The sequence below is a fragment of the Kitasatospora sp. CB02891 genome (assembly GCF_002803145.1).
Taxonomy (GTDB): Bacteria; Actinomycetota; Actinomycetes; order Streptomycetales; family Streptomycetaceae; genus Kitasatospora; species Kitasatospora griseola.
This window is the reverse complement of sequence record NZ_NNBO01000001.1, coordinates 1-226225: the sequence shown is the minus strand read 5'-3', so window position 1 is coordinate 226225 and position 226225 is coordinate 1. Positions and strand designations below refer to the sequence as shown.

Here is a 226225-nt window from a genome sequence, read left to right as displayed (position 1 = left end):
CGACCGGGCGACGGCTGCAGTGACAGCCGAGTACTTCGCCTGGACCGGGCCGACCCTGGCATTGTTCGGCGGAACACTGGCGCTGCTGACCTATCTGGAACAGATCGGCCGGGCCGGCCTGGCGTTCACACTGAACGCGGTGTACTTCGCGCTGATGGTGGCCGCGGCGTTTCTGATACCGGGGCAGGTGACCAGCGGTGATCTGGCAAGGTTGACCGCGGCCGGGAACCTGCTGGGGTTCGTCAGCCTCTGGTTCAGTGCGCGGTTCCTGATACGTCGCGGCTGAGGACGGCTGACGGGCGCACCGAGCATCGGGTTCCGGGGCGGTACGGAGACGGAGAGCGGCATGGGTGGTCACATGGGTGAGACAGCGGGACGCATCATCTTCCTCAACGGCACGTCCAGTTCGGGGAAGTCGAGCATCGCGGATGAGTTGCTGGACATTCTCGACGATGAGGTCTGGTTCCATCTCGGCGTCGACATGTTCAACGCCATGCGGACCAAGCGTGCGATGGAGCAGGCCCAGTTCGACGAAGCGCTGAAGCGAACCAGGATGGGATTCCACCGATCGATCGCTGCGATGGCGGAAGCCGGCAACAGCGTGATCGTCGACCACGTCCTGAGTGAACCATGGCGGCTTGCGGACTGCTTGGACGTCCTCAGTCCCTATCAAGTCCTGTTCGTCGGGGTCCGCTGCGACGTGCAGGAACTGACGCGACGTGAGACCGCGCGGGGTGACCGGCCATCCGGTCTGGCAGCCCAGCAGCACGACCTGGTGCACCGGCACGGCGACTACGACCTCGAATGCGACAGCGGGGCGTGCTCGCCGCGTGAATGCGCGGAGCAGATCAAAGCGTTTCTTCCGAACCAGTCGGGCTCGACCGCCTTTGAGCGTCTCCGGGCAGGCGCAGGACGGTAGCACCCGCGATCCGGGACAGGCGGTGAAGGGGCAGTGAGACCTTAGGCTGAGCCAGGGTCGGCAGTGGCGGTTGGTCAAGAAAGGGAGTGCCGGGGTGGCGGACAAGGACAGCGGGCCTGGGCAGGTTCGGGTGGCGGCGGCGCAGTTCGAGTGTGCGCCGGGAGACGTGGAAGCGAACGTCGGACGGATCACGGCGCTGGCGCGGCAGGCACGGGAGGCCGGTGCGGCCGTGGTGTTCGGGCCGGAGCTGTGCCTCACCGGATACGAGCTGGCGATGATCGCCGCGGATCGGCGGCTGTGGACGGAGTCGGACGATGCGCGACTCGATCCGGTGCGCGGCCTCGGCATAGCTGTGGTGGTCAATGGCGTTGCCGCGGGGCCCGAGGATCAGCCGCAGATCGTCAGCACCGTGTATGGGCCGGACGGAGCTCTGGTGACGACGTACGCGAAGGAGCATCTGTACGAGAACGAGCAGGAGGTGTTCACAGCAGGCAGCGGCGGTGGCAGGTTCTGGCTGGACGGGGTCGGATACTCACTCGCCACGTGTTTCGACAACCACTTTCCCGAAGTGGTTGAGCGGAATGCGGCGCTGGGGTGCCAGGTGCATCTCGCCAGTTCGCTGTACGGCACCGGGGGCGGGCGGGAAGAGCGGCGGACAGTGCATCCATCGATCGCGAAGGCGACCGGTATGCACGTGATGTTGGCCAATCACGTCGGCGTCGCCGGACCGTGGACGGGCTGCGGCGGCAGTGCTGCCTGGGCGCCGGACGGGACGTTGGTGGCAGAGGCGGACGAGACCGGGCCGAAGCTGCTGGTGGCCGACCTGGAGGTGGAGATGAGCAAGTGAGGACGGGCGGAGGGCCGGGTACAGGGCGCTGAGCGTCAGCGATAGTCGTCGTCGGGCACCCGGTCGGCCAGGTCGTCGAGGACTGTGAAGCGGACTGCTTCGCGCAGCGGCTCGTCGGGGGCTGCGTCGTCGAACTCGGCCTCGGCGTCCTCATCCGGGTAGACCAGGTGCACGGCAGCCTCCTCGGCGCTGGCCGCCCCGCCGTCGGGGCCCACATCGGAGCCTGCAGTGTCGATTCCGTCCTCGACCAGGCGCCCGGCGCGCGGGGACGGACCGGCGGTCCAGCGGTCGTCGACCTCCTCGGGGTCTTCGTCGGGCTCCTCCTCGGACAGCAACTGCTCCAGGGACTCCCCGCGTGCGGCCTCTCCGGGCGTCGTGCCGTACGCGATCGCGCCGTGGTACGAGTCGGCAGGCACGACTCCCGTGTCCAACGGGTCGTCGTCGAGCCGGTCCGTGAGCAGGGAGTCGGCCGGTTCGAGAACGCCGTCGTCCTCGGCGGGTTCCGGGTCCTGGGCGTCCCAGTCGGTCATAGCAGCACCTGTCCTCGTCACTCGGGGTGAGCTTCCACCCAGCCTCTTCATGCTCGCCAGGGAGCTACCGGGCTCGCAACACGGCGCGGTGGCGGTGCCCCGAGAGGGCAGCCGCAGACTGCCTGGCAGCCGGGTGTTGCCGACATGTGCGGTCGGTGACGCATGGTGTCGTGCGGTGACCGGCCCTGCTGTGAAGATCTGGAGGCCGGAAGTGTCGGAGGACGGAGCGGTTCGTCTGCGAGGGATGTGCCGAGGTGGCCGGCGGACCGGGTTGATGGCGGCGGAAGGTGGCGGGCGGAGCCGGTCGGGCCGATGGTGCAGCAAGGGATGATGAGCGGCGCGGACGGAACACGCTCTGGCCGGTCGGTGAGGTCGGCGAAGTGGACGGGGCCGGACCGGATGGACGGAGGAGGTGTGCAGTGGTGAGGGTCGGCGGAGTGCCAGGGTTTGTCGGGCGGCGGCATGAGCTCGCGCGGCTGGTCGGGGCATTGCGGGCGGCGCCTTCAGTGGTGCTGGTGGAGGGCGAGGCCGGTGCCGGGAAGTCTGCGTTGGTGCGGCAGGCGCTGACGGAGGCCGGCGTGGCGCCGGAGCGAGTGCTGACCGGGTACTGCCACCCGCTCGCCGAACCGGTGCCGTACGGGCCCGTGCTCGATGCGTTGCGTCGCAGCGGCCCACTGCTGGCAGAGGTGTCGCCACTGCCGCCGAGCACAGGCGCGCTTCGGCCATGGCTGCCGGATCTCGGGGCGTGGCTCCCGCAGGAGGTGGCGGGCGGGGACGAACGGTACCGACTGGTGCAGGGCGTGCGGGCGCTGCTCGGCGCGTTGGGCGGAGTGGTGCTGCTGATCGAGGACGCACAGTGGGCGGACCGCGCAAGTCGGGACCTGTTGTTGCTGCTGGCACGGGATCCGCTGCCGGGTCTGTCCTTGGTGGTGACCTACCGGGCGGAGGAGACGGAGGCGGGTGTGCCGGTGCTGGGAGCGGTCTACCGCTGCCCACCGGGGGTGGCCGGTGGGGCGGTCCGGCTCGAGCCCTTGGGAGAGACAGTGGTGCGGGAGCTGGTCGCCAGGGAGTGGGGCGCCGACGTGGCCCCCGAGCTGGCGGCAGTGCTGAGCGAACGGTCCGGTGGCCTACCGGCCGCCGTAGTGGAGGATCTGGCGGCTCTGCGCGCCAGTGGCCCGCACCCGGAGCCGGTTTCGGCACTGGCCACCGCCGAACTGCCGCGGAGCCTGTGGGACACGGTCGTCGAACGGCTGGCCGGGCTCGGACCGGACGCGCTCGTAGTGGCGGAGACGGTCGCGGTGCTGGACGAGCCGGCCGGTGAGGACACGATCGGTGTGGTGGCGCAGCTGTCGGCCGAACGGGTGGCGGCGGGCCTGGTCGAGGCGTTGCGAGCGGGAGTACTGACCGAGCCGACTGCGGCCCGGTACGGATACCGCGGCGAACCTGCCCGGCGGGTGGTGTACCGGCGCATTCCGGGGCCGTTGCGGTCGGCGCTGCACCGGCGCGCCATCGCGGTGCTGGACGGTCGCGAGCCGCGGCCGCTCGCCCGGATCGCCGAACACACTCGGGCCCTCGGCGATCGTGAGGCCTGGCAGCGGATGGCCGAAGCGGCGGCGGAGCAGGCGGCCGAACAGGGTGACCCGGCGGCTGCGGGTCTGCTGCTGCGTGAACTGCTCGCGGAGGCCGAGCTGGCCCCTGAGCGGCGGGTGCGGGCCGCCCGGGCGCTGTCCGCGATCGCCGCGAACGCCGCCGACGACACCGCCAGTACTGCGGCGCTGGCCGGAATCATCGCCGACCCGCGCCTGCCGATCGCCGACCGGGGCGAGATCCGGCTGACGCTCGGCCTGCGGATGGCGGTGCAGGGCGGCGACCGAGCGGGGTTCGCGCAGATCGAGCGGGCCGCCGACGAACTCGCCGAGCGTCCCGCCAGGGCGGCGCGGGCGCTGGTGGCGCTGGCGATGAACGAACGCGACGGCGCCGGAGCCGCCGCCCGGGACCGCATGGCGCATGCCGCCGCCGCGCTGGAGGTCGAGCCGGACGAGGAGGTCACCGCCGCCTACCGGGCCACCCTGCTGACCTTCCAGGCCCGCGAGGGCGACCCCGAACTGTGGCCCGAACTGGACCGGCTGCCCCGCGACTCCACCAACCCCGAGGTGGTCCGGCAGACCACCCGCGCGCTGTACAACGTCGGCGACATCGCCCTCGACACCGGGCACGACCAGCGGGCGGGTCGGTTGCTCGCCGAGAGCCGAGCATTGGCCCGGCAGGCGGCGATCGCCTACGTGGAGTGCTACAGCCGGATCGCCCTGCTGCGCCTGGACGGGTTGGCCGGGCGCTGGCAGGGGCTCGAAGAACGGTTCGCCGCCCTGGGGACGGAGTTCCCTGACGTCGCGATGGCAGGCGCCGAACGAGCCATGCTGCTGGGCCGGTTGGCTGCCGCACGGGGGCGGCTGTCGGTGGCCAGGGCCGAGTTCACCAGCGCGGCCAGGTACGGCGAGCGGGAGTCGCAGGTTACCGCCGCCATCCGCGCAGCCGCCGGTCTCGGTGCGCTCGAACTGGCCGAGCGCGGTGGGGCGGAGGCTGCCGTGGTGGTGGCGCCCGCCGTGGCGATCATGCGTCAGGCGGGGGCCTGGGCGCGCAGCGCGGAGCTGCTGCCGCTGGCGGTCGAGACCGCGCGAGCGGTTGGCGACATCGATGCCGCCCGACACCTCACCGAGGAGGCGGCGGAAGCACTGGTGGGCATCGATGCACCGGCCGCGCACGCGGGGCTCGAACTGGCCCGGGGTTACCTGCTGGACGGCCTCGGCGGCGCGGGGGACGACGGCGCGGCCGAGGCCTTCCGGCGGGCGCGGGACGCGTGGCGGGCGATCGGCCGCCCGTACGAGGCCGCCCGCGCGGAGGAGCGGCTGGCTCGAGTGCTGGCCGAACACGATGCGCAGGCCGCGGCCGAGCGGCTGGCCGCTGCGGAAGCGACGTTCACGACGCTCGGGGCCGCGTCCGATGCGGCGCGCTGCCAGCACGTTCGGCGCGACCTCGGCCTCGGGCGGATGGCGTCGCCGGGCCGACGGGGCTACGGCGAGGCGCTGTCGCCACGCGAGCGGCAGGTCGCGGAGCTGGTCGGACAAGGGGCCAGCAACCAGGACATCGCGCAGGCGCTGTTCCTGTCCCCGCGTACGGTCGAGCACCACGTGGCGAGTGTGCTGCGGAAGCTCGGGGTGGGACGGAAGGACGTCGCCGAGGCCTTGGCCGCGAGGTGACGGCCGGTGAGCCGACGGTCGTGGGTGGCGAGTCGGCGGCTCCGGGCGGCGGACCGGGGACGCGGCAGGGCTGAGGGACGCTCAGGTCCGCGGCTGATGGGGCAGACGGGCGAGGTAGGAGAGGGTGGCACGGCGGGTCTGGCGTTCGACGGTGCCGCGCCGGGGGCAGCGCGGGGCGGGGGGCTCGGTGAGGGCGGTGAAGTGCTCGCTGGCGTAGAGGCGGAAGCGTTCGCGGCGGGTCATCCGGATCTCCTGACTGGGGGTGGGGAGAGCGGTTACCAGCTTTGCGGTGCGGCCCTGGGCTGATCAATGCGTAGGGGATACCCATCCCGGACGACGAAGGGTACGTAGTCGCGGGACAGGCTTGGCCGGGAGGAGGGTTCAGCGGATGACGTGCGGGAGGAAGCGCGCGCCCTGGTGGGTGATGGGGCTGTCGTCGGTCTCGCGAATGCCGAGGCCGGCGGATTCGCCGTCGACCACCCAGGCACCGAGGACGGGGCGGTTGCCGTCGAAGTCGGGGAGGGGGTGGTACTGCTGGTAGCAGTGGCCTTCCGCGCCGTAGCGGTCGGGATCGCCGGCCCAGTCGGCGAGCCGGGTCTGGGTGCCGTCCGGTTCGACGATGCGGATGCCGGCGCCCTCGCGGCCCAGCAGCGGCTTGGCGGCGTAGCCGGGGCCGTCGGGGTCCGCGAGTTCGCGCGGGCCGTCGAGGTAGGCGGGCAGCAGGTTGGGGTGGCCGGGGTTGAGTTCCCACAGAACGGCCAGCAGCGCCTTGTTGGACAGCAGCATCTTCCACGCGGGCTCGATCCACAGGGTGGAGCCGGTGCCGCCGCCGAGGTCGACGACGTCGAGGAGTTGGTCGGCGAACTCGTCCTCGACGAGCCACTCCCACGGGTAGAGCTTGAACGCGGAGCGGATGAAGCGGTGTTCGAGGTCGACGAAGCGGCCGGTCAGGCCGTCCCAGCCGATGTCCTCCATGGCGATGCCGACGGTCTGCAGGCCGGCCTGTTCGGCGCACTCCTGGAGGTAGAGGGTGGTCAGCCAGTCCTCGCCCTCGGTGTCGCCGCGGGAGTGCGCGAAGTGCACGGGCCCGGGCGGGAGCAGGTGCTTCTGGCGCTGCCACGAAGCGATCAGGCGTTCGTGCAGGGAGTTCCACTGGTCGGCATCGGGGAAGCGGTCCTCCAGCCAGAACCACTGCGGCCCGGCGGCCTCGATCAGCGAGGTGGGGGTGTCGGCGTTGTACTCGAACAGCTTGGCGGGGCCGGTGCCGTCGTAGGCGAGGTCGAACCGGCCGTACACGCTGGGCTGTTCGTCGCGGCGGCGCCAGGATTCGGCGACGACTGCCGCGAGCCGGGGGTCGGCGATGCCGAAATCGGCGAAACGGCCGGTGCGCACCACGTGGTCGGCGGCGGCGAGGGAGAGTTCGTGGAGCTCCTCGACGACCTCCTCCAGGGCCTCGACCTCGGGCAGGGAGAACTCGTAGTAGGCGCTCTCGTCCCAGTAAGGGTGCGGGCCGCCCTGGTTGCAGGGGTCGGAGCACATCGCGTACACGAGGCCCTGGGATTCGACGGTGGCCAGCCAGTCGGGGCGCGGGGTGATGGTGTGACGGCGCATCAGAGGTCAGCCGCCGCCCGAGCCGCTGCTGCTGCCCTTGGGACAGCCGAATCCGCCGCGCTTGGTGGCGGCCTTGTCGAAGGTGCCGCCGTTGACGGTGTCGGTGCCGTACCCGCAGTAGTACCAGCGGCCCGCACCGGAGCCGCCGGCCGAGCAGGAGTGACTGCCCAGCACCTTCAGCGTGGTCGGGTCGACGCACCGGCTGGGTGGGGCACTGGAGGAGGAGCAGCCGGAGAGGGTGAGGGCGAGCGTGCCGACCATCCCCAGCGTGACGACGCCCGACCGGCGGCGAGCGCCGGGTATCGGTCGGTCCGAGGCGGCAGCGGCGGGCGGAGGCGGTGTCATGGCGGATCATCGTACGCGGAAGATGTGATGGTCGGTCCATTGCGGTCGGAAACTGATGGCCGCCCAGACCCATGGGTTATCTTTTGCCGATCCTTGACCATGGTGCGGCCCGGTGCGGCTGCCCGATCCCGGGGGAGCCCCGCTGATGAACGAGATAGTCCACGGCCTGGGCGCGGCCACTGTGTACGGCCTGGTCGGCCTGGTCCTCCTGCTGCTCGGCTACCTGCTGATCGACGTGCTGACCCCGGGCAAGCTCGGCCGGCTGATCTGGGCCGAGGGCAACCGCAACGCCGCCCTGCTGCTCAGTTCGGCGCTGCTCGGCGTCGGCGGCATCGTGTACACCGCGATCCGCACCACCTACGACGACTTCGGCAAGGGCCTGGTCTCCACGGCGGCGTTCGGCGTCCTCGGACTGCTGCTGATGGCGCTCGCGTTCTGGCTGCTGGACCTGCTCACCCCGGGGCGACTGGGCGCGATCCTGGTCTCGAACGAGCCGCACCCCGCGGTGTGGGTGTCGGCCAGCTGCAACCTGGCCGCCGCGGCGATCGTCGCGGCCTCGATCGCCTGACGGCCGGTCGTCCGAGCCGCACCCCTCGGCCATCTGCGCAGGACGGTCGGCCGCTGAGCCGGACGGGCCGCAGCCACCCCCGAGTCGTTGACGCGCAGTCATCGGCGGCCGCCCGGCAGGAGTTCGGCGAGCAGCGGGGCCACCTGCTCGGTCTCCAGCAGGAAGCCGTCGTGGCCGTACGGCGAGGAGATCACCCGCAGGGCGTCGGCGTGCGGCAGGTGCGCGGCGAGTTCGGCCTGCTGGGCGGGCGGGTAGAGCCGGTCCGAGTCGACGGCCGCGACCAGCGCGGGCGCGGACACCCGGCGCAGGGCGGCAGCCGTCCCGCCCCGGCCGCGGCCGAGGTCGTGAGCGTTCATCGCCTCGTTGAGGACCACGTAGCTGCCCGCGTCGAAGCGGTGCGCGAGCTTCGACGCGTGGTGGTCGAGGTAGGACTCGACGGCGAACCGTCCGCCGCGCCACGGGTGTTCGCCGGCCTGCGGGGTGCGGCCGAAGCGGGTGGCGAGCTCGGATTCGCTGCGGTAGGTGATCTGGGCGAGCCGGCGGGCCAGGCCGAGGCCGTGGTGCGGCCCGCCGCCGGGCGGCAGGTGGTGGTAGTCGCCGCCGTGCCAACCGGGATCGGTCCGGATCGCGTGCAACTGCGCGGAGGCGTGCGCGATCTGTTCGGCGGAGGCCGCCGCCGTGGTTGCCAGCACCAGCAGCGCACCCACCCGCTGAGGGTGCGTCACCGCCCATTCCAGCGCCCGCATCCCGCCCATCGACCCGCCGACCACCAGCGCCCAGCGCGCCACGCCGAGCGCGTCGGCGAGGAGCGCCTCGGCGGCGACCTGGTCGCGCTGGGTCAGGAACGGGAAGCGCCCGCCCCAGATCCGCCCGTCGGGCGCGGCGGAGGCGGGGCCCGTGGAGCCCTGGCAGCCGCCCAGCACGTTCGGCGCCACCACGAACCATCGGTTGGTGTCCAAAGCGCGCCCGGGGCCGACCAGTTCGTCCCACCAGCCCGCCGTGGGGTGCCCGGTCGCGGCGGGCCCGGCGAGGTGGCTGTCGCCGGTCAGCGCGTGCAGCACCAGGACGGCGTTGGAGCCGTCCGGCGCGAGCGACCCCCAGGTCTCGTACGCCAGTCGGCCGCCGGGCAGGGTGCCGCCCGCCTCCAGGTCGAGCGGCCCGGGCAGCGTGAACCAGCGTCGTCGGCCGGCCGGGTCGCCGTCCCGCCAGGCCCCGGTGGCGGGCGGGACGGCGATGCCCAAGGTGCTGTTCAGGACGCGCCCTTCGCCGAGCGGAAGCCCGCCTCCAGGTCCGCCTTCAGGTCGGCGACGCTCTCCAGTCCGACCGACAGGCGCACCAGGCCGGGCGCGGTGCCGGTGGCCGCCAACTGCTCGGCGTCCAGCTGGCTGTGCGTGGTGGACGCAGGGTGGATCACCAGGCTGCGCACGTCCCCGATGTTGGCGAGGTGGCTGAACAGCTCCAGCCCGTCCACGAACCGCCGCCCGGCCTCGACGCCGTCGCGCAGTTCGAAGGAGAGCACCGCGCCCGCGCCGCGCGGCAGGTAGTGCTGCGCGGCGGTGTGCCAGCGGCTGGACGGCAGTCCCGGGTAGTGGACGGCCGCGACCTCGTCGCGCGCCTGGAGCCAGCGGGCCAGCTCCAGCGCGTTGGCGGTGTGCCGCTCCAGCCGGAGTGACAGAGTCTCGATGCCCTGCAGGAGCAGGAACGCCGAGTGCGGGGCGAGCGCCGGGCCGAGGTCGCGCAGCAGCTGCACCCGGAGCTTGGCCGCGAACGCGCCCGGCCCGAGGGCGTCCCAGAAGCGCAGGCCGTGGTAGCTCGGGTCGGGCTCGTTGAACCCGGGGAAGCGATCGGGGTGGGCGCCGAAGTCGAAGGTGCCGCCGTCCACCACCACGCCCCCGATGGTGGTGCCGTGTCCGCCGAGGAACTTCGTCGCCGAGTGCACGACCACGTCGGCGCCGTGCTCGATCGGCCGCAGCAGGAACGGCGTCGGCACGGTGTTGTCGACGATCAGCGGCACCCCGGCGGCGTGCGCGACATCGGCGACGGCGCGCACGTCCAGCACGTTGCCGCGCGGGTTGCCCAGCGACTCCGCGAACAGTGCCTTGGTGTTGGGACGGATCGCCGCCCGCCAGGCCTCCACGTCGTCGGGGTCCTCGACGAAGCTCACCTCGATGCCGAACCGGGGCAGGGTGTGCCGCAGCAGGTTGTAGGTGCCGCCGTACAGCGAGGCCGAGGAGACCAGGTGGTCGCCCGCCCCGGCCACGGTCAACAGCGCCAGCGTCTCGGCGGCCTGCCCGGAGGCCAGGGCGACCGCGGCCACACCGCCTTCCAGGGAGGCCAGCCGCTGTTCCAGTACGTCGGTGGTCGGGTTGTGGATCCGGGTGTAGATGTTGCCCGGCTCGGCGAGGGCGAACAGGTCGGCGGCGTGTGCGGTGTCCCGGAACGCGAACGAGGTGGTCTGGTAGATCGGCACCGCCCGGGCCCCGGTCGCGGGGTCGGGCTGCGCGCCCGCATGGATCTGCCGGGTCTCGAACGACCAGCCGGAAGTGGCGACGGGGCTCTGCTCGGACATGCTGCTCCTGTACGCGTGCGGGGAGGGCGGGACGGCTGCGCGGGCAGGGCGAAGCCGTCGCGGGAGGCGAATTGACGGACCGTCGGAAATGAGCGGAGGCGGCGGAGGAAGGCCGCCGGGACGGTCACGGCGTCAGGTAAGCACAGCGCGGAAACGGCGCGCCAGCGGATCGGCGGAGCGGACACGCGGGGACATCTGGCGACACATCGCGGAGACCTGCCGGGTCATCATCCGACAGTCTGGTCATATGACTTCTGGCCTTTGACTTCAGGCGGCCGGTGCCGTGATGGGGATGCCCAGCAGGTCGAGGAAGGCGGCAGTGGCCGGTGTCAGGCCCGAGCGGCTCCACACCACCGTCTCGATCCGGGTCGGCGCGTCCGTGACCTCCACGGCGGCGACGCCCGTCAACCGGTCGACGTACGCGGCGGGCAGCATCGCCACGGCCAGACCGGGACCCACCAGCCGAGGCATGTACGCAGCGTCGGTGACCTCGAACGCCACGTCACGGACCAGGCCGGCCGCACTGAACGCCAGATCGGTCTGAGCGCGGCCGGCCGTGCCCGCCGGCAGGTCGACGAACGGCTCGGCGGCCAGCTCGTGCAAGGTCACCCGACTGCGGGCGGCCAGCGGATGGTCCGGCGCCACGACCGCGACCAGGCGGCCGCGGGCCAGTTCACGGGCCGTCACCCCCTGCGGGCGCATGGTCGGGGGCAGGCCGAGGAAGGCCACGTCCAGCGTGCCCTGGCGGACCTGGTCGACCAGGTCGTCGCTGGCGCCGACCCGCAGACCGATCCGCACCTGCGGGTGGCGGTCGCGGAACGCGTGGAGCCCGGTCGGGATGTCCACGGCCGTGACGGTGGGGATCAGACCCACGGCGAGCCGCCCGCGCACCTCGCCGACCGCAGCCGCGACCTCGGCGGCCGCCCGCTCCGCCGCCTCCAGGCACTGTCGGGCGGCCGGCAGGAAGGCCTCGCCGGCGGCGGTCAGTCGCACTCGGCGGCTGGTGCGTTCGAACAGCCGGGCGCCCAGCTCCTGTTCGAGGCGGGAGATCTGATGGCTGAGCGCCGACTGCACCACCAGGCAGCGCTCCGCGGCGCGGGTGAAGTTGAGCGTCTCGGCGACCGCGACGGCGTAGCGCATCTGCTGGAGCTCCATGCGCCCATCCTGTATCGATCGTCGAACGAGATCAATGCGTTGACAAACATGTGTTGGACTCATCGATCGGGTGAACGTGAGACTCTCCGGCATGACAGCGACCGGCACCACCCCGTCCGTCGACCCGCTCACCACCCGTGCGCCGTCCGGCAGTTCGGGCCGTGGCCGCGGGACCCTGCCACGCACCGCGCTGACCGCGATCGCCCCCGCGGTGTGGGGCACCACCTACGTGGTCACCACCGAGCTGCTGCCCCCGGGGCACCCGATGTTCGCCGCCCTGCTGCGTGCCCTGCCCGCCGGCCTGATCGCCCTGGCCGTCACCCGGACGCTGCCGCGCGGAAGTTGGTGGGGGAAGGCCGCCGTCCTCGGCGTGCTGAACATCGGACTGTTCCTGCCGCTGCTGTTCACCGCCGCCGAACGCCTGCCCGGCGGAGTCGCCGGAACCCTCGCGGCCGCCCAGCCGATGATTGTCGCCGTGCTGGCCGTGGCCGTGCTGCGCCAACGCCTCTCCGGCCGAAGGCTGCTGTGGGGCCTGGTCGGCGTACTCGGCATCGGACTGGTGGTGATCGGCCCGAGCGCGGCCCTGGACGTCGTCGGCGTGGCGGCCGGACTCGGCAGCGCCGCCACCATGGCGCTCGGCATCACCCTCACCAAGCGCTGGGGCCGCCCCGAAGGCGTCTCCCCGCTCGCGCTCACCGGATGGCAACTCACCTCCGGCGGCCTGTTCCTGCTGCCGCTGACCTTCCTGTTCGAAGGCGCCCCGCCAGCCGTCGACGGGCGAGCCGCACTCGGCTACCTGTGGCTCGGCCTGATCGGCGGACTGCTCACCTACGCGCTGTGGTTCCAGGGCATCACCAGCCTTCCGGTCACCAACGTCGCGGTGCTCGGACTGCTCTCCCCGCTGGTGGCCGCCCTCCTCGGTGCGATGGTGCTCGACCAGACCCTCGGCCTGGTCCAGCTGGTGGGCTTCGCTCTCGCGCTGGCCTCGATCGTCGCCGGACAGTTGCCCGATCGCCGCCCCGCCCCCGCTCGGAGCTGATCGGCGATCAGGCGCCGGGGCCTCGGCCCCGGCGGTCAGACCCGGCGGATGACGCTGATCGAAATGGCGTCGACCTTCATGACCTTCACCACGTCACCTGCCTTCGGCGCGTGCACCACCTGGCCGTTGCCGATGTACATGCCGACGTGGCTCCGGTCGGACTTGTAGATCACCAGGTCGCCGGGCTGGGCGTTGCGCCAGTCCGTGCCGACGTTGGTGCCGACCGTGGCCTGCTCCTGCGAGGTGCGCGGCAGCGAGACGCCGGCCTGCGCGTACGCCCACACCATCAGACCCGAGCAGTCGAAGGTGTTCGGGCCGCTCGCGCCCCAGATGTAGTCCGAACCCTGCTTGTCGAGCGCGGCCTTCACCGCGACCTTGGCCGCGCCGGTGGCCTGCGGCAGGGTGGTCGGGTCGACCCGGGAGGCGCTGCGCGACGCCGACCCGTCGGTGCCCCGCACGATCGCGGCCCGATCGGCGGCGGACAGCGTGCTCAGCAGGCGCTGCGTCTCCTGGAGCTTGGACTGCACCGTGCCCTTGGCGTCATTGAGCGCCTGGGTCTGGCCGTCCAGCTCGGCCAGGACGGCCGCGGCCTCCTGCTTCTGCTGGTTCAGCCGGCGCTGCTGGTCCTCCAACGCCTTCAGGGTGGCGGTCTGGGTGCTGGCCGCCTGGTCGAAGGACGAGGCCTGGTCGAGGTACCTGTCCGGGTCGGACGAGAGCATCAGGCGCACGGACGGGTCGATGCCGCCCTGGCGGTACTGGTCGGCTGCCACCGCCGCCAGCCCGGAGGACAGCTCGGTCAGCTGCTCCTGGCCACGCGCCAGCTGGTCCTGCAACTGGTCGGCCTGCTTGCGCAGCTGGTCGGCCTTCTCCTTGGCGCCGTTGTACTTCTCGGCGGCCTGCTCCTGCTCCTCCAGCAGCTTGTCGACCTGCGCCTTGACCTCGTCCTTGCTCGGCTGGGCCGGCGCGGCGTGCGCGCTGACCTGCGCCGTCAGCGCCACCGCGGTGGCAGCGGCACCGGTCAGGACGTAGGCGCGGGCGCGGCTCGCTTGTTTCGGGCGTCGATGGGAAGCCATGGGGGCTCCTGCTTTCTGCTCCGGTCGGATGCTTCTGCTTGCGTGATCATCCGACAATGAGTTTGAGGCCAGACCGTAATCAGGTCAGGGCCCCCACGTCCACTTGCGCAGGTCCGTGAACCGGTTCGGTCGGAGCCGACATTGACTACCCTTCAGTAGGAAAGGCCGTGTCGGCGTGGCTCGCTAGCGTGTTCGCATGACCGACGCCCTCCGCGATCTGCGCCAGCTCCGGCCCCACGCCGACCTGTCCGCGGTCGCCGCACTGCTGCCTGCCGGACACCTGGTGAAGCCGGACGACAACGACGAGGACTCCGCCCCGGTGCTCTGGATGAGCGACGGACCGGCGCCCCTCGGGCTGTGGGAGAAACTGCACCGCGAGCATCCCGGCAGCGGACTGTGGCCGCTGCTGCTCGCCCCGCTCTCCACCGCCGACGCCGGCTTCCGCCCCTGGGGCACCGGCGAACTCCAGCCGCGCAGCGCCGGCGAACCCGACCTGTACGATCCCGCCGCACTGCTGCGCACCGGATGGGAGTACTCCACCACGCTCTACGGCGATCCCGACAGCGACGACGAGATCGACCCGGAGGAGAGCGCCGAACTCGCCGAGAGCATCGCCCCGTTCACCGACGGCTGGCCCGGAACGGCGCCCGCCGCCGAACAGCCCGGCGACCCCGATCGGGCCGCCCGCGCGCTGGCCCGCGAACTGCTCGCCAACAACGCCCAGTTGCGGATAGGCCTGGTCCCCGCGGCCACGGGCGCCGAGGCGCTGACCGCCTGCGGCTGGACCGGGCCCGTCAACCACGAGGACGACATCGCCAAGGTCTCCGCCGTCCTGCTCGACTGGGAACGCCGCTACGGCACCCGGCTGGTCCAGGTCGGCTTCGCGGACCTGGAGTTGAGCGTCGGCGCGCCGCCCGAGGAGGACGACCTGGCGCTCCGGATCGCCGCCGAGCACCTCGCGTTCTGCCCCGACAACATCTTCCAGGGCGCCGGCACGATCGCCGACTACGCGCCCGGCCTGGTCAACGCCGAGCAGTGGTCCTTCTGGTGGGACTGACCGGGGGTCGCGGCCGTCCGGTGGGCCGATCGCTCCCCAGATGATGTGACGGAACGTCAACTCCGGTCGAACCAGATCCACCTGTGCGGGCGGAGAATCGCCCACCGACTCACCCCGCCGGGTGGTTTGGGGCCCTGACCAGCAGGTTTGGTCAGGAGCTGCCCCTAGGCTTCGGGACATCAGGAACAGCCGAAGCCGAACGGCCATCAGCGGCCGTTGGGCCACCGGAGCGAAAGGGGGCGGCCACGGAGAACGCGTGGGTGTGGCGGTCAGAGTGCAGTGGTGGGACGGGTGCGCAGCAGGGCGCGTCCGGGGAGGGCAGTTGCGGCCAGGCAGAGCAGGGTGGCCGCGCCGCTCAGCAGGAGGGCGGAGGTGAGCGGGACGTGTGGGGCGGCGGAAGTGAGCGCGCGGGTGATCGGAGTGAGCGTCGTCCAGGCGATCGCGGCACCCGTCACCAGGCCGATCGCGGCGATCAGCAGCGCCTCCCAGCGCAGCATCGAACGGACCTGACGGCGAGTGGAGCCGGCCAGTCGCAGCAGGGCGATCTCGCGGCGGCGGTCCAGCACCGTCATCACCAGGGTGTTGGCGGCGGTCAGCGCCGCGAACCCGGCCAGCACGCCCGCCATCACCTTGTTCGCCCAGCCGTTCAGCTCGCGATCCTGATCGGCCTGTGCCGCGTAGTCCTGACGGCCTGTCACCGACAGGCCCGCCGGGGCGAGCTCGGACAGGGCCTTCGCGACAGCGGTGCCGCCCGTGCCCGGGGTCTGGGCGACCAGCAGGCGGGTCGAGTACGGCGAATCGGTGTGCGCGACGACCGCCGCCTTCGGCAGCAGGGCCTGTCCGAAACCGAGTCCGCGGCGGTAGGTCGCGACCACCGTCGGCTCGACGCGGGTGCCGTCGCCGAGCCAGAGCGCGGCCCGCTGACCGACCTTCACGTGCAGGCTCTCGGCCAGCAGGTCGTCCAGCGCGATCGTGTCGACGGCACGGGCCAGGTCGGCCGGCGAACCGGACGTCACGCCCAGATCCAGCACCTTCGCCAGTGCGGCCGGATCGCCGTCCACCGCCTGGGCGTTGGCGGTGCCGAGCGCGCCGGACGACGAGTACACCAGGCCGGTGGGCAGCAGACCGATCGCGGCCTCCACTCCCGGCAGCCCGGTGGCGCGCCCCACGATGTCGGCGGGCAGTCCGGTGGCGGCTTCGGCGGTGACCACCCGGTCCGCCTTCAGTCCCTCGCGGACCTGCACGGAGGCGGCGTGATCGAGGCTGGACTGCAGGAACAGCAGCGTCCCGCAGAAGGCCGTCACCATCACGATCGGGACGGCCGCCGAGGCCAGCCGACGCGAGGAGGAGCGGGCGTTGTCGGCGGCCAGCGAGGCCGCGGCCCCGGCGGCGCGCAGCAGCACACCCACCAGACCGACCGCACCGCGCACCAGCCACGGGCCGAGCAGTCCGACCGCGACCAGGAAGCACAGCACCACGCCCAGGGCCAGGTTCGCGGCCGTGGCGCCCGCCACGTTGGCCGCGGCCACCGCCAGTGCGACCGCGCCGGCGGTGAACAGCGCACCGATCACCGCCCGCACCGCGCCCGGCGTACCGGGCCCGGTCTCGGCCTCGCCGAGTGCCTGGGTCGGCCGCAACCGGGAGCTGTGCCGGGCCGCGATCAGACCGGCCGCCAATGCCGTTGCCGTGCAGGCGGCGACCGAGACGAGCAGCGGCAGCGGGCCGATGTCGAGCGACACCCCGGCGGGCACCGCACCGCGGGTGACCAGTTCGCCGAACCACCAGCGGGCCAGTGCCAGCCCGGGCAGCACGCCGATCGCGGCGGCGACCGGGGCGATCAGCACCGCCTCCGCGGCGATCGAGCGGCGGATCTGACGGGGCGTCGCCCCGATGGTCCGCAGCAGCGCGAACTCGCGGGCCCGCTGGCCGGTGGCCAGTGCGATGGTGCCGGCCAGCACGAACACGGCGACCATGGCGGCCGTGCCGCCGAAGGACCCGCCGATCCCGGTCAGGACGTCCTTTGCTTCGAGCAGCGCCGGCTGCTCCACCGTGCCGCGCTGCTGACCGGTCGTCACCTGCACCTGTTCGGCCTGCACCTGTTGGGGCTGGGCCTGTTCGGGCTGGGCCTTTTCGTCCAGCGCGCGGCGGAGGGCGTCGGCCAACGCAGCCGGAGAGGTGCCCGGCGCGGGGCGGACGGCCAGCGCGTCGATCCGGCCCGGGTGGCCGGAGATGCGGTCGGCGGTGCCGTCCGAGAACCAGGCGGTGGCGCGGCCGGGCTGCGCCTCGGCGAGGCCGGAGATCCGATAGGAGGCGGTGCCGACGGGAGTGTCGACGGTGAGGTTCGAGCCGGGGGCGAGGTGGGCGGCGCGGGCGCTGGCGGTGTCCAGTACCAGCTCGCCGTCGGCCGGGGCGCGCCCCTCGGTGAGCCGCTCGCCCGGGGCGATGCCCAGTGCGGCCCAGCCACGTCCGGTCAGCCCGGTGAGCCCGGGCAGGCCGGATCGCCCGACGGACACCGGGAACGCCGAGTCCGGCCGGTCCTGTTCGACGCCAGGTACCGAGGCGACGACGGCCGTCAACGAGGCGTCCAGCCGGGCCCGTTCGGGGAGGGTCTGAGTGATGGTGTCGGGCCGCTTGCCGTGAACGACCGTCATCTTCACCTGCTGGTCGGCGGCGACCACGATCGGCGCATCCGCGTACCGGTCGGGCCCGACGGTCGCGGTGAGCCCGGTCTGCAACAGCACGCCGCACGCCGTCACGACGGCCGAGGCGAACAGCAGCGCCAGGAAGGTGCCCGCGAACGATGCGGGCCGGAAGCGTACGGCGGCGCGGGCCAGTCCGTTGGTCATGCGGTCGACTCCGGGAAACAGGAACGGGCGGGAAGGACGGCAGCGGCCGGCCGGAAAGGTGCGGCGGCGCGGGTCGGATCGACGGTCATGCGGTCAACTCCGCGGGTGCGAGGACGAGGCGGCGTCCTGGGCAGGAGCGCCGCCGGGCCGGGCGGCGAGGGTGAGCATGCGATCGGAGACGGTGCGCGGTTCGGGGTGGTGGAGTTCGCCCGCCAGGAGGCCGCCGGCGAGGAAGACCGCGCGGTCGGCGAAGGACGCGGCCACCGGATCGTGGGTGACCATCACCACCGTCGCGCCCAGGCCGTCCACCGCATTGCGCAACAGGCCGAGGACTTCGTGCGCGCTGCGGGTGTCGAGCGCACCGGTGGGCTCGTCGGCGAAGACCACGTCGGGCCGGGTGATCAGCGCCCGGGCCAGCGCGACCCGCTGCTGCTGACCGCCGGAGAGCTGGCCGGGGCGACGCGAGGCGTGTTCGCCCAGGCCGACCCGGGCGAGCAGCTCGTGCGCGCGGGCCTTGTCCGGCCGACCGCCGGCCAGGCGCTGCGGAAGCAGCACGTTCTGCAGGACCGTCAGCGAAGGCAGCAGGTTGAACGCCTGGAAGACGAAGCCGATCCGGCTGCGCCGCAGCTTGGTCAGCGAATCCTCCCCGAGCGAGCTGATCGGCTGCCCGGCCAGCAGCACCTGGCCCGCGTCGGGCCGGTCGAGTCCGGCGGCGCACTGCAGGAACGTGCTCTTGCCGGAGCCGGACGGTCCCATCACGGCCGTGAAGCTGCCCGCGGCGAGCGCCAGGTCGATCCCACCGAGGGCGTGCACCGCACCCGCGCCGCGACCGTAGGTCCGCCGCACCCCGCGCAGCTCGACCGCGGGCACTCCGGTGCTGGGTACTCCGGCGGTGGGCACCCCAGTGGTGGGCCGCCGCCCGTCCATGGGCAGCTGTGCTCCGGACAGGCGGTGCGCGGGCGCAGGCGCGGGCACCCTGGACGACGAGGGTGGCCCGGAGGTGGGTGGCCCGGAGGTGGGTGCGGTGGAGTTCGGCCAGGGCGACCCGGGTGCGGCGACAGCGTCGGAGGCGGCGGACTGGGCGGGCCGGCCGGGCTGGGAGCGGCGCAGGCGGGGCGACATGGTGGAGCCTTCCTCGGAGGTGACGCCCCGGTGGTCCTCTCTCCCGGGGCATCGCCAACGCTAGGAAAACCGCAGGTCACTCGCCATGAAGGGGGCTGGAGGGTTCAAGGTGGGGATATCCCCACCTTCATCCGGCAGCCAACCCCCGGACGGCTCACGGAGCCTGAGGCAGGATCAGGATCCGGGAAGCGTGTCGCAGGATCAGACCGGTTTGCTCGCGTGCGCCGGGATCTGGTTGGTGACCGCCAGCACCTCGCCCTGGGGCTGCACGCCGGTGGCGCGCCGGAGTTCAGCCACCTTTGGGTCGGACACCGACACCGTGAGGGTGTACGGCGCCGGGCCGGTGACGGTGTTGCGGCCGTCGGTGCGCAGCATCAGTCCGGACGCGAGGGCCTGCGGGTCCACGCCGGGGCAGAGTGCCGCCACCGGCAGTACGGCGTGCGCGCTCGCACCGTGGGCGGAGATCAGCCAGCCCTGGCCGTCGGGGGTGTGCGGTGCGCCCTCGACGGTCGCGGGCAGTCCGTACGCGGCGGCCACCAGGCCGTCCGGTCCCTCGATCTCCACCGCCACACCGTCCGTGCCGAGCGGTGCGGACAGCGCCAGCGGCGTCGCGGAGCCGGAGCTGAGTCGAAGGTCGAGGACGAACTCGCCGGGCCGGTCGGCGCCGAGACGCTGATAGCCGTAGGCGGACAGCAGCAGGGCCGGTCCTGACGATCCGTCGACGGTGAGCTCGGCGGGCGCGGTCGGGAAGCGGTGGTAGCCGCGCGCTCCGCACCGGCTGCCGGTGAACACGCCGCCGCCGGGCAGCGCTCGGTCCGTGGACGGAGCGGGGCTGCCGGGGCCGCGGCCCGCGCGGGCCAGTTGCGGGGTGTGGGCGCGTTGCGGTTCGAACAGCACCCCGCCGACCACCAGCAGGACGATCAGCAGCCCGAGCGCCACCGTCCACTGCTCGCCCCGGCTGAGCGAGCCGAACCGGCGCAGCCGTCCGAAGCGGCCGGTGGGGTAGGGGCGTTGGTCCCGGTCGGGGCGCGGGGATCGGCTGCGGAACGGGAGGTGGAACCGGCGACGGGCCCGTCCGCCGCGGGCCGAGGCGGCCGTGCCCGGCGACCAGCGGCGGCCGCCCGGGTCGACCGGTGGCTCGTGGCGCCAGCGCTCGGCCAGCATTCGGGCCCGCGCGGACGGCTCGCTCACGGTGGCGGAGCGGACGAACTCCTCGTCCAGGACCAGACCTTCAAACGGGTCCGGCGGCTCGATGGCATCGGGCGGGCGATGGTCGGACATTGCGCCAGTATGCCTGCCGCCGAGGACATTGCGGGGCTATGTTTTCGATCACGGACGCCGCCGTCCCCGGGAGGGCCCCGGGCTGCCGCACGTCCAGGAGGACGCCCGCCATGCCGCAGATCCTGATCGACCACTCGCCCGGCATCGACTTCGACGCGACGGCGTTCGCCAAGGAGGTCCACCAGCTGATCCCCGAGGTGATCGACACCGCCACGGCCGACTGCAAGACGCTGGTGCGACCGGCCGCCACTCACCTGGTCGGTGACGGTTCGTCGGGCGAGGCTGTCGTTCTCGTCGAGATCAAGATCCTGGCCGGGCGGAGCGTCGAGGCCCGCAGTGAGCTGTCCGTGCGAGTCACCGATCTGCTGCGCTCGCACATTCGGGTGCCGGCCGCGTTCTGCGTCCAGGTGAGCGAGCTGGAGCGGGAGACCTACGTGTTCGTCCACCACGCCGGGCACTGAGCCGGTCAGGGGGAAGAGTGCCTGCCCGGGGCAGGGACGGAGTGATTCGTCTCGGCCCCGGGGGAGGCCGGTCGAGCGGGAGGGGGGTGAGCCGCTGTCAGAGGCCAGGGGTGGATTCGTCGAGGTGCAGGGGGTCGGTCCCGGCCGGTCGGGGTGGCTGTTCGGCGGCGCGGGCGAGCCGGAGGAACAGGGGCGGCAAGGCCAGTTCGCTGACGGTGAGGGCCACTTGGAACCAGTGCGGCCAGCCGTGAACGGCGAGTGAGAGGATCCGCCCGACGGCGCCCAGGAGCAGGATGCCGGCCAGCAGGCGTACGGAACTCGCGCGGATCGGAGTCTGTCGGGCCGCGTGGAGCCAGGCGAGGCCGTAGCCGGCGAAGACCGCGCCGAAGAACCGGCCGAGGCTGTCCACGGTCGCGTCGGCCGAACTCTCGCCGGGGATCGCGGCGTTGCCGAGCAGGACGTGGAACAGTCCGATCGCCGTGCAGACGTACCCCATGGCCAGCATGAGCCCCCGCAGTGCCTTGACCTTGGTCATGACAGTGCCACCCCCGGTCAGTAGCGCCGATCGGCGCTAGTAGACATGTGTCAACCAGTGGTGCCAGGCTACGCGCCGTTATTAGACGCGTGTCAAGTAGCATGACCGGATGCCTCCGCGTCAACGACTCAGTCCGGCCGACCGCCGTGCCCAACTTCTCGCCGTCGCCGCGCAGTTCTTCGCCGCGCACGCGTACGACGAGGTGCTCATGGAGCATGTCGCCGAGCGCGCCGGTGTCTCCCGTGCGCTGCTCTACCGGCACTTCCCGAGCAAGCGCGACCTGTTCGCGGCGCTGTACCGGCAGGTCGCCGAGCAGCTCCTCGCCAAGACCCGGTTCGACCCTGCCGACTCGCTGGTCGAGCAGCTCACCGAGGGGCTGGACGCGCACATCGAGTACTTCGCGGAGAACCGCAACACCGTGCTGGCGGCGAACCGGGTGCTGGCCGGCGACCGGCTGGTTCAGACGATCATGGCCGACGAGCTCGACGCCCTGCGCGAGCGGCTGCTCGGCGTGCTCCCGCCCACCGACGGTCGGACCCGGGAGGCAGTGTCGGGAGTCCTGAAGAGTTGGCTGGTGTTCGTCCAAGTCCTGTGCGTCGACTGGCTGATCGAACCGAACTGCACCCGGGTCGAACTGCGTGACGTGTGCATCGGCGCGGTGCTGGGCGCGATCAGGCCGCTGCTCGACCAGGACCCCGCTCCGGACTGGCCGCGCTGAGCAGGCGCGGAGAGGTCACGGCGGGCCGGCCGTACCCAGCTCGGCCGAGCGGCGGACGAGGCCACGCAGTCGGGACGGCGATGCGGGGACGTTGCGGGCGCCGGCGGCCGGTGCGGGGAGGCCGTGCAGCGGGGTGTCCCACTCGACCAGTCGGGCCGGCACCCAGGTGACGGGCTTGGTGTCGTTGCGGGCGTTGGCCCAGGCGGCGAGGCGTTCGGCGGGGTGGCGGTCGGGGAGCAGGCCGCGGTCGTCGGTGCGCACCCCGAGCTCGCGAACGGCGTCGGAGTAGAGGTCGTTGCAGAGCCAGGTGTGCACCCATCCCATGTCGTAGCCGATCACCTCCCAGCCGAGTTCGGTCCCGCCTTCGGTCGGCTGCAGGGCGGGTTCTGAGCGGTTCTCGTCGAGGCAGGAGAGCAGGGCCGGTTCGTGCATGCCGGAGGTGCGGATGTCGGCGACGAAGCCGGCGGTGTGGTCGGCGGGGATCAGCAGGGCGTACAGGCGGGCCGCGGCCGGTATCGGGAGCAGCGCGCAGGCCGCGCGGGCCTCCTCGGCGGTGGCGAACCAGCTGTCGTCCTCGGGGAGTTGGTCGATCAGGCAGGCGGAGGCGGTGGTCAGTCGCTCGGTCGGGGGCAGGTTCCCGCCCGTCACCCGCTCGGGGACGGCCACGAACCAGCCGGCGAGGAGGGTGTCGGACGGGATCGGTCGGGACTGGTGATTCGGCGTCATGGAGGTTCCCGGGTAGGGGATTCGGTGGCGGTGGTGTGTCGCTCGGCGAGCCGGAGGAGGTGGCCGGGCAGGTGCTTGTCCAGCCCATGGTCGAGGTGGACGAGGTGGGCGTGAAGTTCGCGGGGGCGTCCCGGTGGCGCGACGCGTACCCGCTCCGGGCGTCCGACCGGCGGTGGCGACCGGGCCGGCCCGTGCGCGGATCCGGCCGCGGTCCTGCCGCCGCTCGCGTACCGCCGGGACGGTCCCGTGCTCGTCGCCGTCCACGGCGAGACCGCCGCGACCGGAGATGCGGCCGCTCGGCAGGTCGTGGGTGTGCGCCAGGTGGGGCCGGCCGGCGCTGGAGGAACTTCCGCTTGTCCAGCGGCTCGTGGTCGTCGTCGTGGGCGAGGTGGAGGGGCGGGTCCTGGCGGACCGGTCGTCTGCCCTCGGTATCGGCGCCGCAGAACGGGCCGGTTGCGCCGGTTGCAGTCCTCCCGGCACCCGCCGAAGCCGTCCGAGAGAGGGTGCTCGGCGATCAGCCGGCGGAGCGGTGGCTGGCGAGTCCCAGTAGTACACCGGTGAGGCTCCGTTCATCGATCGGTCACGTCGGTCGGTCGCAGTGGAAAACCTTCAACCGTATCGAAGAGCCGCACCGCACAGCAAGCGAGTTGGTGCTACGCGTACTTCAGGAGGAGTTCGAGCATCCGCGGGTCCTGGTGGGTGAAGCCCAGGCCCGGTCGGCCGCGGTCGAGTTGGGCGATGGCGGTCATCTCGTCGGCGGTGAGTCGGAAGTCGAAGACGGCGAGGTTCTGGCGCAGCCGTGCGGGGTCGGTGCTCTTGGCGACCAGGGGGATGCCGCGCTGGAGCAGCCAGCGCAGCACGATCTGCGGGATCGACCGGCCGTGGGTGGCGGCGATGTGCTGGAGGACGGGGTGGGAGTACAGGTCGGGGTTGCCCTGGGCGAGTGGGCCCCAGGCCTGGAGGACGGTGCCGTGCCGGTCCTGCACGGCCTTGGCCTCGTCCTGCTGGTGGAACGGGTGGACCTCGCGCTGGTTGACGGCGGGCACGACGCGGTGATGGGTGATCAGGTCGAGGTAGCGGTCGGAGTGGAGGTTGGAGACGCCGATGGCCCGGACGCGGCCCTCGTCGAGGAGTTCCTCCATGGCCCGCCAGGCCCCGTAGTAGTCGTTGAACGGCTGGTGCATCAGATACAGGTCGAGGTGGTCGAGGCCCAGGTTGTCGAGGGAGACCTCGAACGCCCGCCTGGTCTTCTCGTAGCCGTGGTCCTTGAACCACAGCTTGGTGGTCACGAACACCTCTTCGCGCGGAATGCCGTGGGACCGCAGGGCCGCGCCGACGGCCTTCTCGTTGTAGTAGCGGGACGCCGTGTCGATCAGCCGGTAGCCGGCGTCGAGCGCGGCGGGGACGGTCCGGGCGACCTCCTCGTCGGTCATCCGGAAGACGCCCAGGCCGATGCCGGGCAGCTGCACGCCGTTGTTCAGGGTGATGAATTCCATCGTCTCTCCTCGGTTCGGTGGTGCGGTTCAGCCAACTCCGGGCAGCCGTGCGGTGGGAGGCCGCGTCGTGAGGGGTACTGGCAGGGACCCCCACCGCGGCCGGTCGCTGCCTAGGCTGGCGGGCATGGACAACCGGGAAGAAGCCGCCGCGTTCCTGCGCTCCCGCCGCGACCGGATCACCCCCGAGCAGGCGGGGCTGCCGGTGTACGGCCTGCGGCGGGTGGCGGGGCTGCGCCGCGGCGAGGTCGCGATGCTCGCCGGGGTCAGCGTCGAGTACTACACCCGGCTGGAGCGCGGCAACCTGAAGGGCGTCTCCGGCAGTGTCCTGGACGCCGTCGCGCTGGCGCTGCGCCTGGACGACACCGAACGCATGCACCTGTACGACCTGGCCCGCGCCGCCGGCGGCTCGGCAACTCAACGACGGGCGGCGCGAGGTGATGCTGCGTCGGTGGTGCGGCCGAGCGTGCGGCGGATCATCGAGGGCATGCCGGACCTGCCGGCCTTCGTGACCAACGACCGCCTCGACACGCTGGCCGCCAACCCGCTCGGCCGGGCGCTGTTCGCCCCGATGTTCGCCGATCCCACCCGTTCGCCGAACACCGCCCGCTTCGCCTTCCTCGACCCCGCCTCCCGCCGGTTCTACGTCGACCGGGAACGCGTCACGCGCGACGCGGTCGGAGTGCTGCGGGTCGCCGCGGGCAAGAACCCGCACGACCCGGAGCTGATCCGGCTGATCGGTGAACTGTCCACCCGCAGCGAGGAGTTCCGCAGCCTGTGGGGCGCCCGTGACGTGCACGTCTTCCGGCAGGGCGTCAAACGCTTCCGGCACCCGGTGGTCGGTGAGCTGGAGCTCGACCACGAGAGCATGCTGCTCCCGGGCGAGGACGGGCTGAGCGTGGTCGTCTACAGCGCCGCGCCGGGCAGCGCCGCCACCGACGCGCTCACCCTGCTGGCCAGTTGGTCCGCGACGGCCGGCCGGGAGCAGCGGCTCGGCGCGCCGTCGGGGTGAGCGGCGTCACATCGGGGTGCTGTCAGCAATCGGTGCGCCGCCCCGTTCAGAGGGCACGCGAACCAGAAGGAGCACCCTCATGAGGCACCGCATCGTCGTCCTCGGCGCCGGCTACGCCGGAGCCTTCGCCGCCGGAAACCTGGCCCGCCGGCTGTCCGCCGACGACATCGAGATCACCGTGGTCAACGCCGCTCCCGAGTTCGTCGAGCGGATGCGGATGCACCAGCTCGCCAGCGGCCACCGGGTCGAACTCCGCCCGCTCACCGAGATGTTCGCGGACACCGGCGTGCGGGTGCGGGTGGCCCGCGTCACCGGCCTGGACCCCGAGCGCCGGACCGTCGCCGTCACCGGCGAGGACGGCGACGACGAACTCGCGTACGACACCCTGCTGTACGCGCTCGGCAGCACCGTGGACCGGCACGGCGTCCCCGGCGTGGCCGAGCACGGGTACGACGTCGCCGGCCTGCCCTCGGCGGCGCGGCTGCGCGAACGGCTGGCCGAGCTGGGCGCGGGCGGCACCGTGCTGGTGGTGGGGGAGGGCCTGACCGGCGTCGAGACCGCCGCCGAGATCGCCGAGGCCCGTCCCGACCTGAAGGTGGCACTCGCCGCCCGCGGCGAACTCGGCGCCTGGCTCTCCCCGAAGGCCCGCCGGTACCTGCGCCGGTCCTACGCGCGGCTCGGCATCACCGTCCACGAGCACACCGCCGTCGAGGCCGTCGAGCCCGGCCGGGCGATCGCCGCCGGCGGCAGCGCGCTGCCCGCCGACGTCACCGTCTGGACGGCCGGCTTCGCGGTGAACCCGCTGGCTGCGGCGAGCGGCCTGGAGGTCGCGGCGGACGGCCGGATCACGGTCGACCGCACCATGCGCTCCGTCTCGCACCCCGACATCTACGTCGCCGGGGACAGCGCCCACGCGATCGGCGTGAACGGCCGCCCGCTGCCGATGTCCTGCGCGTCGGCCGGCCTCACCGCCCTCCAGGCCACCGCCGCGATCGTCGCGCGGCTGACGGGCCGTGAGGTCCCGGTCTCCGGGCTGAAGTACTACGGCAACCACATCAGCCTCGGGCAGCGGGACGCGCTCGTGCAGATGGTGGACGGCGAGGTCCGCTCCAAGTCCTGGTACCTGGGCGGCCGGACCGCGGTGCAGTTCAAGGCGGGCGTCCTGAAGGGCTCCGTGTGGACCATCGCCCACCCGACCTACGGCCTGCCCAAGCGCAGGCGCCACCCGACGGCCGTCCCCGCGCAGAGCCCCATGCCGGCCCCCGCGCCGAACTCCGTGCGGAGCGCCGCCTAAGTTGTTGTGCATGGACAGCGTCGCCGTCGACCGCTTCGAGGCCAGCCGGGGCCGGCTGGCCTCGCTGGCGTACCGTCTGCTGGGCTCGGCCGCCGATGCCGAGGACGCCGTGCAGGACGCGTTCCTGCGCTGGCAGGCCGCCGACCGCGACCGCATCGAGGTGCCCGAGGCGTGGTTGACCCGGGTGGTCACCAACCTCTGCCTGGACCAGCTCCGTTCGGCCCGCGCCCGGCACGAGCGGGCCGTCGGCGACCTGCTGCCCGAACCGCTGCTGCAGGGCGATCCGATGCTCGGCCCCGCCGACACCTTCGAGCAGCGCGAGTCGGTGTCGCTGGCGGTGCTGACGGTGATGCAGCGCCTCGGGCCGGTCGAACGGGCCGCGTACGTGCTGCGCGAGGCGTTCTCCTACCGGCACGCCGAGATCGCCGGGATGCTCGACATCAGCGAGGCCGCGAGCCAGCAGCACGTCCACCGGGCCCGCCGCCGGGTCGCCGCCGAACACCGCGGCGGCGGCGCGGAGACCGACCCGGCGGCCGCGCGCCGGGTCGTCGAGGAGTTCCTGAGCGCCGCCACCTCCGGGCGGGTCGACCAGCTGGTGGCGATGCTCACCGACGACGCCGCCATGGTCTCGGACGGCGCCGGGCTGGCGAAGCGGCTGCTGCGGTTCACCGGTCGGGAGCAGATCGCCACGGCCGCGCGGGCCGGCTTCCGGCCCACCCCCGCCAAGATCCGGCTGGCCGGCGGTGCGCCCGCGCTGCACATCGCGCAGGTCAACGGCGCGCCGGCGGTGGTCGCGGTGGTCAACGGCCGGGTGCGGGGCGTCGTGGTGCTGGAACTGCGCGACGGCAAGGTCGCCCGCCTGTGCGGAATCGCCTCGGCGGACCGGCTGGCCCGGATCGACGCGGCCTGGCAGCGGCTCGACGTCGTGCCGCCGGTGGCCGCCGCCTGGTGACCGGAGGCCGGGCTTGACCTTGACCCGAGGTCAGGCCCGACGCTGAAGGCATGACGGAGAACGCGAACACGACGTCCCACAAGGCTGCCTGGTCCGGACCGGTTCCGGTGGAGGACACGGCGCTGGCCGTCACCGACACCGGCGGCCCCGGGCAGCCCGTGGTCTACCTCAACGGCTCCTACGCCACGCAGCGGAACTGGCGGCACGTCATCGCCGAACTCGGCGACGGCTACCGGCACATCACCTTCGACGAACGCGCCCGCGGCCGCTCGGAGCAGTCCGCCGACTACTCGTTCGCGGCCTGCCTGCGCGACGTCGACGCCGTACTGGAGGCCACCGGGGTGCGGCGGCCGCTGCTGGTCGGCTGGTCCTACGGCGCGGCACTGGCCTTGCACTGGAGCACCCGCAACCCGGACCGGACGGTCGGTGCGGTGATGGTCGACGGCGGCTACCCCTGGGACTACCTGGCCACCGTCGAAGGCGGCCGGGAGGCCGGTCGCGAGCAGATCCGCGCCATGTTCCGGAAGCTCGGGTGGATCATGCCGTTGGTCCGGCCGTTGGGCCTGGCCGCGCGGATGTCCGCCGAACAGCACGCCGAGATCAACATCGAACTGAACGAGATCGTCGCCGACAGCGACCCGGTGTTCGACCTGGTGACCTTCCCCATGCGGTTCCTGGTGGCCACTGGCGCCAGCCTCGGCGGCACCGAGGAAGGGCTGACGGCGATGCGCGCCACCCTCGACCCGATCCTCGCCCGAAATCCGCACGTGCAGGTCAGCGCCACCGTGCCGAGCAAGCACACCACCGTCGTTCGCAAGGACTTCCGGGCGATCGCCACCGCCGTCCGCGAGGTCTGCGAGGTCTGCGAGGTCCGCGGGGGCGGCGGGGTTTGTCAGGACGCCGCGCAGTGAGGTTCGCTGACGGAATGACAGACGGGATCACCATCGGCCGGGCCGCCGCGTTCGCCGGCATCACGGTGAAGACCATCCGGGTCTACCACCGCAGCGGCCTGGTCGAGGAACCCCGCCGCGACAGCTCCGGCTACCGGCGCTACGGCACCGCCGAACTGCTGCGCCTGGTCCAGGTCCGCACCCTGGCCGGGGCGGGCGTCCCACTGGCCGAGATCGGCCCGATCCTGGACGCCGAGGGAGCGGACTTCACGACCGCGCTCGACCGGGTCGAGGAGAACCTCACCCGGCGGATCGAGGAACTGACCGCCCGCCGCGCCACGTTGCGCCGCCTGGCCACCGGCGACCGGGTGCTGCTGTCCGACCGGGCGTGCGCCGTCCTCGACCGGTTGCCCGGACTGGGCTTCTCCGCCGAGGACGTGACCACCGCCCGGGAGGGCCTGATCCTGGTCCGCGCCCTGATGCCGGAAGGCTTCGACGACTACCTCGCGCAGATCGAGCACGGCCTCGACGACCCCCGGCACGTCGCCCTGATCAAACTCACCTGGAGCGCCGGCAACTGGCCCGCCGACGACCCCCGGATCGAGGAACTCGCCGAGGAGATGGCCCGGCACTTCCTCGCCGACCCCTCCCTGCTGCCCACCTTGACGGGCCTTCGGGAGACGGACGACGCCGCCACCCGGCGCGACCTGCTCACCCACCACGGGGAGGACGACCGCCCCGGCTGGGCCGGGCTGACCGCGCTGATCCAGCAGAAACTGCGCGCGGCCGGCGCCGAACTGCCCTGACGGCCGCCCGCCGACCGAGCCGACCCGCCATGGGGGCCGTGACCTGCGGGTCGGGGCGGTGGGGCGCTCCGCTGTTCGCGGGTCGTCCCGGATCGGGAACAATCGGCGCCGTGCCCGACTCACCGAACCCCGCCGAACTCTCCGCCGCCCAACTGGCGGAGCACGCCTGGCAACGCCTGCGCGCGGAGGCAGCCGCACTGGAACTGCCCTGGGCCGCGGCCTACCGACAGCTGATCGAAGCCGCGCACGCCGAGCCGGCGCTGCGCGCCCTGTATCCCTTCACCAGCCATTGGGCGCTGCGCTTCTCCACCACCACCGGGCCCGCGATGTCCGTCGTCGGACCGGTCCTGTCGGTGGACGGCGACGGCGTGTTCGAAGTGGGCACCGGCATCGTCGTCCCCAACCTCGGCCGGTTCGCCACCGCGCGCGAGGCCGTGGCGTGCGCCGTCCGTGAACTCCCGCCCGACCTCGGTCCGGTGACACCGGGCACTCCGTTGCGGCCGTGGGCCGACGGATAGCCTCCCCTGGTCTCCCCGGCATGTTCGAGTACCACGGCTGGATCAGCGTCCGCGAGCGCGCCGACGCGGAGGACGAGGAGGCCTTCGCGGCGGAACAGGCCCGGCTGCGGCGGCTGGTGGAGGCCATCGAGGAACGGGCCCGGGAGGTCGGCGGGCACGGTTTGCTCGACGTCAGGTGGATCAACGGGGAACCGTTCCTGCACCTCGGCGGATTCCGCAACCACGCGGACCCGGAGGTCCTGGCGTTCTACCGCGAGGTCGGCGTTCGCGCGCCCGGCTCCTACGGCCTGCTGTACGTCCACGACGAGGAGGACCGGGCGCACGCCGACGAGTTCGTGGTGCACCGGATGGTACGGGGGCAGGTGAGCGTCCATGCGGATGCCCACCTGTCGCCGTGCATCCCGGTGCTGGAGGACTCCTGGCCCGGCTGACGGGCCCTCAGGGGCGGCGGGCCAGGAGGACGAACTCGCGGCCCGGGCGGTCGGGTGCGTCGCGGACCTCGCGGAGGTCGAAGCCGGCGGCTCGAAGGTCGGCGGCCAGCTCGTCGTGCTCGCGGAAGCGCAGCGTGGAGTCGGAGGTGAGGTGCGCTCCGTCCGAGGCGAAGACGTAGTGCGAACGGAAGGTCACCAGCGGGCCGGTGACGTCCAGCAGGCTCAGCCAGGCCTCCACCCGGCCGACCTCCGGCAGGTCGGCGATCTGGTGGGTGGCGTCGCGGGTCCAGCTCTCCCAGGCGCGGCGGGACGGGTCGCGGGTCTCGAACACCAGGTGGCCGCCCGGGCGCAGCGCCGCGTGGACGCCCCGCAGGGTGGCGAGCCAGTGCGCGGGGTCGGTGATCGCCTGGGCGACGTTGGCCGTCATGGTGACCAGGTCGACCTGCAGCGGGGGCAGCTCGGTCGCGTCGCCGCAGATCCAGCGGACGCCGTCGCCGCCCGGCTTGGCCCGGGCCACCGCGACGGACGCCGCCGCCGGGTCCACCCCCGTCACCTCGATGCCGCGCTCCGCGAGCAGCAGGGCGAACACGCCGGTGCCGCAGCCCAGATCGAGGACGCTGCGCGCGTCGAGCTCGGCGGCCAGGCGGAGGTAGGGGAGCAGGTCGGAGCGGTCCGGGTCCAACGCGTCGTAGAGCGCGGCCAGTCGGGGATCGGTGAAGCACTCGTCGGCCATGGGGCGAGGGTACGTTCGTCGGCCGGTCGGGCACCTCGGGTTTTCGCCGGGAGTCCGGAAAACCCGTTGCTGCCGGGACGGGCGTTGCATACGGTGTGCGGGTGAACACCGGAACGGCCATGAGCCACGCACGGATCGGTGACCCGGTGGGCGGCTGACGCCGCCCCGGGCGCCCTCGGGGTGCCCGCCGGTTCGGGGACCGCCCGGTCCTGGGAGCAGATCTTCTCCCAGGCCGACCAGGCCGTCTTCAACATCCCCGACCCGGAAGAGGTTCACCCGAAGCCATGCCCGCTGCTTTCAACCACACCATCATCCCCGCCACCGATCGTGTCGTCTCCGCGCGCTTCTACCGCGAGCTGCTGGAGGCCGAACAGGCCCCGTCCTGGGGGCCGTTCACCAACCTGACGCTGGCCGACGGCGTGCTGCTCCAGTTCGCCGAGCCGCCGGTGGAGATCCAGAGCCACCACTACGCCTTCCTGGTCGACGACGAGCACTTCGACCGTGCCTACGCGCTGCTGTGCGAGCGCGGGATCCCGCACTGGGCCGACCCGCAGATGAAGCGCCCCGGCGAGACCAACACCGAGCACGGCGGGCGCGGCGTCTACCTGCTCGACCCGGCCGGCCACGGCCTGGAACTGATCACCCGGCCCTACCTGTAGAAACGGTGCAGGCGGTCGGCGGCGCGGATGCGAGGATGAGCCGATGGACCATCAGGATCTGCGCGCAGCCCTCGCGGAGCTGCAACTCACCGTCGCCCCGGAGCTGGACGCCGACTGGAGCGTTCCGGCCGGCGGGCTGGAGTGGTCGTGCCAGGAGACCCTGGCGCACATCGGCCACGACCTGCTCGCCTACGCCGGCCAGTTGGCGGCCCGCCCCGCCGACCGCTACCTGCCCTTCGACCTGACGGTCCGTCCGGGCGCCGACCCCGCCACCACGCTGCAGATCGCGCTCGCCTGCGGCGAACTCCTCGCTCTTGCGCTGGCCGCCGCCGACCCCGCCGTGCGGGCCTGGCACTGGGGCCCGGCGGACCCCAGTGGCTTCGCCGCGATGGGCGTCGCCGAGATCCTGCTGCACACCCACGACATCGCCACCGGCCTCGGCCTCGACCGGACCCCGCCGCCCGCCCTGTACACCGCCGTGCTGGCCCGGCTGTTCCCCGACGCGCCGGCCGGCGACCCGGTCCGGGTGCTGCTGTGGTGCACCGGGCGCGGCGAACTGCCGGGCCTGGCCCGGCGCGAGTCCTGGGGTTGGAAGGCGGCGCTGTCCGACTGATCCGGCAGGGCGGGACGGCGGGTGAGGGCGGGATCGTCAGGAGGGCGTCGGGACCATGCGGTGGAGACCCTTGCGGTCGTAGTAGGAGGTCATCGCGAAGCCGAACACCAGCGCCACCACGAACCCCACCGCGATCATCACCCAGGCGCGGGTCAGCCCCGCGTCCGCCTGCGCGTCGAAGTACAGGATCGCCCGCACCCCGCCCGCGACCTGCCGCATCGGCTCGAACGCGCCGAGGAAGCGGTAGAAGGACGGGGTGGCCTGGAGCGGGATCGTCGCGCCGGAGGACGGCAGGGCGAGTGCGATGAAGACGAACATCGCCACCAGCTGGCCGAGCGAGCCGAACGCCGCGTTGATCGCCTGCACGCCCAGGCCCACCGTGAGGCAGGCGGCGAACGAGAACACCCAGAGCAGCGGCAGGTGCGGGGCGTCCATGCCGAGGATGCCGATCGTCGCCAGCATGATCATCGTGGTGGTGACGACGGACAGCCCCGCCGTCATCCCCATCTTCACCAGCAGGGTCTGCGTCCGGTTGATCGGCACCGTCGGCCGGCGCGAGTGCCACGGCCCGATCTCGCTGTCCGCGTAGCCGAGCGCCGTGTCCACCCCGTTGTGCACCAGGTTGGCGCTCAGGAACCCGGCCAGCACCAGCAGCAGCGTGTAGTAGAAGGCGCTCAGGCCGAGCCCCGTGTGCCGGGCGATCGGATGCCCCTGCTGCACCTGCACGTCCACCGGGTCGGCCAGCAGCAGCCGCGCCGTCGCCGGGGCGTTCGGCGCCGCGGCCGTCAGCTGCCTGCCGATCTCCGTCGAGGACCGGTGCGCCGCCTGCTGGGTGATCTGGCTCGCCAGCGAGGACGCCAGCGAGCCGGTGCCCGGATTGGTCAGCGCGAACAGCACCGGGCGGGCCGAGGCCTGGTCGCTCGTCAGCGCGGCCACCGTGCGGGAGAAGTCCTCCGGGACCACCAGCGCCCCGTACACCCGGCCCGCGGCCAGCTGCTCCTGGGCCTGCGCGCGGTTCACCCGCTGCCACTGGACCTGGCCCGGCGGCGTCCCCGCCGCCACCGCGTCCGTCACCTGCGCGCCCAGCGGCGCGGACTGCCCCGGCAGCGGCGGGCCGGCGTCCGCGTCCACCAGCGCGATCGGCATCCGGTGCAGGTGCTCCGACGGGGTCAGGATGCCGCCCATGTACAGCAGCGAGAGCACCAGCGCCACCAGCGCGCTCAGCACCCCCGGGATCAGCCACAGCTTCCACCGGCGCAGCACCTGCCCCGCGCGGGCCTGCGGGGGAACTCCGGTTGCCATGCCACTCCGCCCAGTCGCCCGACGGCCTCCCGGCGCTCGGACCGGGGCCTCCGACGAGGCTAGGGCGCGGTCGGGTCGCGGCGGCCGCGACACCGGCGGCGCTCACCCCAACGGGCCAGCCCGAAGGGTTCGCTAGGGTGGGCGCCATGGACGATCAGGTTTCGACGGACGAGCAGGTCACGGCACCGTTCGGGAACTTCCCCGAGGTACGGCGGGCGGTGGACGCCGTCGTCGAACTGGCCGGGCCGGTGGCCGAGGCGCTGAAGCAGTGGGACGCCGAACTCGCCCGCTCCGTGCGGTACGTGGACACGGACCCGGAACTCGCCGACACCGCCGTGTTCTGCGCCGCCTACGACGTCCCCGTCGAGGCGTCCGCGAACTGCGTGGTGGTCGCCGCCAAGCGCGGCGGCGAGACCACCCTGGCCGCCGGAGTGGTGCTGGCCACCACCCGGCTCGACGTCAACAAGGCGGTGCGCGGCCACCTCGGTGCGCGCAAGGCCTCGTTCGCGCCGATGGACACCGCGGTCGGCGGGAGCGGCATGGAGTACGGCGGCATCACCCCCGTCGGCCTGCCCGCGCACTGGCCGCTGCTGATCGACGCCGCCGTCGCCGCCACCCCGTGGGTGCTGATCGGCAGCGGACGGCGGCGCGGCAAGCTGATCCTGCCCGGCGCGGCACTGGCCGCACTGCCCGGCGCGCAGGTGCTGGACGGGCTGGCCGGCTGATCCCGGGCGGCGGGAACACCGGGCGGCGGGAACACCGGGCGGCGGGAACACCGGGTCGCGGGAACACCGGGCGGGCGACGGCGGTTGGACCGGATGGTCCCCGCCGGGCGGCGCCCGGGCGGGCGGGCCACGCACCGCACCAGGGGTGCGGACACCCCACGCGAGGAGTGAGAACGAGATGACCACGGACCGGGCCGTCCTGGCCGGCGGATGCTTCTGGGGCATGCAGGACCTGATCCGCAAGCTCCCCGGCGTCCAGTCGACCCGCACCGGCTACACCGGCGGCGAGAACGCGCACGCCACCTACCGCAACCACCCCGGCCACGCCGAGGCGCTGGAGATCGTCTACGACCCGGAGCGGATCAGCTACCGCACGCTGCTGGAGTACTTCTTCCAGATCCACGACCCGAGCACCGTGGACCGGCAGGGCAACGACATCGGCAGCAGCTACCGCTCCGCGATCTTCTACGGCGACGAGCAGCAGCGCGCCACCGCGCTCGACACCATCGCCGACGTCGACGCGAGCGGCCTGTGGCCCGGGAAGGTCGTCACCGAGGTGACGCCGGTGGCCGAGTTCTGGGAGGCCGAGCCCGAGCACCAGGACTACCTGGAGCACTACCCCAACGGCTACACCTGCCACTTCCCGCGGCCCGGCTGGAAGCTGCCGGTGCGCGACGGGGTCTGACGGCTCGTCGGGATTTCGGCGGGGGAGCGTCTGCGGCCGTCGACCGGGTACGCCCGGTCGGCGGCCGCTGCTGGTGTCCGGGTGCCGACCGGGCGGGTGCCTGCGGGCCGGGGTGGGTCAGTGGTCGGCGCGGGCGCGCAGCAGGGCGTCCAGGGAGTCGACGATCCAGTCCCAGGACGCCTGCGGGTCGACCGGGGTGTGGGCGAAGCCCCCGGCGGCCTCCAGCTCGATGTAGCCGTGGAACGCGCCGCCGAGCAGGCGCACCGCGTGCGTCTGGTCCGGCTCCGGCAGGTGGTAGCCGCGCAGGATCGCCCTGGTCAGCTGGGCGTGCCGGGGGGCCGCACTGGCCGCGGCGGTCTCCGGGTCCAGCCGGAGCCGGGTGGCCTGGTAGCGCCCCGGGTGCTCGCGGGCGTAGCCGCGGTACGCCTCGGCGAACGCGGCCAGCGCGTCGCGGCCCGCCCGTCCGGCGATCGCGTCGGCGGCCCGGTCGGCGAGTTCGGTCAGCGCCAGCAGGGCGATCCGCACCTTGAGGTCCTGCGAGCTCTTCACGTGCGAGTACAGGCTGGCCACCTTCACGTCGAAGCGCCGCGCCACCTCTGTCACCGTGACCTGGTCGAAGCCCACCTCGTCGGCCAGCTCCGCACCCGCCTTGGTGAGGATCTCCGCCGACAGACCTGCACGCGCCACCGGACCGCCTCCTGCTGTTCTCTCGTGCCGTACGTCCACGATTATCCATTTGCCTAAACGATTTAGGCAAATTAACGTGGCGTTTCGTGAGAGAGCTGACCGAGTCCGAGATCCGCGCCGCGTTCCTGAACTGCTCCAAGGGCGAGGCGAAACGACTGAACCTGCCCCGCGAGCTCGCCGACCAGCCCTGGGCCGAGCTGGACTTCCTCGGCTGGCGCGACCCGCAGGCCCCCGACCGCGCCTACCTGGTCACCGTCCTCGACGACCGCCCGCAGGCCGTCGTCCTGCGCAGCTCGTCCGCCGCCACCTGGCAGCCCCGCCGCAGCATCTGCTCCCTCTGCGTCACCACCCACACCGGCGGGGTCTCCCTGCTGGTCGCCCCGCTCGCCGGCCCCGCCGGGCGCCAGGGCAACTCCGTCGGCGCCTACATGTGCAGCGACCTCGCCTGCCCGCAGTACGTCCGCGGCCTGCGCGAGACCGGCACCCGGATCCACGAGTCGCTGACGCGGGAACAGCGGATCGAGCGGTTGAGGGAGAATCTGGCAGGCTTCCTCGCCAAGGTGCAGGGCGGGGAGACGGGCTGACGGGTCGTCGAAGGGGGCGGGCATGAGCCAGGTCGGGGTGGACGTCGAGGCGTTCGACGCGTTGGAGCGCCGGATCTGGGCCCGGAGCGCCACCGCCTACGCCGCGAGCGTCGCCCGACTCTGCGCCCACCCCGTACCCGCGCTGCTCGACGCCGCCGAGGTCCGGTCCGGCAGCACGGTGCTCGACGTCGGCACCGGAACGGGCGCCGTCGCTACGGCGGCCTGCGCCCGCGGAGCCCGCGTCACGGCCGTGGACGCCGAACCGGGCATGCTCGCCGAAGCCCGGCGCGCCGCGCCCGAGGCGGCGGTGAGCGTCGCGACCCTCCCCGAACTCCCCTTCCCCGACAGCGCGTTCGACGCCGTGGTCGGCAACTTCGTCCTCAACCACGTCGGACGGCCGGACGAGGCACTCGCCGAACTGCGCCGCGTCCTGCGCCCCGGCGGACGGCTCGTCCTCACCACCTGGGCCGCTCCCGCCCCACCCGGACAGTCCCTGCTCGCCCGCGCCTTCGAGGCCGCCGGAGCCACCCGCCCCGCGGACCTGCCCGCCCCACCCGCCGCACTCGCAGCCGTCACCGACCTCGCCGCCTTCCGCGCCCTGCTCGCCACCGCCGGACTGGCGGAGCCGGACGGCCGACTGCTGCGCTGGAACCACCGGACCAGCAGCGAGGCCTGGTGGGCCGGCCCAGCCGGCGGCGTCGCGTTCCTGGGCGAACTCCTGCGCCACCAGCCGCCGGAGGTCCGGGCCGGGGCGCGGCGGGAGTTCGACCGGCTTGCCACCGAATTCCGTTCCGAGGACGGCGAGTTGGAGCTGCCGCACGCCGCGCTGCTGGTGTCGGCGCGGCGTTGAGCCCGGTTGCCTCGGGGAATGGTCCCGAACGGGAGGCCCGGCGCCGGAGACCTCGGATCAGCGCAGAGCGGCCCCCGGCCTGTCGGTCGCGCCGGGCAGAATCCGGCACCGTGAGCCTGCACTTCGAAGTCGTCATCACCTGTCTCCTGCGGGACGACACGCCGGACACGGTCCTGAACGCCGCGCGATGGCACCTCGGCCTGATCGCCGATCGCCCCGCAGGGCTGGACGCGGACGAGCACATGTGTCCGATGCTTCGCCCGGACCCGGACTGCCGACTGCCCGGAGGGGATGTCGCCTCGCTGCGCCGCCAGTCGCGGGACCGCGCTGCCGGCGCCGAGTTCAGCTGGGGGCTGCTCAGCCGCAACTACTGGCTCGACGACGAGATGGGTGAACTCGCCACGATCCTGGGCCTGCTCGCGCCTCATGTCGAGGAACCCGGTTACGGCGGCTTCTTCCGTGAGGAGTTCGACGGCAAGCCGACCATCCTCACCTTCCTTCCGGAACGGGACCTACGGAGCGGCAGGCTGAGGTCAGACCGTGCCGCCGGCCGCGTCGCGGGCGGTCAGTAGGTCCTCGATGCGGGTCTCGGCCCAGGTGCGGGTGATGGCCAGGACGTCGAGGAGGCTGCGGATGGCGTGCAGGGGCGCGGAGTTCGGAGAAACGGTGGGGGGAAGCCCTCCAAGCGCTGGATGATCAGGCCGGCTCGGTTGTCGCCTACTCGGATCGGACGGTATGCCAACCCGCTTGGTGCAGTGTGGAGTTCGTCGTCCGTTGCATTCTGTTCGGCCCGCTCCGTGCTCCGAATCCGTGAGCGGGTGAGGGTCGTCCGGAGCGTAGCGTGGCCGTCATGCGGGGGTCGGAGCCGGTGGTGCATCTGCTGTCCGGGTTGCCGGGGGTGGGGAAGAGCACGTTCGCGCGGGAGTTGGAGCGGGAGAGGGTGGTCCGGCTGTCCGTTGATGAGCGGGTGGTGGCGCGGTACGGCGGCTCGGGGTGAACTGTCCGGAGGCGGAGCACCTGGCGCTGCTGGAGAGCGTGGCGGAGTTGGTGGAAGTCGTGGGGGCCGGGCGGTCGGTGGTGTTGGACCACGGGCCGGGGATGCGCGCCGAGCGCGATGAGTACAAGCGGTTGGTCGTCGGGCTCGGCGCGCGGTGGCGGCTGTGGTGCTTCCCGGTGGAGCGGCCGGAGTTGCTGCGTCGGCCGGCTGTGCGGGAGGCGCAGGGCGAGGGCGTGCGGATCTCGCCCGGCGCGTTGACGTGGATCGCCGAGCACTCCGAGGAGCCGCGCGGCGAAGGGGAGGAGCAGGCTCCGGATCAGTGGCCGCCGCGCGGGCGTTCGCAGCCGCCTTCGAGGTAGGCGCCGTGGATCTCGATCCGGCCCGCGCCGGAGAGCACGCCGGTGAGGCAGCCGCCCGAGCCGGGGACGGAGAGGGTGAAGTGGACGCCGTCGCCGTAGGCGGAGAGGACGGCCCCGGGGTAGGCGAGGCCGGTCATCAGGGTGCGGGCCTGGGTCTCGTCGGCGGGGGTGTTCTTCGCGGCGGCCGCCGTGATCCGGGCCGCGTGGGCCTCGCCGCGGCAGCGCTGACTTTCCGTCAGGGTCGCCATCTGCAAGTAGGCGTGGTTCTCCGCGTACTTGGAGTTCTCCGGGTCCGTCCCGCCCTCGCCGCCCGCGGTGGCCACCGGGGTGGGCGGGACGGTGGACTTCCCCGCGCAGAGCTTCGCCACCTCGGGGAACTTGAGGTCCGCCTCGGCGATCTCGCGCTGCCACCGCTCCTGCGCCTCCTGCTGCATCCTGCTGATGCTCGCCGACACCTGCGGGTCCGGCGCCGGGGCCGACCCGGAGCCGATCACGTGCGTGCTGCCGCAGCCGGTCAGTGCCCCCACAGTGGCGAGAGCGGCGGCGGCGAGGACCAGGACGGGACGCTTCACGGCGAGAACTCCAAAAGACAGTGGCGGGCCTCGGACGGCCCGTCCCCCCGGATGGGCATCCTTTCGTGTGCGATGCACCGCCCGCCAGAGTATCCGTACTCGGATCCGCGACCAGGGGCGGGCCCGGTGGTCCGATATTGCGTGGACGGGTGTCGAGCGGGGCTGACACGATCGACGGATGGGAGCTTTGGACGGCGTGGCGGCCAGGGTCGCCGGCGGGGCCACCGTGGAGTTCCGGCCGAGCGGCTCGTCGATGGTGCCGCTGATCCTCAGTCGGCAGCCGGTGATCGTCACGCCGGTGGACCCCGCGCTGCTGACGGTCGGCGACATCGTGCTCGCCCGGGTCGCCGGCACCGTGTACCTGCACCTGGTCTCCGCCCTCGACCCGGCCCGGCGGCGCGTGCAGATCAGCAACAACCGCGGCCGCGTCAACGGCTGGACGAGCCACGACCGGGTCTTCGGCATCTGCGTCTGCGTAGACGGCACCGCCCGGCCCGGCGCAGCGAGCCGGGCGTCGAAGGCCGCGACCGGCCAGGTCCGGCCCAGTGAGGGGGAAGGTGGGCGATGACGGAGAGCGACCAACACCTGCGGCACCGGCAGTCGTTCGGCGCGGCCGCCGACGCCTACGCCGCACACCGCCCGGACTACGCCCCGACGGCCGTCCGCTGGGCGCTCGATCCGGCCCCCGGCCGCCGGGTGCTCGACCTCGGGGCCGGCACCGGCAGACTCACCGGCTGCCTGCTCGCGGCGGGCGTCGAGGTCGTCGCCGTCGAACCCGACCCGGCCATGCTGGCCGAGCTGCGCCGGGAGCTGCCGGACGTCCGGGCGCTGACGGGCAGCGCGGAGTCGATTCCGCTGCCGGACGGGTCGTTCGACGCGGTGCTGTCCGGCAACGCGATGCACTGGTTCGACATGGACGCGGCCGGCCCCGAGATCGCCCGGGTGCTCGCCCCGGGCGGGGTGCTGGCCGGCCTGTGGAACCTGTTCGACGACGGCGTCGGCTGGGTGGCCGGCCTCGCCGAGGTCGGCGGGAGCGCGGCGATCGGCCCGCGCGACGTCCCCGCGAGCTGGCGCACCGGGACGGCCGCCCTCCACCTGCCCCCGTCCGGCGGGCCCGCCCGGTTCGGTGCGGCCGAACAGGCCGAATTCCCGCACGGCCAGCGCCGGACCGCCGAGTCGCTGGTGGCCACGCTCGGCACCAAGGCGGGCATGCTGGTCATGCCGGAAGCCGAGCGCCGGTCGCGGCTGGACCGGGCCCGCGCCTATCTGGCGAGCCGACCGGAGACGGCCGACGGCGAGTTCGTGCTGCCGATGCGGACGGGCGTGCTGCGGGCCCGGCGGCTGTGATGGGCCGTCAGGACGGTTGCGGGCGGCCGGGGCCAGTACGGGTGTGCCAGGCCGGTTCCCGGGGCGGAGTCCGTGAAACCGGCCTTGTGTCCATGTTTACCCGGGAGTTGGAGGACTACTGGGGCTGGTCGCCGTTCAGCGGGACGGCGTAGACCGGCTCCGGGCCGAAGCCGGTGAAGCCCGCCTTCCGCAGGATCGGGCCGGACGTGGTCGGGTTCGCCTTGACCAGCGCCATCGTCGCGCCGTTCGCCACTCCGTAGGACAGCCGGGCGTCGAGTATCGACCGGTACACCCCGCGTCCGCGCCAGTGCGGCACCACCACGCCGCCCGAGAGCCGGGCCACGCCGTCCACGACCGCCACGCCGCCGGTGCCGGCGGGCTCGCCGTCCACGTAGGCCACGATCAGGCCGCCGCGGCCGGCCGGGACGGTCTCCGCGTTCCGGGCCGTGACCGCCTCGATCCGTTCGGCGGGCGGGAGTTCGCCCCGGAAGCCGGCGGCCTCGATGGCGAGCCCGTCCCGGGCCGTCGCCACGTCCGTGGCCCAGCGCAGCGAGACGTCCACCGTCGGAGGCCGGAGCGCCGGCGCGCCCTCGCTCAGGTCGGCGGCCACGATCTCCAGTTCGATCTTCACCTGCCCACCACGGGCGGCCAGTTCGGCGGGCAGCCCCGCCGGGTCGCCGAGCAGCACCTGCCAGTCGAGCGTGGGCAGCCCGAAGGCACGGGCCCGCTCCACCACTGCGTCAACGGCCTGCCCCAGCGGGCGGGTCGGCGTGAAGGAGACCACCGAGAGGTCGAAGGCGACATAGTCGGGCAGCCGGAGGATCGTGTACTCCTCGTCGGCGACGACCTCGGCGTCGTCCGGCATCCACACCCAGGCCGCACCTGCGGCGGCGACATCAGCAACTGACAGGCTCATGCGGAGGAGCGTACGGGGACGGTGCGTGTCCGCACGGCGCTGTTGCAAGATCAAGACCTGACGGTGACACAGCCCGGCGCCCCTGTGACGGTGCGCCGGTGCCGCTCGGCGGATGCCCGGGAGTTCGTCGACGGTCGAGGCTCCTCGACGGTGCGGGGCGGCCGCAGGACCGGCCGTGCGTGCGTGTGCTGACAGCACGCTGCTCCTGTGACGGACGGACGGATCGTTAGTCGGGGAGTCGTGCGGGGGAGTTGTCGTGGACGCCGAGCTGATCGTGCTGGCCTCCGTTGCCGGTACGGCGGTGGTGCAGACGGTCGGTACGGAGGCCTGGGCCGTTCTCCGGAGCCGGGTGGCGTCGCTGTTCCGCCGCCAGGGGCCTGAGGAGGTTTCCGCGGAGACGGTGCTGGAATGGCTGGACCGGACGGCCGCGGAGGTGGCGACCGCAGAGCCCGGCGAGGCCCGGCAGGTGCGGAGCCGGGCGGCACTGACATGGCAGACCCACTTCGTCGAGCTGCTGGGGGAGGGCCGCGGCCCCGGCCGGTATGCAGTGGCCGCCGGTTTGCAGGAGACGGTGGCCTGCGCCCGGCAGACGAGCGGAGTCGTCGGCCGCGGCCCGCACATCCCGGCCGGCATCGGGGTCGCCCCCCGGAACCGCAAGATCGCCGCTCGGAGCATCGACCACCTGGAAGTCCACCAGCACCACCACTCCGCGCGGGCGCCGGTGTGGCGGCCGGTGCGGGCGGGGGCGGTCCCGCCGCCGACCCGCGTTCCAGCCCCGCGAGGGACTGCGGGCAGAGCTCGACCAGGTACGCGGGCGGCACGCGGCGCTCACCCAAGTGCTGTCCGGGGGCGGCGGCGTGGGCAAGTCGCAGCTCGCCGCCGCGTGCGCCCGCCGGGCCCACGCCGAGGGCGTGGACATGCTGGTGTGGGCGGACGCCGCCGACCCGTCCCTGATCGTCGCCGCCTACGCGCAGGCCGCGCACCGGGCGGGCGTGCCGGGTGCGGACGGGCGGGACGCCGAGCGGGACGGGGGCGCGTTCCTGGACCGGCTCGCCGTCACCGACCGTACCCGGCTGGTGGTCCTGGACGACCTCACCGCCATCGAGGACGCCGGGCCGTGGTGGCCCCGCCCGCCCGCCGGCCGGGAGCGGAGGCGAGGGGCGGGTGCTGGTCACCACCCGTCGCCATGACGCGCCCGTCCCGGGCGCAGGACGGGCCGTCGTCGACGTCGGCACCTGCACCCGCGCGGAATCCCTCGCCCACCTGCGCGAGCGGCTCGCGGCTGTGGGAAAGGCCCACCTCCTCGACGACCGCACCGAGGAGCTGATCGAGGCGCTCGGCCGCCTTCCGCCGGCCCTCGTGCACGCGGCCGCCCACCTGATCAACGAAGACACCGACAGCACCGGCTACCTCCGCCTGTTCATCGACCGGGCCTCGCGCATGGACGCGCCACTGCTGCCAGGCACCGACACCGACGACTACGGCCGACCCGTCACCGCCTCCCTGCTCCTGCTCCTCGACGCCGCTCGGCAACGCGAACCCGCGGGCCTCGCCACCCCCGCCGTCCGCCTCGCCGCCCACCTCGATCCGGCCGGCCACCCGCAGCAGCTCTGGGCCACCGCCGCTGTCACCCGCTACCTCGACGCCCACCGCACCCCGCAGTCGGCGCCCGTCACCGCCGGTTGGACGTCATCGGTGGCGAGCAGGTGGAAGTGGGTCCAGGCGGGGTGGTGGAGGAGGTAGTCGGTGCCGATGTCTCCCACGAGGTTGCGGTAGACGATGTACAGGTGGCCCAGGGTGGACGGGATGGTGAAGGTCGGCCAGTCCGGGCGTTCGATCAGGCGGCGGTGGAAGTCCTCGGCGGCGTCGTAGTCCGCGTCGAGCAGGAGTTCCTGGACCTCCTCGTCAGGTGCGCAGGAGGCGAGGTGCGCCAGCCAGAACAGGGGTTCGTCGAGGAGTTCGGGGAGGCGGGCGAGGGGACCGCCCTCGTGGCCCGGGATTCCGTTCGGGGGGAGGCCTGCGCTGTTCGTCACGGGGGTTGATCCTGTCAGTGGCCGCTGTCAGTGCCCCGGGCTTCAATTCCGGGAACGGAGAGGAGGCGTCGGGATGGCGTGTCGGGGAGTGTTGTTCGCGTTGGCGGAGGCGGAGCGGGCGCGGCTGTTGGGGTGTGGTGGTGACGGGGAGGTGATGGCGTTGGTCGAGGAGATGGAGGAGGCGTGGGACGAGGCGTGGGTGTGTGAGGTGGACAAGGCGTGGGATGCGTTGCACCGGTGTCTGACGGACGGTCGGCTGGAGTACGGGAACGGGGAGTTCCCGTTGTCGCACGTGATTCTGGGCGGGCGGGCGATGTACGAGGGGGAGGACTACGTGGTCTGTTACGTGGAGCCGGGGGAGGTGCGGGCGGTGGCGGGTGCGTTGGGGCGGGTCGACGAGGGGTGGGTGCGGAGGCGGTACGCGGAGTTGGAGTTCGAGGAGTATCAGGGGGTGCGCGGCGAGGAGGACCTGGCGTACACGGTCTGCTTCCTGCCGGAGCTGCGGGAGTTCTACCGGCGGGCGGCCGAGGAGGGCCGGGCGGTGGTGTTCACGGTCGATCAATGATCGTTCCCGGGGCGGCTCTTCACGACTTTGCCATCAAATGATCATTCGTTTGCCGGGACGATGACCACGGGCAGACCACCAGGACGGTTCGAATCTCCTTCGCACACCGACCCGTTCAGTGAAAGGCGCCCGTTCGATGAGCAGCAGTGCCGACCGTCCCACGCCCGACCAGCAGTTGCGTGCCGCCGCCGCCCGGCTCGACCGCCGGCGGTTCCTGACCGTCACCTCGGCTGCCGCCGCGCTCGCGTTCGGCGTCAATCTGCCCGGCGCGCACGCCGAGGAGAACGAGCTCGCACCGCGCACCCTCACCGAGAACCCGTTCACGCTGGGGGTGGCGTCCGGTGATCCGCTGCCGGACGCGGTGGTGCTGTGGACCAGGCTCGCGCCGCGTCCGTTGGAGCCGGGGGCGGGGATGCCGCCGGCGGGGAACGTGAAGGTGGGCTGGGAGGTCGCCCGGGACGAGCGGTTCCGGCGGGTCGAGCGGCGCGGCAGCGCGCGGGCGCACGCCGAGTTCAACTGGGCGGTGCACGTGGACGTGGACGGGCTGGAGGCGGGGCGCGAGTACTGGTACCGGTTCACCGTCGGCCAGTGGAGCACCCCGGCCGCCCGCACCCGGACCGCGCCCTCGCACGGCCGCAAGCTGGACCGCACCAGGATCGGGCTGGTGTCCTGCCAGGCGTACGAGGACGGCTACTTCACCGCCTACCGGCACCTCGCGCAGGAGGACCTGGACGCGGTGTTCCACGTCGGCGACTACATCTACGAGTACGGCATCGACTCGGTGGGCGGCGACCGCCAGTACACCGACCGGGTGCTGCCCGCGGACCTCAACCACGAGACCACCACGCTGGCGGACTACCGGCTGCGGTACTCGCTCTACAAGACCGACCCCGACCTGCAGGCCGCGCACGCCGCGCACCCGTGGTACGTCACCTGGGACGACCACGAGGTGGAGAACAACTACGCCAACGGCATCCCCGAGAAGAACCAGGACCCGGCGCCGTTCGTCGCCCGCCGCGCCGCCGCCTACCGCGCCTACTGGGAGAACCAGCCGCTGCGGACGCCCAAGCCCAACGGCACCGAGCTGACCCTCTACCGCCGGTTCCAGTACGGGCAGTTGGCGCAGTTCGACATCCTCGACACCCGCCAGTACCGGGACGACCAGGCCAACGGCGACGGCTGGCAGTACCCGACGCCCGAGTCCGAGGATCCGAAGCGCACCTTGATGGGCGCCGCCCAGGAGCGCTGGTTCGCCGACGGGCTGCGCCGCTCCAAGGCGGTGTGGAACGTGGTGCCGCAGCAGGTGGTGTTCTCCCGCCGCAAGAACACCACCGCCGCCAGCTCCAAGCTGTCCATGGACGCCTGGGACGGCTACCCGGCCGCCCGCGAGCGCTTCCTGACGGCTGTCGAGCAGGCCGGCGTGAAGAACCTGGTGCTGCTCACCGGCGACGTGCACGTGGCCTACGCGCTGGACGTCAAGCGGAACTTCGACGACCCGAACTCCCGCACCGTGGGCGTCGAGTTCGTCGGCACCTCGATCAGCAGCGACGGCGACGGCGCGGCCCACCCGTCCAACTGGGCGACCCTGACCGCCGCCAACCCGCACATGAAGTTCTACGACGGGCGGCGCGGCTACACCGTGGTCACCCTCGACCGCCACCAGGCCCGCGCCGACTACCGGGCCGTCAGCCACATCACCCGCCCCGACGGCACGCTGCTCACCGCCGCCTCCTTCGTCACCGAGGCGGGCAACCCGGGCGTCAAGCCCGCCTGATCCGCGCCCCTGGCGGTCCGTCAGGCGCCGTAGCGGCGCCGGCGGGCCGCGTAGGCGCGCACCGCGCGCAGGAAGTCCAGTTCGCGGAAGGCCGGCCAGTAAGCCTCGCAGAAGTACAGCTCCGCGTAGGCGCTCTGCCACAGCAGGAAGTTGGACATCCGCTGCTCGCCGCTGGTGCGGATCACCAGGTCCGGGTCCGGGCGGCCCGCGGTGTACAGGTGGCGGGCGATGTCCTCGGCGGTCAGGGCGTCGGCGATCTCCCGCGTCGGGCGTCCGGCGTCGGCCTGTTCGTGCAGCAGGTCGCGGACGGCGTCGACCAGTTCCTGGCGGCCGCCGTAGCCGACCGCCAGGGTCAGTTGGGCGCCGGTCGGGCAGTCGGCCGTCGCCTCCACCGCGTGCTTCAGGGCACGGGCCGTCGAATCCGGCAGGGTGTCCAGATCGCCCGCCAGGTGCACCTGCCAGCGCGGGCGGGGGACCGCCAGGTGCGCGGCCAGCACCTCCTCGATCACCCGCATCAGGAAGGCGATCTCGTCGTCGCCGCGCCGCTGAAGGTTCTCCGCCGAGCACACGAACACCGTCACGTGCCGCACCCCCAGCGCCTCGCACCAGCCCAGCACCGAGCCCACGTGCCGGGCGCCGAAGCGGTGCCCGAGGCGGGTGTCCGCCAGTCCGCGCTCGCGGGCCCAGCGGCGGTTGCCGTCCATGATCAGGCCGATGTGCCGGGGCAGTTCGGCGCCCGCCAGCCGGCGGCGCAGGCGGCGGGTGTACAGCGCGTACAGCGGGGCGGTGAGGCGCATGTGACGGCCCTTCAGGGAGGGGACGGGTGACGGGCGGCGGCCCGCCCGGTGCATACTGGGACATGAATAGCACGCGACGCGTGTCATCGAGAAACGGGAGAGGCCGACCGGGAGGCCGGCCACCGGAACAGGAACCAGGTGCGCACCAACGACGCCCAGATGCTCGTGCTGTCCGCGCTCGCCGACGGCCCGCTGCACGGCTACGCCGTCAACACCGCCATCGAGCGGATGACCGGCGCCCGGCTCGGCCGCGGCAGCCTCTCCGGCGCCCTCGCCCGACTGCACGGCAAGGGCCTGATCGCCTACCTGGACGGCGACGGCCGACGCCGCCCGGTCCGGCTCACCGACGACGGACGGGCCGCGCTGGGACGGGAGTTGGGCGCGCTCGCCGACGTCACCGGCCGGCTCTTCGAGACCGTCGTCCCCGACCGGATCGCCTACCAGGAGCGGCTCGCCGCCACCGACCAGGTCCGCGCCTACAAGCAGGTCCTGCTGGACGCCCTGGCCGCCCGCCCCGGACACCTCGTGCTCGACTGGGGCTGCGGCCCCGGCACCGACCTGGACGCCCTGGCCCGCGCCGTCACCGCCCGCGGCCGGGTGCTCGGCATCGACCACGACCCGGAAATGGTCCGGCGGGCCGGCGCCCTCCCGCACGCCCACGTCCTGCACGCCGACGTGCACCGGCTCCCGCTCGCCGCCGACAGCGCGGACCGGGTCCGCACCGACCGGCTGCTGCAGCACCTCGCCGACGTCCCCCGAGCGCTCGCCGAGGCGCACCGGGTGCTGCGCCCCGGCGGGCGGCTGGTCGCCGCCGAACCCGACTGGGACACCCTGGCCGTCGACCACCCCGACCTCGACATCGCCCGCGCCTGGAGCAGGCACCTCGCCGACCGGATCGTCCGCAACCCCGTGATCGGCCGTCAACTGCCGCGGCTCGCCGCGCAGTCCGGCCTCGACGTGCGCGCCGTCGTCCCCGTCACCTCGGTGTACCGCGAGGTGCGCGCCGCGGACCAGGTGCTCGGGCTGCACCGCAACACCGAACGCGCCGTCACCAGCGGCTACTTGACCTGCCGCCAGGCCGACGACTTCCTCGACCACCTCGCCCACGGACCGTTCCTGGCCTCCGTCACCCTGCACGTGGTGACCGCCGAGAAGCCCCGGCGCTGACGGACGGCGAGGCCGCCCCGCTCGGACGGGGAGCGGGGCGGCCTCGGCGGTGTCTGCGCGGGAAGGGTCAGGAGGTGGACTTCGGGCCGCAGAAGGTGAGATCGATCAGGTCGAGGACCGCCGGGGTCAACTCGGCGCCCTTCTGCGGGTCGTACGGGTTCGCCGAAACGGCGATCTGACGGGTGCCGGAGCGGTCGCCGAACAGGTAGGTGACGTAGCCGTGGATCCCGCCCGGGTGGCCCCAGACCTCGCCGCAGGAGGTCCGCAGCTGCATCAGGCCCAGACCGTAACGGGTCGGCGGCTGCTCGTCCGCCGCCACCGTGGTGGTCATCTCGGCGAGCTGCGCCGGGGCCAGCAGCCGGCCGCCGAGCAGCGCCGCGTTGAAGCGCGCCAGGTCGTCCGTGGTGGAGATCAACTCGCCGGCCGCGCCCGCCATCGACGGGTTCAGCTCGGTGATGTCGGCCGGGCCGTCGGACAGCGCCAGGTACCCGTGGCTGTGCGGCCCGGGAACGGCGGTCGCGGTACCGGGCAGGAAGGTGTGGCCCAGCCCCAGCGGCTGCAGGACGCGGCGGTTCACCTCGGTGCGCCAGTCATGGCCCGTCACCCGCTGCACCAGCTCGCCCAGCACCAGGTAGTCCGTGTTCGAGTAGTGCCAGCCCTGGCCCGGCGGGAAGTACGGCTGGCGCGAGACGCCGATCGCGATCAAGTCCCGGGCCCGGAGGGTCTTCCACCGGTCCACCGCGAGGAGTCGGCGCAGCGCGTCGTCCGACTCGTACGCGAACCGCGGGTCCTCCAGGAAGTCGGCCAGGCCGGCGGTGTGGTTCATCACCTGACGGACCGTGATGTTCCCGCCGTTCGGGACCACGCCGGGCAGGTGGCGCTCGATCGGCTCGTCCAGGTCGATCCGGTGCTCCGCCGACAGCTGGAGCACCACGGTGGCCACGAAGGTCTTGGTGATGCTGCCGGCCCGGAACTCGCCGTCCACCGGCGCAGGTTGCCCGGTGGCGAGGTCCGCGACGCCGGACGTGCCGCGCCACACCGCCCGCCCGTGGTCGCGCACCTCGGCGATCGCGCCACTGGCGCCCGCCCGCCCGGTCAGGGCGTCCAGGCCCTGCTGGAGCGCGGTCCGCTGCGGCACCGGCACGGACGGCGGCGTGGTCGCCCCCGCGCCGGGCGCGAGGGCGAACACGGACGCACCCGCCACCAGGGCGGCGGCCAGCCGCAGTGCGGATCGGTAGTTCTTCACACGAGTCTCCTTCGACAAACGCTCTCTGATCAGGGGGTTCGTCGACCGCAAGCCTCACGGCTCGGTCGTCCCTGCGGCATCGCTCGTCGGGAGGAGCCCCCGACCCGGAAGATCCTTCTCCGGAGGTAACGGGATTCGAGGTTCCCCCGTCGATCGGCGGGGAGCGCCGGCGGGGCGTCAGGCGTCAGGCGTCGGGTGTGAGGTGGCAGGCCGGCGGGCCTCGATCAGGGTGCGGGACATGGTGGAGACGAACACGCCCTCGCGCTCGATCAGTTCGTGCAGCTCGCGCAGGCGCTCGCGGTAGCGCTGCACGGAGAAGTCCGGCACCGTCCAGATCACCTTGCGCAGGAACCACACCACCGCGCCGACGTCGAAGAACTCCAGCCGCAGCCGCTCGTTGCGCAGCTGCACCACCTCCAGCCCCGCCGCCCGCGCCCGCGCCGCCTCCACCTCGTGCTCGCGGGTGTCGCCCACCTCGAAGGGGCCGAGGAAGAACGCGCTCAGCTCGACATTGGTGCGCCCGCCGACGTGCTGCGCGACGTAGCTGCCGCCCGGGGCGAGCACCCGGGCGATCTCCGCCCAATGCACGACGGCCGGCTGACGGCTGGTCACCAGGTCGAACGCGCCGTCGGCGAACGGCAGCGGGGCGTCCTCCGGGACGGTCACCAGCACCGCGCCGAGCGGGTGCAGCAGGGCGGTCGCCTTCGCCGCGTTCGGCGGCCACCCCTCGGTGGCGACCATGGTGCGCGGGAAGTTCGCCGCCCCGGCGCCGGCCAGCACCTCGCCGCCGCCGGTCTGCACGTCGAGCGCGGCCGAGGCCGCGGACAGCCGCTCGCCCAGCAGCCGCTGGTACCCCCAGGACGGGCGCTGTTCGGTGGCTCGGCCGGCCAGCCAGGAGAAGTCCCAGCCGTCGACCGGGGCGGCCTCGGCCTCGGCGAGAAGATCGTTGAATGAGCTGTTCATGCCGGGAATCCAAGCACGTGGGGCGCGGTGCGGACGAGCGAATTGACGCGTCCGAGATTTTTCCCGACAGAGTGTCGGCAAGGGTTTGACTTAGGCAAGCCTCACCTAAATAATCAGGGGAAGTCGATCTCTGGAGGCCCGCCCATGTCCGCGTCCGTCGCCGTCGTCAACCCGTTCTCGGCCCAGCTCCGCACCGCCAGCGCGGAGGAACACCAGGCCGCCGAGCAGTCCTCCTTCATGAGCGACCTGCTCGGCGGACGGCTCGGCATCGAGGCCTACACCGACCTCACCGGCCAGCTCTGGTACGTCTACCGCGCCCTGGAGGCCCACCTCGACACCCTCGCCGAGCACCCCGTCGCCGGACCGCTCGCCGACCGCGCCCTGCTGCGCACCGCCGCCATCGAACGCGACCTCGACCACCTGGCCGGCCCCGACTGGCGCGAGACCCTCGCCCCGTTGCCGGCCACCGCGGCCTGCGCCGAGCGGATCCGCACCCTCGCCACCGACTGGCCGGCCGGCTACCTCGCCCACCACTACACCCGCTACCTGGGCGACCTGTCGGGCGGTCAGATCATCCGCGGCGTCGCCGAACGCACCTGGGGCTTCGCGCGCAAGGGCGACGGCGTCCGGTTCTACGTCTTCGAGGAGATCGACAACCCCGCCGCGTTCAAGCGCGACTACCGCGCCAAGCTGGACGCCGCGGGCGAGTTGATGGACGGGGCGGAGCGCGACCGGGTCGCCGAGGAGTGCAAGGCGGCCTTCGGCCTCAACGGGGCGATATTCGCCGAGCTCGCCGAACGCCACCCGGCGTCCCGGCAAGCCTGAGCGTTCGCCCGCCGTTCTTCCACCGGCCGTTCTTCCGCAGGCCGGGACGGGGTGACGCGCCCGACGTTCGCTCGGGCATCATCGACGCCATGAGCGACACGCACCCCGACCGGCTGGCCCGGCTGTGGCAGGACTTCCTCGCCCTGCCCTTCCCGCGCAGCTGCTACCGGCAGGCCCCCGCCGGCGAAGACCTGGTCCTGCTCGACAGCCACCTGGCCGGCTGCGTGTCCGCCGCCCTGACCGGCCCCCTCGACCGGCGCCGCCGCGAGGCCCTCCACCACGGCATCGCCGCCGTCCACCGCATCCTCCCCGCCCTCGCCGACGACGCCGAGGCCTGCGACTACTTCACCCGCCTCCGCGAACTCGCCGTCCTCGCCGTCGAGCGCCAGTCCCCGGAAGGAGCGTCGCGGCAAGGGAGTTGAGCGGCAGTCCGCATGGTCCTCCGTCGTCGGCGGGTGCCGGAGTGCGACGCGGGTCGAGCCGGAGATTTGGTTCCACGGTGGAGGGTGTGGTCGATCTCGCCGGGGCCGGTGTGTTCGGCGAGGTCGACCAGGCCGGGCGTACCACTATGCAGTTCAGGTCCGTCCGGTCGGCGCCGTCCCAGGCCCGGAGGGTGGTCTCCGCCGGCGAATCGGACAGATGTCGCCGGGTGGGATCCGCGCCTATGACGGAGAGCGCGACGAGACGGCGGACCCTGGGCGGTCGGGCCGCGTCCGCGAGCGAGGATCGCGGACGCGGCCGACCGGGTTCGCCCGCGCCGGCGGCGAAGGGCACGGCGTGTGCGCCCGCGAGCACCGGTGCGAGCTGCGCGGGCGAGGTCGGCGACGATCGGCACCGCGTCGGCGGCCCGCACCTCGGCGGCGTGGTCGGAGCGCCGGACGATCCCCGTGACCCGGTGCCCCCGGTCTGTCGGTAGACGGGACGTCAGAAGCGCGACCCTGCCGTGGCCGCCCGCGATGACCACCGACACGCCCGCACCACACGAGCGGGAACCCCCGCACCGGCCACCGCCGCGCCCGCAGAGTGGGGCGGCGGTCGCCCCCTTGTTCGCGTCCACTCGTCGATGTCAGGGCAATGCCGCAAACCGAGCCACGAGGGACAGCGACGGCCACGACGGTGCCGGGGCGGCAGGAGGGTACGCCCGCCCTTGTCCTGTCGGCCCTCGAAGGTGCGGTGCAGGTCGGATGCCGGGCAACCGGAGTTCACGCCGGTCGACCTCGCCCGGCAATCGCTCAAGACCACCTGTCAGGGGCTACCCGCACCTGCCGTCGGCTACGACCGCGGCCTGGCGAGCCGGGACGGCCGGTCGGCACAGGACCCCTCATGCCCGGTGGTCCAGGGCGCCGGAGCGGCCGGCGGTTGCACTGTCCGCAGGGAGTTCTGCCCGGGCCCACCTGTCCGGAGGTTTGGCGGCTCCTGACCGCGGCGGCGGCGATCACGTGGTCGCGAAGCCCGGGTTGCCGGACGAGCCGAGGACGATCCGGCCGATCGGGGTGCCGGTGGCTTCGCGGACCGAAATCGACGCTGCCGGGGGAGTGGGCCCGGCGACCAGCAGCTCGGGCCCGCTGGGGGCTCCGGCCGCCCTGCGGCTCGGGCTGATCGACCGTGTCCTGGCGCGCTGCACGGAGGAGTTCAGGTCGCGGAACGCCCCGCTGACACCGCTGTTCGCTGCCTTGCCGACGGTCCACGGCCGGATCGTGGCGCAGAAGGCCGCCCGGAAGGTCGACGAACGCAGTCGGTCGCCGGCCGCGTGCCGTGCCGACGAGCCGGCGGTGATGCGCCGCCAGTTCTTCGCCCCCCGAGCGGCGGTGTGTTGAGCCGAACGGCGGACCTGGTCTGCGGCCCATCGGATGTCCCGCACGGCCATGTGGACCGGCGGGCCGGGCCAACCGCTGTTAAGACGGTTCTGAGCCATTGTGTCCGGCTCTCCCGGCTCCGAGGAGGCATCCTCATGGGTGCTGCAACAACGAGTGCCACCGACCCCGACGTGGTGCACATTCTCTGGATCAACGCGGGGCTCAGCTGCGACGGCGACTCGGTCTCCCTGACGGCCGCCATGCAGCCGAGCATCGAGGAGATCGTCACGGGGGCCCTGCCGGGCCTGCCGAAGGTCGCCGTCCACTGGCCGCTCATCGACTTCGAGTGCGGACCGGTGCAGGGCGCCGACAACTTCGTCGAGTGGTTCTTCAAGGCGGACCGCGGCGAACTCGACCCGTTCGTCCTGGTGGTCGAGGGATCCATCCCCAACGAGGGGATCAAGAAGGAGGGCTACTGGTGCGGCTTCGGCGACGACCCGGCGACCGGTCAGCCGATCACCACCAGTGAGTGGCTGGACCGGCTCGCCCCGAAGGCCACCGGCGTCGTCGCGATCGGCACCTGTGCCACGTACGGCGGCATCCACGCCATGGAGGGCAATCCGACCGGTGCGATGGGCGTGCCGGACTACCTCGGGTGGGACTGGAAGTCCAAGGCGGGGCTGCCGATCGTCTGCGTGCCCGGCTGCCCGATCCAGCCCGACAACTTCGCCGAGACCCTGACGTACCTGCTCTACCAGTTGGCCGGCTCGGCGCCGATGATCCCGCTGGACGACAAGCTGCGCCCCGCCTGGCTGTTCGGCGCCACCGTGCACGAGGGCTGCGACCGCGGCGGCTACTACGAACAGGGGCAGTTCGCCACCGACTACGGCACGCCGGAGTGCCTGGTGCGGCTCGGCTGCTGGGGCCCGGTCGTGAAGTGCAACGTCCCCAAGCGCGGTTGGATCAACGGGGTCGGCGGCTGCCCGAACGTCGGCGGCATCTGCATCGCCTGCACGATGCCCGGATTCCCGGACAAGTTCATGCCGTTCATGGACCCGCCTCCCGGCTCGACCGTCTCCACGGCGGCCAGTTCCGCGTACGGCTCGGTCATCCGGCGGCTGCGTGCGATCACCCTCAAGACCCTCGACAAGGAACCCAAGTGGCGCCGCACCGGTCGCAAGCTCACGACCGGCTACCGCGCCCCGTGGTGATCCGGCGGGCCGCTGCGCACCCCGCGCGGCGGCCCGCCCGTCGCTCCTCCCACCCCTTCAGAAGGGCACGACAGACACGATGGCACCGATGACCAAGGCGGCCGGGGACGGCAGCGGCCTGGTGGAGATGTCCTGGGACCCGATCACCCGGATCGTGGGCAGCCTGGGCATCCACACGAAGATCGACTTCAAGCAGAAGCGGGTGGCGGAGTGCTACAGCACCTCATCGGTCTTCCGCGGCTACAGCGTCTTCATGCGCGGCAAGGACCCGCGCGACGCGCACTTCATCACCAGCCGGATCTGCGGCATCTGCGGCGACAACCACGCCACCTGTTCGGTCTACACCCAGAACATGGCGTACGGCGTGAAGCCCCCGCACCTCGGTGAGTGGATCATTAACCTCGGCGAGGCCGCCGAGTACATGTTCGACCACAACATCTTCCAGGAGAACCTGGTCGGGGTCGACTACTGCGAGAAGATGGTTCGCGAGACCAACCCCGGCGTGCTGGAGTTGGCCGAGCGCACGGAAGCGCCGCACGCCGGCGAGCACGGCTACAAGACCATCGCCGACATCATGCGCTCGCTCAACCCGATCGAGGGCGAGTTCTACCGCGAGGCGCTTCAGGTCAGCCGCTACACCCGGGAGATGTTCTGCCTGATGGAAGGGCGCCACGTGCACCCCTCCACGCTCTACCCGGGCGGTGTCGGCACGGTGGCCACCGTCCAGCTGTTCACCGACTACCTGACCCGGCTGATGCGCTACGTCGAGTTCATGAAGAAGGTCGTGCCGCTCCACGACGACCTCTTCGACTTCTTCTACCAGGCGTTGCCCGGGTACGAGGAGGTCGGGCGGCGGCGCGTCCTGCTCGGCTGCTGGGGCAGCCTCAACGACCCCGACCACTGCGACTTCACCTACCGCAACATGACCGACTGGGGCCGGCGGATGTTCGTCACCCCCGGCGTCGTGGTCGACGGCAAACTGGTCACCAACGACCTCACCGAGATCAACCTCGGCATCCGGATCCTGCTCGGCAGCTCCTACTACGAGGACTGGCAGGGCAAGGAACTGTTCGTCACCCACGACCCGCTCGGCAACCCGGTCGACCCGCGCCACCCGTGGAACCAGCACACCGTCCCGCAGCCGCAGAAGCGCAACTTCGACGACAAGTACAGCTGGGTGATGTCCCCACGCTGGTTCGACGGCAAGGATCACCTGGCGCTCGACACCGGCGGCGGCCCGATCGCCCGGCTGTGGTCCACCGCGCTGTCCGGGCTGGTCGACATCGGCTACGTCAAGGCCACCGGCCACAGCGTGGTGATCAACCTGCCGCGCTCGATGACCATGCCGGAGACCACCTTCGAGTGGAAGATCCCGCAGTGGAGCAACGCCATCGAGCGCAACCGCGCCCGCACCTACTTCCAGGCCTACGCCGCCGCCGCGGCCCTGCACTTCGCCGAGAAGGCGCTGGAGGAGGTCCGCGCCGGCCGCAGCCAGACCTGGGAGCGCTTCGAGGTACCGGACGAGTCGATCGGCTGCGGCTTCACCGAGGCGGTCCGCGGTGTGCTCTCGCACCACATGGTGATCCGGGACGGCAAGATCGCCAACTACCACCCGTACCCGCCGACCCCGTGGAACGCCAGCGTCCGCGACAGCTACGGCACGCCCGGCCCGTACGAGGACGCGGTGCAGAACACGCCGATCTTCGAGGAGAACTCCCCGGACGACTTCAAGGGCATCGACATCATGCGGGCCGTCCGCAGCTTCGACCCCTGCCTGCCCTGCGGCGTCCACATGTACGTGGGCGGCGGGAAGACCGTGCAGCAGATGCACGTGCCCACCGGCCTGAGCGGGCTCGCATGACGGCGGAGCAGACCGGGCAACGGGTCCAGGAAGCGCTGGACCGGCTCGCCGAGTACGGCGCGCAGGAGACCGGCGAGCACTTGGTGCGCGAGCTGATGGAGATGTACGGCGACGGCCTCACCCGACTGGTCCGGGCGGTGCCGCCGCCCGCGCTGGACCGGCTGCTGGACGACCCGGTGGTGGCCGGACTCCTCGTCCTGCACGACCTGCACCCCGAGGACGCCACCGCCCGTATCCGCCGGGCGCTCGCCACCCTCGCCGAGCCGGTCGAACTGTCCGGCTACGAACCCGCCACGGGCACCGCCCGGCTCCGCCGCACCCGAGGAGGCTGCGGCTGCTCCGAGCAGGACATCGAGACCGTTCTCGCCTGCCACGCACCCGAGGTGACGGCGCTGGAGCTGGAACAGACCCCGCAGTTGCTGCAGATCTCCGCCCGCCCGCCCAGCCCGGCGGAGGCACGGTGAGCACCCGTCGACTCGACAGGCTCGGCACGGCCTTGCTGCGCCGGCTGCGCGAACCGGCCCCTCCGCAGCCCGAGCGCTGCACCTTCTGCGGCCAGCGCGTTCCGCAGCAGCACCGGCACCTGGTGGACACCGAGGAACAGGCCCTGACCTGCGTCTGCACCGCGTGCGGGCTGCTCTTCCAGCAGCCGGGCGCGGCCGGCGGCCGCTACCGCAGCGTCCCCGACCGCCACCTGATCGACCCGGACCACCGGATCGGCGAGGACGCCTGGGCGGCGCTCGGCATCCCGGTCGGGACCGCCTTCCTCTTTCGCAACGCCAGGCAGGACCGACTGGTGGTGTTCTACCCCGGCCCGGCCGGTGCCACCGAGAGCGAGCCGGACGAGGCCGCCTGGCAGGCCGCCCTCGACGGCAGCCGGCTCGCCGCCGTCCTGGAACCGGACGTCGAGGCGCTGCTGCTGCGGCACACCGACGACGGCGTCCAGTGCCACCTGGTGCCCATCGACACCTGCTACGAACTGGTCGGCCGGCTGCGGCGCTGCTGGCGGGGGTTCGACGGCGGCGCCGAGGCCCGGGCCGAACTCGACGCCTTCTTCGCCCGGCTCGACGAGCGCGCCAGGCCGCCGGCGGCGGAGGTCTCCCGATGACCGAACTCGGCTTCGCCTGCACCGGCGTGACGACCGATCCGCACGCCGCCGGGCCCACGCTCGTCTTCCGGCTGCGGATCACTGCGCCCGCCGCCCGGGTGCACGCCCTCGCGCTCCGCTGCCAGCTTCGCATCGAACCCGCCCGCCGCGGCTACGGCGAGGCGGAGGGCGAGCGGCTCGCCGACCTGTTCGGCGAGCGCTCCCGCTGGGGCACGACGCTCAACCCGGTCCAGCTCGCCCAGGTGCCGCTGATGGTCCCCGGGTTCACCGGCGAGACCGAGGTGGACCTGCCCGTGCCGTGCACCTACGACATGGACGTCGCGTCCGCCCGCTACCTCAGGGCGCTGGACGGCGGGGAGGTCCCGTTGCTGCTCCTGTTCTCGGGCACCGCGTTCGCCGGGCCCCGCGGGTTCCAGGTCACCCCGGTCCCGTGGGACCGGGAGGCTCCGGTGCGGATGCCCGTCGCGGTGTGGCGGGAGGCGATCGACCGGCACTTCCCCGGCTGCGGCTGGCTGCGGCTGCCCGAGGACGTGATGGACGCGCTGCTCGCCTACCGTTCCAGCCGCGCCCTGCCCTCCTGGGAGGCCACCGTGCGGGAACTGCTCACCGCCACCGAGTTCGAGGATGCCGCCCGGTGACCGCCTTGACCGAGGAGTTCGACCGCAGATTCGCGCAGGCCCGGCAGATCGCCGACGCCGTGCTCTTCGAGGGGTACGTGCTGTACCCCTACCGCGCCTCGGCCGCCAAGAACCGGCTCCGCTGGCAGTTCGGCGTGCTCGTCCCGCCCGGCTGGGGCGAGGACAGCGGCGAGCACTCCCACCAGCGCACCGAGTGCCTGATGGAGCCGCGCCCCGGCGACCGACTGGCCGTGGAACTGCGCTTCCTGCGGGCTCAGCGCCGCACCGTCGAACGCGCCCTGCCCGGCGGCGGGTTCGAGCCGGTAGAGGAGTTGGAGCTCGCCGACCGGCTGCTGGTGCCGTGGGACGAAGGCGTCGAGGAGCGCATCGAGCTACTGCTCCCGGTCCCGGAGCCGGCCGAGGGGGCAGTGCACCCGTTCCACCTGCTGGTCGGCGAGGACATCGAAATCCTCTACGAGGAAGACGTGCCGATCGGACGGCTGGTCCGGCGACGGGAGTCGGTCGAGGGCGTGCTGAGGCTGACGGCCCGCGCGGTCCCGGGGCCGTACGCGGTCCAGCGGCTGACCGTCGTGGTGGAGAACACCACCGTCCGGACGGCGGCGCCGGCAGACGGGCGGGAGGCGGCGCTGCCGCACTCGCTCGTCTCGACGCACCTGCTGCTCGGGCTCGACCGGGGCTCCTTCCTGTCGGTCACCGACCCGCCCGAGTGGGCCAGGGAGGCGGTCGCGCAGTGCCGCAACGAGCACACCTGGCCGGTCCTCGCCGGGCCGCCCGGGCGCTGCCGGGTGCTGCTCTCCTCGCCGATCATCCTGGAGGACCACCCGAGCATCGCCCCCGAGAGCCCCGGCGCGCTCTACGACGCGACCGAGATCGACGAGATTCTCGCACTGCGGACCGCCGCCCTGACCGACCGCGAGAAGCGCGAGGCCCGCGGTACCGACGAGCGGGCCGGCGCAGTGATCGACCTCGCCGACTCGATGCCGCCGGAGGTGCTGGAACGCCTGCACGGCGCCGTCCGAGGCCTGCGCGCGATCACCGGGAACGCGCCCGGCCGGCCGTGGTGGGATCCGGGCGACGACCCCGAGGTCGACCCGGAACACGACCGGGTCGTCGTCAACGGCCGGCAGGTCGGTGCGGGCAGCCGGGTCGTGCTCAGGCCCGGGCGGCGGCGCACCGACGCGCAGGACCTGTTCCTGGACGGGCGGACCGCCCTCGTCGAGGCCGTGCTGCACGACGTGGACGGCTCGGTCCACCTCGCCGTGACGGTGGAGGACGACCCCGGCGCGGACCTGTGGCGGGCCCAGGGCCGCTTCCGCTACTTCCAGCCCGACGAGATCGCCCCGTTGGAGGAGCCGTGAGCACGGGCCGCGTCCTGGTCGCCGGGGTCGGCAACATCCTCCTCGGCGACGACGGGTTCGGGGTGGAGACCGTCCGGCGGCTGGGGGAGCACCCGCTGCCGGACGACGTCGAACTGCTCGACGTGGGCGTGCGCGGCGTCCACCTCGCCTACCAGGCCCTGGACGGCTACCGGCTGCTGGTGCTGGTCGACGCCACCGCGCGGGGCGGCGGGCCGGGCACTGTCTACCTGATCGAACCGGACGCCGGCCCGGTCGAGGTGCCCGTCCTGGACGGGCACCGGATGGGACCCGACGCAGTGCTCGCGCTGCTCGGCACCCTGGCCGCAGGTACCGGAGGCACGCTGCCCGAGCGGGTGCTCGTGGTGGGCTGCGAGCCGGAGTCGCTGGACGAGGGAATCGGCCTGAGCACACCGGTTGCCGCCGCCGTCGAGGAGGCGGTCCGGGTGGTTCTGCGGATCGTCGGCGCGCAGGAGCCGACGGGCGCGCAGGCGGACCCGCAAGTGGAGAGAGAGACAACGGCATGGTGAAGAAGCTGCTCTGCGCGGCCGTCGTGACGGCCGTGGCGGCGGTCATCTGGCAGAACCTGGACGACGTGAAGCGGTACGTCAGGATCAGTCGGATGTGAGCCGCGGATTGCTGCGAACGGCGTAGCCCCCGGCGCGGCGGCGGCGCGGCTCCGAGCCGCAGCCGCCGCCGCGCCCTTCAATCGAGCCTTGTTGCCTCCCAGTAGCGGGAACGGGGCCCATGCACGAGATGTCGATCGCGGCGGCAGTCGTCGAACAGGTGGACGCCGCGGCGCGCGAGCACGGGATGGAGGCCGTCGTCCTGGTGCGGCTGCAGGTCGGCGAACTGGCCGGCGTGGTGCCCTCGGCTCTCGAGTTCTGCTTCGAACTGGCCTGCGCCGGAACGCTGCTGGAAGGCGCGGTCCTGGAGACCGAGACGGTGCCGGCCCGCGCGAGGTGCTCCGGGTGCGAAACCGAATGGTCCGTCGGCATGCCGCCCGACCTCGGCTGCCCGAACTGCGCCGGCGCCGGGGTCGAACTGCTGGCCGGCCGCGAGCTGCAGATCATCGGCGTTGAACGGGCCGAGCGCCCGGCGGGCGCCGGAGCCCGACAGGAAGGCTGAACTCCCATGTGTCGTACGGTGGAACTCCGGCAGGCGGTCCTGGCCCGGAACGACGACGGTGCCCGCGCCCTGCGCGCCCGGCTCGCCGCCCGGGGCACCGTCGCGGTGAACCTGCTCTCCAGCCCGGGCAGCGGGAAGACCGCGCTGCTCGAGGCCGAACTCTGCCTGGCCCGCGACCGCGGGATTGCCGTCGCCGCCCTCACCGCCGACCTCGCAACGGAGAACGACGCACTGCGGCTGGCCCGTTCCGGAGTGCCGGTGAAGCAGGTGCTCACCGACGGGCTGTGCCACCTCGAGTCCGAGATGCTCACCGACCAGCTGGCCGGCTGGCTGCCCGCCGGCATCCGGCTGCTGTTCGTGGAGAACGTCGGCAACCTGGTCTGCCCGGCCTCCTACGACCTCGGTGAAACGCTGCGGGTGGCGCTCGCCTCGGTGACCGAGGGCGAGGACAAGCCGCTCAAGTACCCCACCGCGTTCGGGCTGGCCAACCTGGTGCTGGTGACGAAAGCCGACCTCGCTGCGGCGGCGGAGTTCGACGGGACGGCGTTCCTGGCCAACGTCGCCCGGGTCAACCCGGGGGTGGAGGTGGTGTTCACCTCGGCCCGGACCGGGCAGGGCGTGGGCGAGTTGCTGGACCGGGCGTGCGCCGTGCTGGACGGTGCGGAGGTGCACCGGCCGGTGATGGCGGGAGCGTCGGCGAACGGGCCCGGGCACCCGCACTCCCGCGGGGATGCGCACACGCACGACGGTGCTGCCGCGGAGCACCTGTGAAGGTCGGTCAGGAAGCTTCGTCGGCAGCCGGGTTGGAGCGGCGGCGGGTGGCTGTCCGCGGGGTCGTCCAAGGCGTCGGGTTCCGGCCGTTCGTCTTCGCGCTGGCCGCCGAACTCGGCCTCGCCGGGACCGTCACCAACACCGGCGAAGGGGTGCTCGCCGAGATCGAAGGGCGGACCGAGGCGCTGGAGTCGTTCTGCCGGCGCGTCGCCGGCGACGCGCCGCCGCTGGCACGCGTCGACGCCGTCGAACAGGTGCCGTTGCCGCCGACCGGCGCGACCGGCTTCGCCATCACCCCGTCCCGCGGCGACGGCCTGCGGCGCTCCCTCGTCCCGCCGGACACCGCCACCTGTGCGGACTGCCTCGGCGAACTGGCCGACCCCCACGACCGCCGCTACCGGCACCCGTTCATCAGCTGCACCAACTGCGGGCCGCGCCACACCATCGTCACCGGTCTGCCGTACGACCGCGCCAACACCACCATGGCGGACTTCCCGATGTGTCCGGACTGCGCACGGGAGTACACCGACCCCGCCGACCGGCGCTTCCACGCCCAGCCGGTCTGCTGCCACGCCTGCGGGCCCGAACTCTCCCTCGTCGTACCGGGCGACCGGACGACCCGCCGCGAGGACGCCCTCGACGGGGCCCGCCGGATGCTCCGGGACGGCGCGATCCTGGCCGTCAAGGGCATCGGCGGGTACCACCTGGCGTGCGACGCGCGGAACGTGCCGAGCGTCGCCCGGCTGCGCCGGCGCAAGCGGCGCGGCTCCAAGCCGTTCGCGTTGATGGCCAGGGACCTCGCCGAGCTGGCCGGGCTGGTGCAGGTGGGGCCGGTGGAGGAGGAACTGCTCACCGGTGCGGCCCGGCCGATCGTGCTGCTCCGCCGGGTGGGCCCGAAAGTCTCGGCGCCGGGGTCGGTGGCGGCGCTGGAGGCCGTCGCGCCCCGCAGCCCCGACCTCGGCGTGATGCTGCCGTACACTCCGCTGCACCACCTGCTGCTCGCGCCGCCCGGGCCGGGGCTGCTCGTGATGACCAGCGCCAACCTCTCCGGCGAGCCGATCGTCACCGACGACCAGGACGCCTTCGACCGGCTGGCTCCGCTGGTCGACGGCTGGCTGGCGCACGACCGGACCATCCACGTCCCGTGCGAGGACTCGGTGGTGCGGGTGGTCGACGGGGAGCACCTGCCGCTCCGGCGCTCCCGCGGCCACGTGCCGCTGCCGCTGCCGCTTCCCGTGCCGGTCCGGCCGGTGCTGGCCGTCGGAGGGGACCTCAAGAACACCTTCGCGCTGGCGCGCGACGGCTACGCCTGGCTGTCCGGCCACATCGGGGACATGGACGACCTCGCCACACTGAAGGCCTTCGACCGCGCGACGGCACACCTGGAGGCCGTCACCGGGGTCCAGCCGGAGGTGTTGGCGGTGGACCGGCACCCCCACTACCGGTCGGCCCGGCACGCCCGGCGGTCCTTCGGCGACGCACGAGTGCGGCCGGTGCAGCACCACCACGCGCACATCGCCTCCGTCATGGCCGAACACGGGCTGGACGGCAGCCGGCCCGTCATCGGGGTTGCGTTCGACGGCACCGGGTACGGCGAGGACGGCGCCGTCTGGGGCGGCGAGGTGCTGCTCGCCGACTACGACGGCTTCCGGCGGCTCGGACACCTGGCGTACGTGCCGCTGCCCGGCGGCGACGCCGCGGTGGTCCGGCCGTACCGGATGGCGCTCGCCCACCTGTGGGCGGCGGGCATTCCGTGGTCGGCCGACCTGGCGCCGGTCCGTGCCTGCCCGCGCGACGAACTGGCGGTACTCGAAACCCAGTTGGACCGGTCGTTGAACTGCGTGCCGACCTCCAGCATGGGGCGGCTGTTCGACGCGGTGTCCGCGCTGGCCGGCGTCTGTCAGCTGGCCGAGTACGAGGCGCAGGCGGCCATTGAGCTCGAGGCCGCAGCGCTGGCCCACGGGCCCGCCGAGGGGTACGCCTTCGGGCTCCGGCGCGACGGCGGCGTGCTGCTCGGCGAGCCCGAGCCGGTGCTGGCCGCGGTGGTCGCAGACCTCGCCCTGGGGGCGTCCGGCGGCCTGGTCGCCGCCCGGTTCCACGCCGCGGTGGCCGAGCTGGTGCGCGCCCAGTGCCGGGCCGCCCGCGCTGAGCAGGGCACGGACACGGTCGCCCTGACCGGTGGCGTGTTCGCCAACGCGCTGCTCTCGTCGGCCTGCGCGCACGGGCTGCGCGCCGACGGCTTCACCGTGCTGCGGCACCGCCGGGTGCCCCCCAACGACGGCGGGCTGGCGCTCGGTCAGCTGATGGTGGCCGCCCGGGCCGGCGGCCCGGGCGCGGGTTGAGAGGAGAGAAGGATGTGCCTGGCGGTGCCCGGCAGGGTGATGGAGATCTCGGAACGGGACGGGACGCGGATGGCGGTCGTCGACTTCGGCGGGGTGGTCAAGGACGTGTGCCTGGAGTACCTGCCCGACCTCGGGGTCGGTGAGTACGCCATCGTGCACGTCGGTTTCGCGTTGCAGCGGCTGGACGAGGAGTCGGCTCGGAAGACCCTCGACCTCTTCGCGGAACTCGGCCTGCTGCAGGAGGAGTTCGGCGACCCATGGGAGGCGGCGGCAGGAACGGGCGCGACGGAGGAGCGGCAGTGAGGTACCTGGAGGAGTTCCAGAACCCGGAGTTGGCGGGCGGGCTGCTGGCCGACATTCGCGCTGCGGTCACCCGGCCGTGGGCGCTGATGGAGGTCTGCGGCGGGCAGACGCACACCATCATCCGGCACGGAATCGACCAACTGCTGCCGGAGGGTGTGGAGTTGATCCATGGGCCGGGGTGCCCGGTGTGCGTCACCCCGCTCGAGGTGATCGACCGGGCGCTGGCCATCGCCGCCCGGCCCGAGGTGATCTTCTGCTCGTTCGGCGACATGCTGCGGGTGCCCGGCACCGACCGCGACCTGTTCCGGGTCCGCGGCGAGGGCGGCGACGTGCGGGTGGTCTACTCGCCGCTCGACGCGCTGCGGATCGCCCGGGAGAACCCGGACCGCGAGGTGGTCTTCTTCGGCATCGGCTTCGAGACCACGGCCCCGCCCAACGCCATGGCCGTCCACCAGGCCCGGAAGCTGGGCGTGCGCAACTTCAGCATGCTGGTCTCGCACGTCCGGGTGCCTCCGGCCATCGAGGCCATCATGACCTCGCCCGACTGCCGGGTGCAGGGCTTCCTGGCCGCCGGGCACGTGTGCAGCGTGATGGGCACCGACGAGTACCCGGCGCTGGCCGAGCGCCACCGGGTGCCGATCGTGGTCACCGGCTTCGAACCGCTCGACATCCTGGAGGGGATCCGGCGCACCGTACGGCAGTTGGAGCGCGGCGAGCACCGGGTCGACAACGCCTACCCGCGGGCCGTCCGCCCCGAGGGCAACCCGGCGGCCCGGGCCATGCTGGAAGACGTCTTCGAGGTGACCGACCGGGCCTGGCGCGGCATCGGAGTGATCCCGCAGAGCGGCTGGCGGCTCTCCCCGCGCTACCGCGACCACGACGCCGAGCACCGCTTCGACGTCTCCGGGATCACCACCTGCGAGCCCGCGCAGTGCCGGGCCGGCGAGGTGCTGCAAGGGCAGCTCAAGCCGAACGAGTGCGAGGCCTTCGGCACGCTCTGCACCCCGCGCACCCCGCTCGGCGCCACCATGGTGTCCAGCGAAGGGGCGTGCGCGGCCTACTACCTCTACCGGCGACTGGGCGCGCCGGTCGCTCCCCAGGAGGCGACCTTCGTTGGCTGACATCGAGATCCGCACCGCGCTGCCGGCGACCGCGCCCGACGGGCCGCCCTCGGCGCCCGACTTCTCCGGGTGGTCCTGCCCGCTGCCACTGCGCGACCACCCCCGGGTGGTGATGGGGCACGGCGGCGGCGGGGCGATGTCCGCCGAGCTGGTGGCCAACCTGTTCGTCCCCGCGTTCGGCGGCCCCGCCCTGGCCGGCCTCGGCGACTCCGCCGTACTGGAACTCGGCGGCGCGCGGCTCGCCTTCTCCACCGACTCCTACGTGGTGCGGCCGCTGTTCTTCCCCGGCGGCAGCATCGGGGACCTCGCCGTCAACGGCACGGTCAACGACCTCGCGATGAGCGGTGCGCGGCCCGCCTACCTGTCCTGCGGCTTCATCCTTGAGGAGGGAGTGGAGATGGCCGTCGTCGACCGGGTGGCGCGGGCCGTCGGCGCTGCCGCGCGGGCGGCCGGAGTGGAGATCGCCACCGGCGACACCAAGGTGGTCGAGGCCGGTCACGGCGACGGCATCTACCTCAACACGGCCGGCATCGGGCTGGTCCCGGCCGGCGTGGACATCAGGCCGCAGCGGGCCGCTCCCGGTGACGTGGTGATCGTCAGCGGGGAGATCGGCCTGCACGGCGTGGCCGTCATGAGCGTGCGCGAGGGCCTGGAGTTCGGAGTCGAGATCGAGAGCGACTGCGCCTCGCTCGGCGGCCTGGTCGAGGCGATGCTCGCCGTCACCCCCGACCTGCACGTCCTGCGCGATCCCACCCGCGGCGGTCTCGCCGCCGCTCTCAACGAAATCGCGACGGCCGCCGGGGTCGGCGTGGTGGTCAACGAGCGGTCGGTGCCGATTCCGCCGCAGGTGGCGAACGCCTGTGCGGTGCTGGGCCTCGACCCGCTGTACGTCGCCAACGAAGGCAAGCTGGTCGCCTTCGTGCCCCGCCGGACCGCCGACGCCGTGCTCGACGCGATGCGCGCGCACCCGCTCGGCGCCGGCGCGGCCGTGATCGGTGAATGCGTCCCCGACCACCCCGGCATGGTCGTCGCTCGAACCGCGTTCGGCGGCACCCGGGTGATGGACCTGCCCATCGGCGAGCAGCTACCGAGAATCTGCTGATCGCGCAGCATCGCCTGCCCGTCGGAACGAGGACGGTGTGCGGACGGACACCGGCACGCTGGATCCGGCGCCCGGGGGAGGGCGTGCGCGCGTTCGCCTCCGCCATGACGGGCCGTCAGGCTTCGGGCGCGTTCGCCGTCGGCCGCGAAGGCCTGCTCGCCGCCGCCCGCGACCGAGTACGAAAGCCGTCCGCCTGATCGGGGCACGGTCGGTCGGAGCGCCGGCCCCGGGTGGTCGGGGCCGGCGTCCGGTGGGTTCCGGTCGGACGGGCGGGGCGTTCAGAGGTGGGTGACGAGTTCCGGCATCAGGTCGTTGAAGGTGCGGCCGTGGGAGGGCGCGCCGATGGCGGTCATCTGCCATGCACCCGAGACGCGGTGCACCTTCGCCATGATCTGGGCGGTGTGGCGTTCGCCGCCGGTGAGGGTGTACCTGGCGAGTTCCTGGCCGGTGGCCTCGTCGACGAGTCGGCAGAACGCGTTGCCGACCTCGGCGAAGGTCTGGCCGGTGAAGGAGCTGACGGTGAAGACGATCTGGTCGATCTCGCCGGGGACGCGCTCCAGGTCGACGACGATCGTCTCGTCGTCGCCGCCCTGGCCGGCGCCGCCGGTGAGGTTGTCGCCGCTGTGGCGTACCGAGCCGTCGTCGCTGGTGAGGTGCTGGAAGTACACGACGTCGACGGGGCGTTTGCCGGAGAACAGGACGGCCGAGGCGTCGAGGTCGATCTCGCTCGCGAAGAGCTTGGACAGGAACCCCTTGCGCGGCGCGGCCTGCCAGCCGAGCCCCATTCTGACGGTGCGCAGGGATCCGCCTCCGGGCTTCTCCAGGGTGATCTTCTGTCCCTTGCCGAGGTTCACGGTCATGGTTGTTCCTTGTCTCCGCCCCGGCGGTGCTCCGCCGGCGCGGTACTGGGCCTACCTGTTCTGGCGGGGTGGGTCAGCGGCCGGCGACGGGGGAGGGGCCGACCAGTTCCTTGAGGACGTCTTCCAGGGTGACCAGGCCGAGCGGGCGCCCGTCGGGGTCGATGACGGCGGCGAGGTGGCTGCCGGAGCGGCGCATCGCGGTGAGGACGGCGTCCAGCGGCATGGCGGCGGCGACGCGGGCGATGGGGCGCAGGGCGGCCGGGGGGAACGGCCGGTCGGGGGTGTCGTCGTGGTCGAGGGCGTCCTTGATGTGGAGGTAGCCGGCGACGGTGCGGTCGGGGGCGAGGACGGGGAAGCGGGAGAAGCCGCTGCGGGCGGCGAGCCGCTCCAGTCGGGCGGGCGTGGTGCCGGGTTCGGCGAAGACCACTTCGGTGCCGGGGGTGACGACCTCCGAGACGGGGCGGCTACCCAGTTCGAGGGCGTCCTGGAGGAGTTCGGTGTCGCGGTCGCTGAGCAGTTCCGCGTCGGAGGAGTCCTTGACCATGCGGGCGAGTTCCTCCTCGGTGAAGACGGACGCGACCTCGTCCTTGGGCTCCACGCGCAGCATGCGCAGGACGCGGTTGGCGAAGGCGTTGACGGAGAACGCGATCGGGCGTACTGCCCGGGCGGTGGCCACCAGCGGCGGGACCAGCAGCATGGCGGACTTCTCGGGGGCGGCGAGGGCGATGTTCTTCGGGATCATCTCGCCGAGCAGCATGTGCAGGTAGGTGGCGGCGGCCAGGGCGACGACGAAGGCGATCGGGTGGATCAGGCCCTCGGGGACGCCGACGGCGTGGAACGGCGGCTCCAGCAGGTGGGCGATGGCCGGTTCGGCGACCATGCCGAGCACCAGGGAGGAGACGGTGATGCCGAGTTGCGCGGTGGCCAGCATGGCGGAGACGTGCTCCAGGCCCCAGATGACGGTGCGGGCGCGGCGGTCGCCGGCCTCGGCGCGGGGTTCGATCTGGCTGCGGCGCACCGAGATCAGGGCGAACTCGCCGCCGACGAACAAGGCGTTGGCGACGATGGTGAGCAGGCCGACGGCCAGTTGCAGGGCGGTCACCGGGTCTCCTCCGGGCGGTCGGCGGCGTCCTCGTCCGCGTCGGCCGGCGGTTCGGGCGCGGTGAGGCGTACGCGTTCGGCGACGTGGTGGGCGACGGTCGTCACGTCGAGGGTCCAGCCGTCGAGTTCGACGCGGTCGCCGGGGGAGGGGATGCGGCCGAGCAGGTCTGCGATCAGGCCGGCCAGGGTCTCGTAGGGGCCTTCGGGGACGGTGAGCCCGAGGTGTTCGAGCTCGTCGGTGCGGGTGATGCCGTCGCCGTCCCAGCGGTGGCGGCCGTCCGGGCCGGCGCCGAGGTCGACGAGGTCGGGGACGGCGTCGGGGTCGTGCTCGTCGACGACCTCGCCGACGACCTCCTCGACGATGTCCTCCAGGGTCACGATGCCGGCGGTGCCGCCGTACTCGTCGATCACCACCGCGAGGGTCTCCTCGCCTCGCATGCGCTCCAGCAGCCGGTCGACGGTCAGCGACTCGGGCACCAGCATCGGCGGCGTCATCAGCGTGGTGACCGGGCGGGACGCACGGGAGGCGGCGGGGACGGCGAGGGCGCCCTTGATGTGGACGGTGCCGACGACCTGGTCGAGGCTCCCGCGATAGACCGGGAAGCGCGACAGGCCGGTGGCCCGGGTCAGATCGGCGACGTCGGCGGCGCTCGCGTGCTCCTCCAGCGCCCGGACGTCGACGCGGGGCTTCATCACGTTCTCCGCCGTCAGCTCGCGCAGGCTCAGCGAGCGGACGAACAGCTCGGCGGTGTCCGGCTCGATCGCGCCCTCGCGGGCCGAGTGCCGGGCGAGCGCCACCAGCTCCTGCGGGGTACGGGCCGAGGCCAGGTGCTCGGCGGGCTCCAGGCCGAAGCGGCGCACCACGCGGTTGGCGGTGTCGTTGAGGTGGCCGATCAGCGGGGAGAACGCCGCGGAGAACCAGTACTGCGGAGCGGCGACCGCCTTGGCCACCGCCAGCGGCCGGGAGATCGCCCAGTTCTTGGGCACCAGTTCGCCGGCGACCATCAGCACGACGGTCGACAGCAGGACCCCGAGCACCAGCGCCGCCGTCCCGGCCACCGCGGAGGGCAGGCCCACCGCTTCGAGCGGGCCGCGCAGCAGGGCGGCGACCGACGGCTGAGCGACCATGCCGATCACCAGGCTGGTGATCGTGATGCCCAGCTGGGCCCCGGAGAGCTGGAAGGTCAGCCGCTCGACGGCCTTCAGCGCGGTGGCCGCGCCGCGCTCGCCGTCCGCGGCGGCCTTCTCCACCGCCCCGCGCTCGACCGTGGTCAGCGAGAACTCCGCGGCCACGAACACCGCGCACGCGCCCGTCAGGACGAGTGCCAGCAGCAGGAGCAGCACTTCCGTCACCGGGACACCTCCGCCCGGGCGCTCGCAACCGGTCGGTCAGAACGGGGGGAACTGGGAGGTTCGTCCATCGCGGGGGCCGCGACTCCTTCGTGGTCTCGGTGGCACGTCGGTGGCGGAGCGCCCGCGACGGGCGCCCCGATCCACACGAGTGTAAAGGAATGGCAAAGTCGGGTCAGTGGTGCGGATCACGTGGCCCGGCGGCGGCGGAACAGCGCTCGGATGCCGAGGACCAGGGCCACGACGAGCCCGATCGCGAGCAGGACGAGCAGCACGATGACGACGAGGACGGCGATGCCGAGCTTCTTGAAGAAGCCGCCCTTCTTCTTCTCCTGTCTGTCGCCGGCTGCGAGGTGGCCGACGGCCGCCGCCGGGGCGTGGCCGACGGCCTGCGCGACGGCGGCAGCCGCGCCCGCCGACTGGGCGACGGCCTGCGGCCGCACGGGTGCGGCGGTGGGCGCCGCAGTGGCGGCCGGGCCCTGCACGGCCAGCAGCGCGGCGAGCGTGACAGTGGAGAGGGCGGCGGCGATCCTGCGCCTGGTCACTTCTCGGGTCTCCTTCGGTTCGTTGCGGTCCGACGCCGGACGCCGGACGCCGGTGTCGAAGCCGGGGCCGGTGCAGTCCGGTCCGGCGAAGTCGGGACTGTCGTGGCGGGGACGGAAGACCGGGCGCGCGCCATCGGCGGGCGCGCCGCCCGGGTGCACGGCTTGGGCAGATCTTTACCTGGACTTGAATCTACAGCACTGTAGAGGATTCGAGAATCCCGGACGGGAGTCCGACGGTCGGTCAACTCGGGTGGTGTGCGCAGCCTTTGCCGCCCGCCCAGGGCCGGGGCGGCGCAGCGGGCCTCGCCGGAGCCGCCGCTCCGCCCGGCGGGCACCGCGATGTTCCCGGCAGCGGAGCCGGGCGGTGCCGCCGGACGGAGGCGGGCCATGACTCGGAACAGTTCGAGCCGTCCGCGGAGCGAGGGGCGCCGCGGGCACGGAAAGCCGGAGGCTCAGGTCCTCGGCATCCTTCGCGAGGCCGATGGGCCGGTCGCCGCAGAGCGGGAGCGCGCAGGACTGTCGGGCAGCGTCGCCCGGGGCACGGTGATGACCGTCCTGTCCCGCCTGGAGGCGAAGAGCAGCGGGGCGGGCGGGCACATCTCTGGAGCGCGGTCGCCGATCCTGCGGCGCTCAGTGCGCCGAGGATGCGCCGACTGCTGGACGGTGCGAGCGGAGGCGCCCGCGATGCGGTCCTCCCGAGCTTCGTCCGCGGCCTCTCGACCCAGGACGAGCCACTCGTGCGCGCTGCTCGTCGAACCGGCGGGCCCGCCGGTTCGACCGGTGGGGCGGAGCGACCGGCGGACCGAACCGGACCGAGGTGCGGCCGCCCCGGATGCTCCGGTCGGTCAGCCGACCACTCGGAGGGCGACCAGCGCGCCGACCGCACTCAGCCCCATGAAGATCGGCGTCGCGGGACGGACGGCTGCGAAATCTGCGCTGCCGCGCACAGCCGCGTTCGGCCTGCCGGCCGGTATGCACGTCAGTGATCGGGCCGGGGTGCGAAGCCGTCGACGGCGTCACGCCGACGGGGCGAGGACCCGACCCCGGTGGTCCCGGACGCGCAGGGTGTCCACGTGGCCGCCGGGTCCCCGCTTCCACGACGGGTCGGGAGTCGGCGAAACGGGTGCCGGGCCGCAAGCGGGCCCTGGCCGTCGACGTGCTGGGCCCGGTCGTCGCCGTCCTCGTCCCGGCTGCGAACGCGGATGACAACGCTGCCGGCATCGCCCTGTTGGACCAGGTCGCCGAGCACGCCGGCGGCAGCGTCCGAAAGGCCTTCGCCGGGGAAGCCGTCACCGGCCCGGTCTGCGGCACCTCGATCCGCAGTTCCTCCGTGCCTCGGCCGTCTCTCGTGCGTACGGCGGTACAGCGCCCGCCGCGTCGCCGCTCCCACCGGTCGCCTGCAAACGACCTCAGTATCGTCCGGGCAGGTCAAATGCCCTTTCGGGACAGGAAGTTCACGAGACCGTTGACTCCGTTGCCGATCGCCGGGAAGGATACCGATCATCCAGGCGGACACGGCCGGAAGCACACTCTCTCCACCCGGACCTTGCAAGGTCTCCGCAGCAGATACACAAGGACAGGAGGGAGCCCCGTGAGGATCGTCCGCACGGCTCCGACGGAGCCGGACGTCCGGCCGAGCCGGTCGGTGCTTCTCGGATCGCATCGCATCGGCCCCGCCGACGGGACGCTCGTCACCGGGTGGAAGCTCCCGCAGGACGAGGCCTGCCCGGTCACCCGCCGGCAGCGTCCGAGCGGGACGCGGGCCAGGGGCGCCCACCGCACCGGCCTCGGAGTGGGCGGCGCCGTTCGGCCGGGCCGGGCGCGGTGACGCCGGTCATGACGGAGACCCGCATGCGAGTCGCCCTGATAGGCGCGGGCCCCCGCGGTCTGTCCGTACTGGAACGGCTCTGTGCCAACGAGCGGGTCAACCCCTCCCCGCGTCCCCTGACCGTGCACCTGATCGACCCCGACCCGCCCGGGGCGGGCGGGGTCTGGCGCACCGACCAGTCGCGGCACCTGTTGATGAACACCGTGGCGTCCCAGGTCAGCGTGTTCACCGACGACAGCGTACGGATCGACGGCCCGGTGGAGCCCGGACCGAGCCTGTACGAGTGGGCCCGTTCGCCGTACGGGGCCGAGGCCGACGTGCTTGCCGAGGCCGCCGCGCTGGGCCCCGACTCCTACCCCACCCGCGCCTTCTACGGTGCGTACCTGCGGGCCGTGTTCCAGCGCCTGGTCGAGCGGGCGCCGCAGCATGTCACGGTCCGGGTGCACCGCTCCCGGGCCGTTGCCCTCACCGGAGAGGTGTCTCAGCAGGTCCGGCTGGCGGACGGCAGCACGGTCGACGCACTGGACGCCGTGGTGCTGGCCATGGGGCACGGACCGGCCGTACTGGGCCGGGAGGAGCAGCAACTCGCGGACACAGCAGCGGCATTGGGGCTCCGCTACCTGTCGCCGGGCAATCCGGCCGACGCCGACCTGAGTGCCATCCGGCCGGGAGAACACGTTCTGGTGCGCGGTCTCGGGCTGAACTTCTTCGACCACCTGGCGCTGCTGACCGAGGGCCGCGGCGGCACCTTCACCCACGAGGGCGGTCGACTCGTCTACCGCGCCTCCGGCAAGGAGCCTGTGCTGTACGCGAGTTCACGGCGCGGTGTGCCGTACCAGGCGCGTGGCGAGAACCAGAAGGGCGCCTACGGGCGGTACGTCCCGCGACTGCTCTCGGCCGAGTTCGTCGGCGCCCTTCGCCGGCCGGGCACCCCGCTCGACTTCCGTCGCGACCTGTGGCCGCTGATCGCCCGTGAGGTCGAGAGCGTGTACTACGGTGCGCTGCTGGACGTCCGCGACCGCTCGGCCGACCGGGAGCCGTTCACCGAGCTCTACCTGGCTGCCGAACGGCCGGAGCAGCGGGCCGAAATCCTGCACGCGTACGGTATCGACCGGGCGGACCACTGGGACTGGGAACGCCTGGCCCAACCGTCCGCGGGCCGGGAGTTCGGCGACCGGGCGGAGTTCCGGTCCTGGCTGCTGGAGTACCTGTCACGGGACCTGCGGGAGGCCCGGTCCGGTAACGTCCGGGGCCCGCTGAAGGCAGCGCTGGACGTCCTGCGCGACCTGCGCAACGAGATCCGGCTCGCGGTGGACCACGGCGGCCTGGTCGGCGACTCGCACCGCGAGGACCTGGAGCGCTGGTACACCCCGCTCAACGCGTTCCTGTCGATCGGCCCGCCGGCCGCCCGGATCGAGCAGATGATCGCGCTGATCGAGGCGGGCGTACTCGAACTCACCGGTCCCGGAACCACGGTGAGCGTCGACGCCGACCGCCGGGCCTTCCTCGCCCGCTCCGGCCGGGTGCCGGGGCCGCCGGTCCTGGCCACGGTGCTGATCGAGGCCAGGCTCCCCGAACCGGACGTGCGCCGGACCGCCGACCCGCTGCTGCGGCACCTGCTGGACAGCGGCCGGATCGCCCCCTACCGGACGCCGGACGTCGGCGGCCACGAGACCGGGGGACTGCACGTGACCGCCCGCCCGTACCGGGTGGTCGACGCCGAAGGCCGTGTGCACCCGCGCCGGTTCGCCTACGGGGTTCCCACCGAGGGCGTGCACTGGGTCACGGCGGCCGGCATCCGTCCCGGGGTGGACTCGGTGACCCTGGGCGACTCGGACGCGATCGCACGCGCCATACTTTCGCTCCTGCCCGCAGAGCGGCGGGAAGCAGTCAGGACAGGAGCCGACGCATGACACCCGAGACCGTGCCACCCGACGCGGAGGCGGACACCGGTCTGCTCTCGCCGGTCCGGGCCGGCACCCCGATCGAAGGCGCGGTCGGCGACCGGGCCTGGCTCCAGGCGATGCTGGACGCCGAAGCGGCGCTGGCGCGGACACAGGCCGGACTCGGAGTGGTACCGGGATCGGCGGCCGAGGCGATCACCGCCCTCGCCCGGGTCGAGAACTTCGACGTACGGGCGCTCGCACTGGCCTCCCGGGAGACCGCCAACCCCGTGGTCGGCCTGGTCCGGGCCCTGACCGAGTTGGTGGCGGCCCGGTCCCCCGAGGCGGCGGAGTACGTCCACTCCGGCTCGACCAGCCAGGACATCCTGGACACCGGGGCGATGCTGGTCGCGGCCCGCGCCCTGCGGATCATCCGGGCGGATCTGGACCGGGTGGCCGGAGCGCTCGCCGCACTGGCCGAGGCCCACCGGTCCACCCCGATGGCGGGGCGCACCCTCGCCCTCCAGGCCGTGCCGACCACCTTCGGCCTGAAAGCCGCCGGATGGCGGCAGTTGGTGCTGGACGCCGACCACCGGCTGGCGCTGGTCGAGCGGACCGGCCTGCCGGTCTCGTTGGGCGGCGCGGCCGGCACACTGGCCGGATACCTGGAGAACGCCCGCGCTGCCGACCCCGCCACCGACGACGACCCGGCCGCCTACCTCGACCGCCTGGTCGACGCCTTCGCCGCCGAGACCGGGCTGGCCCGGCCGGTCCTGCCCTGGCACGCGCTGCGGACCCCCATCGCCGACCTGGCCGCCGCGCTCGCGTTCACGGCCGGGGCACTCGGGAAGATGGCGGTCGACGTGCAGGTCCTGACGCGGACCGAGATCGGCGAGGTCGGAGAGCGGCCGGTGGCCGGCCGTGGCGCCTCCTCCGCCATGCCGCACAAGCAGAACCCGGTGCACTCCACCCTGATCCGCAGTGCCGCACTCCAGGTCCCGGCCATCGCCACCGGTCTGACGCAGTGCCTGATCACCGAGGACGAACGCTCCGGCGGCGTCTGGCACGCCGAGTGGCAGTTGCTGCGAGAGGCACTTCGGCTGACCGGCGGCGCCGCGCACACCGCGGTGGAACTCGCCGAGGGTCTGCAGGTACGGCCCGAACGGATGGCGGCCAACCTGGCGCTGACCGGCAGTCAGATCGTCTCCGAACGCGTCTCCGCTGTCCTCGCCCCCCTGCTCGGCCGGGCGGCCGCCCGATCCCTGTCCTCCCGGGCCGCGGCGACCGCCGCGGCCACGGGCCGGGAACTCGCCGAGGTACTCGCCGAACTTCCCGAACTGAAGGACGTGTTCACTCCGGAGGCACTGGCAGCGCTGTGCCGCCCCGAGGACTACCTCGGAGTCGCGGAGCCACTGGTCGACCGGGCCCTGCGGCTCTGACCCCGGTGGGCTCGCTGGGTGGCCGGTGCGGGCCCCTCGGCATCGTGCCACACCGTGCACCCGGCCGTTCAGACCCCCGTGGCCCCACCACCGGCGGGGGCCGCTGCCCAGCCTCCAGGACCGTCCCGCCGGTGCCGGCGGGACGGCTGTCGCCCCGTCCGCTCACGGTGCCCCTCACCGCTGCTTTCGGCCCCGTGTCCCGTCAGGGGAGGCCCCTCCGGGGCGAACTGGCCACCAGGTACGTCTTCTTCGCAGCGGGGACCGAGGCCCGACACCGTTGCAGGCCGTAGGAAGCCCGACCCTGGCCGGGCATCCCGGAAGGCGATGAAGGGCGAGGCGACCGCCCTGGTCATGGTCGTGGTGCCGGCCCGGGGGTGCGGCCGACTCGCAACGGATTTTTCCATGACGATGCGTCAGATTGCCATCGCTCCTGACGAATCGGGAGGTTCCCGTAGGACACCCGCAGCGGCGGGACCCGCGTGCACCGGGGCTGCCGTGTCGACGCCGGCGGCCTGGATGTGGTCTACGATCCGCCCGAGTCGGTCTCGACATATCGCGGTGCGCGAGTGCCGTGCCAGAACAGGGGTTGGGGCGTTGTCGTCAGTGGACGTGGTGCGGGAGTCGGCCGGGGCCGGGCGGATCGTGCTCTTCGAGGAGTCGGCGCGGGACGGTGCGCAGGCCAAGACCCTGATGAGCGCCGACTTCCGGGTCCGGCTGGCACGGGAGCAGGGGGCGGTGTTCGGGGCGGACGGGCCCCGGCACGTGGTGTTCGCGGCCGGCTTCCCCTCCGTGTGCGGGCAGGAGTTCGAAGCGACGCGCCAAGTCGCCCTGGAGGCCCAGGGTTCGGTCAGTCCGTCCGCGATCTGCCGAGGCACGGTGGCCGATGTACGGCTGGCGCTCGGTGCGGTGCGGGGCGCGGTGCACGCGCGGGTCATGGTGATCGTGGCCGCTTCCGAGGCGACCGCCCGGGCCCTGGTGCACAGCGACGCCCGTCAGGCCCTGCGCCAGGGTCTGGACGTGGTGAAGGAAGCGGTGGATCTGGCGGACGGCGTGGCGGTGGACGTGTGCCTGGTGGACGCGCCCCGCGCGGACCACGCCCTGGTGGCCGAGTACGCCGGGGCGATGACGGCCCAGGGCGCGGGGACGATCGTGCTGGCCGACACGGTCGGCGACCTGCTGCCCGGCCGGACCCGGGACCTGTTCCAGCGGGTCGCAGCCGGTGCGGGGCCGGAGGCGGTCCTGGTCTCGCACCTGCACAACGACCTGGGCCTGGGCCTGGCCAACACCCTGGCCGCCCTGGAGAGCGGGGTACGGGTGGCGGCGTGCTCGTGGCTGGGCATGGCCGAGCGCAGCGGCATGGCCGCCACCGAGCAGCTGCTCTTCCTGCTCGCGCACGACCGGGCCAAGGCCGAACAGGTCCTGGGGCCCGGCTGCGAACCGTGGTGGACCGAGCCCGACCTGACCCGGCTTCCGACGATCGCGCGGATGGTGTCCGCCGAGACGGGAGTCCCGCTCACCGTCACCACCCCCGTCGTGGGCACCGGCGTCGCCACCATCTCCACCGGAACCCCCTTCACCCACCCGCAGACCTTCCAGCCCTACGACCCCCAGCAGCACCTCGGGCTGGCACCGACCGTGGTCCTCACCCACCTCGCCAGCCGGCGCGTGCTGTGCGCGGTCGCCGAGCGACTCGGCCACCGACTCGACCCGGCCCAGACCAGCGCAGCCCTGGCCTGGGTCAAGGACCGCGCCTACCGCCTGAACCACGCCGTCATCGCCGACGCCGACTTCGCCGCCTACCTCGACGGCCTCACCGCCACCACACCCCGATCCTGAACGGACCCGCGCCCATGCCGGCCACCGCCCCGCTCGACACCAGCGCCGCCGCCCACGCCCTGACCGCCGGACGGGCCGTCGTCCTGCCCAACCCCAGCCCCCTCACCTACGTCGTCACCGCCACCAACCCCCAAGCCGTCAACAACGCCAAAGGCCGCCCCACCGGCCAGGAAGTCGCCCTGTGGGTCCACCAGGACACCACCTGGACCGACCTCACCACCCACCTGGACCTGACACCGTCCGCCCTGCACACCGCGACCACCCTGCTGCGCGACCAGATGGTCACCCTCCTCGTGCCCGTACGCACCGACACCCCGCCACCGGCCTGGACCACCCCCGCCCTGCGCGACGGACACCTCCTCCTCTTCGGCGCCCGGTGGCAGCCCCTCACCCCGCTGCTCGACCGCTTCCCGCGCCTGTACGTCAGCAGCGCCAACCGCACCGGACAACCACCCGCCGCCACCGCCCCCCAGGCAACCGCCATGTTCGGCCCCGACACCCCCGTCACCGACGCCGACACCCTGCGCCACACCGGCACGCCCCACGCCGCCACCACCATGCTGCGCATCACCCCTGACGGAGACCTGGCCCACATCCGCTCCGGAGCCCAGGACCAGGCCCACGGCAGTGACCCGAACCGCTACCTGGAACGTCTCCGCAAGACGACGGACAGCTGAGCGCGGACGTGTGCCGACAGCCGTCCGCGCCCGGTGGGCGCGTTGGCACTGGTGGCGGTGATGGGAGCCGCTGCGTCGGCAGCGGAAGTGGCGGGCGCCGGGGTGGAGATCGTCTCCGCGAGCGTCTCTGGCAACGTGCTGTCCTGGTCCGGCAGCTACTCGTGCGAGGCAGGGCCGGTCAACAGGACCACGGTCCCCGCGACGGACACAGCCTGCGGCTCTGGAGCAGACGCGGACGGGGTGCTCGATGACGCGCGCGAGTACGTGGTCGAGCACCTGGTCGAGCACTTGGCGGATCCGGGCGGCGTGCTGATCGTGGACGACACCGGGTTCCTGAAGAAGGGCGTTCGGTCGGCCGGCGTCCAGCGGCAGTACTCCGGCACCGCCGGCCGGACCGAGGATCCCCCAAGAGGGGGTGCCCCCAGCCAGGTCGGAGTCCTCCGCGCCCACTCCGGCGAGCGGGGCCGGACCGCGGGGATCGGTGACGAGGTCGAGTTCGCTGCCGAGGTCCAGCTCATGACGACGTATCACGCCCGACATGATCTCTCACCGCTCGATCACCTTTGAAGACGAACCCTGGAGGCCCCGCTCGATCCGGTGAACTGGTGGACGGCGCCCGAGCGTGCCGGTCCATGTGAAGAAGCCCGGTTCGCTGGAGATCCCGTCGGCGGGTCTGCCTCTCTCGCGAGAGCTGCTGGACCGGGCTTCCGAGAAGGGCGGAAACGAGTTCGACGTGTTCGGTGACTGCGTGGTCGGTCTGCGGCCGGCCCAACGGGACGGGCCCGGGCGGGAGTTGAATTCCGCCCGGGCCCGTCGGTGGGTCGGTCAGTCGGTGCTGCGGCGGCGGACCAGGACGGTGGTGGCGCCGCCCAGCAGGACCAGGCCGGCGGCGGTGGCGAGCAGCGGGACCGAGCCGCTGCCGCCGCCGGTGAAGGCGAGTTCGCCGCCCGGGGTGCCGGTGGTGGTGAGGGTGGCGCCACCGCCGCCACCGGTGGACGTACCGGTGGAGCCGCCCGTCGAGGTGCCCGAGGTCGGGGCCGTGGTCGGGGCCGTGGTCGGGTCGGGGAGAGTGGCGCCGCGGTCGAAGGAGAGGGTGACCGTGAGGGCGTCGAGTGCCTCGCCCGCCCGGTAGGTGCCGAACGCCGGGACGCCGTCGGCGGTGAGCTTGGCCGGCACCTGGCGGAGCGTCACCACACCGTTGACGGGCTTGAAGTCGGCCTTGGAGAGGTCCAGTTCGGCGAGGCGCACCCCGCTGAGGGAGACCGGTGCGCCGCCCCGGGTGGCGGCGGCCACGTCGGCGACCAGGTAGGCGCCCGAGGCGTCCACCCGGAGGCCCAGGCGGGAGAGCCGGGTGTCCAACTCGTAGTGGCCGTCGGCGGACTGGTGGCCGAGGAAGCGGACCGAGCCCGCGAAGTCGGCCGTCAGCGCGTGGTTGTCGGTGCGGTAGCTGCCGGTGGCCGACCCGAAGCGGTAGTCGCTCGCGCCGCCGTCGAACTGCACCCGGCCCGCCGCGATCGGCCCGGTCACGTAGCTGCGGAAGCCCTCCTTGACGCCCCACTCCAGACGGCCGTCCACGACCGCCAGCTCCTTGGTCGCCGGGGTGGACGGGGAAGACGACGGGGAGGTGGACGGGGAAGACGACGGGGAGGTGGACGGGGAGGACGACGGGTTGGTGGTGGGAGTGGTGGACGGTTCAGTGGTCGGGGTGGCGGACGGCTCGGTGGTCGGAGTGGGGGAGGGCTCGGTGGTGGGCTCGGTGGTGGGTTCGGTCGAAGGCCCGGTGGTCGGGGTCTGGGTCGGGGTGGGGGTCGGGGTCGGCGAGGGGGACGTGGGGGACTGCTTCAGGACGATGGACAGCGGGTCCAGCTCGGCGCCGGCCTGGTAGAAGCCGGCGAAGGCCTTGGCGCCCTCGGCGGTGAGCTTGGCCGGGGTGGCGGTGCCGGTGGTGGTGTCGCGGGCGACGGTGAAGGTGGCCAGCGAAACGTCCTGACGGAGCGTCGGGGCGGGGGCGCCGACGGTCTCCTTGGAGGCGGTGTCGGCGGTGAGGGTGCCGGTGGTGCCGCTGGTGGTGATCCGGAGGTCGCTGAGGGCCACGTCGAGCGCGCCGCCGTGGGCGAGGAAGCGGACCCCGCCGTCGAAGGCCGCGTTCAGCGAGTGGGTCGTCAGGTCGTAGCCGGCGGACGCCAGGTTGAAGTGGTACGAGCCGTCCGTGTTGAGGGTCGCGCCGCCGGTCAGTTCGACGCTGCCGCCGCCGGCCGGGCCGGTGACGTAGTTGCGGAAGCTCGCCTTGACGCCCCAGTCGAGCGAGCCCGTGTCGTAGGTGACGGAGGCGGGGGCACCGGCGCCGAAGGCGAGGCTCGGGAGGCCGAAGGCGGTCAGGCCGAGGCCGGTGGTGAGGGCGGCGAGGGCGGCCAGTCGGGTGCGGTTGCGGTGGGCCGTGGTGGTGCGGGACATGGGTGATGGGCTCCAGGGTAATGGGGTGGGAGGCAGGTGGTCAGGGGCGGCGTCGGCGGTGCCGGACGGCGAGCGTGGCGGCGGTGGCGGCGGCCGTGAGGACGGCGAGGACGAGGACGGTGACCGTGGTGGCGGACGGGCCGCCGTCGGTCGGAGCGGTCGCGGCGGCGGGGGCCGCGGCGACCTGGTGGGGCTCCGGCGTGGCGGCGGGGCTGCCGAGGTCGGGGAGCGGGGGGAGGGCGGCCGCCGGGTCGAGGGCGACGGCGAAGGTCAGCGGGTCGAGCTCGGTGCCGGCGGGGTAGAGCGAGCCGAACGCCTGGGCGCCGGAGCCGGTCAGGGTCAGCGGGAGGTCGGCGGCGGTGAGCAGGCCGTTCTCGGTCCTGAGCGCGCTCGCGGGGAAGGTGGCGAGCTCGGTGGCGGCGGAGGTACGGGTGGAGCCGTCGGGCGTGCGGCCGTTCACGTCGGCGAGCAGGCGGCCCTGACCGCCCGTCACGGACAGGCGCGGGTTGGCGAAGGTCAGGTCGAGGCCGAGGGTGTCGCCCTGGCGCAGGCCGGTGAAGCGGACGGCGCCGGTGAACGAGGCCTCCAGGGTGCCGGTGGCCGCGTCCCAGGTGCCGCGGCCGGGCGTCCAGCGGAAGAACGCCCCGCCGTCGGCCGCACCGTCGGTCGGCTGCCAACTCCCTTGGGCGATCGATCCGGTGACGTAGTCGCGGAAGGTCCGGCGGACGCCCCAGTCGAGCGCGCCGTTGGTGAAGGCGGCGGGGGCGGCGACGCCCGGGTCGGTGGATGGAGCAGCCGACGGGGTGGCGGAGGGCGTGGGCGTCGGGGCGGACTTGAGGGTGACGGAGAAGGTCAGCGGGTCGAGCGCCGTCCCGGCGGGGTAGAAGCCGCCGAAAGCGGTCGCCCCGGCGGAGGTCAGGGTGGCGGGCACCTGGCTGAGCGTGACGGTGCCGGACGCGCCCTTCAACGAGACGCCCTTGAGCGAGAGGTCGGCCAGCCGGGCCTGGGAGGCGGCCGAAGTCTGCCCGGTCTGGCGGGACTTGGAGCTGACGTCGGCGTACAGTGCGGCACCGCCGTCGGCGTCCGCCTTGACGGTGAGTCGGGAGATGCTCAGGTCCAGCGCGTTGCCGCCGTTCTCCTGGTGGCCGGTGAAGCGGACGCCGCCCTGGAAGGCCGCGGACAGCCGGCCCGTCGTCGGGTCGTAGCTGCCGGTGGCGGAGTGGAAGCGGAACACCGAGCCGCCGACCGTGGACGCGCCGCCGCTCAGGGCCCATTTGCCGTTCGCCACCGGGCCGGTGACGTAGTTGAGGAAGCTCGCCTTGATTGCCCAGTCCAGCCGTCCGCCGGAGACCGCCGGGTCGGCTGCGGCGGCCCGCCCGGGGAGGAGGAACAGCATCAGCAGCAGGGCCAGCGGCACCGCGCGGGCGGCGCGGAGCGGGCCGGCCGGGCGGCGGGCGGGAGCGGGGGGCCGTCCGGAGACGGGCATGGCGAATCACTCCTCGGGGAGAGGGTCGGGGGCGGTACGAGGGCAGGCCGGAGGGGGTGCGGGGGTCTCCCGTGAGGCAACCCCCCCTTGCCGGAGTCAGGTAAGGCTAACCTAATATATGAGTCAAGCGTCCCGCTCACGACCCCCTCCGGGTCGGCCTCGACGGGACGTCAACGCACTCAGAAAGGCCCGAGGTTGAGCCGTCCACGCAGCCCCCGCAGCCCACGCACTCCCCGCAGTCGCCTGCGCGCCCGTGCCGGAACCGCCCTCGGTGTCCTCGCGCTGCTGCTCGGCGCGAGCGCCTGCGCCACCGGCGAGCCCGCCGCCGCGCCGGCGGCGACCGGTGCCGCGAGCCCGGACCGGATCGACCCGCTGCCGGGCACGCCGACGCCCCGACTGCCCGTCACCGTGCCGTCCGCCGACGGCCGGCAGGTGACGGTCGACAGCGTCGAGCGGATCATCCCGCTGAACGGCAGCCTCTCCGAACTGGTCTTCAGCCTCGGGCTCGGCCGCCACGCGGTGGCCCGGGACGTGTCCACCACGTTCGAACAGGCCGCGCAGCTGCCGGTGATCACCCAGGCGCACGAAGTCTCCGCCGAGGGCGTGCTCTCGCTGCGCCCGACCGTCGTGCTCGCCGACCGCAGCACCGGCCCGGCCGAGGCGGTCGAGCAGATCCGGGCCGCCGGCGTCCCGCTGATCGTGCTGGACGACGCGAAGAAGCTCGACGACGTCGGCGCCCGGATCGACCGGGTCGCCGCCGCACTCGGCGTCCCCGAAGCCGGTGAGGAGCTCAAGTCCCGTACGGCGCGGCAGATCTCCGAGGTGCAGGCGCAGCTTCCGCCCGCCGCCGGGGCCCGGCCCAAGGTGGCGTTCCTCTACCTGCGCGGCAGCGCCTCGGTGTTCCTGCTGGGCGGCCCGGACTCCGGTGCGCCCTCGCTGATCGAGGCCGCCGGCGGCGAGGACGCCGGCACCGCCGCGAAGTTGAGCGGCGACTTCACCCCGCTCACCAGCGAAGCCCTGGTCAAGGCCGCGCCCGACGCGATCCTGGTGATGAGCAAGGGCCTGGAGTCGGTCGGCGGCGTCGACGGGCTGCTCGCCCTCCCCGGCGTCGCCCAGACCCCCGCCGGACTCGACCGCCGGATCATCGCCGTGGACGACGGACGGCTGCTGTCCTACGGGCCGCGCACCCCGCAGGTGCTGCACGAGATCGCCACCCAGCTGCACCGGGACGCCAAGTGACCACGACTCTCGAAGAAGCGCCGACCACCGTCCCGGCCAAGGCGGTTCGCGACCGGCGGCCGCTGCTGCTGGCCGCCCTCTCGGTCGCCCTGCTGGCCTGCGCGCTGCTCGCCGCCGGCACCGGCGCGTACCGGATCCCGCTCGGCGACATCCTCGCCTCGCTCGCCCACCGCGCCCAGCTCGGCGGCCACCCGCTGGACCGGGTCCCCGAGTCGGTGCTGTGGAACGTCCGGCTGCCCCGGGTGGTGCTCGCCCTGCTGGTCGGCGCGGCGCTCGGCTGCGCCGGGGCGCTGATGCAGGGCGTGTTCGGCAACCCGCTGGCCGAGCCCGCCGTGATCGGCGTCTCCTCCGGCGGCGCGGTCGGCGCCGTCGCCTGCATCGTGCTCGGCCTGGACGCCCTCGGCAGTTGGACCGTCACCGCCGCCGCGTTCGCCGCCGGACTGCTCACCGTCGGCGTCGTCTACGCCATGTCGCGCAGCGGCGGCCGCACCGAGGTGGTCACCCTGCTGCTCACCGGCGTCGCCGTGAACGCGTTCTGCGGCGCGCTGATCGGCCTGCTGCTGTTCACCGCCGACACCGCGGCGATCAGCCAGGTGACGTTCTGGCAGCTCGGCTCGCTCTCCCAGGCGAGCTGGAGCAAGGTGCTCGCCGTCCTGCCGTTCGCCGCCCTCGGACTCGCCGTCGCCCCCCGCTACGCCCGCCGCCTCGACCTGCTGGCGCTCGGCGAGCGCCCCGCCCGCCACCTCGGCGTGGACGTCGAACGGATGCGGATCGTGCTGATCACCGTGGTCGCGCTGCTCACCGCGGCCGCCGTCGCCGTCAGCGGCATCATCGGGTTCGTCGGCCTGGTCGTCCCGCACCTGCTGCGGATGCTCGCCGGGCCGGGCCACCGGTTCCTGCTGCCCGCCTCCGCCGTCGGCGGCGCCCTCGTGCTGGTCGCCGGCGACCTCGCCGCCCGCACTCTCGCCGCACCCGCCGAACTCCCGCTCGGCGTCCTCACCGCACTCATCGGCAGCCCGTTCTTCTTCTGGCTGCTGCGCCGCACCCGACGCCGCCAGGGAGGCTGGGCATGACCGAACTGCTCGTCGCCGAGGGGGTCGGCTGCACGCTCGGCGGCCGACCGCTGCTGACGGACGTCCACCTGACGGTGCGCCGGGGCGAGATCCTCGCGCTGCTCGGCCCGAACGGCGCGGGCAAGTCCACGCTGCTGTCGGTGCTGGCCGGCGACCGGCGGCCGACCGGTGGCGAGGTGCGGCTGGACGGCCGTCCGCTCGCCGCCCACCGGCCCGCCGAACTCGCCCGCCTGCGGGCCCTGTTGCCGCAGCACCACGAGGTGTCGTTCCCGTTCGCGGCCGGGGAGGTGGTCCGGATGGGCCGCGCGCCCTGGACGGGCACGCCGGCGGCGGCCGACGACGAACCGGCGGTGGCCGGTGCGATGGCCGCCACCGACTGCGTCCACCTGGCCGCCCGCCCGTTCACCGCGCTGTCCGGCGGCGAGCGCGCCCGGGTCGCGCTGGCCCGGATCCTCGCCCAGGACACCCCGCTGCTGCTGCTCGACGAACCCACCGCCGCCCTCGACCTGCGGCACCAGGAACTCGTGCTGCGGATCGCCCGGGAGCGCGCGGAAGCAGGCCGGGGCGTGATCGTCGTGCTGCACGACCTCACGCTCGCCGCCGCACACGCCGACCGGATCGCCCTGCTGGACGCCGGCCGCACCGTCGCCGTCGGCCCGACCGGCGACATCCTGGACGCCGCACTGCTCAGCAAGGTCTACCGGCACCCCGTCGAGGTGCTGGCGCACCCGCGCGGGGGAGCGCCCATCGTGCTGCCCGAGCGCCCCCGCGAAGCAGATTGACGGATCGTCGGCCCGGGAAGATCCACTACTGGGCGACGGCCGACCGGGGGAGATCCGGATCACGACGCGGTCCGGGCGGGTGATCCCGCGTCGGCGGCCCATACGGCCGGGCCCGTCACGGGAACGGCACCAGCAGGAACCGGACCACCCGGAGGCACCGCATGCACCTGACCATGGTTCTGCTGCTCACCCCGCTCGTCCTGGCCGGCGCCGTCAGCGCCACCCGCTCGCCCGCCCGGCGCGGCCGCCACCGCGCCGGGCCGCGCCGCCCGAACCCCTGAGGCGCGACCAGTACTCGTGTGATCGTCAGATGTCTGAGCTCGGCCGGTCGTCGAGGGCCCGGCGGTCGATCAGGGCGGCCAGACCGTCGAGGATCCGCTCGACGCCGAAGTCGAAGGCGTCGTCACGGCCCTCGCCCGGCTCGGCCATCGCGGAGGCCAGTGCCGGAAAGCGCTCCGCATGGGCCGCGACCAGCCCGCCGAGGGCGCGCAGCAGCTCGGCCTCCGGCGAACCCTCCCGGGACGTCCGCTGCTGGGCGGCGATCGCCCGGACATGGCCGACCAGCAGCACGGCCGCGTCCATCCGCTCCGCGCCGCTCAGCCCGTGGCCGTCCAGCGCCGCCACCACCCGCTCCAGCCAGGCCAGTTCGCGGGGGCCGGTGAGCCGCGGGCCGGACAGCGCGTCCAGCACCCACGGGTGCGCGGCGAACAGCTCCGCCATCCGGTGCGCCCAGTCGGTGAGTTGGCTCCGCCACGGGGCGTCGCTCGGCGGCGGGGGCTCGCCGACCGTGTGCTCGACCATCAGGGCGATCAGCTCGGCCTTGCCCGGCACGTACCGGTACAGCGACATCTTGGTGTAGGCCAGCACCCCCGCCACCCGCTGCATGGACACCGCCGCCAGACCCTCGGCGTCCGCGATCCCGATCCCGGCCCGGGCGATCGACTCCAGGCTGAGGGCCGGCTTCGGCCCCCGGGTCGGCCGCGCCGGCGGACCCCACAGCAGCCGCACGGCCGCCTCGTGCTGCTCCGCCTGGTCCGGCTGCTCCTTCACGGGCCCTCCCCGGTGTCGCACCGGGACTGCCTTGCGCCCGGCCCAAAACTGCGTCTACCGTACACAGCAGCAAACAGTGTCCGCGAGACACACTTTCTGCTCCGGGCCCGGGGAGGGCCCGTCGAGCTCCGTCGCTTGCGACTTCCGAGGGGGAAACACCGTGCAGATCCTGATCTCCGGCGCCGGCATCGGCGGACCGGCGCTCGCCCACTGGCTCGGCCGGTACGGCCACCGGCCCACCGTGGTCGAACTCGCGCCCGCGCTGCGGCCCGGCGGCCAGGCCGTCGACTTCCGCGGGCCCACCCATCTGACGGTCCTTCGGCGGATGGGCCTGCTGGACGAGCTCCGCACCTTCGACACCGGCGGCAGCCCGATGACCTTCACCGACCGGCACGGCCGCGTCCGGCTCCGGCTGCCCGCCGACTTCGCCGGCGGCGAGATCGAGATCCCGCGCGGCGAACTCGCCCAACTCCTGTACCGGCACAGCGAATCCACCACCGAGTACCTGTTTGGCAACACCGTCACCGCGCTCCGGCAGGACGACCGGGGCGTCCGGGTCGCCTTCCGGTACGGCCCGGAACGCCGGTTCGACCTGGTGATCGGCGCGGACGGACTGCACTCCCGGATCCGCGCCCTCGCCTTCGGACCCGAACAGGACTACGTCCGCCACCTCGGCTACTACGCCGCCACCTGGCAGCTCCCCAACCGGCTCGGCCTGCCCGCCGGCAGCACCGGCATCAACACCCCCGGCCGACTCGCCGCCGCCGGCGCGGACCCGCGCGACCCGGAGCGGGCCGGCGCCTTCCTGCTGTTCGCCTCGCCGCGGCTCGACCACGACCGGCACGACACCGACGCCCTCAAGTCCCTGCTGCAGCAACGTTTCGCCGACCTCGGCCGCCCCGTCCCGCACCTGCTGGAGACCCTGCGCGACGCCGACGACCTCTACCTCGACTCGATCAGCCGCGCCGACGTGCCGAGCTGGTCGAACGGCCGGATCGCGCTGCTCGGCGACGCCGCCTGCGGCGCCACCATCGGCGGCATGGGCACCGGCACCGCGCTGGTCGCCGCGTACGTCCTCGCCACCGAACTCGCCCGCGCCGACGGCGACCACCGCACCGCGTTCGCCCGCTACGAACGGACCGTCCGCCCCTACGCCGAACGCTGCCAGCGCGGCGGCGACCGCACCGGCCCGTTCCTCGCCCCGCGCACCGCCGCCGGCCTGCGGGCCCGCAACGCCCTTCTCAGTAAGGGCTGGATCCTCGACCGGATGCTCCGACTCGGCCAGGACGTCGCCACGATGGAGCTGCCGGAGCCCGTGTGAGACCCCGCCGGTGCGGTCATTCGGTTGCCCGCGGTCTCGGGGCTCGTCGAAGATCCTGCGTATGGACCACGTGATACGAGCCACCACTGCCGAGGACTGGCAGGGCGTCAAGGAACTTCGGCTGCACGCGCTGCGCGATCCGGCCGCGAGCATCGCCTTCCTGGACACGTACGAGGCCGAGGCCGTCAGGCCGGACGAGTTCTGGCGGGACCGCGCAGCAGGCGGCGGCGAACTGCTCGCCCGGCAGTTCGTCGCCGAGCGGGCCGACGGCGGCCTGGACGGATCGGTGACGGTGCTGGTCGAGCGGGCCGGCCGGGACGTCTTCGGCGGGCAGGCCGACACCGACCAGGCCCACCTGGTCGGCGTGTTCGTCCGCGAGGAGCAGCGCGGCAGCGGTCTGGCCCGCGCCCTGTTCGACGCGGCGATCGCCTTCGCCGACGGGCTCGACGAGCCCCGGATCTCCCGCGTCCGCCTGTACGTGCACCAGGACAACCGGCGCGCGGAGGCCTTCTACCGGAAGGTCGGGTTCATCCGCAGCGGCCAGTCCGTCCCCGTCCCCGGCGACGAGTCGTCCGTGGAGCACGAGCTGGTCCTCGATCAGCGCGTATGAGTCTCAACTCATGCCCGCTGCACCGTCGTTGCCGAACGGTGGGCGAAAGCGCTGCGGTAGGCGGCCGGGGTCATGCCGAGGTGGCGGTTCAGGTGCTGGCGGAGGGACTCGCCGGAGCCGAGGCCGCTGCGGTCGGCCACCTGGTCGACGGTCAGCGTGGTGGCCTCCAGCAGCTCGCCGCCATGACCGCGTACCACACCTGGCCGGAGACCGTGCCGCCGCTGTTCGCGTCGATCCTCGCCGCGACCGAGCGGGCCGGCGCCGACTACGTGATGCTCGGCAACCTCTACGCCTACCGGCAGAGCACCGGCCCGGTCAGCGAGCGCACCCCGCTGCTCCCGCACACCCGCAAGGGCAAGGTCCGGGCCGAACTGTGGCGGCAGGCCGAGCAGGCCCACCGGGACGGGCGGCTGCGGGTCACCGAAGTCCGGGCCGGCCAGTACCTGGGCCGGGGCGCGGTCTCCGCGTTCACCCTGCTCGTCGCCCCCCGGGTCCGGGAGGGCGAGCTGGCCCTCGTCCACGGCAACCCCGACGCGGTGCACGCGTTCTCCTTCGTCGGGGACGTCGCCTCCGCCCTGGTCGCCGTCAGCCGCGACGAACGGACCTGGGGCCGGGCCTGGAACGCGCCCGTCATCGCGGCCACCGTGCGGGAGGCCGCCGAGGCCCTCGCCGAACTGCACGGCGCACCCGAACCGCGGCTGGAGTCGCTCACCGAACGGGACATGACCCTGCTGTCGCTGAGCGAGCCGCTGTGGCGGGAGTTCATCGAGACGAGCTACATGTCCGACCGCCCGTTCCGGGTGGACGACAGTGACATCCGCGACACCTTCGGCCTGAAGTCGTCGACGCTGCGCGAGGCACTGGCGGTGTGAGCCGGCGGCCCCCGGGGGCGGGCGATCCGGCGCGCCCGCCCCGCCGGGGGAGCGAATCCGCACCGCGCCCGTCGTCGCTCGGCCCGGCAGGGAGGGTCGGGACGCGGGACGACGACAGCGGGCGATACTTGGTCGACCAATTCGTCGAGAGGCGCCGTCCACATGGCCAAGAACTCCGCCGCACCCCGAGCCGGCGCACCCCGAGCGCTGCTGCAACTGACCGGGGTGAGCCGCTCGTACGGCGACCGGGAAGTGCTCCACCCCGTCGACCTCGAAGTGGCCGCCGGCGAGTGCGTGGCACTGCTCGGGCACAACGGATCCGGAAAGTCGACCCTGCTGCGCGTCGCCGCCGGCCGCGACCTGCCGACCACCGGAACCGTGCGCTTCGACGGCCTGGCGATGAACGAGAACGACCCCCGGATACGTGCCCGGGTCGCGGTCGTCGGCGACACCGTCGCCTGCTACCCCGACCTGACCGTGCGCGAGCACCTGCTGCTGGTCGCCGTCGCGCACGGCGTCGCCGACGCCGCCGACTGGGTCGCGCAGGTCCTGGAGAACCGGTCGCTCACCGAACGGGCCGACGCGCTGCCGTCCGCCCTCTCCTCCGGACAGATGCAGGCCCTGCTGCTGGCCTGCGCGCTCGTCCGGCCCCGCGACCTGCTGCTGCTCGACGAGCCCGAGCAGCGCCTCGACCCGGAGGCGCGCCGCCGGCTCGCCGAACTCCTGACGGCGGAGCTCGCCGACGGGGTCGCGGTGCTGCTGGTCACCCACCACACCGACCTCGCCCGGGAGGTCGCCGACCGGGTCGTCGTCCTGGAAGAGGGCCGCGTCGTCCGCCAGGGCGCCCCCGACGCCGTCCTCGACGCACCGGCGGACGCCCGGTGAGCCGCCAGAGCGTGGTCGAGGCCGAGGACGCGACCGCCGCGGAGTGGACCGAGGACGACGACTGGACCGACGAGGCACTCGCGGTGCTGCGCGCCCTGCGCGCACCGCACCGGCGCAACCGGTTCAAACAGATCGCGTTCGCGCTCTACTGCACCGTGCTGATCCTGGTGATCTGGGGCGGCATCCCCAGCTTCGGCCTGTTCCTCCACGCGTCACTGGGCGCCGACTACACCGGACACGGCCCCGACCTGCTCGCCGCCATGCCCAGCGGCATCGCCGCCGTCGGGCTCGCCACCGTGCTGCTGGCCGTCCGCGACGGACTGTGGCGCGGACCCGTCGTACCGCCCCGGGCCACCACCGACTGGCTGCTCGCCCACCCCGTCCGCCCGCGCCCCGTGCTGCGGCCGTGGTTCTGGCTCTCCTGCGGGCTGGCCGCCTTCCCCGGGCTGGTGATCGCCGTCGGCGGGATGGTCGCGCTCGGCCTGACCGTGCGCGTCGGCCTGCCCGCCGCCCTCGGCTGGTGCCTGCTCGGCGGCCTCTGCCTGCCCCTGCTGGGCGTCTGCGCCGGGCTGCTGGTGCAGAGCAGCCCGCGGGCCGCCCGCTGGGTGCGCCGGCTGACCCCGTACGCGACCCTGCTGGTCCTGGCGCTCGCGACGCAGAGCGCGCTGGCCGTCGCCGGCCACCCCGTCCACTGGCTGGAGAAGGTGGAACTGTGGTCGGGCCCGTGGGGCTGGGCCGGACTCGCCGCGCTGGCCCCGACGCCCGCCGCCGTCCCCGGCGGCGCGGCCGCCGCCGCGCTGCTGGTCGTCTCCACCGTCGTCTCCCTGGTGCTCGCCGACCGGGCCGCGGGCACCCTGGCGCTGCCCCTGCTCCGGGAGCGCGCCCGGACGGCGGCCGGCGTGCTGGCCGCGCTGCGGACGGTCGAACTGCGCGCCGCGAAGCTGACCGTGGCCGGCGCGTCCGGCAACGGCCGTCAGGTCCGGGTCCGGCTGCCCGCGCCCCGGCAGCGTTGGCTGATCCTGTACTGGCGGGACGCGCTCTCGCTGCTCCGCACACCCGCCCGACTCGGCCGCGCCGTCCTGCTGACCGTGCCCGCCGTGCTCTGCGCCGTCCTCGCGCACGACACCGACGGCGTGGTGTCCTGGGCCGTGACGGTCGTCGCGCTGGCGTTCGGCTACCTGGCCGTCGCCCAACTGCTGGAGCCCGCCCGGATCGAGACCGACGACGTGCGCCGCGCGTCCTGGTCCCCGTACCCGTTCGCGAGCCTGATGCTGCGGCACGCGGTGGTGCCCACGGTCCTCGGCCTCGTCCTCGCGGCGGCCGGAACGGCCGCGGTGCTCGCGCTCGGCGGCGGCCCGGCCGCCTGGCTGGCCCTGATCGCCGTCCCGCCGCTGGTCGCGGCCGGCCTGGTGAACGCCTGCCGCGGCGCGGCCCGCCGGGACCTGCTGTACCGCCCCCAGCCGGCCGGCGGCACCGGCCTGGCGTTCTTCGTAGCCTGGTACGCGGCCGGCCCGGCCGTGGCCGTCCCCGTGCTGGCCCTGCCGTTCTCGGCGGCCCTGCGCAGCGGCTCGGCGGGCTCGCTGCCCCAGTCCTCGGCGATCGCCCTGACGGTGGCCCTCGTCCTGCTCCAGTGGGCACAGGGCCGGGCGGGCAAGCTCCCCGCGCAGGCCAGGCCCGGCGCGGTGGGTCAGCTGTAGCTGCCGCAAGGCCGGACGGCGGCCGCTGCTGTGCAGGTCGACGTGCCCGCACCCCGCGACGGGGTGCGGGCACCGCTGTTCGGAGGGGCCGGGCCGGCCTGCGGCGACGGAGGGGCTGGGCCGGCCTGCGGCGGAGTACCCTTATTCCATAGAATTGTCGAGAAAGGGGCCGCAGTCATGGCGGACCGGGCCGCGAAGACCGAGCTCTACGAGGCGTTCGCCGCCACCGGCAAAGCCCTCTCCAGCGGCAAGCGGCTCGAACTGCTCGACCTGCTGGCCCAGGGCGAGCGCACCGTCGACGCGCTCGCCAAGGCCGCCGGACTCAACCTCACCACCGCCTCCGCGCACCTCCAGACGCTGAAGCAGACCGGCCTGGTCGCCACCCGCCGCGACGGCGTCCGCATCCACTACCGGCTGGCCGGCGAGGACGTCGCCCAACTCCTCGACCTGCTGCGCCGGGTCGCCGAGCGCCACCAGGCCGCCGTCGCCCCCGCCCGCACCGCCTACCTCGGGCCCGAGGCCCCCGACGAGCAGGACGCCGTCCGCCGCGAGGACCTGCTCACCCGGATCGCCGCCGGCCACGCCGTCGCCCTCGACGTCCGCCCCGCGGAGGAGTACGCCGCCGGGCACATCCCCGGCGCGCTCTCCATCCCGGTCGAGGAGCTCGCCGAGCGGATCGGCGAACTCCCCGAGGACGCCGAAGTCGTCGTCTACTGCCGCGGCGCGTACTGCGCCCTCGCCTACGACGCCGTCCGCCTGCTCACCGCGCGCGGGCGCCGGGCGATCCGGCTGGACGACGGAATGCTGGAGTGGCGGCTCGCCGAGCTCCCGGTGGACGCGGGCGCGGCGGCGGCCTGAGGCACCGTCAGGTGCGGTCCCGCAGGCTCCTGGTGGCGGAAGCGTGAAGATCTCATGGACGGATGGTGGGTCTTCGCGGATCGGGGCGGTGCGGGCGGTGGGGTGCTCCGGGCGGTGGAACGGCGGGACCGATCAAGGCGGACCGGGTTCGATCGTGCGATCGAGGCAGGTGCGGGCCACCGAGCGCGCGGTGGAGGAGTGGTGACAAGCTTTTGCACGGTCGGTAGCAGGCATGGCTTGGCAATGATTCCGGTCCTATGATGCAGGGACGAAAATTGGGCCCGCCGCCGTCGGCACCGACGCGGGGGTCCTGAGCTCACGGGGCCGACAGTGCGAGCGGCCCCAGCAGTGCGAGTCGGGGGCGGGCATGTCGCAGCAGATCGTGGTCGATTCGGAGAGCCTCCGGACCGAAGGCAGGAACATGTCCGCCGTCGGGCAGGACTTCCTCTCCGCCCTCCAATCCCTCTCCGGCCGACTCGAATCCCTCGAACAGGGCGACACACCCCCCTGGGGCGACGACGACCTCGGCGAGAAGTTCGGCATCGTCTACGAGGGCCTGCGCGACGGCATGAAGGAGTCGATGGACTCCCTCGGCACCCGGATCGGCGAGATCGGCGACAAGTTGCAGAGCATGGCCGACAGCCACGAGGCGAACGAGAGCCGCACCGAGGGCGACATCCACACCCTGGAAGCCCGCGAGGGCGAAGTCGGCGGCCAGATCCGGGCGCTGTACCGGCCGCGGGGCTACTGACCAACCCCCTTTCGCGGGTACGGCGTGCGGCGCCGACGTCACGTCCGACTGCCCGCCTGTCCGCCTGTCCGTCCGTTTCGTTCCGTTGGCTCGTGTCGTTCGTTCTCGTGAGGCGCAGGGGGTTTTGGCGAAGTGTCGCTGATGTTGCCGGACAGTGTCGAGTGGGTCCTGGAGATGCTGGGCTTCGACTGGCCGACCGCCGACGAGGACAAGTTGCGGGAGTCGGCGCGGGTCTGGCGGGACTTCGCGGACCAGGTGGACGAGTTGCACTACCGGGGTGTGAGTGCGGCGAACGGTGTGCTGTCGAGCAACTCGGGTGACAGCGTGGATGCGTTCCGGGCGACCTGGGGGAAGTTCTCGGGCGGGGGTTCGGACGGGTATCTGGCTGATGCGGCGATGGCGGCGCGGTTGATCGCCGGGGCGTTCGAGGCCGCGGCGGTGATCGTGGTCGCGTGCAAGGTGGCGGTGATCGCTCAGTTGGTGGCGTTGGCGGTGGAGTTGATCGCTGCTCAGGCTGCTGCGCCGTTCACGTTGGGTCTGTCGGAGTTGGGTGCGGCGGGGGCGACGGCGGCGACGAGGATGATCGTTCGGCGTCTGTTGAAGGAGCTTCGGCAGGCGTTGATGGAAGCGATCATGGAGACCTTGAAGGAGCCGGCGGTGTCGGCGGTTCAGGGGATGATCAGTGATCTGATCGCGCAGACGGTGAATCAGAACTTCGGTGCGCAGAGTGGTTACGACCTGGGGCGGACGGCGAAGCGCGGCGCGGAGGACTTCACGGAGTCCGTCAAGAACTCGGGTCAGACGTTCACCGAGTCGTTCCGTGACGGCCTGGGTTCGCGTGCCGGTGGGCATGTGCGGAGCGGCATCGACCATGCTGCCGGGCACGGGGACTCGTCGTCGGGTGGGCACGAGGGGGCGGGCTCGGGGAACGAGCGGTCCGGGAGCGAACACGCCGGGAGCGAGCGGTCCGCGACGGGCGGGGGAGGGGACTCGTCCGGGTCCGGCGGCAGCGCCGGCGGTGGTGGGTCGGTGCCGTCGGGCGGGCACACGAACTCGTCCTCCGGGGGCGGGAGTTCGTCGAACGGCGGGCCTTCGCAGCACGGTGCGAGCGGCGGCGGTCCTTCGCTGAGTTCGTCCGGCTCGGGGGACTCGCACGCCGGTGGGTCCCCGGAGCACGGGTCGAACGGCGGGAACCAGCAGAGCGCGCCGCCCCGTCCGCCGCGAGCCGACAGCGGACCGGCGCTCGACCCGTTCGGCACCCGCGTCGGCGCCGACCACCAGCCCCCGGCCCACGACGCGACCGCAGGCGCGTCCGCCACGTCGCACGACGGTGCGTCCCGGACGGGTGCGGACGGTGTGAACTCGCCGAGCCAGGGCGGGCATTCGGGTGCGGGGGTGGGCGCGGGGACGTCGTCGCCGTCGCCGTCGTCGCATGACGGTGCGTCGCGGACGGGTGCGGACGGGGCGGGTCCGGCCGGGGCCGATGGTGGTCGTCCGGCTGGGCATGATGGTGTGCCGCATCGGGCGGAGCCGGATGGCGGGCGGCCTGCCGGGCACGAGGGTGCGGGGCGTGGGCCCGAGAGTCACGGGTCTGCGCGCGATGGTTCGTCGTATACGGGGACGGATGGTTCGTCGCATCGGTCGGAGCCTGATGGTGGTCGTCCGGCCGGGCATGATGGTTCGTCGCATCGGTCGGAGCCTGATGGTGGTCGTCCGGCCGGGCATGATGGTTCGTCGCATCGGTCGGAGCCTGATGGTGGTCGTCCGGCCGGGCATGATGGTGCGCCGCATCGGTCGGAGCCCGATGGTGGTGGTCCGGCTGGGCACGAGGGTGCGGGGCGTGGGCCCGAGAGTCACGGGTCTGCGCGCGATGGTTCGTCGTATACGGGGACGGATGGTGTGCCGCATCGGTCGGAGCCGGATGGTGGTCGTCCGGTGGGGCATGATGGTTCGTCGCATCGACCGGATGCCGATTCGGGTCGTCTGGCCGGGCACGAGGGTGCGGGGACGCCGTCGTCGCACGACGGTGCGTCGCAGACCGGTGCTGATGGTGGGCGTCCGGGTGGGCAGGACGGTCCGTCGCGTGGGCCCGAGCACAAGTACCAGCTGTCGTACGACGAGCATGCGCTGAACGGCGACGTGGTCAAGGACTCCAACGGTGTCAAGGTCGTCACCGACCGGATGAGCACCCCGTACCTGAGCCCCGCCGCCACCGACTTCAACGACTCCACCAGCAAGCCGGGCTTCACCGTGCACCAGCCGGGCGTCGGCGACAGCTTCGGGCCCGATCCGGTGCGTGGAGGTGACTCGCCGTCGGGTCCGTCGCACGGGGCCGATCCAGGTCGCCCGCACGACGTTCCCGGGCCGCAGCATGCCGGGATCGCGGCGAACGAGCCCGGGCCGTCGGGCGGAGCGCCGGGGTCGCAGCACGAGGGTTCCGGCGGCGCCGACACGCGGCCGCCGGTCGGGGCTCCTGTCACGGCCGGAGGTACGCCCCCGTTCCGGGTCGGCGACCAGCGGAACGGCGACTCGGACTCCACGCACACGAGCCAGGTGCCGCCGCGCCTGGACGTGGCCGGTCTCGGCGCCACCGCCACGGCACCGCCGCCGCACGCCGGTTCCGACCATCGGCCGGGCACCGGCGCCAACCCGACGCCCGGCCCCGACGGGACCGGCCCCGTGGGCGGGGCCGGTGCTGCGGGTGGCGGTGCGCCGATGGGCGGTGGCGCGATGCCGACCGGCGGCACCCCGTCCGGTTCGGGCACGAGTCGACCGACGTCCGGGCCGAGCGTCACCCCGACAGTGCCGGGCCAGGGCCAGGGGCCCACCCGCCAGGGCCAACAGCCCAGCGGCAACTCCACGTTCACGCCGCGCCCGGCTGCCGACCGCCCCGACCCGCGAGCGGCCTTCGGCCAGCACTCGGGCCCGGACACAGCCCGCCCCGCCGCGAGCCACCCCGACGGCGGACGCCCGGATGCGGGTCGTCAGGACGGGGGCCGGCTGGGGCCGGTGCGTCCCGACACGGCTCGCCCTGATTCGGGTCGGCCGGATGCCGGGCGCACTGATGCGGGTCGTCCGGACAGCGCCCGTCCCGCTTCGGCGGGCCCTGATGGCACGCGGTCGGACGGTGGTCGGCCGGATTCGGCGCGCCCGGATGGCGGCCGCCCTGACGTGGCACGTCCCGATGGTGGACGCCCGGACGCGGGTCGTCAGGACGAGGGCCGGCTGGGGCCGGTGCGTCCCGACCACACGCGTCCCGACACGGCTCGTCCCGACACGGGTCGGCCCGATGGTGGGCGGCCGGATGCCGGGCGTACTGATGCGAGTCGTTCCGATGGCGCTCGTCCCGACACGGCGCGCCCTGACGGCAACCGGCCGGATTCAACTCGCCCGGATGGTGGCCGTTCTGACGCGGCGCGCCCGGACGCGAGCCGTCCCGATGCTGCGCGTCCTGATGTGGCTCGTCCGGACAACACACGTCCCGATACGGCGCGGCCGGACACAGGCCGGCCGGACGGCGGTCGTCCCGACGCTGCACGTCCCGATGCGGCGCGGCCGGATGGCAGTCGGCCGGACTCAACTCACCCCGACGGCAGCCGCCCCGACGCGGCGCGTCCTGACGGCGGCCACCCCGACGCGGGCCGTCCCGACGCCGATCGGCCGGACACCGCACGTCCCGACGCGGACCACCGCCCCGACGCCGACCACCGCCCGGACGCGGACAGTTCGCACCCCGACGCCCCGGCACACCCCGACGCCACGCCCGACGGTCACTCCTCGCGGCCGGACGGTCTCGCCGGCAGCCGGCCGTACGACACGCCCGGTGGGTTGGAGCGGCCGGATCCGCAGCATCAGGTGGATCTGGAGAGTCGGGTGCCGCGGAATCCGGACGGGACGCCGCAGCGGCATCCGGATCCGAACGGGGACTGGCCGGGGGCTGTCAACGGGGACGGGCACCGGGCGCCGGGGCGGGACAACAACTGCCTCGACGTGGCGCTGTCGACGGCGGACACGTACAGCGGGAATCCGACGGCGGCCGCGCCGCGCCGTGATGGCGGGTCGGAGGGTGAGCGGGGCGGTCGGGACCGGGCGGAGAGTCAGCTCGGGGCGCCGTTCCGGGACATGGGCAACGGGGATCCGGCGTTCCGGCGGATCGAGGACCGGTTGCGCCAGGACGGGCACGGCTCGCAGGCGGTGATCATCACGCAGGACGCCGACGGGCGGGCCCACGCGTGGAACGTCGTGAACCACAACGGCAGGATCACCTACCTGGACAACCAGACCGGCCAGCGCAGCGACAAGCCGCTGCACGACGGTGACCACGGCGTGTTCGCGATCACCCTGGACCCGGACCGCCGGCCGACGAACGAGCACGGCGCGAACGAGCACGGCGGATCCGAGAACGGCACCGGCGATCACAGCACTGCCGACCGGCGGCCCGAGGATCCGGCGGGCAAGAACAAGGCCGAGGACGACCCGGAGGGCGGCGCGGCCAAGAAGAAGGCGAAGCACGACGGGGACGGGAACGCAGCGGCAGGCCCGTCGCACGACGGCTCGCACGACAACACGCCCAAGACCGACAAGCAGGTCGTCGACGAGCGCCGCGCGAACGACCCCGACCACCCGATCCACGAGGCGGACCGCACGGAGGAGCACCTCGGTCCGAAGGAGGGGACGAAGGACGAGATCTACGGCGTCAAGCCGGACGACGCCCAGCAGGCGCTGCGGCAGAGCAACGACGTCCGGCAGCTCGACATGGATCACGTCTACGACCGGCTGAACGACTGGGCGACCAGCGGCGACCTCGGCAGCGTGCTGGACAACAGCAAGGCGGGGAACCCGAAGACGTTCAACCGGAAGGACCTGGAGGACGCGCTGCCCGGGTTCAAGGAGATGAGCCCGGGCGAGCAGGGCGCGGCGGTCGCGGCGATGGGCCGGATGAGCGACGAGTTCCACAAGAACCACGGCGTGGGCGCCAGCCCCGAGGCGATGTCGTACCCGTACAACGCCGACCCGCGGGTGCCGGGCACCGCTCCGGGCGAGGCGGACCAAGCGAGTCGCGGCGGCGTCGACCACTCGACGTCCAAGGGCGAGGCGGGGCTGAAGCAGTCGCAGGACTACCAGGACGTCCGGAAGGAGATCAAGGAGGCGTTCGGGAAGCGCAGCATCCAGGGCGCGGTCGCCCAGGCCGGGCACCGGCCGGACCTCACCGGGCGCAACTACGCGGTGATCGAGGTGTACGACCCGAAGACGAAGCAGGTCAGCTTCGTCGTGGACAGCTCGGTGCCGCCCAGCACCCCGCGGGCCGGGATCACGCCGCTGCACTCCGAGACGCACCTCGGCGGCTGGATGGACCACCTGAAGGCGACCCGGGACCAGAAGGACCAGCCGGAGGTGCTCAGCCTCTACACGGAGCGCGAGCCGTGCGGCATCGGCAAAGGTCACGCGGACTGCTCCGGCTACCTGTCACGCGATCAGACCGGGGTGCCGGTCTACTATGCGACCGGGTACCGCACGGATCCGAATGCCGGCGCCACCCTTCCTGCCGGCCAGCTGACGGCCAAGCAGAAGATGGACCGGGACTTCGGCGACCATGTGGCAGAGGTGGGCCGGGCCTGGATGGAGATGGAGAAGAAGCGCCAATCCTCCTGAGTGCCTCGTCACCGCAGCGACGAGCGAACATGAGCCAGTGAGCAAGGGAGTGGCCGGATGACCGGGCGCGACGAGACGGCGGTGGCGGCGGCGATCGCCACTGCCACCGAACGACTGCAGGGCGGCAGCCGGGGTCGGCTCCACGTGACCGGCCCGGCCGGCAGCGGGAAGAGCGCGGTGCTCGCGGGCATCGCCGAGGCGTTCCCGGCGGCGATCGCGATCGACGCCGCCGGGCGCAGCGCCGACTCCGTGGTGCAGGAACTGTCCGACCGCACCGGCGCGTTGCGGCGTCGCGGCTTCGGCACCCTGGACGACCTGGAGCGGGCGCTGCGCCGCGATCGGACGGCCCGCACCGTGCTGCTCGCCAATACCCAGCAGGCGGGTTCGCTGGCCTGCGGCGGCGAGGCCGTGCGACTGCGGGCCGTGGTCGGCGCGCTCACCACGGCCGCCCAGGAGGGCCGGCTGCAACTGGTCGTCGAACAGCCCGAGCCCCCCGCGCCGCTCGACGCCGAGCCCACCGCGTACTGGCTGGAGGTGCTCCGGCTGTCCGGCGGCACGGGCCACGACGAGCTGACGGCGCTGACCGCCGCCGTCCCGCCGCAGAGCCTGGCCGCTCTGCGGGCGCTGGCCAACGCCCAGCTGCGCCGGGTGCCGGTGGCCGCGTGGGCCGAACTGTGCCGGGCCGCCGACGTGCCGGTGACCGAGGCCGATCTGCTGGCGCTCGCCGCCGAGCCGCTGGTGCGGGAGGCGGACGGCACGGTCGGGTTCGACCGCCCCGCCCTGGTCGAGGAGTTGCAGTACGCGCCGGTCGAGGCCGCCGCGTTCCACGTCCGGATGACCGAGCACCTGTCGGCCGCCGACCTGACCGCCCCGTGGGCCGCCCGTTCGCTGCCCGGCCACGCCGCCGCGTCCGGACGCTTCGACGACCTGCTCGACGATCCGCGGGCCCTGGCGCACGTCCCGCAGGACGCCCTGACCGAGGCGCTGCGCACCGCGTACGCCGACGGCGCCTTCCGGTACGGCACTCCTGCCGCCGCGCTGCGCCACCTCGTCGGCTACGGCCTGGCGGGCGCGCCGCACGGCGAGTGGGTCGCCTGGCTCGCCCACGACGCCCACACCCGCGGCCGGTTCGACCGCGCCGAGGCGCTCGCCGCGGCCTGCCCCGAGCCGTTGACGTTCCGCACCGTGTGGTCCCGGTGGAGCCCCATCGGCGCGTTCACCCCCCGCACCGGGCCCTGGCACACCGAGGAGATCGACCGGGTGTACGCCGCCGAACTCCGGGGCGCGCCCGTCGTGGTCACCGAGGACGAGGAGGAGAACGGCTGGGTCCGGGACGCCGCGACCGGCGAGCTGATCGGCCCGGCGGACAGCGGACTCGGGCCCGGCAGCGCCACCCTGACGGTCCGTCCGGGCATCGGCTACGCCACCGTCCTGGACGGCCCCGACGGCGCGCCGCTCGGACTGTTCCACCACCCGGACGCGGAGACCGCCGGCGCGGTCGGCGACCTGCTGGTGCTGGCCGGCGTGCGCGGCGCCTACGCCGTCCGACCGGACGTCGGGCTGCTGCGCGACGCGCCCGCACACCGCCTGGTCCCGCTGGTCGGCTCGTTCGGCCGCCAACTGCCCCGCCCGTACGACCCCGCAGCGACCCCCGACCTGCGGCAGCTGCTCGAACAGGCCTTCGGCGCCGAGGGGTTGCACCCGATCGACCCCGTCCCCGACGGCATCACCCACGGCCCGACCCGCGAACTGCTCGCCACCGTCGGCCTGCCCGCCGTCGACAGCCCCACCGGCTACTGGCTCACCCCCGGAGCCCAGCTCCCCGCCCGCCCCTGGCCGGACGGCGTCGAACAGCTCGGCACCGGCCCGTACCACCTGCTCGGCGGCTGGCTCGGCGCCGACCTGGTGCTGGACGGCAGCGACGGCCGGGTGCTGCGCATGATGCCCGCGCACTGGCCCGACACCGCTCGCCCCCGCGAGCCGCTGATCGGCACCACGCTGGAACGCTTCCTCACCATGATCGCCGTCCAGGCCCAGTACCTGACGGCCTACTGGCCCCGCGAGGCGGACAGCAACGACCTGCTCTCCGAACTCCGCACCCGCCTCGCCGGAATCGACCCCGACGCCGCCGCCACCGACAGCTGGCAGCACGTCCTCGAACCCGACACCTGGGCCTGACCCTCCCCGACGCCCCGCCCCCCGACCGGAGAGATCGACGTGACCGACACGACCGCCGCCCACCAGCCCCATCCGTACCTCGGCGGCCGGGCGGCAGCGCTGCGCACCCTGGCGGCCTGGCGGGCCGGCACGGCCGACGCGCCGCGCACGGTGCTGATCACCGGCGACAGCGGCAGCGGCCGAACCCGGCTGCTCACCGCGTTCCTGATGCTCAGCGACCCCGCCCACCGCGCCCGCATCGACACCACCACCCTCGACCCGGCCACCGTCCCGCCCGCCGACCTGCCCGCACCCCCCGTCCTCGACGCCACCGGCCTGACGGCCGTCCAACTGCGCTGGCTGCTCGCCGACACCTTCGCCCCCGGCACCGACCGGTCCGAACACCTGCCCGCCGTGCTCGCCGGGCTCGGCACCCCCCAGCAGCCGCAGACCGTGGTCGTCGCCGACATCGACCGGGCCGGCCTGCTGACCGGCACCGACGAGGCCGCCAGAATCACCACCGAGGTGCTGCTGCCGCTCGCCCTCAACCCCGGCGTCCGCCTGCTCGCCGACCTGCCCCGCACCGAGGCCGACCGGCTCGCCAAGGACGTCCCCGCCGGCCAACTGCGGATCCTCGACCTCGACCAGGACCCGTGGCGCGACCCCGACGCCCTGCTCCGGCAGGCCGAACTCGCCGTCCCCGACCTCACCGTGGCCCGCCAGCTCGCCGCCGTCGCCGACAGCCCACTGGTGGTCCGGCTGGCCGGCTGGTCCGTCCAGGCCCACCCCGCCGGCCCGCTGCCGCTGCCCCGCAGCGCCGGCGACGCCCTGGACCTGCACGCCGAACGCTGCGGCAACGACGAACTGACGCTGCGCCGACTGCTCGCCCCGCTCGCCCTGGCCGGCCCCGGCGAACCCCTGCCGTTCGACCTGTGGGGCCCCGTCGCCTCCGCCGTCGCCGGCAAGGACCTCGGCCCCGCCCTCGCCGCCGGCCGCGACCTGCTGCTGCCGTTCTTCGACCTCGCCAGCACCGCCGCCGGGACGCCCGGCGCGCGCATCGTGCACCCCGCCGTCGCCGACGAGATCCGCGAGCGCCTCGGCCGCACCGCCCGCGAAGTCCACCGCCGGATCGCCACCGCGCTGCTCGCGACCGTCCCCGGCGGCCACCCCCGGCGGTGGGCCGCCGCCGCCCCCTACGTCCGCGAACAACTCGCCGGACACGCCCTGCATGGCGGCCTGCTCGACCAACTCCTCACCGACCCCGGCTTCCTGCTGCACGCCGAACAGCACCGGCTGCGCGCCGCCGTCGACCGGCTCGCCGCCGACCCGACCGCCGACCTGCCGCCGCTCGGCCGGACCTGGCTGCGCCTCGCCCCGCTGTTCACCCGCCAGGAACTCGACGTCGAACTGCGCGCCGCCCTGCTCGACCACGCCGCCTGCCAGGACGGCCTGCCGAGCCTCGACACCACCGGCCTGGACGTGCCCTGGCACACCCTGTGGGCCCGACCGCTCACCGGCGTCGACGCCGTCACCGCCGCCGTCCGCCCCGACGGCAGCCACCTGCTGGTCGCCCACCACCCGGGCCGGGAACCGGAGTTGACGGCCTACGACGCCCGCACCGGCGAGGCCGACCACACCGACCCCGGACAACTCGCCCGCCCCGACGGCGAGCAGCGCGCCGCCGGCGCCCTCGCGCTCAGCATCGGCAGCGACTACGTCCGGCTCTGGCAGCGCGGCGCCGACGGCGCCGTCACCGGGCCGAGCGCCGCGTTCCTGTCCGCCGCCCCGCTGGCCGGCGCCGACCTCACCCCCGACGGGCTGCTGCTGATCGCCGACGCGCACGGCGTCTCCGTGCTGCGACCTGCGGTGCTCTCCGCCGAGGTGGCGGCGCATCCGGTCGGACCGTGACCGTCGACCGTCCATTAATGTGAACACCGACCAACCGGCTCCGAAGGAGAACGACCGCGTGACGACCCGTGAGCAGGCCATCGAGGCGGCCCACCAGTGGATCAACGGCGCCCGGCCCGAGGAGCAGTGGCACCGGATCGGCGTGCACGAGTTCGACCTCGGGTGGGTGCTGTGGCCGATCCCCGACGCCGAACCCGACCGGCCCGTCGGCGAACGCCGGGCCCCCGCCGAGATCGGCACCGCCTGCGCCGTCGTCGACCGGGAGACCGGCGAACTCACCCACTGGCCCTCGGTGCCCGTCGACGAGGTCGTCCAGCTCTACCGCGACAAGCTCGGCGCGGGCAGCCACGACCCGTCCCGCCCGCCGGTGGTCGGCCCCGGCGCCTCCGTGGTCCTCACCTACCGGGACGCCGCCGGCGAACAGCAGAGCCTGTTCCAGCTCTCCGCCCCCGGCGCCGGCCACCCCGAGGTCCGCGCCTGGCGCACCCTCCAGCAGCAGGGCGTCCGCCCCGAGGACGTGCTGTCCGTCTACACCGACCTGCGGCCCTGCGAACTGCCCGGCGGCTACTGCGCGTCCGTGCTGCTCGCCGAACTCCCCACCGCCACCTTCGACTACGGCCACGCCTACGGCCCGCGCTACGACCGCCGGGCCGCCGCCGTCCGCGCGCTCACCGACGCCACCGAGGACACCTTCCGCCGGGCCGGCCGCCCCGTCCCGCCCAGGCCCAACCGGATCCCGTTCCCGCGCGCCGTGCCCGTGGCGGCCCCCGAGAGCGACCACGACCTCGGTGCCCGGCTCGACGCGCAGTTCGGCACCGACCGGATCCACCGCCACCAGGGCCCCGTCCCCGCCGCGCTGCCCGCCGCCACTGCGGCCACCCTCGCAGAGGCCGGACTGCCCGCCGACGTCCCCTCGTTCTTCCACCACCTGCCCGGCCTGCCCACCGTCGTCGACCACCTGACCGCGACCGGCCGCGGCGCCCGCGTCCCCGACCGGACCCGCGCCCTGCTCGCCGACTACCGCCTGCTCGGCGACGACGGCCACGCGCTGATCGCCGTCCAGTGCGGCGACGGCGGCACCGGCACCGGAGCGGGCATCGGCCGGATCTGGGCCGTCGACCCCGACACCGGCACCGGCCGCTACCTCAACACCGACCTCCCCGCCTACCTGCGTTCCCTCGCCCTGCTCGCCACCCGCCACCCCGCCCTGCACGGCCTCGACCCCCGGACCGCCGGCCTCGCCGTCGACGCCTTCCAGCACGACCTGGCCGCCCTCGACCCCACCGTCTTCAGCGACCCGGAGAACTGGTGGGCCGTCATCGTCGAACAGCTCTGGGACGGCCTGCTCTGACACCTCGTCAGTCCCCGGCGCCGCCCTCCACCGCCGGGGACGGCGCGGCCGGCAGATCTGTCCCGTCGCTGAAGGAGATGCGCCCGTGGAGGATCCGGAGTTCGTCGTGCAGGTGGCCGAGTCCGAGGCCAGGGGGCGCGAAGTCCTGCACGCGGTCGTATCGGTGACCGGGCTGAGCTTGTGGCACAGCAAGCTCCTGCTGGACAGTGCCCCGGCGACGGTGCTGGAGAAGGGCCCGTTCGCCGAGGCCGTCGCCGCGGCCCGGCGACTCCAGGAGGTCGGCGTGCCCGCAACTGTCCGCTGCACCTGGTGCGACAGGGCGGTGCCCCGCGACGGGACACCGCTCGACCCCGGCCCGTGCGCATCCCGCCACTGGCCCACCGCCCACTGCCGGGCGAACTCCCTGACCAGCTGCGACTGCGGGTTCTGCCGCGCCTGTGGGCCCGTCTACTTCACCCGCTGACGTCGCTCGACGTCTCGCGGGGGAAGCGGTCGCCCAGGACGAACGCCGTGGGCCAGGGCTCGCTCAGGATCTTGCCGAGCAGGGGGTCGCTGGACTCCAGCACCTCGCTGACACGGCCACGAGCTGTCAGAACTCCGCCGGCAGGCCCTCCGCCACCAGTGCGACGGCCTGTTCGGCGGTGGCGACCTCGACGGTCTCGTGGCTCGACCGGCTGCTCCGGACCAGGAAGCCTCCGTCCGACAGCGGGTCGATGGCCCCGCCGACCGGTTGGAACGGGAAGCGCGGGACGGCGGAGAACCACAGCCTGTAGTGGCTGGTCACGGGCGTCAGTCGGCGCAGCCGGGGCTCGGCGAAGGCGGCCTCGAACATCGCCCGGTAGCCGAGGGGGTAGCGGTGCAGCGCCCGGGTGTCGAAGCGGCCCAGATCCTGACGCCAGATCAGTTCCACTTCGTCGAGCGGCGCACGCTCGTGCGCGAACGCCCAGTCGTGGACGACCAGGAACGGTGCGACGTCCCGGACGCCGGCGAGGTCGGCCCCCGCCAGCCAGGCGGCCACCGCGCGAACCGCCTCCGCGAGGTCCGGGGCGTGGCCGTTGGCGAGCGTCACCCCGGCGCGCCGCACGGAGACGGCGGGACCCGCGTCGGGTATCCAGGTGCGGATCCAGGCCCGGTCGTCGGTGTCGACGTCCCGGAACTCGGCCCACGAGCGGCCGAGTTGTTCCGGCGCGGGCAGCAGCAGCCCGAGTTCGGCCGCGACCTGGTCGAGGCGCGCACCGAAGGCGGCAGCGGCGGCCTCCCGCTCGGCGGCTCCGGGATCGTCGGCTCCGGGATCATCGGATGCGTTGGTCACACCGCAGTGTAGGAGGCAGGCGGGTCGGACGGGGCGTCAACTGCGGTAACCGACCGGGGATCCCTTCCGAAGCGGCCCGACGGCGCTCGCGGCCCGGGCCCGCATGCCTCGCGTCACGTCGCTCGCTGCACTGTCCGCCCGTCGCCCGGCGGGAGTGGGCCCGGCTGGTCCCACCACCAGGGCAGGGCGGTGTGCGGCCAGTTCGGATCGGGGCGGAAGCCGCACCAGGTGGCGTCGAACGGGAAGGCACCGGTCTCGGCGAGTGCGATCATCCGCTCGCCCTCGGCCCGGACGGCGGCGGCGCCCTCCTCGGTCCAGAAGAACGGCTGCCCGGTCTGCTCGGCGAACTCGTCCTTCCAGCGCCAGTTGCGGTCGGGAGTCACCAGGACGTCCAGGGCCTGGTCGATGTGGTCGGTCCCGCCGCTCCACCGCCCCACCGGGGATTCGAGGTTGACGTACCAGCCGACGAACGAGCCGCCCGGATCGAAGGACCACCACACCGAGTGCGCGGCCTCGGACGGGGCGAGGATGAGCGCGCCGTAGGGCTGCCCGGTGGACGGCACGGCCAGCGTCGGCAGACGCATCTCGTCGGCCGGCGGCAGCGACCGGGTGGGCGCCTTGTCCAGGGTGACCCGCTGTACGGTCGCCGACCCGGCGCCCGCCCGGACGAGCAGCCCGCGGTCGTCGTCGGCCACGACCCGCCCGCACTGGAGCGACCCGATCCGGCCGTCCGGACAGAGCCCTCGGCGCACCACGGTCCGTCCGATCCCGATCCTCATGCCACGCAGCGTAGGCGGTCGGCCTCGGACGTCCTTCCAGAGGACTTCGGAGCCGGTTCTCCACCGGCGCGCGGGACGCGGGCACGGTTGCCGCGTCCAGCAGCGGCGTCGCCGTGCGGTCAGCGCACCACTGTGCGGGCGACGCGGAATCCCACGTCGTCGACACGGAAGGTCGGGTGGCTGCGGCGTCGCACGGAGGCTCGGCAGCTCCAGTGCTCGTCGAACCAGCCGCCGCCACGCAGGACCCGGTAGCTGCCGTAGACCTCGGCGTCGTAGAGGTCCCAGCACCACTCCCACACATTGCCGAGCATGTCGTGGAAGCCCCACGGATTGGGCTGCTTGCGGCGCACCCCGTGGATCCGGCCGTTCGAGTTGCCTCGATACCAGGCGATCTCCTCAAGGGGGCCGTACCGCGGTCCCGTGGTCCCGGCGCGGCAGGCGTACTCCCACTCGGCTTCTGTCGGCAACCGGTACCCGTCCGCGGAGGCATCCCACTCGACGGGCCCGCCGTCGGCCTGAACACGGTAGGCGGGCGCGAAGCCGTCGCGCTCGGACAGCGCGTTGCAGAATCGGACGGCGTCCCACCAGGACACACTCTCGACGGGTATCCGGTCCCCGTGGGCGGCGCTCGGACGCTGATCGGTGATCCGGTCGTACAGCGCCCGGGTGACCGGAGCCGCCGCGAGCCGGTAGCACGCAAGCTCGACTGCCCAGCTGCGCTGCGTCCGCCGATCCGACAGGACGACCTGCCCGGCGGGGACATCGATCATCTCGGGCTCTGCGCTCGTATCCATGAATCGAGGACGCTACCGGAGTCTCCCGGACCGGATGCGGCAGGCCGCGACCCGACGTGTCGTCATGCCCGCCGGAGACACTGCGCTGCCGGACGTCAACTGCGCTCGGAGGAGCGGCGTTTGCGGGTGCGGCCGATCGCCCAGCCGGTGAGGGGGGCGACCATCAGGGCGGCCGCCGCGGTGTCGACGCGGGAGGTCCAGCGTTCCCGGGAGGCGCTCGGGAGGGTGCCGAGCGCCGGGGCCACGTGGCCCGCCGGGTCGGTGGTGACGGTGACGGTGGCGCCGACGCGGTAGGAGGAGCTGAGGTTGCCGTCGACGGTGGCGGTGATCGGGGGGCCGTCCAGGGCTTCCAGGGTGAGACGGGGGTAGGAGTTGTTGTTGGCGTCGAACTCCGTGGTGACCTTGGCTATTCGGGCGCGCTGCTCTATGCCGTGGTGCCGCAGGGCGCGGATGTCGAGCAGGTAGGTGTGGGCGACCAGCAGGACGACGGCGAGGGAGGCGACCACGATCATCCAGCCCGTCGGGTCCTGCCGGGACGCCGGCCAGACGGCCAGCAGGATCAACAGACCGGCGATCACCACGGCCGGCGTCGCGACCTGGGCGCCGAACCGGTAGGAGAAGGCGGCCAGTTCGCGTCCGGCGAGAACCACGGCGGCCCAGACCAGCGCCGCCAGGGCCGCATTGCCGACCGCCCGCCCCACAGTGCGCATCGTCTCGCCCCTCCCCGGGTCGCCGCAGGTGACGGGACCACCGTACGCGCCCGCTCGGACAGCGGCCCGAAAGTTACAGGCGGGCGGACCGGAGCGCGGAGGCCCGGAACGCTCGCGAAGAGCACAGGTCGGAGCGGGCGAAGGGGCGTCAATGCGGCGCGGTGCGACGGGAGTTGGTGGCGCGCGGAGTCTGCCGCCGGAGGCCTTCGGCGGCTACCATCGGCCGAACCCGCTGCGGGAGCGCTCCCACGACCCGGTTCCCGCAAAGGCCCCGGTCAGCCCGCCGCACCCGGCAGGCGGACACCTCTCTCCCACCCGAGAGCACCCCCCGGAGGACACCCCGTGCACACCCCCGAGCGCCACCGGCGCAGCACCGTCCCACCGACCGCCGCCGAACCGGCCGCCAGGACCGGCCGCCCCTCCGGCCGAGCCGCCGTGCTCGCGCTGGCCGCCACGGCGACCGCCCTCGGGCTGGTGACCGGCGTGCAGGGCGGCGCCGATGCCGCCGTGCAGGGCAGCCTGCCCGCGGGCACCCAGTTCTACCGGGACCCGGCCTCCCAGGTCGTCAAGTGGGTGGCCGCCAACCCCGGCGACTCCCGCACCCCGGTGATCTCCAAGCGGATCGCCAGCCAGCCGCAGGCCATCTGGTTCAGCAACTACCGCCCCACCACCGTCACTTCCGACGTCCGTGCGGTGACGGCCGCTGCCGAACAGGCCGGGCGGACTCCGGTGCTGGTCGCCTACGCCGTCCCCAACCGGGACTGCGGCGGCGCATCCGCCGGCGGGGCGCCGGACCTCGCCTCGTACGACGCCTGGGTCGGCAAGTTCGCGGCCGGGCTCGGCAGTTCACGCTCCATCGTGGTCCTCGAACCGGACTCGATCGCGCTCACCACCTGCCTCAACGCCCAGCAGCAGAGCGACCGCTTCGCCTCGCTGGCGCGCGCCGTCAGCACCATCCACGCCGCCAGTCCCGCCGCCAAGGTGTACCTGGACGGCGGCCACTCCACCTGGAACTCCGCGGGCGAGCAGGCCAACCGGCTGCGCAGCGCCGGCGTGCTGAACGCGGACGGCTTCTTCAGCAACGTCTCGAACTTCAACACCACGGCGGGCGAGTCCGCCTTCGCCCACAACGTGCTCTCCGCGCTCGGCAACCCCGGCAACCTGCACGCCGTCATCGACACCAGCCGCAACGGCAACGGCCCGGCCGGCAGCACCTGGTGCGATCCGTCCGGGCGCGCCATCGGCAACTACCCGACGGCGAGCACCGGGGACAGCGCGATCGACGCCTTCCTGTGGATCAAGCCCCCGGGCGAGGCGGACGGCTGCGCGGCCGCCGCCGGCACCTTCGTCCCCGACATCGCCTACCAACTGGCGGTGAACGCGGCCGACCCGAGCAGCCCGCCGAGCACCCCGCCGGCGTCCAGCCAGCCGCCGACCTCGCAGCCGCCCACCTCGCAGCCGCCGACGAGTCAGCCGCCGAGCGGTGGGACGTCGTGCTCGGTCGCGTACCGGGTGAGCTCCTGGAGCGCGGGCTTCACCGGGGACATCACGGTGAAGAACACCGGCAACGCCACCATCTCCGGCTGGAAGCTCGGTTGGACGTTCCCGGGCGACCAGAAGGTCACCAGCGCCTGGAACGCCACCGTCGTACAGAGCGGGGCCGCCGTCACCGCCACCGACCTGGGCTACAACGGCACCCTGGCGGCCGGTGCGTCCACCGCGTTCGGGCTGCAGGCGACCTACGGCAGCAGCAACACCGCCCCGAGTGCCTTCACCCTGAACGGAACCGCCTGCACCCTCTCCTGAACCCTCCCGGCCCGCCGTCCCGCCTCGCCGTCCCGGCCCCGGGTCGGCGGGGCCCGGGCCTACGGGCGGAGTTGAACGGCCGTCACCATCACGTACCCGACCAGCAGCCCGAACAGGCACACCGCCGTCACATAGCGCGGCGTGAACGGCAGCCCGGCGAGCGACGGGTACAGCAGCACTGCGCCGCCCGCCGCCAGGTCCGCCAGGTAGAGGCCGTCCGGCGGGACGATGCCCGTGCTGTGCGCGGCCCAGCCGGTGGCGATCAGAAACCCCGTCAACAGGGTGAACCCGGACAGCAGTCCCGAGCCGATCGCGCCCAGCGCGGGATGCGGGTCCGGCGGCGGCTCGCCCTCCGGCGTCCGCGGACGGACCCGGTGCGCCATCGCGAGCGCGCCGACGGCCAGCGTCATCGAGGCCAGTGCGCCGAGCAGCGGAGAGGGATTCATCGGCTCCTCCTGGAGAACGCGAGATGCTGCCCGGCCAGCGCGGCGAGCGCCGCCGGCAGCAGAACGGTGAGGACCAGCACGGTCGCCCACACCGACGGCTCGATCGCCGCCGGGGCGGACAGCCCGGCCGGTGGCGGTGGCGCGGCGACCGCCGTCGAAGGGGTGGGGGTGGGGTGCGACCGGACCGCCGGCGGGGGCGGGACCGCGGCGGGCGCGGTCGTCCGGTGCGCGGCGAGCGGCGACTGACGGGACGTCGTGGGGTGCGGTGCGGGGGCGGCCGTCGTCGGCGTCGGGGTCGGCGTCGTCGGGGCGGGATGCGACGAGGGAGTGGGGGTGGGTGTGGGAGTGGCGGCCGGGCTCGGGGTGGGTGACGAGCTGTGCGTGGGGCTGGGGCTGGGCGTGGGGCTCGGGTGCGGGCAGTGCCAGGGCGGCGGGTACGGGTGCACGTGTGGTGGCGGCGGCAGCGACGGCAGGTGCGGGAACGGCGGTGGGAACACGCCTGGGGCAGGGTCCATTGCCCGATCCTCCGGCTGCCGCCGCCCCGCCGACACCGCTCCCCGATCAAACCCCACGGGGCGGTGAAAGCCGTCAACCGTTCCGCCGCCCCGGCCGGAATGCCCGATCGATGACGATGCGTCAGTTCGAGCCGGGCTCGTCGGAGTTGGCCGGTCGGAGGGTGTCGAGGCGAGCCAGTTCCTCGGCCGAGAGCCGCAGCGCGCCCGCGGCCACGTTCTCCGCGAGGTGCTCCGGATCGCCGGTCCCCGGGATCACCAGCACGTGCGGCCCCTGCTGCAAGGTCCAGGCGAGGCGGACCTGGGCGACCGAAGCGCCGTGCGCACGGGCGACGGCGTGCACCGCGTCGTGGTCCTCGGCGGTCGGACCGGACTCGCGTCCGGCCCCGGCGATCGTGAAGAACGGGACGAAGGCGACGCCGAGTTCACCGCAGAGCCGCAGCAGCGCCCGGTCCTCGTCGGACGCGCCGAGACCGAAGGGGTTCTGCACGCAGACGACCGGCGCGACGCTCCGGGCCTCGGACAGCTGCTCGGCGGTGACGTTGGAGACGCCGAGATGGCGGATCAGCCCGGCCTCGCGCAGTTCGGCCAGAGCGCCGAAGTGCTCGCCGATCGAACCGGTCCGGCGGCTCGGTGGCACCCGCAGGTTCACCACGTCCAAGTGGTCGCGGCCGAGTTGACGGAGGTTCTCCTCGACCTGGCCGCGAAGCTGCGCCGGCGTGGCCCACCACCAGGCGCCCGAGGGGTCCCGACCCGGCCCGACCTTGGTGCTGATGACCAGCTCCTCCGGGTAGGGCGCCAACGCCCGGTTGATCAACTCGTTGGCGGAACGGGTCGCCGAGAAGTAGTACGCGGCGGTGTCGACCTGGTTCACCCCGAGCTCGACCGCCCGCCGGAGCACCCCGATCGATCGGTCGCGGTCACGCGGCGCCCCGCCGTGGAACGGCGCGGTGCCCGTCAGCCGCATCGCGCCGAACCCGAGGCGGTTGACGGTCCGGTCGCCGAGACGCCAGGTGCCGGCGGCGGGTGCGGGTGCGGGTGCGGTGGTCGTCGGTGAGTTCATGGCAGGGGTCTCCCTTGGCAATCGGGTAGTGGTGGGGTGGGCGCCGGCGCGTTTCGGAGTGCTCGGTGCGGGCCGGTCCCGGGCATGAAAAAAGCCTCCTCGGCGGATCGGGATCCGCGCCGAGAAGGCTCAGGTGATGGTCGGGATTCTAGCAGGCGGGGGAGACGGAGCGGCGGAATGGCTGCGTGCTGCGTGTGTACGGCCGTCCCGCCGGCTCGGCGACCTTCGCGAGAAGCCAATGCGGCTGCCCCTGAACGGAGTTCGGTGGTCCCTGCGGGCTCCGGGAAAGCGGGGGCGCGGCACTGACGGGACGGCCGTGCGGTGTGCGCGCGTGGTCGTCCCGTCGACTCAGTGGCCTTCGTGGGCGGTCAGGGCCGCTGCCCCGTCCCGGAGTTCGAGGGCATCGTCCGGAGCGGCGGAGTCCGAGCGCCGACCGGGAAGGACCGCCGCGGTCAGGGCGACGGCGGCGACGGCGAGGACCGGCCAGCCGGTGCCGAGGACCAGGGCGAGGACGGCGGGGCAGCAGACCAGGGCGGCCAGGCGGGGGAGTCCGTCGAGGATCCGGATCGCGGCGGCCGTGCAGGCCAGGTAGACGGAGAGGAAGAGCGCGGTCGGCACCGCCACCAGCTGATCCGTCGTCAGGACGCCCGAGCCGACCAGGGCGATCAGCGGGCCGCCGGTCAGTGCGGTGGTGGCCACCACCGCGTACGAGCCGCGGCGGCCGGGGGTGGGGGTGGGCGGGAGCAGGGCGTCGGTCAGCTCGGCGGCGCCGGTCAGGTAGGTGTTGGTGGCGGCGAGGGTGAGGACGAGGGCCGCGCCGACGGCGAGGACGCGGCCGCTGTCGCCGATCGCGGCGCGCATCAGGTCCGCGAGCGGGACGGCGCCGCCCGCGTCCGGGCCGAGGACGGCGACGGTGGCGGCAGCGAGGCCGAGGCAGAGCAGCGACGTCACGACGAAGGCGATCAGCACCACCAGACGCAACTGCCGGTGCGGGTCGCGCAGGCGGGTGGTGAGCGAGGCGGCGGCCTCCCAGCCGACGAAGGCGAACATCAGCGGCGGTGCGGCGCGCGCCACCCCGGCCCAGCCGTGCGGGAGGAACGGCGTCCAGTTGGCGGCGCGGGAGGACGGCGCGGAACCGAGCATGGCGAACAGCACCAGCGCCACCAGGACGGCCACCAGCACCATTTGGAGTTTCACGCCGGTGCGCACGCCCACCAGTCGGACCGTCAGGACCAGGCCCAGCAGCACCAGGGCCGCCGGCACCGCGGTCGACTCGCCCGCGCCGATCGCCGCCGCCGCGTAGCTGCCCCCGATCAGGCAGACCACCGGAGCGCCCGCCACCACGCCCGCCAGGAAGCACCAGGCGGCGGCGCGTCCGGCCCGTTCGCCGAGGCCGGCGGCGGTGTAGCCGGCGACGCCGCCGGCCGAGCCGACGCGGGTGCCCAGCGCGCAGAACACGACGGCTATCAGCCCCGACAGCACCAGCAGGGCCAGCCACACCAACAGGGAGGCGGGTCCGGCGGCGCGGGCCGCCAGCCCCGGGAGCAGCAGCAGGCTGGGGCCCAGCAGGGCCCCGATGTACAGTGCGGACGCCCCGGCGGTGGACAGCGGGGGACGGCCTTCGGCGATCTTCTCGGGCATGTGCCGATTGTGGCCCCGAACGTGCGGCACGCGATGGCGAATTTCGCCGTGCGGGGCGCGTGAAACGGCAGAATCGCTCGCCTGCCGGCCGCTAGGGTGCACGGCATGCCGAGCCAGCAGTACGACCGCATCGACCGTGCCATCCTGGAGCACCTTCAGCGGCACGGCCGCACCGCCAACGTCGATCTCGCCGAGGCCGTCCGGCTCTCGCCGTCCTCCGCGCTGCGCCGCACCAAGGCGTTGGAGGCGGACGGGGTGATCGCCGGGTACCGGGCCGAACTCGACCGGGAGCGCGTCGGGTTGGGCCTGACGGTGTTCGTCTCGCTGCGGGTCGAGCAGCACTCCCGGGAGACCTCGCGGCAGATCGAGCAGCGGCTGACCGAGATCCCCGCAGTGGTGGCCTGTCATGTGGTCTCCGGCGAGGCCGACTTCCTGGTGGAGATCGCGGTGCCGGACCTCGCGACCTACGAACTGGTGCTGCTGGACGAGATCCTGGCGATCGGTCCGGTCCGGGACGCCCGCTCCACCTTCGCGATCCGCACCATCCGCTCCCGGGGCCCGCTCCCGCTCGACCGCTGGCCGGCCGCACGCGGCCGCTGAGCGGGGGTGCAGTCCGGGCGGTCGCTGATCGAGGCGCGGGCCGGGCGGTCGCTGAGCGGGGCGCGGGCCGGGCGGTCGTCGCCGGCTTGATGATGAACCTTCACATTGCGGGCCGGGATGGTCACCGGACGGCAATGCAATCTTCACGACGGATTGTCTACCCGCATAGACCCCTGGGCTGCCACGCTGTGCCGGGTCCAAATTCCCTGCCCCGCCGCCCAGTCCAGGAGCTTCCCGTCGTGACGAATCGTTTCCTCAGCCGCTTCGCCACCCTCGCCGCCACCGCGGCCCTCGCCGCCGGAGCCGTCACGGCGAGCACCGGCACCGCCGAAGCCGCGCTGCCCACCCCGGTCTCCGCCGCCACCGCCCGCGGCTACCTCGCCCAACTCACCGTCAAGGCCGAGGACCGCACCGGCTACAGCCGCGACCTCTTCCCCACCTGGATCACCATCTCGGGCACCTGCAACACCCGGGAGACCGTCCTCAAGCGCGACGGCTCCAACGTCGTCACCGACGCGAGCTGCGCCGCCACCTCCGGCAGCTGGGTCTCCGCGTACGACGGCGTCACCATCACTTCGGCCTCCGGGCTGGACATAGACCACATAGTCCCGCTCGCCGAGGCCTGGGACTCCGGCGCCTCCGCCTGGACCACCGCCCAGCGCCAGGCCTTCGCCAACGACGTCACCCGGCCCCAGCTGCTCGCCGTCAGTGCCAGCACCAACCGTTCCAAGGGCGACAAGGACCCGGCCGAGTGGCTGCCGCCCGTCACCGGCTACCGCTGCACCTACGTCCGCGCCTGGGTACAGGTGAAGTACTACTACAGCCTCTCCGTCGACGCCGCCGAGAAGGCGGCCCTGACCAACGTCCTGGCGGGCTGCTGACCAACCGTCGGCGGCCGGGGCGTCGGCACTGCCCGCCGAGGCCCTGGCCCCGTGGCGGGCCGTCAGGATCCCGGGACGTTCCGCCGGGGTCGGGCGTCGTGCGTGGATCTGCGGAGAGGGTCTCGATAGGGTCTTTCCATGGAGCCACCATGCATCGAGGTCGGCGGGCCGCAGTTCGACTTCCTGCTGCAGGAGCCGCTGTCCCGGGCGCGTGGCGGGGACTCCCTGTAGGAGCAGTTCCTGCGCCGGATCCGGGCGGACGACGCGACGTGGGCGCGAGCCCGCGGGTGGGCGCCGGCGTTGTCGCCGGTGTTCCTCCGAACTCGGCGGACAACCGGGTGGTGCGCGCTTTGGTGCTGGAGCAGCGGGCGGTGGCGGGCCGTCAGGATCTCGGGACGTTCCGCCGGGGTCGGGCGTCGTGCGTGGATCTGCGGAGAGGGTCTCGATAGGGTCTTTCCATGGAGCCACCACGCATGGAGGCCGGCGGGCCGCAGTTCGACTTCCTGTTGCAGGAGCCGCTGTCCCGGGCGCGTGGCGGGGACTCCCTGCAGAAGCAGCTCCTGCACCGGATCCGGGCCGCCGTGCTCGACGGCCGGCTGCCGGCCGGTAGTCGGCTGCCGGGCTCGCGCGCCCTGGCCGAGAGCGTTGGGGTGTCGCGCAACACCGTCACGCTCGTGTACGAGGTGCTGAGCACGGAGGGCTACATCGAGCCGAGCCGGCAGGGCACCCGGGTCGCCGCGCTGGTCCGCCCGGAGCCGGCGGACCGTACGCACCCGACTCCGGCCGTGCCGGCCCGGCGTACTGGGCGGATCCGCCGGTCGGGCCCGGGCGGCGAGGCGTCCCTCGCCTTCGCGCCGGGGCTTCCCGCGCTGGCTCAGTTCCCGCTGGCGGCCTGGCGGCGTTCCCTGGACGGGGTGTTCCGGCAGGGCGGGACGGAACTGCTGGGCTACGGCCCGCCGCAGGGGGAGCCGGCGCTGCGGACGGCCGTCCTGCGGCACCTCGCGCTCGCCCGCGGCATGCGCTGCACACCGGAGCAGATCGTCATCACCGAAGGCGCGCAGGAGGCGCTGGCGCTGTGCGTCCGGCTGGTCACCGACCCGGGGGACACCGCCTGGGTCGAGGACCCGGGCTACCGCGGCGCGCAGACGGCGCTGGCCTGCGGCGACCTGACCGTGGTGCCCGTGCCGGTCGACCAGGAGGGCCTGCGGACCTCCGCCTCCGATTGGGCGGACCGCCCGCCCCGGCTGGTGTGCACCACGCCCGCGCACCAGTACCCGACGGGTGCGGTCCTCACCGCGTCCCGGCGTCTCGACCTGATCGAGAAGTGCCGGCGGCACGGCGCCTGGATCGTCGAGGACGACTACGACAGCGAGTTCCGCCACAGCGGCGAACCCCTCGCCTGCATGCAGGGCATGACGCCCGGCGCTCCCGTGTTCTACGTCGGCACGTTCAGCAAGACCCTGTTCCCCTCCCTGCGGATCGGGTTCCTGGTGCTGCCCGAGCCGCTCGTCGACCGGGCCGGCCCGGTGGTGGGCGAGCTGCTGCGCGGCGGGCACCGCCATGAACAGCTCGCCCTCGCGCACTTCATGGAGAGCGGCCAGTACAGCAGGCACCTCGCCCGGATGCGCCGCCTCTACCGCCGTCGGCGCGACGCGCTCAGGGCGGCGCTGGCCGAACACTTCGACGTGCCCCACACCGTGACCGGCGGGGACAGCGGGATGCACCTGACGGTGCGACTGCCGCCGAACGTTCCCGACCAGCGTCTGGCCGCGGCCGCCCGCCGCCACCGGATAGCGCCCCGGTCACTGTCCCAGCACTCCCTGGTCCCGGACTCCGGCCACAACGGCCTCGTCCTCGGGTACGGCAACACCCCCGAGTCGGCGTTCGCCCCGAACCTGCGCCGACTCGCCGATCTGGTCAGGGAGTTGGACTGACCTGCGGGCCGGGCAGCGGCAGCTCCCCCCGCTCGTGGACCAGTGGAGGCGGCAACGGCCGCGGGCTCAGCGGCAGTTCGAACAGGGCCCCGCTGCGGCTGGTGGGGACGGAGCGCACGAACTGCCAGCCGTGGGTGCGGTAGTAGGCGTGCAGGGCCGTGTTGTCGCTCCAGACGTTCACCCGCAGCACCTGCGCGCCCGCCCGGGCGGCCCGCCAGCGCGCCCAGTCGTTCAGCCGACCGCCGATGCCCTGCCCGGCGTACCGGCGGTCGACCGCGAAGGCGCTCAAGTAGGCGGCGGGGAAAGCCAGTTCCTCCGCCGTCCAGAGCCGGGAGCTGCCCACCGGCCGGATCGTGAGCGTGGCGACCACCTCGCCGGCGGGCTCCGGCATCGCCACCACCGTCGCGCCCCGGGCGATCCGGGCCAGGCCGCGCCGGGCGTCGTACGGGTCCGACCACTGCCGCGAGCCGTGCGTGCGGGCGATCCAGTCGGCGGCGGCGCTGCGCAGCTCGGCCAGCCGCCCCAGATCGGCCGCGAGCGCCGGGCGGACGTACAGCGGGAAGGGCGGCGTCAGCACGGTACGGCAGCCGTGAGCGGTTCGAGGGCGAAGCCCGCGTGCAGGGCCTCGACGAGCTGCTGTCCGTGCGGGGTCAGCCCGGTGCCGTCGGGGGCGGTCAGCGAGTAGCGGGCGACGATCCGGGCGATCGCCACGCCGGGCTGCAACACCAGTCCGAGGGAGGGGAGTTGGAGGAGGACGCAGTCGTCGGGCCCGCACTCCAGCAGGCCGAAGCCGTCACCGCAGCGCCGCAGCGCCCCGTCCTTGAGCCGGTGCAGGCCGCCGGTCGGCGCGGCGGTCACCCGTACCGGGCCGCCGGTGTGCCGCACCACCAACTGGCAGCCGTCGGCCGGGTCCTGACTCGGCTCGCCACCGGTGGTGCGGCCATGGCGCTCCAGGACATGGCGCAGCGCGGCGGGCAGGGCGTGCTGGGCGAGTTCGAGCTCACCGAGCAGCCAGGTCGAGCCCTGCATACGGGAGTTGACTTCGAGGAGCAGCGCGTCGTCCGTCCCGTCCAGCACGAAGTCGGCGCCGAACAGGCCCCGGTAGCCGAGGCCGGCGAGCGCGGCGCCGACCCGCCGGGTCTGCTCGGCGGCCCGGGCCAGCGCGCGGCCGGGCAGCAGGCCAGGGGCGGCGAAGTCGCAGCCCGAGTAGGCGCCGAAGGCCGCGCCGACGCCCTCGACCCGGGTCAGCTGGACGGAGGGGCGCATGACCCGGACCGTGCCGTCCGCCGAGACCAGGGCGTGCACGTTGACCGGGGCGCCATCGACGTACTCGCTCACCAGCCACGGCCCGGCCCCGGCGCCGATCCGGAGCAGGTCGGCCTCCTCGGTGACCAGATGGGTGCCCTTCCCGCCGGAGCCGCGCGGTGTCTGCACGACGTAGGTGTCGCCGAAGCGGCGGCGCAGCTGCCGGTGGTCGAGGGCGTCGACCACCGCGTCGGGCGGCGTCCGCACCCCCAGCGACCGCAGCCACGCCCGCTGCGCGGTCTTGTCCCGCAGGGCCGACAGCGGCGCCGACGGGGCCGGCTCCACCAGCCGGGCGCCGAGCTCTGCGAGGGGCGTGCGCCAGTGCGGCTGGAGCGCCTGGTACGAGAGCAGCGCCAACTCCCGCCGCAGCCGCGGCCGCCCGCCGGTCCGGGCGAGCTCGCGCAGCACCTGGTCGACCCCGACTCCCGTGGCGGTGTGGTCGCGCAGGCCGGTGGCCGCCTCCAAGGCGTGGAACTCGGCGTCGAACTCGTCCGCCCAACCGGCGTCCGGGGACTCCACGCTGAGCACGGTGGACAGGCAGCCGGTGCGCAGCAGCGGTAGCACGAGCAGGGGGCGGGGGCAGATCGAGAGCCCGGGGATCGCCCGCAACCGGTCGATCGCTTCGTCACAGGATGTGATCACCAGGTGATTATGGGAGCCTCCGGAGGGCTCGCCGTCGTGCCGGTGCGCTGCCGTGCTGGTGCGGGGCGCGCGGTGCGCGCGGACCTCACCCGAACGAAGGAGCGTGCCGAGTTGACGGTGCCGCAGTACGGCCTCGGGCCGGAGTGTCAGCAGAAGGCCGCCGGGTCCTGGAGCCAGATCCGGATGAGCTTGTGGGCCATCACGACGATCAGCGTCCAGAGCAGGAAGCGCCAGCGGGAGCGGCCGTGGCTCGCCGCCAGATGGCCGGCGAGGACCGTCAGGGCGAAGGCGGGGACAGTGATCAACAGGCGGAAGAGGAACAGGAATCCGTCGCCCCGGGTGGGCTGGTCGGTCGGGATGCAGGGGGACGGGTAGCGGAGAGCGAGCAGCACGAGCTCCCAACCGGCCCACCACGCGAGCGGAAGGCAGGCGAGCAGCCACCAGCAGCCGGGGCGGGAGCGCCCAGGAACCGCGGCGGGCTCCCGCCCGGCCCAGATGTCGTCGTCGTTCCAGGCCATCGGCCCTGCCCCCCATGCGCACGGCCGCCGGATGGTTCGCAGGCGACCTGATCGTCTTGGCGATATCGTGGTGAAAGCTTGACGAATAGTCAACTCGGGCTCTGGACAAGCCATTACCCGTGAGTAAATCTCGGGTGATGTGACCGAACCCACCGCCACCGCGCCCACCGCCCGCCCCGCGCGCCGCCAGGTCATCCAGGCGGCCGCCCTCACCGCTGGCGCCCTCGCCCTGCCGCTCGCCGCCACCGCCGGCAGCGCAGCCGCCGCCGGCGGGGCCCAGTTCCTGCACGGCGTCGCCTCCGGCGACCCGCTGCCCGACGGCATCCTGCTGTGGACCCGGGTCACCCCCGGCGCCACCGCCGTGCCCGGCTCCGGACTCGGGCCCGGCACCGCCGTCCAGTGGCAGCTCGCCACCGACCGCGCCTTCACCGCCGTCGTCGCGAGCGGCACCGTCACCACCGCCGCCGCCACCGACCACACCGTCAAGGCCGACGTCCGCGGCCTGCGCCCCGACACCGCCTACTGGTACCGCTTCCTGGCCGGCGACGCCGTCTCGCCCGTCGGCCGCACCCGCACCGCCCCCGCCACCGACGCCGCCGTCGACCGACTGCGCCTGGGCGTCGCGTCCTGCGCCAACTGGGAGGCCGGCTACTTCTCCGCCTACCGCCACCTGGCCGCCCGGGGCGACCTGGACGCCTTCCTGTTCCTCGGCGACTACATCTACGAGTACGCCTCCGGCGCGTACGGCACCCGCGGCACCGTGGTGCGTCCGCACGCCCCTGCCAACGAGATCATCACACTCGCCGACTACCGCACCCGGCACGGCCGTTACAAGACCGACCAGGACCTGCAGGCGCTGCACGCCGCCGTCCCCACCATCGCCATCTGGGACGACCACGAGTTCGCCAACGACGCCTGGTCGGGCGGCGCCGAGAACCACACCCCCGGCACCGAGGGCGACTGGAGCACCCGGGTCGCCGCCGCCAAGCAGGCCTACTTCGAGTGGATGCCGGTCCGCCCGTCCATCGCCGGCACCACCTACCGGCGGCTGCGCTACGGCAAGCTCGCCGACCTGCACCTGCTCGACCTGCGATCGTTCCGCTCGCAGCAGGCCGGCATCGGCGACGGCGACGTCGACTCCGCCGACCGCAGCATCACCGGCCGGGCCCAACTCGACTGGCTGAAGTCCGGGTTGGCGGCCTCCGACACCACCTGGCGGCTGGTCGGCAACGAGGTGATGATCTCGCCGGTCGCCTTCCTGTCACTGCCGGACTACCTGCTGCGCCCGCTCGCCCAACTGCTCGGCCTGCCCGGAGAAGGACTGGCCGTCAACACCGACCAGTGGGACGGCTACACCCACGACCGGCGCGAACTGCTCGGCCACCTGAAGGACCACCGCATCACCAACACGGTGTTCCTCACCGGCGACATCCACTCCGCCTGGGCCTGCGACGTGCCCTTCGAGGCCGCCACCTACCCGGCGTCCGGCAGCGCCGCCACCGAGTTCGTGGTCACCTCCGTCAGCTCCGACAACATCGACGACATCCTCAAGGTCGCCCCGCACACGCTCTCCCTGGTGGCCGTCGCCGCGATCCAGTCCGCCAACCGGCACGTCAAGTGGACCGACCTGGACTCGCACGGCTACGGCGTCCTCGACCTCACCGCCGAACGGGCGCAGATGGACTACTACGTCCTCTCCGACCGCACCAAGCCCGACGCCACCACCAAGTGGGCCCGCTCGTACCGCACCCGCAGCGGCACCCAGCAGATCGAGCGCGTCAACGCCCCGGTGAACTGACCGGCGCGCGGCACGGCCGGGGCCGGCGGATCTCTTTCCGGGCCCCGGCCGTGTTGCCGACGGATCGCTTCCGGCCCGGGCCGGGGCTTGCCGGCGGACGGTCAGCGGCGGGTGGTGGTCCGGTTGAACAGTCGGCGCGACCAGACGTAGCCGACTGTGCCGATCCCCGCGCACCAGGCCAGCGACACCCAGCCGCCGGAGCCGACCGGCGTCCCGGACAGCAGGCCGCGCAGGGTCTCGATCATCGGGGTGAACGGCTGGTACTCGGCGAACAGGCGCAGCCCCGGCGCCATCGAGCCGGCCGGCACGAACGCCGAGCCCAGGAACGGCAGGAACTGAATGAGCAACGGCTTGTTGCTGGCCGACTCCACGGTCTTCGAGATCAGCCCGAGCGCCACCGACAGCCAGGTCACGGCCACCGCGATCGCGAGCAGCAGCCCGAACGCCGCCGCCCACGCCGCCGCGCCCGCGTGCGGCCGGAAGCCGACCGCCAGGGCCGCCGCGACCACCAGCACCAGCCCGACCAGGGTCTGGACGACACTGCCGATCACATGGCCGGTCATGAACGAGGACCGGACGATGTTCATCGTGCGGAAGCGGTCGATGATGCCGCCGGTCATGTCGGAGCAGATCGCCACCGAGGTGGCCATCGAACCGCCCGCCACACCCATCACCAGGATGCCGGGCGTCAGGTAGGCCAGGTACGCGTCGCGCCCGCCGCCGGGGCCGGAGCCGAGGCTCGCACCGATCGAGTCGCCGAAGGCGAAGACGAACAGCAGCAGCATCAGGATCGGCGTCATCGCCTGACTGAACGTCAGTGCCGGGTAGCGGGCCGCGTGCTTGAGGTTGCGGCGCAGCATGGTCATCGAGTCGTGCGCGGCCAGGGCGAGAGTGCTGCTCATCGCGGGGTCTCCTCGGCGGCAGGTCGGCGGGAACCGTGCGGGGTGCCGGTGCCGGTGCCTGTGCTTGTGTTGGTGTCGGCGCCGGCGTCGGAGCTGGTGTCAGCGTTGGTGCCGGTGCCGGTGCCGGTGCCGGTCAGGGCGAAGAAGACGTCGTCGAGGTCCGGGGTGTGCACGGAGAAGTCGGCGGCGGGGAGGCCGGCCGCGTCCAGTCGGTCGATCACGCTGCGCAGGGCGGCCAGACCTGCGTCGCCGGCGATGCGCAGGGCGAGGTTCTCCTCGTCCCGGCTCGCGCCGGGGAAGGCGGCGCAGGCGCGTGCGAACCCGGCCGGGTCGGCGAGGCGCAGGCGGACGTGGCTGCCGGGGATGCGCGCCTTCAGCTCGTCGGCGGTTCCCTCGGCGACGATCCGGCCGCCGTCCAGGACGGCGATCCGGTCGGCGAGTTGGTCGGCCTCCTCCAGGTACTGGGTGGTCAGGAAGACCGTGGTGCCGCCCGCGACCAGGCCGCGCACGGTGTCCCACATGGTGCGGCGGCTGCGCGGGTCGAGACCCGTGGTCGGTTCGTCCAGGAAGATCACCTGCGGGTCACCGACCAGCGTCATGGCCAGGTCGAGCCGGCGGCGCATCCCGCCGGAGAAGGTCGCGGCGCGCCGGCCGGCCGCCTCCGCGATGTCGAACCGCTCCAGTAACTCCCTTACCCGGGCGCGCCCTTGGGGGCGCGGCAGGCGCAGCAGGTCGGCCATCAGGAGGAGGTTCTCCTCGGCCGTGAGCAGGTCGTCCAGGGCGGCGAACTGCCCGGTGACCCCGATCGCCGACCGCACCCCGTCGGGGTCGGTCAGCAGGTCGTGGCCGGCGATCTGCGCCTGGCCGCCGTCGGCGCCCACCAGGGTGGAGAGGATCTCCACGGTGGTGGTCTTGCCCGCGCCGTTCGGTCCGAGCAGCGCGAACACCGTCCCGGCGGGGATGGTGAGGTCGATGCCGTCGAGGACGGTCCGGTCGCCGTACGACTTGCGCAGGCCGATCGCGGTGACGGCGGGGGTGGTGCCTGGCGCCTTTCCGTGCCTGGGTGTGGGCATGACAAATGGAGGCATGTGCCCTCCCGGTTGAGCGGCGTGAACGGGTGTGCGTGAAACAGAAACCGAATGAGCGTCAGTCGCGGGCGCGACGAATGTCGATGTTGCCGTAGCGGGTGCGGGCCCGGATCTCGACCGTCTCCTCGTGCTGCTCCGGGGCGTCCGCGGCGGAGAGCGAGTTGCGGACCTGGCCGCGCTGCGCGCCGACCTCCAGCCAGGCCGCGGTGCCGGCCCGGACGCCGACCTCGATCGCGCCGAAGCCGGTCTCCAACTGAACGCTGCCGCGAGCGACTTCCCCCACCAGCAGGGTGCCGCGGGCCGTACTGGCGTGCAGCGAGGCCGCGGCCCGTTCGACGGTGATGTCGCCGTTGGCGCCACTCACCTGCAGGTCGTCGGCGGCGAGCGCGACAGTGGTGCTGCCGTACGAGTTCTTCACCACCGCCGGGCCGTCCAGCAGCCCCACCCGGACGCTGCCCGAACTGGTGGTGATCTCCGCCAGGCCGTGCACCCGGTCGACGGCGATCGACCCGTGTGCCGCCGTCACCCGCAACGGCCCGGTGCTGTCCAGCCGGACGTCACCGGACGCGGTCTTCACCTGCACCTCGCCCAGCCGGCCCTCGCCCAGCACCTGGGTCCACGCGCCGCCGGCCTCCAGCCGTGAGCCGGCCGGAAGTTCGACCGCGACGTCCACCGTGCCGGTCCGCCCCAGCAGATGGCGCTGCTTGGGCGTGCGGACGGTCAGCACGCCGCCGGCGAAGCCGATCTCGGTCTGCTCGGCGGCCCGCACGTCCGCCTCGCGATCGGGGTCGCGCGGCCGGGCCGCCACCACGGTGTCGGCGCGGTCGGTCGCGATGACGTGCACCGAGCCCGCGGACACCTGGGCGTTCAGCGAGATCGGCTCGGGAGTGTCGAAAGAAGGCATGGCGATACCGTCCTCACGGGTCGTCAGAGGAGTCGGGGATTTCGGGCTTGATGGTGGGGGTGGTGCGGGGCTCAGCGGACCCAGCCCGTGAAGCTCCGGCCGAACGCCTGCGAGCGCTCCGCCGGCCCCCGCGCCCGGCCCCCGTCCTCGACGGCGGACGCCACCGCCCGCACCAGCCAGGCATTGACCGACAGCCCCTCGCGGGCGGCCGCCGCCTCGGCCCGCGCCTTCAACTGGGCCGGCAGCCGCAGATTGATCCGGGCCGTCCCCCCGTCGTCCTCGACGCCGGACGGATCGGCCGGTGGCAGGGGGGCCGGCGGGAGGAAGGCCGGCGGGAGACCGGCGGGCCCGGTCGGGGCGCTCTCGGCGAGCGGCGCAGTGACCACGAAGTCCGGGTCCAGGCCCCGCAGTCGCACATCGACCGACCCCGGGGCGAGCTCGCGCGTGACCTCGGCCATCGCATCCGACAGCACATTGAGCATGGCCAGCCGCACCGCCGACTCCAACGGCGCCGTCAACCGATCGGCCAACGCCCGAGCATCGGCCCCTCCGGCCTCGGCGGCCACGGCCAACTCGCGCCGGAGGTTGTCGACATACGGGGTGAGGTCCATGGCTCCATCGTGGCACCAATCTGATGCCACATCAACTCCTTTGGTGTCAGTGGCTGGTGGCTTGACGGCGAGATGCGAGATGACCTGCGGGGATGGCTCGCCGGATGACGAGTGGGGCTGCGGTTCGAGGCGGTGCCATGCGGTGCCACACGGTGCCATGTGGTGCCGCCTCTGGATGCGGACACCCGCGGTGCGGGCTCCGGCGCGGCGATTACAGCCCCGCCGCATGGTGTGGCGTTCGTGCGCCGACGGCCCTGTCCGGCTGTCGGGCCAGGTCGTCACCTCGGCGGTTCGTCGGCCCACAGGCGGACTGTCGGTACGAGTGGCGGCAGGGGTTCGGTGTACCGATGGAGCGCCAGAGCCTCCTCGACGCGGCCCAGGACGACGAGTTGCTCGGCCAGGGTGTCGAGGTTTTCGCCCTCGTGCAGGCGGAGGGCGGCGACGGCCTCCTCGGTGCGGCCGGCCGTGGTGAGGAGTTGTGCGAGGTCGGAGGCCGCGTACGAGGTGGTGCCTTCGGGGTGGGAGCGGGCCTGCGCGATGGCCGCGTCGACTCCGAGGTGGGCGGCGAGCAGTGGCAGCCGGAGCCGGTACAGGTCCCACGCCTCCTCGCCGTTGCGCAGCGTGGCGAGGGCGTCGAGGTGGGCCAGGCCGTCGGCGGGGCGGCCCTGGGCGAGGTACTGGTCGACGAGAGCGTGGAGAGTCCAGTCGTCCCCGGAGTGGGCGTCGGCCCGGGCACGGAGTGTGCCGAGCGCCTCCTCGCCCCGGCCGTGGCGGGCCAGGAGTCGGGCGAGTCCGGGTGCCGAGTGCGCCCGCCCGCTGTGCTGCCGGTACACCGCGATCGCGCCGGGGACGTCCCCGCGCTCCTCCAGCAGCTGCGCCAGCCGTTCCGCGGCGGCGTCCCGTCCGTCACCCGCCGCGTAGGTGCGCAGCTCGTCGATGCGGTCGTGCCGGGCCAACAGCTCGGCCAACTGGTCGTGGCCGTTGGACGAGGCGAAACGCCGACGTGCGAGCAGGGCGATCGCTTCGTCCACGCGGCCCTGCCGCTCGCGGATCGTGGCGAGCAGGCCGAGCGCGGTGTCGGTGTCGAAACCGTTGCAGCACCACGGGAAGTCCGAGCACCGGTGGGCGTCGACCCGGGCGGTGAGCAGTTCGGCGGCTTCCTCGTCGCGGTCGGTGACGTGGGCGATGTCGACCAGGACGTCGGCGATGGACGACTTGCCGACGTGCGGCAGCAGCAGGTCGAACGCCTCGGCGGCTCGGCCGTGGCGGGCCAGCAGACGGGCGTAGTGCTCCAGTCCGTTCGGGTGTCCGAGGGCCGTGCGGGCCCGGACGGTCTCGATCGCCTCGTCGACCCGTCCCCAGGCCTCCAGCAGCTCGGCCAGCGCCACGACCGCCGTCCACCGGCCCGTCGCGGCGTACGGGGCGAGGACGGCGGTCGCCTCGGCCGGACAGCCCCGCTCGGCGAGCAGCCGGGCCCAGGCCTGTGCGCAGAACCATTCGCCGCGGCCCGCCCGGTCCGCCACCACGGCGGCATGACCGTGTGCCAGCAGGCGGGAGACCAGTTCCGGCGGGATGCAGCGGGAGACCGTCCGGGCCCGGTGCTCAAGATCATTGGCGTCCACGGCCCGCACCGTAGTGCCGGTCACCGACACGGCACCGGTCCGGCGACCCGGGGTGGTGCTGATGGTGCGTCATGGCATCGATCGGACCGGCAGATAGCATCGCGGCAAGCAACCGCCGACGGGGGAGGACCGCAGTCATGACCGAGGAACGCCGCACCCGTTGGTGGCAGCGTCGGGCCGCCGCCGAGCCCGTCGGGGAGTCCGGGTTCGATGTGGTGCGGCGCGGATACGACCGGCAGCAGGTGGACGCGCATCTCGCGTTGCCGCCCGGGCAGCGGCCGCGGCCGGCCGCGTTCGACATCGTTCGGTTCGGCTATGAGCGCAGGCAAGTTGACGAGGCGTTGCGCGAGCTGGGCTGAACGTTCTTGCAGGGCTCCCAGGTTGAGGTGCCGCCGAAAATCCTTTGCGGTCGAACCGGTTGGCGTGCGATCTTGTGCGCGTCGTCGAAGGAGGGTGCCCATTGGAGCTCTTCGCGTGCGCGCACTGTGCGAGCGCACTCACCCGGCCGGTCAGCCGGGTCCGGTTCCCGCCGTACGCCCATCACCAGATCGGCAACGGTGTGCAGTTGCCGGCCCTGTTGGACCTCGGGAACTACGCGGTCGACCCGGATCCGTTCGGCCCGCCCTGGCGGCCGTGGGGCGAGTTGACCGAGGGCGAGGCGGAGACGCGCGGCTATTACGCCCCCGTTCACCACTGGGTGTCCGACGGCGCGGCCGGGCGGATCCTGCTGGCGCCCGGCGACGACATCGGCACCGCGCTGATACTCGATCGCGCCGGCGGCGCCTGCTGCGGCCTCACCGCCCATGGCGGTCCCAACGTGGCCTGCGCCCGTTGCGGGCACCCCGTCGGCGCACTCTCGGACGACTGCTCGTTCTGGCAGGCCGTCTGGCTGGAGCCCGATGCGGTCCGCGCGGTCCCCGCCGGCCCCGAGCCGCCCGTCGTGGAGTGGACGGACGTGGTCCACGAGCGTTTCGCCGTTCCCCCGGTCGATGCGGACGGCCGCTGGAACTACCGGTGCAGGCAGGAGATCTGCGTGACCGTCGTCGACCTGGTAGTCGCCGCCGACGGCGCTCCCGTCGTGTTCGACGACGAGGAGGCCGCCGCCCTGTTCGGCCGAGCCCTGAGCCACTACGTGATCGGTGCCGAGGGGCCCCCGAAGCACTGCGCGCTGTACGGCCCGGGCCGCCCGCCGGCGGCCCGGCACCCCGCATTGGCCCTCGTCCCGCGGCATCCGCAGACCGGCCGCCCCTGGCCCACCCCGTCCGGCGTCACCGGCGTCCCGCTCGACGTCGAGGTCTGGCGGTGCCTCGCCTTCCCCCGCACCCGCTCCGCCGTCCGCGTCCCGGGCCGGCTGCGCGCCGAGATCGACCGCGACGATCCGCCCTCACCATGCCGGCGCGGCGCAGTGCGGTTCGACTCCCGGCTGATCAGCGACCTGCTGGCCCGGCACCCCGCCGTCCGCCGTCCGGCCGTGCAGGCCGCCCACCGGGTCGGCGATGAGTTCTGGTGGTACTGACGGGGCGCGTGACGGTCGGATGTCCTTTCGGACAACGACCGCGAGGCCGGCCGAAGGTTCGTCAACCCAGGCGGGTGAACGATCCGGTTCGAGCCCCCTGGGCTGCCGGGCCACTGGACGCACCGGCCGTGGAGATCTCCTTCGAGACGACCTGTCCGGTCCCTGCGTAGGGCTGCGAGAGGCATCGCACCGCGTCCTCGCAGGTGTTGGCCGCGTGCGCCGGGGAGGCGCCCGTGAAGGCACCGGCGGCGAGGACGAGCGCGGCGGCGAACGACTCGATCCGGCGGGTCAGGCGGGTCAGGCGGTGGAGCTTCATGGTGCGTGGGACCTTTCGAACGGCACTGCGGGAGGGGCAGCCCGTACCGCGCGAGCGCTCGCCTCGGCCGGCCAATGGCGGCGGCGGTCACGGTGGTTCGGGTACCGGCACGATGATGGCGGCCCGACGCGGCCCCGATCGATGCGAGAGTGCTGCGACTCGGCCGATCGGGTGGTACGTACTACCGCGTCCCGGCGCGCGCCCGCCCGAACTGCGCCACCGTGCGCGCCGCGAGCGGGTGCGGAGCCCGGGGCTGCGCGTCCCCGTTGCGGCCGGAGGTCAGACCCGGACCGCGCGGACCCGGTCGGCCGCCAGGTGCAGTTCGTACGGCAGGCAGCAGTCCGAGCAGAGCGTGGCCACCAGGGTTCCGCAGGCGCACAGTTGGTTCATTCCGCCGTTCGGTGTCGCCCCGCAGCAGGCCGCCGAGGCGTGGCGCACTTCCAGACCGAAGGCGTCGTCGGGATTGAGGACGATGCTGCCCCGCGGGCCTCGCGGGATCAGCGGCTGCCCGTTGGCGTCGGGCACACGCTCGCGAGGCACGACCCCCGCACCGGTCGACATGAGCGGGCCGCACGGCCCGGTCTCGACCGCGAAGCAGCCCGCCGGCACCGTCGCCGGCGACGGTCCCGGTGTCTCGGCCTCCCACCAGGCGTGGAACGGCGGCGGGGGGACGGCGGGCAACTGCCGCAGCGCCCCGGTCAGGGCGGCGTCGCAGGCGGCGCACCGGAAGACGGTCAGTCCGGTGTCGGCGGCCGGGTCGAGCTGTTCGTGCATGTGTCGACCGTATCGAGCCGGACGGGCCGTCACCCGGGCGAGTGGGAAAGGGGCCGTCGCGAGGCGTAGGTTCGGGGGCGGTGATCCACAACTGACGGGTGGTGGTTGAAGGATGGGCGAGGCGCATCCGCTGCTGGGGTACTTCCTGGACGCGGCCGAGGGCAGCTTTCCGCCGGTGGACGGCGGGGTGACGGTGGTTCCGCCGCTCGGGGGCGGACTGGAGGGCTCGGTGGCGTTCACCGGGCACGCGGTGGTGGCCACGGCGCGGTCGGCGGCCGAGGTGGAGGCGCAGGGGCCGGACGGGTTCGGGGGGTCGATGGGGCCCGACTTCCTGCGGTACCTGGCGGGGCCCGGCGGCTGGATCGGCTGCATCGACGCGACGCTGGTCGCCCGCGGCCGGGGCGGCCCCGCCCAACTGGGGCCGCTGGACGGCGCGGACGGCCACCCGCGGGTGCAACACGCCCGGGAGGTGCGCACGGACGTGGGCGTGTACGGGGACGGGCGCGGGCTGGTGACGCTCGCTCAAGGGCTGGCCGGAAGGCGGGAGTTGAGCATCGAGCTGCACCGGCCGGACGACCCCGGGCCGGGCCGCGGGCGCTCGCTGATCGCCGACGCGCTCACCCTCGTCCCGGACGGCGAACCGGTGTTCGCCGCCGTCTCGCCCGGCAATGCCCGCTCCCTGCGCGCCTTCCTCGCCTGCGGCTTCACCCCGATCGGCAGCGAAGTCCTGCTGCGCCCGCACCGACCCGACCCGGCTCGACCTGCGTAGCGGGTGTGCCGCGGTCTTCACGGACAGTGACGGCGTCGATGGCGGGGGAGGGGCGGGAGCCCGCGGTCGGGGCTAGCGTGGACGGTGGGCCGGTCGGCGGCGAGTGCCTCCGGCCCGACACCGGTCGGCATGCATAGCCGGCCGCCGTCCCCCGGGAGCCGCCGTGAGCAACCAACCCCAAGGCCTGGAAGAACTGGGCCCGATCGACTATCTGGTGATCTCGTTCCCGGGCAGCCGACTGACCGGCGAGGGAATGCCCCTGCTGGTCGACCTGGTCGACCGGGGCATCATCCGGATCCTCGACCTGACGTTCGTCCGGAAGGGCGCCGACGGCACGATCGCGGGCGTCGAGATCGGCGACCTCGACGGGGACGGGCAGCTGGACCTCGCCGTGTTCGAGGGCGCCTCCTCCGGCCTGCTCGGCGACGCCGACCTCGCCGAGGCCGGCGCGCTGCTCGACCCCGGCGACTCCGCGGTCGTCCTGCTCTACGAGAACCGGTGGGCCGCCCCGCTGGCCGCCGCGCTGCGCCGGGCCGACGCCCGGATGCTCGCCGGCGGCCGCGTCCCGCTGCAGGACCTCGTCGAGGTGCTCGACGCGATCGACGAGCTCGGGACCACGAGCTGACCGGGCCGCTCGCCCGGTCCGCCGGGGAGCGGTCGAAGCGCACGTGATCGAACAGGAAAGGTGGAACAACCATGCCCGGACTGCTCCGCGGCGTCGCCCGTACCGCGGTCGTCGCCGGAACCGCCACCGCCGTCTCCAACCGGGTCTCCCGTCGGCAGGCCGGCCGGTGGGCCCAGCAGGACGCCCCGCAGGTCGTCTACGCGGAACCCGCCCCGCCGCCGCAGGCGCCGGCGCAGACGAGCGCCCCGAGCATGGAGGAGAAACTCGAACAGCTCCAGCAGCTCGCCGCGCTCAAGGAGAAGGGCGTGCTCACCGAGCAGGAGTTCGCCGCGCAGAAGGCGCGGATCCTCGGCGGCTGACGCCGGACGGCCGCCGGTCCGCCACCGGGGAACGGATGAGCCGGGCAGCCCGGGAGGCGCAGTGAACAGGTGGAAGCCGCTGGTCGTCCTCGGGACGGCGCAGTTCCTGATGGTGCTGGACGCCTCAGTGATGAACGTGTCGATCAGCCAGCTGGTCGCGGACTTCCACACGGACGTGACCACCATCCAGGCCGTCATCACCCTCTACACCCTGGTGATGGCGGCCTTCATGCTGACCGGCGGCAGGATCGGCGACATGATCGGCCGCCGACGGGTCTTCGTGATCGGCCTGTTCGTGTACGGCATCGGCTCCGGCCTGACCGCGCTCGCCCCGACCGTCGGCGTGCTCGCGCTCGGCTGGTCGGTGATCGAAGGACTGGGCGCGGCGCTGGTGCTGCCGGCGCTGGCCGCCCTGGTGGCCGGCTCCTACCAGGGGCGCGAGCGGGCGATCGCCTACGGCGTGGTCGGCGGCCTGGCCGGCGCGGGCATCGCCGTCGGGCCGCTGCTCGGCGGCTGGGTCACCACGTACCTGACCTGGCGGCTGGTGTTCGCGGGCGAGGTGGTCCTGGTCGTCGCGATCCTCACGGTGATGCGCTGGATCCCGCCCCAGCCCGCACCCACCGAGCGGACCGGGCTGGACGTGCTCGGAGCCGTGCTGTCCGCCGCCGGCCTGGCCCTGATGGTGCTGGCCGTCCTGCAGAGCGGCACCTGGGGCTGGGTCCAGCCGCGCAACCCGCCGTTCACCGTCCTCGGCTTCGCGCCGACGCTGTTCGCCATCGGGCTCGGCGCCGCGCTGCTGTACGCGTTCTGCGTCCACGAACGGCACCGGGAGCGCAGCGGCGGGACACCGCTGGTCTCGCTGGACCTGTTCGGCAACCGGCCGCTGCGCGCGGGGCTCGTGACGCTGTTCAACCAGAACACCGTGCTGCTCGGACTGTTCTTCGTCATCCCGCTCTACCTCCAGGTGGTGCAGGGGCTGGACGCCTTCCAGACCGGACTGCGGCTGCTGCCGGTCTCCGTGACGATGCTCGCCACCTCGATGTGCGGCTCGCTGGTGCTGCGGTTCGCCTCGACCCGGACGATCGTCCGGCTGGGCCTGCTGGTGCTGCTCGCCGCCACACTGTGGCTGATCACCGCCATCGGGCCGGAGCTGAAGGGCGGCTCGTTCGCGGGCGCGATGGCCCTGCTCGGCATCGGCCTGGGCATGCTCGCCTCCCAGCTGGGCAACACGGTGCAGTCCAGCGTCCGGACGGCGGAACGCAGCGAGGCCGGCGGCCTCCAGTACACCGCGCAGAACCTCGGCTCCTCGCTGGGCACGGCGCTGATCGGCGCGCTCCTGGTCGGAGCCCTCGCCGCGTCCGTCACCACCCGGATCGAGAGCGACCCGAGGGTGAGCGCGGCCGTCGCACAGGAGACCGTGACGCACGTCGCGGCGGGAGTGTCGTTCGTCCCCGCCGACCAGGTCGCCACCGCCCTGGCCGCCCGGCCCGACGTGCCGCCGCAGGAGGCCGAGGCGATCGTCGGCCACTACCGGGACGCGCAGATCCAGGGCCTGAAGTCCGCCGTCCTCGCCTGCACGGTGATCACCGCCGGCGCGCTGCTGTTCACCCGCCACCTCCCCACCACCCGCGAGGCGCTCCAGCCACCGGACTGACGGCCCCGCCTCAGCGCGGCCTGCGCGCCGCGAGTCGCCAGGCGCCCTGCTGGACGAGCAGGGTCAGCACCCCGGCCAGGACGATCCCCGACAGGTTGAGGGCGAGCTGCACGGCGGAGCCCCAGCCCTGCGCGTACTCGCCGTAGGCGACCGCCACGGCGGCGTTGGCCGCGGCCGGCACGGTGGTGACCGAGATCGCCACCCCGACCAGCGCCGACGCCTTGGCCGAGGTCAGCGACAACAGGCCCGCGACACCGGCGAGGAAGGCCACCACGAAGGACATGGCGTCCGGCTGCCAGATGAACGAGGTGTTGGGGCGGGCCGCGGCGAACTTGGCGTCGCTGAACAGCCCGAGGGCGTCCATCAGCAGCGCGAACCCCACGGTGAGGACCATCGCCACGGTGAACCCGACCACCAGGGCCAGCAGCGAGCGGAGCGCGGGGCGGGCCCGGCGCTGCACGACGGCGACGCACAGCCCGGCCAGCGGACCGAACTCCGGGCCCACGGCCATCGCGCCGACCACCAGGATCGCGCTGTCCAGGACGGCGCCGCAGGCGGCCAGCATGGTGGCGACCGTCAGCAGGGTGAGGAAGACCCAGCTCAGCGTGGACTCCTCGTGGACGATCCCCGACACCTCCTCCCACACCAGCGCGTCCGCGCCCTCGCCCGGGGCCTGCTGCTCCGCCTCCTCGGCCGCCCGCGAGATGGTCAGCCCGGCCTCGTCCATGGTGATGGCCCCGCGCTCGGCCAGGCCCAACGCCCTTAGCTCACCGAGCAGTTCGTCGACAGACTCGCGCGCCACGTCGCACAGCACCAGATCGCCGGCCGGTCGGACCGCGCCGCCGGGCAGCACCGCGACGTGGGCGACGCCGACGCAGGCGTCCAGCCGGTCGAGCACCTGCGCACGCAGGTCGGCGGGAACGATGAGTCGAAGTTGAAGCAAGGAGTCCTCCGGGCGGTCGTACTGTCCGCCAAACCCTAGGCCCTGTCGGCCCCGGGCCCCGGCCGGGAACAGGGGCGGGCGGCTCACTCCGCGTAGCGGGCCGCCAGGGTGCGGGCGGTGGCGGCGAGGCGGGCGCGAAGGGCGGGCGGTTCGAGGACCTCGATGTCGGCGCCCAGGCGGAGGAACTCGCGGTGCGCGTGGTCGACGGACTCGATCGGGACCAGGGCCTGCGTCCAGCCGTCGTCGGCCGGTGCGACGCCGAGGCGGCGGGCGCCCTCCGGGGTGAGGCGGACCAGGGCGTGGCCGGTGTGCAGGCGGGCCCGGAAGTCGGCCAATCGGGCGGCCCAGCAGGCGGCCAGGGAGAAGTCCGCAGGGACGGTGAACTCCTCGTCGAGGCAGGTGAGTTCGAGGATCTGGTCGATCCGGTAGGTGCGCGGCCCGGCCGCCACCAGGTACCAGCGGCCGGCCTTCAGGACCAGCCCGTACGGCTCGACCCGCCGGGTGATCTCCTCCGGGGCGCGCCAACGGCGGTAGCGCATCAGCACCGCGCGCCGCGCCCACACCGCACCCGCCACCGCCGTCAGGTGCGGGGTGGGGTCGGCGTCTGCGTACCAGCCGGGCGCGTCGAGCAGGAAGCACTCCTGGATCCGGTCGGCGTGCGCACGCGCCTGAGCGGGGAGGGCCGCGCGCAGCTTGAGCCGGGCGGTGGCGAGGGCCTCGCCGAGGCCGAGTTCGGCGGCGGCGCCCGGCAGCGCGGCGAGGAACGCGGCCTGCGCCTCGTCGGCCGTCAGCCCGGTGAGGCGGGTCCGGTAGCCGTCCACCAGGCGGTAGCCGCCCGCGTGCCCGGCCTCGCCGTACAGCGGGATGCCGGCGGCGGCCAGCGCCTCGACGTCCCGGTAGACCGTCCGGACGGAGACCTCCAGCTCCTGCGCCAGCTGACGGGCCGTCAACCTCCCTCGGCCCTGGAGCAGCAGCAGGAGGGTGACCAGTCGGCTCGCACGCATGCGCGGAAGTGTCCCGCGCTCCACTGACAGCAGATGTCAGGGGAGCGGCCCTAGCCTGCCACGCATGAGGACCACGACCCCCATCCGGACCGGAGCGGCAGCCGCGTGAACATCGTCGAACTCCGCCAGTACACCCTGCACCCCGGCGCCCGGGACACCTTGATCGACCTGTTCGAGCGGGAGTTCGTCACCGGCCAGCAGGCCGTCGGCATCGCACTCGGCGGCCGCTTCCGCGACCTGGACGATCCCGACCGCTTCGTCTGGATCCGCGCCTTCCCCGACATGACGCAGCGTCGGCGCGCCCTGGAGGCGTTCTACACCGGCCCGGTGTGGCGGGCGCACCGCGACGCGGCCAACGCCACGATGATCGACAGCGACGACGTCCTGCTGCTGCGCGGCCCCGGCTACACCCCCGCGCCCGGCCTCCGCGAGGTGGGCGTGACGATCTGCCGGCCGCCGTCCGCCGCCGAGTTCGACGCCTACGCCGGCCGGCACCTGGCACCCGAACACGCCCTGCACCGCACCGAACACGCCGTCAACGACTACCCGCAGCTGCCCGTCCGCACCCGCCTCGACGTCCGCGTCTGGTTCGGCCCGGCCGAGCCGCCGCCGTGGACGCCCCTCCAACGCCTGCGGCTGGCGCCGGTGTCGTAGCGGAGGCTCTAGGGTCGAGGGATGACGGACATCGAACCGCCGGGCGGCGCCCGGCCCGGTGACGGGGAGATCGCCGAGGGCTGGGCGGAGCCGTGGCGGCCCGGGCAGGTCGCGTCGCGGTTGGCGGGGCTCGAAGTGCCGTGGTGCGTGGCGGCGGGGTGGGCGCTGGACCTGTTCCTCGGGCGGGAGAGCCGGCCGCACGGGGATCTGGAGATCGCCGTGCCTGCGGCCGCGTTCGAGGAAGTGCGGGGCCGCTTCCCGGAGTTGGAGTTCGACGCGGTCGGCTCCGGCACGGTGTGGCCCGCCGCCGGGCCCGCGGCGCTCGCCGCCACCCACCAGACCTGGGCGCGCGAACCGGCGAGCGGCCGGTGGCGGTTCGACGTCTTCCGCGAGCCGCACGACGGCGCGACGTGGATCTGCCGACGTGACCGGTCGCTGCGCCTGCCCTACGCGGAGGTCGTCGAGCGGACCGCCGCCGGCATCCCGTACCTGCGGCCCGAACTGGTGCTGCTGTTCAAGGCGAAGGCGACCCGCCCCAAGGACCGGGCCGACTTCGACCGCGTCCTGCCGCACCTGTCGCCCGACCGCCGCAGGGCCCTCGTCGGTTGGCTCGCCCGCGTGCACCCGGGCCACCCCTGGCTGGAGCGGGCGGCCGGCTGAACGGCCGTCAGCCGACGTGCCGGAAGGTCTCGGGGACGGGCAGCGAGGCCCAGCGGGGGAGCGGCCAGACCAGGACACGGGCGCGGCCGACGACGTGGTCGGTGGGGACGAAGCCGCCGCCCGGGTTGTGGAGTTGCTGGAAGCGGGAGTCGGCGGAGTCGTTGCGGTGGTCGCCCATCACCCACAGGTGGCCGGGCGGGACGGTGACGGTGCCGACGGGGTAGTCGTCGCAGGGCGTCGCGCCGGGGTAGACGTACGGCTCGTCCAGGGCCGCGCCGTTGACGGTCAGGGGCCGGCCGGCGCGGCAGTCCACGGTGTCGCCGCCGACCGCGACGACCCGCTTGATCAGGTCCTTCTCGTCGGCGGACGGCGCCAGCCCGACCCAGCTCAGCGCGCTGCGGACGCCGCCGAGGACACCCCCGGCGCCCGGCTCCGGAGGGAGCCAGCCGCCCGGGTCGCGGAAGACCACCACCTCGCCCCGCTGCGGAGTGTCCCCGAGCCAGGGGCTGAACTTGTCGACGGCGACCCGGTCGCCCTTCTGCAGGGTGCCCATCATCGAGCCGGACGGGATGACGAAGACCTGGAACACGAAGGTCTTCAGCACGAACGCCAGCACCAGCGCCACCGCGGCCGGCACCACCAGCCCGCGCAGCGCCGAACGCCGACCCGCGGGCCGGTCGGTCGTGATCAGCGCCCGCAGCCGGGCGGAGGTGGCGGTGAGCAGCACGGAGCGGTGCGACAACGGACGACCCTTCCCCCGGAGGCCGGCCGGCCCCTGGCGGGTCCGGCCGGGCGCCATCGTACGAACCCGGCCCGTCGGGGGAACGTAAACGGCTGTCACCCGCACCCGGTACCGTGCCTCAACTCCCCTGGTACGACAGGCAAGAAAGGTTCACCCGTGACGACCGATACCGACCTCGGCGGATGGGACGCCGCGCTGGCCGAGGCCTTCGCGACACTGCTCGGCGACGGCGCGGCGGCAGACCCGGCCGCCCGCTACGGGGCGTACTACGCCTCGGAGAGCCTCGACGAGTTCCTGTTCCCCAACTCCTGGGCCGGCGCCGACGCCCTGGCGGCTGCGGAGCCCCGGTACCTGCCAGACCCGGACGGCCCGCACCCGTTCTCGCCGTGGAACTGGCAGTTCGACCTGAGCGCGTCGCTGTTCCGCTTCGACCCCGACCTGCTGGCCGCGACGGGCGCGTGGGGCGAGGACGGGCACAAGGGCCCCCGGCCGTTCGACGAGGCCTTCGTCGCCGACCTGCGCGCCGTCGCCGCCGTGGACGCCTCGGACGCGGCGGTGGTGCGGGGCGCGGAGCTGGGGCCGCTGCTGCGCCGGCACGGCGTCGACCTGACCGACGAGAGCTTCCGGAAGCTGAACTACTGGCTGACCGTCGTGCTGCGGGTCGCCACCGACGGCACCCTGGACGGGGCGATGCGGGCCGCCACCTTCACCGGGCGCGGCCCCGGACACCTGGTGACCGGGCACGACCTGCGCACCGACCGTGCCGCCGCCGAGCCCTGGGAGAAGCGGCTGGGCGCGCTCTCCCACCCGGGGCTCCGCGACCACCTGCGGCCGCTGTGCCGCTCCGAGGCCGACGCGCGCAGTGAGGGCGGGTTCTGCAGCGGCTCCGAGCACTGGCCGTGGAGCGACGTCGTGGACGCGGTCGGCTGCTCGCTCGTCATGGGCTGGGGGTTCGGCGAGTCCCAGGCCGGTGTCGCCGTGGTGCGGCTGCCCGCCTGACGGAACGCCGGAGGCGGGTGGTGCCGCGGCCCGTCCCCCAACCGGCCGCGACGCCACCCGCCAGATGATGCTGTGCCCCGAGGCTAGACGCGCTGCCAGAGGGCGGGGACCACGTCCGGCGTCCAGGTGCTCTGCGACAGGTGGGCCTGCACGCAGCGGTAGCTGACGCCGTTGTAGGTGACCACGTCACCCACGTTGTAGTTGACCCCGGCGGCCCAGGTGCCGCCGCCGTTGCCGCCGCCGTTCACCACGAGGGTGAAGGTGGTGGCGTGGGTGGCGGAGGCGCCGGTGCCGGTCAGGGTGATGGTGTAGGTGCCGGCCGGGGTGGAGGCCGAGGTGGCGACCGTCAGGGACGAGCTGCCGCCGCTGGAGACGGTGGACGGGCTGAACGAGACGGTGGCGCCCGACGGCGCGCCGCTCGCGGTCAGCGCCACGCTCTGCGCCGCACCGGAGGTGGTGGCGGTGGAGAGCGTCGCCGTCGCGGACGAGCCGGCCTGGACGGTGCCGGTGGCCGGGTTGACCGAGACGCTGAAGTCGTTCATCGGCGTGGTGCCGCCGACCGAGGTCTTCCAGATCGCGTATGCCACGCCGTCGGCGTTGCGGTTCAGCACCGTCGCGTCGACGTTCGAGGTGGTGTCGCAGGACTGGTGGTAGCAGGAGTCGTACGAACGGCCCGCCGTGCCGCCCCACTTGGCGGCCTGACCGGACGTCTTGACGGCGTCCGCGCCCGCCGCGTAGCCCGAGGTCGGGATGCCGCCCTGCTGGAACGAGTAGTCGTCGGAACGGCCCTGGCCCTCGACGTTCTCCTCCGGCTGGAGGTTGAGGGAGTCCCAGTACGCCTTCAGCGGGGCCGCGGTGGCCGAGTTGACGTTGTTGATGAAGTAGCCGGCGTTGGTCGAGCCGACCATGTCGAAGTTGTAGTAGCCCTTGATCGCCGAGCGCTGGGTCGAGGACAGCTGGCCCACGTAGTACTGCGAACCCTGCAGGCCCTGCTCCTCACCGGCCCACCAGGCGAACCGGACGTGCTTGGTCATGGTCGGGTTCTGCTGCGCCAGGACGAGCGCGTTCTCCAGCAGCACCGCGGAACCGGAGCCGTTGTCGTTGATGCCCGGGCCGGCCGAGACCGAGTCCAGGTGCGCGCCGAACATGGTGACCTGGTCCGACGGGCCGCCCGGCCAGTCCGCGATCAGGTTGTTGGAGGTGTAGCTGCACGAGGTGCAGGTCTGCTCGGTGACGGTGTAGCCCGCCGCCTGCAGCTTGCCCTTGACGTACGCCAGCGACTGCGTGTAACCCGCGCTGCCCGCCCGGCGGTTGCCGCCGTTCTGCTGCGCGACGGTGTACAGCTGGCTCAGGTGCGCCTGGACCTTGGCCACGTCGATGTCCGGGGCTGAGCCGCCGGGGTTGCCGCCGCCGTTCACCGTCAGCTGGTACTGCGCGGTGTGGGTGGCCGGACCGGAGCCGGTGACGGTCAGCGGGTAGGTGCCCGCCGGGGTGTTCGCGCCGACGCTGATGCTCAGCGTCGCCGAGCCGCCGGACTGCACGGAGGACGGGGAGACGGTGGCGGTGGTGCCGCTCGGCGCGCCGCTGACGGACAGCGAGACGGTCGCCGCCGGGGCGGTGACGATCGCGGTGGAGACCGTCGCGGTGGTCGAGCTGCCCGCCTGCACGGTGCCCGCGGCCGGGCTCAGCGCCAGCGAGTAGTCACTGGTGGGGTTGCCCACGCAGGTCGGGTCGCCGGGCTGGGCCGGCACGCTGACGGCGTCCCAGGCGGCCTTGGTGCGGTTGAAGAAGTTGCAGGTGGAGTCGAGGTTCTTGGCCGCCGTCAGGGTCGCGGTGCGGTACTTCTTGTACGTCATGCCGCTGGTCTTCAGCAGCATGCCGCCGTAGAAGACCCGGCCCGCGTCCCGGATGCCGATGCCGGTCACGCTGGAGGAGTTGCAGGTCGGGCTGGACGGCTTGCCGCCGCCCGGGTTCGAACCCTCCGCCAGCAGGTAGAACCAGTGGTTCAGCGGGCCGGCCGCCGCGTGCTCCTCGGTGTTCGGGATGGACGCCGAGTAGCAGTTCGGGTTGCCGGATATCTGCGAGGGGTTGTACATCACCCGGATCGGGCCCTGCCCGACCAGGTTGATCATCTCGCCGACGGTGTAGTCCGGGGAGTCGTACGGGGCCGGCTCGTTGGCGTACGCCTCGGTCAGCGCACCCATGATGTCGCCGGTCGCCTCGCCCAGGCCCGCCTCGTTGCTGGACGCGCCGCCCGGCGTGTACTGGTCGAGGCCGTGGCCGAACTCGTGGCCCACCACGTCGATCGCGGCGATCCACTCGTTGGCCTGGCTGTGGCCGATCGAGATGGTCGAGCCGTCCCAGTACGCGTTGACGTCGTTCAGACCGACCTTCACCGGCCAGCTGCCGCCGTTGCCGTTGTGGCCGTTGCGACCCAGCCAGTCGCGGAGCATGTCCCATTCCTTCTGCGCCGCGAACATCGCGTCGGCGCAGCCGGTCTCCTTCGAGGTCGCGGCGCCCGTGCCCCAGGAGTCGGAGGACTTGGTGAACACCGAACCGGTCGAGTAGTCCGAACACTGCAGGCCCGGACGGTTCGGGTCGCGCAGCGAGAACGAGCTGCCCGATCCGGTGGTGGAGATGGTCAGGCCCGCGGGGCCGTTCCACTTGCTGTTGATGGTGCCGGCCTTCACGTCGTCGTAGCTGTCGGCGACCTCGCCGGTGATCGCGTCGACGAACACGTGCAGGTGGCTGGGCCGGTTCTCGTTCGAACCCGACAGCACCGACTCCCAGGCCAGGCGCGAGGTGCCGTCCTTGACCCGGACCACCAGGCGCGGGGCCTCCGCGGAGTCGACCTTCGCCAGCCGCGCGCGCGCCGCCTGCTCGGCGGCCGCCGCGCTCACCTTGGCCTTCGTCGGCACACCGACCGGGCCGGACGCCGCGTTCTGCACCGCCCGGACCTTGCCCTGGCCGTCGGCGAGCACCACCGCGTCGCCGCCGACCACCGGCAGGCCCTTGTAGGTGCGCTCGTACGACACCGAGTACAGGCCGCCGAGGAAGGGGGTGACGGACTGCCGTTCGTACGCCTCGTCAGGACCCTTGGCCAGCGCGTCCAGACCGGCCGACGCGGCCAGGTCCGCGGCCGAGACCGCCGCGGCCAGTGGCGTCGGCGCAAGCGGGGCGGGGGTCGGGGCGGCGGACGCCTGCCCGGCGAAACCACCCAGCATGCCGCCCAGCACGGCCAGGGTGGTGCCGGCGGTCAGCAATCTGCGTTTCATTCAGAGCTCCATTGGTGTGGGGTACCACGGGGTGTGGGGGTGCCCGGAACCCTCACACCGTCGCCATGCCCCGGTCAACGGGGTGGACAGGGCCCGTCAAGAGCTGGCAAGTTCCGTCAAATACCCCGACCCCGAACCAAGTTGGCAAACAATTGGTACAGACCACGCCATGTACGCAGCCAGGGTCGGTTGGTACGGTCTCGATACCGCCCCCCGCACGGGCGGGCGCAGCGGAGCCTTCGGGGAGGTAGCGGCGAATGCTGGGCGCAATCGACCCGGTCGCGACGCCGGACAGCAGCAGTGGCCTCGACATCGCCACGGGCAGCGGCGGCTGGCAGGAGTTCGGCGCACTTCTGCGCCACTGGCGGCGCCACGCCGGCTGGACCCAGGCCCAACTCGGCGCCGCCGTCGGCTACGACCACACCGCCGTCAGCCGCCTCGAACACGGCGCCCGCCGCGCCACCCCCCGACTCGTCCGCCGGCTCGACGAACTCCTCTCCACCAGCGGCGAACTGACCCGCTGCTACGGACGCGCCGAGACCGCCGAGGCGGACCGCCCCGCCGTGCCCGCCCACCTGCTGCGCCCGCCGCTGCCGCCCGGCGACAGTGCGACGGGGCCCGTCGCCGCCGACCACTGCCCGACCAGGCTGCCCCACCACGACCTGCAGTGCCCGCTGCACGGCGCCGCCGGTTGCCAACTCCCGCCCCCCGCAACGGCACTGGCCCTGCACGCGGCGTTCTGCGACAACCCCGCGGCGCCGCTCGACACCGACACCGTGCACGCCCTCGCCGCCGTCCTCGGCGCCCAACTCCACAGCGCGGAACGGGCGATGGGCGAACGGGGCCCCGGCGCGGTGATCGAGGCCACGCTGCGCGCCGTGATCGCCCGGCTCGCCGACGCCCCCACCCGGCACCGCCGGGTGCTCGCCCGCCTCGCCGCCGAACACGCCCACGCCGCAGGCAGCCTGCGCCTGCACGGCGGACGCCCCGCCACCGCGATGGCCTGCTTCGACCGCGCCGTCGGCTGGGCCGTGCTGGCCGGCGACCCCGCCACCCAGGTCGCCGCGCTCAGCGACATGGCCGTGCTCGGCCTGCTCGACGACGACCCGTGCTCGTCCCGCGCCTACGCCCGGGAGATCCGTCATGCCGCACCGGGACACCACTGGTCCGGCGCGCTCTCCCAGATCGGCGAGGCCCGGGCCACCGCCCTGGCCGGCGACGTCCGGGCCACCGTCCGCCACCTCGGCCGGGCCCGGCTCCACCTCGACCAGCCCGAGGACGCCTCCTACCTGGTCCCCTGGCTCACCCCGGCCGCCCTGCGGATGCGGATCGAATCCGGGTCCGCCGCCGCGCTGCGCGACCTCGCGGTCGCGAGCAACGACCCCCGCCTCGCCCGCCGCGCCCTCGTCGCCGCGCACACCGCGCTCGACCTGCTGGGCACCGGCGAACTCCCCGCCGCCCGCGCCATGCTGACCGCCCGCATCGCCGACTGCCACCTCTGCCAGGACGACCCGTACACCGCCGTCGCCACCCTCACGCCCCTCCTCGACACCCCGCCCGCCGCCCTCCCTGCCCTGGTCCGCCACGAACTGCGCGGCCTGCGCGCCCGACTGGCCGCCGGCGCCCCCCGCTGGGGCCACGCCGTCGCGGAGACCGCGGCCCGGCTCGACGCCGCGATCTGACGGGGGAGAGGGGCGGGCGGTCGGTCAGCGGGCGGTCGGTCAGCGGTCGGGCAGCGGTCGGGCAGCGGGCAGCGGGCAGCGGTCAGTGGGCTCAGAGCAGGCCGTGCCACAGCTGCTCGACCAGCACCGACCACCAGGCGGACTCGGCGCGGAACACCGCCGGGTCAACCGCCACCAGCGACTCCTGGAGCCCGGCCACCGCCGTCCCCGCCGCGATCGGGTCCAGGCCGACCATCGCCGCGCGGGCCTCGGCGACCAGCAGCTGGGACCGCAGATACCCGGAGAGCGAGGAGTTGACGAAGCGTCCGCTGCCCGTGCGCGGGTGCACCGCCCAGACCGACCCCGCCTCCTGGCCCTCGCGCTGCACCGCGATCACGCATAGCCCGTCCGAACCGATCCGGTTCCAGCCCGCGAGCACGTCCAGCACCTGCGGGTCCAGTGTCGAGCCGGCGGCCGTGAGCGCGGTCCGCAGATCCGCGAACAGCCCACCGGCCGGCGGCGGATCCGTCCGGTCCGCCGTGAACAGCAGCGGCACCTCCATCGGCAGCCCCGCCCAGGTCAGCGTGGCGCAGGTGTCCGACGGCAGACCGGCCCGCAGCGGATCGTCGGCGTCGAACCGGAGCACCTCGCCCAGCACGCCCGGCAGTCGGCGCCCGAGCGCGACATCGCGGACCGGCTCCGCAGGGACGACCGCGTCCGGCTCCGGCGCCGGCCGCCGGTTGGGCCGCGGCTGCGGCCGCAGCGATGCCGTCAACGCCGCGACGCCCTCGGCGCGTTCGGCAGCCGAGATGCCGTACGGGTGGTCGCAGGAGTGCACCGCGTCCGGGAACTCGCGCTCCAACACCGCCGCCGGGTAGCCGCCCGGCAGGGTCGCCGGACGCAGCGCGGTGTGCACACTGCGCACCGCCGCGGCCGGCACACCCAGGCGGGACAACTCGGCCGGCAGCCGCAGCTCCACCGGCGCCAGCCCCGGCGCCGACACCAGCTCCACCCGCCCCTCCTGGCCCGCCCCGTCCAGGTACGTGGCGACCAACCGGTTCCCCGGCCCGACCACCGGCCGCAGGCGCTCGCGGTACGCCTCGATCACCTCGTCCACCGGCACCGACGACCACACCGACAGCTTCCCGGTGGCCCGGTCCACCACCCCGCACCCCTCGCCGAGATCCGCCGGCGGCCGCCGCTCCCCGGTCACCGGATCACGCTCCGGCGCGGCCGGGGCCGCCCACACCACCCAACCGAGGTCGAACTCACGGTGCCTGACCTCCCGTCGGATCGCGCCGGCGGTGTTCAACCAGGCGTCGGCGGTACGGAGGGCGTGCTCCTCGGTGATCACGAATAGCTCCTCGACAGGCGGCGGTACGGGCAGACGGGCCAGGGAGTCCGGGGGACGATATTACGAGCCCTTTGGGATAAGACTATGATCCCATGGTCAACTCGGATTGGGTGCGAATGAGTTGACCAACCACTCGGGGCAGGGCCGAAGCACCACAGGGGGAACGACGTCATGTCGCTGATGTTGCCGGACAGTGTCGAGTGGGTCCTGGAGATGCTGGGCTTCGACTGGCCGACCGCGGACGAGGACAAGTTGCGGGAGTCGGCGCGGGTCTGGCGGGATTTCGCGGACCAGGTGGACGAGTTGCACTACCGGGGTGTGAGTGCGGCGAACGGTGTGCTGTCGAGCAACTCGGGTGACAGCGTGGATGCGTTCCGGGCGACCTGGGGGAAGTTCTCGGGTGGGGGTTCGGACGGGTATCTGGCTGATGCGGCGGTGGCGGCGCGGTTGATCGCCGGGGCGTTCGAGGCCGCGGCGGTGATCGTGGTCGCGTGCAAGGTGGCGGTGATCGCTCAGTTGGTGGCGTTGGCGGTGGAGTTGATCGCTGCTCAGGCTGCTGCGCCGTTCACGTTGGGTCTGTCGGAGTTGGGTGCGGCGGGGGCGACGGCGGCGACGAGGATGATCGTTCGGCGTCTGTTGAAGGAGCTTCGGCAGGCGTTGATGGAAGCGATCATGGAGACCTTGAAGGAGCCGGCGGTGTCGGCGGTTCAGGGGATGATCAGTGATCTGATCGCGCAGACGGTGAATCAGAACTTCGGTGCGCAGAGTGGTTACGACCTGGGGCGGACGGCGAAGCGCGGCGCCGAGGACTTCACCGACGCGGTGAAGAACTCCGGCGAGACCTTCAAGGAGGCCTTGCGGGACGGAGCGGGCTCGCGTGCCGGCGGCCATGTGCGCAGTGGCATCGACCATGCTGCCGGGCGCGGGGATTCGTCGTCGTCGGGCGGGCACGGCTCGGACGGGTCGTCGTCCTCGGACGGCGGCGGAGGCGACCGCTCCGGGGGCGGGGGAGAGGGGTCCTCCGGGACGGGATCGGGTTCGGGGTCGGGTTCGGGGTCGGGTTCCGGCGGCAGCGGTTCGGCGTCGTCGGGCGGGAGTTCGTCGAGCGGCGGGCCTTCGCAGCACGGTGCGGGGGGCAGCGGTCCGAGGATCAGCCCGTCCGGTGGTGGGTCGGACCACGGGTCGGATGGCGGGGGCCGGTCGACGACGGCGGCGCCGCGTCCGCCGCGAGCGGACAGCGGACCGGCGCTCGACCCGTTCGGCACCCGCGTCGGCACCGACCACCAGCCCCCGGCCCACGACGCCGGTCCGTCGCGGACGGGTGCGGAGGGCTCGGGTCACGCCGGAGCCGACGGCGGTCGGCAGGCCACGCCGAACACGAACGGAGTCCCGGCCGGCGATGGTACGGGCGTTGACCGACCGTCGGGTGCTCGGGCTGCGGACGGGCCGAGTACTCCCGCGGCCGGGACCCCGGCACCCGGTTCGCACCCCGGCGGGGATGCCCCGGCGCGGACCGATGCGAGCACCGCGAGCACCGCGAGCACACCGAGCGCACAGCCGAACCCGACTGCGCCCGCGCACGACACCATCACTGACGGGTCGTCGACGGCGGACCGGTCCGGCACTCGGGCGGCACGGGCCGAGGAGATACCCGGTCAGGTGCCTTCGCGTGATGGTGCGGAGGGTGCCCCTGCTCACGGGCAGTCGGCTCCGGGCCGTACTGAGACCGCGGCGCATCTGGCGGGCGAGCCTGTGACGTCGACGCGCGACGTGGCTGCGGGCCCGGGTGGTTCGGAGGTCGGGCAGGGTCGTGGCGCGGTTTCTGATGGGTCGTCGGGTTCGGTTGCCGATGCCGGGAGGCCGCATGGCGAGTCAGCGGGGGACCGGTCGGGTCAGGTGCCTTCGCCTGGTGGTGCGGAGGGTGCCCCTGCTCACGGCTCGGTTGCGGATGGGCAGGCGGCGCCGGGCCGGGCCGAGTCCGCAGCGCATCCGGTGGCGAGGGAGTCCGCGATGCCGCCGCGCGATGTGGTCGCAGGCTCGGGTGGTTCGGAGGTCGGGCAGGGTCGTGGCTCGGTGTCCGACGGGTCGTCAGGTTCGGTTGCCGACGCCGACCGGGCAGGCAGTGCTCCCGCCCCTGCGCGTTCGGATGCCGTGCCGTCGGGGGACGGTCGAACCGGGGTGCCTGCGACGGCGACCGAGTCGGCCCGGGTCGATCCGCGCAGCGCGTTCGCCGATCCGGCGGCGCCCGCTCCCCACCTCAACACCGCAGGGCTCGGCGCGACCGCGACCGGGACTCCGCCCTCCGTCGGCGAACACCGCACTGCGACTGCCCCGCCGACCGCCGAACACCCGGCCCCCGCCGCCGGCGTCACCGGGCCCGTCGGAGCGCCCCACACCGGAACACCGGCTGCGGGCAGGCCACCCGGTGACAGTCCGGCGCCCGGCGTTCCGGCACAGCGCCGCACCGCCCCAGAGACTCCCTCCGGCGCGCCCGTCCCCCCGCGCCCGGCCGCCGACCGCGGCACCGCCACACGTCCCGACCCGCGCGCGGCCTTCTCGGTGCACCGGTCCCCGTCCCGGCCGGATGCGGCTTCCGGTCCGGGTCCGTCGCGGACGGATTCGCACCGGCTGACGGATCCGGCCCGCTCCGAGCAGCGGGCTCAGGCTCGCCCGGTTTCGGCTGTCAGCCCGGATTCGCACCGACCGACGGATACGGCTCGTCCTGAGGACCGGTCTTCGGTTCGCCCGGATGTCGCCTCGGGTCAGAGTTCGTCGCGGGCGGATGTTCGTCGGCCGGCGGATTCGGCTCGTCCGGACGTCGGCTCTGATTCGGGTTCGTCGCGGGCGGATTCGCACCGGCCGACCGATTCGGCTCGTCCTGAGGACCGGTCTTCGGTTCGCCCGGATGTCGCCTCGGGTCAGGGCTCGTCGCGGGCGGATGTTCGTCGGCCGGCGGATTCGGCTCGTCCGGACGTCGGCTCCGGTCCGGGTTCGTCGCGGGCGGATGTTCGTCGGCCGGCGGATCCGGCTCGTCCGGACGCTGGCTCCGGTCCAGGTTCGTCGCGGGCGGACTCGCACCGGCCGGTGGATCCCGCACGTTCCGAGGGGAACGCCCCGAAGGATCCGGTGGCCGATCGGTCGAAGGGGGACTCGTCCGGCGTCAACTCCCGTCCGGAGCACGGGAATGCACCGGAGCGAGGACCGGTCGGCGATCAGCCGCCGTACCGGCCCGCTGCTGCGGATCGGCCGCTCGGGGGTCCCGGTGGTCTGCTCGAACCCGATGCGCGGGACCACGAGCGGGTGCGGGATGCCGTCCCGCAGCATCCCGACGGGACTCCGCAGCGGCATCCCGACCCGCACGACGGCGACTGGCCCGGTGCGATCAACGGACATGACCCGAACGGGCCGGGGCGTACCAACAACTGTGTAGACGTCGCCCTCGCCACCGTCGACACGTACTCCGGGCACCCGACGCCCGCGGCCGCCCGCACACCCGACCGCGACGGCGACGGCAACCCCTCGCCGCTGGGCGAGCGCGGTGGCCGGGACCGGATCGAGAACGCCCTCGGCGCCCGTTTCTCCGACTTCGGCGACGGCCCGGACGCGTACCGCCAGCTGGAGGACGCCCTGCGCAAGAACGGTCACGGCTCGCAGGCGGTGATCATCACCACCGACCGGGACGGGCGCTCCCACGCCTGGAACGCCGTCAACCACCAGGGCCGGATCACCTACCTCGACGCGCAGACCGGCCGCCGCAGCGACCAGCCCCTGCACGACGGTTCCAACGGCGTGTTCGCCGTCCCGCTCGACCCGAACCGCCGTCCGGCCGCGCCCGCCGCGAGCCCCGAGACCGATCCGTCACGGATCCACGAGGACGAACGCCGCGCCCCGGAACGGCCGGCCGGCGCCGACGACACGTCCACCGACCCGCCGCCGGACGGCCGCTACAACGACGACGCGGAACGGCAGCGCGTCCGCGCCCAGGTGGCGAACGCCAACAACGACCCCGAGTGGTTCAAGAAGCACTACAACGTGGTCGGTTCGCGCAAGGCCATCGGCATGAAGGACGAGAACCGGAACGAGATCCCGCAGCTCCGCCAGAACCCCGACTGGGCCGCCGACCCCGACAACCACGACCGCTGGGTGGCCGCCCAGGACGCCCCGCCCCCGGCCGCCGAGGACTACCACCACGATCGGGAGGTGCTGCGCGAAGCCGCCGTCCCCGCCGACCGTGAGCGTGCCCGGAAGATCGAGGACGCGATCACCAAGCGCGAGGCCGCCCTCGCCGCGGACCGCGTGGCGGAGGAGAAACTCAAGGAGGCGAAGGACGCACACGAGGCGGACAAGAACGACGACGACGCCAAGAAGGAATACGAGCGACTGAAAGAGGCGCACAAGGACCCGCACCACAGAATGGGCAAGGCGGGCGAGGAACTGGGCGACCAGGTGGCCGAGTTCCACGCCGTCCCGGAGAACTTCCCCGACGCGACCCGGATCGACGACCGGAAGGACGGCAACAACCGCTTCGACCAGATCTGGGAACGCCCGGACGGGAGCTTCGTGGTGGTCGAGGCGAAGGCCCCGACGGCGAGCCTCGGCGACCGCCGTGCGCTGGACGGACGACAGGTGATGCAGGGTCATCCGGACTATTTCAAGGCAATTCTCGGGGAGATGGCGAAAAGAGGGAAGAAGGACATCGTCGAATTGGAGCTGATGACACGGCTCAGGACCGCGATGGAGGACGGAAGGGTCGACTACGTCATGGTGCAGGCCCGCGTCGACGGCGGTCAGTATGATGGCTATCGCATGAAGCATTTCAACATTGACGTTTCCGCTCAGGAGGGGAGCCTGCAATGAGGGTCGCAGTGGTCCGGCACGAGGCCGATCAGCAGAACCTGGACGCCTGGTTGGAGACGGCCACCAGGATTCTCGGCGAGGGGATGGAGGCGGAACCGCTGACCATGTTCCGCCTCGAAGGCGTGCTGACCATGGCCGACGCGCTGCTGAAGAACCGCTCGCTGGCCGACCCGACCGCGCAGCAGCTCGAAAGCTGGCACGCGTGGGTGGCCGCGATGCAGGCGAGTTCGGCGATGTTCGCGGCGTTGCAGGCAGACGGCTCGGCGCAGTGCCGGATCGGATTCGAGGGGAAGGTCAGGTCGATTCCGGCCTCGGGCCCGTGCGGTGACACCCACGCAGGCAACTGGCTCACGGCGTTCTGGTTGGCGGCGGCCTGCCGGGACAAGCGTCGGATGGACGAGCTGTGCACCGTGACGGTGGATCAACTGCGCGCCTACGGTGCGGTGTTCGACGAGTTCGTCTACGCGTGGGTCGCTGCGGTGCAGGCGTACTGGCGGGCCGATGCGGATCTGATGGAGCACCTGCTCGCGGCGATCGACGGGACGGACCCGGAGGTGGCGACGGTTGCGGATCGGGAGATCCTGCTGAAGGTGCTGTATCCGCCGATCGCGGCGTTCTACCGGCTGGTGCAGCGCGACGAGGAGAAGTTCGCGGAGGCGATGCAGCGGGCGCTGGAGCTGCACCGGGAGTACTTCACGGCGGACGAGGAGCGCGCCGACGGCGCCGACTCGCTGGTCTCATTGCCGCTGATGGGCATCGCCTGCCTGGCCCGGGAGGCCGGCCTGAGCGTGGAGATCGAGTCGGACTACCTGCCGAAGCACATCCTGCTGGGCAGCTGGGTCGGCGAGTTCGAGGCCTGAAAGGCGTCCCGTTCGACGGGGGTCCAGTGGGGTGTCTGGCATCAGTTGGTAAGGTCGTCCGTATTTTGGTGGCCTGGGCATTCGGCCGGCCTCAGATCTTATGGAGGCCGGGCGGTGCAGTTCGTCTGCCGGAACTTCGGGCTGTCGGACATGGTTCGGCGCGGCCTCGCTCCGCACGAGGTGCCCCTGGAGGTGCTGCTCCTCGACATCGAGGCAGAGCTGTCCATCTGGGAGCAGGGGCGGCAGGTGTGGTCCGAGGAGGCGTTCCCGGTGGCCGAGCTGGCGTACCACCTGGCGCTCTGGCTCCAGGGCCCAGCTGCCGGCGATGAGAATTTCGAGCTCGACTCGATGCAGGCGGAGGAGGGGCTGATCCGCATCGTCCACTGCGATGAGGGCTGGCGGATCGGTTCCGACTTCACGCCGAACTTCTGGACCTCACCCATCGCTCGGGACGTTCTCGTGGCAGAGATCAAGCATTTTGACCGTGCTGTGCGCGAGGGCATCGCTGCGATGGGCATCGACCCCGCCTTCATCCCAGAGCCCTGAACTGTTCCGGCCGGCCGACAGGTTGGGTGATCGCGATGTGGCTGGTGTGATCACGGCATCGCAGCCGGGGCAGCCCCGTTCACCGGGTTGAGCCAGCCGTCGGCGTGGTCGGAGCGCGAGGAGAGGGCCGAGGTGGTTGATGATGCGGCCGGCCGCGGACTTGGAGACCGCGAGCATCCGCAAGAACACCGTCCTCATCGTGGATGGCAGCCTCGTCCCCACGCGTGATCACACAGTGGCCGAGCAGCCGAAGACCACCACTACCCCACCAACCACCAGGTCGTCATCAACGCCGACACCCGGCTCGTCGCCTCACGCAATCGTTCGGCCATTGCGGGACAAGCCTTGGTCCCACGCTTTCGCGGGCGGCGGCGGGCGCCACGATGCGTCGATCGCACAGACGCGGGTTCGGCCAGAAGTCACTGCCTACGACACGGGGGTCCAACGGGCCGGTCCGGTGGCCCAGCGCGAGAGCAACGTCATCCCCGAGTCCGCTGTTCACTGCAATGAAAACTGCCTGTTTGACGTCCAGCCAGGGTAGTTCCACCGAGAAGATCACCGCGTTCTCCACCTGGAGCCTGAGCAAGGTCGCCGACCACCTCGTCACGCAGAAGGTGACCGCGGCCATCGGCCGGGAGACCGTGCGGCGGATCCTGCGCGCCGGCAAGGTCTCCTGGAAGACCACCACCGCCTGGAAGGCGTCCACCGACTCGGAGTTCATCGCCAAGATGCACCGTGTCCTGGCGCTGTATGACACCCCGCCCGCCGACGGGCGGGTGATATGCGTCGATGAGTTCGGGCCGCTGAACTTGATGCCCCGCAAGGGCAAGGCGTGGGGGCCGGTAAGGCGTCCGCCCAGGCTGCGGGCCGCCTACAACTGCTACGGCGGTGTGCGGCAGATGCTCGCCGCCCTCGATCCGGCCACCGGCAAGCCGTACTACCGCATTCACCCGCGCAAGCGGTGGCACGAGTTCCTCGGCCTCCTCAAGGCCCTGCGCGCACGCCGGCCCGGGCAGAAGTTGTATGTGGCGCTGGACAACATCTCCCCGCACAAGCACGCCAAGGTCCGCACCCGGGCGGCCGACAACGACGTCGAGCCGGTCTTCCTGCCGACCTACGGCTCCTGGCTGAACTGGATCGAGTCCGAGTTCGCGGCCCTGCGCTACTTCGCACTCAACGGCACCGACCATCGCAGCCACGATGAGCGGAACGTCGCCGTCGCCGCCCACGTCCGTCGGCACAACACCCCCGCGGGACCAACGACGGACTTCGCGCCCGACTCGGCGATCCGGTCATGGACCGATTGCCCGGCCGGAGCCGCCTGACAAGCCGCCAGGTCCACCTGGGCCCTCATCCGAACGGTGGTGTGCTGATCCGCTTCTCGAACCAGTGGTGGGCATACGGCTCGTCGTTGAAGGCAGCGACCTCCTGGAAGCCGCTGGAGTGGTAGAGACCGATCGCCGCGGTGAGCGCCTTGTTGGTGTCCAGGCGGAGTACCTCGCAGCCCTGCTGAGCGGCTTGAGTCTCCAGCTCGGTCAGGAACCGGCGGCCGAGACCGAGGCCCCGGGTGCGGGGCGCGACCCACATGCGTTTGATCTCGGCCGGGGCGCCGGGGGGCAGCTTCAGGCCGGCGCAGCCGACGGGCTCTCCGTGCAGCCGGGCGACCAGGAACAGGCCGCGCGGCGGCCGGAGTTCGCCCGCGTCGGGCAGCAGGCTCCGCGCGGGGTCGAAGCCGGTCTCGAAGCGTGCCTGAATCTCGGCGAAGTAGGACCGCAGGCAGTGCTGGGCGTCGGGGTGGTCCGGGTCGACCGCGTCCAGCGTGACCGTCGCAGCGGTCAGCAACCGTTCGACCTCGGCCATGGCGGCGACCAGCCGGGCGCGCTGGGCCGTGTTGAGCGGCTCCAGGAGAGAGCCGGCCAGCTCGTCGCTGCGGCCGTCGAGCACCGCGCGCTCAGCGCGGCCCGCATCGGTGAGCCGGACGGTGCGCACCCGCCTGTCCCGGGGCTGCGGCTCCACCGTCACCAGGCCGTCGGCTTCCAGGGAGCGCAGCAGCCGGCTGACGTACCCGGAGTCGAGCGTGAGGCGCTCGCGCAGTTGGCGCACGTCCTGGCCCTCCTCACCGATCTCCCAGAGCAGCCGGGCTTCACCGATGGGCCGGTCGCGGCCCAGGTAGTGGTCGTGGAGCACGCCCACACGTTCGGTGACGGTGCGGTTGAACTGCCGCACCTGGTCGATCTGCACCATATCCATTCTCTGACTTTAGTCAGAGAACCATGTGTGGGGCCAGAGGCTTCAGACTTCACCGAGACGTTGACCGACGTTCGAGAAGACGGATGCCAGACCGCATGTCGATTACCCAGTCGACGACATGAGCCGAGCCACTAGACGAGTAGTTCCGAAGTCGGTTGGGTTTGCCGGTTCTGCTCCGGGCATGCAGGGAGGGTGTCCAGCATTCGGGTTGTGACGACCGAAGAGCTGGACACCCTCCTGACCGCACTCTACGTGCAGATCGACGATCACCTGCCCCGAACACGGTGGTTGGGCCGCCCGCCACGGCTGGCGGACTCCGAGCTCGTCTGCCTGGCCGTGGCCCAGGTGCTGCTCGGCCACCACTGCGAGGCCCGCTGGATCCGCTTCGCCCACGCCCACCTGCGCGGCATGTTCCCGAACCTGCCCGGGCGGTCCGCCTACAACAAGCGCCTGCGGGCCGCGCGGCCACTGCTTCAGCAGGCCGTCCGCGACCTGGCCAGGGCCACAGACCTGTGGGCCGACCCGGTGTGGATCACCGACTCCACCCCGGTCGAGTGCGGCCGCTCCCGCGACACCGTCCGACGCTCGGCACTGGCCGGCTGGGCAGGTTACGGCTACAGCCGATCCCACTCACGCTGGTTCTGGGGCCTGAAGCTCCACCTCGTGTGCACCCCGGCCGGCCTGCCCGTCACCTGGGCCCTGGCCGGCCCGAAAGTCGACGAACGCGAGGTGCTGGCCGCGTTGATCGAGACCGAACCCGACCTCGTCCGCGAACGGCCCGGCCTGCTGATCCTCGCCGACAAGGGCTACGTCTCCGCCGAACTCGACCGCTTCCTCGACCAGCACGGCGCCCAACTGCTTCGGCCGTCCTACCGCACCAGCGCCCCACGCCCCGGCGAACACCTGCTGAAGTCCGTCCGCCAGCTGATCGAGTCCGTCAACGACACCCTCAAAGGCCAACTCGGCCTCGAACAACACGGCGGGCGCACCATCGAAGGCGTCGGCGCCCGGGTCGGCCAGCGACTCCTGGCGATGACCTGCGCGATCCGGCACAACCGCACCACCGGCCAACCCGTCACCCGCTCACTGATCGCCTACGACCACTGACCACTCCGGAGCTACTCGTCTAGCTGTCCGGCGGGTGATCAGGAAAGCAGAGATGGCCTCTGACCAGCGAGAACGAGGATTGTCCAGGTACTTGTTCCCGCCCCGGTCGGAGGCACTTCCAGGTCAGTAGGACTACTGGGTCGTACCCGCGTGTCCGCGTCGAGGAGGTGGTCGTGGGGTGGTCCCGCTGTGCGGTGCTGTGCTGCTGGTCGAGACTGCCCGCGAGGTTGGGAGTCGGGTGCGGCGAGTTACGGAGCGATCGACGAGCGGACCGCCCGGATCCGGATGGGGGCGTGGTCCTGGGCGTCGGTCATCGGCTTCGTCGTCACCTTCGACGGCCCGTTCACCGTCGAGGGCCCACCCGAACTCGTCGACGCCGCCCGTGAGGTGAGCGGCCGCCTCGACACTGGCGCGCCCCTGCTCAGGAGGCGTTCCTTGCGGCTTTCGACGGGCGAGGCGGTCGGAGCCGGCAGCGAGGTCACAGCACATGACGCCCTTGCGGGCGGGGGATTATGATCTCTTGATTCACCGATCCCGAGGGGGCAGCCATGGGCGCAGCAGACGATCGCGAGCTGGACGGTCCGGAGATCTCGGACGAGGAACTGCTCGACGTCGCCGACAACCCGGCGCAGGCCGCGGAGTTGCACCGGGCGTTGCGGACGATCGCGAAGACGGACGGCGTCGGGCCGGAGCTCCAGCAGATGGCCCGGGAGGTGCTGAGCGGGCGGATCGGGATGCGGGACGTGGTGGAGTCCGACCGGTACCTCTCGGCGATCGGGGCGCGGCTCGGGGAGATGCGGACCGCGGCGGAGAACATGTCGCCGGAGGAGCGCGCCGCGTCCGAGAAGCGGGCGGTGAAGCTGCGCGAGCAGTCCGAGGCCGAGTACGGGCCGGACGAGCCCGAGGAGTGGGAGCGCCCGCGCGACCGGAACTGACGTTCCGTCAGTCGGGCCGTACGGCCGAGGCGACGGTCGCTTCGAGTGCGGCCAGCGCCTCGGCCGAGGTGAAACGGCCGGACTCGACCTGGTCGCCCGCGGCGAGGATCAGCGTGTAGACGCTGGTGACCAGCCAGTGGGCGGGCAGGTCGGTGCGGAAGACGCCCTCGTCCTGCCCGCGGGTGATCAACTGCTCGACGGCGGCGAGGATGTCGGCGTGCCGGTCCTCGACGGTTTCCGCGGGCAGGGCGCGGCGGGCGGCGTGCAGCATCCGCAGGTTGCGGTCGAGCAGGTGCCAGGACGAACGCAGCAGGGTGCGCAGCGCCTCATCGGCCGGTGAGTCCGCCAGCTTCCGGGCTGCGACCGTGGCCGTGACCTCGCGCAGCGCACGGTCCATCAACTCGCCGAGCAGCGCCTCCCGCGACGGGAAGTGCGCGTACAGGGTGACCCGGCCGACGCCCGCCGCGGCGGCGATCTCGGCCATGCTGGCCTGCGGGTCACGGGCGAAGCAGCCGGCGGCGGCGACCAGGATCGCGGCGATGTTGCGTTCGGCATCGGCCCGCCGCGGCTGCCCGGAACCGCCCCGCCGGGTGGGCGTGGCGGAGCGGCGCTGATCGGAGTCCATGAAGGGGAGTCTAGGCCCGTCCCTTCCGGATCCTGCGGGGGCGTGGGGGAGGCCGGCCCGCTGCGCGGAGTACGAGGGCGGCCGACCGGCCGGATGGTGCGGGAGCCGGGGGAGTTGCGCGTCGGTGCGGTCGGGCCCGGGTGGAAGCGGGTGGAGCGCGGCTCGGTGATCCGGTGCGTGCCCGTCGCGCTGCGCGCGAGCGGTTCGTCGGTCCGACCGGCTTCGGGCGGGGGAGTCGAAGCGCGCCACCGGGCTTGGGGGCGTGCGAGGCCGACCGACCGTTCCGACCCTCCGAAGAGCAGCCCGCCCCACTGCACCCCGCCCGCTGCCCGTCCGCCGTCCGCCGCACCCGCGCGGGATCGGGTGTCTCAGTGCGCGTGCATCCCCGCCGGGCGCTCCGCTCGGCCCGGGGGGACGAGGGCCGGGGTGAGGGCGGCCGCGAGGAGGGCGGCGGCGGCGAGGGTCAGGTGGGCGGCGGGGAAACCGGCGGAGGTGTGGGCGACGATGCCCGGGGCGGCGGCGGTGGAGACGACCGCGATGCCGATCGCGCCGCCGACCTCGTGGAAGGTGTTGACCACGCCGGAGGCGACGCCCGCCTCCTCGTGCGGGACGAATCCGAGCGCGGTGGTGGTCGCGCAGACCAGCACCGGGACGACGCCGAACGCGGCGAGCGTCAGCCCGGCGACGGTCCAGAGCGGCCCGTCCGTGACCGCGAGCAGCCCGCTCCCGGCCGCGGCCAGCAGCAGGCCGCCCGCGGCGACGGTCCGGACGCCCGCGCGGGCCAGCAGATGGCCCGTCAGGTGTGCGGCGACGGCGGTGCCCGCCGCCATCGGCAGGACCAGCGCGCCGGTGGCGAGCGCGGACAGGTGGCGGACGTCCTGCAGGTAGAGCGAGCCGAGGAAGACCAGGCCGAGCAGCAGTGCGGTGGCGACCAGCATCAGCAGGGACCCGGCGGCGACCGGGCGGCGGGCCAGGATGCGCACGTCCAGCAGCGGGGCGGCCGTCCGGCGCTCCAGCAGGACGAACAGGCCGTAGAGCACCGCCGAACCGAGGGACGGCAGCAGCACGGAGGCCGAACTCCAGTCGTGGTCACCGGCGTTGACCAGGCCGAGGATCAACGCGCCGGTGGCGGCGGTGACCAGCAGCGCCCCGGGCAGGTCGATCCGCCGGTCGCCGGCGGCCGGGGCGGGCGGGAGGAGTGCGGGCAGGGCGGCGAGGACGGCGAGGCCGACCGGCAGGTTGACGAAGAACACCCAGTGCCAGCCCGGTCCGGCGGTGAGCAGTCCGCCGAGCATCGCGCCCGCCGCGAAGCCGATCCCGCCGAGCATCGCCCACACGCCGAGCGCCCTGGTGCGCTCGGGGCCGTCGAACGCCCGGGTCAGTGCGGCCAGCGCGGCCGGCGAGACCAGCGCCGCCCCCACCCCTTGGGCGGCCCGCCCGGCCAGCAGCGGGGCGGGACCGTCGGCGAATCCGGCCGTCAACGAGGCGGCGGTGAACAGGAGCAGACCGGCCGTCAGCATCCGGCGCGCCCCGAACGCGTCGGCGAGCCGCCCGCCCAGCAGCATCAGCCCGCCGAAGCAGAGCGTGTACGCGGTGACCGCCCAGGTGAGCGCGGAGCGGCCGAGGTGCAGGTCGGCGCCGATGGCGGGCAGCGCGACGTTGATCACCGTGACGTCCACGATCAGCATGAACTGGGCCAGGCAGAGCACCCCGAGCAGCAGTCGGCGGCGCGGGTGCGCGGCGGTCGGCGGGTGGGTGGACGGTGGGTGGTGCGCGACGCCGTGCATGGAGGACCCCCAGTAACTCGAACAGTGGTGTACGGGTTAAGGGATATCAGAGAACCAGGTAAGTTGAACAGTGGTGTTCGGGTTGATCGGCCCGCCGGGGAAATCCCGGACGGGTCAGGCGAGTTGGGTCAGTGCCCGGGCGGCGTCCGCGAAGAACTGCTCGTCGGCGGTGTCGGCGAGGCCGAGCACCACGCCCTGGGTGAGGCCGACGAACAACGCCCGCAGTGCGCTGACCAGGCGCTGCGCCTGATTCACCGTCACGGTGCGGTCGCCGTGCCGACGTCCGGTGAACAGCTCGACCAGCTGCGCCTCCTGGGCGCGGATCGACTCGGCCAGCCGGGTGCGCAGGTCGGCATCGTGCACCGCCATGTCCAGCAGGGTCACCTGGAGCGAGAGCGCGGCCATCGCGTCGGGGGCGTCGCAGCCGCGACGGTAGTGGCGGGCGAAGGCGTCGACCGCCGCCGGCAGGTCGAGTTCGGGCGGCAGGGCCTGTTCGAGCTCCGTGTAGTGCGGGCCCAGATGGTCGGCGACCACGGCCACCACCAGGCCGTTCTTGCTGCCGAACAGCGAGTACACCGCTCCGGTGGTCACTCCGGCGAGCCGGGCGATCTCGTCCAGCTTCGCCCGGTAGCCGTCCCGGGAGACCAGCTGGAGGGCGGCGTCCAGCAGTGCCCGGCGGTTGCGTTCCTTGGCCTCGGCCCTCGTCATTCGCATAAGCTGATTATGCTCGTAATCTGGTTACGAGAAACCACTCGGGGAGGGGTGCTCGCATGGCGAGGAACATGACGGCGGGAATCGTGGCGGACGGTGCCTTCAAGGTGCTGCTGGCAGCGGTGTTCGGGCTCGGGGCGGTGCAGGTCGGCCGCCAACTCGGCGTCGCGCCATGGCTGATGATCTGCTGCGGGGTGGCCCTGCTGATCTGCGGCGAGGCCGAGATCCGGTTCGTGCGGCGGCGGCCGGCGCGCACCTTCACCCGGCTGATGATCGGTTACGACACCGGATGGGTGCTGACCGCCGCCGTCGGCCTGCTGCTGGCGCGCGGCGGCAGCAGTGCGGGCGGGGAGGTGTGGATCGGCTACCAGGTGCTCGCGCCGCTGGTGTTCGCGGCGGTGCTGAGCCGGGCCCCGGAGAGTTCGGCCCCGGAGGGTCCGACCCGGAAGAACTGACGGATCGTCAGGACTGCTGGTCCAGGACGCCGTTGACGACCGTGTGCAGGTGACGGCGGAAGCGGTCGAGGACCGGCAGGTCGAGCGGGCCCAGGCGGCGGCCGGCCGGGTCGATGACGCCGGCCTGGCCGAAGGAGTGGGACGTCCAGACGATGGTGAAGACCAGCATCTCGACGTCCACGCCCGCGCCCAGGCCGGCCCGGTCGAGCACCTCGCGGACGGCGGCGGCGACCTCGGCGACCAGCGGGCCCGCGAACTCGGTCTCGATGTCGGCCAGATCGGCGCCCTCGGCCAGCCAGCGGCGCATCCACAGGGCCGGCACCTCGGGGTGGCCCAGGCAGAACGACAGGTAGGCTTCCACGAAGGCGAGCAGCGCCGCCCGGGTCTCCTCCGGCGACGGCCCGCAGGCGTGCAGCCGGCGGACGGCCGCGGTCACCACCTCGCGCTGGGCCAGGTGCGCGCGGCGCATCACCTCGCGGTACAAGTCCGGCTTGGCGCCCACGTGGTAGGCCACGGTGGCGATGTTCAGCCCGACCGCGTCGCCGATCGCGCGGGTACTGGTGGCGTCGTACCCGCGCTCGGCGAACAGGCGGGTGGCGGTCGCCAGGATGCGCTCGCGCGGAGTGTCGTCGGACCGGGTGCTCATGGGGTGAGGCTACCGGACGTGTCGTGCCGGTTTCAATCGCATGACGGAGTCGAAAAACCCAGGTCACAGAGCATTGCCCATTCCTCCATCATTCGATTGAATGAGCGCCTTCCACGGAGAGGAGGGCCCGGCGATGGGCTCCACGAAGGTGGCGGTGATCGGCGCCGGCGCGGCCGGGCTCGCCGCGGCCAAGGCGCTGCTCGACCACGACCTGGACGTCACCGTGCTGGAACGCGGCGACCGGGTCGGCGGCCTGTGGGCGGGCGACGGCAGCGCCGGGACGTCACCGGCGTACGACAGCCTGCACCTGAACACCAGCAAGGGCCGCACCCAGTTCGTCGACCACCCGATGCCCGAGCACTGGCCCGACTACCCGTCGGCGGCCAAGGTGGCCGGCTACCTCGCCGACTACGCGGACCGGTTCGGCGTCACCGAGCGGATCCGGTTCGGCGCCGAGGTCACCGCCGTCCGCCGCGCCGGGACGCACTGGGAGGTCGGGACGGCGGCCGGCACCGAGCAGTACGACGCCGTGGTGGTCGCCAACGGCCACAACCGCGACCCGAAGTGGCCCAGCCCCGGCTACCCCGGCGCCTTCGACGGCACCCAGCTGCACGCCCACGACCACCGCGGCGCCGACGCGTACCGGGACAGGCGGGTGCTGGTCGTCGGGATGGGCAACTCCGCGATGGACATCGCCGTGGACGCCTCGCACGTCTCCCGCGGCCCGGTGCTGCTGTCCGCCCGGCACGGCAGCCACATCGTGCCCAAGTACCTGTTCGGCCGCCCCGCCGACGCCACCGGCGGCGCGCTCGCCGTGCTGCCCTGGCGGATCCGGCAGGCCGTCGCGCAGACCGTGCTGCGGCTCGCCGTCGGCACCCCCGAGCGGTACGGCCTGCCGAAGCCGGCCGGCGGGCTGTTCCAGAACCACCCCACCATCAGCGACACGATCCTCCACCGCCTCACCCACGGCGAGGTCGAGGCCCGCCCCGGCATCGAACGGCTCGACGGCGACCGGGTGCTGTTCACCGACGGCACCGCCGACCGGGTCGACGTGATCGTCTGGGCCACCGGGTACCACGTCACCATCCCGTTCCTGGACGGGCGGTGGATCGGCGACGACCCCGAGACGCTGCCGCTCTACCAGCGGGTCTTCCACCTCGACGACCCCACGCTGAGCTTCGTCGGCCTGATGCAGTCCACCGGTGCCGCGCTCCCCGTCGTCGAGGCCCAGGGCAAGCTGGTCGCCGCCCACCTGGCCGGTCGCTACGCGCTGCCCACCCCCGCGCAGCAGCGCGCCCACGTCGAGCGCATGCACGCCGCCGCCGTCCGCCGCTGGGGCGCCAAACGGCCGATGATGCGGATCGACTTCGACCAGTACACCGCCGCCGTGCCCCGCGAACTGCGGGCCGGCGCCCGCCGAGCCGTCGCCCGCCCCACCCCCACCACGAAGGCAGCGATATGACGATACGACTGTTCGACCGCCGTCAGGACCCGCGCGGCCGCCGGGTGCTGATCACCGGCGCCTCCGGCACCATCGGCCGCTCCCTCGGTGAACGCCTCACCCGGGCCGGCGCCCGCGTCGTCGGCCTCGACCTGCGCCCCACCGGCGACGAGCCGTTCACCGTGCTGCGCTGCGACCTCACCGACGACACCGGTGTCGCCACCGCCGTCGCCGAAGCCCTCGACACCCTCGGCGGCCTCGACGTCCTGGTCAACAACGCCGGCATCGGCGGCCCCGCCCCCGCCGAACTCGCCCCCGGCGACGAAGTCCGCCGCCAGCTGGAGATCAACCTGCTCGGCACCTGGCGCACCACCGCCGCCTGCGTCGACGCCCTGGTCGCCGCCCGCGGCCGGGTCGTCATGGTCACCTCCCGGATGGCCGTCATGCAGCTCCCGCTGGCCGCCGCCTACGGCGCCTCCAAGCGCGCCATGGTCGCCTACGCGGACGCGCTGCGCCTCGAACTCGGCACCCACGTCACGGTCTCCTGCGTCTACCCGTCCGCCGTGCGCAGCCCCATCCACGACGCCACCAAGGCCGCCGGACTCTCGCTGGACGGCATGAGCGTGTACGAGCCGCTGGACGGCGTCCTCGACACGATCGAACGCGCCGCGCTCGCCGTCCGGGCCCGCCGCGACCTGCCCACCACCCGCAAGGGCGCCGTCGAGTTCTTCCTCGCCCGGCACCTGCCCGGGCTCACCGACCGGATCGTCCGGAGCACCCTCGCCGAGCGCGCCGCCGCCGGCGCCTTCGACCACGCCCCGCTCGCCGCCGGCGTCGCCGCCCGCCACCGGAGCACCCCGTGACGGACCCTCAGGCCCGGCCCGGAGCCGGCCGCCGCACGCTCGTCCTGTACGCCACCGGCTCGGTCGGCATGGGCGTGTGGGTCACCGTGCCCGGGCTGCTGCTGCTCTACTTCCTCACCGACGTGCTCGGCGTCCCCGCCGCCGTGGCCGGCCTCGCCCTGCTGCTGCCCAAGATCGTCGACATCGTGGTGCACCCGCTGCTCGGCTCGCGCTCCGACCGGCAGGCCCGCGCCCACGGCCACCGCCGCCGGATGATGCGGACCGGACTGCTGCTCGGCCTCGCGATGGCCGCCATGTTCACCGTGCCGGGCCAACTCACCGGCACACCGGCCGCGTTGTGGGTCGGCGGCTGGCTGGTCATCGGCAACCTGCTGTTCGCCGCCTTCCAGGTGCCCTACCTCACCACCCCCTCCGACCTGCTCGTCGGCTACCACGAGCGGACCCGGGTCTTCATGTTCCGGATGGCCCTGCTGACGATCGGCCTGCTCGGCGCGGGCGTCGCCGCCCCCGCCCTGGCGGCCGGCGGCGGCCGCGCCGACTACACCCGGATGGCGCTGCTGCTGGCCGTCGCGACGACCGCCTCCGCCGCCGTCGCGCTGCGCGGCGTGCGCCGCCTCACCGACGCCTGCGGCTTCCGCGCGCCCGACCCGCGGGCCGGCCACTCCACCCTCGCCGACCTGCGGATCGCCGGCCGGGACCGCGACTTCCGCGCCCTGGTGCTGTCGTACCTGTTCACCGGCACCACCACCCACCTGTTCCTGGCCGCGCTGCCCTACGTCACCCAGTACCTGTTCCACAACGCCAAGCTGACGGCGCTGTTCATGGGGCTGTTCCTGGCCCCCGCGATGTTCGCCGGTCCCGGCTGGAGCGCCTGGTCGCGGCGGATCGGCAAACAGCGCGGACTGCTGCTCTCGCAGGCCGGGTTCGCCGCCGGCTCGCTCGCCCTGCTGCCCGGCGCCCGGCTCGGCGGCGGCGCCGGCACCGCGCTCGCCGCCGCCGTCGTGATGGCCATGGGCATCGCCTTCTCCGGCCTGCAACTGTTCGCGTTCTCGATGCTGTCCGACGCCGTCAACGGCGCGGGCTCCGTCAAGGCCGGCGCCTACACCGGCGTGTGGACCGCCACCGAAGCCACCGGCACCGCCGTCGGCCCCTACCTGTACTCCGCCGTCCTCGCCCTCGGCGGCTTCGTCTCCAGCACCGGCGGCCACACCGCCGCGCAGAGCGGCACCGCCCTGGACGCGCTGCTGCTCGGCTTCACCGCCCTGCCCGCCGCGCTGATGGCCGTCGCCCTGTGGTTCCAACGCCGCTGCACCCTGGACCGCACCCCGTGACCGGACCCGACACCCTCGTCGTGGCGGCCGTCGCGCTCGGCGCGTTCGCGCAGGCCGCCACCGGCATGGGCTTCTCGCTGATCGCCGCGCCCGCGCTGATCGCCGCCGTCGGCCCGCACTGCGGCGTCCCCACCGTGTTGCTGCTCGCCGTGCTCGCCTCGTTGCTGCCGCTGTCCCGGGACTGGCGGCACACCCGCCCCCGGGACACCGGACGGCTGCTGCTGCCCACCCTGCTCGCCACCCCCGTCGCCGCCCGGCTGCTCGCCGCCGTCGACACCCGGCTGCTCACCGTCGCCGCCGGCCTCGGCGTCCTGGCCGGCGTCGCGCTGCTCGCCCGCGGGCTGCGCTCCGCGTTCCTGCGGCGCCCCGCCGGGGCCTGGATCAGCGGCCTCGGCAGCGCCGGACTGAACGTCATCGGCGGCGTCGGCGGCCCCCCGATCGGCCTGTACGCCGCCAACGCGGGCTGGCCCGCGCGCGAGGCCCGGGCCACCCTGCACGCCTTCTTCCTGGTGCAGAACGCGGCCACCGCGGCCGTGCTCGGCGTCGTCCTGCCGTCCTGGCCCGCGGTGGCCGCGCTCGCCGCCGGCGCGGCCACCGGCATGGCGCTCTCCCCGCGCCTGTCGCCGACCGCCACCCGGAGCGGCGTGCTCGCCGTCTCCTGCGTCGGCGCGCTCGCCCTGATCGGCACCGCGCTCTGACCTCAGCCCTGCGGCAGGTGCTCCGCGACCAGGGCGGCGAACTCGTCCGGGGAGACGATCCGGATGCCCAGCTCCTCGGCCTTCGCGCGCTTCGAGCCGGCCTTCTCGCCCGCCACCAGCAGCGTGGTGCGCTTGGACACCGAGGACGAGGACTTGCCGCCGGCCCGCTCGATCAGCTCGTTCATCTCGTTGCGGGACAGCTCCGCCAGCGGACCCGTCATGCTGCCCGTCACCACCACCGCCTGACCCGCCAGCGGGCCGCCCGCCCCGGCGGGCTCGTCGGCGGCCGGCGGGGCCTGCGGCTCGGTGACGGCGGTGCCCACGCCCTGTGCGGCCAGCCGGTCCAACAGGTCGGCCAGCTCGGCGAGTTCGGTCACCAGCAGGCGGGCCTTCTCCGGGCCGATGCCGTCCACCGCGGCCAGCGTCTCGGCGTCCGCCGCGCGGATCGCCGCCATCGAGCCGAAGTGCGCGGCGATCCGGCGCGACATGCTGCGGCCGGTGCCGCGGATGCCGAGCGCGCAGAACGCCCGGTGCAGCGGCTGGCTGCGGGCCGCGTCGATCGCCGCCAGCAGATTGTCCGTGGAGGTGTCGCCCATCCGCTCCAGCGCCAGCAGCTGCTCCCGCGTCAGCGTGAACACGTCCGCCAGATCCGCCACCAGGCCCGCCTCCACCAGCTGCACCGCGCGGGTCGAACCGAGACCCTCGATGTCCAACTGGTCGCGGCCCGCCGCGTAGATGATCGACGCCACCGCCTGGCAGTTGCGGCCCCGGCCGCACCGCCAGCGCTGCTCGCTCGTGTCGATCGCCTCCCCGCAGCGCGGGCACGCCTCCGGGAAGACGATCGGCCGCTCCGCGCCGGTACGCTGCTCCACCAGCGGCGCCTCCACCCGCGGGATGACGTCCCCCGCGCGGTGCACGAACACCCGGTCGCCCAGCATCAGGCCGCGCCGCTCGATGTCGGCCGGGTTGTGCAGCGTCGCGTACGTCACCGTCACGCCGTCGATCACCACCGGCTCCAGCACCGCCCGGGGCGCGATGATGCCGGTGCGGCCCACGTTCCACTCGACGCCCAGCAGGGTGGTCACCTTGTGCTCGGCGGCCAGCTTGCGGGCCACCGCCCAGCGCGGCGCCCGCGAACCGTTGCCCGCCTCGCGCTGGTCCGCCGCCTCGTCCGCCTTGATCACCACACCGTCGATGCCGAACGGCAGCGCCGCCCGCATCGCCTCGATCTGCGCCACCCGCTCCTGCACCTGATCGACCGTCACGCAGCGCACCGGCGCCGCGTCCGTGGTCGCCGCCGTGTTCGCCCCGAGCTCGGCCAGGCGGGCCAGCAGCGCGCTGTGCGCCAGCTCCTCCTCGCCGAAGCCGACGGCGCCGTACGCGAAGAACGTCAGCTCCACCCGGTACGGGCGGTCCTTGGCGCGCAGCGTGCCCGCCGCGCCGTTGCGCGGGTTGGCGAACGGGAGCGCGCCGTGCGCGGTGCGGACCTCGTTGGCGTGGTCGAACTGCTCACGGGTGAACAGCACTTCGCCGCGCAGCTCGACGTCCACCGGCTCGGCCAGGACGGCCGGCAGGCCCAGCACGTCGCCCGCCGCGTGGCTGATCTCCTCGCCCGCCAGGCCGTCGCCGCGGGTGATCAGCCGGTGCAGCCGACCCGCCCGGTAGCGGGCCGCGACGGCCAGCCCGTCCAGCTTCGGCTCCACGCACCAGGCCGCCACCGGGCGGGCCAGCCGGCGCTCCAAGGAGGCCGCCCAGTCGGCGAGTTCCTCCACCGAGAAGACGTTGTCCAACGACAGCATCGGCACGCTGTGCGGCACATCGCCCTGCACCGCGCCGCCCGCCACCTTGCCGCTCGGCGACTGCGGCAGCACCTCGTCCGGGTGCTCCTGCTCGTAGCCGGCGATCGCCCGCAGCAGGGCGTCGTACTCGTCGTCGCCCAACGGGGTGGACCCGTCGCCGTAGTAGGCGGCCGCGGCCGCGACGGCGGTGGCGACGGCATCGGCGTAGGCGCCGGGGGAGAGCAGAGCGGTGTCGTTCATGCACGTATGGTCTCGTGTCGCACTGACATTCGGGCCTGGTGCCCGTCGTGCACCACTTCAAAGATCACCCGACATTCCCTAGGGTGACGGCCATGACAAACCCGGGGAACGACACAACTGACGTGCACATCAGCCTGATCGGCGGCACCCGCCTCGAAGGCGCGGAGATCCACACCCGCACCCTGACCGCCTCCTTGGTCGGCGGCGCAGACATCGACCTCACCGACGTCGACATCCCCGACGGCGCCGAACTGCGCATCACCAAGCTCAGCCTGGTCGGCGGCGTCCACCTCCGGGTCCGCCCCGACGTCCGGGTCAAGGTCACCGGCATCCGCCTCGGCGGCGTCAGCGACGACGGCCCGACCGTCGCCGGCGGCCCGACCGTGCATCTCGCGGCCTGGGGGCTGGTCGGCGGGGTGCGGGTGAGCCGTGACTGACGCGCCATCAACAGGTGCCGTCGGTCCGGAAGTCGACCGGAGGGGTCGATCGGAGCACCGGGTGGGCGTCCTGCTGTCGGTGCAACCGACCGCGGGCCTGCCCGGCCTGCGGCTGCGCCCCTGGCAGGTCGACGACGTCGACGCCCTGGTGGCGGCGCACCGGGACCCCGTGATGCGCCGCTGGCTGCTGACCGTGATCGACGACGAGGCCGATGCCGGGCGCTGGATCGACGGCCGGCGCCGGAGCTGGGCCGCCGGGACGGGGTTCGGCTTCGCCGTTCAGGAGGACGGCGGCGTGGGCTTCGGCCCGCCGGTCGGCCACGTGAACGTGAAGGTCAGGGCCGAGGGCGTCGCGGAAGTGGGCTACTGGACGGCGGCCCGGGGCCGCGGGCGGGGGTTGGCCTCGCGCGCGCTGGAGGCCGTCGTCGGGTGGGCCCTGGCCGAGGGTTCCGCCGTGCCGGTGGCGCGGCTGGAGCTCTTCCACGCCGTGGGCAACCACGCGTCGTGCCGGGTGGCCGATCGCTGCGGCTTCGGCCTCGAAGCGGTCCTTCCCGCCCAGCCGCCGGCCCTCCCGAACGAGGGCCACCTGCACGTTCGACGCGCCCGCCGAGGGTACGGCTCGCTCCCCAGGGGGTGACGGACCGTCAGGGGCGGTCGGCCGGGCCGTGGGCGCGGAGTTGGGCCGGGCGGCCCGCGGGGCGGTGCCAGGCGAGGTCGAGGCCCGCGGCGCGGAGGGCGATGCCGAGGGCGTGGCGCATGGCGTTCTGGACGGCGGTGCGGGTGTCGGGCTGTTCGCCGTCCCGACGGGGGAGGCGCGGGGACGGGTTCCAGTCGAGGGCGGCCAGGCCGGCCGGGTCGCCGGCGTGCAGGACGATGCCCGCGCCACCCGGGCGGGCCGCCACGGGCAGGCCCGCCAGGGTCGCGCTGCGGCGGACGGCCGTGACGATGTCCGCCCGGACGCCCGGGGCCACCGGCGGCGGGGCATCCGCGTCCGGCGGTGCGACGGCCGGGCGGTCGGCGGCGCCGCGCACGGTGGTGCGGTCCGCGTCGAGGCCGAGGGCGGGCAGCAGTTCGGCGAGCGCGTTCTCGACCGCGTCGGCGACCAGTTGACGGGCCGTCGCCGCCGGGCGCTGCCCGTCGCCCGCCGTCGCCGCGTCCTCCAGCCGGGGCGAGGCCAGCCAGCGCAGCACGATCGCCGCGCCGTCCGGCCGCAGGTGGACGCCGGGCCCGTGGCCGCCGTGTGCGACCGGCAGGCCGGCCAACAGCAGGGCCTCCGTCACCCGGTCCGCCAGCGCAGGATCCAGTTCCGATGTGACCTCAGTGGTGAGCGTGTCCACCCCGACCCCTCCTCCGCGGCGCGGGCGGTCCGCGCCGCCCCGCGGAGAGGGTATCCATGGACATGCAGAGTTCAACAGAGTCCCGGAACAGTTCGCGGACGGGTCGGCGCGGTCACCCGGGGAGCGGGCCGCAGAGCAGGTTGCCCGGGTCGGCCGGATTGTCGCTGATCCAGAACTGGGCCCACAGCAGGGCGAATTCGGAACGGCCGAGGTGGCCGTCGCCGTCCCGGTCGAGCAGCTCGAAGACGTCGGCGGTGTCGACCTCCCGCCCGTGCCAGGTGTCGACCAGCCGGCGGTGCTCGGCGCGGGAGATCCGGCCGTCGCCGTTCTCGTCGACCGCGTCGAAGACCGCGTCGGAGGTGGCGTTGACGTAGTCGAGCATCGCGGGCAGCCGGTCCACCACGGCGAGGACCTCGTCCAGGCCGACCCTGCCGTCGCCGTCGCGGTCGGCGGCTGCGGACAGGTGGTCCCACCAGCCGAGCATCACCTCCGAGACCCGGCCCGCCAGTTCCGGATCGCCGGCCACCCTGGGCAGCCGGTGCCAGCGGGCGGTGAGGTCCTGGAAGTCGGCCCGGTCCAGGTGGCCGTTCCGGTCGGTGTCGAACGCCAGGAACATGCCGGTGAGCTTGCTGCGCTGGAACTCGCTGGCCAAGGGAATCCGCCTCTCTCGGGGGTGCACTGCCGTGATCCTTTTCCCGTCGGCCGGTTCCTGCACCGGCGCACCGCGGTGCGGCCCCGGGCCCACCGCGCTCCGGGGGCGTGCGGGCGGGGCCGCACGCGGGCACCCTTTCGGGGCGGGCCCGGGCGGTGGGGCGGATCGATGAATGCCGCCGTCATCGCTCGTTCATTGCGGGTTTACTGCCAGGCCGCACAGTGGTGACACGGCCGACGGAGAGACCGGCGGCCGTCTCCAGGGGGGAGAGAACAATCATGGGGACCTACGTCCGCATCGCCGGCGCCGTCACGGCCGCCGCCGCGCTCGCGCTCGCGCTGACCGGCACGGCCTCGGCCGCCACCACCACCGAGACCGCGAAGGCGTCCGCCGCGCCGGCCGTCACGACTGCCGCCCGCAGCACCGTCGTCAAGCTGAACAACTGGACCGGCTGCACCCTCACCCGCGAGAACTGGCGGCTCTCGCACGGCATCTGGACCTTCGACCCGCCGGTGCACATCTACAACGGGCAGCAGGGCAGCTGGGCCTCCGAGTCGAACGGCTTCGCCACCGGCACCGAGGGCTACGCCCGGTTCTTCGCCGAGAACTGCGCCAACCCGGTCCTGAACAGCCGGAGCATCCAGGTCCACTGGAACAACCCGTACGTGGGCTCCAACAGCTACGACTCCAACGGCACCGACGTGAAGTTCTACGTCCCGCAGCCGGCCGGTGGCGGCGGCAACAACGCCACCGCCGAGTTCTCCGCCTGGGGGCTCTGACCGCTCCCGCAAGGGAACGGCAGGTAACGGCAAGGGTGCGACAGGCGCGGTTCCCGGGTGTGGGTGGGGCCGGAGTGGGCAGATATGGCAGGTCCCTGATCAATTCCGATGGATGATCAACTCCGTTGGGGAGGCCGCCAGATGAAGCGCAAGTCCTGGGCGCTGCTCACCGCCCTGTCCACCCTGCCGCTCGCGCTGTCCACCACCGCGGTGGCCGCCGAACCGGCGGCCGCCGCAGCCACCGCCGGCGCCGGGTGCGTGTACTCGCCGGCGGTGCCGGCGGACAACTTCAAGGGCATCCCGGTGTTCGACGCGAAGAAGGCGGCCAAGCCGTACAGCGCCACCCTGCGCACCACCCAGGGGGCGATCACCTTCAAGGCGCTGACCGACAAGGCCCCGTGCACCACCTTCTCGTTCCGGTTCCTCGCCGAGCGCGGCTACTACGACCGCAGCCACTGCCACCGCCTCACCACCCAGCGCCTGTACGTCCTGCAGTGCGGCGACCCGACCGGCACCGGCAGCGGCGGCCCGGGCTACTCCTTCCCCGACGAGAACCTCGAAGGGGCGACCTACCCGGCCGGTACCGTCGCGATGGCCAACGCGGGCCCGGACACCAACGGCAGCCAGTTCTTCATCGTCTGGAAGGACACCAAGCTGCGGCCCAACTACACCCCGTTCGGTCAGATCACCGGCGGACTCGACGTGCTGCAGAAGATCGCCGCCGGTGGCGAGGACGACCAGAACGCGCCCGGCGACGGCTTCCCGAACCTGCCGGTGAACTTCCGCAAGGTCAGCATCTCCGGCCACTGAGCCGGCCGGCGCGGCCCGTCGCCGTGCGCGGCGGGCCGCCTCGCCGCGTCACCATTCCCCTGCACAGGGGTTGACGCATCGTCAGCAACTCCGGGAAGCTTCCGACGGTTCTCGCGGCCGCCCGGCCGCGACCGGCGGCGAGGGGGCCACGATGCGCTGTTCGGGAATCGCCTGGACCGGCTCCGGCTTCGAGGTCGCGGTGCTCGACGAGAACGGCCGTCCCGCCGCCCCGCCCGCCCGGTTCGCGGCCGGGCGGATCCGCGAGCTCACCGACCATCTGCTCGGCCTGCAACGGGAGTTCGCCGCCACCGGCGAGCGATTGCTGACCGTGATCGACTCCACCAACGGCATACTGGACGGCGGCCTGATCAACGCCGGCCTGACCCTGTACCGGGCCGACCCGTGGGTGCTGCCGCCGCGTCCCGCGTTCGGCTCCGTCCCGGCCGAGGACCTCGCCGCCGCCGCGCTCCGCGACCCGGCCGCGATGGTCCGGCTGACCGTCGAGACCGGCACGTTCGGCGACCGCGCCGCGCAGATGGCCGCCGACATCGACGCCGGCATCCCCGCCCTGGAGCGGATGCGCCGCGCCGGTCGCTGCCTGGTCTCCGGCCACCGCGAACGCCCGGTGGTCGCCCTCACCTTCGACGACGGCCCCAACCCGCCCTACACCGGCCGGATCCTGGACGTCCTCGACCGGTACGCCGTCCCCGCCACCTTCTTCTGCGTCGGCCTGCACGCCCTCGCGCACCGCGCCGAACTCGAACGGATGGCCGCCGCCGGCCACCAGATCGCCAACCACTCCTGGTCCCACCCCTACCTGCCCGACCTCGGCAGGGGTGAGGTGCTCGCCCAGCTGGAGCGCACCGACGAGGCGATCGCCCGAGCCGTCGGCGACGACGGCCCGCGCATGTTCCGGCCCCCGTACGGCTCCCGCACGCCCGACGTGCTGCGCTGGCTCACCGAGGGCGACACCACCGTGGTGCTGTGGGACGTCGAACCGACCGACTGGGCGCGGCCCGGCGCCGGAGCCATCACCCGGGCCGTCCTGGAACAGACCCGCCCAGGCTCGGTGATCCTGCTGCACGACGGCGGCGGCGACCGCTCGCAGACCGTGGACGCCCTGCCGGGCGTGATCGAGGGCCTGCTCGACCGCGGCTGCACCTTCGCCCGGGTGGACGGGCTGCCGACGGCCTGACGGAGGGGTGGGCGCATACCGGCGTCCTTTGCTGCCGGGCACGCCCCCGGGCGATCGGGAGTGCTTCCGGCGTACAGAGGTCCGCCCCGCGTCGAGGTCGCGGGCGGAGCAGTCGGGTCAGCTCTCGGTCAGAACACGCCCGGCCCCCTGCTGGTCGGGCTGGCCGCCGAGCCCGGCCGCCATCGAACAGGCCGTGTGCGCGAGCGGCGCAGGCATGAAGCCGCCCAGCAGGTCGACGCACTCGTCGATGTCACCTGCCGCGGCGAGCGAGCACGCCTGCTGTGCGAGCTCCGCCGGAACGCCCGACTGGACGGCCGCGGTGACGCACTGCTGGCTGGTGGCATGGGCCTCGGGCGCGACGGCCACGAGCCCGGCCATCGGCAGCAGCGCGGCGGCACCGGTCAGGGCCAGGGAAGCCAGGAATCGCCGGACCGGCTTTCCCCTCTGTCGTGGCGCCACCCTGGGCGGGCGGTGCCGTGGGAACCATCCGGCACCCTCCTCGCGCTCCGAGCCGGACGCCGCGACAGCCGGCTCGCCCCGGCGGCGGACGCCCGTACCTCCGACGCGCGGATGCCCGTACGTCCGACGGCAGGGGTGCGGTTTCCCGAACCCCGAAGACGGGTGGCGGCACGGGCGAAACGGCAGGTGGGCGCCGCGCACGATGAAGGCATGACCAGTTTCACCACGAGCACCGAGACGGAGATCGCCGCCCGGGGCGAGGAACTGCACCGCGGCTACCGGCGCGCCGGCAGTGACATCCCCGTGCTGCGCGGAGTGACGGTGGAGTTCCGGCGCGGGACGTTCACCGCCGTGATGGGCCCGTCCGGCTCCGGCAAAACCACCCTGCTGCAGTGCCTGGCCGGCCTGGACCGGCCCGACCGCGGCCGGATCTGGTGGGGCCCCACCCCGATCGACGCCCTGCCCGAACGCCGACTCGCCCGCCTGCGCCGCGAACAGGTCGGCTTCGTCTTCCAGGCGTTCAACCTGATGCCCGGCCTGACCGCCGCCCAGAACGTCGAACTCCCCGGCCGAATGGCCGGCCACCGTCCGCCCCGCGCCACCGTCGACCAGGCCCTCGCCCGGGTCGGCCTGGCCGGCCGCGAACGCCACCGCCCCGCCCAACTCTCCGGCGGCCAGCAACAACGCGTCGCCATCGCCCGCGCCCTGGTCTCCCGCCCCCGCATCCTCTTCGCCGACGAACCCACCGGCGCCCTCGACCGCACCACCGGCGCCCGGATCCTCCACCTCCTCCGCGAGACCGTCGACCGCGACGGCGCCACCTGCGTCATGGTCACCCACGACCCCACCGCCGCCGCCCGCGCCGACCGCGTCCTGCTCCTCACCGACGGCCGACTCGTCACCGAACTCCACCACCCGACGGCCCGTCAGGTCGTCGACGCGCTCGCCGGGGCGGAGGGAGGGAAGCGATGATCGGGGTGCTCGCGTGGGGGCAACTGCGGCGACGGCCCGGTGGGTTCGTCGGACTTGCGGTGGCGTTGCTGCTCGCGGTGGCCACGGTCACCGCGCTCGGGGCGCTGTTGGGGGCCGACGGCGGGCGGGGCGAGGTGCGGGGGCCCGGAGTGGGGGTGATTGTCGGGGCGTTCGGGGAGATCACTGTGCTGGTGGCGTTCTTCGTCGCGCTGAACACGCTCGGGTTCGCCCTGCGGCACCAGTACCGGGACCTCGCGCTGCTGCGCACCGTCGCCGCCACGCCCCGACAGATCCGCCGACTGGTGCGGCGACAGGCCGCGTCGACGGTGGTGCTCGTCGCCGTCCCCGGCGCCCTGCTCGGGGCCGCCGCCGCGCGGGTCCTCCTCGCCGCGCTGCAGCACCGGGCGATGGCCGCCCCCGACGCCCGGATCGGCGGAGTCCTGCCTGCCGCGGCGGTCGCCGTCGCGGTGACGTCGCTGGTCGCCACCGCCGCCGCCACCCTGGCTGCCCGTCAGGTCACCGCGCCCACCCCGGCCGCCGCTCTCGCCGACGGTTCCGGCCCGGACCGGAGGCCCGGCGTCGTTCGCCTGCTCGCCGCGGGCATCGCGTTCACCGGCGGGGCGTTGCTGGTGCGTCTCGCCGCGACGCGTCCGCCCGCCGAGGTCGACAAGGCCGCGCAGGCCACCCTGCTCAGTGCCCTCGTCCTGCTCGTCGGCGTCGCGCTGGCCGGACCGCTGCTCGTCGCGCTGGTGACCGTCCCGCTCGGTCGTGTCGTGCGTGCGCTGCTGCCCGTCGCCGGATGGCAGGCCGAGGCGAATCTGCGCGGACACGCCCGCCGGGCGGCCTCCGCCGTCGTGCCGATCGCCCTGCTCGGCGGCCTGTCCGCCACCATGGCCGGCATGACCGGCACCGCTCTGCACGCCGTCGCCGGACCGCCCGGCGGGGCCACCTCCGCCACCGACAGCTGGCTGCGCCAGGCCGAGCTCGGCCTGCTCGGCTCGTTCGGCGCGATCGCCACCGTCACCACCCTCGCCGCACTGACCGGCGAACGTCGCCGCGAGTTCGCCCTGCTGCGCCTGCTCGGCGCGACTCGCCCGGACGTACTGCGGGTTGTCGCCCTGGAGGCCGTCCTGACCGCCGCGCTCGGCCTGCTCCTCGGCGGCGCCGTCACCGCCGCCGCCACCGTCGCGTTCAGCCTGGCCGCCACCGGGAGCCCGGTGCCGACCGTCCCCGTCGCGACCTGTCTGTGGATCGCGGCCGCGGCTGCGCTGCTCACCGTTCCCACGGTGCTGGCGGCCGCGACCGTGGCGATGCGGCAGGCCCCGGCGGCCGTGGTGGGCGGTGCACAGGAGTGAGCCGGGGGAGCATGATCGTTGTCGGTACGGGAGACGGAGGTCGGCGATGAGCAGACGGGTGCGGCGGTGGTGGGCGGTGCGGCCCGGGGAAGTGGGGTTCCTGGTGGTCGGGCTGCCGGCGGCGGTGCTCGGCGGGGCGTACGCGCTGGCCGCGCTGTACGCCGGAGTGCTGCTGTCGCTGACGGTCGTCGGCCTGCCGGTCACCGCGCTCGCGCTGGCCGGGGCCCGTCGACTGGGTGCACCGCAGCGGTGGTTGACGGGGCGCATGCTCGGCGAGAACGTCCCCGCGCCGGGCCCGGCCGCCCGGCCGGACGGCGCGATCGCCCGGGTCGGGGCCGCGCTCGCCGACACCGTCGCCTGGCGCACCCTCGGCTACCTGCTGCTGCGCCTGCCGCTCGGCGTGCTCGGCCTCGCCGTCGTCCTGCTGCCGCTGGGCTGCGGCTGGCTGCTCGGATTCCCGCTGTGGCTGCGCCTGTTGGAGGACGGCCCGCACCCCGCGAACCTGCTGGACGTCGCCGCCCCGCCGCTCGGGCTCGTCCTGCTCGCCCTCACCCCGCCGCTGCTCCGCCTGGCGGCCGACGCCAACCGGTACCTCGCCCGCCACCTGCTCGGACCGGCCCGCACCCAGCAGCGCGTCGAAGACCTGGAGGCTGCTCGGCACACGCTGCTCACCACCGGCGCCGACCGGCTGCGCCGCCTCGAACGCGACCTCCACGACGGCACCCAGGCCCGACTGGTCGCCCTCGCCATCACCCTCTCGCTCGCCGACGACACCCTCACCGACCACACCGACCCCCGGCTGCGCACCCTCCTCGACCGCGCCCGCACCCAGACCGACGACACCATCGCCGAACTGCGCACCCTCACCCAGGGCCTGCGCCCCACCGGCCTGGACGGCGGTCTCGCCGAAGCCCTGCCCGCCCTCGCCGCGGGCTGCGCCGTACCGGTCACCCTCGGCGTCGACCTGCCCGAGCGGCCGGACGAGGCGGTCGAACAGGCCCTCTGGTACTGCGCCGCCGAGCTGCTCACCAACATCAGCAAGCACAGCGCCGCGAGCGCCGCCCGACTCACCGTCACCACCGGCGCCGCCCGGATCCGCCTCACCGTCCACGACGACGGCCGCGGCGGCGCGAGCGCGGCCCCCGGCCACGGCCTGCACGGCCTCGCCGAACGCCTCGCCGCCGTCGACGGAACGCTGCGGATCAGCAGCCCGCCGGGCGGCCCGACCGTCGTCACGGCGGAACTGCCCTGTCGACTGTGAGGGTCGGTAAGGAAGTTCGGTGTTACGTTGGTCTGCTTTGCTCCGGTCGGAAGGAAAGCGGATGGACATTCCCACCTTGCACGGCAACTTCCTCGACGAGGCCCTCCCACGCGTGCGGCAGGACGGGCGGTTCGCCGGCGTGGCGCTCACCGGATCGATCGCGGCAGGAGACTGCGACGAGTACGCGGACGTGGACCTGGTGCTGGCCGTCGACGACGCGGCGTACGACGCGGTCATGCGGGAACGGCTGGCGCTGATCGGTTCCTGGACCTCGCTGGTGGCCGGCTTCACCGGGGAACACGTCGGCGAACCTCGGCTGATCGTCACGCTCGTCGGGCCGCCGCTGTTGCACGTGGACTTCAAGTTCGTCCGGGCCTCCGACTTCGCCGAGCGGACTGCGGACCCGGAGATCCTCTGGGACCGGGACGGCCTGCTGGCCGAATCCCTCGCCGAACGGCCGTTGGCTGCGGCGGAGTTCGACCTCCAGTGGATCGAGGACCGGTTCTGGGTCTGGGTGCACTACGGGGCGACGAAGCTCGGCCGCGGAGAACTGTTCGAGACCATTGGCTTCCTCTCCCACCTGCGCGACACCGTCCTCGGCCCGCTGGCCGCCCGCCGCGCGGGTGCGGACCCGCGCGGTGTACGCCGCCTGGAGACCGTCGCCCCCGAAGCGGCGCACGCCCTCCGGGCCACCCTGTGCGGCTACGACCACCGGGAGGCCGGACAGGCGATCCTCGCCGCCGCCGAGCTCTACCGCCGGTGGTCCGAGGAGGTCGGCGGAACGACCGTCGAACGCCGTCACCGCGCGGAGAAGCTCGCCTTGCAGTACCTTCACGAGGTCATCGAGGAAGTCTCCGAGGAACGGTGGGAGTGCACGAGCAGCAGGCAGGAGTGACGGAGTCCGATCCGGACCGAGATCCGGACGAGCACGTGCGGTACGCGCGCTACCGGCGGGCGTTCGTCGACGTGGCGCCGGAGGACGGGGCCGGGCTGGTCGCGCGGGTGTTGACCGATCCCGACGGGGCGATGGCCGGCAGCGCGGTCCGCGAGTATCTCGACCGGCGGGCCGTCGAGCTGTTCACGGACCCCGGGTATCCCGCCTGGCGTGCGGAGCCGGCCGAGGTCGTGGCGGCGAACGACTTCGTCTCCCGGCGGCTGCGCGAGTGGACCTTGCTGCGGGCGGCGGCGGTGGGCGAGCCGTGGGAGGCCGACGAGCTGCTCGCGGCGACCAACTGGTGCCGGCTCCACGCCGCCGAGACCTCGCCGGCCGGCGCCGTCCTCGCGGCACTGGTCGAGGGCGGACGCACCAAGCGCATTCGCAAAGCCGCCAAGTCGCGGACAGCGAAGGTGAAATGACGATCCATCAGGACAACTCGGCGAGGTAGGCCAGCACGGCCAGGACCCGGCGGTTGTCGGCCGGGGAGGCGTGCAGGTCGAACTTGGTGAAGACCGCGGCGACGTGCTTCTCCACCGCCCGCTCGGTCACCGAGAGCCGTTCGGCGATTGCGCGGTTGGAGCGGCCCTCGGCCATCAGGGCCAGCACCTCGCGTTCACGGGGCGTCAGTTCGTCGACCGCGCTGCGGCGGCGGGCGCGCATCAGGTGGGTGACGACCTCGGGGTCGAGCGCGGTGCCGCCCGCCGCGACCCGGTGCAGGGCGTCGACGAACTCCGAGGTGCGGGCCACCCGTTCCTTCAGCAGGTAGCCGAGGCCGGCCGCGCCGTCCGCGAGCAGACGGGTCACCCAGCCGGTCTCCAGGTGCTGGGAGAACACCAGCACGCCGACCTCCGGCCAGGACCGCCGGATCCGCAGCGCCGCCCGCACCCCCTCGTCGGTGTGGGTGGGCGGCATCCGGACGTCCACCACCGCCACCTGCGGGCGGTGCTCCGCGACCGCCGCGAGCAGTTCCTCGCCGGTGGCGACGGCCGCCGCCACCTCCAGGCCGCGCACCGTCAGCAGCTCCGCCAGGCCGTCCCGCAGCACCGCCGAGTCCTCGGCCAGCACCACCCGCAGTCGATCGTCCGTCATTCGATCATTGTGGGGCACGGCCGACCGCTTCCTGCTCGGAGCTGCTCGCCCGTCAGTCGGTCGGCGCCCGGTCGAGGTCAGCGCGGGCGGTGGGTGAGCGACCAGGCGGTGGTGTCGAGGTGGAGGACGCGGTCGGCACGGGCGGCCTGGGAGGGGCGGTGGGTGATGGTGAGGAGGGCGCCCGGGCGGGTGCGGAAGGCCTGGTCGATGCGGAGTTCGGCGGTGGCGTCGAGGTGGCTGGTCGCCTCGTCGAGGATGGTGAGCGGGGCCGGGCTGAGGTAGGCGCGGACCAGGGCGACGAGTTGGCGTTCGCCGGGGGAGAGGGCGGCAGGACCGACCGTGCCGTCGAGGCCGCCGTGACGGTCCGTCAGGGCGGCGGCGCCGAGGTCGTGCAGGGCCTGGCGGAGGCGGGCGGTCGACAGCGACGGGTCCGGCCAGCGGAGGTTCTCGGCGAGGGTGCCGGTGAACAGGTACGGCTCCTGCGGGAGCAGCATCCGAAGGGCGGCGAGCGCGGTGGGGGAGAGCTGCGCGGCGGGCAGCCCGGACAGCAGGACGTGGCCGCGGTCCGGGCGGAGCAGCCCCGCGGCGAGCGCGCCGAGCGTCGACTTACCGGTACCCGACGGCCCGACGACGGCGAGGTGCTCGCCGTCCCGGAGCGTCAACCGGAGGTCGCGCAGCACCGGTTGGGCGTCGCGCCCCCACGCGAAGTCGACGCCGCGCAGTTCGAGGGCCGGCGGGCGGGGCCTCCGTCGGACGGGGGACGGGGGTGCGACGGCGGGCCTCTCCTCCTCGGACGCGGCGGTGGTGGCGAGCCGTTCGGCGGCGACGGTCAGTCGCAGCCAGGACGGCCCGAGGCCCTGGACCAGCAGCCGCAGGGTCGGCTCCAGGGTGCCCAGCAGGTAGGCGAGGGCGCCGAGCAGCGCACCCGGGCTCAGGCCGTGGTGGAGCAGCGTCGGGGCGGTCAGGGCCAGGACCGCGAGCGGGCCACGGGCGCCCAGCGCGACCAACAGGTGCCGGGTGGCGGCCAGTCGGGCCAGCGCCCGCCCGGCAGCCTCGTTCGCTGCGACGTCGGACAGCACCCGGTCGACCGCCTGCTGCTCCGCCCCGCAGGCGGTCAGGTCGCGCAGCGCCGTCATGGTGCGCAGGGCGGAGGCGGTGAGTTCCTCCTCGGTGGTGAAGAGCTCGCGCTGGCGCCGGGCCATCCGGGGCGTGAGGGCGGCGAAGGCGGCGATCGAGAGCAGGAGGGGCGCGCAGATCGGGACGAGTGCGCCGGGCGCGAGCGCGGCGGTGCCGGCCACGACGGCGACCAGGGTCAGGGCGAGATGGGACACCAGCAGCAGCTGCCCGGCCAGGCTGTCGCGCACCGCCTCGACCTGACGGGTGATCCGGGCGACCGCGACGGCCGCCGTGTCCGGATCGGGACGGGTGGCGGCCGTCTGCCGGAGCGCACCGTCGGCCGTCGCCCGCAGCAGGCGGTCCCGGGCCGGCTCGACGATCCGGGCGAGCGGACGGTAGGCGTTGCGGGTCCCCCACGCGGAGACCGCCGCCGCGGCGGCGAACAACGCCAACCAGATCCAGCCGGTGGCCGGTTGGCGGGCGAGGAAGCCCCGGTCGACGGCCAGCGCGAGGGCCTTCCCGGAGAGCGCCGCGGGCGCGGCGGACAGCACCGTCCAGCCGGCGAGCTTCCAGAGCTCCGGCAGACTGCCGGCCAGCGCGACGCGCAGCAGCGCGAGACCCGGACGGGACGGGGGCGCGCCGGCCTGCCGTGACGGAGGCGGGGCGTCGGGCCGGCGGGGTGTCGGAGGGTGCGGCGGGTGGGGTGTGGTGAGTGGGTGGGTCCGGTCGGGTGAGGTCATGGTGTGGGCCCTGGGGGGTCGGTGGTGAGGAGGGCGCGGTGGGTGGGGGCGGGCTGCGGGGTCCGGTGCGGGGTGAGGGTGCGGAGGCGGCTGCGGGGTGCGGCGAGGGTGGTGTGTTCGGCGGTCGCGTCGAGGTTTCGGGTGGTGTGGTCGAGGAGCAGCTGGCGGGTGTTCCGGCCCTGGGTGCGGGCGAGGCCGACGTGTTGGCGTTCGCCGTCGGGCTGCGGGGTGTCGGGTGGGTGGGTTCGGTCGGGGGAGGTCATGGTGTGGGCCCGGTGGGGTCGGTGGTGAAGAGGGCGCGGTAGGCGGGGGAGGTCCACAGGGTCTGGTGCGGGGCGAGGGCGCGGAGGCGGCCGTGGTCGAGCCAGGCGACCAGGTCGGCGTGTGCGGCGAGGGCGGCGCTGCGGGTGGCGCACAGGCGGGTGCGGTGGGCGGCGTGGGTGCGGAGTGCCGTGAGGATGGTGTGTTCGGCGGCCGTGTCGAGGCTGCCGGTGGCGTGGTCGAGGACCAGCAGGCGGGCGTCCCGGCCCAGGGCGCGGGCCAGGCCGACGCGCTGGCGTTCGCCGCCGGACAACGGGGCGTCGGACGGCGGGGTGCGGTAGCCGGCGGGGAGCCGGCGCAGGAACGCGTCCGCGCCGACGGCACGCGTCGCGGCAACCAACTGCTGCTCAGGGAGGTCGAGTTGGCCGAGCGCCAGGGCCTCCGCGATCGTCCCGCCGTACAGCACCGGATCGGCGAACGCCACGGCGACGGCCGCCCGCAGCTGCTCCGGGCGGACGGCGGCGAGGTCGGCGTCGTCGAGTCGCACCGCGCCCCGTCCGGGGCGGAGCAGACCGGCGGCCAGGGAAGCAACGGCGGAGGTCGCGGCGTCGTCCGCGCCGACCACCGCGACCCAGGCGCCGGCCGGGACGGTCAGGTCCAGGTGGTCGAGCAGGAGGCCGGAGCCGGTCCGGACCACCACTCGCCGGAACTCCAACCTGCCCTCGCCGGGCGGAAGTTCGGCGGTGCCCGGGGCTGGAAGCGGGACCGCTTCGAGCTCGGCCAGCCGGACGGCGGCGGACCGCGCCCGGGCCAGGTCCAGCAGGCTCTGGGCTGCGCCGAAACCGCCCAGGCCGACCGTGGCGTAGGCCATCGCCGCGGCCAGCCCCCCGGGGGTCAGGCGTCCGGCGGCGAGGTCCGCGCCGGCCACGGCCAGCACGGCGACCTGGGTGGCGGGGGCCAACAGGCCGACCTTCCAGGCGGTTTCACGCTGGCTGCGCCACAGCGCGTGGCCGTGCCGGGCGAGCTCGGGCAGCGGGCGCAGCACCCGGGCGAGCTCGGTGGAACGGGCGCCGGCGGCGGCGATCGACGCACTGCCGCGCAGCGCCTCCACCAGCCGGGAGGCGATCTCGGACTGCGCGGCCTGGTAGGACTCGCCGTGCCCGGCGGTGCGGCGAACCTGACGGCGGATCAGCAGCCAGCCGGCCGGCGCGGCGAGCAGGAACGCCACGGCAGGGCCGGGCGAGAGCAGGAACAGGCCCGTCACCGCGCCCACCGCGGTGACCAGTTGGGCCACGGTGTGCACCACGGCCGCGCCGGCCAGCGCGGCCTGCGGGGCACTGCCGGTCAGCCGGGCCGCGATGTCGCCGGCCGTCGGGCCACCGGCCGCGCCCGACGGCACCGTGTCCGCGCCGACCCGCCGGATCACCGCCGAACGCAGCGCGCCGCCCACCGCGGCCGCGCCGCCGGGCGCGGCGTACTGCGAAGTGGCCTCGGCGACCGCGGCCACAACGACCAGGACCAGCAGCGGAGTTGCGGACGCCGGGCCCGCGCCGGCCAGGATCCGGTCGATCGCCCGGGCGAGCGCGCGGGGCAGCAGCAGGGTGCAGGCGGTGCCGACGGCGACGGACAGCGCCAGTGCGACGGTCCACCGCCGCTTCAGCGCCAGCACGGACCGCAACACGGGGGCGGGGGCGGGCGAGGCGGTGGGCACGGGGGCTCCCGGTGTGCGTGGCCGAAAGGGCGCCGGACATGCGGAGCCGGCCGTGCGCGAGGCGCACGGCCGGCCGGGGTTGCTCAGAGACAGAGCAGGGTGCTGACGGTGCTGTTGGTGCAGTTGACGACACTCAGGGAGCTGAGCACCGAGCGGTACTCGGTGGTCTCCTCGGGGGTCTCCAGCGCCTGCAGGTCGAGGATCGCCATGACAGTCTCCTAACGGGACACAGGTGGTGCTGCGGTTTCTCCGGCGGTCGCCGGAAAATCGTGGGGCGGCATGACTCGGCCGCGACGGGGCGGGGGAGCGGGCGTCAGGACCCGCGTCCGGGGTGGTTCAGCTCTCGGCCGGCCAGAACGGCATCGGCGGGCTTCCGTCGTACACCGAGGCCAGGGCCGTCAGCACGCCGGCGGTGCCGGTCGCCAGGTCCATCGACAGGCGCAGCAACTGCTCGCCCGGGAACGCCGGTCGGCCGTTCCGGGGCAGCACGTGCCAGGCCAGGCGGCGGACATGGCGATCGATCAGGTCGTCGTCCGGCCCGGCGTCCAGGCCGAGCAGGGCGATCAGCCCGGCGCGGCCGTTGAACAGGCCCGGCTGCACGATGAACTCCGGTTCGGCGGCGGCCCGGATCAGCGCCACCTGCTCGGCGAGCGCGGGATCGGGGCGGTGCCGCAGCAGGGCGTGCGCGACGGCGGCGATGCCCGCGCTGCCGGACTCCAGGTAGGGCAGCACCCGGCTGCCGTCGTCCACCTGAAGGGTGCCGTCCTCGGCCGTGACACAACGGGCGAGGTCCTGGTCGAGGGCGGCCCGGGCGAGGTCCAGCAGGACGGGGTTGTCGCACTCCTCGAACAGGCGGACCAGCAGCAGGGCGGTGCCGCTCGCGCCGTGCAGCAGGCCGGGCCGGGCCGTGGCCGGCGCGGGCTCGCCCAGGCGGAGCGCGGCGACGGCCCGGTCGGCGCTGGCGGCGGCCGCGGCCAGCAGGCCGCGGTCGCAGCTGGTTCGGGCGAAGTGCAGCTGGGCCAGGCCGATGCCCGCCAGGCCCGCGGACAGGTCGGCGCCCGCGCCGGGCGCCTCGTCCTTGTCGAGGCGGCGCAGCAGGTCGAGCGCACTGTCGCGCTGACCCAGGCGGTCCAGCACCCAGGCGGTGCCGTGCGCGCCGACGAACAGGCCCGGCCGGCACGGCTGCCGCTCCACCGCGTCGAGCAGCCACTGCACGTGCCGCGGATCGACGTCCGCGCCCACCGTGTGCAGCGCCCACAGGACGCCGGCCGCGCCGTACGACAGACCGAGGCCGTCGTGGGTGAACTGGGCGGGGTCGCCCGGGAACAGCCGGTCGGCGCGCTCGGGCGTGGCGCTCGCGGCGATCGCCGCCACCAGCCCGTCCCGCAGCCGGGGCCAGCCGCCCCGGCCCTCGCCGAACAGGCCCTCCACGGCGGCGAGTTGCTCCCCCTCGGGCGCATCGGCCTCGGGCAGGTACCCGTCCGGCAGCTCGAAGCGCTTGCGGGCCGAGCGGGCCAGCGCCGCGCCCTTCGCCGGGTGCAGCACGGTCAGCGGCAGCAGCGGCAGGAACGCCCAGAGCCGCAGCGCCCGCAGCGCGTGCTCGTCCACCTCGAAGCCGGTCAGCCCGGCCGGTGCGGCGAACCCGGCCGCGCCCAGCGCGGGGCGAACGAACTCGTCGACGGGGGAGGCGAGTTCGAAGTCGATGAAGACCACCGAGCCGTCGTCGCGGACGATCAGATTGCGCGGATGGAGGTCGCCGAAGACGATGCCGCGGCCGTGGATGGCGTGCAGCGCCCGCTCCACCGCGTCCAGCACCGCCGTCGCCTCCTCGCGGTACGCGGCGACCGCCGCCTCGTCCGCCTCCGGGTGCACCAGCGGAAAGCGGCGGCCGAACCAGTGGTGCAGCCCCTCGCCCGCCACGTACTCCTGCACCAGGAAGCGGTGCTCCCACGCCGTCAGATCGCCCAGCACCGCGGGCACCGCGTCCAGACCCGCCAGTCGCTCCAGGATCCGCTGCTCGCGGACCAGCCGCTGCACGGCGTCCTCGCCGCGCTGGTCGAGACCCGCGAACGGGCGGCCCTCCTTGAGCACGACCTGCTCGTCGCTGCCGGCCCGCCGCGCCAGGTAGATGCCGCCGCCGTTGGAGAAGTGCAGCGCCCGCTCCACCGCGAACGGGAAGTCGTCGACACTGCTGCGGCCCGCACCCGCCACCGCCTCCGCCAGCACCGCCGGCACCGGCGCCCAGGACGGCAGGTCGAACGCCGCCCGCCGCACATCGGGACGCAGCACGCCCGACGGCTCGCGCAGCGCCAGCACCAACTCGCCCTCCTCGTTGCGGCACCACTGCTCCGTGAACGCCCCGTAGCGCAGGTACAGCGGACCGCGCCGCCAGCGCAGATCGCTCAGGACGTACGGGCCGGGCGCTCCCGCCAGGGCGTCGTCCAGCTCGGTGAGACATCGCTCCAACTGCGCCTCGTCGGCCGGGTACAGCGTCATGAACTTCCCGCTGGAGCCGCGCGAGGCGTACTTGGCGTTCTGCGTCTGCACCAGCGCCGGGCTGCGCAGGAACTTGAACGCCACCCCGTGCTCGAAGCAGTGCGCCCGCACCACGTCCAGGATCCACGGCGCGTTGTCCAGGCAGGCCGAGACGTGGATCTTCCACCCCTGCTCCGGCAGCGGCGGCGTGGCCGGCTGGTAGCCCACCCACACCTCACGCAGGCTGCGCACCCAGCCGCTCGGCGCGGCTTCGGTGGCCGCCGGGAACTCGTCGCGGGCCGCCCATTGGACCGGGGAGTCGTAGAAGACCGGATCGGCGTAGGAGTACGCCTCGTAGCGCATGTCCATCGGAAGAGCTCTCCATGGCGCGTCGCAGGGGGAGGGGGAGACCCCCGGATGCCGGACGGCGTGAAGCCGGCACAGCACGGCAGCAGGGGGATCGTCGGTCGAGCCGATTGTGCGATCGGCTGACCGCCACCGAGAGTCTGCAAGGGACGGCGCGACCGTCGAAAGAGCTTCGGAAAGGGTTGGCCGGATTCCGCAGGCGCATGCCGGAGGCCCTCCCTCCGGTCCCCGACCCTCCCTTTACCTGCGCTTTCCCGTGCTGGGCGCAGCCGCGTCCGCGGGCCCGCGCCCGCCCCTCCCGGGCGTCCCGCCAGCGCAGACACCCGGAAGCGGACCGCGTCACCGCCCCGCCGTCGCACGCGCCGGTACGGCCGCGCCCGGGTCGCACCTCGGCACAACGTCGGAGCGCACGAGCCCGTCGGCCGGGCCCCGATCCGGGACCCACTGGCCGGTACCCGACCGGCGCGCCAAGGGCGTGCGAAGCGTGTCCCTGCCGCCGTGCGCGCCCACCGTCCCGGCAGCCGCCCCTTCCAACGCGCCCCCGGCGTGCGGCGGTTGACGCGCGCCCCAGCTGGGACGACACGCCCCGGCCGGGCCGCGGATGGCCGGTTGTCGGTCTTCCGGGCCACCCCACCCGGGTAGCACCCCGGCATGGCAACGCACTTCCTCACCGGCGCCGGCTCCGGCATCGGCGCCGCCACCGCCGAGCTGCTCGCCGCCCGCGGCGACCGGCTCTGGCTGCTCGCCCGCGACAAACCCACCGCCGCCCGGCTGCGCGAGCGATTCCCCACCAGCCGCACCGTCGTCGCCGACCTCGCCCACCCCGCCGGCCTCGCCCACGTACTCGGCGGACCCGCCGCCCCGCCCCGGCTCGACTCCCTGCTGCACATCGCCGGCACGGCCGACTGGGGGCCGGTCGGCGACAGCGATCACGAGCTGTGGCGCCGCACCCTCACCGTCAACCTGCTCGCCCCCGCCGAGCTCACCCGGCTCCTGCTCCCCGCCCTCCGCACCGCCCAGGGCCACGTCGTCTTCATGAACTCCGGCGCCGGCCTGCACGCCCCACCCGGCCTCGGCGCCTTCGCGGCCTCCAAATTCGCCCTCAAAGCGCTCGCCGAGTCCCTGCGCGCCGAAGAACACCCCCACCGCGTCCGAGTCACCACCGTCTACCCCGGCGAAGTCGACACCCCCATGCAACGCCGCCTCCACGCCCGCTTCCGCATGGCCTACGACCCCGCCGCCTGCCTCACCCCCCAATCCGTTGCCGCCGCCCTCGCCGCCGTCCTCGACCACCCCCACGACGGAACGGTCAGCGACCTGACGCTGCGCCCGGGCAGCTGAAGGGAGACGGGACGGAGGAGGCGGGGGTGGCTCGGCGTTGGTGGTGCACCCCGGCCGGCGTTCGGCGGTCGGCCGGGGTGCGGGTGGGGCCGTTACGCAGTGGTGAGGTCGATGCCCAGGACGCCGGTGGCAGTGGCGACGCAGAGGCGGCCCTCGTCGGTGAGTGCCAGGCCGACGGCCGGGGCGCCGAGGTGCAGGTCGTGGGTGACCCGCTCGGCGCCGGCCAGGACGACGCGGACCAGGCCGTCCGTCCACGCGGCCGCGCAAACCAGGCCGCCCGGCGTGGTGGCGACGGCGACCGCGGTGACCGGGACGTCCCGGGCCGGCACGGGCGGCGAGAGCGGGCCCCGGCCGGGCATCCAGGCCTGGACGGCGCCGTCCGTGCCGCCGCTGATCAGCAGGTGGTGGCCGCCGTGGTGGGCGAGGTCGACCGCCGTCACCGGTGAGGCGTGGAGCGGGGCGTCGCTGTGCACCGGGTCCGTGCCGTCCCGGTCGTCCAGCAGGTGGACGCGGCCCGCCGCGTCGCCCGTCGCCACCGCCCGCTGCTCGCCACCGCGCGCCGCGATCGCCGTCGCCCCGTCGTCCATGGCGGCCAGCAGCCGCCGCACGGCGTCCGAGGACGGACGGAGCTCCTCGACGGCGCCGCTGCGCCGCAGCGCCCAGGCGCCGCCCTCGTGGCCGACGGCCAGCGCCATCGTGGAACGGTCCGTCAGCTGCGCAGACGATTCGCCGGCGGACCGGCCGGTGGCCGGGTCGAGCACCACGACGTCCCAGCCGACGGCGACCGCGAGACGGTCCTCGTGCCGGGCGAGCAGGTGCACCGGGTCGCTCTCGCCGGCGAACGCCCAGCGGGCCCGCCAGTCGTGCCCGGCGAGCTCGGCGAATCGTTCCGCGAGGTCGCCGTCCGGCCCGACCGTCCAGCAGTGCAGGGCGGACGCCCGCTCGGCGGGGTCGTCGGCGGCGGTGACCCGCGGCCCGGCCAGTCGCCACGCCCGGTGCACGGGCGTGCGCCCGGCCGCCGTGCGGTCGGCGTCCGAGAACTGGCGTGCCCGCTCCTCGTCGAACTCCTTGCCGTCCGCGAGCGCCTCCCGGCGGGCCTCCGCCTGCGCGAGTTCCGCCCGCTGCCCGGCGTCCGCGACCCGGACGGCGGCCGCGTGCTCCAGGGCGAGGCCGACCGCCGACGGATCGGCGTGCACCAGGACGGCCGGGTCGGCCAGCAGGTCGTCGACCGGGGCCGAAGCCCGGACGGCGTGCCGCAGCACCAGGTCGAGCCGGGCGGCGTCCTGCGGGCCGGGCTGCTCCGGGAGGAGGTTCTGCCGGATCGACAGGTGGTCGAGGCCCGACCGGGCGAGCCGCTCGGCGAAGGCGTCCGGCCAGACCCGGTACCGCCCGTCCGGATCGGCCGGCAGCAGCAGGTCGACCGCCTCGTGCACCGCGAACGGGCCGAGGCTGCCGGGCAGTTCGCCCCACAGGTCGGTGTCGAGACCGCCCCGGACCGAGGCCAGCACCACTACGGGGGCCCGGACGAGTTCGGGCAGCGACTCCCACCAGGTCTCGGCGAGCGTCTCCGCCTTCCGCGCGGGGGTGGCCGCCGGGTCCAGCAGCACCCCGTCCCCGGTGCGGGCGGCCAGCAGAGCCAGCGCGGGCGACGGGTACACCTCCGCCGGGAGTTGACGCTCCGCCAGGGCGGTCGCCCACCGGGTGAAGGCGTCCAGGTCGGTCCACTGCGGCTGGTCCAGGTCGAGCACGGCGGCGGGCACGTCGAGCGCCGCCGCGGCCGGGGTGTCGGAGGCGCACTCCACCACCAGCCGCAGCCACGGCACCCGCAGCAGCGGCCGCAGCACCTCCGCGGCGATGCGCTGCGCGGCGTCCGACAGCCGGCCGGCGCCCGCCCGGTCGAGGTCGGTCACCACCAGGACGCGCGGCACCCCGTCGATCAGCGCCGCGACCAACTCGTCCGGGTCGGCCGCCGACACGCCCAGCAGCGCGGCGAGCCGCCACACGAAGGCGTCCACCGTCGACTCGGCGGCGGACAGCAGCACATCGGTTCGCCGACGAGGGTGCGGACCGTCCGCCGGGCACGCGGCGGCCAGCCAGTGCAGCAGGTGGCTGCGGCCACTGCCGCTCGACCCGGCGATCCGGCACAGCCGGGGCGCGTGCGGATCCTCCAACCACCCCAGCAGCGCCCGCCCGGCCGGGCGCCGCCCGGCGTGCAGCGGCGGCAGCGGCGCCGCGCCGTCCCCGACCGACTGCTCCGGCAGCGGGGCGCCGTAGCGCGGGTTGGGCCGGAACCGCAGCGGACGACCGTGGGCGTCGACCTGCCAGGCCCCCTCCACCGCCTCCACCGGCACCGACCCGTCCGGGTCGTGGCCCTCGTCGGCCTTGAACAGCCAGCCCCCGCGCCGCACCGCCTCCGCGCACTGCTCCCGCGTCATCCGCGGAAACGGCCGGTACCCGGGCGGTGCGACCGTCGGCGGGTGCTCCGCCGCCGTCGGCGCTGCGCCCTGCTCGTCCGGGACGATCAGCTCGCTGGTCCAGTCCGCACCCATACAGTCCTCCCCCGTTGCGACTTCTGTTCGGTGTCGAGGTACACCTTGCCATCGCCCCGGGCATCGCGGCAGCGGCCCGTCACTTGTCACCGTCGACACCGCGTCCCGCCCGGGGTTCGGCCCCGCCGCCGACGCCCGACGCAGACGCCCGACGCCCCGTCAGGCGCGGGCCCGGGGCTTCCGGAAGGCCAAGCCGGTCAGCAGGAGGCCGACCAGCATGACCGCAGTGCCGATCGCCCACAGCGGAGCGCCCCCGGCCCGGCTGAACAGGCCCACCGTGCAGCCGATCGGCGTCAGCAGCGCGCCGACGGTCCACAGCCCGAGGGAGGTCGGGCGCTCGGGGCGGAGCGGCGGCCTGCGGCCCAGCACCAGGACCCGGACCAGGTGCGGCACGGACATCGCCCAGATCAGCGCCGTGCACACCCATCGGAACATCGCCATGCCCACACACTCCCTGCCCCAAAAGTGCCACGGCACTTCACCGAGGCAGCCGGATCCTTCCACCACCGGTCGACCCCCGCTGCACGGACCCCCTCCCTTCCGCTGCGGTCCGCCAGCCCCGGACCGTTCGGGAGAAGCTCCACAAGAACAGGCCTTTCCCGGGTAGAGCCGTGGCCCATGGGAAAGTTGATGCTCAGTCAGGGCCACGGAACCGGCCGGACCGGTGCGATCGTCCGTCCACGCATGAACGACAACACGTTAGGACGACGAGGCCTGCTGCGTACCGCGGTCGCGGGCGCGGCCCTGCTGCCGATGGCCGGCGCGGGTGCCGCCGCCGGGGCCGGGACGGCGGCCGCGACCGAGCCCGGACCGGCGCCGGGCGGAGGCGGTGAGACGGTCTACACCTGGCTCGGCACCACCGGTTGGCGGATCGAGGGCAACGGGAAGACCGTGCTGTTCGACCCGTACATCACGCGGTTCCCGACCGACGGCTTCAACCCGAGGACGCGGCTGACCGTGGCCCCCGAGCTGATCGACCGCCACATCGGCACCCCGGACCTGGTGCTGGTCAGCCACTGCCACTGGGACCACTTCAACGACGTCCCGTACATCGCAAGGAGCCGGGGCGTGCAGGTGGTCGGAACGGCCACCACCTGCTTCCTGCTCCGGGCGATGGGGGTCGACCCGGACCAGCTGATCGTGGTGAAGGGCGGCGAGTACCTCGCCTTCGACGGGTTCACCGTCCAGGTGGCGGCCAGCCTGCACAGCCGCAACGCCAAGCACCAGTACTGGGTGCCCGGCACGCTCACCGGCCCGACCGCCACCGCGCCGCGCACCATCGGCGACCTCCCGGAGGGCGACACCCTCGCCTTCCAGGTCCGCCTCGGCGACGGCCCGTCCGCGCTGCTGACCGGCGCCGGCGACTTCGTCGAGCAGCACTACGCCGGGCTGAAGCCCGACATCGCCATGATCTCGACGGAGAGCACCGCTCACAGCGTCCACCGCTACGTTCCGCGGATCCTCAAGGCCCTCGACAACCCTCGCACGGTGATCCCCGTGCACTGGGACACCTTCGAGAGCCCGCTCACCGACCCCGCCGTCCAGGACACCGCCATGGACCTGGACGGCCTGATCGCCCGGACCCGTGAACTGTCCCCCGAGACCCGCCTGATCCGCCCCGAGCACCTGACCCCGCTCCGCCTGCGGGCCTGACCGACCCACCCCCGCCGCACCCGCCCGGCGCGGCGGGGAGCCACCGCTCCGGGCGGGGCCGTGACCTCCTTCGCCCCGGTCCTGCTGAACCGCCGCGACTCGACGGGACGGGGCCGGCGCCGAGGTCCGTCGACAGCCCCGACACCCCTGTCCCGACGTCAACTATGGTGTGCAGACGCCACGGTGGAGCCACCCACCGCCGGACGACACCACCAGGGGGACCCATGACCGATGCCGCGCTCCACGCCCCGGCGACCATCCCGGCCAGCATCGCCACCGAGCGGCTGATCCTGCGCCCGTTCACCGTGGACGACACCGACGACCGGTACGCCTACCAGGCGCTGCCCGAGGTCGTCCGCTACCTCTACCGCCCGGCGCTCACCCGCGAGGGCTGCGAGGAGTCCATCCGCACCCGCGCCCACGCCGGCTGGAGCGCCGACGGGGACAGCCTCCTGTGGGCCGTCTGCCGTGCCGATCAGCCCGGCGTCCTCGGCGAGGTCGTGGTCATCCTCACCAACGCCCGCGCCCGCCAGGCCGAGATCGGCTGGGTCTTCAACCCGGAGTACGCCGGTCAGGGCTACGCCACCGAAGCCGCCCGCGCCCTCGCCGCAACTGCCTTCGAATCCCTGGGAGTTCACCGCGTCTTCGCTCGGCTCGACGCCCTCAACACCGCCTCCGCCCGGGTCTGCGAGCGCCTCGGCATGCGCCTGGAGGCCCACCTGATCGAGAGCGACCTCGACGGCGACCGCTGGGGCAGCGAGTGCGTCTACGCCATGCTCGCCCGGGAGTGGAAGGCCTGACCCCACCGCCACGAACCGGCCCCCGGCGGCCGACGCGATCGACGTCGCGTCGGCCCGGCCGTCGGGCGGGCAGAGGTGCGGAACCGGGCGGGACCGGGCGGGACGTCGGCGGTGCGGCGCTGCACGCTGTCGTGCACCTGGGGTGCTCCACCCAGGCGGCTTACCTATTCGTGACCGATTCCCTCCGCCCGGCCGCTGCGTAGCGTCATGGACGTCAGCCCGACCCCGATCCTCTGGGAGCGCCACGATGCCCGCCTACGCCCTGGCCCAGGTCCACGCCGTCGAACCCTGCCCCGACACCGTCGAATACCTCCGGCGGATCGACGCCACCCTCGATGCGTTCGGCGGCCGCTTCCTGGTCCATCGTGGCAAGTTCGAGACGGTGGAGGGGAGTTGGGGAAAGATGGGGCTGATCCTGATCGAGTTCCCCGACTACCGGCAGGCCCGCGCCTGGTACGACTCGCCCGCCTATCAGGACATCCTGCACCTGCGCACCCGCCACATGACGGCCGACGCGATCCTCGTCGAGGGCGTCCCCGACGGCTACCGGGCCGAGCGCTCCCTAGCCGAGCACTGAGGGCTCCCGGCGGCGTCGAGCGTGGGTGCTCGTCGGGTCCGCCGGAACGCGAAGGCGCCCGGCGGGTGGAATACCCGCCGGGCGCCTGGTTCGAAGTCAGCCCTTCGACCTGGGCCCCTCAGCCGAGGTCAGCGCTCAGAAGCTTGCGCCGGAGTCGGTGAACGAGCCGGAGACACCCTCGTCGCCCGCGAACACCCAGCCGGCGATGTGGTCGACGCCGTGCGGGGAGACGACGGAGGCGACGCCCGCCTCGCCGGCGCCCTCCTCGTTCGCGATGAACTGGGCCTGGGCGAAGTGGGCCTCGGGGCCCTCGTGGAAGCCTTCGTGAGCGGAGGCGAGTCCGGCGCAGCCGATCACGAGGGGGGCGGCGAGGGCAGTGACGGCCAGGACACGCTTGACAGCACGCATGGAAATTCTCCTCCGAGTAGTTCGGTTGTGCGGCGGGGCCTGTGGTGACCCCGACGACTCCAGGACGACATGGGAGCCGGAAGCCTGCAACGGGGCTGTGCGTCCGTCTGGAGCTGACGAGGCGTCATGAACCCTTGTCCCGCCAGAGAAAGATCGGATCGTATGTTCACCCTTGGGTGGCTGCTCCAGCGGCGCAGCGGAGGCGGATCCCGGCTGCCGGCGTCGCCTGCCGGGTCGATCGGGCGGTGGGCCCGGTTCGGCTGCACGCGCGTCGGCGGCCGAGCGAGTCTGACGGATCGTCAGAAATGCCTTGATGTACGGTGGGTGAGATTTCAGACCTGTCGGGTCGCCGTGCCTCGTCCTGGCCGGTCCGGCCGTGCAGCTCCGGTCGTGCGGCGTCGCTCACGGGCGCCGCGACTCGGTGCGGTGGCGGATGGGGCGACGGCCGGTCCGCTGGGCCGGTCGGCGTCGCGCAGGTGGCCGCCTCGTCGAGCGTATGGTCGGCCGATGCTGCGGCCGCCGTCGGCCCGCCACGTCCCCGAGGCCGCGATGCGGCGAGCGGGGGTCGGCGGCGGCGACACTCCTGATCTCCCATCAGGACCTCATGATCCCGGCGGGACTGATGCCCGGTCGGCATCCCGGGCTGGCGCATCCGAGGGATTCCCTAGGACCACAGATAGTACAAACTGATAACTCTTGGTAGTGGCTGCACATAGTCAAGGGCATGACGAGACATTTCCGCGGACCGGGGCGGCTCAGATCCCGCACGGCCCGCCTCATCAGCGCCGCAGCCACTCTCGGTCTGGTCGGTACGGGTCTGGCCGCCACCCTCGGCGCCCAGGCCGTCGGCCCCGCCCCTCGCCGTGCTGCCGCCGCGCCGGAGCGTGTCCTGGCCACCGGTTCCCCGCTGCTCCAGGAGGACTTCACCGGTGCGACGGCGGACCCGAGATTCGTCGCGGTGGGCTCGGCCTGTCTCACCGGCGGACCCGTCACGACGCCCCTCCCGCCGGACGGCCGCCAGCTGACCGGCTGTCCGATCACGGAGATCGGTCCGGTGCCGCCGCTGGACAGCGCGCCGTTCGGCTACCTGCGGATCACCGATTCCGCCAACGACCAGAACGGCGCGGTGCTGTTCAACCAGGCACTGCCGGCCGGCAACGGCCTGGACGTGACCTTCGACCAGTGGCAGTACGGCAGCACCACGCCCGCCACCCCGGCCGACGGCATCTCGTTCTTCCTGGTCAACGGTGATGTCTCGCTCGCACACCCGGGGGCGTTCGGCGGCAGCCTCGGCTACGCGCAGAAGCTGCCCGACGACGACCCCAACCTGGCCATCCTGCCCGGCGTCGACCGGGGCTACCTCGGCGTCGGCCTCGACGTCCTCGGCAACTACTTCGGCGACTGGGAGCACCGCGGCAACGGCTGCACCACCCGTTCCCCCGCCGGCACGGCCTTCCACGTCCCGGCTCCCGGCCCCAATATGGTCACCGTCCGCGGCCCCGGCCACGACGAGGACGGCTACTGCTTCCTCACCGCGACGACCAGCAACTTCTCGACCACCGGCCCCTGGCCGTCGACGCTTCCGGGCCAACTGCAGGGCCCGCTGACCTTCCTCCCGCCCGACGTGACGCCGGCCCAGGCCCAGGCGCTGCTGGAGCCGTCCCGCCGCCGGGTCAACGTCCACCTGACCCCGGCCCCGGCCCCGGTGCTGACCGTCACCGTCGACTTCAACGACGGCACCGGCCCGCACCAGGTCCTCCAGACCCCGGCGCCCCAACCGGTCCCCTCGACCTACAAGTTCGGCTTCGCCGGTTCGACGGGCCTGTTCACCGACGTGCACCTGATCCGCAACGTGGTGATCAACACCGACGAGCCGCTGCCCGGACTCAACCTGGTCAAGCAGGCCCACCAGCCCCTGCCCGCGAACCTGACGGTCGGCAGCAAGATCCCGTACGACTTCGTCGTCACCAACTCCGGCAACGTCCCGATCGACAACCTCGCGGTCAACGACCCGAAGGTGGGCCCGGTCAGCTGCCCGGTGAGCGTGCTGCAACCCGGTGAGACGGTCACCTGCACCTCGATGTACACCGTCACCGCGGCGGACGTGGCCGCAGGCCACGTCGCCAACACGGCCCAGGCCACCGGTACGGCCGACGGCGACCCGGTGACCTCGCCGCCCGCGTCCGAGGACGTCCCGCTGGTGGACCCGCCGAGCATCGACGTCCTCAAGCACGTGGACGAGCCCGGCCCGTTCCACGTGGGCGACACCGTCCACTACACGTACACCGTGAGCAACACCGGCGGCACGCAGCTGAACAACGTCTCCGTCACGGACGACAAGGTCACCGGCATCACCTGCGACTCCTCGACCCTCGCCCCCCGAGGATCCCCCGGGGACCGCACACAGTGCCACGGCACCTACGTGATCACCGCCGCCGACGCGGACGCAGGCCAGGTCACCAACCACGCGGTCGCGCACGGCATCGCCGACGACCAGCCGGTCACCTCCCCGGAGACACAGGCCACCGTCGAGGTCGTCGGCCCGTCGTCCCTGTCCCTCGCCAAGGCGGCGGACACGGCAGGCCCCGTCCACGTCGGCCAGACCGTCACCTACACGTACACGGTGACCAACACCGGGCAGACGGTGCTCGACCAGCTCCTGGTCACGGACGACCACGCGACGCCGGTCACCTGCAACGCGACGACCCTGAACCTCGGCGCGAGCACCACCTGCCACGCCACGTACGTGGTGACCGCCGCCGACCTGGCGCTCGGCCACCTCACGAACAGGGCCGAGGCGGCCGCCACGAACCCGGACGGGGACACGGTTCTGAGTCCGCCGGCCGAGGTGCGGCTGCCCGTGGCGGGCGAGGCGCGGCTCGGCATCGAGAAGACGGCGGACTCCGCGGGTCCGTTCCGGCTGGGCGAGACCGTCCACTACACGTACACCGTCACCAACACGGGCACGCTGGCCATCCACGACGTCACGGTCGCGGACGACCATGTGGCCGGTGTGACGTGCGACGCGACGACGCTGAACCCGGGCGCGAGCACGCTCTGCCACGGCTCCTACGTCATCACGGCGGCGGACGTGCAGGCCGGTCACGTGACGAACACCGCGCACGCGAACGGCACCGGCCCGGACGGCGAGCCGGTGGCGAGCCCGCCCGACGACGCCACGGTCACCGTCGTGGGCGAGGCGGTGCTGTCGATCGAGAAGACCGCGAACAGCGCCGGCCCGTTCCACGTGGGCGACACCGTGCACTACACGTACACCGTCACCAACACCGGTACCAGGGTGATCCACGGCATCACGGTCGCGGACGACCACGTGGCCGGTGTGACGTGTGACGCGACGACGCTGAACCCGGGTGCGAGCACGCTCTGCCACGGTTCCTACGTCATCACCGCGGCGGACGCGGCAGTGGGTCACGTGACCAACACGGCGCACGCGAACGGCACCGACCCCGAGGGGCGGCCGGTGCAGAGCCCGCCCGACGACGCCACGGTCACCGTCGTGAGCGAGGCGCACCTGTCGATCGAGAAGAAGGCCGACAGCGCGGGCCCGTTCCACGTCGGTGACACGGTCCACTACACGTACACCGTCAAGAACACCGGCACCGTCGCCGTCCACGACATCGCCGTCACGGACGACCACGTGGCCGGTGTGACGTGCGACGCGACGACGCTGAACCCGGGTCAGAGCACGCTCTGCCACGGCTCCTACGTGATCACTGCCGCGGACGTGGCGGCGGGCCACGTGCTGAACAAGGCTCATGCGTCGGGCAAGGACCCCGAGGGTCGTGCGGTGGAGAGCCCGCCGGGCGAGGTGGACATCCCCGTGGTGGGCGAGGCCAAGCTGTCCATCGTGAAGAAGGCCGACGCCGCGGGTCCGTTCCGGGTGGGTGACACGGTGCAGTACACGTACACCGTCACCAACACCGGCACCGTCGCCGTCCACGGCATCGCGGTCTCGGACGACCACGTGACGTCGGTGACCTGCGACGCGACGACGCTGAACCCGGGCGCCCGCACGGTGTGCCACGGCTCGTACGTGATCACCGAGGACGACGTCGAGGCCGGGCACGTGACCAACAAGGCCCGCGCGAGCGGTGTGGACCCGGAAGGCGATCCGGTGGAGAGCCCGCCGGGCGAGGCGACGGTGGAGACCACGTCGGGTGCGTCGTCGCTGTCGATCACCAAGCAGGCCGATGTGTCGGGCTCCGCGCAGGTGGGTGACACCGTGACGTACACGTACACGGTGACGAACACCGGGACGACGGTGCTGACGGACGTCGCTGTTGCCGATGACCGGGTCGCGCAGGTCACCTGCGACGCGAGGACGTTGAACCCGGGTGGGAGCACGACCTGCCACGGGACCTATGTGGTCACGGCGGAGGACGCGAAGGCCGGTCACGTGATCAACACGGCGACGGCTTCGGGCCGTGACCCGCAGGGCCAGCTGGTGAAGAGTCGGCCGGTGTCGCTGTGCGTGACGGTCTCGGAGTGCCCGGAGAAGGAGAAGGGCGAGGGCTGCGTGAAGATTCCCCGTCCGACCGCGCCGCCGAAGCACGGCGGTGGTGGCGGTCACCTGCCGGACACGGGTTCGCCGGCGGGTCTCGCCGCGGTGGGTCTGGCCGGTGGCGGGCTGCTGACGCTGGGCGGTGTGCTGCTGTATCGGGCACGGCGCCGGGCGAACGCGGACCGGTTCGTGGGGTAACGCCCGCGGATTCACCGCTCGTTCAGTGCGGACCGCCCCCGGGGCCTTCGGGCTTCGGGGGCGGTCCCCTGCCGTTCTCGTGCGGGTGGTCCGGCCTGGGGAATGTGTGTGCGGGCGCTGGTTGTTGCCTCGGCTTGTCGGTGTTGGTCTGCGGCCCGTCGTGTGCTGTTTCTCGGTGTCAAGTGGGGGTGTGGTGGATGGTTTCGCCGGTACCCGGTCCTGTCGTCGGGCTTCGTCGCCCGCTGTTCGGGGCGGGGCCGGTGGGCGGGGGAGTGCCTCCGCTGTCGTGGGGCGGGTTTCTGGTGCAGATGTTTCCGTGGAAAGGCAGTGGTCCTTGTGGTTGTCGACCTTGAGAAGTACTTCGCGCGCATTGGCTGGGACGGTGGTCGGGCGCCGACGCTCGAAACCTTCCGCTCCCTGCACCGCGCGCACGTCATAGGCATCCCGTTCGAGAATCTGGACGTCGTCGCGGGCGGAGTGCCGTCGTTGGACCTCGACGATCTCCAGGCCAAGCTGGTCGAGTCGTCGCGGGGCGGTTACTGCTTCGAGCACAACAGCCTGTTCGGCGCTGTCCTGGAGCAGTTGGGCTTCCAGGTGACCCGCCTTTCGGGCCGGGTGCGGTACGGCGCGCGGCCGGGGGAGGAGCGTCCCCGGACGCACATGGTGCTGGCCGTCGAGGTACCGGGCGTCCCGGGCCGGTACCTCGCGGACGTCGGCTTCGGCGGCCTCGGCGCACTGCTGGAACCGCTGCCGATGGTCCCGGGCCAGGTGAACGAGGCCGGCGGGCGCCGCCACCGCCTGGTGGTGGAGGAGACGGAGGGCTGGGCGCCGGTGTGGGTGATGCAGGCCTTCCGGGGCGGCGAGTGGGAGGACCAGACCGCCTTCACCCTCGACCGGGTGCCGGTCCCGGACCTCAAACTGGGCAACTGGTTCACCGCCACCCACCCGCGCTCGCCCTTCCACCGACTCTTCGTCCAGCGGACCTTCGCCACGGGACACCACCTGCTGCTCGACACGAAGACTGTCACCCGGACCGGACCCGACGGAGCCGTCCACCACGAGGAGATCGACGACTCCGACGAGCTGCTCCGCCTGCTGGAGTCCGACTTCGGCATCACCCCACCGGCCGCCCTCCGCCCGCCGGCCGCCGTGGCCTGAACCAGCCCGCGCGGACGGGGCGGCATCCTGACGGCCCGTCGGTCCGGGGTGGGCGCCGAATCGCCCAGAGCCGCGGGGTGGGCCCATACCTGAGAGCCAGTCGGGAGGACAGCTCTGCGGGGTGAGGCCGACCGGCAGGTCTGCGTCGTAGGTTCGCAGTTGCAGTGATGGTCGGGGAGCCGGCGGCAGCCGTCGGGTGCTTCGGGGTTCTGGGCCCGTCGGCACACCGCTGCATCCGGCGACGCCCGACAACCGGTGCCCCGGTCGCCGCCGATCTGCCGGCCTGAAGGCAGCTCCGGGTGGCGGTGGTAGGGAGTCGATCGGTGAAGAGCGTGGACGATACTGGCCGGATGGACAGGGCCGACAAGCACAGGGTGCGCCGAGTGCTGAGCACCGTGCGGACGGACCTGTTCACGTTCGCTCCGCAGCCGATGCCGCCGATGCGTGGGCCGGGGCCGCTGAGGTGGTTGCCGCAGTTGGCGGTTGTCGTGGTGGCGGTGTTCGCGGCCGTCTACGCGACCGAGGACCTCGCGGTGAGGTCTGTCGGGGTGGCCCATGCGGTGTTGCCCGTGGTGGCGTTGCGGCGTCCGTTGCCGGCGTGGTGGGTGTCGCTGGCGATGCTGCCGGTGCTGTCCCTGCACGAGCCGTTGAGGGCGTACACGGGGTGGGCGTGGGCGGTGCACGCCGGGCTGTCGTTCCTGGTCGCGTTGCACAACCCGCTGCGGGTGATGGTCGAGACGCTGGTGTTGAGCGCTGCGTTGCTGCTGGTCCTGCAGGCGGTGCCGGGCGGGATCGGCCCGTGGTACTTCACGGCGATCGTGCTGGCGATGCTGGCCGGCGTAGCGGCGGCCGCGACGGCGGTCCACCGGACGCGGGAGGTCCGGGTGCTGCTCGCCGAGCAGGAGAGCGCTCTCGCGCAGGAGCGGGCGCACCGCACCGTCCTGGAGGAACGTGCCCGCATCGCGCGTGAACTGCACGACGTGGTCGCCCATCACATGAGAGATGTTCACCGGCGGCACCCCGCAGCAGTACCCCGACCGCTACCGCGAGGTCTCCCCGACCTCCGACGTCCGCCCCGGCCTGCCCCGCACCCTCCTCGTCGTCGGAGACCGCGACCGCAGCGCCCGCCCCGAGACCGTCACCGCCTTCGGCGACGCGCTCAAGAAGCAGGGCGTCCCCACCGAAGTCAGGCAACTGCCCTTCGCCGAGCACGCTTTCGACGACGCGTACGGCAGCCTGACCTCCCAGACCAGCCGGCAGATCCTCCTCGACTTCCTCACCGGCGACGCCCGCTGACGGGGGTCGTCCTGGGCCCGGCCGGGTCCGGGAAGCCGTGAAGACAGGGCCTCCGGTGCAGCTCGGGGTCCGCTCGAACGGGGCCCGGACCGGCTGGCCCGGGCTCCGGTCCGCCCGCTCAGACGCCGAGCTCCCGGGACTGTCCGGCCCACCGGACCACGACCGGCATGGCCAGGCCGGCCGCGACGAAGACGCCGCCCATCACCAGCCAGCCGGGGACGCCCCAGCTCAGGCAGAGCAGGCCGAGCAGGCCCGGAGCGACGGTGTAGCAGAGGCCCATGCCGATGCCGAACACGCCGGAGTACTGGCCCTGCGCATGGGCGGGGGCCAGTCGGAACCGCAACTCCATCGACCCGGCCGCGTGCCACAGCGAACCCACGGTGTGGACGGCGACGCCGGCCGTCATGGTCGCTGCGGCGGCCCAGCCCGGCAGGTCCGAGGCCATCGCGATGACCGCCATGCCGACCAGGAACGCCAGCCCGGCGCGCCGGGTGGCCCGGCCGGCGGCCTGGCCGCCCTTGATCCCGCGGCTGGTCCGGATCTGAAGGACGACCACCATCACGGTGTTGACGGCGAGCGCGATGCCGGCGAACCAGCGCGGTGCATGGGTGTGCAGGACCACCCACAGCGGCAGGGCGTAGGTCACCACCTCGCCCTGGATCCACAGGATGCCGTCCAGCACGACGAACGCCAGGTACGGCCTGTCCTTCATCGCGAGCCACCGGTCCGACCCGGTCGAGGCCGGCAACGGCTCCAGCCCGGGCAGCCGGAGCATGACGGCCGCGCAGCCGACGAAGGTCAGGGCGTTGGCCAGGACGAGCGCGCGGTAGGCGGAGCCGGTGTCGAGCTGGATCACCACACCGGCTGCCAGTGCGCCGAAGGTACTGGCCAGGAAGGCGGCCGAGCGCAGGTAGGAGCGGAACCTCGGCACCTCGTCACCGCCGAACCGGCGGATCATCGGCCCGCGCGCCGCGCCCCCCGAGGCGCCGGCCAGGTCGGTCACCGCCACCGCCGCCATGAACGCCACGAACGAGTGGGCGAACAGCAGCGACACCATGGCCACGGCCTGGATCAGCAGGGTGACCAGGAAGACGCCGTGCGGGCCGCGGCGGTCGGCGAGGTGACCGACGGGCGGGCCGGCGAGCAGGCCGACCACTCCGGCGACCCCGAGGCCGAGGCCGACCTGCTCGATCGGCAGGCCGATCACCCGCAGGGCGTACAGCGGCGCCGTGGCCAGGAAGGCCGCGGTGCCGAGCTGGTTGATGAAGCCTCCGAGGGCCAGTCTGCGCTGGGGTCCGGACTCGAGGAGTAACCCCCGGCGCACCAGCCAGGGCCGACGGTCCGGGGCGGTGTCCTCCTGGCAGTCGTCGGGGGACAGCGTGCTGGTCCGACTCACGTGCTACTCCTGAACGTCGATCACGGCTGGGCGGGGACGGACGGCGCGGCGCGGTGCCCGGGAGCGAGCCGCGCGTCGAACGCCTCGGCGAACCCCGGCGCGGGATTCAGCCGGAGTCGCCTCCATCGATCCGCTCACGGCGACACCGGTCTGCGAATCAAGGCTTCAAGATCATCTCAGGAGAGCGTGCTCGCTGCTCCCGTATCCGGCGATCCGTCAACAACGGGCCTTATCCGCTGTCGGGTTGCCTCCACCGGCCGTCCGTCCGGGCCGGGCGACGGCGGTGGCGATGGCATGGTCGGACCCGCCTGTCACCCGGGTTCCCGGGGCCTCTACCGTGGCGGTATGCGCACCGACCTTCGCTCCTGGGACGTTCTGTTGATCGGCGGCGCCTCGGGCGTCGGCAAGAGCCGCGCCGCTGCGGGCCTGGCTGCCGCCCATGGTGCGTTCACCGTCGAATTCGACGACGTGGTGGCCGCGCTCCAGGCGGCCACGACGCCGGCGACCCACCCCGCGCTGCACCAGTTCGCCGCCTACCGGGACCCGGAGGCGGAGCTGGGCCCCGACCGTGTTCTGGATCTGCAGATCGCCACCGCACACGCCCTGGACGAGGCCCTGCTCGGTGTGGTGCGCAACCGCTTGAGCGTGGACGCGCCCGCCATCGTGGAGGGCGACTACCTCACCCCTCGCGCCGCCGCACGGGCCGCGGCCGAAGTCGCCGCCCACCGCCGCCGCCTGCACACGGTCTTCCTCCACGAGGGCGACCCCGCGCGCATCGGCGCCAACTACGCCCACCGCGAGCCCGACCTGGGCCCCCAGCCCGCCCGGGCCCAGGTCAGCGCCCGCTACTCCCACTGGCTCGCCGACCAGGCCCGCGTCCACCGTCTGCCCGTGGTCGACTGCCACCCCTACGACACCCTCCCGCAGCGCCTGGCCGCCGCCCTGGCCTGACCGGCCCGCGACGGCCCGGGTGCAGCCCGCTTCGCGGCCGGGTCGTCAGGCGTCCTTCCCGGCCCGCAGCAGGCGGCGGATCGAGTCCGCCATCGCGACCACGAACGCGGCCCGCTGCTCCTGGGGGACGACGTCCAGCGACAGGTACGGGTTGAGGTCCTCCAGCTCCACGAGCAGCAGTTCCCCGTCGGTGGTGCGGCAGGCGTCCACCCGTTGGATGCCGTGGTCGAGGGTGTTCCAGTCGATGAACCGGCGGGCGAAGGCCAGGTCGGCCTGCGTCGCCGGGTAGGGCGTCAACTCCCAGCGGCGGGCGGGATCCGGTGCATGGAGGGCGTACTGGAAGGCGTCGTCGACGAAGTAGAACGACACCTCGTAGCGGAAGTCGACCAGCGGCTGGACGAGCAGCTCCTGCGTGCCCGCTCGCTCCAGGTCGGCCAGCTCCGCGCGGTCCACGACGGAGAGTCCGATCGAGTCGGCGCCGGCGGCCGGCTTCACCACGTACCGCTCGGCGCGCGGCAGCAGGTGGGCGTCGGCCGGCCGGTCGACGGTGGGTATGACCGGGAATCCGGCCCGGGTCAGCTCCACCAGGTAGCCCTTGCCGGCCATGTCGCCGCGGCCCGTCAACGGGTTGTAGACGCGGGTGGCGCGCGCACCGGCCTGTCGGCGGAACTCCTCGAACGCGTCCCGGTAGTACAGCACCGGCCCGCTGTTGCGCACGACGACCGCGTCGAAGCGGTCCATCAACGCGACCGCGTCCCGCGGATGGCACAGGGCCAGATCGAAGTCCTCGCGCAGTCGCGAAGACAGGAAGATGTCCTCGTCGCAGTACCGGCGTCCCTGCGCCGGATATGCGAGATCGGTGACGAACAGAATGCCGGAACGCTCGCGCACGACGCAGTCCTCTCCCGGTGGGCGAGCGGCCACTCTACGGGGCGACGCCACCACGGCCCCGACGCCGGCGCCTGGTCACGCCGGTCGGCTGCCCTGTTCAGCGGGCTGCCGGACCTGGAGGGCTGTGCTGCGGACGGATCGCACGTCCGGGCACTCGGGCATCGGCGAGCTACGCGTAGCGCTCGAACAGAGCGTGGAGGTACTCCTCCAGTCTGCTGCCCAGAAGGGCGGGGCTCAGGTCCGTGCGGCCGAGCTCGCGCCAGGGGACGGCGACCTTCTCCGCGTCCGGCGCGAAGGCCAGGGCGTCGACGACCCGCCAGTACAGGTGCGCCGCGCGCTGCTCGGCGAGGTGCCCGCCCGCGGCGAGGTAGCGGTCCGCGAAGGCCATTCCGAGGGAGACGCCGTGGAGCAGGGACAGGGCCGTCGAGCAGTGGGCCACATCGAGGTCGGCCGGTCCCCACGAGGTCTCCACCCAGTCGACCACACCGCTGATGCGGAGGTCGTCGCCCTGACCGTCGAAGAGGACGTTGCCCGGATGGAAGTCCCGGTGCAGGAAACAGGAGTCGTGAGCGGGCGGGTCCTGCCGGATGACGTCGACGGCGCGCTGCCAGAGCTCGGGCCGCAGCGTGTCCTGAGGGATCGTCACCCGCTCCGGCGACGTCCAGGCCTGCCAGGCCCGCGGCCTCGCGTCGCGCGGGACCTCGACCCGATGGATGCGCACCAACTGCCCGGCCAGCAGATCGGCCCGGCGTTCGGCGTCCCGGTCGTCCAGGCGGACGGCCCCGGGCAGCAGTGACATCAGCAGGGACGGGTGGTCGCAGTACGTCGCGGTCGCGTCCACGTCCAGGAGCGTGGCCGCAGGCACGTCCGTGGCCCCGAGCAGACGCAGGATCGCGGCTTCGCGGGACAGCAGACCGTCCGCGTGCTGGACGAAGAAGGGCTTCACGAAGGACCGCAGCACCAGGTCCCGTCGGCCACCAGGCCCCTCGATGCGGAGCCTGCGCATCTCCGAGGTCCAACCACCGCGCAGCCGCTCGTCGCCCGCTATCCGCTCCCCATCGGGGAGTTGACGCTCCACCCACGCCCGCGTGGCGCCCCGGCCCGGCACCCCGGGATCGCCGTCGAGTTGCGCTCCGCCCCCGCCTTCGGTCACGACGGGAGGCTATCGGAACCACGGACGACGCGTCCTCCGGGCCCGGTGATCCACCCGCACGAGCACAGGCACTCGTCCCCGTGGGTTCCCGGTGTTCCGGCGGCAGAACCGACCCTGGGTTCCAGGTCGGAATTGACTTGTCAGAGGGGCCATTTGGGGCTCTAGGCTCATGGTCATGACGACCGAGAACCTGCCCGTGACCATGCCCGCGATGCTGACCCGCCGTGCCGACGCCGAGACCTGCGCCGATCCGAGCAGCGTGATGACGCTGCTCGGCGAGTCGGATGCGGCGCTCGGCGGGTTCACCAGCTACCGCTCCAGTTTCGCCGCCGGTGCGCCGGGGGCGCCGGCGCACTTCCACACGAAAGCGACGGAGCTGTTCTTCGTGCTCGGCGGTTCGCTGCGGGTGCTGGTGGACGATCAGGTCACCGTTCTGAACGCGGGCGACTTCCTCGCGGTGCCGCCGCACACCCCGCACGCCTTCGCGGCCGCGCCGGGCGTGGAGGCCGACGTCCTGTTCGTCTTCACGCCGGGACTGGGACGGTTCGACTACCTGCGTCTGCTCGGCCGGGTCATGCGCGGCGAGGCCGATCCGAAGGAGATCGCCGAGTCCGCGGAACGCTTCGACAACCACTACGTCGACAGCCCCGTCTGGCGCGCTGCCCTGGAGGCCTCTGCCTGAGCGGTCGCGGACCGCGTCGCCGGTCGGGGTGCGGGGCGGGGTCGGCGGCGGCCGGTGGGTGCGGGCCGATTGGCAGGATGTCGATGCAATTAGGCATTTCCGCCGGCTCCGCCGGCCGGTCTCCCCGCGCAGAATGCACAGCAGAGCCGGCCGTGCGGCTCCCGAACGGAGAGATTCCCTGTGCGCTTCCTCGACTCCGCCTCCTTCACCGCCGAACGCCCGTGGGGCGCGCTCGACCTGGCCGAGCTGGACGACGCGACCGTCCGGCTGCACTGGACGGACCAGCCCTACCGGTGGCACGTCAACGACGGGCCGGAGGTGTTCGTCGTCCTCGACGGCGCCGTCGACATGCACTACCGCGTAGGCGGCGTCGAACGGGTCGAACGCCTCACCCCGGGCCGGGTGTGCTGCGTCGAGCGGGGCGACGAACACGTGGCCCACCCCGCCCCGGAGGCCCGCATCCTGGTGATCGAGAAGCGCGACAGCGACTGACCGGCGGCCGGACTGCTCGCCCCGTCGCGTCGGTCCTCCGACACACGTTGGCCAACGACCGTCCTCGGCAGGTGATTCGACGACGAGTCGGGCAAGGCGGACACCGGCACCGTGCTGCGTGCCCGCCCCTCGGCGGCGGGTCGGCGTGCGACGGCTGCCGGTCGCCGCGCCGCCCATCCCGCACGCGGCCGAGTGCGCCCGAGCGCCGGAATGCCCGCCGCCCGGACGGAGTTGGAAAGGCGGACCGACCCGTCCAACTCCTGGAGCAGCGCCGTGACCCGTTCGTTCCTGTTCCTGCTCGGCAGTGCCCGCACGGGCGGCAACACCGAATTGCTCGCCCGGGCGGCCGCGGATCAGCTCCCGGCCGGTACGGAGCAGCGCTGGTTGAACCTCGCCGCGCTCCGGCTGCCCGATTTCCGGGACGAGCGCCATGGCACGGGCGATGCCGGGGCGGTGGGGGAGAGCGACGAGGAGCTGCTGCGCGAGGCGACGGTCGCGGCGACCGACATCGTGATCGCCTCCCCGCTGTACTGGTACTCCGTCTCCGCCCACACCAAGCGCTACCTCGACCACTGGAGCAAGTGGCTGCGTACCCCGGACCCCGGCTTCCGGGCGGCGATGGCCGGCCGCACCCTCTGGGGCGTCACCGCCATGGCGCACGCCGAGGAGGGGGCGGCCGAGCCGCTGGTCCTGACCCTCCACCACACCGCGGCCTACCTGGGCATGCGTTTCGGCGGCGTCCTGCTGGGCCACGGCACCCGCCCCGGCCAGGTCCTCGCCGACGAGGACGCCCTCCTGCGCGCCAAGACCTTCTTCACCCAGTCCCCGCCCCCGGCGCGCTTTCCCTGGGCCTCCTGACCCGCCGCCACCTGCCCGTCCTTCCCGACCGCCGACGGTGCGTCAGTGCCGTCCGGGCCCGATCTCACAGTCCGAAAGCCAACCCGGCGGTCACGCCCGCGGCCACTACGAGCACGGCGTTGAGCGCGATCCGGCGGTCCCCGCCCGTCAGGTGGACGGCGATCGCACCGCTCTGCAGGAGCACGAACCCGACGGCCGCGGCCGGCGCCAGCGCGGGGGCGATGCCGGTCGACGGGGGAAGGACCAGGCCGGCCGCGCCGAGCACCTCGACCACGCCCAGCGTCCGCAGGGCCGGCAGTGGCACCCGGTCGACCCAGGCCATCATCGGCCGGAGCCGATCACGGCTGCGGACCGCCTTCAACGTGCCGGCACAGACGTAGAAGGCCGCGAGCAGCCCCGCAACGACCCCGTAGGCAATGTTCATGACTCCCCTTCGCAACTCGCCGTCACAACTCCCTTTCATGACGTCCGCTCACGGCCCCTCCGCACGGCTGCCGTTCGCGGCCGGCCACTCTCCTTCGGTGGCCGGCTCGGTCGCGTACCGGGCCATCGCGTCGGCGTTGACCTGCGGTGTCAGCGGCCGTCCGTCGGCGAGCGTCCGCTGCAGGTCGCGGAAGTACTGCACGTACAGGTCGGGTGTGAACGTGCTGAGGAGGACGGCCGGTTGGTCGGTCGGGTTGGCGAAGGTGTGCGGGGTGCCGGGCGGGACCATCACGAGGGTGCCCGCGGTGGCGTCGTGGCTCTCGGCTCCGACGGTGAACCGCACGGTGCCGGACAGGACGTAGAAGCCCTCGTCGTGTCGGGCGTGGCGGTGTTGCGGCGGTCCTTGGGTGTGGGGGGCCAGGACGGATTCGGCGACGGCGAGGCGGTGTTCGGTGTGGCTGCCGTCCTCCAGGATGCGCATGCGCGTGGTGCCCAGGGCGATGGTCTCGCCGTCGCCGGGGCGCACCACCGATACGGCGGGACGGTCGGGCCGCGGTGCGCGGTTCTTCGTTTCGTCGGTCATGTCCACGAGTCCACCGCCGGGAGCCCGCGGCTGTCCAAGACCTGTTCCGTCGGGCCGATACCCCGCGGATATCGTGGCAGCGTGGAGCTACGGACCTTGCGGTACTTCGTGGCGGTCGCCGAGGAACTCCACTTCGGCCGGGCCGCCACCCGACTGCACATCAGCCAGCCGCCGCTGAGCCGGGCGATCAGGCAGTTGGAGGGGGAGGTCGGCGCGCCGCTGCTGATCCGCTCGCCGGCCGGCGTCGCCCTCACCCCGGCCGGTGCGGTACTCCTCGACGAAGCCCGGGCACTGCTCGGGCGCGCCGACCGCGTCCGGGCGCGGGTGGACGCGGCGGCGGGGGCCGCGAGGCTCACCGTGGGCATTCTGGACGACGGCGCGGACCCGGCCGCGGCAGCGCTGGCGGCCGCCTTCCGCCGGAGCCATCCCGGTCTCGACATCCGCGTCCGTGACACCGACCTCGCCGATCCGACCTGCGGCCTGCGCGCCGGCCTGGTCGACGTCGCGCTGACCCGCGCGCCCTTCGACGAGACCGCCCTGACGGTGCGTACGCTGCGCACCGACCCGGTCGGCGTGCTCCTGCGCACCGACGATCCCCTCGCCCGCCGGGGCGGGCTGCGGCTCGCCGAGCTGGCCGGCCGCCGCTGGTTCCGGTTCCCCGAAGGCGCCGATCCCGCCTGGCAGTCCTACTGGGGCGGCGGCGAGCCGCGCGAAGGCCCGGTCGTGCGCGCCGTCCACGAGTGCCTGCAGAGCGTCCTGTGGAACGCCACGGTGGGCCTGGTCCCGCTCGGGCACCGGCTGCCGCCCGAGCTGACCGCGGTCCCGCTGGTCGACATGCCGCCCAGCCGGGTGGTGGCGGCGTGGAACGAGGGCGACAGCAACCCGCTGATCCGGTCCCTCGTCGACACCGCGATCGCCGCCTACCGCCGCCGCTGACCACCCCACCACCTGCGGCCCGCTTCCCGCCGTGCCACGCACGACGGGAAGCGGGCCGCAGACCTCAGTGCGCACGGCGCAGGGTCAGAGCCGGAACGGGTTCGCGTTGCGCGCCGCCAGCAGGAGCCAGGCCGTGGCCCCCGTGTGCAGCGACGCGTAGTACAGGTCGCCCATCCCAGTGTCCAGGCCGTCGCGGGACGCGGCGACCAGGCCGTAGCCGTCATGGTTGGGCGCCTCGCGCTGCGCCCGCTCCAGGCTGTCGACGAAGGCGGCGACGGTCGGCGCGTCCGAGGCGCGGCCGCGCAGGTTGAGGGCGGTCAGCACCTGGGCGGTGCCTTCGAACCACACCTTGGTGCGGTCCGCGCTGCTGAACGCCATGCCCTGGTAGGGGCCGTCCTGGGCGGTGTGGTTGGCCAGGGCCCAGTCCAGCGCCCGGGAGTGGTCGGGGCTCAGGGTGGCGAGGTAGCTCCACGCCTGGATGTCGGCGGGCACCACCTCGTCGGCGCGGTGCACCCCGTCCTCCGTGGTGCCCGTCCACAGCCGGCCGTCGTCGGCCTGCATGCTGGCCACGAAGTCGAAGGCGCGCCCCGACCGCGCCGACCAGTCGGCGTTCCCGGTGAGCTGCGCGAGCATCGCGAAGAACGCGCCGACGTCGATGTTGTGCTCGGTTGCCTTCCACGTCAGCTGCCGGATCAACGCGCCGGAGTCGTTCCACAGGTAGCCGCCCGTGTAGCCGCCGGCCCCGCGGTCGTCCGCGGTGTTCGTCTGGATCCAGTTCGCGGCCCGCAGCGCACCGTCCAGGTACCGCTGGTCGCCGGTCGCCCGGTACAGCTGCGCCCAGGCCATGCCCACCCACGCCATGTTGCCGGTGTAGGTGGAGAACCCGCCGATGTACGGGGTGCCGCTCGCGGTGATGAACGGGTTGGGCAGGTACGAGGAGCGCAGGCGGCCGTCGGCCAACGGGTCCCGGTCCTGCGCCTCCAGCAGCGCGTCGCCCAGCGTGCGGGCGCGGCCGATGTCCGGCGCGTACCCGCTCTTGACCAGGGCGATCGCCATCAGGGCGTCGTCGTAGACGAAGCTCGACTCGAAGCCGTTCTCGCCGAACTGCGCGCCGGGGGAGAAGTAGCCGCCCCGGTAGCTGCGCGGCAGGCCGTGCGAGACGGGGGCGGGGTAGTCGTTCATCCGGCTGCGCAGGAACGAGTACGCCCTGTTCGTCGAGGTCGTGCCGATCACCTGCCACCCGACCGGCACCGCGGGCGCGGGCTCACGGGGCGCCGGCGGGCCCGGGACGTACCGGTAGCTGTTGATCTCCTCCACGGCGCGGTGGGTGGAGCCGCCCAGCGGCAGCTCGTAGAAGTCGACGGCGACGTAGTTGGGCGTCTTGCGCGCCGCAGGCCCGCAGTAGTCCCTGGCCCGCTCCAACAGCTTGCCGCCGTTGTCGATCGCGGCGGTCAGGATCGTCGGCACGTTGCGGAACTGGTTCATCACGAACAGCGGCACGAAGTTGGCGCCGGGCGACGCCGTCGTCGTCAACGGCCGCTCGCCCCAACGGGAGTAGCACTCCCACTTGTTGCCCAGGTCGCCGATGCTCCAGTAGTTCTCCACCGTCCACGTCCGCCCGTACGCGACCCCGCCGGCCGGAGTGACGTCCCTGTCGGAGAACAGCAGCAGCCGCTTGTTCGCGGCGCGCATCGCATTGAGCGTGGGCCAGCCGTTCGCCCGCACGCCCTGCTGCTCCGGGTCGAAGATCAGCTCGCGCAGGCCGGCGACCTGGTCGATGGCGTGGTCGAGCAGCGCACGGTCGGAGACGTAGTCCTCCAGGAAGACCGTGACGACCGGCTCCGTCCCCGCGGCGACGGGCTCGTTCAGGAAGCCGACGACCCGGGTCATCAAGTCCCGGAACTTCCACGGCAGCGGACCGGTGGGGTCGTCGGGCCCGGTGCTGCCGGTCAGGCAGTTGCCCCCGTGACAGAGCACCACCTCGTTGTCGACCGTGGTGACGTCGAGCATCAACCCGCGGACGCCCTCGGAGAGTTGACGGTTGATCGAGCGGCTCTGATTGGTGGCGAACAGGAACATGTCCTCGTAGTTGTTCCACGCGTTGTGCGTGGTGAGGAACGTCGCCTGATCGAGCCGCGGATCGGCGGGCGGCGCGGCCTTCACCAGGCTCGTCGAGGTGAAGTACCAGGCCGTGCTGTCGTCCGCGCTCCCGCCGACCACCAGGCGCGCCTTGTGATCGGTGCCGGGGGAGGCGAGATAGGCGTTCTGGCCGGGGACCTTCACCCGGTACATCTCCGCACCGACCTCGTCGAACACCCAGTCCGTGCGCTCTCCTTCACACGCCAGCAGCTCCGTCGAAGCGCCGTCGGCGCTGCGCCCCAGGCAGTACGCGCCGTTGACGTTGCTCTTGATGCGGTAGCCCTCCCCGCCGGGCTCGAACCACCACTCCTGCTCGCTGTCGCGCTCGTAGGGCTCCTGCCGGATCGCCTTGCCCACCGCCATGTCACCGTTCTCGACGGCGACGGACAGCCCGCTGCGCACGTTCTGCAGCTGCAGCGGCCCGTACTTGCCCGGCGGCCCCTCCACCGCCCCGGCGACCCCACCCGGCCCGGCCACGCCCCCCAGCACCCCGGCGAGCGCCAGCAGACACCCCGCCACCCGCACTCGACCACGCCCGCGGCTGCGTCCGCGCCGCAGTGACCCCGACTGCCCCACCTGAACCCCCAAGATCGACGATCTCCACTTTCCCTCCATTTGTATCCACCTCCACCCCCTCCCAGTCATCACCCTGCGGGCACATCTCCTGGACCTTTCGGGCACACCTGTCGGACCTTCCGGGCACGCCCGCCCTCCGCCGCCGCGTACGACCAGCGCCTTCGCGTCGCCGGCGGACCGGACGGGGCGAGTCGCCCTGCTACGGCGACGACATGGCTTTCCTTTACCTCGCCCGAGTCCGGGCGCGGCCGCTGCCTTCGCCTTCGCCGCCCGTGGATCGTCGCGCACCCGAGGACAAGCCACCCATGCGCGAACGCGCCTGCACCGCCGGCGACAACGGTGCCGGCAAGACCACCGTCCTGCTGCGCCTGCTCACCGACGACCTGTTACCCGACGTGGCCGGCTCGGCGGCGGCAAGTACCGACTCGCGGGGCCGTGCCCCGCCGCTGCGGGGCCGCACCGTCGTCCCGCTCGGCCGGGTCGACGCCTGCTGGATCAGCTCCGGCTCGGGATCCCGGTGCGGCTCGACCCGACGTGGCGATCGCCGCCGCCCAGGCCGACGCGGCCGTGACGGCCGCCTGGCGGACAGCCTCCGCCCACCTGACGGGCCGTCATTTGTATATGGTGCCCGGCTCCGGGGTGCCCGGGGCGAGGAGCTGCCCGACAGTGACGAAGGTGTAGCCCCGGCCGGCGAGCGCGTCGAGGATGGCGGGCAGCGCGGGAACGGTGCCCTTGTGCAGCGGGTGCAGCAGGACGATGCCGTCGCGCGCGGCGCCGTCCAGGACCCGCTTGGTGATCAGCGCGGTGTCCTCGGTCGCGTAGTCCTGCGCGGTCACCGTCCACAGCACCTGGGCCATTCCGAGTTCCCGTGAAATCTTCGAGACCCGGTCGTCGGTGCGGCCCTCCGGCGGACGCATCAGGGTGGGCCGCTGCCCGGTGACCTCCGCGATGGCGTCCGCGGTCCGGACGAGTTCCTCGCGCACCTCCGCGTCGGGCACCTCGGTCAGCCGGGGGTGGTTCCAGGTGTGGTCGCCGATCTCGTGACCCTCCCGGGCGATGCGCCGCACCACGTCGGGGTACGCGTGGATGTCCCGTCCCTCCAGGAAGAACGTCGCCGGGGCCCGGTGCTGCGCCAGCAGGTCCATCACCCGCTCGGTCGGTTCGCCCGGACTGCCGTCGAACGTCAACGCGATGCACTTGCGCTGGGAGCAGTCCACCCGCCCCGCCGCCGGCCCCGCCTTCGCCCGCTTCCGGGCCTGGCCCGGATCGACCGTGACCATGGCGAAACTGCGGATGACCACCACCGTGACCAGCGCCGCGACGGCCAACACCGCCACGCACAACAGGACGTAGAACCTCGGTCCCCGCTTCGCCATCCTCATGGGGCGAACCCTACATTTACGTTTTCGTCCGCTTTCCTGGGCCCGGACATGGTGGGGCCGGCCCGATGACGCCCCGCCGGCCCCGGGGTTGCCGCTGGCGGCCAGGTGCTGGGGGGCAGGGTCTTGTCTGATGTTCCGACGAACCGCATGCGAAGCGTGGTCGGTGTCCGGTACGTTGCACGAAGGTGTGCCGGGAAGCCTGGTCGGCGAACAAGGGACAGTTGTGTCCGCGGGCCGGTCCGGGGGTGGTGTGTGGCGCTCGATGCGGGGTTCGCCGGCGCGTCGTCGGCCCGGCCGTGGCTGTGGACCCGCCGCCTCCTGTGTCGGCTCCCTTTCGAGAGGGCTTCAGCGAACGTCGGGCACGCTCCGAGAACTTCGACACCGTCCGGCGTTCCGGCCGCCCGGTGCCGTCCGACCCCGAGAAGGGGCGGGGCGGCACGCCCCGGTGGCGGCGGTGGTGCGTTTCAGCCGAGTACCGGACCAGGGGGAGAACCGTCATGACCCACCGTCCCTCATCGTCGCCGTGGACCCGTACCGGCGGTGCGCTGCTCGCCGCGGCGCTGATGGTCCCGGCGGCCGCCGTCGCCTGGTTCCTGTTCGCCGTGATGCTTCCGCACGACGCCGAGCGGCACCGCTCGTACACGGCCGCCGTCCCCTGTCCGGCTGCGAGCCCGAGCAGGCCGGGCGAGGAGTGCGTGCGCGCCGTGACGTTCACGGTGAGCAGCACGGTCGTCTGGCACGGGGGCCGGGGCGCCGAGTTCCGGGCGACGCTGGACGGCACCCCGTTCTGGCTCGGCGAGGTGCTGTTCGGCAACGCCGGACCGGTTCTGGAAGACCTGGAGCCCGGCGACCGGGTGGACGGCACGGTGTGGCACGGCCAGGTGATGCGCGTGCAGCGGGACGGCGAGACGCAGGCGACCGTTGACGAGCCCCGTGACGAGTTGCAGTTCACCGCCGGGCTGGGCACCTTCGCCGCCCTGCTGGCAGTATTCGCCGCCACCCTCGGCGTGCTGCAGTTCATCGGCCGCCCCGGCACCGTCGCGCTCGCCCGATGGATCGCCTTCACCACGTTCCTCGCCTGCGCCGCTCCGGCGGTGCTGGCGTTCTTGACGGGCTTGCCGTGGTGGACGGTGCCGGCCGCGGCCGTCCCGACGGCGCTGTTCGCGGCGGAGGCGGCGCGGCGGCTGAGCGCAGCGCAGGCTCCGGGAGGACCTCGGGGCGTCGTGGACGACCGGTCGCCCGCTTGATATTGGGCGCGGGCTCAGGGCAGAGCCCGTCTGCCTTCCAGTGCCGGGCGCGTCCGGTGGTGTCGTGGCGGGTGTGCCGATCGGGTGCCGCGCGCTCGTGGATCGTCTTGTGCGGCTGCCCAAGCTGTGCGGCCCGGGTGTGCGTCGTCACGGGGTCAAGGCATTGCGCCTCGGCATCGTCGGGGGGCAGGCGTTGGAGCGCTTCTTCGTCGTGTCGGAGTCGCGGGGCCTGGTCCGCCATGGGTGGGGAGCGGCGGTCGGCGCGCGCCTGGCGGAACCGTTCGAGGCGGTGCGGGTGCTGCTGGTGCGGCGCAACTGGCTTGGTGGGGAGAGGACATGAGCAGCCGTGAGGGCGACCGGGTCGGGTCGGGCTTGGGGCGGCGTCGGTGATCGAGCGGGCGCAAGACCTCGGTGGTCGGCCGAGCAGGGCCGACACCGACGACTACGGGCCGGTGCTCGGGGTGCTGGAGGACTGGCTCGGCGCCCGGGGCGTGCTGCATCGGCGGGGAGGAGCAGCGCGCGTCCATGTGCCTCGGGGTTGTGGGTTCGGGAACCGAGGGCGGGTGGGGTGCGTCGCGTGACCCGGGACGATCATCATTTTGAGGAGGCGGCGTGGGGTCGGTGGAGGGCAGTCGGGCTCGTGGCTGTGGTTGGGCTTCGGCGTGGGTTCTGGCGGCGTTGGTCCTCGCGACGGCGGGTGTCGTCTGCGGCAATGCCTGGGTGGACGAGGCGTGGCACTGGTGTCTGACCCAGGATCACGAACCGGATCCCACACTGGCGGCGGCCACCCGTTCCGCCTGGGTCGTCATGCTCGTCGTACTGCTGGTGTGCGGCGCGGTGCTCTCCCGTCTGCCACGCAGCCGGTGGTACCTGCTGCCGGTGATGTGCATCGTCGCTGTGGTGTTGGTCTGGTTGTACGTGACCGGGATGGGATCCCCTGCGCCGTTGCGGCCCGGGGATCCCGAGGAGGCCGCGTGCTGGACCATGCCGACGTTTCCCTTCCTCGGTTGAGCCGCCGCGGGAGAGCTCTGGTGGGGGCGGTTCTTGCGGGGTGTGTTGGTGTCAGTGGGCGGGTTGATCGATGTGGTGGAGGTGGGTTCGGAGGGTGGCGAGGGCGCGCATGCTCTGGGTTTTGACGACGGAGTTGGTGACGCCGAGTATGTCGGCGGTCGCTTCGATGGTGTGGTCCTCCCAGTAGCGGAGGAGGACGATGGCGCGGTCTCTGGGGGTGAGTTGGGCGAGGGCGTCGATGAGGGTGAGTCGGGTGTCGGTGGTGGTGGTGTGGTGGGGGGTGTCGGGGGTGTGGTCGGGGATGCGGTCGGTCGTCACCTCGGTGGTGCTGCGCAGGCGTTTGTGGTCGAGGAGGGTGTTGAGGAGGGTCTTGCGTGCGTAGGCGAACGGGTCGTGGTCGCGGCGGGTGATGCGGGGCCAGGCGAGGTACAGCTTGGTGAGGGTGGTCTGGGTGAGGTCCTGCGCGAGGTGCCAGTCGCGGCACATCAGGTAGGCGATCTGGCGGAGCCTGGGGGCTGCGGCCTGCGCGAACGCGGTGAACTCTGCTTCTTTGCGCACGGGTGGTGCCCCCTGGTGGTGTGTGGGGTGAGTGCCGGGTGGGGTGTGCGGCCCCGGGGGTCCCGGGGCCGCGATCGGGTGGGATCAGTCGAACAGGGTCAGTCGATCGGGGGGAGTGCGGGGAAGCGGGCGGCGGCCGCAGCGCCCTGGGCAGGGGTCATCATGGTGTGGAAGGCCGGGTTGGCGGCGAGTTCGGCGGCGGCCTCCTCGGTGAGGGGGAGGACTCCCGGCAGGTTGGCCGTGCCGTTCCAGGCCAGGCAGGTGGCCATCTGCACGGTGACGGCGGTGCTGTCGGCGTGGCGGACGGTGACCACGGTGTTCTGGATGCAGTTGTCGTTCACGTGGGTGGTGCGGACCTGCTGGCCGTACTTGTCGCGGTGGCAGCCGTCGTCGGTGGAGCACTTGGCGTCGGGGGACGCGGTGCCGACGAACACCCGCATCATGCCGAGGCCCTGCGGGGTCTGGATGTTGACCTGGGCGACGGGGACGTCGGCGGCGTACTTGCCGTGCGCGTCGGTCGCGCCGTTGGCGGCGTAACCGCTGGTCTGCAGACCGGCGGGGAGTGCGTCGAGGACCGTCGCGAGGACGGCCGCGCCGCTCACCCGGACCAGGGCGCCGGACGCCGTGGGCGACGGGGTCGGGCCGGCGGGGGCGGCGAGGGCGGGTGTGCCGCCGGCCGCCGGGCCGACGGCGGTGGTGCCGCCGGCGGTGCCGGGCAGGTGGCCGGCGGCCAGGACGACGGCGGCCGCCAGGGCCAATGCCGATCCGCCGACCTGTCCGATGGTCCGTGCCCGGCGCGCGCGGCGGCCCTTCCTGGTGGCTTCCGCCACGATGTCGCCCAGGGGCGGCGGTGTCAGTGCGGACAGTTCGTCGCTCAGGTCCAAGCGGAAGTCCTTCATCCCTGACTCTCCTTCTGTCGTTCTCTGCGCACGCCGGCCATGCGGACCCGCTCGAACGCGGCTCTGACCTCTACACGGGTGCAGGGGCGCGTGGGGTCACAGGAAGAAGCCGCTGTTATCCGACCGTGACCTCATCGCTGTCGGTGACGACGCCCCGGCCCGGCCGCCGGCGCATCCTCAGCGACCGGCGTCCCGGCTCCGGCGGCTTCTCACCGATGCGCCCCGGGCGGGCTCCCGCACGGTCGGCGGGGCGGCGCGCGTCACCGACGTCTCCGACAGCGCTCGGCCGACGGTGATCCGGGGCGGGGCGCGTGGTCCGCTGCCAGGGTCGGGCGGTGGTGGTCATCGACCTGCGCACTGACTGCCCGGCGTGTGGGGGTGTCGCGTGGGACGAAGTGGCCGGCGGCAGTAGACCGCGTGCGGGTGCGGAGTGAAGCTGTCGCGGGTTCTGGTGCGGTTGTTCGACGAGGATCTGACGGTGCCTGAGGTCCGGGAGGCTCTCGGCGGTCTCTGGCCGGTGCGGCACCGGACCTCCGTCTGCGGGGCGGCGCCCTCTTGTCGACGCGCCCGACATCGTCCGGCCGTCGGTGATCCGGGTCGGGGCGCACTGTGCGCTGGCGTGGCGCGGCCGCGGGGCCGGGCAGGTGTCGGCTGTGGGTTCGGGCGGTGGCGATCACGCCCGTGCACCGCCTGCCCGGTGTCCGACGTCCTGCCCGGTGCGTGGGGGATGTGAGGCGAGGTGTCGGCGTTGGAGGTGCCGGTGGGTGTGCGTCGGTGTTCGCGGGTGCTGGCTGTGGGGTGGAATGTCGTGATGGTGTGGGGAGTTGACGGTGCAGCGGTGTCGGAAGTTCGTGGTGTGGGGAAGGCGGTGGCGCGGGGTGGTGCGTGCGGTGTGGAACGGTGTGGTGGTGGCCGAGTCCGGGGAGACGGTCGTGGTGGAGGGCAATCACTACTTTCCGCCGGGGTCGTTGAACCGGGAGTTCTTCGTCCCGAGCGACACGACGACGGTCTGTCCGTGGAAGGGCGTCGCCCGTTATTGGACGGTCTCGGTGGGCGGTGTCGAGAACCGGGATGCGGCTTGGTTCTATCCGGAGCCGAAGCCAGAGGCCGAGCAGGTGCGTGACCGGGTCGCGTTCTGGCGCGGGGTGGACGTCGTCGCATCCGAGTAGCGGCGCTGCGGACCGGGCGGCCGGTGGTTCGGCGCCTCCGGGCGCCCGGGTTCGGTGGGCCGGGGGGACGTGCTGCTGCTCCGGCGCGTCCGCCTGTCGGGGCTGCGGGGGCTGCGGGGGCTGCGGGGGCTGCGGCGGGCCGGGGGTGTCGGGGTGCACCACGCCCGGTGGGGCGTGGTGCTGTGGCGGCCGAGTCCTCAATCGGCCGCGGGTGGGTGTCCGTGTGGTCCTGCCGTTCGGGGGTGTGGCGGGGTCAGCGCAGGACTTTGCACCAGAAACCGTTGACTTCTGTGGCGTCTTCGTAGCCGTAGGAGCCGTAGAGGTTGCCTCCGGCGGGCTCTAGGGCTCGGATCGGGCGGCCTCGTCCGTCTGTTTTGCGGTAGGTCACGACGAAGGAGGTGAGCATCGGGTAGTCCTGGAGGAACTGCCTGAGGAGGGCCCGGCAGGAGTGGCAGGGGCCTTTGTCGGAGTGGAGTGTGATGGTGCCTCCGGTGACCTGGGCCAGGATTTCGGTCAGGTACTGGTCTTCGTCGCAGCCGAGTCGTTCGAAGATGGCGTTGGCGAGGAGGTTGACGGTCTGCTTCTCCGGGTCGTTGGCGTGCCGGTACTGGCCTGCGAAGGTGCTGCCTTTGGGTTCGGGCTGTCCGTGGTAGTAGGAGCTGTCGTCCATGGTGGTGCCGGACAGGCGCTTGAGTTGTCCCTTGAGGTCGGGTCCGGCGGTGAAGGAGATCTGGTAGTCCAGGGTTGCCTGGTTGTCGGAAGGCACTGCCGTGGTCACGTGTACTCCGTCCGCGGGTGGAATCGAGGCCGGGGACACCGTGGCATGCGTGGATACATGCGTGATAAACGGAAGTTGGGGTGCCGCGCTGTGCGCGGGTGAGGCGTCGAGGATGCCCGGATGCCGGCCCCTCCGGGGGCGTGGGGCGAGCGATCTGGCTCGGTCGGCGTCGCCCGTGCCGCCGGATCGGCCGGTGTCGCGTCATGGCGGTCGGCGGCGAGGATGCCTTCCGCGAGGACGGGGCCGTGGTCGAGGGCGTGTCGCGTGAGTGGGCTCGTCGGTGCGATGTTCCTCCGGTCCGTGACGTCCCCCCGCGGTGCCTCGCGCCCGTGTCGGCGTACGGCCTTGACTCCCCACCCACATACACGTGAACGTCCCTGGTTGTCGGACCAGTTCGGGCGTCTTTTGTACACCCCGCCGAAGTGCGCGAACGCCCTGCGGTGTCGACGCATCGGTCGCGTCGCCCGCCCTCCCGGCCGGGAGCGTGCGGATCAGGTGCTGCCGGTGCTGGGGAACGGGGTCAGGTGGTGGTCGCAGGCCCTGTGGCCGTGTGGCCCGCCGAGCGTGCGGCGTTCGGGGCTGCGCTGCGAGCGGATGGACGGGACGGCGTCGACTTCGGCTGCCGGACCCGCGACCGGGCGGCCTCGGGGGCGGGTCGTACGGCGGCCCCTGCCGCGGGCGTCGGTGCGTCGGTGTCGGGTCGGCGTGCCCGGAGGTCCTCGGTCAGCCGATGAGGAGCGAGTAGTCGACGGTGCTGCGGCCGGTGAAGCCGCCTCCCCCGCCGACCGTGGGAATCACAGCCTGGCCGGCAAGGGGGGTGCCGGCTGTGAAGCCGTTTCCGGTGCAGCTGGTGATGTTGATGCTGAAGGTTTGGTTGGCGCCGTTGCAGGTGAGGACGGTGACCACGCCTTCGCCGGCGGCTGCGAGGTTGCCGGGTTGGACCTGGTCGAGGGTGATGATCGTCGAGGTCGGGGTGGGTGTGCCGGTGGCGCAGTTGTAGTAGCCGGTGCGGGTGACGGTGCCGTTGCCCGGGAAGGTCGCGGACGGGTCGAGGTGCACGTAGACGCCGCCGGTGACGGTGTCGGCGGTGTCGACGACCGTCACGGGGCCGTCGGTCAGGCCGGCGACCACGGTGATTTCCTGGGTGCCGCTCATGCCGACCTGAGTGGCGGTCACGGTCTGCGTCTTGTTCACGTTCGCGGTGCCGCACGGGACGGCGACCTCGGCGGACGCGTCGTTGCCGTGCTGGTCGAACTCGACGCGCAGCGCGGCGTTTCCGCCCGGGGCGGCGGTGTCGGTGCAGGTGTAGAGGATGTTGGCGGACACGGTGCCGACGCCGACGGTGACACTGCTCGGCATGATGCTGACCGACAGCCCGCCGGTGACGACGGCGGCCCTCGGGCTGGCCGAGGCGGATGGCGCCCGGTTCATCACGTACACCCCGAGCCCGGTCAGCAGGAGTGCGACGGCGGTCAGGGCGACGAGGAGCCTCTTCGGGGCGGGGAGCGGACGGATTCCGGGCATCGTTGGATCACCTTTCGGCGACTGGAGGGGGAGGTTTGTGCCTCCAAGACACCTCCGACCGGTGCCGTCGGCAAGTTGTGCTGGTGCGTCGGGAGGAGGCCATGGCGGGTGGCCCGGCCGCGCAGGAGCTGACCGTTCATCACGGCGACGATCGCCCTGGTCTGTGCGTCCGGTCCGGGCGCACAGGGACTGACCGAGGGGCAGCGGAGCGATTGACAGGGGACCATCTCGTCGCCCTCGCCCTCGCCCTCGCCCTCGCCCTCGCCCTCGTCCGCGCCGACGCGAGGTTCGAGAATGGCGTCCTGGTCGAGCGCGTGGAGGCTGCCGTTGCCTGATCACGCGTCCGAGGGTGTCCCCAGGTACGGCGTGTCGAGGAGGGTGAGGGGGATCGGGCGTCTGCTCCGGTCCCCGAGGCGCACCAGAGGGACCGTCCAGCCACCCCCCCTGCGGGCCGGGGGACGAGTGCGTGGTCGTCGGGCTGCTGGGGGCATGGCCGCCTGCCGTCGGCTCGGATCGGGCTGCGGGCGGGGCTCTATGTTGCTCGGCCGTCGTGTCGGGGTCGGGTGGGTGCGGGTGCTGTTGCGGTGGCGGGTTTCCGTGCTCGGGCTGGGCGGTATCGGCCAGTTCGTCCTGGTGGGATGCAGGTGCCGGTGGATCTGCTGTGGTTGGAAGACCCTGTGCGGAGAGGAGGTGGCGGGGTGTGCCCCGGGGGGCCGGGGCACACCTGCGGGAGTCCAGCGTCAGCAGGCCACCACGGTGGAGACGGTGGCGGTCGAGGTGGGCCAGCCGGGCTGGGCCACCGAGAAGGTGGTGCTGACGGTGGCGCCGCACGGGGCGCTGGAGAAGACGCTGCCGACCTGGTTCGCGCCGGCCTGGACGATGATGGACGGGTGGACGGGTGCGAGGGGGGCGCTGCCGACGACCGTGCCGGAGACGGTGAAGCCGAGGGGCCGGGGCTGCCAGGACGGGTCGTCGGGCGTGGCCACCCCGTAGAAGCGGACCTGGTTGCCGGTCACCTCGACGCAGGCCCGGGTCAGCAGCGGGCCGGGCGCGCCAGGGGTGCCGCAGGTCACGACCGCGCCGACCGGTCCGGCCGGTCCGGTCGGCGCGGCGGCGGCTCCCTGGACGGTGGCCAGGGTGGTTATGGCCGCGGCGGTGGCGACGGCGATGACGGTGGTCTTCATGGGTGTCTCTCCTCGGGTGGCAGGGATAGGACGATGGGCGGAATGTGAAATGTCACATTCCGCTGGCATCAGCATGGCAGTTCCCCGCACCCCGGGGAGCGGCATCCGGGAAGAAGGCGGTCTTCCGCGGGTATCGGCCACCGAATGACCGGAATGGCCTGTCGGTGATCGCACAAACCCCTGGCCCGGCCCGCCGGGGCGGCCGAACCCCCCACCGGGAAAGCAGAGTTCGGCACCGACGGGCGCGGGGTACGTGACCCTCTCGCACCCGTACCGCAGCCGGAGCGGGCGCCGGTGATGGCGGCGGTAGCCGATGCCGGGGCGGCCGCCGCCTGTGCCGGGAGGTCGATGCGGGCACCGGCCTGACCTTCCCCGACACCGGCGGCGTCGTGACCCGGCGAAACGAGCGCAACGTCCGTGTCCCTGCCGGCGTCCGCGAAGGACAGCGCCTGTGGCTGCCCGGCCTGGGCGGCCGGGGCTGCAAGGGAGACCTGCCCGGTGGCGTCTGCGTCACGGTGCGCGTCGAGCTCTGGCCGTTCGGCCGACTGGCGCCTCGGCCCCTCGATCCCGCCACGTTGTCGGTGGCCCGGATGTCCTGTTCCTCTCGCGGGGACGGGGCGGCAACCACAACGACGTCGCGGTTGGCAGCCGACCGGACGGGTGAGCGTGGCGTGCTGCGCCCCTGTACTCGTGGCGGGCGCCCGGCGGCGCTGGATCCGCGGTTCTGCGGGGGCTCCTTCCCCGTACCCCACCAGCTCTGTGTGGGCTGGACATGCGCTGCCGCCTGATTCGTTTCCGGCAGGCGAGCGGGGTCCGAGGGCTTCTGGAGGCTGTTCGAGTGCTCGGGCTGTGGCATCTGAGATCGGCTCGGCCGCCGAGGCCCGCGTCTGGAGCGGTGCGCACCCGGCACTCGTCGGTGGTGAGTGCGCGAGCGCCGGGCGAATGCCTGCTGCGACCCTGGCGTGGACGGCTGGCCGGGCTTGCGGTTGACGTTGCGGCAGCTTCTACGGTTGTGAGCAGGGCCGGAACGACCGGCCCGGCGAGGCGAAGGCACGGAACGAGGACGATGGACCTGTCGATCGCGGAGGTGGCCCGGTTGTCGGGCGTGACCGCCCGGACGCTGCGGCACTACGACGAGATCGGCCTGCTGCCGCCGGCCCGGATCGCCGCCAACGGGCACCGGCACTACGGGGAGACGCAGCTTCTGATGCTGCAACAGATCCTGGTGCTGCGGGCCCTCGGCGTCGGCCTCCCGGAGATCGGCCGGATCCTCTCCGAGCAGGTGGACGAGGTGGAAGCCCTGCGCGGCCACCACCGCCGTCTCCTCGCCGAACGGGACCGGCTGGACACCCTGGCCGCCACCGTCGCCCGCACCCTCGCCGATCTGGAACGATCCCGAAAGGACGGCCAGCCCATGACCATCAACCGCCCGGAGAACCTCTTCGAGGGCGTCCAGCCCGACCAGTACGAGGAAGGCCTCCGGAACTTCCCCGAGCTCGCCGAGGCGACCGACCGCCGCAGCGCGACGATGGACGCCGCCGAGCTCGGGGCGGGCCAGCGCGAGCGAACGGCCGGGATGATCCGCCTCGCGGAGCTGCTGGCGGCCGGCGTCCCGGCTTCGGCCGACTCCGTTCAGGCCGAGATCGACGCCCAGTACCGCTCGCTCGCCGAACTGCATCCCGTCACGCCCGACGAGTTCCGCGCCATGGGCCTCGGCTGCGTCCAGAACCCGTCCTGGCGCGCCGCCTACGAGGCCGTTACTCCCGGCCTGGCGGAGTACCAGCACACCGCGATCGAGTACTACGCCACCACCCGCCTGGCCTGACCCGGCCCGCTCCTCCGCTTCCTGTCGGATCCGTCACCGCGGTCACGCGCGTCATCCGGCTCCGCCGGTGATCGCCGGGGCACTGCCCAGTGGTGCTTTGTCGGGTGGGGGTGGTTTTGGCCTGGGTGTCGGGTGGTGGCGGGTCGGGCGTGTGCCGTTCCGGGTTGTCAGGAGTTGTTGGAGGGCTCTGACGGCCTGGTGGAGGGTCATGTGCCGAGCGGGCGCTTTTGGGCGGCTCCGGACCAGGGCCGCGGGGAGGTGAGCGGCGGTGGCGGGGGTGACGTGGCGGTGCCGTCCGGTCCAGGAGCGGCCTTCGACGTGGTCCGGGCCCAGGGCGGTCTTCAGCTCGCGGTGGTCGTGCTCGATCCGCCGGCGGATCTCGGCCGGGCGGACCGGTTCCCTGATCGGGGTGTCGGCGGGTTGGTTGGAGGCCCGGTGGTGGGACGGCTCGGCCATGTGGGCGGGCCACTGGGCCGGCGGCCGACGGCCGGCGCGCGGGCGGGGTGCCGTCTTCCTCAAGCCGCGGGCGGCGTCCGGCCGGACGGACCCGTAGAGCGACGTGGTCGCCGGTGAGGTGGTTGCGTGGGCCGCGTCGCCAGGTGGCCGTGCGGGCCGCTGTCCGGCCGGCGGCCCGTACGTGCTCTGCCGGTGGGAGGGGCCGGGTGCGGTAGCGGGGTTCGGGTCCGGGGCGGAGTCCGCCGTGGGCGGGCCGGTGGGTGACCGCGTCCGGCGGGTGCGCGGTTGCTCTTGACCTGGACGATCCACCGCAGGCCGTGCTCGTCCGAGGCGGCGCGGAGGCGGGCGTTGTCGTGCGACCACGACCGGCGGCGCGGTTCCCCGGGCGGCGAGTTCGTCGAGCGTCTCCACCGCGAGGCGCCGCTTCGGGCGGTGACCCTCGTCGGCGGGGATGCTGCAGCGTTCCCGCCGACGCCCGCCATGGGCGGCGGCAGCCGGGTCCGCGGCGTGCTCCGGATCCCAGGCGGCGGGCAGGAACAGCCGTCGGTCGAGCGGACAGGAAGCCCGGTCGGTCACTGCGTGGACGCTCACCCCGGCCTGGCAGTTCCCGGCCTTGCCGAGCGTCCCGGAGTATTGGCGGTCGACCCCGGGCGAGGCGCTGCCGTCCTTCGGGAACCCCGGGTCGTCGATCACCCGGGCCTGCGGCGCCAGCGCCTACACGGCACGGCGGGCGATGCGGGCGCGGACGTCGTCCAGTGACCGGGTCGAGGCGGTGATCAACTGCTGCAGGCGCTGGTGGTCGATGCCGAGGCGCCCGGCCATCGGCTGCATCGACTTGCGCCGCCCGTCCAGCAACAGGCCGCGCAGGTGGCTCAAGCCCTTGTCCTGCCGGTTCGAGCGCGGCAGCGGAGAGAACACCTCCGCCGCGAAAGCCTCCAACTCATCACGCAACACTGCCAGTTCGTCTGGATTCACATCGACGAACCGCCGAGCACCTGACCTGCCCGGAGTCCGCGCAGCACATAACAAAGCACTACTGGAAGCCGTTGTCGTACCGATCTTGGTGAGCATGGGTTCGAACGCGGCGGCTCGGTCGGGCGATCCTCGGTCTGTCCGTGTATGAGGACAGGGCCCCTGGTGCAGGTCGGGGTTGTCGAGACCTGGAGCACGCCAGGAGGCCCTACCGGCGGCATCCCGCACCTCCACCGCAGAGGCGACACGACACCTCGTCTCCGCCGCCGAAACACCGCCCTTATGCCTGACCAGCGCAAACGCACCCGTCACTCTCGGAAGGACAGCGGCTTCCAACTGGCCGGGACGGGAATCGTGTCAGGAGTCTGGTCTAGGTTCGGCCTGTGAACCACAGCAGCTCCAAGGCCGGGACGCCCCACGAGCCTGACTTGCCGTCCTACCAGGTGGTCCTGGCGGAGACCGATTGGGGTTCGCTCCAGACGGCTTTCGGGAACGGTGAGTGCCTTCCCGAAGTCCTGGCACGGTTGCTGGAGCCTGATTCCACGGTGCAGGTCACCGCTTTGTCGGAACTGAGTGAGTTGGTCGGCCACCAGAACAGCATCTACGAAGCCACCGTCCCCGTCGCCGTGTATATCGCGGGCATCCTCGCCCACCCGGCGGCCATGACCCGCCGGCCGTATCGCAGCGTCCCCATCCGCGCGACATTGTTGAACTGGCTGGTTTCCACGGCTTACGACGCCTCCGACGAGATTGTCGACCGCACCGAGCATTACTTCCCTGGCTTCCTCACCCACGGCACCACGCTGGCGGCCTTCCGCGACCTGCGCCCGATGCTCTATCGAGCCGTCGCACCCTTCCTGCAGGACAGTCACGAGGACGTGCGCGAAGCCGCCGGCCTCGCCGCGCTCATCCTCGCCGAACACCCCGCGCTTGCCCAGCGCCGCGATCACCTCGCCGTGCACGCGCGCCGCATCCTGGACACCAGCAGCGACGACCCTTCCCGGCGCATTGCCTGGAAGGCCCTCGAATCATGGGGCCACGACGTCACTGACATTGAACCTTTCCAGGAGGAGCCCTGGGACTGCGGGCCACACAGCGATGGCCGCGGCGATCTCGAACCTCCCTTCTGACCGATAGGCGAACGACCCACCGGCCCAAGGGTGCGCGGCCGGCCGAGTATTCCGGAAGGAAAAGCGGTCGTGCCACATCCATGCCAGATCGAGCGCGGAGCCACTGGAAACGAGGGGCTCAGCGAGTCCTGGGCCGTCGATCAGCTCTCCCAGCATTCGTTTAGAAGCCGTTGTCGTACCGAGCTGGTGAGCATGGGTTCGAATGCGGTGGCTCGGTCGGGCGATCTTCGGTCTGTCCGCGTATGAAGACAGGGCCTCTGGTGTTGCTCGGGGTCGTTGAGACCTTGAGTACACCAAGGGGCCTTGTTGTCGCTGTTCTGTGCCCTCGCACCGGCTGGCGCCAACTCGGCTTCACCGGAGTGTGATTGCCTCACTCATCGGTTCGGGAATGCCGGCGACCGACCGTAGGGGCGACCGAGGTGTCCGTCCGACATGAGCGATGCGGAGTTGGGCCGTCGTGCGCGACGCGATGCCCGTTCCTGCCTGGCTGGAAGGGCGGGGCGGGCAGCCGGAGGGCTACTGCCACCGTCGGACGGTCGACGCAGTGCTTGGTCGCGGGCGGTATCACCTGGCGGGCGATGCCGGTGGACTTTCCCGAGCGGGATCGTGTCCACGCCTTCTTCCGGCGCCGGCGCGACACCGGCTTGGTCGCCGAGTTCCACGACCGGCTGCGGGACCGGGTCCGCCAGGTCGCCGGCCGGGGCGGGGAGCCGACCGCTGGGCTCATCGACGCGCAGTCGGTTCAGGGGGCGGGCGTGGCGGGTCGGTCCGGGGGTCGGCTTCTCGTTGCTCATGGTGCCGTGGTCGGGCTCGACGAACGCCCGGTGCGTCTCGTGGGCGCTTCCGGTGCTCACATGGGGCAGCAGGCCGTCGCGGACGACTGCCGCGCTGGGGACGTTCCGCTTCTGTTGTGCCTTGCGCCGCAGTGTGTCCTGCCCCCGGGGGCTGTGTTGGCCTGTCTGTGTGTCGGTTTTTCCCGGGCCTGGTGCGTCGGCGGGCCGTCGGTGGTGGGGTCGGAGCTCATTGGCGCGGTGGGTTGGTGGTGTGTTGGTGCCCCGTCGGGAGGGTGTGCCCGACGGGGTTGTGGTGTGCGTGGTGCGTGGTGTGTGTGGTTGTGCTGGGTGCGCCCACCAGGACTTCGCCCCCGGTGCCAAGGGCAACCCCACGACCTCACCGGATCCGAACGCGCCCTGCTGCACCTGCTCGGCAACGGCCACACGGACGAGTCCGCCGGCCGCAAACTGGGCCTGTCCCTGCGCACCGTGCGCCGCATGATGCAGGCCTGATGAACCGCCTGGGCACCGAAAGCCGCTTCCAGGCAGGAGCCCAGGCCGTCCGGCAGGACTGACTGCGCCCCTGAGTCGGCCCGCGCCGACAGCGCGCGGACACCGCACCGCGTACCGCGCGGACATGCCGACGGCCTGCTGTGTCGGCCTGCCGCTGTCCTCGGCGGGCGTCGGGTCCGGCGGGGCGTACGGTCCGGGTGGAGGGGGCGGTGCGGTACGGCCGATCCGGGCCGGGAACTTCCACCGCGCACCGCGCACCATCCACTGCGCACCCGCGCTCGCTCGCGGCCTCGGCTCTTCGTGTCGTCAACGTCCGGGTTCCCAGTGCCAGATGGTGATGCCTGCGCCGTGGGCGACGGGGTGGTAGCCGGCGGTGGGGAGGGATTGCTGGGCGGTGAGGTCGTCGGCGGGGGAGGGGAAGTCGTCGGGGGTGTCGAGGGTGGCGGCCCATTCGGCGGTGGGGCGGAAGAGGGGGTCGCGGTCGTCGGGGGACAGGCGGGTGGAGCCGGCGCCGTCGGGGAAGGTGAGGTAGGGGAAGAGGGAGACGGTGCAGCGGGACGTGAGGTGCGGGGCGAGCCGGTTCGCGGCGGCGACCCTCGCGCCGTCGGGGACGGCGGCGAGGACCCGGTGGGCCGTCAGCGCGTCGGGGCCGGGACCGGACAGGTCCGGTCGCGGGGCGGCCAGCACCGCGACGACGAGCATCGCGGTGGGCGCGAGGCGCAGCGCCCCATGCCTGGGCAGGCGGCGCAGGCCGTCGAGCGCGGCGACGAAGACGACGGGCATCAGTACCGCGCTGTAGTGCCAGCCGGTGCTCCAGTGCGCGGGGTTGGCCGACCAGAAGCGCGCCGCCAGCGGCAGGACGGTCAGCAGGGCGAGCGGCGAGCGCAGCGCCAGCAGCAGGACCGGGGCGAAGAGCGCGGCGAGCGTCCACCACTTGGCGGCGGGGAGCAGTAGCCGGGTCACCGGGTCGCCGCCCCCGAGGGCGGCCGTCGCGCCGTACGCGTAGCCGCCCGTCGGGTTCGCCGCGGGGATCAGCACCAGGACGGTGAGCAGGGTGCCGAGCGCGGCCGCCGCGAGGGCCGCGGCGCCGAGCCCCCGCCGGCGCCCGGCCAGCAGGACGTGGCCGCCGGCGCCGGCCAGCAGCAGGCCCATGTCCTCCTTCACCAGCAGCAGCGGCAGTGCCCACCACACCGCGGCCCGCCACCGCCCGCGGGCCAGCGCGGCCGTCGCGCACGCCACCAGCGGGACGGCCAGCGCGATCTCGTGGAAGTCGAACAGCGAGGCCTGCCACAGGCCCCAGGACAGCCCGTACGCCAGCCCCGCCGCCACGCCCCGGGTCCGCCCCAGCCACCGCACGGCCAGCGCGGTGACGGGCACCGTCGACAGCGCGAACAGCAGAGACTGCGCCGCCAGCAGCGTCTCGGGGCCCGGCCAGAGCCGGTAGAACGGGGCCAGCACGGCCAGCGCAGGGCTGAAATGGTCGCCCAGCTGCACGAACCCGGCGCCCTTCAGCGTCACCACGGGCGGTTCGAGGTACGCGTAGCCGCGCACCGCCTCCTCGAAGATCCCGAGGTCGAAGCCGCTGGTCTGCATCCGCCAGTGCCTCGGCAGCGACAGCGCCGAGTGGAACAGCGCCACCGCGAACGCCGGCAGCCACACCACCGTGAGCGCCGGCAGCCGAGCCGTCACGAACGCCGGTAGTCGAGCTGCCGCGAACGCCGGCAGTTGAATCGCCGCAAAGGCAGACAGCCGAGCCGTCACGAACGCTGGCAGTCGAACCATCGCAAAGGCAGGCAGTCGAGCCGCCGCGAACGTCGGCAGTCGAACCGCCGCAAGGGCGGACAGCCACACCGCCGCGAACGTCGGCGGCACACAGGGACGGATCCGGAAAGGTATTCGCACCCGACCGACGCTAGGAAAGCCCTGCTGAGCCGATTCTGAAAGAACCTGAGGATTTCTTCAGCCCGGAGAAAACCGGCACATCGGGCAGTGGTCCTTTTCGCGCCGCGGAATTGACCTACGCTGGCCCGGTGCGCCTACTCATGGTCGAGGACGAGGAAAGGCTGGCCCGGTCGCTCAGCCAGGGCCTGCGGGCCGAGGGCTACGCGGTGGACGTGGCCGCCGACGGCCCGAGGGGCCTGGAGCTGGCCCGTTCCGCCAGGTACGACCTGCTGGTGCTCGACGTGATGCTGCCCGGCCTGAATGGCTTCCGGATCTGCCGCCAGCTGCGGGCCGAGGAGAACCCTGTGCCGATCCTGATGCTGACCGCGAAGAACGGCGAGTACGACGAGGCCGAGGCACTCGACTGCGGCGCCGACGACTTCCTCGCCAAACCGTTCTCCTTCGTGGTGCTCACCGCCCGGCTGCGCGCCCTGCTGCGCCGCGGCGCGGCGGGCCGGCCCGCCGCGCTGGCCGTCGCCGACCTGCGGATCGACCCGGCGGCCCGCCGCTGCACCGTCGCCGACGGCGAACTGCGGCTCACCGCAAAGGAGTTCGGCGTCCTGGAGAGCCTGCTGCGCCGCCCCGACCAGGCCGTGCCGAAGACCGACATCCTGGACGCCGTCTGGGACTCGGCGTTCCGCGGCGACCTGAACATCGTCGAGGTGTACATCGCCGCGCTGCGCCGCAAACTCCACCGGGCCGGCGCGCACGCCCGGATCGACACCGTCCGCGGCATCGGCTACCGGCTCACCCCCCACGCCCCGTCGCCCGCCGATGCCGGCTGACCGCCCGCGCCAGCAGCCCGCCCCCGTCCCGGGCCGGTGGTCCGTGCTCGTTCCGCGGCGGTGGCCCGCGCTCGGCGTCCGGGCCCGGGCCGCGGGGGCCGCGCTGATCGCGTCCGCGCTGGCGTTCGCCGTCGCCACGCCGCTGGTCGGTCACATCGTGCGGGTCCGCCTCGAGCACGCCGCCCTCGAACAGGGCTGGGCGGCGATCGCGGACCTCGAGGCGAGGGTCCGGGCCGGCGCCGGCGGCGGCGAGTTCCAGAACTATTCGTACGCGGTGCTCGCCCAGGACGGGCGATGGCTGCGCTCCGCCAACCTGGAGGACCCCCGCGACACCGACCCGGCGCTCGGCCTGCCGGCCCTGTCCCCGGACCAGTACAGCACCGACTCGCCGCACAGGCTCGGCACCGACCTCGTCACCGTCCGCTACCCGAACGGCCACGCGCCCCACTACCGGCTGCCCACCGCGGGACCCCGCACCTACCGCTTCCTGCGCAAGCTCACCGAACCGGTGTCCGCCGCCCGCCTCGCCCAGCTCCCCCCGAACGGCCCCCGCGCCGACCCCGCGAACCTGCCCGACCAGCAACTCCTCCTCTACGTGCTGATCGACCCGCTCACCGGCGACGAGACCGCCGCCACCCTCACCCGGGTGCTCGCCTATGACGTGGCCCCCGCCACGTCGCTGTTCGTCGCGCTGATCGCCTGGCTCGCCACCGGCCTCGCACTGCGCCCGGTCGAGTCGATCCGCCGTCAGATGGCCGCGGTGCGCGGCGGCGCGTTCCACGAGCGCGTCCCCGTCCCCCGCGCCCGGGACGGCATCCACCGGCTGGCCCGCACCACCAACGACACCCTGGACCGGCTCCAGCACGCCCTCGACGAGCAGCGCCGCCTGGTCGCCGACGCCTCGCACGAGCTGCGCAGCCCGCTCGCCGCGCTGCGCAGCTCGCTGGAGGTGCCGCTCGCGCACCCGGCGTCCGCCGACTGGCCGACGGTGGTCCGCGGCGCGCTCACCGACGCCGAGCGGCTCCAGGACCTCGCTGACGACCTGCTGCTGCTGGCCCGCGCCGAACGCGACACCGACCGCCCCGCCGACACCGCCGACACCGACGCCGGTGCCGTCGACGCTGTCGACCTGCACGACCTGATCGCCGAACAGCTCGCCGAACGGCACTACGGCGGACGGGAGTTGACGTACGAGAGCGAGCTCGACGACGCGGTGCTGACGGGCCGCGAGACGCTGCCGGCCCGCCTGGTGCGCAACCTGCTGGACAACGCCGCCCGGCACGCGGACGGCCGGGTCGCCGTCACGCTCGCCGTCGCGGACGGCTGGGCGCAGCTGACCGTCGAGGACGACGGCCCGGGCATCCC

General features: G+C 73.3%; 211 protein-coding genes and 4 pseudogenes (1 of these 215 cut by a window edge). 126 read left to right on the top strand and 89 right to left on the bottom strand.

Going from position 1 to position 226225, the window contains the following annotated elements; all coding sequences use genetic code 11:
• From CG736_RS01115 to CG736_RS01105, 3 genes are all read left to right on the top strand, one after another.
• Positions 1–286, top strand: the 3' end of a protein-coding gene (locus tag CG736_RS01115; protein ID WP_100584240.1) for an MATE family efflux transporter. The gene continues 1043 nt to the left of window position 1, outside the view; the window shows 286 of its 1329 coding nt (coding positions 1044–1329); its start codon lies beyond the left edge, outside the window; the stop codon is at positions 284–286.
• 60 nt (positions 287–346) lie between these two features.
• Positions 347–919 (top strand): chloramphenicol phosphotransferase CPT family protein, encoded by a 573-nt coding sequence (locus CG736_RS01110; protein WP_232733719.1) that lies wholly within the window; start codon positions 347–349, stop codon positions 917–919.
• Between the two features lie 94 nt (positions 920–1013).
• Positions 1014–1766, top strand: a complete 753-nt coding sequence (locus CG736_RS01105) for a carbon-nitrogen hydrolase family protein (RefSeq protein ID WP_232733718.1) — start codon at positions 1014–1016, stop codon at positions 1764–1766.
• Between the two features lie 35 nt (positions 1767–1801).
• Here CG736_RS01105 and CG736_RS01100 read toward each other — a convergent pair whose 3' ends face one another.
• Positions 1802–2296, bottom strand: coding sequence for a DUF5709 domain-containing protein (locus CG736_RS01100; protein WP_052509425.1), 495 nt, complete (start codon positions 2294–2296; stop codon positions 1802–1804).
• Positions 2297–2583: 287 nt separating this feature from the next.
• Between CG736_RS01100 and CG736_RS01095 the strand changes: the two genes are divergently transcribed.
• Positions 2584–5553 (top strand): AAA family ATPase, encoded by a 2970-nt coding sequence (locus CG736_RS01095; RefSeq protein WP_369879712.1) that lies wholly within the window; start codon positions 2584–2586, stop codon positions 5551–5553.
• Positions 5554–5634: 81 nt separating this feature from the next.
• On the opposite strand, the gene CG736_RS35800 is transcribed toward CG736_RS01095, so the two are convergent.
• The 3 genes from CG736_RS35800 to CG736_RS01085 all read right to left on the bottom strand — a co-directional run bounded on the left by CG736_RS35800 (position 5635) and on the right by CG736_RS01085 (position 7509).
• Positions 5635–5796, bottom strand: a complete 162-nt coding sequence (locus CG736_RS35800) for a hypothetical protein (protein WP_157815345.1) — start codon at positions 5794–5796, stop codon at positions 5635–5637.
• Positions 5797–5934: 138 nt separating this feature from the next.
• Positions 5935–7164, bottom strand: a complete 1230-nt coding sequence (locus CG736_RS01090) for a glutathionylspermidine synthase family protein (protein ID WP_100584239.1) — start codon at positions 7162–7164, stop codon at positions 5935–5937.
• A gap of 6 nt (positions 7165–7170) precedes the next feature.
• The gene (locus tag CG736_RS01085; RefSeq protein WP_232733717.1) at positions 7171–7509 is read right to left on the bottom strand and encodes a hypothetical protein; all 339 of its coding nucleotides are present in this window, start codon (positions 7507–7509) and stop codon (positions 7171–7173) included.
• Between the two features lie 145 nt (positions 7510–7654).
• On the opposite strand from CG736_RS01085, the gene CG736_RS01080 reads away from it, so the two are divergent.
• Positions 7655–8077, top strand: a complete 423-nt coding sequence (locus CG736_RS01080; RefSeq protein WP_100584238.1) for a DUF350 domain-containing protein — start codon at positions 7655–7657, stop codon at positions 8075–8077.
• Between the two features lie 98 nt (positions 8078–8175).
• Here CG736_RS01080 and CG736_RS01075 read toward each other — a convergent pair whose 3' ends face one another.
• The 3 genes from CG736_RS01075 to CG736_RS01065 form a co-directional block, all read right to left on the bottom strand.
• Positions 8176–9318, bottom strand: a complete 1143-nt coding sequence (locus CG736_RS01075) for a homoserine O-acetyltransferase (protein ID WP_100584237.1) — start codon at positions 9316–9318, stop codon at positions 8176–8178.
• Between the two features lie 8 nt (positions 9319–9326).
• Positions 9327–10646, bottom strand: coding sequence for a bifunctional o-acetylhomoserine/o-acetylserine sulfhydrylase (locus CG736_RS01070; RefSeq protein WP_100584236.1), 1320 nt, complete (start codon positions 10644–10646; stop codon positions 9327–9329).
• Between the two features lie 267 nt (positions 10647–10913).
• Complete coding sequence (locus CG736_RS01065; RefSeq protein WP_100584235.1) at positions 10914–11801, bottom strand: LysR family transcriptional regulator; 888 nt, start codon at positions 11799–11801, stop codon at positions 10914–10916.
• A 91-nt stretch (positions 11802–11892) separates the two neighbouring features.
• Between CG736_RS01065 and CG736_RS01060 the strand changes: the two genes are divergently transcribed.
• Positions 11893–12840, top strand: a complete 948-nt coding sequence (locus CG736_RS01060) for an EamA family transporter (RefSeq protein WP_100584234.1) — start codon at positions 11893–11895, stop codon at positions 12838–12840.
• Positions 12841–12875: 35 nt separating this feature from the next.
• On the opposite strand, the gene CG736_RS01055 is transcribed toward CG736_RS01060, so the two are convergent.
• Positions 12876–13913, bottom strand: coding sequence for a C40 family peptidase (locus CG736_RS01055; RefSeq protein WP_100584233.1), 1038 nt, complete (start codon positions 13911–13913; stop codon positions 12876–12878).
• A gap of 196 nt (positions 13914–14109) precedes the next feature.
• On the opposite strand from CG736_RS01055, the gene CG736_RS01050 reads away from it, so the two are divergent.
• Positions 14110–14970 carry a DUF4253 domain-containing protein gene (locus tag CG736_RS01050; protein WP_100584232.1) on the top strand — a complete coding sequence of 287 codons (861 nt, stop codon included), beginning with the start codon at positions 14110–14112 and terminating at the stop codon, positions 14968–14970.
• A gap of 269 nt (positions 14971–15239) precedes the next feature.
• Here CG736_RS01050 and CG736_RS01045 read toward each other — a convergent pair whose 3' ends face one another.
• The 3 genes from CG736_RS01045 to CG736_RS01030 all read right to left on the bottom strand — a co-directional run bounded on the left by CG736_RS01045 (position 15240) and on the right by CG736_RS01030 (position 20219).
• Positions 15240–17816: an ABC transporter permease gene (locus CG736_RS01045; RefSeq protein WP_100584231.1), complete on the bottom strand. Its 2577-nt coding sequence runs from the start codon at positions 17814–17816 to the stop codon at positions 15240–15242.
• A 93-nt stretch (positions 17817–17909) separates the two neighbouring features.
• Entirely contained in the window at positions 17910–18743 is an 834-nt protein-coding gene (locus tag CG736_RS01040) for an ABC transporter ATP-binding protein (protein WP_100584230.1), read from the bottom strand.
• A gap of 396 nt (positions 18744–19139) precedes the next feature.
• Positions 19140–20219 carry a hypothetical protein gene (locus CG736_RS01030; protein WP_100584228.1) on the bottom strand — a complete coding sequence of 360 codons (1080 nt, stop codon included), beginning with the start codon at positions 20217–20219 and terminating at the stop codon, positions 19140–19142.
• Between the two features lie 110 nt (positions 20220–20329).
• On the opposite strand from CG736_RS01030, the gene CG736_RS01025 reads away from it, so the two are divergent.
• A complete protein-coding gene (locus CG736_RS01025) occupies positions 20330–20680 on the top strand; it encodes a 5-carboxymethyl-2-hydroxymuconate Delta-isomerase (RefSeq protein WP_100584227.1) in 351 nt (116 codons plus the stop codon).
• Between the two features lie 97 nt (positions 20681–20777).
• On the opposite strand, the gene CG736_RS01020 is transcribed toward CG736_RS01025, so the two are convergent.
• Positions 20778–21215 (bottom strand): DUF4345 domain-containing protein, encoded by a 438-nt coding sequence (locus CG736_RS01020; protein WP_100584226.1) that lies wholly within the window; start codon positions 21213–21215, stop codon positions 20778–20780.
• Positions 21216–21324: 109 nt separating this feature from the next.
• Between CG736_RS01020 and CG736_RS01015 the strand changes: the two genes are divergently transcribed.
• Entirely contained in the window at positions 21325–21933 is a 609-nt protein-coding gene (locus tag CG736_RS01015; protein ID WP_100584225.1) for a TetR/AcrR family transcriptional regulator, read from the top strand.
• A gap of 15 nt (positions 21934–21948) precedes the next feature.
• Here the strand turns inward: CG736_RS01015 and CG736_RS01010 are convergent, their stop codons facing one another.
• Entirely contained in the window at positions 21949–22659 is a 711-nt protein-coding gene (locus tag CG736_RS01010; protein WP_100584224.1) for a hypothetical protein, read from the bottom strand.
• Between the two features lie 653 nt (positions 22660–23312).
• The gene (locus tag CG736_RS01005) at positions 23313–24155 is read right to left on the bottom strand and encodes an aldo/keto reductase (RefSeq protein ID WP_100584223.1); all 843 of its coding nucleotides are present in this window, start codon (positions 24153–24155) and stop codon (positions 23313–23315) included.
• 124 nt (positions 24156–24279) lie between these two features.
• On the opposite strand from CG736_RS01005, the gene CG736_RS01000 reads away from it, so the two are divergent.
• The 7 genes from CG736_RS01000 (at position 24280) to CG736_RS00970 (ending at position 30055) form a co-directional block, all read left to right on the top strand.
• Positions 24280–25164, top strand: coding sequence for a helix-turn-helix domain-containing protein (locus CG736_RS01000; RefSeq protein ID WP_100584222.1), 885 nt, complete (start codon positions 24280–24282; stop codon positions 25162–25164).
• Positions 25165–25243: 79 nt separating this feature from the next.
• Complete coding sequence (locus CG736_RS00995; protein ID WP_100584221.1) at positions 25244–26458, top strand: NAD(P)/FAD-dependent oxidoreductase; 1215 nt, start codon at positions 25244–25246, stop codon at positions 26456–26458.
• 10 nt (positions 26459–26468) lie between these two features.
• A complete protein-coding gene (locus CG736_RS00990) occupies positions 26469–27410 on the top strand; it encodes a sigma-70 family RNA polymerase sigma factor (RefSeq protein WP_100584220.1) in 942 nt (313 codons plus the stop codon).
• 50 nt (positions 27411–27460) lie between these two features.
• Positions 27461–28321, top strand: a complete 861-nt coding sequence (locus tag CG736_RS00985) for an alpha/beta fold hydrolase (protein ID WP_100584219.1) — start codon at positions 27461–27463, stop codon at positions 28319–28321.
• Positions 28322–28335: 14 nt separating this feature from the next.
• Entirely contained in the window at positions 28336–29106 is a 771-nt protein-coding gene (locus tag CG736_RS00980) for a MerR family transcriptional regulator (protein WP_100584218.1), read from the top strand.
• Positions 29107–29216: 110 nt separating this feature from the next.
• Positions 29217–29624, top strand: a complete 408-nt coding sequence (locus CG736_RS00975) for a DUF6193 family natural product biosynthesis protein (protein ID WP_198520311.1) — start codon at positions 29217–29219, stop codon at positions 29622–29624.
• A 20-nt stretch (positions 29625–29644) separates the two neighbouring features.
• The gene (locus CG736_RS00970; RefSeq protein WP_100584217.1) at positions 29645–30055 is read left to right on the top strand and encodes an Imm7 family immunity protein; all 411 of its coding nucleotides are present in this window, start codon (positions 29645–29647) and stop codon (positions 30053–30055) included.
• A 7-nt stretch (positions 30056–30062) separates the two neighbouring features.
• Here CG736_RS00970 and CG736_RS00965 read toward each other — a convergent pair whose 3' ends face one another.
• Positions 30063–30788, bottom strand: a complete 726-nt coding sequence (locus tag CG736_RS00965) for a bifunctional 2-polyprenyl-6-hydroxyphenol methylase/3-demethylubiquinol 3-O-methyltransferase UbiG (protein ID WP_100584216.1) — start codon at positions 30786–30788, stop codon at positions 30063–30065.
• A 284-nt stretch (positions 30789–31072) separates the two neighbouring features.
• Between CG736_RS00965 and CG736_RS00960 the strand changes: the two genes are divergently transcribed.
• Positions 31073–31447, top strand: a complete 375-nt coding sequence (locus tag CG736_RS00960) for a VOC family protein (protein WP_100584215.1) — start codon at positions 31073–31075, stop codon at positions 31445–31447.
• Between the two features lie 43 nt (positions 31448–31490).
• On the top strand, positions 31491–32060 hold the full coding sequence (locus CG736_RS00955) for a maleylpyruvate isomerase N-terminal domain-containing protein (RefSeq protein ID WP_100584214.1): 570 nt from the start codon (positions 31491–31493) through the stop codon (positions 32058–32060).
• Positions 32061–32096: 36 nt separating this feature from the next.
• On the opposite strand, the gene CG736_RS00950 is transcribed toward CG736_RS00955, so the two are convergent.
• Positions 32097–33362 carry a YhgE/Pip domain-containing protein gene (locus CG736_RS00950; protein ID WP_100584213.1) on the bottom strand — a complete coding sequence of 422 codons (1266 nt, stop codon included), beginning with the start codon at positions 33360–33362 and terminating at the stop codon, positions 32097–32099.
• 146 nt (positions 33363–33508) lie between these two features.
• On the opposite strand from CG736_RS00950, the gene CG736_RS00945 reads away from it, so the two are divergent.
• On the top strand, positions 33509–34087 hold the full coding sequence (locus CG736_RS00945; RefSeq protein ID WP_100584212.1) for a YbaK/EbsC family protein: 579 nt from the start codon (positions 33509–33511) through the stop codon (positions 34085–34087).
• A 178-nt stretch (positions 34088–34265) separates the two neighbouring features.
• Positions 34266–34772, top strand: a complete 507-nt coding sequence (msrA, locus tag CG736_RS00940) for a peptide-methionine (S)-S-oxide reductase MsrA (RefSeq protein WP_100584211.1) — start codon at positions 34266–34268, stop codon at positions 34770–34772.
• Positions 34773–34889: 117 nt separating this feature from the next.
• Here the strand turns inward: msrA and CG736_RS00935 are convergent, their stop codons facing one another.
• On the bottom strand, positions 34890–35459 hold the full coding sequence (locus CG736_RS00935) for a TetR/AcrR family transcriptional regulator (protein WP_100584210.1): 570 nt from the start codon (positions 35457–35459) through the stop codon (positions 34890–34892).
• 86 nt (positions 35460–35545) lie between these two features.
• Between CG736_RS00935 and CG736_RS00930 the strand changes: the two genes are divergently transcribed.
• The 5 genes from CG736_RS00930 (at position 35546) to CG736_RS00915 (ending at position 38249) form a co-directional block, all read left to right on the top strand.
• Positions 35546–36043 (top strand): FBP domain-containing protein, encoded by a 498-nt coding sequence (locus CG736_RS00930; protein WP_100584209.1) that lies wholly within the window; start codon positions 35546–35548, stop codon positions 36041–36043.
• Between the two features lie 22 nt (positions 36044–36065).
• Positions 36066–36893, top strand: a complete 828-nt coding sequence (locus CG736_RS00925; protein WP_100584208.1) for a class I SAM-dependent methyltransferase — start codon at positions 36066–36068, stop codon at positions 36891–36893.
• Positions 36894–37003: 110 nt separating this feature from the next.
• Positions 37004–37465, top strand: coding sequence for a hypothetical protein (locus CG736_RS00920; protein WP_198520310.1), 462 nt, complete (start codon positions 37004–37006; stop codon positions 37463–37465).
• A 278-nt stretch (positions 37466–37743) separates the two neighbouring features.
• Complete coding sequence (locus tag CG736_RS36775; protein WP_198520309.1) at positions 37744–37890, top strand: AAA family ATPase; 147 nt, start codon at positions 37744–37746, stop codon at positions 37888–37890.
• Entirely contained in the window at positions 37887–38249 is a 363-nt protein-coding gene (locus CG736_RS00915) for a hypothetical protein (protein ID WP_198520308.1), read from the top strand. Before CG736_RS36775 ends, CG736_RS00915 begins: the two co-directional genes overlap by 4 nt.
• Here CG736_RS00915 and CG736_RS00910 read toward each other — a convergent pair.
• Positions 38207–38821 (bottom strand): hypothetical protein, encoded by a 615-nt coding sequence (locus tag CG736_RS00910; RefSeq protein ID WP_100584207.1) that lies wholly within the window; start codon positions 38819–38821, stop codon positions 38207–38209. The two genes, CG736_RS00915 and CG736_RS00910, sit on opposite strands and share 43 nt — an antisense overlap.
• A gap of 178 nt (positions 38822–38999) precedes the next feature.
• Between CG736_RS00910 and CG736_RS00905 the strand changes: the two genes are divergently transcribed.
• Positions 39000–39389 carry a S26 family signal peptidase gene (locus tag CG736_RS00905; protein ID WP_100584206.1) on the top strand — a complete coding sequence of 130 codons (390 nt, stop codon included), beginning with the start codon at positions 39000–39002 and terminating at the stop codon, positions 39387–39389.
• Positions 39386–40168, top strand: a complete 783-nt coding sequence (locus tag CG736_RS00900) for a class I SAM-dependent methyltransferase (RefSeq protein ID WP_100584205.1) — start codon at positions 39386–39388, stop codon at positions 40166–40168. The genes CG736_RS00905 and CG736_RS00900 overlap by 4 nt, the downstream gene beginning before the upstream one ends.
• Before the next feature lie 115 nt (positions 40169–40283).
• Here CG736_RS00900 and CG736_RS00895 read toward each other — a convergent pair whose 3' ends face one another.
• Positions 40284–41084 carry a GNAT family N-acetyltransferase gene (locus CG736_RS00895; RefSeq protein WP_157815344.1) on the bottom strand — a complete coding sequence of 267 codons (801 nt, stop codon included), beginning with the start codon at positions 41082–41084 and terminating at the stop codon, positions 40284–40286.
• A gap of 857 nt (positions 41085–41941) precedes the next feature.
• Here CG736_RS00895 and CG736_RS00890 point away from each other — a divergent pair.
• Both CG736_RS00890 and CG736_RS00885 read left to right on the top strand, forming a co-directional pair.
• Positions 41942–42274 (top strand): hypothetical protein, encoded by a 333-nt coding sequence (locus tag CG736_RS00890; RefSeq protein ID WP_157815343.1) that lies wholly within the window; start codon positions 41942–41944, stop codon positions 42272–42274.
• Positions 42249–42827, top strand: a complete 579-nt coding sequence (locus CG736_RS00885; RefSeq protein WP_100584202.1) for a hypothetical protein — start codon at positions 42249–42251, stop codon at positions 42825–42827. Before CG736_RS00890 ends, CG736_RS00885 begins: the two co-directional genes overlap by 26 nt.
• Here CG736_RS00885 and CG736_RS00880 read toward each other — a convergent pair.
• A complete protein-coding gene (locus CG736_RS00880) occupies positions 42719–43117 on the bottom strand; it encodes a hypothetical protein (protein ID WP_100584201.1) in 399 nt (132 codons plus the stop codon). The genes CG736_RS00885 and CG736_RS00880 overlap by 109 nt on opposite strands.
• A 73-nt stretch (positions 43118–43190) precedes the next feature.
• Here CG736_RS00880 and CG736_RS00875 point away from each other — a divergent pair, with 73 nt between their 5' ends.
• Together CG736_RS00875 and CG736_RS00870 are read left to right on the top strand one after the other, a co-directional pair.
• Entirely contained in the window at positions 43191–43682 is a 492-nt protein-coding gene (locus CG736_RS00875) for a YfbM family protein (RefSeq protein ID WP_100584200.1), read from the top strand.
• 136 nt (positions 43683–43818) lie between these two features.
• Positions 43819–45456 carry an alkaline phosphatase gene (locus tag CG736_RS00870; RefSeq protein ID WP_100584199.1) on the top strand — a complete coding sequence of 546 codons (1638 nt, stop codon included), beginning with the start codon at positions 43819–43821 and terminating at the stop codon, positions 45454–45456.
• Between the two features lie 20 nt (positions 45457–45476).
• On the opposite strand, the gene uppS is transcribed toward CG736_RS00870, so the two are convergent.
• The gene (gene uppS / locus CG736_RS00865) at positions 45477–46253 is read right to left on the bottom strand and encodes a polyprenyl diphosphate synthase (protein ID WP_100584198.1); all 777 of its coding nucleotides are present in this window, start codon (positions 46251–46253) and stop codon (positions 45477–45479) included.
• A 138-nt stretch (positions 46254–46391) separates the two neighbouring features.
• Between uppS and CG736_RS00860 the strand changes: the two genes are divergently transcribed.
• Positions 46392–47420, top strand: a complete 1029-nt coding sequence (locus CG736_RS00860) for a methyltransferase domain-containing protein (protein ID WP_100584197.1) — start codon at positions 46392–46394, stop codon at positions 47418–47420.
• 67 nt (positions 47421–47487) lie between these two features.
• Here CG736_RS00860 and CG736_RS00855 read toward each other — a convergent pair whose 3' ends face one another.
• Positions 47488–48666 (bottom strand): serine hydrolase, encoded by a 1179-nt coding sequence (locus CG736_RS00855; RefSeq protein ID WP_157815342.1) that lies wholly within the window; start codon positions 48664–48666, stop codon positions 47488–47490.
• Positions 48667–48843: 177 nt separating this feature from the next.
• On the bottom strand, positions 48844–49629 hold the full coding sequence (locus tag CG736_RS00850; RefSeq protein WP_100584195.1) for a class I SAM-dependent methyltransferase: 786 nt from the start codon (positions 49627–49629) through the stop codon (positions 48844–48846).
• A 144-nt stretch (positions 49630–49773) separates the two neighbouring features.
• Here CG736_RS00850 and CG736_RS00845 point away from each other — a divergent pair, with 144 nt between their 5' ends.
• Positions 49774–50454 carry a heme oxygenase (biliverdin-producing) gene (locus tag CG736_RS00845; protein WP_100584194.1) on the top strand — a complete coding sequence of 227 codons (681 nt, stop codon included), beginning with the start codon at positions 49774–49776 and terminating at the stop codon, positions 50452–50454.
• A gap of 89 nt (positions 50455–50543) precedes the next feature.
• Complete coding sequence (locus CG736_RS00840) at positions 50544–50876, top strand: hypothetical protein (RefSeq protein ID WP_232733716.1); 333 nt, start codon at positions 50544–50546, stop codon at positions 50874–50876.
• Here CG736_RS00840 and CG736_RS38765 read toward each other — a convergent pair.
• On the bottom strand, positions 50800–51228 hold the full coding sequence (locus CG736_RS38765) for a hypothetical protein (RefSeq protein WP_369879707.1): 429 nt from the start codon (positions 51226–51228) through the stop codon (positions 50800–50802). The genes CG736_RS00840 and CG736_RS38765 overlap by 77 nt on opposite strands.
• A 665-nt stretch (positions 51229–51893) precedes the next feature.
• Here CG736_RS38765 and CG736_RS35795 point away from each other — a divergent pair.
• From CG736_RS35795 to hypE, 14 genes are all read left to right on the top strand, one after another.
• Positions 51894–52271 (top strand): hypothetical protein, encoded by a 378-nt coding sequence (locus CG736_RS35795; RefSeq protein WP_157815341.1) that lies wholly within the window; start codon positions 51894–51896, stop codon positions 52269–52271.
• Between the two features lie 134 nt (positions 52272–52405).
• Positions 52406–53461 (top strand): hydrogenase expression protein HypE, encoded by a 1056-nt coding sequence (locus CG736_RS00825; protein WP_100584192.1) that lies wholly within the window; start codon positions 52406–52408, stop codon positions 53459–53461.
• Between the two features lie 79 nt (positions 53462–53540).
• Positions 53541–55322: a nickel-dependent hydrogenase large subunit gene (locus CG736_RS00820; RefSeq protein WP_100584191.1), complete on the top strand. Its 1782-nt coding sequence runs from the start codon at positions 53541–53543 to the stop codon at positions 55320–55322.
• Positions 55319–55786 (top strand): thioredoxin, encoded by a 468-nt coding sequence (locus tag CG736_RS00815; RefSeq protein ID WP_100584190.1) that lies wholly within the window; start codon positions 55319–55321, stop codon positions 55784–55786. The genes CG736_RS00820 and CG736_RS00815 overlap by 4 nt, the downstream gene beginning before the upstream one ends.
• Entirely contained in the window at positions 55783–56430 is a 648-nt protein-coding gene (locus CG736_RS00810; RefSeq protein ID WP_369879706.1) for a DUF5947 family protein, read from the top strand. Before CG736_RS00815 ends, CG736_RS00810 begins: the two co-directional genes overlap by 4 nt.
• Positions 56427–57068 carry a DUF6084 family protein gene (locus CG736_RS00805; RefSeq protein ID WP_100584189.1) on the top strand — a complete coding sequence of 214 codons (642 nt, stop codon included), beginning with the start codon at positions 56427–56429 and terminating at the stop codon, positions 57066–57068. Before CG736_RS00810 ends, CG736_RS00805 begins: the two co-directional genes overlap by 4 nt.
• Complete coding sequence (locus CG736_RS00800) at positions 57065–58426, top strand: hypothetical protein (protein ID WP_100584188.1); 1362 nt, start codon at positions 57065–57067, stop codon at positions 58424–58426. Before CG736_RS00805 ends, CG736_RS00800 begins: the two co-directional genes overlap by 4 nt.
• Positions 58423–58953 carry a hydrogenase maturation protease gene (locus tag CG736_RS00795; protein WP_100584187.1) on the top strand — a complete coding sequence of 177 codons (531 nt, stop codon included), beginning with the start codon at positions 58423–58425 and terminating at the stop codon, positions 58951–58953. Before CG736_RS00800 ends, CG736_RS00795 begins: the two co-directional genes overlap by 4 nt.
• 217 nt (positions 58954–59170) lie before the next feature.
• A complete protein-coding gene (hypA, locus tag CG736_RS00790) occupies positions 59171–59551 on the top strand; it encodes a hydrogenase maturation nickel metallochaperone HypA (protein ID WP_100584186.1) in 381 nt (126 codons plus the stop codon).
• Positions 59552–59557: 6 nt separating this feature from the next.
• Positions 59558–60322: a hydrogenase nickel incorporation protein HypB gene (gene hypB / locus CG736_RS00785; RefSeq protein ID WP_100584185.1), complete on the top strand. Its 765-nt coding sequence runs from the start codon at positions 59558–59560 to the stop codon at positions 60320–60322.
• A 47-nt stretch (positions 60323–60369) separates the two neighbouring features.
• Positions 60370–62664, top strand: a complete 2295-nt coding sequence (hypF, locus tag CG736_RS00780; protein WP_232733715.1) for a carbamoyltransferase HypF — start codon at positions 60370–60372, stop codon at positions 62662–62664.
• A gap of 12 nt (positions 62665–62676) precedes the next feature.
• Complete coding sequence (locus CG736_RS00775) at positions 62677–62967, top strand: HypC/HybG/HupF family hydrogenase formation chaperone (RefSeq protein WP_100584183.1); 291 nt, start codon at positions 62677–62679, stop codon at positions 62965–62967.
• On the top strand, positions 62964–64088 hold the full coding sequence (gene hypD / locus CG736_RS00770; protein ID WP_100584182.1) for a hydrogenase formation protein HypD: 1125 nt from the start codon (positions 62964–62966) through the stop codon (positions 64086–64088). Before CG736_RS00775 ends, hypD begins: the two co-directional genes overlap by 4 nt.
• Before the next feature lie 19 nt (positions 64089–64107).
• Positions 64108–65190: a hydrogenase expression/formation protein HypE gene (gene hypE / locus CG736_RS00765; protein WP_232733800.1), complete on the top strand. Its 1083-nt coding sequence runs from the start codon at positions 64108–64110 to the stop codon at positions 65188–65190.
• A gap of 278 nt (positions 65191–65468) precedes the next feature.
• On the opposite strand, the gene CG736_RS00760 is transcribed toward hypE, so the two are convergent.
• The 4 genes from CG736_RS00760 to CG736_RS00745 all read right to left on the bottom strand — a co-directional run bounded on the left by CG736_RS00760 (position 65469) and on the right by CG736_RS00745 (position 69046).
• The gene (locus tag CG736_RS00760; RefSeq protein WP_100584181.1) at positions 65469–66050 is read right to left on the bottom strand and encodes a TerD family protein; all 582 of its coding nucleotides are present in this window, start codon (positions 66048–66050) and stop codon (positions 65469–65471) included.
• Positions 66051–66123: 73 nt separating this feature from the next.
• Positions 66124–67152, bottom strand: coding sequence for a hemolysin family protein (locus CG736_RS00755; protein ID WP_100584180.1), 1029 nt, complete (start codon positions 67150–67152; stop codon positions 66124–66126).
• Positions 67149–68504 (bottom strand): hemolysin family protein, encoded by a 1356-nt coding sequence (locus tag CG736_RS00750; protein WP_100584179.1) that lies wholly within the window; start codon positions 68502–68504, stop codon positions 67149–67151. Before CG736_RS00750 ends, CG736_RS00755 begins: the two co-directional genes overlap by 4 nt.
• 185 nt (positions 68505–68689) lie before the next feature.
• Complete coding sequence (locus CG736_RS00745) at positions 68690–69046, bottom strand: hypothetical protein (protein WP_157815340.1); 357 nt, start codon at positions 69044–69046, stop codon at positions 68690–68692.
• A 1836-nt stretch (positions 69047–70882) separates the two neighbouring features.
• Here CG736_RS00745 and CG736_RS00730 point away from each other — a divergent pair.
• From CG736_RS00730 to CG736_RS38760, 5 genes and pseudogenes are all read left to right on the top strand, one after another.
• The gene (locus CG736_RS00730) at positions 70883–72787 is read left to right on the top strand and encodes an FAD/NAD(P)-binding protein (protein WP_100584971.1); all 1905 of its coding nucleotides are present in this window, start codon (positions 70883–70885) and stop codon (positions 72785–72787) included.
• Positions 72784–74196 carry a 3-carboxy-cis,cis-muconate cycloisomerase gene (gene pcaB / locus CG736_RS00725; RefSeq protein WP_100584177.1) on the top strand — a complete coding sequence of 471 codons (1413 nt, stop codon included), beginning with the start codon at positions 72784–72786 and terminating at the stop codon, positions 74194–74196. Before CG736_RS00730 ends, pcaB begins: the two co-directional genes overlap by 4 nt.
• Positions 74197–74799: 603 nt before the next feature.
• Positions 74800–76032 (top strand): 2-isopropylmalate synthase, encoded by a 1233-nt coding sequence (locus CG736_RS00720; RefSeq protein ID WP_232733799.1) that lies wholly within the window; start codon positions 74800–74802, stop codon positions 76030–76032.
• Positions 76033–76046: 14 nt separating this feature from the next.
• The gene (locus CG736_RS00715; RefSeq protein WP_100584176.1) at positions 76047–76709 is read left to right on the top strand and encodes a hypothetical protein; all 663 of its coding nucleotides are present in this window, start codon (positions 76047–76049) and stop codon (positions 76707–76709) included.
• 228 nt (positions 76710–76937) lie between these two features.
• Positions 76938–77109 (top strand): annotated as a pseudogene (locus tag CG736_RS38760) (transposase); the annotation flags it as partial.
• 425 nt (positions 77110–77534) lie between these two features.
• On the opposite strand, the gene CG736_RS00705 reads toward CG736_RS38760, so the two are convergent.
• Both CG736_RS00705 and CG736_RS00700 read right to left on the bottom strand, forming a co-directional pair.
• A complete protein-coding gene (locus CG736_RS00705) occupies positions 77535–79163 on the bottom strand; it encodes an HtaA domain-containing protein (protein ID WP_100584175.1) in 1629 nt (542 codons plus the stop codon).
• A 40-nt stretch (positions 79164–79203) separates the two neighbouring features.
• Entirely contained in the window at positions 79204–80649 is a 1446-nt protein-coding gene (locus CG736_RS00700; RefSeq protein WP_100584174.1) for an HtaA domain-containing protein, read from the bottom strand.
• A gap of 195 nt (positions 80650–80844) precedes the next feature.
• On the opposite strand from CG736_RS00700, the gene CG736_RS00695 reads away from it, so the two are divergent.
• The 3 genes from CG736_RS00695 to CG736_RS00685 are packed head-to-tail and all read left to right on the top strand — an operon-like array spanning position 80845 to position 83743.
• Positions 80845–81888, top strand: a complete 1044-nt coding sequence (locus CG736_RS00695) for a hemin ABC transporter substrate-binding protein (protein ID WP_100584173.1) — start codon at positions 80845–80847, stop codon at positions 81886–81888.
• Positions 81885–82961 (top strand): iron ABC transporter permease, encoded by a 1077-nt coding sequence (locus CG736_RS00690; protein WP_100584172.1) that lies wholly within the window; start codon positions 81885–81887, stop codon positions 82959–82961. Before CG736_RS00695 ends, CG736_RS00690 begins: the two co-directional genes overlap by 4 nt.
• Positions 82958–83743, top strand: a complete 786-nt coding sequence (locus CG736_RS00685; protein ID WP_100584171.1) for a heme ABC transporter ATP-binding protein — start codon at positions 82958–82960, stop codon at positions 83741–83743. Before CG736_RS00690 ends, CG736_RS00685 begins: the two co-directional genes overlap by 4 nt.
• A 306-nt stretch (positions 83744–84049) precedes the next feature.
• Here the strand turns inward: CG736_RS00685 and CG736_RS00680 are convergent, their stop codons facing one another.
• Positions 84050–84793 carry a TetR/AcrR family transcriptional regulator gene (locus CG736_RS00680; RefSeq protein WP_232733714.1) on the bottom strand — a complete coding sequence of 248 codons (744 nt, stop codon included), beginning with the start codon at positions 84791–84793 and terminating at the stop codon, positions 84050–84052.
• Positions 84794–84953: 160 nt separating this feature from the next.
• On the opposite strand from CG736_RS00680, the gene CG736_RS00675 reads away from it, so the two are divergent.
• Positions 84954–86114 (top strand): FAD-dependent monooxygenase, encoded by a 1161-nt coding sequence (locus CG736_RS00675; RefSeq protein ID WP_100584170.1) that lies wholly within the window; start codon positions 84954–84956, stop codon positions 86112–86114.
• 61 nt (positions 86115–86175) lie between these two features.
• On the top strand, positions 86176–86724 hold the full coding sequence (locus tag CG736_RS00670) for a GNAT family N-acetyltransferase (RefSeq protein ID WP_100584169.1): 549 nt from the start codon (positions 86176–86178) through the stop codon (positions 86722–86724).
• 8 nt (positions 86725–86732) lie between these two features.
• Here CG736_RS00670 and CG736_RS00665 read toward each other — a convergent pair whose 3' ends face one another.
• Complete coding sequence (locus CG736_RS00665) at positions 86733–86921, bottom strand: AraC family transcriptional regulator (RefSeq protein ID WP_198520306.1); 189 nt, start codon at positions 86919–86921, stop codon at positions 86733–86735.
• On the opposite strand from CG736_RS00665, the gene CG736_RS00660 reads away from it, so the two are divergent.
• The 10 genes from CG736_RS00660 to CG736_RS00610 all read left to right on the top strand — a co-directional run bounded on the left by CG736_RS00660 (position 86907) and on the right by CG736_RS00610 (position 103318).
• On the top strand, positions 86907–87596 hold the full coding sequence (locus tag CG736_RS00660; RefSeq protein WP_100584168.1) for an NAD-dependent epimerase: 690 nt from the start codon (positions 86907–86909) through the stop codon (positions 87594–87596). The two genes, CG736_RS00665 and CG736_RS00660, sit on opposite strands and share 15 nt — an antisense overlap.
• Before the next feature lie 162 nt (positions 87597–87758).
• Positions 87759–88481, top strand: coding sequence for an ABC transporter ATP-binding protein (locus CG736_RS00655; RefSeq protein WP_100584167.1), 723 nt, complete (start codon positions 87759–87761; stop codon positions 88479–88481).
• Positions 88478–90178 (top strand): DUF6297 family protein, encoded by a 1701-nt coding sequence (locus tag CG736_RS00650; protein ID WP_232733713.1) that lies wholly within the window; start codon positions 88478–88480, stop codon positions 90176–90178. The genes CG736_RS00655 and CG736_RS00650 overlap by 4 nt, the downstream gene beginning before the upstream one ends.
• Positions 90179–90355: 177 nt before the next feature.
• The gene (locus CG736_RS00645) at positions 90356–91036 is read left to right on the top strand and encodes a metalloregulator ArsR/SmtB family transcription factor (protein WP_100584166.1); all 681 of its coding nucleotides are present in this window, start codon (positions 90356–90358) and stop codon (positions 91034–91036) included.
• A gap of 367 nt (positions 91037–91403) precedes the next feature.
• A complete protein-coding gene (locus CG736_RS00640) occupies positions 91404–91787 on the top strand; it encodes a hypothetical protein (RefSeq protein ID WP_043912085.1) in 384 nt (127 codons plus the stop codon).
• A gap of 141 nt (positions 91788–91928) precedes the next feature.
• Positions 91929–97439: a toxin glutamine deamidase domain-containing protein gene (locus CG736_RS38495; RefSeq protein WP_304528202.1), complete on the top strand. Its 5511-nt coding sequence runs from the start codon at positions 91929–91931 to the stop codon at positions 97437–97439.
• 57 nt (positions 97440–97496) lie between these two features.
• Positions 97497–99617, top strand: coding sequence for an SUKH-4 family immunity protein (locus tag CG736_RS00625; RefSeq protein ID WP_100584163.1), 2121 nt, complete (start codon positions 97497–97499; stop codon positions 99615–99617).
• A 39-nt stretch (positions 99618–99656) separates the two neighbouring features.
• The gene (locus CG736_RS35785; RefSeq protein ID WP_157815338.1) at positions 99657–101504 is read left to right on the top strand and encodes an ATP-binding protein; all 1848 of its coding nucleotides are present in this window, start codon (positions 99657–99659) and stop codon (positions 101502–101504) included.
• Positions 101505–101562: 58 nt separating this feature from the next.
• On the top strand, positions 101563–102855 hold the full coding sequence (locus CG736_RS00615; RefSeq protein WP_157815337.1) for an SUKH-4 family immunity protein: 1293 nt from the start codon (positions 101563–101565) through the stop codon (positions 102853–102855).
• A gap of 85 nt (positions 102856–102940) precedes the next feature.
• Positions 102941–103318 (top strand): ribosomal protein L7/L12, encoded by a 378-nt coding sequence (locus tag CG736_RS00610; protein WP_198520305.1) that lies wholly within the window; start codon positions 102941–102943, stop codon positions 103316–103318.
• Positions 103319–103444: 126 nt separating this feature from the next.
• Here the strand turns inward: CG736_RS00610 and CG736_RS00605 are convergent, their stop codons facing one another.
• The 4 genes from CG736_RS00605 to CG736_RS00590 all read right to left on the bottom strand — a co-directional run bounded on the left by CG736_RS00605 (position 103445) and on the right by CG736_RS00590 (position 106450).
• Entirely contained in the window at positions 103445–104167 is a 723-nt protein-coding gene (locus tag CG736_RS00605) for a DUF6193 family natural product biosynthesis protein (RefSeq protein WP_100584161.1), read from the bottom strand.
• Positions 104168–104280: 113 nt separating this feature from the next.
• Positions 104281–104946 (bottom strand): DUF402 domain-containing protein, encoded by a 666-nt coding sequence (locus CG736_RS00600; protein ID WP_100584160.1) that lies wholly within the window; start codon positions 104944–104946, stop codon positions 104281–104283.
• A 119-nt stretch (positions 104947–105065) separates the two neighbouring features.
• Complete coding sequence (locus CG736_RS00595; RefSeq protein ID WP_100584159.1) at positions 105066–105740, bottom strand: SUMF1/EgtB/PvdO family nonheme iron enzyme; 675 nt, start codon at positions 105738–105740, stop codon at positions 105066–105068.
• Positions 105741–105835: 95 nt separating this feature from the next.
• Positions 105836–106450 (bottom strand): hypothetical protein, encoded by a 615-nt coding sequence (locus tag CG736_RS00590; RefSeq protein WP_157815336.1) that lies wholly within the window; start codon positions 106448–106450, stop codon positions 105836–105838.
• A gap of 342 nt (positions 106451–106792) precedes the next feature.
• Here CG736_RS00590 and CG736_RS00585 point away from each other — a divergent pair, with 342 nt between their 5' ends.
• On the top strand, positions 106793–108256 hold the full coding sequence (locus tag CG736_RS00585) for a glycoside hydrolase family 6 protein (RefSeq protein WP_100584157.1): 1464 nt from the start codon (positions 106793–106795) through the stop codon (positions 108254–108256).
• A 59-nt stretch (positions 108257–108315) separates the two neighbouring features.
• Here the strand turns inward: CG736_RS00585 and CG736_RS00580 are convergent, their stop codons facing one another.
• The 4 genes from CG736_RS00580 to CG736_RS00565 all read right to left on the bottom strand — a co-directional run bounded on the left by CG736_RS00580 (position 108316) and on the right by CG736_RS00565 (position 111918).
• On the bottom strand, positions 108316–108702 hold the full coding sequence (locus CG736_RS00580; RefSeq protein WP_043912094.1) for a hypothetical protein: 387 nt from the start codon (positions 108700–108702) through the stop codon (positions 108316–108318).
• Positions 108699–109217: a hypothetical protein gene (locus CG736_RS35780; protein ID WP_157815335.1), complete on the bottom strand. Its 519-nt coding sequence runs from the start codon at positions 109215–109217 to the stop codon at positions 108699–108701. Before CG736_RS35780 ends, CG736_RS00580 begins: the two co-directional genes overlap by 4 nt.
• Positions 109218–109338: 121 nt before the next feature.
• On the bottom strand, positions 109339–110277 hold the full coding sequence (locus CG736_RS00570; RefSeq protein WP_100584155.1) for an aldo/keto reductase: 939 nt from the start codon (positions 110275–110277) through the stop codon (positions 109339–109341).
• A gap of 348 nt (positions 110278–110625) precedes the next feature.
• Positions 110626–111918 (bottom strand): APC family permease, encoded by a 1293-nt coding sequence (locus CG736_RS00565; RefSeq protein WP_100584154.1) that lies wholly within the window; start codon positions 111916–111918, stop codon positions 110626–110628.
• A gap of 105 nt (positions 111919–112023) precedes the next feature.
• On the opposite strand from CG736_RS00565, the gene CG736_RS00560 reads away from it, so the two are divergent.
• From CG736_RS00560 to CG736_RS00545, 3 genes are all read left to right on the top strand, one after another.
• Positions 112024–112518, top strand: a complete 495-nt coding sequence (locus tag CG736_RS00560) for an Lrp/AsnC family transcriptional regulator (RefSeq protein ID WP_043912098.1) — start codon at positions 112024–112026, stop codon at positions 112516–112518.
• Positions 112519–112757: 239 nt separating this feature from the next.
• On the top strand, positions 112758–113399 hold the full coding sequence (locus CG736_RS00555; protein WP_100584153.1) for an HNH endonuclease family protein: 642 nt from the start codon (positions 112758–112760) through the stop codon (positions 113397–113399).
• Between the two features lie 458 nt (positions 113400–113857).
• A complete protein-coding gene (locus CG736_RS00545; RefSeq protein WP_198520304.1) occupies positions 113858–115333 on the top strand; it encodes a PLP-dependent aminotransferase family protein in 1476 nt (491 codons plus the stop codon).
• Here the strand turns inward: CG736_RS00545 and CG736_RS00540 are convergent.
• The 3 genes from CG736_RS00540 to CG736_RS35770 all read right to left on the bottom strand — a co-directional run bounded on the left by CG736_RS00540 (position 115317) and on the right by CG736_RS35770 (position 117798).
• A complete protein-coding gene (locus CG736_RS00540; protein ID WP_100584151.1) occupies positions 115317–115910 on the bottom strand; it encodes a GNAT family N-acetyltransferase in 594 nt (197 codons plus the stop codon). The two genes, CG736_RS00545 and CG736_RS00540, sit on opposite strands and share 17 nt — an antisense overlap.
• Complete coding sequence (locus CG736_RS35775; RefSeq protein ID WP_157815334.1) at positions 115904–117280, bottom strand: ATP-grasp domain-containing protein; 1377 nt, start codon at positions 117278–117280, stop codon at positions 115904–115906. Before CG736_RS35775 ends, CG736_RS00540 begins: the two co-directional genes overlap by 7 nt.
• Positions 117281–117426: 146 nt before the next feature.
• The gene (locus CG736_RS35770; RefSeq protein WP_157815333.1) at positions 117427–117798 is read right to left on the bottom strand and encodes a hypothetical protein; all 372 of its coding nucleotides are present in this window, start codon (positions 117796–117798) and stop codon (positions 117427–117429) included.
• A gap of 139 nt (positions 117799–117937) precedes the next feature.
• Here CG736_RS35770 and CG736_RS00530 point away from each other — a divergent pair, with 139 nt between their 5' ends.
• Positions 117938–119596: an alkaline phosphatase gene (locus CG736_RS00530; protein ID WP_100584149.1), complete on the top strand. Its 1659-nt coding sequence runs from the start codon at positions 117938–117940 to the stop codon at positions 119594–119596.
• A 101-nt stretch (positions 119597–119697) separates the two neighbouring features.
• On the opposite strand, the gene CG736_RS00525 is transcribed toward CG736_RS00530, so the two are convergent.
• The 5 genes from CG736_RS00525 to CG736_RS00505 form a co-directional block, all read right to left on the bottom strand.
• Positions 119698–120498 carry an ABC transporter permease gene (locus CG736_RS00525; RefSeq protein WP_100584148.1) on the bottom strand — a complete coding sequence of 267 codons (801 nt, stop codon included), beginning with the start codon at positions 120496–120498 and terminating at the stop codon, positions 119698–119700.
• Positions 120495–121571, bottom strand: coding sequence for an ATP-binding cassette domain-containing protein (locus CG736_RS00520; protein WP_369879696.1), 1077 nt, complete (start codon positions 121569–121571; stop codon positions 120495–120497). Before CG736_RS00520 ends, CG736_RS00525 begins: the two co-directional genes overlap by 4 nt.
• 73 nt (positions 121572–121644) lie before the next feature.
• A complete protein-coding gene (locus CG736_RS00515; RefSeq protein WP_100584146.1) occupies positions 121645–122490 on the bottom strand; it encodes a DUF4097 family beta strand repeat-containing protein in 846 nt (281 codons plus the stop codon).
• A 71-nt stretch (positions 122491–122561) separates the two neighbouring features.
• Positions 122562–123101 (bottom strand): toxin-antitoxin system HicB family antitoxin, encoded by a 540-nt coding sequence (locus CG736_RS00510; protein WP_100584145.1) that lies wholly within the window; start codon positions 123099–123101, stop codon positions 122562–122564.
• A 278-nt stretch (positions 123102–123379) separates the two neighbouring features.
• Positions 123380–124723 carry a lipopolysaccharide assembly protein LapB gene (locus CG736_RS00505; protein ID WP_232733712.1) on the bottom strand — a complete coding sequence of 448 codons (1344 nt, stop codon included), beginning with the start codon at positions 124721–124723 and terminating at the stop codon, positions 123380–123382.
• Positions 124724–124860: 137 nt separating this feature from the next.
• Here CG736_RS00505 and CG736_RS00500 point away from each other — a divergent pair, with 137 nt between their 5' ends.
• The gene (locus CG736_RS00500; RefSeq protein WP_100584144.1) at positions 124861–125082 is read left to right on the top strand and encodes a hypothetical protein; all 222 of its coding nucleotides are present in this window, start codon (positions 124861–124863) and stop codon (positions 125080–125082) included.
• A gap of 101 nt (positions 125083–125183) precedes the next feature.
• Positions 125184–126239 carry a hypothetical protein gene (locus CG736_RS00495; RefSeq protein WP_100584143.1) on the top strand — a complete coding sequence of 352 codons (1056 nt, stop codon included), beginning with the start codon at positions 125184–125186 and terminating at the stop codon, positions 126237–126239.
• 61 nt (positions 126240–126300) lie between these two features.
• Here CG736_RS00495 and CG736_RS00490 read toward each other — a convergent pair whose 3' ends face one another.
• Complete coding sequence (locus tag CG736_RS00490) at positions 126301–126555, bottom strand: hypothetical protein (RefSeq protein WP_100584142.1); 255 nt, start codon at positions 126553–126555, stop codon at positions 126301–126303.
• 279 nt (positions 126556–126834) lie between these two features.
• Complete coding sequence (locus CG736_RS00485; protein ID WP_100584141.1) at positions 126835–127329, bottom strand: hypothetical protein; 495 nt, start codon at positions 127327–127329, stop codon at positions 126835–126837.
• Between the two features lie 112 nt (positions 127330–127441).
• On the opposite strand from CG736_RS00485, the gene CG736_RS00480 reads away from it, so the two are divergent.
• From CG736_RS00480 to CG736_RS00465, 4 genes are all read left to right on the top strand, one after another.
• Entirely contained in the window at positions 127442–128098 is a 657-nt protein-coding gene (locus CG736_RS00480) for a hypothetical protein (RefSeq protein WP_100584140.1), read from the top strand.
• A 163-nt stretch (positions 128099–128261) separates the two neighbouring features.
• A complete protein-coding gene (locus CG736_RS00475) occupies positions 128262–128723 on the top strand; it encodes a DUF6325 family protein (RefSeq protein WP_232733711.1) in 462 nt (153 codons plus the stop codon).
• Between the two features lie 71 nt (positions 128724–128794).
• Positions 128795–129082, top strand: a complete 288-nt coding sequence (locus CG736_RS00470; RefSeq protein WP_100584139.1) for an SHOCT domain-containing protein — start codon at positions 128795–128797, stop codon at positions 129080–129082.
• Between the two features lie 61 nt (positions 129083–129143).
• Positions 129144–130736, top strand: coding sequence for an MFS transporter (locus CG736_RS00465; RefSeq protein ID WP_100584138.1), 1593 nt, complete (start codon positions 129144–129146; stop codon positions 130734–130736).
• Between the two features lie 10 nt (positions 130737–130746).
• Here CG736_RS00465 and CG736_RS00460 read toward each other — a convergent pair whose 3' ends face one another.
• Together CG736_RS00460 and CG736_RS00455 are read right to left on the bottom strand one after the other, a co-directional pair.
• Positions 130747–131679 (bottom strand): DUF389 domain-containing protein, encoded by a 933-nt coding sequence (locus CG736_RS00460; RefSeq protein WP_100584137.1) that lies wholly within the window; start codon positions 131677–131679, stop codon positions 130747–130749.
• A gap of 83 nt (positions 131680–131762) precedes the next feature.
• A complete protein-coding gene (locus CG736_RS00455; protein ID WP_100584136.1) occupies positions 131763–132683 on the bottom strand; it encodes a YafY family protein in 921 nt (306 codons plus the stop codon).
• Between the two features lie 105 nt (positions 132684–132788).
• On the opposite strand from CG736_RS00455, the gene CG736_RS00450 reads away from it, so the two are divergent.
• Both CG736_RS00450 and CG736_RS00445 read left to right on the top strand, forming a co-directional pair.
• Positions 132789–133337 carry an NIPSNAP family protein gene (locus CG736_RS00450; RefSeq protein ID WP_100584135.1) on the top strand — a complete coding sequence of 183 codons (549 nt, stop codon included), beginning with the start codon at positions 132789–132791 and terminating at the stop codon, positions 133335–133337.
• A 21-nt stretch (positions 133338–133358) separates the two neighbouring features.
• Positions 133359–133997 (top strand): hypothetical protein, encoded by a 639-nt coding sequence (locus tag CG736_RS00445; RefSeq protein ID WP_100584134.1) that lies wholly within the window; start codon positions 133359–133361, stop codon positions 133995–133997.
• Positions 133998–134004: 7 nt separating this feature from the next.
• Here the strand turns inward: CG736_RS00445 and lepB are convergent, their stop codons facing one another.
• A complete protein-coding gene (gene lepB / locus CG736_RS00440; RefSeq protein WP_369879690.1) occupies positions 134005–134739 on the bottom strand; it encodes a signal peptidase I in 735 nt (244 codons plus the stop codon).
• A 156-nt stretch (positions 134740–134895) separates the two neighbouring features.
• On the opposite strand from lepB, the gene CG736_RS00435 reads away from it, so the two are divergent.
• Entirely contained in the window at positions 134896–135738 is an 843-nt protein-coding gene (locus CG736_RS00435; RefSeq protein WP_100584132.1) for a hypothetical protein, read from the top strand.
• 83 nt (positions 135739–135821) lie between these two features.
• Here the strand turns inward: CG736_RS00435 and CG736_RS00430 are convergent, their stop codons facing one another.
• Positions 135822–139013 carry a M28 family peptidase gene (locus CG736_RS00430; protein ID WP_100584131.1) on the bottom strand — a complete coding sequence of 1064 codons (3192 nt, stop codon included), beginning with the start codon at positions 139011–139013 and terminating at the stop codon, positions 135822–135824.
• 257 nt (positions 139014–139270) lie between these two features.
• On the opposite strand from CG736_RS00430, the gene CG736_RS00425 reads away from it, so the two are divergent.
• On the top strand, positions 139271–140695 hold the full coding sequence (locus CG736_RS00425; RefSeq protein ID WP_100584130.1) for a helix-turn-helix transcriptional regulator: 1425 nt from the start codon (positions 139271–139273) through the stop codon (positions 140693–140695).
• Between the two features lie 91 nt (positions 140696–140786).
• Here CG736_RS00425 and CG736_RS00420 read toward each other — a convergent pair whose 3' ends face one another.
• A complete protein-coding gene (locus tag CG736_RS00420) occupies positions 140787–142028 on the bottom strand; it encodes an SUKH-4 family immunity protein (protein WP_100584129.1) in 1242 nt (413 codons plus the stop codon).
• A 171-nt stretch (positions 142029–142199) separates the two neighbouring features.
• Here CG736_RS00420 and CG736_RS00415 point away from each other — a divergent pair, with 171 nt between their 5' ends.
• The 3 genes from CG736_RS00415 to CG736_RS00405 all read left to right on the top strand — a co-directional run bounded on the left by CG736_RS00415 (position 142200) and on the right by CG736_RS00405 (position 148291).
• Positions 142200–146885 carry a toxin glutamine deamidase domain-containing protein gene (locus CG736_RS00415; protein ID WP_100584128.1) on the top strand — a complete coding sequence of 1562 codons (4686 nt, stop codon included), beginning with the start codon at positions 142200–142202 and terminating at the stop codon, positions 146883–146885.
• Positions 146882–147745, top strand: a complete 864-nt coding sequence (locus CG736_RS00410) for an immunity 49 family protein (RefSeq protein WP_100584127.1) — start codon at positions 146882–146884, stop codon at positions 147743–147745. The genes CG736_RS00415 and CG736_RS00410 overlap by 4 nt, the downstream gene beginning before the upstream one ends.
• A 114-nt stretch (positions 147746–147859) precedes the next feature.
• Entirely contained in the window at positions 147860–148291 is a 432-nt protein-coding gene (locus CG736_RS00405; protein WP_232733710.1) for a hypothetical protein, read from the top strand.
• A gap of 87 nt (positions 148292–148378) precedes the next feature.
• Here the strand turns inward: CG736_RS00405 and CG736_RS00400 are convergent.
• Positions 148379–148468, bottom strand: a pseudogene (locus tag CG736_RS00400) (IS5/IS1182 family transposase); the annotation flags it as partial.
• A gap of 4 nt (positions 148469–148472) precedes the next feature.
• Here CG736_RS00400 and CG736_RS00395 point away from each other — a divergent pair.
• Both CG736_RS00395 and CG736_RS00390 read left to right on the top strand, forming a co-directional pair.
• Positions 148473–148600: pseudogene (locus tag CG736_RS00395) on the top strand (IS5/IS1182 family transposase); the annotation flags it as partial.
• 212 nt (positions 148601–148812) lie between these two features.
• On the top strand, positions 148813–149616 hold the full coding sequence (locus CG736_RS00390; protein ID WP_198520303.1) for an IS630 family transposase: 804 nt from the start codon (positions 148813–148815) through the stop codon (positions 149614–149616).
• Positions 149617–149641: 25 nt separating this feature from the next.
• Here CG736_RS00390 and CG736_RS00385 read toward each other — a convergent pair whose 3' ends face one another.
• Positions 149642–150541 carry a helix-turn-helix domain-containing GNAT family N-acetyltransferase gene (locus CG736_RS00385; RefSeq protein WP_100584126.1) on the bottom strand — a complete coding sequence of 300 codons (900 nt, stop codon included), beginning with the start codon at positions 150539–150541 and terminating at the stop codon, positions 149642–149644.
• Positions 150542–150751: 210 nt separating this feature from the next.
• Between CG736_RS00385 and CG736_RS00380 the strand changes: the two genes are divergently transcribed.
• Complete coding sequence (locus tag CG736_RS00380) at positions 150752–151648, top strand: IS982 family transposase (protein WP_100584125.1); 897 nt, start codon at positions 150752–150754, stop codon at positions 151646–151648.
• A gap of 548 nt (positions 151649–152196) precedes the next feature.
• A complete protein-coding gene (locus tag CG736_RS00370) occupies positions 152197–152583 on the top strand; it encodes a hypothetical protein (RefSeq protein WP_100584123.1) in 387 nt (128 codons plus the stop codon).
• 7 nt (positions 152584–152590) lie between these two features.
• Here the strand turns inward: CG736_RS00370 and CG736_RS00365 are convergent, their stop codons facing one another.
• The 3 genes from CG736_RS00365 to CG736_RS00355 all read right to left on the bottom strand — a co-directional run bounded on the left by CG736_RS00365 (position 152591) and on the right by CG736_RS00355 (position 155703).
• Positions 152591–153208, bottom strand: a complete 618-nt coding sequence (locus CG736_RS00365) for a TetR/AcrR family transcriptional regulator (RefSeq protein ID WP_100584122.1) — start codon at positions 153206–153208, stop codon at positions 152591–152593.
• Positions 153209–153576: 368 nt separating this feature from the next.
• Positions 153577–154995, bottom strand: coding sequence for an MFS transporter (locus CG736_RS00360; RefSeq protein WP_100584121.1), 1419 nt, complete (start codon positions 154993–154995; stop codon positions 153577–153579).
• A 114-nt stretch (positions 154996–155109) separates the two neighbouring features.
• A complete protein-coding gene (locus CG736_RS00355) occupies positions 155110–155703 on the bottom strand; it encodes a TetR/AcrR family transcriptional regulator (protein WP_100584120.1) in 594 nt (197 codons plus the stop codon).
• A 62-nt stretch (positions 155704–155765) separates the two neighbouring features.
• Here CG736_RS00355 and CG736_RS00350 point away from each other — a divergent pair, with 62 nt between their 5' ends.
• Positions 155766–156161: a hypothetical protein gene (locus CG736_RS00350; RefSeq protein WP_100584119.1), complete on the top strand. Its 396-nt coding sequence runs from the start codon at positions 155766–155768 to the stop codon at positions 156159–156161.
• 7 nt (positions 156162–156168) lie between these two features.
• Here CG736_RS00350 and CG736_RS00345 read toward each other — a convergent pair whose 3' ends face one another.
• Entirely contained in the window at positions 156169–156807 is a 639-nt protein-coding gene (locus CG736_RS00345) for a TetR/AcrR family transcriptional regulator (RefSeq protein WP_100584118.1), read from the bottom strand.
• Positions 156808–156907: 100 nt separating this feature from the next.
• Between CG736_RS00345 and CG736_RS37280 the strand changes: the two genes are divergently transcribed.
• From CG736_RS37280 to CG736_RS00325, 4 genes are read left to right on the top strand one after another with little or no spacing between them, the layout of a single operon-like run.
• On the top strand, positions 156908–158269 hold the full coding sequence (locus CG736_RS37280) for an NAD(P)/FAD-dependent oxidoreductase (RefSeq protein WP_304528199.1): 1362 nt from the start codon (positions 156908–156910) through the stop codon (positions 158267–158269).
• Complete coding sequence (locus tag CG736_RS37275) at positions 158266–159111, top strand: SDR family oxidoreductase (RefSeq protein WP_100584116.1); 846 nt, start codon at positions 158266–158268, stop codon at positions 159109–159111. Before CG736_RS37280 ends, CG736_RS37275 begins: the two co-directional genes overlap by 4 nt.
• On the top strand, positions 159108–160442 hold the full coding sequence (locus CG736_RS00330) for an MFS transporter (protein WP_232733709.1): 1335 nt from the start codon (positions 159108–159110) through the stop codon (positions 160440–160442). The genes CG736_RS37275 and CG736_RS00330 overlap by 4 nt, the downstream gene beginning before the upstream one ends.
• On the top strand, positions 160439–161140 hold the full coding sequence (locus CG736_RS00325; RefSeq protein WP_100584115.1) for a TSUP family transporter: 702 nt from the start codon (positions 160439–160441) through the stop codon (positions 161138–161140). Before CG736_RS00330 ends, CG736_RS00325 begins: the two co-directional genes overlap by 4 nt.
• Before the next feature lie 2 nt (positions 161141–161142).
• Here CG736_RS00325 and ligA read toward each other — a convergent pair whose 3' ends face one another.
• Positions 161143–163179, bottom strand: coding sequence for an NAD-dependent DNA ligase LigA (gene ligA, locus CG736_RS00320; RefSeq protein WP_100584114.1), 2037 nt, complete (start codon positions 163177–163179; stop codon positions 161143–161145).
• A gap of 92 nt (positions 163180–163271) precedes the next feature.
• On the opposite strand from ligA, the gene CG736_RS00315 reads away from it, so the two are divergent.
• Positions 163272–163616 (top strand): hypothetical protein, encoded by a 345-nt coding sequence (locus tag CG736_RS00315; protein ID WP_157815332.1) that lies wholly within the window; start codon positions 163272–163274, stop codon positions 163614–163616.
• A 61-nt stretch (positions 163617–163677) separates the two neighbouring features.
• Entirely contained in the window at positions 163678–164253 is a 576-nt protein-coding gene (locus tag CG736_RS00310) for a GNAT family N-acetyltransferase (RefSeq protein ID WP_232733708.1), read from the top strand.
• 7 nt (positions 164254–164260) lie between these two features.
• Here the strand turns inward: CG736_RS00310 and CG736_RS00305 are convergent, their stop codons facing one another.
• Both CG736_RS00305 and CG736_RS00300 read right to left on the bottom strand, forming a co-directional pair.
• A complete protein-coding gene (locus CG736_RS00305) occupies positions 164261–164953 on the bottom strand; it encodes a hypothetical protein (RefSeq protein ID WP_100584112.1) in 693 nt (230 codons plus the stop codon).
• Between the two features lie 112 nt (positions 164954–165065).
• Positions 165066–165605 (bottom strand): EF-hand domain-containing protein, encoded by a 540-nt coding sequence (locus CG736_RS00300; RefSeq protein ID WP_100584111.1) that lies wholly within the window; start codon positions 165603–165605, stop codon positions 165066–165068.
• A 278-nt stretch (positions 165606–165883) separates the two neighbouring features.
• On the opposite strand from CG736_RS00300, the gene CG736_RS35765 reads away from it, so the two are divergent.
• From CG736_RS35765 to CG736_RS00280, 3 genes are all read left to right on the top strand, one after another.
• On the top strand, positions 165884–166384 hold the full coding sequence (locus CG736_RS35765; protein ID WP_157815331.1) for a hypothetical protein: 501 nt from the start codon (positions 165884–165886) through the stop codon (positions 166382–166384).
• Between the two features lie 141 nt (positions 166385–166525).
• A complete protein-coding gene (locus CG736_RS00285; RefSeq protein WP_100584109.1) occupies positions 166526–167194 on the top strand; it encodes a peptidylprolyl isomerase in 669 nt (222 codons plus the stop codon).
• Positions 167195–167345: 151 nt separating this feature from the next.
• A complete protein-coding gene (locus CG736_RS00280; protein WP_100584108.1) occupies positions 167346–168389 on the top strand; it encodes a polysaccharide deacetylase family protein in 1044 nt (347 codons plus the stop codon).
• 117 nt (positions 168390–168506) lie between these two features.
• Here the strand turns inward: CG736_RS00280 and CG736_RS00275 are convergent, their stop codons facing one another.
• The gene (locus CG736_RS00275; RefSeq protein WP_100584107.1) at positions 168507–168767 is read right to left on the bottom strand and encodes a hypothetical protein; all 261 of its coding nucleotides are present in this window, start codon (positions 168765–168767) and stop codon (positions 168507–168509) included.
• A 291-nt stretch (positions 168768–169058) separates the two neighbouring features.
• On the opposite strand from CG736_RS00275, the gene CG736_RS00270 reads away from it, so the two are divergent.
• The 5 genes from CG736_RS00270 to CG736_RS00250 all read left to right on the top strand — a co-directional run bounded on the left by CG736_RS00270 (position 169059) and on the right by CG736_RS00250 (position 173792).
• Positions 169059–169820, top strand: coding sequence for an ABC transporter ATP-binding protein (locus CG736_RS00270; RefSeq protein ID WP_100584106.1), 762 nt, complete (start codon positions 169059–169061; stop codon positions 169818–169820).
• Positions 169817–171175: an FtsX-like permease family protein gene (locus tag CG736_RS00265; protein ID WP_100584105.1), complete on the top strand. Its 1359-nt coding sequence runs from the start codon at positions 169817–169819 to the stop codon at positions 171173–171175. The genes CG736_RS00270 and CG736_RS00265 overlap by 4 nt, the downstream gene beginning before the upstream one ends.
• A 46-nt stretch (positions 171176–171221) precedes the next feature.
• Complete coding sequence (locus CG736_RS00260; protein WP_100584104.1) at positions 171222–172436, top strand: sensor histidine kinase; 1215 nt, start codon at positions 171222–171224, stop codon at positions 172434–172436.
• A gap of 61 nt (positions 172437–172497) precedes the next feature.
• Positions 172498–173331, top strand: a complete 834-nt coding sequence (locus CG736_RS00255; RefSeq protein WP_100584103.1) for a nucleotidyltransferase domain-containing protein — start codon at positions 172498–172500, stop codon at positions 173329–173331.
• Positions 173307–173792, top strand: a complete 486-nt coding sequence (locus CG736_RS00250; protein WP_157815330.1) for a hypothetical protein — start codon at positions 173307–173309, stop codon at positions 173790–173792. Before CG736_RS00255 ends, CG736_RS00250 begins: the two co-directional genes overlap by 25 nt.
• 7 nt (positions 173793–173799) lie before the next feature.
• On the opposite strand, the gene CG736_RS00245 is transcribed toward CG736_RS00250, so the two are convergent.
• The 6 genes from CG736_RS00245 to lanKC form a co-directional block, all read right to left on the bottom strand.
• Positions 173800–174462 (bottom strand): response regulator transcription factor, encoded by a 663-nt coding sequence (locus CG736_RS00245; protein ID WP_100584101.1) that lies wholly within the window; start codon positions 174460–174462, stop codon positions 173800–173802.
• 77 nt (positions 174463–174539) lie between these two features.
• Positions 174540–176318 carry an ATP-binding cassette domain-containing protein gene (locus CG736_RS00240; protein ID WP_100584100.1) on the bottom strand — a complete coding sequence of 593 codons (1779 nt, stop codon included), beginning with the start codon at positions 176316–176318 and terminating at the stop codon, positions 174540–174542.
• Positions 176315–176581, bottom strand: a complete 267-nt coding sequence (locus tag CG736_RS00235; protein WP_100584099.1) for a hypothetical protein — start codon at positions 176579–176581, stop codon at positions 176315–176317. The genes CG736_RS00240 and CG736_RS00235 overlap by 4 nt, the downstream gene beginning before the upstream one ends.
• Entirely contained in the window at positions 176578–178290 is a 1713-nt protein-coding gene (locus tag CG736_RS00230) for an ABC transporter ATP-binding protein (RefSeq protein ID WP_232733707.1), read from the bottom strand. The genes CG736_RS00235 and CG736_RS00230 overlap by 4 nt, the downstream gene beginning before the upstream one ends.
• 83 nt (positions 178291–178373) lie before the next feature.
• Positions 178374–178499, bottom strand: coding sequence for a SapB/AmfS family lanthipeptide (locus CG736_RS00225; protein WP_100584098.1), 126 nt, complete (start codon positions 178497–178499; stop codon positions 178374–178376).
• Positions 178500–178626: 127 nt separating this feature from the next.
• Positions 178627–181134, bottom strand: a complete 2508-nt coding sequence (gene lanKC / locus CG736_RS00220; RefSeq protein WP_232733706.1) for a class III lanthionine synthetase LanKC — start codon at positions 181132–181134, stop codon at positions 178627–178629.
• 648 nt (positions 181135–181782) lie between these two features.
• Between lanKC and CG736_RS00215 the strand changes: the two genes are divergently transcribed.
• Positions 181783–182472 carry an SDR family oxidoreductase gene (locus CG736_RS00215; protein WP_043912155.1) on the top strand — a complete coding sequence of 230 codons (690 nt, stop codon included), beginning with the start codon at positions 181783–181785 and terminating at the stop codon, positions 182470–182472.
• Between the two features lie 92 nt (positions 182473–182564).
• Here CG736_RS00215 and CG736_RS00210 read toward each other — a convergent pair whose 3' ends face one another.
• Positions 182565–185021 (bottom strand): hypothetical protein, encoded by a 2457-nt coding sequence (locus CG736_RS00210; RefSeq protein ID WP_100584097.1) that lies wholly within the window; start codon positions 185019–185021, stop codon positions 182565–182567.
• A gap of 159 nt (positions 185022–185180) precedes the next feature.
• On the bottom strand, positions 185181–185462 hold the full coding sequence (locus CG736_RS00205) for a hypothetical protein (protein ID WP_100584096.1): 282 nt from the start codon (positions 185460–185462) through the stop codon (positions 185181–185183).
• A gap of 243 nt (positions 185463–185705) precedes the next feature.
• Here CG736_RS00205 and CG736_RS00200 point away from each other — a divergent pair, with 243 nt between their 5' ends.
• The 3 genes from CG736_RS00200 to CG736_RS00190 all read left to right on the top strand — a co-directional run bounded on the left by CG736_RS00200 (position 185706) and on the right by CG736_RS00190 (position 188051).
• Positions 185706–186674, top strand: coding sequence for an MBL fold metallo-hydrolase (locus tag CG736_RS00200; protein WP_100584095.1), 969 nt, complete (start codon positions 185706–185708; stop codon positions 186672–186674).
• A gap of 224 nt (positions 186675–186898) precedes the next feature.
• Positions 186899–187474, top strand: a complete 576-nt coding sequence (locus CG736_RS00195) for a GNAT family N-acetyltransferase (protein ID WP_100584094.1) — start codon at positions 186899–186901, stop codon at positions 187472–187474.
• 247 nt (positions 187475–187721) lie between these two features.
• Positions 187722–188051, top strand: coding sequence for a DUF1330 domain-containing protein (locus tag CG736_RS00190; protein WP_100584093.1), 330 nt, complete (start codon positions 187722–187724; stop codon positions 188049–188051).
• 135 nt (positions 188052–188186) lie between these two features.
• On the opposite strand, the gene CG736_RS00185 is transcribed toward CG736_RS00190, so the two are convergent.
• Positions 188187–188459, bottom strand: coding sequence for a hypothetical protein (locus tag CG736_RS00185; protein WP_100584092.1), 273 nt, complete (start codon positions 188457–188459; stop codon positions 188187–188189).
• A gap of 724 nt (positions 188460–189183) precedes the next feature.
• On the opposite strand from CG736_RS00185, the gene CG736_RS00180 reads away from it, so the two are divergent.
• Positions 189184–193179 (top strand): LPXTG cell wall anchor domain-containing protein, encoded by a 3996-nt coding sequence (locus CG736_RS00180; RefSeq protein WP_100584091.1) that lies wholly within the window; start codon positions 189184–189186, stop codon positions 193177–193179.
• Between the two features lie 327 nt (positions 193180–193506).
• Positions 193507–194337, top strand: coding sequence for an arylamine N-acetyltransferase (locus CG736_RS00175; protein WP_232733705.1), 831 nt, complete (start codon positions 193507–193509; stop codon positions 194335–194337).
• A gap of 511 nt (positions 194338–194848) precedes the next feature.
• Here the strand turns inward: CG736_RS00175 and CG736_RS37270 are convergent.
• Positions 194849–195148, bottom strand: a complete 300-nt coding sequence (locus CG736_RS37270; protein ID WP_157815329.1) for a hypothetical protein — start codon at positions 195146–195148, stop codon at positions 194849–194851.
• Between the two features lie 191 nt (positions 195149–195339).
• Between CG736_RS37270 and CG736_RS00165 the strand changes: the two genes are divergently transcribed.
• Entirely contained in the window at positions 195340–195633 is a 294-nt protein-coding gene (locus tag CG736_RS00165) for an alpha/beta hydrolase (RefSeq protein WP_100584088.1), read from the top strand.
• 118 nt (positions 195634–195751) lie between these two features.
• On the opposite strand, the gene CG736_RS00160 is transcribed toward CG736_RS00165, so the two are convergent.
• Positions 195752–197029 carry an MFS transporter gene (locus CG736_RS00160; RefSeq protein ID WP_198520302.1) on the bottom strand — a complete coding sequence of 426 codons (1278 nt, stop codon included), beginning with the start codon at positions 197027–197029 and terminating at the stop codon, positions 195752–195754.
• Between the two features lie 345 nt (positions 197030–197374).
• Here CG736_RS00160 and CG736_RS00155 point away from each other — a divergent pair, with 345 nt between their 5' ends.
• The gene (locus CG736_RS00155; RefSeq protein WP_100584087.1) at positions 197375–197980 is read left to right on the top strand and encodes an AAA family ATPase; all 606 of its coding nucleotides are present in this window, start codon (positions 197375–197377) and stop codon (positions 197978–197980) included.
• 45 nt (positions 197981–198025) lie between these two features.
• Here the strand turns inward: CG736_RS00155 and CG736_RS00150 are convergent, their stop codons facing one another.
• Together CG736_RS00150 and CG736_RS00145 are read right to left on the bottom strand one after the other, a co-directional pair.
• The gene (locus tag CG736_RS00150) at positions 198026–198871 is read right to left on the bottom strand and encodes a hypothetical protein (RefSeq protein ID WP_100584086.1); all 846 of its coding nucleotides are present in this window, start codon (positions 198869–198871) and stop codon (positions 198026–198028) included.
• Between the two features lie 169 nt (positions 198872–199040).
• Complete coding sequence (locus tag CG736_RS00145; RefSeq protein ID WP_100584085.1) at positions 199041–200024, bottom strand: phosphotransferase family protein; 984 nt, start codon at positions 200022–200024, stop codon at positions 199041–199043.
• Between the two features lie 175 nt (positions 200025–200199).
• Between CG736_RS00145 and CG736_RS00140 the strand changes: the two genes are divergently transcribed.
• From CG736_RS00140 to CG736_RS00130, 3 genes are all read left to right on the top strand, one after another.
• Positions 200200–200706, top strand: a complete 507-nt coding sequence (locus CG736_RS00140) for a cupin domain-containing protein (protein WP_100584957.1) — start codon at positions 200200–200202, stop codon at positions 200704–200706.
• Positions 200707–200886: 180 nt separating this feature from the next.
• A complete protein-coding gene (locus CG736_RS00135) occupies positions 200887–201198 on the top strand; it encodes a cupin (RefSeq protein ID WP_100584084.1) in 312 nt (103 codons plus the stop codon).
• Positions 201199–201471: 273 nt separating this feature from the next.
• Positions 201472–202056, top strand: coding sequence for a flavodoxin family protein (locus CG736_RS00130; protein WP_100584956.1), 585 nt, complete (start codon positions 201472–201474; stop codon positions 202054–202056).
• 64 nt (positions 202057–202120) lie between these two features.
• Here CG736_RS00130 and CG736_RS00125 read toward each other — a convergent pair whose 3' ends face one another.
• Together CG736_RS00125 and CG736_RS00120 are read right to left on the bottom strand one after the other, a co-directional pair.
• Entirely contained in the window at positions 202121–202480 is a 360-nt protein-coding gene (locus tag CG736_RS00125; RefSeq protein ID WP_100584083.1) for a DoxX family protein, read from the bottom strand.
• 48 nt (positions 202481–202528) lie between these two features.
• Positions 202529–203062, bottom strand: coding sequence for a cupin domain-containing protein (locus tag CG736_RS00120; RefSeq protein ID WP_198520301.1), 534 nt, complete (start codon positions 203060–203062; stop codon positions 202529–202531).
• An 81-nt stretch (positions 203063–203143) separates the two neighbouring features.
• On the opposite strand from CG736_RS00120, the gene CG736_RS00115 reads away from it, so the two are divergent.
• Entirely contained in the window at positions 203144–203998 is an 855-nt protein-coding gene (locus CG736_RS00115; RefSeq protein ID WP_232733704.1) for a LysR family transcriptional regulator, read from the top strand.
• An 84-nt stretch (positions 203999–204082) separates the two neighbouring features.
• Here the strand turns inward: CG736_RS00115 and CG736_RS00110 are convergent, their stop codons facing one another.
• Positions 204083–206656 (bottom strand): RICIN domain-containing protein, encoded by a 2574-nt coding sequence (locus CG736_RS00110; RefSeq protein ID WP_198520300.1) that lies wholly within the window; start codon positions 206654–206656, stop codon positions 204083–204085.
• 668 nt (positions 206657–207324) lie between these two features.
• A complete protein-coding gene (locus tag CG736_RS00105) occupies positions 207325–208095 on the bottom strand; it encodes a polysaccharide deacetylase family protein (protein WP_100584079.1) in 771 nt (256 codons plus the stop codon).
• A 497-nt stretch (positions 208096–208592) separates the two neighbouring features.
• Between CG736_RS00105 and CG736_RS00100 the strand changes: the two genes are divergently transcribed.
• The 3 genes from CG736_RS00100 (at position 208593) to CG736_RS00085 (ending at position 210353) form a co-directional block, all read left to right on the top strand.
• Positions 208593–209342: a hypothetical protein gene (locus CG736_RS00100; RefSeq protein ID WP_100584078.1), complete on the top strand. Its 750-nt coding sequence runs from the start codon at positions 208593–208595 to the stop codon at positions 209340–209342.
• A 64-nt stretch (positions 209343–209406) separates the two neighbouring features.
• Complete coding sequence (locus CG736_RS00095; protein WP_157815328.1) at positions 209407–209682, top strand: hypothetical protein; 276 nt, start codon at positions 209407–209409, stop codon at positions 209680–209682.
• A gap of 272 nt (positions 209683–209954) precedes the next feature.
• Positions 209955–210353: a hypothetical protein gene (locus tag CG736_RS00085; RefSeq protein ID WP_100584076.1), complete on the top strand. Its 399-nt coding sequence runs from the start codon at positions 209955–209957 to the stop codon at positions 210351–210353.
• A gap of 51 nt (positions 210354–210404) precedes the next feature.
• On the opposite strand, the gene CG736_RS00080 is transcribed toward CG736_RS00085, so the two are convergent.
• Complete coding sequence (locus tag CG736_RS00080) at positions 210405–210911, bottom strand: SigE family RNA polymerase sigma factor (RefSeq protein ID WP_100584075.1); 507 nt, start codon at positions 210909–210911, stop codon at positions 210405–210407.
• 98 nt (positions 210912–211009) lie between these two features.
• The gene (locus CG736_RS00075) at positions 211010–211810 is read right to left on the bottom strand and encodes a hypothetical protein (RefSeq protein ID WP_100584074.1); all 801 of its coding nucleotides are present in this window, start codon (positions 211808–211810) and stop codon (positions 211010–211012) included.
• 830 nt (positions 211811–212640) lie between these two features.
• On the opposite strand from CG736_RS00075, the gene CG736_RS00070 reads away from it, so the two are divergent.
• Positions 212641–212979 (top strand): DUF427 domain-containing protein, encoded by a 339-nt coding sequence (locus CG736_RS00070; protein WP_232733795.1) that lies wholly within the window; start codon positions 212641–212643, stop codon positions 212977–212979.
• A gap of 253 nt (positions 212980–213232) precedes the next feature.
• Here CG736_RS00070 and CG736_RS00060 read toward each other — a convergent pair whose 3' ends face one another.
• Both CG736_RS00060 and CG736_RS00055 read right to left on the bottom strand, forming a co-directional pair.
• Entirely contained in the window at positions 213233–213757 is a 525-nt protein-coding gene (locus CG736_RS00060) for a hypothetical protein (RefSeq protein WP_100584072.1), read from the bottom strand.
• Positions 213758–214480: 723 nt separating this feature from the next.
• The gene (locus CG736_RS00055) at positions 214481–215281 is read right to left on the bottom strand and encodes a hypothetical protein (protein WP_100584071.1); all 801 of its coding nucleotides are present in this window, start codon (positions 215279–215281) and stop codon (positions 214481–214483) included.
• 212 nt (positions 215282–215493) lie between these two features.
• Between CG736_RS00055 and CG736_RS38305 the strand changes: the two genes are divergently transcribed.
• Positions 215494–215616 (top strand): hypothetical protein, encoded by a 123-nt coding sequence (locus tag CG736_RS38305; RefSeq protein ID WP_255418966.1) that lies wholly within the window; start codon positions 215494–215496, stop codon positions 215614–215616.
• Between the two features lie 405 nt (positions 215617–216021).
• On the opposite strand, the gene CG736_RS00045 is transcribed toward CG736_RS38305, so the two are convergent.
• Entirely contained in the window at positions 216022–216465 is a 444-nt protein-coding gene (locus CG736_RS00045; RefSeq protein ID WP_100584069.1) for a hypothetical protein, read from the bottom strand.
• Positions 216466–217531: 1066 nt separating this feature from the next.
• On the opposite strand from CG736_RS00045, the gene CG736_RS00040 reads away from it, so the two are divergent.
• Complete coding sequence (locus tag CG736_RS00040) at positions 217532–218290, top strand: MerR family transcriptional regulator (protein ID WP_100584068.1); 759 nt, start codon at positions 217532–217534, stop codon at positions 218288–218290.
• A 51-nt stretch (positions 218291–218341) separates the two neighbouring features.
• On the opposite strand, the pseudogene CG736_RS00035 reads toward CG736_RS00040, so the two are convergent.
• Positions 218342–219817 (bottom strand): annotated as a pseudogene (locus CG736_RS00035) (IS701 family transposase).
• 284 nt (positions 219818–220101) lie between these two features.
• Between CG736_RS00035 and CG736_RS00030 the strand changes: the two are divergent.
• Positions 220102–220848, top strand: coding sequence for a hypothetical protein (locus tag CG736_RS00030; RefSeq protein WP_232733703.1), 747 nt, complete (start codon positions 220102–220104; stop codon positions 220846–220848).
• Between the two features lie 1592 nt (positions 220849–222440).
• Here the strand turns inward: CG736_RS00030 and CG736_RS00015 are convergent.
• On the bottom strand, positions 222441–223823 hold the full coding sequence (locus tag CG736_RS00015) for a DUF2079 domain-containing protein (RefSeq protein WP_232733702.1): 1383 nt from the start codon (positions 223821–223823) through the stop codon (positions 222441–222443).
• A 341-nt stretch (positions 223824–224164) separates the two neighbouring features.
• On the opposite strand from CG736_RS00015, the gene CG736_RS00010 reads away from it, so the two are divergent.
• A complete protein-coding gene (locus tag CG736_RS00010) occupies positions 224165–224860 on the top strand; it encodes a response regulator transcription factor (RefSeq protein WP_100584065.1) in 696 nt (231 codons plus the stop codon).
• On the top strand, positions 224850–226225 hold a 1376-nt coding region (locus tag CG736_RS00005), incomplete at its 3' end, for a HAMP domain-containing sensor histidine kinase (protein WP_157815326.1). The genes CG736_RS00010 and CG736_RS00005, both read left to right, overlap by 11 nt.

Excerpts from the sequence above, each read along its gene's own strand:
- CG736_RS00580 (WP_043912094.1), bottom strand. The coding sequence starts at position 108,702 with ATGAATCCCTCTCCGCTGCTCGGCGCACTGGCCTCGATGACGCTGGCC.
- CG736_RS01010 (WP_100584224.1), bottom strand. The coding sequence starts at position 22,659 with ATGACGCCGAATCACCAGTCCCGACCGATCCCGTCCGACACCCTCCTC.
- CG736_RS00045 (WP_100584069.1), bottom strand. The coding sequence starts at position 216,465 with ATGAAGACCACCGTCATCGCCGTCGCCACCGCCGCGGCCATAACCACC.
- CG736_RS00840 (WP_232733716.1), top strand. The coding sequence starts at position 50,544 with ATGAGCGACACGCACCCCGACCGGCTGGCCCGGCTGTGGCAGGACTTC.
- CG736_RS00280 (WP_100584108.1), top strand. The coding sequence starts at position 167,346 with ATGCGCTGTTCGGGAATCGCCTGGACCGGCTCCGGCTTCGAGGTCGCG.
- CG736_RS00485 (WP_100584141.1), bottom strand. The coding sequence starts at position 127,329 with ATGCACGAACAGCTCGACCCGGCCGCCGACACCGGACTGACCGTCTTC.
- msrA (WP_100584211.1), top strand. The coding sequence starts at position 34,266 with ATGACCACGGACCGGGCCGTCCTGGCCGGCGGATGCTTCTGGGGCATG.
- CG736_RS35800 (WP_157815345.1), bottom strand. The coding sequence starts at position 5,796 with ATGACCCGCCGCGAACGCTTCCGCCTCTACGCCAGCGAGCACTTCACC.
- CG736_RS00945 (WP_100584212.1), top strand. The coding sequence starts at position 33,509 with ATGGACGATCAGGTTTCGACGGACGAGCAGGTCACGGCACCGTTCGGG.
- CG736_RS00670 (WP_100584169.1), top strand. The coding sequence starts at position 86,176 with ATGGACCACGTGATACGAGCCACCACTGCCGAGGACTGGCAGGGCGTC.
- uppS (WP_100584198.1), bottom strand. The coding sequence starts at position 46,253 with ATGCGCCTCACCGCCCCGCTGTACGCGCTGTACACCCGCCGCCTGCGC.
- CG736_RS00775 (WP_100584183.1), top strand. The coding sequence starts at position 62,677 with ATGTGCCTGGCGGTGCCCGGCAGGGTGATGGAGATCTCGGAACGGGAC.
- CG736_RS00700 (WP_100584174.1), bottom strand. The coding sequence starts at position 80,649 with ATGCCCGTCTCCGGACGGCCCCCCGCTCCCGCCCGCCGCCCGGCCGGC.
- CG736_RS00385 (WP_100584126.1), bottom strand. The coding sequence starts at position 150,541 with ATGGATATGGTGCAGATCGACCAGGTGCGGCAGTTCAACCGCACCGTC.
- CG736_RS00560 (WP_043912098.1), top strand. The coding sequence starts at position 112,024 with ATGCCGAGCCAGCAGTACGACCGCATCGACCGTGCCATCCTGGAGCAC.
- CG736_RS00645 (WP_100584166.1), top strand. The coding sequence starts at position 90,356 with ATGGCGGACCGGGCCGCGAAGACCGAGCTCTACGAGGCGTTCGCCGCC.
- CG736_RS00565 (WP_100584154.1), bottom strand. The coding sequence starts at position 111,918 with ATGCCCGAGAAGATCGCCGAAGGCCGTCCCCCGCTGTCCACCGCCGGG.
- CG736_RS00370 (WP_100584123.1), top strand. The coding sequence starts at position 152,197 with ATGGGCGCAGCAGACGATCGCGAGCTGGACGGTCCGGAGATCTCGGAC.
- CG736_RS01045 (WP_100584231.1), bottom strand. The coding sequence starts at position 17,816 with ATGACCAACGGACTGGCCCGCGCCGCCGTACGCTTCCGGCCCGCATCG.
- CG736_RS01030 (WP_100584228.1), bottom strand. The coding sequence starts at position 20,219 with ATGTCCGACCATCGCCCGCCCGATGCCATCGAGCCGCCGGACCCGTTT.
- CG736_RS37275 (WP_100584116.1), top strand. The coding sequence starts at position 158,266 with ATGACGATACGACTGTTCGACCGCCGTCAGGACCCGCGCGGCCGCCGG.
- CG736_RS00825 (WP_100584192.1), top strand. The coding sequence starts at position 52,406 with ATGGGTGCTGCAACAACGAGTGCCACCGACCCCGACGTGGTGCACATT.
- CG736_RS00105 (WP_100584079.1), bottom strand. The coding sequence starts at position 208,095 with ATGAGGATGGCGAAGCGGGGACCGAGGTTCTACGTCCTGTTGTGCGTG.
- CG736_RS00705 (WP_100584175.1), bottom strand. The coding sequence starts at position 79,163 with ATGTCCCGCACCACCACGGCCCACCGCAACCGCACCCGACTGGCCGCC.
- CG736_RS00285 (WP_100584109.1), top strand. The coding sequence starts at position 166,526 with ATGAAGCGCAAGTCCTGGGCGCTGCTCACCGCCCTGTCCACCCTGCCG.
- CG736_RS00410 (WP_100584127.1), top strand. The coding sequence starts at position 146,882 with ATGAGGGTCGCAGTGGTCCGGCACGAGGCCGATCAGCAGAACCTGGAC.
- CG736_RS01050 (WP_100584232.1), top strand. The coding sequence starts at position 14,110 with ATGACCGACGCCCTCCGCGATCTGCGCCAGCTCCGGCCCCACGCCGAC.
- CG736_RS00125 (WP_100584083.1), bottom strand. The coding sequence starts at position 202,480 with ATGAACATTGCCTACGGGGTCGTTGCGGGGCTGCTCGCGGCCTTCTAC.
- CG736_RS01100 (WP_052509425.1), bottom strand. The coding sequence starts at position 2,296 with ATGACCGACTGGGACGCCCAGGACCCGGAACCCGCCGAGGACGACGGC.
- CG736_RS01065 (WP_100584235.1), bottom strand. The coding sequence starts at position 11,801 with ATGGAGCTCCAGCAGATGCGCTACGCCGTCGCGGTCGCCGAGACGCTC.
- CG736_RS00805 (WP_100584189.1), top strand. The coding sequence starts at position 56,427 with ATGACCGAACTCGGCTTCGCCTGCACCGGCGTGACGACCGATCCGCAC.
- CG736_RS37280 (WP_304528199.1), top strand. The coding sequence starts at position 156,908 with ATGAGCGCCTTCCACGGAGAGGAGGGCCCGGCGATGGGCTCCACGAAG.
- CG736_RS00075 (WP_100584074.1), bottom strand. The coding sequence starts at position 211,810 with ATGAAGGACTTCCGCTTGGACCTGAGCGACGAACTGTCCGCACTGACA.
- CG736_RS00255 (WP_100584103.1), top strand. The coding sequence starts at position 172,498 with ATGGACATTCCCACCTTGCACGGCAACTTCCTCGACGAGGCCCTCCCA.
- CG736_RS00490 (WP_100584142.1), bottom strand. The coding sequence starts at position 126,555 with ATGAAGCTCCACCGCCTGACCCGCCTGACCCGCCGGATCGAGTCGTTC.
- CG736_RS00595 (WP_100584159.1), bottom strand. The coding sequence starts at position 105,740 with ATGGATACGAGCGCAGAGCCCGAGATGATCGATGTCCCCGCCGGGCAG.
- CG736_RS00685 (WP_100584171.1), top strand. The coding sequence starts at position 82,958 with ATGACCGAACTGCTCGTCGCCGAGGGGGTCGGCTGCACGCTCGGCGGC.
- CG736_RS00970 (WP_100584217.1), top strand. The coding sequence starts at position 29,645 with ATGTTCGAGTACCACGGCTGGATCAGCGTCCGCGAGCGCGCCGACGCG.
- CG736_RS00445 (WP_100584134.1), top strand. The coding sequence starts at position 133,359 with ATGACGGACATCGAACCGCCGGGCGGCGCCCGGCCCGGTGACGGGGAG.
- CG736_RS00155 (WP_100584087.1), top strand. The coding sequence starts at position 197,375 with ATGCGCACCGACCTTCGCTCCTGGGACGTTCTGTTGATCGGCGGCGCC.
- CG736_RS00470 (WP_100584139.1), top strand. The coding sequence starts at position 128,795 with ATGCCCGGACTGCTCCGCGGCGTCGCCCGTACCGCGGTCGTCGCCGGA.
- CG736_RS00715 (WP_100584176.1), top strand. The coding sequence starts at position 76,047 with ATGCCGGCCACCGCCCCGCTCGACACCAGCGCCGCCGCCCACGCCCTG.
- CG736_RS00515 (WP_100584146.1), bottom strand. The coding sequence starts at position 122,490 with ATGCCTTCTTTCGACACTCCCGAGCCGATCTCGCTGAACGCCCAGGTG.
- CG736_RS00500 (WP_100584144.1), top strand. The coding sequence starts at position 124,861 with ATGACCGAGGAACGCCGCACCCGTTGGTGGCAGCGTCGGGCCGCCGCC.
- CG736_RS00165 (WP_100584088.1), top strand. The coding sequence starts at position 195,340 with ATGTTCACCGGCGGCACCCCGCAGCAGTACCCCGACCGCTACCGCGAG.
- CG736_RS00955 (WP_100584214.1), top strand. The coding sequence starts at position 31,491 with ATGGACCATCAGGATCTGCGCGCAGCCCTCGCGGAGCTGCAACTCACC.
- CG736_RS35770 (WP_157815333.1), bottom strand. The coding sequence starts at position 117,798 with ATGGCCTGGAACGACGACGACATCTGGGCCGGGCGGGAGCCCGCCGCG.
- CG736_RS00225 (WP_100584098.1), bottom strand. The coding sequence starts at position 178,499 with ATGGCGATCCTCGACCTGCAGGCGCTGGAGACCCCCGAGGAGACCACC.
- CG736_RS00820 (WP_100584191.1), top strand. The coding sequence starts at position 53,541 with ATGGCACCGATGACCAAGGCGGCCGGGGACGGCAGCGGCCTGGTGGAG.
- CG736_RS00730 (WP_100584971.1), top strand. The coding sequence starts at position 70,883 with ATGACGGAGACCCGCATGCGAGTCGCCCTGATAGGCGCGGGCCCCCGC.
- CG736_RS00845 (WP_100584194.1), top strand. The coding sequence starts at position 49,774 with ATGTCCGCGTCCGTCGCCGTCGTCAACCCGTTCTCGGCCCAGCTCCGC.
- pcaB (WP_100584177.1), top strand. The coding sequence starts at position 72,784 with ATGACACCCGAGACCGTGCCACCCGACGCGGAGGCGGACACCGGTCTG.
- CG736_RS00245 (WP_100584101.1), bottom strand. The coding sequence starts at position 174,462 with ATGACGGACGATCGACTGCGGGTGGTGCTGGCCGAGGACTCGGCGGTG.
- CG736_RS00895 (WP_157815344.1), bottom strand. The coding sequence starts at position 41,084 with ATGAGCCTGTCAGTTGCTGATGTCGCCGCCGCAGGTGCGGCCTGGGTG.
- CG736_RS00185 (WP_100584092.1), bottom strand. The coding sequence starts at position 188,459 with ATGCGTGCTGTCAAGCGTGTCCTGGCCGTCACTGCCCTCGCCGCCCCC.
- CG736_RS00270 (WP_100584106.1), top strand. The coding sequence starts at position 169,059 with ATGACCAGTTTCACCACGAGCACCGAGACGGAGATCGCCGCCCGGGGC.
- CG736_RS00415 (WP_100584128.1), top strand. The coding sequence starts at position 142,200 with ATGTCGCTGATGTTGCCGGACAGTGTCGAGTGGGTCCTGGAGATGCTG.
- CG736_RS00905 (WP_100584206.1), top strand. The coding sequence starts at position 39,000 with ATGGGAGCTTTGGACGGCGTGGCGGCCAGGGTCGCCGGCGGGGCCACC.
- CG736_RS00425 (WP_100584130.1), top strand. The coding sequence starts at position 139,271 with ATGCTGGGCGCAATCGACCCGGTCGCGACGCCGGACAGCAGCAGTGGC.
- CG736_RS35765 (WP_157815331.1), top strand. The coding sequence starts at position 165,884 with ATGGGGACCTACGTCCGCATCGCCGGCGCCGTCACGGCCGCCGCCGCG.
- CG736_RS38495 (WP_304528202.1), top strand. The coding sequence starts at position 91,929 with ATGTTGCCGGACAGTGTCGAGTGGGTCCTGGAGATGCTGGGCTTCGAC.
- CG736_RS00985 (WP_100584219.1), top strand. The coding sequence starts at position 27,461 with ATGACGGAGAACGCGAACACGACGTCCCACAAGGCTGCCTGGTCCGGA.
- CG736_RS00360 (WP_100584121.1), bottom strand. The coding sequence starts at position 154,995 with ATGCACGGCGTCGCGCACCACCCACCGTCCACCCACCCGCCGACCGCC.
- CG736_RS00875 (WP_100584200.1), top strand. The coding sequence starts at position 43,191 with ATGGCGTGTCGGGGAGTGTTGTTCGCGTTGGCGGAGGCGGAGCGGGCG.
- CG736_RS00760 (WP_100584181.1), bottom strand. The coding sequence starts at position 66,050 with ATGACCGTGAACCTCGGCAAGGGACAGAAGATCACCCTGGAGAAGCCC.
- CG736_RS01025 (WP_100584227.1), top strand. The coding sequence starts at position 20,330 with ATGCCGCAGATCCTGATCGACCACTCGCCCGGCATCGACTTCGACGCG.
- CG736_RS01015 (WP_100584225.1), top strand. The coding sequence starts at position 21,325 with ATGCCTCCGCGTCAACGACTCAGTCCGGCCGACCGCCGTGCCCAACTT.
- CG736_RS00275 (WP_100584107.1), bottom strand. The coding sequence starts at position 168,767 with ATGGCCGGGCTCGTGGCCGTCGCGCCCGAGGCCCATGCCACCAGCCAG.
- CG736_RS00655 (WP_100584167.1), top strand. The coding sequence starts at position 87,759 with ATGGCCAAGAACTCCGCCGCACCCCGAGCCGGCGCACCCCGAGCGCTG.
- CG736_RS00195 (WP_100584094.1), top strand. The coding sequence starts at position 186,899 with ATGACCGATGCCGCGCTCCACGCCCCGGCGACCATCCCGGCCAGCATC.
- CG736_RS00525 (WP_100584148.1), bottom strand. The coding sequence starts at position 120,498 with ATGAGCAGCACTCTCGCCCTGGCCGCGCACGACTCGATGACCATGCTG.
- CG736_RS00345 (WP_100584118.1), bottom strand. The coding sequence starts at position 156,807 with ATGAGCACCCGGTCCGACGACACTCCGCGCGAGCGCATCCTGGCGACC.
- lanKC (WP_232733706.1), bottom strand. The coding sequence starts at position 181,134 with ATGGACATGCGCTACGAGGCGTACTCCTACGCCGATCCGGTCTTCTAC.
- CG736_RS00570 (WP_100584155.1), bottom strand. The coding sequence starts at position 110,277 with ATGAACTCACCGACGACCACCGCACCCGCACCCGCACCCGCCGCCGGC.
- CG736_RS01060 (WP_100584234.1), top strand. The coding sequence starts at position 11,893 with ATGACAGCGACCGGCACCACCCCGTCCGTCGACCCGCTCACCACCCGT.
- CG736_RS01080 (WP_100584238.1), top strand. The coding sequence starts at position 7,655 with ATGAACGAGATAGTCCACGGCCTGGGCGCGGCCACTGTGTACGGCCTG.
- CG736_RS00545 (WP_198520304.1), top strand. The coding sequence starts at position 113,858 with ATGGAGCCACCACGCATGGAGGCCGGCGGGCCGCAGTTCGACTTCCTG.
- CG736_RS00520 (WP_369879696.1), bottom strand. The coding sequence starts at position 121,571 with ATGCCCACACCCAGGCACGGAAAGGCGCCAGGCACCACCCCCGCCGTC.
- CG736_RS01110 (WP_232733719.1), top strand. The coding sequence starts at position 347 with ATGGGTGGTCACATGGGTGAGACAGCGGGACGCATCATCTTCCTCAAC.
- CG736_RS00200 (WP_100584095.1), top strand. The coding sequence starts at position 185,706 with ATGAACGACAACACGTTAGGACGACGAGGCCTGCTGCGTACCGCGGTC.
- CG736_RS00350 (WP_100584119.1), top strand. The coding sequence starts at position 155,766 with ATGGCGAGGAACATGACGGCGGGAATCGTGGCGGACGGTGCCTTCAAG.
- CG736_RS01090 (WP_100584239.1), bottom strand. The coding sequence starts at position 7,164 with ATGCGCCGTCACACCATCACCCCGCGCCCCGACTGGCTGGCCACCGTC.
- CG736_RS00510 (WP_100584145.1), bottom strand. The coding sequence starts at position 123,101 with ATGGACCTCACCCCGTATGTCGACAACCTCCGGCGCGAGTTGGCCGTG.
- CG736_RS00265 (WP_100584105.1), top strand. The coding sequence starts at position 169,817 with ATGATCGGGGTGCTCGCGTGGGGGCAACTGCGGCGACGGCCCGGTGGG.
- CG736_RS00995 (WP_100584221.1), top strand. The coding sequence starts at position 25,244 with ATGAGGCACCGCATCGTCGTCCTCGGCGCCGGCTACGCCGGAGCCTTC.
- CG736_RS00210 (WP_100584097.1), bottom strand. The coding sequence starts at position 185,021 with ATGGGTGCGGACTGGACCAGCGAGCTGATCGTCCCGGACGAGCAGGGC.
- CG736_RS00240 (WP_100584100.1), bottom strand. The coding sequence starts at position 176,318 with ATGACCTCACCCGACCGGACCCACCCACTCACCACACCCCACCCGCCG.
- CG736_RS00640 (WP_043912085.1), top strand. The coding sequence starts at position 91,404 with ATGTCGCAGCAGATCGTGGTCGATTCGGAGAGCCTCCGGACCGAAGGC.
- CG736_RS00960 (WP_100584215.1), top strand. The coding sequence starts at position 31,073 with ATGCCCGCTGCTTTCAACCACACCATCATCCCCGCCACCGATCGTGTC.
- CG736_RS00235 (WP_100584099.1), bottom strand. The coding sequence starts at position 176,581 with ATGACCTCCCCCGACCGAACCCACCCACCCGACACCCCGCAGCCCGAC.
- CG736_RS01040 (WP_100584230.1), bottom strand. The coding sequence starts at position 18,743 with ATGGACGGGCGGCGGCCCACCACTGGGGTGCCCACCGCCGGAGTACCC.
- hypA (WP_100584186.1), top strand. The coding sequence starts at position 59,171 with ATGCACGAGATGTCGATCGCGGCGGCAGTCGTCGAACAGGTGGACGCC.
- CG736_RS00480 (WP_100584140.1), top strand. The coding sequence starts at position 127,442 with ATGGGCGAGGCGCATCCGCTGCTGGGGTACTTCCTGGACGCGGCCGAG.
- CG736_RS01085 (WP_232733717.1), bottom strand. The coding sequence starts at position 7,509 with ATGACACCGCCTCCGCCCGCCGCTGCCGCCTCGGACCGACCGATACCC.
- CG736_RS00850 (WP_100584195.1), bottom strand. The coding sequence starts at position 49,629 with ATGAACAGCTCATTCAACGATCTTCTCGCCGAGGCCGAGGCCGCCCCG.
- CG736_RS00100 (WP_100584078.1), top strand. The coding sequence starts at position 208,593 with ATGACCCACCGTCCCTCATCGTCGCCGTGGACCCGTACCGGCGGTGCG.
- CG736_RS01055 (WP_100584233.1), bottom strand. The coding sequence starts at position 13,913 with ATGGCTTCCCATCGACGCCCGAAACAAGCGAGCCGCGCCCGCGCCTAC.
- CG736_RS00055 (WP_100584071.1), bottom strand. The coding sequence starts at position 215,281 with ATGCCCGGAATCCGTCCGCTCCCCGCCCCGAAGAGGCTCCTCGTCGCC.
- CG736_RS00625 (WP_100584163.1), top strand. The coding sequence starts at position 97,497 with ATGACCGGGCGCGACGAGACGGCGGTGGCGGCGGCGATCGCCACTGCC.
- CG736_RS01000 (WP_100584222.1), top strand. The coding sequence starts at position 24,280 with ATGGACAACCGGGAAGAAGCCGCCGCGTTCCTGCGCTCCCGCCGCGAC.
- CG736_RS00815 (WP_100584190.1), top strand. The coding sequence starts at position 55,319 with ATGACGGCGGAGCAGACCGGGCAACGGGTCCAGGAAGCGCTGGACCGG.
- CG736_RS00215 (WP_043912155.1), top strand. The coding sequence starts at position 181,783 with ATGGCAACGCACTTCCTCACCGGCGCCGGCTCCGGCATCGGCGCCGCC.
- CG736_RS00430 (WP_100584131.1), bottom strand. The coding sequence starts at position 139,013 with ATGAAACGCAGATTGCTGACCGCCGGCACCACCCTGGCCGTGCTGGGC.
- CG736_RS35780 (WP_157815335.1), bottom strand. The coding sequence starts at position 109,217 with ATGGACCCTGCCCCAGGCGTGTTCCCACCGCCGTTCCCGCACCTGCCG.
- CG736_RS00365 (WP_100584122.1), bottom strand. The coding sequence starts at position 153,208 with ATGGACTCCGATCAGCGCCGCTCCGCCACGCCCACCCGGCGGGGCGGT.
- CG736_RS00965 (WP_100584216.1), bottom strand. The coding sequence starts at position 30,788 with ATGGCCGACGAGTGCTTCACCGATCCCCGACTGGCCGCGCTCTACGAC.
- CG736_RS01070 (WP_100584236.1), bottom strand. The coding sequence starts at position 10,646 with ATGTCCGAGCAGAGCCCCGTCGCCACTTCCGGCTGGTCGTTCGAGACC.
- CG736_RS01005 (WP_100584223.1), bottom strand. The coding sequence starts at position 24,155 with ATGGAATTCATCACCCTGAACAACGGCGTGCAGCTGCCCGGCATCGGC.
- CG736_RS00950 (WP_100584213.1), bottom strand. The coding sequence starts at position 33,362 with ATGGCAACCGGAGTTCCCCCGCAGGCCCGCGCGGGGCAGGTGCTGCGC.
- CG736_RS00120 (WP_198520301.1), bottom strand. The coding sequence starts at position 203,062 with ATGACCGACGAAACGAAGAACCGCGCACCGCGGCCCGACCGTCCCGCC.
- CG736_RS00140 (WP_100584957.1), top strand. The coding sequence starts at position 200,200 with ATGACGACCGAGAACCTGCCCGTGACCATGCCCGCGATGCTGACCCGC.
- CG736_RS01020 (WP_100584226.1), bottom strand. The coding sequence starts at position 21,215 with ATGACCAAGGTCAAGGCACTGCGGGGGCTCATGCTGGCCATGGGGTAC.
- CG736_RS00190 (WP_100584093.1), top strand. The coding sequence starts at position 187,722 with ATGCCCGCCTACGCCCTGGCCCAGGTCCACGCCGTCGAACCCTGCCCC.
- hypB (WP_100584185.1), top strand. The coding sequence starts at position 59,558 with ATGTGTCGTACGGTGGAACTCCGGCAGGCGGTCCTGGCCCGGAACGAC.
- CG736_RS00180 (WP_100584091.1), top strand. The coding sequence starts at position 189,184 with ATGACGAGACATTTCCGCGGACCGGGGCGGCTCAGATCCCGCACGGCC.
- CG736_RS00660 (WP_100584168.1), top strand. The coding sequence starts at position 86,907 with ATGACCGCGTACCACACCTGGCCGGAGACCGTGCCGCCGCTGTTCGCG.
- CG736_RS00315 (WP_157815332.1), top strand. The coding sequence starts at position 163,272 with ATGACAAACCCGGGGAACGACACAACTGACGTGCACATCAGCCTGATC.
- CG736_RS00600 (WP_100584160.1), bottom strand. The coding sequence starts at position 104,946 with ATGAGGATCGGGATCGGACGGACCGTGGTGCGCCGAGGGCTCTGTCCG.
- CG736_RS00925 (WP_100584208.1), top strand. The coding sequence starts at position 36,066 with ATGAGCCAGGTCGGGGTGGACGTCGAGGCGTTCGACGCGTTGGAGCGC.
- CG736_RS00990 (WP_100584220.1), top strand. The coding sequence starts at position 26,469 with ATGGACAGCGTCGCCGTCGACCGCTTCGAGGCCAGCCGGGGCCGGCTG.
- CG736_RS00900 (WP_100584205.1), top strand. The coding sequence starts at position 39,386 with ATGACGGAGAGCGACCAACACCTGCGGCACCGGCAGTCGTTCGGCGCG.
- CG736_RS00205 (WP_100584096.1), bottom strand. The coding sequence starts at position 185,462 with ATGGCGATGTTCCGATGGGTGTGCACGGCGCTGATCTGGGCGATGTCC.
- CG736_RS00455 (WP_100584136.1), bottom strand. The coding sequence starts at position 132,683 with ATGCGTGCGAGCCGACTGGTCACCCTCCTGCTGCTGCTCCAGGGCCGA.
- CG736_RS00355 (WP_100584120.1), bottom strand. The coding sequence starts at position 155,703 with ATGACGAGGGCCGAGGCCAAGGAACGCAACCGCCGGGCACTGCTGGAC.
- CG736_RS00590 (WP_157815336.1), bottom strand. The coding sequence starts at position 106,450 with ATGCGCACTGTGGGGCGGGCGGTCGGCAATGCGGCCCTGGCGGCGCTG.
- CG736_RS00040 (WP_100584068.1), top strand. The coding sequence starts at position 217,532 with ATGGACCTGTCGATCGCGGAGGTGGCCCGGTTGTCGGGCGTGACCGCC.
- ligA (WP_100584114.1), bottom strand. The coding sequence starts at position 163,179 with ATGAACGACACCGCTCTGCTCTCCCCCGGCGCCTACGCCGATGCCGTC.
- CG736_RS36775 (WP_198520309.1), top strand. The coding sequence starts at position 37,744 with ATGCGGGGGTCGGAGCCGGTGGTGCATCTGCTGTCCGGGTTGCCGGGG.
- CG736_RS00870 (WP_100584199.1), top strand. The coding sequence starts at position 43,819 with ATGAGCAGCAGTGCCGACCGTCCCACGCCCGACCAGCAGTTGCGTGCC.
- CG736_RS00260 (WP_100584104.1), top strand. The coding sequence starts at position 171,222 with ATGAGCAGACGGGTGCGGCGGTGGTGGGCGGTGCGGCCCGGGGAAGTG.
- CG736_RS00980 (WP_100584218.1), top strand. The coding sequence starts at position 28,336 with ATGACAGACGGGATCACCATCGGCCGGGCCGCCGCGTTCGCCGGCATC.